Here is a 230,686-nt window from a genome sequence, read left to right on the forward strand (position 1 = left end):
AAAGGTGCTGCTTGGCGCGATACCAGCGTCCGCGGCGACGTGCGGCGCGGGACCGGCATCATTAACAACGAACTTTATGTCGGAGTGCGCGTCTGGAACCATAAGCAATATGTCAAAGACCCCGGCACGGGAAAGAGCGTCAGCCGTCTCAATCCCGAATCCGAATGGATCCGGAAGGAGGTTCCCGATCTGCGTATCGTCAGCGACGCGCTGTGGGAGGCGGTGAAGCGCCAGCAGGCGGACATCGCCCGGCGCTATGTTGCGGTAAAGGAAGCCGCGCAGGCGCGAGCGCTGCACGCCAAGCGGCGTCCGGCCTATCTGCTATCGGGCCTTCTCGAATGTGGTGTCTGTGGTGGTCCTTATGCGATCGTCGTCCACGATCGCTATGGCTGCACCGGACATCATCGCAAGCGCAGTTGCACCAATGGGCGGACGATCCGGCGCAGTGAACTCGAACGCCGCGCGCTCGTCGGCATCGCCGACCGGCTGGTGTCGGCCGACAAGATCGAAGCGGCGGTGAAGGCTTATGCAGAACACATCAATCGAGAGAATCGCGAGCAGCGTATTCAGGCCGACGCGGACACCCGCGCGCTTGCAAGGATCGACCGAGCGGTCGCCGGCATCATGGCGGCGATTGAGGACGGGCTCTATCAGCCGTCGATGAAGGCGCGGATGGCGGAACTCGAGCGCGAGAAGGCCGAAGTCAGTGCGCGGCTCATCGAAGCCCCGCCAGCCATTCCGGATGTTCATCCCGGCATCGCCGAAATCTACAAGCGCAAGGTCGCGGCACTGACTGACACTCTCAACAGCCCCCAAACCCAGCTCGATGCCTCATCCGACATCCGTTCCATCGTCGGCAAGATCGTGCTTCATCCCGGTGAAGGGCGCGGCGAGGTCGACGCTACGCTTCACGGGTCGCTGATCGGCATTCTTGACTTCGCTAGCGACACGCCAAACCCGGACCCGAGCCGAGTTATAACATCGGTGGTCCCGGGTTCGCCGGGGCGACGGCAGGGAGGTACGACGGCGGTACGGAAATCCGGCGAGACGATGACAAAAAGGCTCCGAAACCATGCGGTTTCGGAGCCTTTTTGTCTCTTGCGAGAGGAAGAGAGGCTTAGGCCTCTTCGCCCTCGTCGGCCGCAGGCGCGTCTTCCGCAACCGCTTCCGACGGCGGTGTCGCGTCCTCGAACTCGTCCTCGCTGTCGGGTTCCAGCGCCGCGGCGACCGCTTCGGCATGTTCTTCCTCGAACATGGCCGCGATCACGTCGATGCCCTGGCTCTGCATTTCGGCTTCGTCGGGCGAGCGGGCGACGTTGACGCCGACGGTGACGCTCACCTCGGGGTGCAGCCGGACCTTGACGTCGAACAGGCCGAGCGACTTGATCGGGCGTTCGAGCTCGACCATCGCCTTGGTGATGTTGGTCACGCCGTCCTCGACCAGCGCGTCGACGATGTCGCGCACCGACACCGAGCCGTAGAGCTGGCCGGTGTTCGACGCCTGGCGGATCAGCACGACCTGCTTGCCGTCGACGTCCTTGGCGCGGCCTTCGGCGGCGCTGCGGCGTTCGGCGTTGTCGGCCTCGATCTTCGAGCGGTTCGCTTCGAACAGCTTGCGGTTGGCGTCGTTCGCGCGCAGCGCCTTGTGGTTGGGCAGCAGATAGTTGCGCGCAAAGCCGTTCTTGACGGTGACGACGTCGCCGATACCGCCCAGTTTCTCGATACGTTCGAGCAGGATGATTTCCATCGGTCCGCCCTCCTTACTTCACGATGTAGGGGAGCAGGCCGATGTGGCGAGCGCGCTTGATCGCGCGGGCCAGCTCACGCTGCTTCTTGGTGGATACCGCGGTGATCCGCGACGGGACGATCTTGCCGCGCTCCGACAGGTAACCCTGGAGCAGGCGGACGTCCTTGTAATCGATGACCGGTGCGTCCTTCTGGCTGAAGGGGCAGGTCTTGCGGCGACGGAAAAAGGGTCGTGCCATGGTGCTTCTCCTTATTCTTCGCCGTCGCGGTCACGGCCACGGCCGCCGCGGCGTTCCTGCTTGCGCATCATCACCGACGGACCCTTTTCGAGCTCGTCGACGCGGATCGTCATCCAGCGGATGATATCTTCGTTGATCGCAGCCTGGCGCTCGATCTCGGCGACGGCTTCGCCCGGCGCTTCGACAGACACCATCGCATAGTGACCCTTGCGGTTCTTCGCGATCTTGTAGGCGAGCTGCTTCAGGCCCCAAGTTTCGGTCTTGTGGATCGTGCCCTTGTGGTCGGTGACGATCGTGGCGACATTTTCCGCCAGCGCGTCGACCTGAGCCTGGCTCAGGTCCTGACGCGCGATGAATACATGCTCGTAGAACGGCATGGTTGCGCTTCCTTCATTTGGCCGATCGCTGATTTCGCGCCGATCGCGAAACCCCTCCGGCTGTCGTCCGGCTTTGCCTGTTCATGCAAAGCAAACGGGGCGACAGGCACAAGGCCTCGCCCCGAATGCGGGCGCCTATACAGATTTCAGCGCGATAAGCAAGGGTGAGGCGGGCAGAGATTCGCGCAGAGGCGCAGAGATCGCAGAGGAGAAATATCGGGCCGCAAGGCCCCTTCCTTCCTTTGCGTCGCGGCCTGCCGCGCCGTCGTAAGTGAATGCCGCTTCGCGGAAGGCGCCATCTCTCTCTCTGCGATCTCTGCGCCTCTGCGCGAATCCTCTAAGAGCCAAGGCGCTCCAGCAACTCCCGCCCGAATTCGGTCAGCGTGTCGTCGCGCGCGCCGAGGATCAGAATGCGGTCGCCGGGCTTCGCCGCGTCGAGCATCGCCGCGCCGCATGCCGCGCGCGTCGTCAGGTGGACCGCGTCTCCACCGCCGGCGACGATGTCGGCGACCAGCGCCTCGCTGCCGATGCTGCGGTCGACGGTGCCGCCGAAATAGACCGGATCGCAGACGAACAGCCGGTCGCCGTCGCGCATCCCGCACGCAAAGCTCGCCGCCAGTTCCTGGCCCATCTGGCGGAGCGGACCATAGCCGTGCGGCTGGAAGAAGAGCAGCGCGCGGCCCGGCAGTTCGGCGACCGCCGCCAGCGTCGCGGCCACCTTGTCCGGATTGTGCGCGAAATCGTCGATGACGGTGACGCCGCCCGTCTGGCCGAGCACCTCGTAGCGGCGCGCGAGGCCCGCGAAATCGGCCAACGCCGCGACCGACTGCGCCACCGGGATATTGAGCGAGCGCGCCGCCGCGATCGCAGCGAGGGCGTTGGCGGCATTGTGGCGTCCCGGCATCCGCAGGCGCGCGGCGTGACTGTCGCCCGCGAAATGCACGGTGAAGCGGCATCCGTCGGGCAGCGGCTCGAAATCGCTGCCGCGCACCGCCGCAGCGTCGGAAAAGCCGAAACGCAGGACGTTGCCGCCGGCGAGCAGCGGCGCCGATTCGGCGTCGTCGGCGTTTATCACGGCGACGCGCGCCTTTGCGGCGAAATCGCCGAACAGCCGATGCAGTTCGTCGAGGCTCTTGTGGTCGAGGCTGATGTTGGTGACGACCGCGACGTCGGGGCGATAGAGCACGATCGACCCGTCGCTTTCGTCGACCTCGCTGACATAAGTCGCCGGATCGCCGATCAGCGCGCTGGCGAAGGGGGTGTCGGCGCTGGCGAAATTGCGCATCACCGCGCCGTTCATCACGGTCGGCCTCCGCCCCGCGCTCTCCAATATCCAGCCGATCATCCCGGTGACGGTCGACTTCCCGCTCGTTCCGCCGACGCCGACCGCCGTGTCGGCGGCGTTGAACAGCGCGGCGTTGAGGTCGGCGCGCGTCAGCCGCGGCAGGCCGAGCGCGCGCGCCGCCGCGACGTCGGGCACGTCATCCTCGACCGCGGCGGAGGCGACGAGCGTCTGGCCCGCCGCGACGCCGCTACCGTCCTGCGGAAACAGCGCGACGCCGCGGCCGGCGATCCACTCGAACTTGTCGGGCGTGCGCCCCTGGTCTCGGCTGCGGTCCGACCCCGAAACCGCGGCTCCGCGCGCCGCGACGATCATCGCCAGCGGCAGCATCCCCGATCCGCCGATGCCGCAGAAGAAATAGGATTTGTTTTCGGCCATGCCCGCGCGTTATGGCCTTGGAGACGGGTTTGCAACCGGCACTCAGCGCTTGGGAGGTGCTTCTAGTCATGCGCATCGGAATCGTCGCCCCCTCGACCCCCATATTGCCCGACGATGCAGAGGCGGTGCGCGCGATCGCGGCGCTCGGCTATCCCGAGGTCGAGTTGGTCTTCGACCCGCAATGCTTCGTCAGCCATGGTCATTTCGCGGGCGCCGACGCGGTGCGGCGCGAGGCGCTGGTCGCGATGGCGAACCGTCCCGACATCGACGCGATCTGGTTTGCGCGCGGCGGCTATGGCGCATGCCGGATCGCCGGGGACGCCGTCGCCGCGATGGGGGAGGGCGCGCGGCACAAGGCGTTCCTCGGCTATTCGGATCAGGGCAATCTTCTCGCCTGCCTCTATCGCGAGGGGTTCGACCATGTCGCGCACGGCCCGATGGTCGCCGATGTCCGCCGCGCGGACGGCGAGGCGGCGGTGGCGCGTGCGCTCGACTGGCTGGTCGCGCGCGATCCCGCCGCCTGCGAGCCGGGCCTCGCCCACGGTGCGCGCCATGCCGCGTTCAACCTGATGACGCTGTCGATGCTGCTCGGAACCCCGCTCGAACCCGATCTCGGCGGCCATGTGCTGCTCGTCGAGGAGGTGAGCGAATATCTCTATGCCTTCGACCGCGCCTTCTTCCATGTCGCAAGCTGCCTCGCGCCGCGCGGGCTGGCGGGGCTGCGCCTCGGCCGCGTCAGCGATGTGCCCGTGAACGACCGGCCGTTCGGGATGGAGGCGGAGGCGATCGCGCGAGACTGGTGTGCGCGAACCGGCATCGCCTGGCTCGGCCGCGCCGACATCGGGCACGATGCGACGAACAAGGTCGTTCCCTTCGGCTTGCATCGCGCCGGGTGAGGCAATAGGCGCGGGTGTGACAAATCACACCAAGGGGACGCCAGATGCGCGCATTCATCTTTCCAGGTCAGGGCAGCCAGTCGGTCGGCATGGGCAGGGCGCTCGCCGACGCGTCAAGCCACGCGCGCGAGGTGTTTCAGGAGGTGGACGAGGCGCTCGGCCAGCATCTGTTTAAGCTGATGAGCGAGGGGCCGGAAGACGAGCTGACGCTGACCGAAAACGCGCAGCCGGCGATCATGGCGAACGCGATCGCGACGCTGCGGGTGCTGGAAAAGGAAGGCGGCGTGACGCTGACGGCGATCGCGGACTATGTCGCGGGCCACAGCCTCGGCGAATATACGGCGCTGTGCGCGGCGGGAGCGTTCGACCTCGCGACCGCGGCGCGGCTGCTGAAGACGCGCGGGCAGGCGATGCAGGCGGCGGTGCCGGTCGGCGTGGGCGCGATGGCGGCGCTGCTCGGCGCCGACATCGACACCGCGCAGAAACTCGCCGACGCGGCGGCCGAGGGCGAGGTCTGCACCGTCGCCAACGACAACGACCCGTCGCAGGTCGTGATCTCGGGCCACAAGGGCGCGGTCGAGCGCGCGGTCGCGCTGGTCAAGGACTATGGCATCAAGCGCGGCGTGCTGCTGCCCGTCTCGGCCCCCTTCCACTGCCCGCTGATGCAGCCCGCCGCCGATGCGATGGCCGAGGCGCTGGGCGCGAATCCGCCCGCCGCGCCGCTGGTCCCGGTGGTCGCCAACGTCACCGCGGCGCCGGTCAGCGATGCCGACACGATCCGCGACCTTCTCGTCAGCCAGGTGACGGGCCGCGTCCGCTGGCGCGAAAGCGTCCGCGCGATGGAAGATATCGGCGTCGACCGCTTCGTCGAAATCGGCGGCAAGGTGCTGTCGCCGATGGTCAAGCGCAGCGCCGGCGGCGAGGTGGAGACGGTAAGCGTGATTTCGATGGACGATATTGAAGCGCTGCTGAAGGCTTTTTAGGATTCACGCGGAGACGCGGAGATTGCAGGGAAAATGGCTCGACCAGATCGCAGGAAGTCGATGTCCGGCCGCCCGGCCCAGGTATAAAGGAATGACACGATGTTCGATCTCACCGGCATGACCGCCCTCGTTACCGGCGCTTCGGGGGGCATCGGGTCCGCGATCGCGCAGGCGCTTGCCGCGCAGGGCGCGCGGCTTGCGGTTTCGGGTTCCAATGCCGACAAGCTGAACGGCTTCCGCGACAGCCTCGGCGGCGATGCGGTCGCCTTGCCGTGCAATCTCGGCGATGCCGCCGCGGTGGACGCGCTCGTGCCTTCGGCGGTCGAGGCGCTGGGCGGGACGCTCGATATTCTCGTCAACAATGCCGGCGTCACGCGCGACAATCTGATCCTGCGCATGAAGGACGAGGAATGGTCGGACGTCATCCGCATCAACCTCGAGGCGAATTTCCGCCTGTGCCGCGCCGCCGCCAAGCCGATGATGAAGGCGCGTTTCGGCCGCATCGTCTCGATCACCAGCGTCGTCGGGGCGACGGGCAATCCGGGGCAGGCCAATTATGCCGCGTCGAAGGCGGGCGTCACCGGCATGACCAAGGCGCTGGCGCAGGAACTGGCGAGCCGCGGTGTCACCGTGAACTGCGTCGCACCGGGCTTCATCGCCACCGCGATGACCGACGGGCTGCCCGACGCGCAGAAGGAAGCGCTCAACCAGCGCATCCCGGCGGGCCGGATGGGTGAAGGAAGCGACATCGCCGCCGCGGTCGTCTACCTCGCGTCGCGCGAGGCCGGCTACGTCACCGGCCAGACGATCCACGTCAACGGCGGCATGGCGATGCTGTCCTGATCCATTTGCCGCCCCTGCCTTTGCAGGGGCGGCATGTCACGGCATGTTGGCGATCGCTCTCGTCGCCCTCGTCATTCGACCATGCAGTCGATGAAGCGCGGCCCTAGAATTTATAGCCGACGGTTACGCCATAGGTGGCCGGATCCCCGAATCCCGAGAAAGCCCCATCCCCGACGGGAACGGTCTTCGTTCTGTAGAGCTTGTCGGTGATATTGCGGCCGAACAGCGTAAAGGACCAGTTGTTGAGCGTATAGGTGATCCGCCCGTTCAAGATGCCGTAAGCCGGCTCTTCCGCAGTCGGGGTGTTCTCGATGAAGAAGAACATCGAGCTTTGATAAACATAGTCGGCGTTGAAGGAGATTTCCGAATTCTCGCCGACGCTTTTGACATAGGAACCGGAGATCGTGAATGCGTTCTTCGGCGCCTTGCCGAGCCGGTTTCCGGACAGGTCCGTCCCGTCGGTTCCGATGATGAATTTCTTCACCTCCGTATCGAGATACGCGTAATTCCCTGACAGCGTCAGCCCGGGAACCGGCTTGGCCAGCACCTCGAGTTCTATGCCCTTGACGACGGCGTCCGAAGCATTGGTCAGGATGCGAAGCGCCGAAGACTGGTCGCCGGGAATGGTCAGGATGCGATTGCTGACCTGGAGATCCTGATAGTCCATGTAGAAGCCGGCGAGATTGATCTGCAGGCGGTTGTCGAACCATCGCGTCTTGGTGCCGATTTCATAGTTCCAGGCGATTTCCGGAAAGAATGCGCGCGAGGCCGCGGCCGCAGTGGGAGCCAGCCCCTGGAAGCCGCCCGACTTGAATCCCTTCGACACGGTTGCGTAGATCAGGGCGTCCTCGCTTGGCGAGAAATCGATCGTGACCTTCGGCGTAAAGGCGTTGAAGTTCTTCTGCACCGAAACGTCGAACGCCGAAATTCCCGGCGTAAGGCCGTTGGTCGCGGTCCCGCCCGATTCATCGGTCAGGATGTTGTGCAGGCGCTTGTCGTCGTGCGTGTAGCGAACGCCCGCCGTCAGGTTCAGCCGGTCGGTGAGCTTGTACGTGCCTTGCGCGAAGCCGGAAATGCTCGTGGTTCTTGCGTCCTGATTCCATAGCGGCCGGGATGTCTGCCCCTTGAAATCGCGATCATAGCCTTCGAGCCGGTGGACATCGTCCCTGAGGAAATAGAGGCCCACGACCCACGTCAGGGGCCCGCTGTCGGGAAGCGAAGCCATGCGGAGTTCCTGCGAGAAGAAATCCGATTTTTCCCGCGCCGACAGATAGGAAAGGAAATAGCCCGCCGGCAGACCGATCGAATCCTGCGCGCTGTCCGACAGTACGTGGCGATAGCCGGTGATCGAGGTCAGAATGCCCACGTCCGTCGTCAAATCGGCGCGTGCCGACAGGCCCCACAGATCGACCTCCGCATAACCCCGGCGCGACGTCTCGATCGTCCACGGATCGGGAAGCGGTGTGTAGCCGAGTGTATTCCTGGTGTAGTTCCCGACTTCGAACGGTTTTGCCGAAACGCCGTCCTGACGAAAGCGTGAGACATCGCCCGATAGCAGGATTTCCAGATTGTCGCTGGCCGTGATCGCGATCTTGGAGCGCAGGTTGGTGGAATTTATCCCGTCGGTATCCTTGCCGGTCGGAGCATAGGTGTAGAATCCGTCGCGCGAGCGTGTCGTGAAGGAGAGGCTGGCAGCGACGCCTTCGGCGAGCTTTCCGTTCACGCGCGCTTTTGCCTGTCTCAGATCATAGTTGCCGAGGGTTACCTCGGCCGCTGCCGAGAATCGCTCGGTCGGTTTCTTGGTGACGATGTTGATCGCGCCGCCGACGACGTTGCGGCCGCTCAGCGTGCCTTGCGGTCCGCGCAGCATTTCGATGCGCTCGATATCGTACAGTTCGAAAACGGTGCCCGAGCTGCGGCCGATATAGATGTCGTCGAGGAACACGACCACCGACCGGTCGCTCCCCGCCCCGCGCTCGTTCGACCCGATACCGCGCATCGTGAACGTCGGATCCGCCGGACCCACGTTGTCGCTTTTGAAACTGGGGGCATAGGACGCCAGGTCATAGACGTCGTTCAGGCCGGCCTTGGCGATGGAATCGCCACTCAGCGCATAGATGGAAATCGGGACGCTCTGCAGGTTTTCGCTGCGCTTCTGCGCGGTGACGACGATATCGTCGATCCCGCCATCTCTCGCGGCTTCCTGCTCCGCCGCCTGCGCGCCGGATGCGGCCAACAGAGTCGCCTGCAGGGCCAGGGCCGACAGTCCCACCTTATAATTCAACCGCATCGCTTCCTCCCTTTTGGAGGCCATTCCACGGCCTCTTCCACGCCGTGGATAGTGACAGCCGCTTTCTCCGTCAACAATTAATACCGGATTTATTCTATATGGTAGAAGCAGGTGCATGTTCGATTATACGAATAATTCGCCGGATATGGCTGCTTTGACGCGGTATCGCGCCAACCTCTTTCCCGATGCGCCGATGGGGTGGTTCGGTGCCTGGCAATCGTAATTGACTAATATTTCCGGATATAATATCAAATTGCAGAAGCCGAAGTTTTGGGGGGAACGAATGATGCAATGGCGGGAATGGCAAGCAGGCTTCATGGCGATCGCCTTGCTGGGCGGCCATGCGCCCACCGCCGCTCAGGAGCGCTCCGATTGGCACGGTGCTCTGTTAGCCGACATCGAGAATATGCAATCGGTCGACGACGCGAACGCTTTGCAGATCGGGCGCTGGGCAGAGCTTGGATATCAGGAGCACAAAAGCTCCGCGCTTCTTCAGGAGCGCCTGGCGAAGGCCGGCTTCAAGGTCACCACGCCGATCGCGGGGATGCCGACGGCCTTTGTGGCTTCATATGGTGAAGGTAAGCCCGTCATCGGCATTCTCGCCGAATTCGATGCCTTGCCCGGACTGTCCCAGGCGGGTGTTCCCGTCAAACAGGCAATGGACGGGCACGACGCCGGCCATGGTTGTGGACACAATCTGCTGGGGGTCGGCTCGGTTCTGGCCGCTGTCGCCGTTCGGAACTGGCTGGCGGCGCACAAGGGGCGGGGTACGATCCGCGTTTACGGGACGCCTGCCGAAGAGGGCGGCGGCGGCAAGACATATCTGGTTCGCGATGGTCTGCTGAACGACGTGGATGTGATGATGAACTGGCATCCCGACAGCTACAATGCCGCCGTCACCAAATCGAACCTCGCGATGATCACCGGCAAATTCCGCTTCCACGGTTATGCCACGCACGCCTCTGCCGCGCCGGACAAGGGGCGGTCGGCGCTCGACGGGGTCGAGGTGATGAATGTGATGGCCAATATGATGCGCGAACATATCGGTGAAAAGTCGCGCATCCACTATGCCATAACCGGGACGAACCCGGCCCCGAATATCGTGCCCGATTTCGCAGAGGTCTATTATTTCGTGCGCGACCCGGACGCGCAGGAGGCCCAAAGGCTTTGGGATCGCATCGTCAAGGCGTCGGAGGGCGCCGCCCTCGGCACCGGCACGACGGTCGACCATGAAGTGCTGACGGGTCATTACGGCTATCTGCCCAACACCAGGCTGTCGCAGATTTCTCATGACAATCTGAAACGGGTGGGCGGTGTGATCTATGATGCGCAGGAAATGGCTTTTGCCCAAACGCTGATCCAGAGTTTCCAGCAGCCTGTACCGAAGATCGATCGGGCGCGGGAAATCCAGCCCGTCGAGTTGAATCCCACCGACATCTGGACGGGATCGTCGGATGTCGGCGATGTCTCGTGGACGGTGCCGACCAACTGGATCAGGACCGCGACTTATGTGCCCGGCACCTCGGGCCATTCATGGCAGGCCACCGCGGCCAGCAACATGTCCATCGGCTTGAAGGGTATGCATGTCGCCGCCAAGACGATGGCGCTGACGACGGTCGACCTGATGCTGTCCCCCGAACTTGTGGCCGAAGTGAAGGCCGAGTTCGTCGAGCGTCGCGGGACTGGGTATCGATATGTCTCGCTTGTCGGGGATCGCAATCCGCCGCTCGACTATATGAAGTGAACGAAGGGAATCGGTCCGTGGAAAGCCCGACCCTTCCGGTCGCGCGAACGACGCTGTTCGTGCCCGCCGATCGCCCGGATCGCTATGCAAAAGCCCTCGGCAGCGGTGCCGACATCGTTTGCGTGGATCTGGAAGACGCCGTCGCATGCGTGAACAAGGCGGCGGCGCGCGACGCAGTCGCAGGGTTTTTCACCATCGCCGCCAAGCCGGAGGTTCGTCGCGCCTTGCGGATCAACAGCCTTTCGACCCTCGATGGACTGAAGGACCTGCTCCACCTCGAAACCTGCGCCATCAGGCCCGATGCCGTCCTGTTGCCCAAGGCATGCTGTTCCAACGACGTCCGTTCGCTCGCCGCGCTGATGGACGAGATCGACCTGCGCTGTCCGATCATCGCGATTGTCGAGACGGCGGAAGGTCTGGAAAACGCATCCGAAATCGCCATGGCGCCGCATGTTGCTGCGATCTGCTTCGGATCGGCCGACTATTCCGCCGAAACGGGCAGCGGGATGCACTGGGACGCCCTGCATTATGCCCGCGGCCGGATTGTTCAGGCCGCCGCACGCGCAGGCATCCTCGCACTTGATGGCGCGTGACTCGCCATCGCGGACATGGACGGCCTCGCCGAGGAAAGCCGCCGGCTCCCGGGGATGGGGTTCGACGGCAGGGTCGTCATCCACCCATCTCAGGTCGCTGCCGTTCACGAAGCCTTCCGGCCCGACGACCGCGATGTCGAACGCGCGAGAAAAATCGTCCTTGCCGTGGAAGGTCAGGGCGGGGCGGCCGTCAGCGTCGATGGCCACATGGTCGACCGCCCGGTCATCGCATGGGCCCGACGCTTGTTGGCGCGCGCATCACCCGGCGTCGGGTGATCCGGAAGCGTCGTTGATGGGGCGCGGATAAACGATATGCTGCGCGAAGTTCAGCTTATCCAGCGGGTGGATGTTGACCGTCACTTCCAGCTGCTCGCCCTTCGCGCTGTAGAAGCGCGTTATGTAGCGCATGCCGATCGTGCCTTCGGGAACCTTCAGAACCTTCGCCGCCTTGTCGCGAATGACGATGGCGCGCATCTCCTGACGAACTTCGACGATGCTCTCGTCGTATATTTCCTGAAACATTTTGAAGATGATGAGCGTGTTTTTATTAACGCGCTCGTAAATCTTGGGAAAGGCGCGGTTGATGAAAACCTGGGTATAGCCGACGACTTCTTCCGACGTGTTGCTCGACCGATATCCTTCGATATGCAGCCATTCCTGGGCGGACGGGCACTGCAGCATCTCCGCCACATCCTTTCGCGCCACGATCAGATTCTTGTCGGTGATCTTCAGCTTTGCCATGTTGGAGTATTGCGTGATGGAATCGAACGCCTGGACGACATAGGGACTGGTCGTCGCCAGGGTCGCTTCCACTCGCGTGCCGCCACGGCGGCGGATCGATATCACGCCTCCGTTCTTCAACTGCTCCAATGCCTTGCCGACGGTATGCTTGCCGACGCCGAACGCTTTCGCGAGCTCGGGAACCGGCGGCAGGAGCGACCCGACCGGATACAGCTCGCTGTCGATATCTTCGCGCAGCCATGATGCGATCTGCTGGTAAAGCGGCACGCCCTTTTGTGCAATTCGCTGGTTCGGTTTCTGAGCCATGATTTTCCAAGGTTTTGAGGGGCGCTTCCGCCCCGTTGCGACCGCCCCATATCACAGGATTTACCCGAAGTTGAGCGCCTATGCGGCGGCCTATGCGCGCTGCTCTTGGTGCTTGACAATTAATAGAACCGGATTTAATTGAAAACATGATAAGGGGCCGGCATGGTGAAGGGCCCAACCCCGGTGATTTTCAAAGGCTTACCCATCACAAGCCAAAGAAGGTCGCCTCTGCGCGCGGTGTGTCAGGATGCTTTGGCGAGGGTTTATGCGTGGTTCCATTCGGCCTTGTTGCAACGGGAAGCGGATGATCGCCGCGTCTGCTCATGAAAGCGTCGCTCGTCGCCCTCCCGGTTCATGACGCGGGCGCCATCGTCCCGTCTGCCTGCCCCATGAGGCCCCCGGCATCTCACGCTCATTCCTGGAGAATCTCATCATGCTTCCGTTAAACGGCGTCCGCATTCTGGCCGTAGAGCAATATGGCGCCGGGCCGATCGGCACCCAGTATCTCGTCGACATGGGCGCGGAAGTCATCAAGATCGAGAATCCGCGCGATGGCGGAGATATTTCGCGCTCGGTCGGCCCCTTCTTTCTGGACGACATGCCGGAATGCTCGGCAAGCATTTTCTATCAGGGTCTCAATCACAACAAGAAGAGCATGACCATCGACCTGACGCAGGATCGCGGCAGGCAGATCCTGCACCGCCTGGTCGAGAATGCGGACGCGATCGTCGGCAATCTGCGCGGCGATGTTCCGGAGAAACTCGGCCTTACCTACGATCATCTGAAGGCTTTCAATCCCAAACTGGTCTGCGGACATATCAGCGCCTACGGCCGCACCGGCGAGCGGGCGGGCTGGCCCGGATACGACTATATGATGCAGGCCGAGGCGGGCTTCTTCTCGCTGACGGGAGAGCCGGATACGCCGCCGACGCGGTTCGGGCTCTCGATCGTCGATTTCATGTCGGGGCTGGCGCTCGCCTGCGCCACGGTGGCCGCCCTGCTGGAAGCCAGGCAGACGGGAAGGGGCCGCGACGTCGACATCAACCTGTTCGACGTGGCGCTCTACAACCTCAACTACATCGCGCATTGGCAATTGAATTCCGGCCACAATCAACAGCGATTGCCGCGGTCGGCCCATGCCTCGCTGACGCCCTGCCAATTGTACAGGACGAAGGACGGATGGATCTATGTCATGTGCAACAAGGAGAAATTCTGGAGGATATTGTGTGAGAAGATCGGGCGAAGCGATCTTGCGGACGATCCGCGTTACGAGACGTTCTCGAAACGATATGATGTTCGGGACGAGCTGACCGCTGTTCTGGACGACGTCTTCAGCCAGAAAACGACGTTCGAATGGATATCCGTTTTTGATGGAAAAGTCCCGGTCGCGCCCGTTTACGACGTAAGGCAGGCGATGGAGAATCCCTTCGTCACCGAATCCGGCCGGATACGGACCATAGCTCGAGACGGGGGCAGGGATTTCAAGATCCTGGGCAGCCCGATGAATTTCGGGGCCGACCGCCTAGACCTGAAAATGTCGCCGGCGCTGGGAGAGCATACCAGCAGCCTTCTTCGCGACATCGGCTTTGACGAGAACGCCATACGCGACCTCGAACTGTCGGGGGTGATCTGATGACGAGAGAAAGCGAGATGGGGGACATGATGTTCCCGGCCTATGTTCCTGTCGGAAAAGACCGGTACCGGGAACGCTTCGGCCTCGATTTCGAAGACTTCCGGGCAGGCCAGCATTTCCGGCATCGCCCGGGTTATACGATTACCCAGCAGGACAATATCGACGACTGCATGGACACGTTGAACCAGGCCATGTTGCATTACGACGCGCGATATGCCGCGCAAACCGAGTTTTCTTCGCCGCTGATGGTCACGACCGCCATGATCCAGCGGTTGATCGGGATGACGTGGAAAACTTTCAACAGGCGCAAGGCGATCATTCGCTGGGACCATATCACGATGAAAGCGCCGATCTTTGCCGGCGATACCTTGTACAGCGAAAGCCGGATCATGGACATTTCGCAATGTGACGATGGCCAATGCGGAAAAGTCACCGTTACGACATACGGGATCAATCAGAAGGACATTGTCTTCTGCGAAATGCAATATGATAGCCTGATATACAGGAAGGAATCTCTCCCGTTTTCAGAAAATAACTATTAGAAAGCTGGACAGGATGAAGGAATCATTCAATTTCCTGCGCCGACAGGCCGAGGATACATATATTGAATGCTATGGCGTCGATTTCGAGGATTTCGATGTCGGCCAGGTTTTCGAACATCGGCCGGGCCGGACGTTCGAAGAGGGCGATTGCCACAAGCATGCGCTGCAATCGCTGGACCTTACCCCGCACCTCGTCGATCGCAACTATGCCCGTGCGGTGCGCGGGGAAAAAATGCAGGTCGCCGAAACCTACCTGCTGAGTATGATGGCGATGACGACCAAGACCTTCGGCAAGGTTGTCGCCAATCTGAGCCTGACCGATGTCGTTCTCGAGCCGGTCTATGCCGGGGATACGATCCTTCTGGAATCCGAAATTCTGGGCAAGCGCGAATCGGCATCGCGTCCGGACCAGGGGATCCTGCATGTCCGGACCCGCGCCCATAACCAGCATGGCGACGAAGTCTGCCGCTTCGAGCGCAAGTTTCTGGTCTATCGCAAGGGCCACGGCCCCTATCGCGCGGCGGGATACTGACCAGCCCAGCCGCATCGCTTTTCATCATCTTGGCCGCAGACACTGATAACGTTCGACGTCACCCGCACGGACGCAGGCGCACGGTCTTGCGCAGGCGTTCGTAGGGATAATCTTCAGGATCGTCGGCGAAGGCGCCCGGCGCCTTGATGAGGAGTACCTGTTCGGCGATCGGGCCGAACTCCGCCCGGAAATGGACCGCGCTCTTCACCACGACGATATCCCGTTCGGCCGGCTCGACCCCCAGATGGCGAAACGGTTCGAGGTCCATCGCCTGCATCCGCTTCGACGAGACCACGATCTCCGTACCGCCGACCGTCAGCAGGGCCATCGGTCCCAGATCGACGTCGAGCCCGCCAGTCACGGCGCCGCTGGTGCGAAACCGGCCGGTGCCCAACGCCTTCACCTTATAGCAGGCGCGGACCGGCTCCACGCCGTCCACCCTGACATGCCCGCCCAAGCTTATTTCGATCTCGCATCCCTCTCCGGCCGCATGCGCCGCCGCTGCGGCGTCGGCGTCACAGAGGATTCCGACCACCGCGTTGCTCGCCCCGGCCTCTAGCAGCGCACGAAGAATTCCCGTCGTGTCGGCGCTGCCTCCGCCTCCCGGATTGTCCTGCACGTCGGCCAGTACAACGGGTCGGGAGGCCGTCCGGGATATCGCGATCGCACGCGCCACGCCTTCGGCGGGCGTCAGCAATGTCGCATCGAAATCCGCCTCGCGCGACACGATTGATTCTGTCAGGGCATCAGCAAAGCGATCGGCTTCGGCCTGGCTGTCAGCATAGGCCACCACGGTCGGGCCGCACCAGAACAGGTCCGAAGGCGGAAATCCGGCGGCATAGCAAAGGCTCAGCAGATCGCCGTCGAGCAATCGCGATTCCGCGACAATACTGCGCGAGGGTTCGACCAGCGTGCATTGCGCGGTCGTTGGAATGAGAAAAGGCATATGCCGGATAGCGCGCCCCGCCGGACGCGGCTTGCCCACCAGGCTCGAAAGCAGTTTTGCCGCGCGCTCCCCCGTTTCCCGGCGATCGACGTGCGGTTAGGTCAGGAACACGACCATGCCGTCGCAATGTTCGACCATCTCCGGCGTGATATTGGCATGGTAGTCGAGGCTGACGACGATCGGTCTGTCGCCGACGACGGCCCGAACGCGCCGCAATAATTCCCCTTCGGCATCCTCGAAGGGAATGGATGCCATGGCGCCATGGAGGTCGAGATAGACGGCATCGACCGGCATGGCTTCGGAGAGGCGTCCGACCAGTTCGCTGGCGATGCGTTCAAACGCATCATCGGTGACAGGCCCCCCCGCGCCGCCATGCGCCCATGCGAGCGGTATCAGCGCATGCTCGTCGCGCATGGCCTCGATGAAGGCGGTAATGGGGAACACGCCATCGCGCAGCCAGTCGAAGATGGCGCTGCCCCGGACCAGCGGGGGGCGGTCGCGATGGTCCGAAAAATACGCATAATCCGCGCGATGCGAAACGAAGCTGTTCGTTTCGTGACCAAAGCCTCCGATGGCAATTCGTGGCATGCGCCGTCCCCGTCCAGATTGTCGATGCTGTCCGGATAAACCGAACTTGACAGAAATAAAACCGTATCTATAAAATTTTCATGCTTCAACCAAAGGGGAGCGAAGCCGGTCGAATCCCGCACTGATGCCGAACGGCTGCAAACCCGGTCCGCGCGGCCTTGCGGCGCAGCGAAGCGGCTCGCCGTGTCCGGATGAACCCGGGATTTTCGTCAATTCGACGCCTCGAACAAGCAAATCAAACGGGTACGCCCTCAGGGTCGCGGCCCACATGGGAGTGGCAGCCATATGAAAAACAAGCATGAGAACCCCGATCATCATGGCGTCGGCCATCTTGCCCGGCCCGACCGGCCGACCGCATATTCGCTGTCGGAGCGTTTCGAGCGCCTGCCATTTACCGGCTATCAACGGTGGCTCGCGGTCATTCTCGCGACATGCTTTGCCGCCGACGCCGTTGATCTCGTCATGCTGTCCTACCTGCTCTCGGCTATCACGCTCGACCTTGGTCTGACGGTCCAGCAGGCGGGCATTGCCGGCGGGTCTGTTTTCGCAGGCGTCGGCGTCGGCGCCACGGCCGCCGGATATCTTTCCGACCGTTTCGGGCGCAGGAAAGTTCTGATCCACAGCATGTTGATCTGGGGGACGGCCAGCCTGCTGACAGCCTTTTCCTGGGATATCTGGTCCTTCAGCTTTTTCCGGTTCGTCACGGGTCTGGGGCTCGGCGCCGAACTGCCCGCGGTGTTCGCGCTGGTCGCCGAGATCATGCCCGCCAATCGCCGCGCCAGCATCAGTGGATGGATGCACGTCGCGTCGCAAAGTTCGGTCGTCCTCTTCACGCTGGCATCATTTGGCGTGATTTCGCTCATCGGCACTTCGCTGGGGTGGCGGGCGATGTTCGTCGTCATGTTCGCCGTCGCGCTGGCCGCGCTGTATATCCGCCGGAACTTGCCGGAATCCCCGCGCTGGTACGAGGCTTCGGGCCGCCACGACGAGGCGGAGCACGCCATGCGGCGCTTCGAAGCTGCCGTCGCAGACGCATATGGAAAGCCTCTTCCATCGCCGAAATCGAGCGGGAAAGTCGTGAGTGCCGCGACCGAACGGGGCGGATTCCGCACATTGTTCGCGCCCGGCTACACGCAACGAACGCTATTTGCCTGGTCGCTCTGGTTCCTGTTCCTGCTGGCCTATTACGGGATCAGCGTCTGGGTCGGAAAATTCCTCGTCGACCGTGGGATGAGCATTACCGCGTCCATCGGCACCGGGGTTTTCATCACGATGGCAGGCATACCGGCGGCCTGGATAACGGGTCAGGCGATGGAGCGGTTCGGGCGCAAGATCGTCATCATCATCGCGCTGTTGTGCGTCGCGGTGGCCGCGTTCCTCTATGGACAGGCGTCGACATATGTCCTCGTCGTCGCGGCCGGCGCGGCGATGCACTTCTTCCTCGTTTCGGTCGCCACGGCGATCTACGCCTATACGCCCGAACTGTTTCCGACCCGCGCGCGCTCCACCGGGCTGGGAACCGCCTCGACCGTGGGGCGCATCGCGGCCGTTTCGGGCCCCTTGCTCATCTCGGCCCTGATCCTGAAATGGGACTATACCGGCGCGTTCATCGCTTGCGCCCTGTGCTTCTCCGCCGCGGCCCTGCTCGTCTGGTGGTTCGGGCCGGAAACGCAGGACCGGTCGATCGAGGATATTTCCTCCTAGGCTCCGTTCCCGGGCTCCGTTTCGATCGGATCGAAACGGGCCCTAGAAACTCGCCCGGGCGGTGAGGCGGATGTCGCGGCCGGCGAGGGGCACGAAATCCTTGGTGAAGCTCGCGTGGCGCCGCGCGTCGACGTCGAAGATATTGTTCGCCGCCAGCGACAGCGTCAGATGCCGCGCCTCGGGGAGCGGGCGCCAGCTGATCGACGCGTTGACCAGCGTGAAGCCCTTGGTCGGCGTCTCGAAGGCCGCGATGCGGGTCTGGTCGTCGGTCCATTCGACCTCGGCGCGCGCATCGACGCGGTCGCCCTGCGCCTCGATCCCGCCCAGGATGCGCAGCGGCGGGATGCGCGGCACATATTGGCCGCCCTTGATCTTTGCGCGCGTCATGTCGGCGGTGACGTCGCCGACGATGGCGAAGCCGCCGATCTGCGCCAGCCGCGCGCTCGCCTCCGCCTCGAAACCCCAGACGCGCGCGTCGCGCTGGAAATAGCGGAAAACGGGCAGGCCGTCCTCCTCGGCGCCGGTCGCATCCGAATAGATGAAATCGTCGAACCAGTTCGAATAGACCGAAAGGCTGAAATTTACCGGGTCGCTGCGCAGCTTGAGCGAGGCTTCGGCACCCCAGCTCGCCTCGCGCTTGAGGTTGACGTCGCCAAGCTCGAACGACTGTGTGGCGATGTGCGGACCGTTCGAGAACAGCTCTTCCGCCGATGGCGCGCGCACCGCGCGGGCCACCGACACGCCCAGCTTCACCGCCTCGGTCAGATCGTAACTGGCGCCGAGCGCGCCCGAGAAGGTGTCGAAGGCGCGCGTGATGCCCAGCGTCGGCGCGCGGACGCTGGTGCTTTCGAAGCGCGCCGCGGCCTCCAGGCCGAGCGGCCCCGCCGTCCATTCCTGGAGCGTGAACAGCGCATATTGGTCGGTCAGGTTGCGCGGGACGAAGGCTTCGGCGCCCACCGCGTCGAAATCGCGGTGGCTGAACTGCACTCCGCTCGCTCCGCGCCAGCCGCCGCGGTCGTTCTGCGCGAGTTCGAGCCGCCCCTCGACACCCTTGTTGTAAAAGACCGTGCCGACCTCGTCGCCTTCATATTCGGTATGCTGGTAATCGGCGTAGCCGCCGCGCAGGCGCAGCTTGTCGAAGAAACCATCACCCAGCTCGACCTCGCCGCGCAGGTCGGCGCGCCATTGCTTCATGCCGATCGTCACCGGGCCTTCGCCATGCTCGTGCCCGTGATCGTCGTCGTCATGATCGTGGTCGTCGTGGTCCCCGTGGTCGTGCGCGGTGTCGGGCCGTTCGGGGACGCCATAGCCGGTGTCGAAATAGCTGACCGAGATGCCGAGCTGCCCGCCGTCGTTGATCAGCGACAGGCCGCCCGCCGCCGTCCACGTCTCGCTTGCGGTATTGGCGATCCGTCCGCGCCGGTTCGCCTGTGCGGTCAGCTCCGCCGCCTCGTCGGCGTGGCCGTCCTCGATCGCATGCTCGGCGAGGTGGAGCAGCTGGCCGCGCAGCCCCGGTGCGTTGACATAGCCGCCGACGCGCATGTCGTCGGTCTTGCGCCAGCTTCCGTCGAGGTGGGCGACGATCTGCGGGCTCAGCGCGACGTCGATCGAACCGCCGAGGTTGCGGTCGTCGGCCGCGGTCGCATAGCCGCCGATCGCGTCGATATGGACATGGTCGGCCGGAACCTTGCGCGGGATGCGGCGGTCGAACAGGTTGACCGCGCCGCCGATCGCCTGGCTGCCGAACAGCAGCACCGCGGGGCCGCGCAATATCTCGATGCGCTCGACGGTCAGCGGGTCGATCGTCACCGCATGGTCGGCCGAGGTGTTCGACACGTCGATCGAGCCGATGCCGTCGGTCAGCACGCGCACGCGCTCGCCCGAAAAGCCGCGCAGCACCGGCCGCGAGGCGCCGGGGGAGAAGCTGGTGGCCGACACGCCGGGCTGGCGGGTCAGGCTGTCGCCGATCTGTCCGCGGATGTCGCGGGCCAGCTCGTCGCCTTCGAGCACCGAGACGTTGCCGAGGATGTCGAGGCTGCGGACATAGGGGGCGGTCACGACGATCGGCTGGTCGGTGTGCAGGTCGTCGCCAACTCCTCTCGCGGTGCGGTCCTGCGCGAAGGCCGGAGCCGAAAGGACGAGCGCGAGGGTGAGGCCGGCGGCGGAGGATGACAGACGCATGGAGGATTCCCGTTGCTGTTTCGAAGCGATAGCGTCGTCGCAGTAATGATATAATATCACCAAGGCAAGCCTTCGGACGGCTGCGCACTGTCGTTGGTCGGACCCGATGCCCCGTTGGTCGACAAAGCCAGCCGATGGGCCGGCCAAGCGAAGCTGTCTTGCGGCGCATGGGTCGTCGTCCTAGATCGGGGGCATGACCATCGCTGAAAATAGCCTGGACCTGATCGGCAACACCCCGCTGGTGCTGCTGAAGGGGCCCAGCGAGGAAACGGGCTGCGAAATCTGGGGCAAGTGCGAATATGCGAACCCCGGCGGATCGGTGAAGGACCGCGCGGCGCTCTATATCATCCGCGACGCCGAGGCGAACGGCAGCCTGAAACCCGGCGGCACCATCGTCGAGGGAACCGCGGGCAACACCGGCATCGGCCTCGCGCTCGTCGGCAACGCGCTCGGCTACAAGACGATCATCGTCATGCCCGACAACCAGAGCGCCGAGAAGATGGCGACGATCCGCGCGCTCGGCGCCGAGCTGGTGCTCGTGCCGCCGGCGCCCTTCGCCAATCCCGGCCATTTCGTCCACACCTCGCGCCGCATCGCCGAAGAGACCGACAATGCGATCTGGGCCAACCAGTTCGACAATATCGCCAACCGCAAGGCGCATATCTTCGGCACGGCGGAGGAGATCTGGCGGCAGATGGACGGCCGCGTCGACGGCTTCACCTGCGCCGCGGGGACCGGCGGGACGATCGCCGGAACGGGGCTGGGACTGAAGGCCAAGGACGCGACGATCACCATCGCGCTGACCGATCCGCACGGCGCCGGACTCTATAATTACTACAAGTGCGGCGAACTGAAGCCCGAGGGGTCGAGCTTCGCCGAAGGGATCGGCCAGAACCGCATCACCGGCAACCTCGACGGCGCGCCGATCGACACGCAGTTCCGCATTTCCGATGCGGAGGGGCTGGCGGTGGTGCGCCGCCTGCTCGCCGAAGAGGGGCTGTGCCTCGGCCTTTCGTCGGGGATCAACGTCGCGGGCGCGATGGCGCTGGCGCGCGAACTGGGCCCCGGCAAGCGGATCGCGACGATCCTGTGCGACAGCGGCTTTCGCTATCTCTCGACGCTCTACAATCCCGAATGGCTCGCGAGCAAAGGGCTCGCGGAGGCGGCGGCGTGACCCGGCCGGAGATCAGGTCCCCGGCCGCGAGCGGACAGGCGTCGGCGCCCGCCGACGCGGTGCCGGTCCATGACACGATGCGCCGGCTGCAGATCGGGATCGCGGGGGTCGTCACCGTGCTGCTGCTCGTCGGGCTGGCCGGAGTGATCGGCGACCGGGCGCGCGAGAATGCGGCCAAGGACGTCGCGACCGCCACCGCGGTCCGCCTGCCCGGCGCGGAGGCTGGCAGCGGCAGTGCGCCGCTCGAGGATCTGGGGGTCCAGCCGGTGTCGAAGGAGGATAATGCGGGGGCCGCGATCAAGGTGCCGCAGGCACCGCCGTCGGTGGCGACCGTGCCCGACCTCGAACCCGATCCCGAACTCGCCCGCGCCCGCCAGTCGAAGCGGTGACGGCATCGGCCCGCGGGTCGCTGTGGCCGGCGCTCGCGGTCGCGGCGCTTGCCGCGGCGCTCGCCTGGTTCGCCGGCGGGCAGGCCATGCTCGGCCGGATCGACCCCGCGCTCGCGCTGCCGCTGCTCGTGCCGCCGCTGGCGCTGCTTTCATGGTGGCTGCGCGGTGAGGCGGGCTCCGCGCGACGGCGCGCCTTTCTGATCGCGCTGCTGTCGCTTGCGGCGATCCAGTGTCTGCTCACCCTTCTGCTGACGCGCGCGCTCGATGGGGGAGGGGTCGCGCTGGTCGCCGTCGCGGGCGCCGCCGCCGCGTGGCTGTGCGACGCAATCGTCCGCTGGCGCCGGCGTGCCGGCCTTCGGGTCGCCGCGCTGCTCCTGCTCGCTGTCGGCTGGTTCGCCGCCGGCCACGCCGCGCTTGCGCTGCTCTATCGCCCGGCCTTCCGCGCGGCGGCGCCCGCGACGATGCTGACCGGGCTGCCGCTGCGCTGGGCCGGTGGCGGCAGCATCGCGGCGATGATCGCCGACGGGTCGCAGGACGATCCGGCGCTCCGCGCGATCGAGGCGGCGCTGCCGGTCCGTCTCGTCGACAGCCTTGTCGACCATCCGCCGCCGCCGGGCGGCGCGCTGCTGCTCGCGCACCCGCGCGCGCTCGCGCCGCGCGAGCTGGTGGCGATCGACGCCTTCGTGCGCGGGGGAGGCCGGGCGGTCGTGCTCGCCGACGCGCTGTCGGGATGGCCGCCCGCGCATCCGCTCGGCGACCCGCGCAATCCGCCGGTCACGAGCCTGCTCACGCCGCTGCTCGATCATTGGGGCGTGACGCTGGACGCCGCGCCGCCGGGCGACCGCGCGGCGCGGCCGGTCGACGTCGACGGCGCGCGGCTGCGCCTGTTCAGCGCCGGGCGCTTCGCGCGCCTGCCGCCCGGATGCCGCAGCTTTGCGGACGTGCGCGTCGCCGCCTGTCCGATCGGACGGGGGCAGGCATGGCTGGTCGGCGACGCCGACCTGCTGTTCGCGCCGCTGTGGCAGCCGGTCCCGCCCTGGGCCGCGCATCTGCGCAAAGCCGACACGATCGAATGGATCGCGGCGCGGCTTGCCGGACGGGACGACGCGCAAGGCTGGCTCCGCCCGCTGTGGATACGGCCGGCGGCCGGTTAGGGCGCGTTGAATCCCGATACGGTTCCCTGGCGAAAGCCGGGGGCCAGATTGCGAAGCGCTGCTCCGCGTGGACCGGGCTTTCGCCGGGGAGCAATTGGCTGCCGAACAGGGATAATGGCCAATCCGTTTCGATCCATGATCTGTCGCCGAAAGCGCTTTCGGGCGTCCGGGCGCCCGTTTTGGTGCTCGATTCACCTCAGAATCGCCAATTTGGGGCGTGAATACCCGGTTTCACCCTAAAATACCCCTTTCCACCCCGAACGACTCTTGATAGGCAGGAATCGGAGAGGGGCAATCTCCGCCTGAGTCATTCGACCCGGAATCCGTGCGATTTCGGGATCAGGGAAGTTTTGCCCGGAGGCGCGAGAAACAGGGGCTGCAGCGATGGCGGTTGTAACGCCCGGACGATACTCGGGCACCAACTTCGCCGCGATCGATGGCAAGGGACGGATCGCCGTCCCTTCGCAGTTCCGCAACAATGTGCCCCTCAATGCGGACGGTCAGCGCGTGCTCTGGGTCGGCTTCCATGAAAAGCTGCCCTGTCTGGTCGCCTATGGGCAGGACCAGTACGACCGCCTCTCCGACGAGATCGAGCGCGATCGCGACACCGCGCTCGCCCGCAATCTCGACTTCGACGAAGACGAGGCGTTCAAGAAGCGCTTCAGCTATACCGAGGCCTATACGCTCGACGACAGCGGGCGCTTCCTTCCCAACTTCACCGCGCGCGACCGCGTCGGCGAGGCGGGGGCGACCGCCTTCGTCGGATCGGGCCGCCGCTTCGAAATCTGGTGGCTGCCGACGCTTTCCGAATGCGCCGAGGCCGATCCGGTGCTCAAGCGGCTCGCGGCCGCCTGGGCCGAAACGAAGGGGAGGGCGCGCAAGTGACCGGGCTTCCCCGCGATCCTCGCCACGATCCGGTGCTGCGCGACGAGGTCGTCGCCGCGCTCGCCATCGGTCCGGGCGAGCGGCACGTCGATGCGACCTTCGGCGCCGGCGGCTATACCCGCGCGATGCTCGCGGCGGGGGCGGAGGTGATCGCCTGCGACCGCGACCCCGATGCGATCGCGGAGGGGCAGGCGCTGGTCGACGAAGCCGGCGGCCGGCTGACGCTGATCCACGGCCGCTTCGGCGAGATCGACCGCCTGCTCGCGGCGCGCGGGATCGATGCGATCGACGGCATCGCCTTCGACATCGGCGTGTCGTCGATGCAGCTCGACCGCGAAACGCGCGGCTTTTCCTTTCAGGCCGACGGCCCGCTCGACATGCGCATGGCGCAGGAGGGCGAAAGCGCCGCCGAGTGGCTGAACCGCGCCGACGAGAGCGAGATCGCTGACGTCCTCTATCATTATGGCGACGAGCGCCAGTCGCGTCGAGTCGCGCGCGCGATCGTCGCCGCGCGGCCGCTGTCGCGCACCGGCGAACTCGCGGCGGTGATCCGCAAGGCACTGCGGCATCCGCCGGGCGCGCCGAAGGACCCGGCGACGAAAAGCTTTCAGGCGATCCGCATCCACATCAACGGCGAACTCGACGAACTGGTCGCGGGGCTGGAGGCGGCGGAACGCGTGCTGCGTCCCGGCGGCCGTCTTGCGGTGGTCAGCTTTCACAGCACCGAGGATCGCATCGTGAAGAATTTCCTGCGCGAACGCAGCGGCGGCGACGCCGGCGGTTCGCGCCACCGGCCCGCGCTTCTTCCTTCGGCGCGGGCCGCCACTTTCCACCCGCCCGCGCGCAAGCTGCGCCCGGGCAAGGCCGAAGAGGCGCGCAATCCGCGCGCGCGTTCGGCGACGCTGCGCAGCGCGGTGCGGACGGCGGCGCCCGCCTGGCCCGCGACGATGACGAAGGAGGCGATGTCATGCTGATGGCGGCCCGCAAGCTTCAGGGGATCGGCCTGGTCCTGCTGGTGCTGGTCTTCGCGATGATGCTCTACCCGGTGTCGCTCAAGGTCGCGGCGACGCGCAGCGAACTGTCGCGCATCGAAAAGCAGATCGACCGGACGCGCGACAATATCCGCTATCTCGAATCCGAACTGGCGGTACGCGCGTCGATGCGCCAGCTCGAACAGTGGAACGCCGACACCTTCGGCTATTCGGCGCCCTCGGCGTCGCAATATCTGTCGAACGAGACGCAGCTCGCCTCGATCGACCGCCTGCCGCGCGCGCGCGGCGCGAACGAGGTCGCGCCGGTGCTGATGGCGATGGTCAGCCCGGTCGGCACCCCCGAAGCCGCGCCCGCCCCGCCGGCCGCCGCGCTGCCCGCCGCCGAAAAGCCCGTCGTGCTCGCGCAGGCGGACAGCGCGGTGCGCAGCGACGCGCTGCCGCACATGGCGCCGACGCGGCGGCGCGAACAGCTCAAGATGATCGAGGATCAGCTCCTCACCGAATCGACGCTCGCCGACCTCAAGCGTCAGGCGGCCCGCGAAGCGGCGGGAGGCAAGACGCCGCAATGAACACGCTGGTCGTCCGACCGACCCGGGTACGGACCGCGGGGGTGCGGCAGCAGATATTGCTGACCGCGCAGCAGCGTCTGATGATGCTGATGCTGCTGTTCATGGCGGCCTTTTTCCTCGTGTCGGTGCGGCTCGTCTATTTCGCGCTGTTCGACACTTCCGCCGGGCACCGCAACGGATCCGCGACTTTCGTGCCCGCGCGCGCCGACATCGTCGACCGCAACGGCGTGCCGCTGGCGCGGACGATCGACGGCTATTCGATCCGTGTCGTGCCGTCGAAGCTGCTCAACAGCCGGCCCTATCTGGCCGACGAGCTGCACCGGATTTTTCCCGACATGCCGCGCGAGGAACTGCTCGCAAAGCTGAACGGGCCGCGTCCCACCTATATCCGCCGCCGCGCGCTGCCCGATCAGGTCGCCGCGGTCAACGCGATCGGTGATGTCGGGTTCGACTTCCCGCGCGAGAAGGAGCGGCTCTATCCGCAGCTTTCGCTCGCCGCGCACGTGCTGGGCTTCACCAACGCCGACGGGCAGGGCGTCACCGGGGTCGAGGGCGCGTTCGAGGAACGGCTGACCGACAAGGCGACGCGCGGCGATCCGCTCGCGCTGTCGATCGACGTGCGCGTGCAGGGCGTGCTCGAAAGCGAGCTGTCGAACGCCGTCGCCAATCTGGAGGCGATCGGCGGCGCCGGGCTGATCCTCGACGTCCACACGGGCGAAGTGCTGGCCATGACCTCGCTGCCCACCTATAATCCGAACAAGCTGGCGCCCGACAATGGTGGCGCGCGGCGCAACGCGGTGACCTATAACCTCTACGAGCTCGGTTCCACCTTCAAGCCGCTGTCGATCGGGGCGGCGATCGACAATGGCGTGGTGACCAGCATGGCGAAGCGCTACGATGCGACCCGGCCGCTCGCGATCGCCGGTTTCCGTATCCGCGATTCGCACAGCATGGGCCGCTGGCTCAACGTGCCCGAAACGCTGATCCACAGCTCGAACGTCGTCACCGCGCAGATCGCCGACCAGCTCGGCCGCGAGAAGATGGAGGAGCTGTTCCGCAATCTCGAGTTCGACAAGCGGCCGGGGATCGACATCAAGGAACGGGCATTCCCGCTGTGGCCGCGCGACTGGGGCCGGCTGACGACGATGACGACCAGCTACGGCCACGGCATCGCGGTGACTCCGCTGCACCTCGCCAGCGCCTATGCGGCGCTCGTCAACGGCGGCATCTGGCGCCCGGCGACGATCCTCAGGCTGGGCGACAAGGCGCCGCCGCAGGGTCGCCGCGTGTTCAAGGCGTCGACCAGTGCGCGGATGCGCCAGCTTCTCCGCCTGATCGTGTCCGACGGCACGGGTCGCCAGGCCGACGCGCCGGGCTTCCGCGTCGGCGGCAAGACGGGCAGCGCCGAAAAGCCGGGCGCGGGCGGGTATCGCCGCCACTCGCTCGTCTCGACCTTCGCGGCCGCCTTCCCGATGGACAATCCGCGCTACGTCGTCCTCGCGATGATCGACGAGCCGAAGGGCAACGCCTTCAGCTCGGGGCAGCGCACCGCCGGCTGGACCGCCGCGCCGGTGGTCCGGAAAGTGGTGATGCGCGCGGGGCCGATGCTCGGCGTCTTCCCCGACGAGAGCCGTGACGTCGACGTGTCCGAACTGACGCCGCTGCTCTGGAAGGGCGGAAAGGCGGACTGATGCGTCTCTCGGCGCTCCTCGACCCGCCGGGCCCCTCGGGTGCCGACCCGGTCGTCACCGGGCTCGCCATCGACCACCGCAAGGTCGCGCCGGGCACGATCTTCGGCGCCTTCGTCGGCGAACGGTTCAACGGCGAGGATTTCATCCCCGCCGCCATCGCGGCCGGCGCGATCGCCGTGGTCGCGCGGCCGGGGGCGACGGTGACGGGCGCGGTGCACATCGCCGACCCCAACCCGCGGCGCGCCTTCGCGCACATCGCGGCGCGCTTCTTCCACCGCTTTCCGGCGACCTGCGTCGCGGTCACCGGCACCAACGGCAAGACCTCGACGGTCGAGATGACGCGCCAGCTCTGGCGCATGGCGGGCTTCCACGCCGCCTCGATCGGCACGCTGGGCATCACCACCTCGAACGACAGCGCGTCGACCGGGCTGACGACGCCCGACATCGTGACCTTCCTGTCGAACATGGCGGGGCTCGCCGCCGAGGGCGTGACGCACGCCGCGTTCGAGGCGTCGAGCCACGGCCTCGACCAGTATCGCACCGAAGGGGTGCCGGTGAAGGCGGCCGCCTTCACCAACCTCAGCCACGATCATCTCGACTATCACGGCGACATGGACGCCTATCTGGCGGCGAAGATGCGGCTGTTCCGCGAGGTGGTCGATCCGGACGGCGTCGCGGTGATCTGGGCCGACGATCTGTGGTCGGCGGCCGCCGAATATGAAGCGAAGCAGCGCGGCCTGCGGATCATGACGATCGGGCGCAAGGGCGAGACGCTGCGGCTCGTCGCGCGCGAGCCGACCCAGCTCGGCCAGTCGCTGACGATCGCCGCGGGCCCGCTCGCGCAAAAGGTCACGCTGCCTCTGATCGGCGCATATCAGGCCGCCAATGCGCTGGTCGCGGCGGGGCTCGTCATCGCGACCGGCGGCGACGTGCAGCAGACGCTGGCCAATCTCGCCCGGCTCCAGCCGGTGCGCGGCCGCCTCGAACGCGCGGCGATCACCCGCGCGGGCGCGCCGGTCTATGTCGATTATGCGCACACGCCCGACGCGATCGCCGCGGCGCTCGACGCGCTGCGCCCGCATGCGGGCGGGCGGCTGATCCTCGTCTTCGGCGCCGGTGGCGACCGCGACCGCGACAAGCGGCCCGAGATGGGCCGGGTGGCGGCCGCCGGGGCCGATGTTCTGATCGTCACCGACGACAATCCGCGCGGCGAGGACCCCGCCGCCATCCGCGCCGCGATTGCCGCAGGCGCGCCCGATGCGCGCGTGATCGGCGACCGCCGCGCCGCGATCGCCGCCGCGATCGCCGAGGCGCGCGCCGAGGATATCGTCTGCATCGCGGGCAAGGGGCACGAGCAGGGGCAGATCGTCGGCGGCGGTGCCGCGGCGCGCGTCATCCCCTTCGACGACGTCGCCGTCGCGCGGGAGGCGGCGGCATGACTCCGCTGTGGACCGCGCGCGCCATCGCCGCAGCCACCGGCGGCACCGCCAGCGCCGACTTCACCGTGCAGGGCGTCGCCTTCGATTCGCGCGAGGTGGCGAAGGGCGACCTGTTCATCGCGATGAAGGGCGAGGCGACCGACGGCCACAAGTTCATCGACAAGGCGATCGCCGCGGGCGCCGCGGGCATCGTCTGCGAAACCGCCATCGACCATCCGCACGTCCGCGTCGCCGACAGCGCGGCGGCACTGAACGCGCTGGGCATCGCGGCGCGCGCGCGCAGCCATGCCCGGATCGTCGGCGTCACCGGATCGGCGGGCAAGACGGGGACGAAGGAGGCGCTGTTCGCGGCGCTTGACCGCTTCCGCCCCGGCAAGGCGCACCGCTCGGTCAAGAGCTACAACAACCATGTCGGCGTGCCGCTCAGCCTCGCGCGCATGCCGGGGGCCGCCGACTTCGGCATCTTCGAGATGGGCATGAACCATGCCGGCGAACTCGCGGCGCTGACCCGCATGGTCCGCCCGCACGTCGCGATCGTCACCACCATCGCCCCGGCGCATATGGAATATTTCGGCAGCGAAGCAGCGATCGCCGACGCCAAGGGCGAGATTTTCGAGGGGCTCGAACCCGGCGGCACCGCGATCATCCCCTTCGACAGCCCGCATCATGCGCGGCTGCGCGCGAAGGCGGAGCAGCATGCCGCGCATGTCGTCAGCTTCGGTTTCGGCGAGGGCGCGGACGTGCGCGCGGTCGACTGGCTGCCCGACGGACAGGGCGGCTCGCTGGTCACGGCGCAGGTGCAGGACGCCTTGCTCTGCTTCACCATCGCGCAGGCGGGGGCGCATTGGGTGTCGAACGCGCTGGCGGTGCTCGCGGCGGTCAAGGCGGTCGGCGGCGACCTGCCCGCGGCGGGGCTCGCCTTTGCCGAGATGGGCGGGCTCGCGGGACGCGGCGCGCGCCACCGGGTCGCGGTGCCCGGCGGCGAGATTCGGGTCATCGACGAAAGCTATAACGCCAACCCCGCTTCGATGGCGGCGACCATCAGCCTGCTCGGCGACGAATCCGCCGGGCGCAAGGTGGCGATATTGGGGAGCATGAAGGAACTCGGCCCCGATGGCGCCGCCTACCACGAAGGGCTGGCCGCTCCGCTCGTCGCGGCGGGAGTGCAGTTCGCCCTGCTCGTCGGCGAAGAGATGGCGCCGCTCGCCAAAGCGCTTGAGGGGCGCGTCGATTTCGAGCATGTGCCCGCCCACGCGGCCGCGACCGCGCGGCTGAAGGACGTGATCCGCGCTGGTGACGTCGTGCTGGTCAAGGGATCGAACAGCGTCGGTCTGTCGCATGTCGTCACGGCGCTGACCAACGGGGACTATTGATGTTATATTGGCTGGCGGAATGGCTTAGCTTTCCCGGGGCTCTCAACCTCATCCGCTACCTGAGCTTCCGCTCGGGCGCCGCCGTCGCGACCGCGCTGATCATCGGACTGTGGATCGGGCCGCGCTTCATCCTGATGCTGCGCATGCGGCAGGGGAAGGGGCAGCCGATCCGCGACGACGGCCCGCAAAGCCATCTGGCGAAACGCGGAACGCCGACGATGGGCGGGCTGATGATCCTGATTTCGCTGATGGTTTCGGCGCTGCTGTGGATGGACCTGTCGAACCGCTTCGTCTGGGCCTGCCTGTTCGTCACCGGCGGTTTCGCACTCGTCGGCTTCCTCGACGATCTCGACAAGGTGACCAAGGCCAGCCATCGCGGCATTCCGGGGCGTGTGCGCCTGCTGATCGAATTCGGCATCGCGGCGGTCGCGGTGCTGCTGATCGTGTCGCGCACCGGCACCGACCTTTATCTGCCCTTCTTCAGCGACGTCACTATCCCGCTCGGGCCCTTCTTCTATGTCTTTGCGATGGTGCTGATCGTCGGCTTCGGCAATGCGGTGAACCTGACCGACGGGCTCGACGGGCTCGCGACCTTTCCGGTGATGATCGCCAGCCTGACCTTCCTCGTCATCGTCTATCTGTCGGGCAATGCGAAGTTCGCGGGCTACCTCGGCATCCCGCATGTGCCGGGGGCGGGCGAGCTCGCGATCTTCGCCGCGGCGATCATCGGCGCCTGCCTGGCTTTCCTGTGGTTCAACGCGCCGCCGGCGGCGGTGTTCATGGGCGACACCGGCAGCCTCGCGCTGGGCGGGGCGCTCGCGACGATGGCCGTCACCGCGCAGCACGAACTGGTGCTGGTCCTCGTCGGCGGGCTGTTCGTGGCCGAGGCGCTGTCGGTGATCATCCAGGTCTTCTGGTACAAACGCACCGGGCGGCGGGTCTTCCGCATGGCGCCGATCCATCATCATTTCGAGCAACTGGGATGGCCCGAATCGACCGTGGTCATCCGCTTCTGGATCGTCTCGATCGTCCTCGCGCTCGCGGGGCTCGCGACGCTCAAGCTGCGATGATCGCCGCGCGCGCCTTCGCCGGCCGCCGTTATGCGGTGCTCGGGCTGGCGCGCTCGGGCCTCGCCACGGTCGAAGCGCTGATCGCCGGCGGCGCGGGCGTCACCGCGTGGGACGACCGCGCCGACGCGCGCGACGCGGCGATGGCGCTCGGCGCCGACATCGGCGATCCGCTGACGATCGACCTCGCCGGTTTCGCGGGCGTCGTGGTCTCGCCGGGGGTGCCGCTCAACCGCCATCCGATCGCCGACCATGCGCGCGCGGCGCACGTGCCGGTCATCGGCGACATCGAACTGTTCGCGGAGGCGCGCGCCGACCTGCCCCCGCACAAGGTCGTCGGCATCACCGGCACCAACGGCAAGTCGACCGTCACCGCGCTGATTACCCATATGCTGCAGACGGCGGGAATCCCGGCGCTGATGGGCGGCAACATCGGCCTGCCGATCCTGACGCGCGATCCGTTGCCGCCAAATGAAAACGGCGTCGGCGTCTATGTGCTGGAACTGTCGAGCTATCAGATCGACCTGACCCACAGCCTCGCCTGCGACGTGGCCGTGCTGTCCAACATCACGCCCGACCATCTCGACCGCTACGACGGCTTCGAAAGCTATGCCGCCTCGAAGGCGCGCCTCTTCGCGCTCCAGACCCCCGATCAGGTCGCGGTGATCGCGGTCGACGACGATCCGTCGCGAATGATCGCGGGGCGCGTCGCGCATCGGCTCCACCGCGTGTCGGCAAAGGACATCGACCCCGCCGACCAGGCGCGCTGGCCCGCGCTGCAGGGACCGCACAACGCACAGAACGCCGTCTGCGCGATCGCGGTATGCCGCGTGCTGGGGCTGAACGACGAACAGATCGAGCGCGGGCTCGCGACCTACACCGCGCTCCCGCATCGCATGGAATGGGTCGGCGAAGCCCGTGGCGCCCGCTGGTACAACGACAGCAAGGCGACCAACGCGGCTTCCGCTGCACCGGCGCTGGCGGCCTTTCCGCCGGCGCCGGACCAGCGTCTGCACTGGATTGCCGGGGGGCGGGCGAAGGGCGACGGACTTGCCGCCTGCCGTCCGTGGTTCGGCAACGTCCGGCGCGCCTATCTGATCGGCGAGGCGATGGACCCGTTCGCGGCCGAGATCGGCGACGCCATCGCGGTCGAACGGTCGGGCGACCTCGCGACCGCCGTCGCGCAGGCCGCTGCCGCCGTCCGTCCGGGCGACGTCGTGCTGCTGTCGCCCGCCTGCGCCTCCTTCGACCAGTTCGGGGATTATGAGCAGCGCGGCGACGCGTTCCGCGCGGCCGTTTTGGCGCTTGGCGAATGACGGCCTTTCATCTCCGTTCGTGTCGAGCGAAGTCGAGACACCGCGAAGTCGTGCACGGCCGATGGGCGTCTCGACTTCGCTCGACGCGAACGGACAGGGCAGGTGCCCGCCCGGTGTTGGCCAGGGCATGAGTGGGGAGCCGGACAGCATGAACGCCACCGAACGACCCGTCATCGCGGCGACGACCCGGACGGCGAAGCGCCGCGGGCCGCGGCTCAGCCGCGCCGACCGCACGCCGCTCGGCCTGTGGTTCTGGGAAATCGACCGGGTGCTGCTGCTCCTCGTCTCGATGCTGGTCGCGGTCGGGCTGGTCGCCGTCGCCGCCGCTTCGCCGGTCGCGGCGCAGAAACTGTCGACGACGACCGCCAGCCTCGATCCGCTCTATTATTTCTACCGCCAGCTGATGTGGGTGATCGTCGGCGTGCCGGTGATGCTCGCGGTGTCGATGCTGCCCAAGCCGCAGGCGCGGCGCTTCGCCATCTACGGCACGCTGACCTTCCTGATCCTGCTGTTCCTGGTGCCGCTGATCGGCGCCTCGGTGAACGGGGCGCAGCGCTGGCTCGGCAGCGGCATGTTCCGACTGCAGCCGTCGGAATTCCTCAAGCCCTTCTTCGCGGTGTCGCTCGCGTGGATCCTGTCGCTGCGGCTCCACGACCAGAGCCTGCCGGTCGTGCCGCTCTCCTTCGTCCTGACCGGCATCATCGGGGTGTTGCTGATGGGACAGCCCGACCTGGGGCAGACGATCATCTTCATCGGCACCTGGCTGGTGCTGGTGATGGTCGCGGGGCTTTCGATGCGGATCATCGTCCTGCTCGCCACCGGCGGGCTCGCCGGGCTGGTCGTCGCCTATTTCACCTATTCGGTCGCGACCCAGCGCATCAACAGCTGGCTGTTCGGCGAAGGCGACAGCTTTCAGGAGGACAAGGCGCATGCGACGATCACCGCCGGCGGGCTGATCGGTACCGGCCCCGGCGCCGGGCTCGCCAAGTTCAAGCTGCCAGAGGCGCACACCGACTATATCTTCTCGGTGATCGGCGAGGAATTCGGGCTGATCGCGTGCCTTGCCATCGTCGTCCTCTATCTCGCGATCATCGTCCGCGTTCTCGTCCGCCTGCTCGACGAAGAGGACAGTTTCCTGATCCTCGCCGTCGCCGGCCTGATTGCGCAGTTCGGGGGGCAGGCGACGATCAACATGGCGGTGAACACCCAGCTTTTCCCGTCGAAGGGGATGACGCTGCCCTTCATCAGCTATGGCGGTTCCTCCTTCATCGCGCTGTCGATCGGCATGGGTTTGCTCTTGTCGCTGACCCGGCGGAACCCCTATGCCGCGCGGGTGTCCCTGACCCGCAACTGGAACAAGAAATGACCGCCCGCCGATGACCGCGACCCGCCACTTCCTCCTCGCCGCCGGCGGCACCGGCGGCCATATGCTGCCCGCCTATGCGCTGGCGGGCGAACTGATCGCGCGCGGGCACCGCGTGGCGCTGGTCAGCGACGATCGCGGCCTCAGGATTCCGGGCGCGCCCGCCGAACTCGAAACGCATGTGCTGCCCGCCGGCCGCGTCCACGGCGGCCCCGTCGGCTGGGTCAAGGCGGCGCTGGCGATCCGCAAGGGACGCCGGCAGGCGATCGAGCTGATCGGCGAATTCGACCCGGCGGTCGTCGTCGGCTTCGGCGGCTATCCCTCGCTGCCCAGCCTGCTCGCCGCAGGGGCGACGCGGCGGCCGCGCGTGATCCACGAACAGAATGCGGTGCTCGGCCGCGTCAACCGACTGATGGCGCCGCGCGTCGATGCGGTGGCCGTCGCCTATCGCAACATCCACCGCTTCCCCGAAAAGCAGGCGATGAAGCGCCACCTCACCGGCAATCCGGTGCGCGAGGAGATCGTCGCGATCCGCGAGGAAGGCTTCCCGCCGCTGCCCGAGGACGGCATCGTCCGCCTGCTCGTCGTCGGCGGCAGCCTCGGCGCCACGGTGCTGAGCGAGGTCGTGCCCGCCGCGATCGCCATGCTGCCGCCCGCGCTGCTCGAACGGCTCCAGGTCGTGCAGCAGGCTCGCGAGGCGGATATCGCGGGCGTGCGCGCCCGCTATGCCGAACTCGGCGTCGCGGCCGAATGCGCGCCCTATATCGCCGACCTGCCCGAACGGCTGCGCTGGGCGCATCTGTTCATCGGCCGCGCCGGTGCCTCGACCGTCGCCGAACTGGCCTGCGCGGGCCGCCCGGCGATCTTCGTCCCCTATCCGCACGCGATGGACGATCACCAGCGCTGGAACGTCGTCGACCTGGTCGAGGCGGGGGGCGCCATCGCCTTCGCGCAGCCGGATTTCACCCCCGCCGCGGTCGCCAAGCATATCCAGCGCATGGCGCTCGAACCCGGCGCGCTCGAGGCGGCGGCCGGGCATGCGGCGGGCTGCGGCCTTCCGCAAGCGACGCGCGATCTGGCCGACCTCGTCGAATCCTTCGCGCCGCCGCCGCTGATGGACGTGATCCGCGTCGGCGCGAGCGCCCAGCGCGCACCGGCAAGCGGCGTCGCCGCGGCGCGGGAGGCGAACTGATGCGCGGCGTCGCGACCGATATCGGCATCATCCACTTCATCGGCATCGGCGGCATCGGCATGTCGGGGATCGCCGAGGTGATGCACAACCTCGGCTATCAGGTGCAGGGCAGCGACATCGCCGAATCCTACGTCGTCGAGGGGCTGCGCAAGCGCGGGATCAAGGTGGCGATCGGCCACGCCCCCGAAAATGTCGAGGGCGTCGCGGTCGTCGTCACCTCGACCGCGGTCCAGCGCGGCAATCCGGAGGTCGAGGCGGCGCTCGCGCAGCGCGTGCCGATCGTCCGCCGCGCCGAAATGCTCGCCGAACTGATGCGGCTCAAGTCGACCGTCGCTATCGCCGGGACGCACGGCAAGACGACGACGACCAGCCTCGTCGCCGCGCTGCTCGATGCGGGCGGGATCGACCCGACGGTCATCAACGGCGGCATCATCAACAGCTATGGCTCGAACGCGCGGCTCGGCGCGTCCGACTGGATGGTGGTCGAGGCCGACGAGAGCGACGGCAGCTTCCTGCGCCTCGACGGGACGATCGCGGTCGTCACCAACATCGACCCCGAACATCTCGACCATTACGGCAGCTTCGACGCGATCAAGGCCGCCTTCGTCGAGTTCATCGAGAATGTGCCCTTCTACGGCGCCGCGATGCTCTGCCTCGACCATCCGGAGGTGCAGGCGATCATCCCGCGCATCCGCGACCGGCGCATCGTCACCTACGGCTTCTCCGCGCAGGCCGATGTGCGCGGCACCAATGTGACGCCGGGACCCGACGGCAACCGCTTCGACGTCGTGGTGCGCTTGGCCGACGGGGGCAGCCGGACGATCGAGGGCATCCACCTGCCGATGGCGGGCCGCCACAATGTCCAGAACGCGCTCGCGGCGGTCGCGGTGGCGCTGCACATGGGCGTGCCCGACGCGCGCATCGTTTCGGGCTTCGAGGGCTTCGCGGGGGTCAAGCGCCGCTTCACCAAGGTCGGCGAGATCGCGGCGGGCGAAGGTGTCGTGACGGTCATCGACGATTACGGCCACCACCCGGTCGAGATCCGCGCCGTGCTCGCCGCCGCGCGCGAGGGCGTGGGGATGGGGCGCGTCGTCGCGGTGGTCCAGCCGCACCGATTTACACGTCTTCGCGACCATATGGACGAGTTCCAGCAGGCGTTCAACGACGCCGACATCGTCTATGCGCTGCCGGTCTATCCGGCGGGCGAGGCGCCGATCGAGGGGGTGACGTCGGCGGCGCTCGTCGAGGGGCTGCGCGACCGCGGCCACCGCGACGTCGCCTTCGTCCCCGACGCCGCCGCGCTCGCCGCGACGGTCGCCGGGGCGCTCGCGGCGGGGCAGATCGGCGCCGGCGACCGGATCATCTGCCTCGGCGCGGGCGACATCACGAAGATCGCGGCCGGACTGGCCGCGGCGGTGGAGGCGGCGAAGTGAGCGTCCTTCGAACTCGTCATGCTGAACTTGTTTCAGCATCCATGGCCCGCCCTTTCGGTGAGCGCGGCGTGGATTTCGACGGCAGACCATGGACCCTGAAACAAGTTCAGGGTGACGAAGATATCTGGGATCGTTCGTGATGAGCACCCTTACTGAAACCAGTCCGGGCGCCTTTGAAGTGCAGTTGGGGACTGGGTCGTTCACGATTCCGGAGCCGGACGGCAAACTTACCGCCAATGCTCCCCTTGCGCCGTTGGTCTGGTTCAAGTCGGGCGGCGTTGCCGGCCTGCTGTTCGAACCGGCATCGGCGGAAGCCTTGGCATCGTTCTTGCGGAGCCTGCCCGATTGGGTCCCCGTCATGGCGCTCGGTCTCGGCTCGAACCTGATCGTCCGCGACGGCGGCTTCCCCGGCGTCGTCGTGCGGCTGGGCAAGGCGTTCGCGACGGTCGCGGCCATCGACGCGACGACGCTGCGCTGCGGCGGCGGCGCGTCGGGCATCCTCGTCTCCTCGACCGCGCGCGACGCCGGCATCGCGGGGCTCGAATTCCTGCGATCGATCCCCGGCACCGTCGGCGGCTTCGTGCGCATGAACGGCGGCGCATACGGCAGCGAGGTCAAGGACATATTGGTCGAGGCCGAGGTCGTGCTGCGCTCCGGCGAGCGCTGCACCCTGTCGCTCGCCGACCTCGGCTACAGCTATCGCCACAGCGAATTGCCCGCAGGCGCGGTGGTGACCGGCGCGACCTTTCGCGGCCGCCCCGGCGACCCGCAGGCGATCCAGGCCGAGATGGACCGCATATCGGCGAGCCGCGAGGCGTCGCAGCCGCTGCGCTCGCGCACCGGCGGCTCGACCTTCAAGAATCCCGAGGGGCACAAGGCGTGGCAGCTCGTCGACGCGGCCGGCTGCCGCGGGCTCACGGTCGGCGGCGCGCAGGTCAGCGAAAAGCACACCAATTTCCTCATCAACACCGGCACCGCCACCAGCGCCGACATCGAAGCGCTGGGCGAAGAGGTGCGCCGCCGGGTGAAGGCGAACAGCGGCATAGACCTGCAATGGGAGATTCAGCGCGTGGGGAAAGAGAAATGACGGTGCGTTTCCTCCCGGTTTTGAATATTGGAGTGATTCCATGACCCGCGGCCCCTGGCATGTCGCCGTGCTGATGGGCGGCTGGTCCGCCGAGCGCGAGGTGTCGCTGATGAGCGGCAAGGGCATCGCCGACGCGCTCGAATCGCGCGGGCACCGCGTGACGCGCATCGACATGGGCCGCGACGTCGCGCAGCGGCTGGCAGAGGCGAATCCCGACGTCGTGTTCAACGCGCTCCACGGCGTGCCGGGCGAGGACGGGACGGTGCAGGGCATGCTCGACCTGATGGGCCTGAAATACACCCACAGCGGCCTCGTCACCTCGGTGATCGCGATCGACAAGGAATTGACGAAACAGGCGCTGGTGCCGCATGGCGTTCCGATGCCGGCGGGGACCATGGTCGACAGCGAAAGCCTCTTTTCCATCGACCCGCTGCCGCGCCCCTATGTGCTGAAGCCGGTCAACGAAGGCTCGTCGGTCGGGGTCGCCATCGTCAGGGACGACAGCAATTACGGCAACCCGATCGCGCGCGACGCCGTGGGGCCGTGGCAGGCGTTCGACCGGCTGCTGGCCGAACCCTTCATCAAGGGGCGCGAACTGACCGTCGCGGTGCTGCGCGACGAACCGCTCGGCGTCACCGAATTGCGCGTGAAATCGGGCTTCTACGATTATGACGCCAAATATACCGACGGCCTGACCCAGCATGTCTGCCCCGCCGACGTGCCCGAAGAGGTGGCGCAGCGGATGAAGGACCTGGCGCTCCAGGCGCACCGCATCCTCGGCTGCAAGGGGGCGTCGCGCTCGGATTTCCGCTGGGACGACGAACATGGCCTGGCGGGCATCTATCTGCTCGAGGTCAACACCCAGCCCGGCATGACGCCGCTCAGCCTCGTGCCCGAACAGGCGCGCGCGATCGGCATCGACTACGCCGAACTGGTCGAACGCATCGTGGAGGACGCCCTGTGAGCAGCACGCGGATCAAGCGCGCCAAGGCCCCGCCGCGCCGCCCGGTCCGGGCGCCGCGCAAGCGCAGGCGGGTCCAGACGTCGCGCCTCGACGCGATCATCAACGCGCTGCCGGTGCGGCCCGCGACGCTTCAGCGGATCGCCAACTGGACGATCGGCCTCAGCCTGTTCGCGGTCGCCGGACTTGCCGCCCATGCGACGGGGGTGACGGCAAAGGTGCAGGAGGAATGGGCGCAGGCCGTCGGCCGCGCGGGGTTCCAGGTGCGCAAGGTCGAGGTCGTCGGCGCCGACCGCATCGACCGGCTGAAAGTCTACGACATCGCGCTCGCGCAGAAGGATCGCTCGATGGCGGCGGTCGATCTGGAGGGCGTGCGCCACGACCTGATGCAATATGGCTGGATCAAGGATGCGCGCGTGTCGCGGCGGCTGCCCGATACGCTGGTCGTCGATATCGTCGAACGCTCGCCCGCCGCGATCTGGCAGAATGCGGGCCGCCTGTCGCTGATCGACGAAAAGGGCGTCGTCCTCGAACCCGTTTCGGTCGCGACCATGCCCGACCTGCCGCTGGTCATCGGCCCCAGCGCCAACCGCCGCGCGCAGGACCTCGACCGGCTGCTGGCAGAGGCGAGCAGCCTCAAGGAACTGCTGGCGGGCGCGACCTGGGTCGGCAATCGCCGCTGGGACCTGCGGTTCCGCAGCGGCGAGACGCTGTCGCTGCCCGAAGGCGAGACGGAGGCGAAGCGCGCGCTCGCCAAATTCGCGCACATGGACGGCGCCAACCGGCTGCTCGGCCGCGGCATCCTGCGCTTCGACATGCGCGATCCCAGCCGTTTCGTGCTACGCCTGCCGCACGAGGGGCAGGTGGCGCCCGCGAAGCTCGACGCCGCGCGCGCGGCCGCCGATGCCGTCGCGGCGAGCACCGCGAACGAGGGGTAGGACGATGGCGCCGCCGCGCATCGAAAAGATCATCACCGCGCTCGATGTCGGGTCGTGGAAGGTCTGCGCGCTGATCGCGGGGCAGACCGCCGACGGCCAGCTGCACGTCCTCGGCACCGGACAGCGCGAGAGCCGAGGCGTCCAGCGCGGCTATGTCGCCGACATGGAGCAGACCGAGCATGTCGTGCGCGAGGCGATCGAACAGGCCGAGCGCATCGCGGGACTCAACATCGACGATGTGTGGGTATCCTTTTCCGCCGGCTGCCTGATCAGCGACGTCGCGCCGATCGAGAGCGAACTCGGCGGCCACCGCATCGAACAGGAGGATGTCGACGACCTGCTCGCCGCGGGCCGCGCCGGTATCGACCCGGAAGGGCGGATGATCCTGCACGCGCAGCCCGCGCTCTACACGCTCGACGGGCTTGCCGGGGTCAAGAACCCGATCGGGCTTCACGCCGACCGGCTGGGGGTCGACATCCACATCATCATGGCCGACGGCGCGCCGGTGCGGAATCTGGAGGTCGCGGTGCGGCAGGCGCATCTCGACGTCAACGCCGTGGTCGCCGCGCCGATCGCGGCCGGGCTCGCCTGCCTGTCGGACGAGGAACGCGACCTCGGCGTCGCGCTCGTCGAACTCGGCGCGTCGGTGACGACCGTGTCGCTCTATGCCGGGGGGATGCTCGTCGAGATGGCGTCGCTGCCCTTCGGTGCCAGCGACATCACCGACGACATCGCCTCCGCCTTCGGCATCCGCCGCAGCCAGGCGCAGCGGCTCCAGAGCTTCTACGGCTCCGCGTCCGCCAGCCCGCGCGACAACAACGAGGTGATCGAACTCGATCCCGGCGCCCCCGCGGGCGGCGAATCGCCGCGCATCACCCGCGCGCAGCTCGTCGCGGTGATCCGCCAGCGGCTCGACACGATGATGGGGGAGATCGGCCGGACGCTCAAGGACCTGCATTTCGTCGGCCCGGTGGGCCGGCAGGTCGTGCTGGTCGGCGGCGGCGCCGACCTCAAGGGCATCGCCGACTATACCCAGAGCGCGCTCGGCCGCGCCGCGCGCATCGGACGACCGCGCGGCTTGCACGGCCTGCCCGATGCCCACTCGGGACCGGCTTTCGCGACGCTGGCGGGTCTGGTTCTCTATGCCGCGTCGGACCCCGTCGACCTGCGCGACCTGCCGATGATGGCGCAGGATATCTATCGCCCGAAGGGCGCCGGCATCCTCCAGCGGTTGATGGCTGCGCTCAAAAGCAGCTTTTGATCGCAGCGAACGTGAAAGGTTAATTTTTTGGGTGATTCCGGCGTCACAATAGTGCAATGCGGGGCTAGGGTGCGGACCCATCTATGGCGCGTTCGAGGTTTGAAGCGATTTTGTTCAGTGCGAGGAGGCAAGGCGTAGGAATATGTCGATATTTCAAGACTTGCCGACGAAGCACTGGGCAAAATCGATCAAATCCCGAAGGGACGCCGAAATGGCTTCGATCTCGGGTCCGCGCGGCCTTGCGGGTAGCGATGCTACCCGCTGCATCCGCCCGAACCCGATATCTTCGCCATTTCGACGCCTCGAACGCGCCATAGATGGGTCCGCACCCTTATCCGGGCGGCGGGACCACCGCTCGTTGGGTCGCATGGTGAGGCTGGCGGCAGGGGTTCGCCGCTGCAGGGAGATTATTTGATGAGCATCGATATTGGCCCGCCGCAGGTCGACGAGCTGAAGCCGCGGATCGCCGTGATCGGCGTCGGCGGCGCAGGGGGCAATGCCATCGCCAACATGATCGCGGCGCGGGTCGAGGGGGTCGATTTCATCGTCGCCAACACCGACGCGCAGGCGCTCAACGCCTCGCCGGCCGAACGGCGCATCCAGCTCGGCACCCAGATCACGCAGGGACTGGGCGCGGGCTCGCGGCCCGAGGTCGGCCGCGCGGCGGCAGAGGAAAGCATCAGCCAGGTCGAAGAGGCGCTGAACGGCGCGCACATGTGCTTCGTCGCGGCGGGTATGGGCGGCGGCACCGGCACCGGCGCGGCGCCGGTGATCGCGAAGGCGGCGCGCGACCGCGGCATCCTGACCGTCGGCGTCGTCACCAAGCCCTTCACCTTCGAAGGCCAGCGTCGCATGCGGTCGGCAGAGGCGGGTATCGCCGAACTGCAGGAACATGTCGACACGCTGATCGTCATCCCCAACCAGAATCTCTTCCTGGTCGCGAACCCCAACACAACCTTCAAGGAAGCCTTCTCGATGGCGGACGAGGTGCTGCAGCAGGGCGTGCGCGGCATCACCGACCTGATGGTCATGCCGGGTCTGATCAACCTCGACTTCGCCGACGTGCGCAGCGTGATGCGCGAAATGGGCAAGGCGATGATGGGCACCGGCGAGGCCGAAGGCGACGGCCGCGCGCTGGAGGCGGCGCAGAAGGCGATCGCCAACCCGCTGCTCGACGGCGTGTCGATGGCGGGCGCGAAGGGCGTGATCGTGTCGATCGTCGGCGGCGAGGACATGCGCCTGATGGAAGTCGACGAGGCTGCGAACCACATCCGCGAACTGGTCGACCCCGACGCCAACATCATCTGGGGCAGCGCCTTCAACGAAGCGCTCGAAGGCAAGATCCGCGTGTCGGTCGTCGCGACCGGGATCGACGGGACCGGCGACAGTGCGGCGACGCCCGCGCCCGCGGCGCGCAGCTTCTCCTTCCAGCCGGGCCGCGCCGCGGCGCCGACGCCGGTGGCGGAGGAAGCGATCGAGCCGCTGGTCGAGGAACGCCCCGTCGAGGAAGCGCCCGCCGCCGAAGCGGCGGTCGAGGCCGACAGCGATCCGCAGCCCGGCTTTTCGATCAGCGATGCTCCGGCGGCCGAAACCGCGCCGACCCCTGCGCCCGCGCCGGCCGAGGAAGAGCCGATGGAGCTTTCGCAGGTTGCCGCGACCTATGACGACACCACCGGCGAACTGGTGCTCGGCGAACCCGCCGCGACGCCCGAGGCGGATTATCGGTCCGCTCAGGCGGCGCCCGCGCCTGACGCCGCACCGGCGGGCGAAAGCCCGGCGCGTCCGATCGGCGGCGGAACGCTGTTCGAGCGCATGTCGCGCCTGTCGCGCGGCGTGGCATCCTCCGATGCCGATGGCGCGAAGAAGGAGGACGGGGTCGATATCCCGCGCTTCCTGGGGCGGCAGAACAACCAGTAACGGGGTTTATCGAGCGGCCGCTGCGACGGGCAGGGGCGGACCGTAGATCGGGATGACTTTGCCCATGTGGCGATCGAAATTGACGGCTGGAGCACCTTCCGGGTCGGGACGTGCACGCCGCCGCGCCACGGCTTTCGCCGCGCTGCTGCTGTTGGGCACGGCGGCGGCGGGGCCGGCCATGGCGTTGCAGGCGAGCCAGCCCGACGCGGCGACCAAAGCGGCGATGGAGAAGCGGACCGCGGCGCGCACCCTTCTGTCGTCGGCGATCCCTCGCATCGCGGCGAACGGGTCCGATCCCGGCGCGCTGCTCGATGCCGGCCGCGCCTCGATCGACCTCGAGGATTATCGCGCCGCGCTCGGCTTTCTCGTCCGCGCGGAAAAGGCGAATCCGCGCGACGGGGCGGTGAAGGCGGCGCTCGGATCGACGATGGTCCGCATGGAGAATCCGACCCGCGCGCTCGACTATTTCGGGGAGGCGCAGTTGCTGGGCGCGCCCGAACGCCTGTTCCTCGCCGACCGCGGGCTCGCGCGCGACCTGCTCGGCCAGCAGGACGCGGCGCAGCGCGACTATCAGCTCGCGCTGTCGCTCGGCCCGAATGAAGAGGTCACGCGCCGCTATGCGCTGTCGCTGGGGATCAGCGGCGATCCCGACCGGGCGGTGGAGATGCTGACGCCGCAGCTGCGCGCGCAGGACCGCGGCGCCTGGCGGGTCCGCGCGATGATCCTCGCGATGAACGGCCGCGACAAGGAAGCGACCGACATCGTCAACGCGACGATGCCGCCACAACTCGCGCAAAACATCCTCCCCTACCTAACCCAACTCGACCGACTCAACCCGGCGCAGCAGGCGGCGGCGGCGCATTTCGGGCGCTTCCCTTCGGGCGAACTCGGTCCGCGTCGCAAACCGGTGCAGATGGCGGCGGCGACCCCCGCACCGACGCCTGCGCCCGTTTCGGCGCCTGTCGATGCGCGGCGCCCGGCCAGCGGCCAGCGGTCCGAACGCGGGCGTGCCAGTGCTGCCGCCCCTTCGCCCGCGCGGCGGGTTCCGGCGCTCGCCACGACGTCTCCCGACACCCGGCCGCAGCCGCGAGCCGCGCCGCCGGCTGCCTCCGCGGCATCGAACCCGATCCCAGCGGAACGCAAGCCCGCGCTCTCGTCCACTCAGCAGGCCCCGTCGCCCGCTCCCGCGCAGGCTGTACCGTCGCCCACGAGTAACGCCGCGCCGATCGGCGTCGCGGTCAACCATACGTCGGGGCCGGTCGGTCCCGGCTTCTCGGTCGGCGGCAGCGGCGCGCCCTCGCCATCCGCCGCGCCCGCCCTCGCCGCCGCGCCACCGCCCGATCCCGCCGCGGCCGTGGCGAAGCCGACCGCCGCGGCGCCGCTCGCATCGCTCGCCGGCATCATCGGTTCGATCGAGATTCCGCCCGAGGAACTGGCGCGGCCCGACAATGCGATCGGTGCCGACACGCTCGCGATGCTCCAGGCGGAGAAGCGCAAGGCCGAGGCCGCCGAGGCCGCCGAGGCCGCGAAGCGCGAGAAGGAAGAGGCGGCCACCAAGGCAAAGGCCGAAGCCGACGCCAAGGCGAAGGAGGAAGCGGCGAAGAAAAAGGCGAACCCCGCACGCCTGTGGGTCCAGATCGCCACCGGCGCCAACGAAAAGGCGTTGGCCTTCGACTACAATCGTTTCGCGAAGAAGAACGCCGATCTCTTCAAGGGCAAGGCGGGCGCCACCGCCGAATGGGGCCGGACGCGCCGCCTGCTCGTCGGTCCCTTCGCCAGCAAGAAGGCGGCGCAGGACTGGCTCGCCGACTACAAGAAGGCGGGCGGCGACGGCTTCCTGTTCAACAGCGAGGCGGGCGAGACCGTCGATCCCGTGAAATGACGCTGGCGATGTGTGCGAGCGACCCCGCGCACACGCGCGGCCGCCTCCACGCGGAGCCGGGGCACGGCGTGCGCGGCCCGCGCGACGCCTTTCAGCGCGACCGCGACCGCGTCATCCACTCGATCGCCTTCCGCCGCCTGCGCCACAAGACGCAGGTGTTCGTCGCCCCCGATGGCGACCATTATCGTGTCCGCCTGACCCACAGCATAGAGGTGGCACAGATCGGTCGCGGCATCGCGCGCGCGCTCGGCCTCAACGAGGATCTGACCGAGGCGCTGTGCCTCGCGCACGATATCGGGCATCCGCCTTTCGGCCATGCGGGGGAGGCCGCGCTGAAGGATGCGATGCGGGCGCACGGCGGGTTCGACCACAACGGCCACACGCTGCGCACGCTGGCGCGGATCGAATGCCCCTATCCGCGCTTCGACGGGCTCAACCTGACGTGGGAAACGCTCGAGGGACTGGCCAAGCACAACGGTCCGGTGCGCCATCCGGGATGGGCGCTGGCACAGATCGATGCCGAATTCCCGCTCGACCTGTCGAGCCATGCCAGCCTGGAGGCGCAGGTCGCCGCGGTGGCCGACGACATCGCCTATGACAATCACGACATCGACGACGGGCTGCGCGCCGGGCTGCTGACGCTCGACCAGTTGATGGCGCAGCCCTTCGTGGCCGCCAATTACCGTGCGGTCGAGAAACGCTTTCCCGGCGCGCCGCGCGACCGGCTGCTGCGTGAGCTGGTGCGCGACCAGATCGGGGTGATGGTCAACGACGTGATCGCCGCGACCGGGGCCAATGTCGCTGCCTCCGGTGTCGCGAGCGTCGCAGAGGTCCGCGCCGCGGGCCGGACCCTCGGCGATTTCTCGGACGAGCTGGCGCGGCAGGAACGCGACCTCAAGCGCTTCATGTATGCGAACCTCTACCATCACCCCTCGCAACTCGCGGCGGCAGCGGGAGCGAAAGAGGTCGTGTCGCGGCTGTTCGAAGCCTATGCGGCCGATCCGCGCCTGATGGGGGAGGATTGGGGATCGCGCCTGCCCGAAGGCGCCGGTGCGACGGTGCGCCATATCGGCGACTATATCGCCGGGATGACCGACCGCTTCGCCATCGACCGCTTTGCGGAGATTTTCGGCCGGAACGCGGTGCCCGAGGCGCTGGCGCACGCCTGACCGGCGCGGCGTTGGGATGAGATTCGCGCAGAGGCGCGGAGCACGCAGAGTTCTGGCGCTCGGCGCCACTCCCCCTTTGTCATTCCCGCGAACCCGGGCACACCTTTATTATAACTCGGTCGGTGGTCGGCTGTGGGTTGTCGTTCACAAAGTCGAGAATTCCCATCAGTGAGCCGTGGAGGGTCGCGTGAACCTCGCCGCGCTTCTCGCCGGGATGTAGCACAATTTTGCCTACGAGCGAGCGAATGTCGCTTGAGGCATCGAGCCGCGCTTGCGGGTCTTTGAGCGTTTCCGTGAGCTTGGTAACCTTGCGCTTGTAGATTTCAGCAATGCCGGGATGGATATCGGGGATGCCCGCTGGCGCTTCGGCCAGCCGCGCGTTGACCTCATTCCGCTCGCGTTCCAGTTCAGCCATGCGCGCTTTCATAGACGGCTGATACAGCCCGTCCTCTATCGCGGCCATGATGCCCGCGACGGCCTTGTCGATCCGCGCCAGCCCTCTCCGGTCAGCTTCGATCTGAATGCGCCGCTCGCGGTTCTCTCGGTTGATATGCGTGGCATAGGCGGCAACGGCGGCGTCGATCTTGTCAGCCGACACCAGCCGCTCGGCAATGCCGGCGAGCGCCCGGCGTTCCAGCTCCTCGCGCCGGATCGTCCGGCCGTTGGTGCAGTTCCGGCTGCGATGATGACCAATGCAGCCGTAACGATCGGTCGTGACGATCGCATAGTTGCCGCCGCATTCGCCGCATTCGAGAAGACCCGACAGGAGATAGGCCGGACGCCGCAACCCATTGACGCTTCGTGCCTGGGCCGCTTCCTTGTGGCCCGCGTAGCGCGCGGCGAGTGCTTCCTGCTGATGCTTGACCGCGTCCCATAGCTCATTGCTGACGATACGCAGTTCGGGCGCCGCCTTGCGCACCCATTCCGATTCCGGGTTGAGCCGGGTGACGTCCTTGCCGGTGGTCGGGTCTTTCACATAATGTTTGTGGTTCCAGACCCGGACGCCGACGTAGAGTTCGTTGTTGAGGATGCCGAGGCCGCGGCGCGGTGTGCCGCGGATGCTGGTATCGCGCCACGGCTTTCCAGAAGGCCCCGCTATGCCATCCGCGTTGAGGTCGCGCGCGATGGCGATCGGGCTTTTTCCCGCCGCAAATTCGCGAAAGATGCGTTCGACGATCGACGCCTGCGCCAGATCAATTTCACGCTCGCCGCGAACCAGCTCGCCTTCGCTGTTCAGGCGCCGCACCATGCGGTAGCCATAGCCGACCGCGCCAGCGGAAAAGCCCCTCTCAACCCGCCCGCGCAGGCCGCGATGCGTTTTCTTCGCAAGGTCTTTCAGGAACAGCGCGTTCATCGTGCCCTTGAGCCCGACATGAAGCTCGGAGATTTCACCTTCGGCGAGGGTGATGAGCGGCACCCGAGCGAACTGGAGATGCTTGTAGAGCGTTGCGACATCGGCCTGATCGCGCGACACGCGGTCGAGGGCTTCCGCCAGTACAATATCGAATTTGCCCGCCTGCGCATCGGCCAGCAGCCGCTGGACACCGGGACGCAGGATCATGCTCGACCCTGAGACGGCGGCATCTTCATAGATACCTTCGACCTGCCATCCCTCGCGTGTCGCACGCTCGCGGCAGAGGCTAAGCTGATCGGCGATCGACGCCGCATTCTGCTGGTCGGAGGAATAGCGGGCATAAAGCGCAGCACGGATCATGGCGTTTCCCCCTTCTGTCACGCAGCTTTGGTCAGCATGAAATCGACGTGGACCGCATCATAGGGAAAGACAATGCCGCGCTCGGCACGGTCGATCACCCCGGCCGCGAGCAGCGCCTGGACATCGCCATGCACCGCCTTGACGTCGCGCCCGACGCGCCGCGCGGCTTCGCGGATCGACATCACGCCTTGCCCCGTCATCGCCTGAAGCAGTTCCCAGCGTTTGCGCGTCAGCGTCTGCCAGAGCAGGTCGGTCGACCCGAAGGAATAATGCGCGCCCTGCGCCTTGCCCTCGAACGCCGCCAGCGCACGGGCTTCGACCGCTTCGCGCGAAGCGACGGATAGCGTCACGATGTTCATTCGGGTTTCCATTTGTCCACGTCCTTCCAGAAGTCCGCCAGCAAGGCTGCCGGTGTGGTGAAGGCATAGGGCGTCTCGCGCTTGCCGACATGGCGGTGATCGCCTTTGCCGGCCTCATTGTCGTAGCGCAGCACGCAGATGCCGCCGACGACATAAGCGAGGGCATATTTGAGATCATGGTTCGACCCCGGCACGCGTCGCGGCACGCGCCATATCCGCAATTCCACGAACGCCTCGGCGCCGAGTTGATGACGCTCGTGAAGAAGCGGCTCCGCCTTCATGTTGGATTTTCTACCAACGATCAGCCCCGTTGTCAATGACTCCATCAACCTTTGTCGATGGGATCATTGTCATTGGCGGCGCACAGCGCACGAATATGCTCGCGCGCGATGTGGCGGCCGATCGCCTCGGCGATGCGTGTCAGCGCGGCATCGACCTCGGCGGCGCGCAGCACGGGCGCATTATCGTTGGTTGGAACGATGCCTCGTTCGGGCTGCGCATCATCCTCGTGCATCGCCGGTCCCCGCGTCATCATCATTATCCGCACGATAGGCGGCGGGGTTGGCGACCCAGCGGTCGATAGCGGATTCGTGCCATCCGGCCCCGTGGACGCCAAGCTTCTGCTGCCGCGGGAAGGTGCCCTCGGCGATCTTGCGATAGATGGTCGAGCGCGACAGTCCGGTGCGATCTTGGACGGTCTTGATACGGATAATTCGTTCGGGAGCGGGCACGGGGACTACCTCCAACACCTGATGGTTAATGACGCCCCTTGCGGACAGACTTCAACGGTCGAGGCCCGCCGTTCAAGTGCTTCTTCGCTGCCGCTCGGCGCAATCGAAGCATAGGATGCAAAGACAAAAGATAGCCCACAATAGCGCATAAACGGCAGCGCGCGGCGCGAAGAGGCAGGAATAGGAAAGCTTCGCGCACAATAGCATTGGTTCATACAGGTGGTGCGAATGGATAATCGCTTTGCGGCGCCGGTTCGAATCATACGCAGACTCTAGCATTCGGTGGTCTGCCCGCCGCGAACCAGTCTGCGTCAGCCTGTCCGGCCCGTGCAACAGAGGAGGCATTGCTGTGCCGATCGGGGCACGTATCGACGCCGCGGTGCCGATAGCTCTTGCCAAGGACCGGAGATTGGCTGAAGATTCCAGCAATGCGCACCGACGTCTATCATCTACCAGCCGCGAAGCAGCGCGAGCTTGAGCGCATCGTCGAGATATTGTTCGACGAGTTCGGCCAGGCGACCGAGAATGCGACCGGGCGCCGCAAGGGCGCGCGCATTCTCAAGATCGTCCTGTTCGGCAGTTACGCGCGCGGCGATTGGGTCGATGCACCCGCATCGGCAAACCAGTATAAGTCCGACTATGACATCGTCGTCATCGTCAGCCAGAAGGAATTGACCGACCGCGCCGCCTATTGGGCGAAAGCCGAGGAGCGGCTCATTCGCGCCTATACCATCGAGAAGACGCTAAGGACGCCGGTCAATTTTATCGTCCATTCGCTGCATGAGGTGAACGATGGCCTCGCGCACGGTCGCGTCTTTTTCATGGAGGTTGCCAAGGACGGCATTGCGCTTTACGAAGCCGATGGCCGGGAACTGGCGACGCCGAAGCCGAAGACGTCAGAGCAGGCGCTGGAAACAGCGAAGGAATACTTTGAGGACGGCTTCCCATCGGCAATGAAGCGGTTCGAGATTGCCAGATTCGACATTGAACGCGGCTTTCTTAAAGATGCTGCGTTCGACATGCACCAAACGGTCGAGCGCCTTTACTCCTGCCTTCTACTCACGGCGACATTCTACACGCCCTATAACCACAATATTGCCTTCCTCCGATCACTCGCTGAGGGGCTGGACCGACGCCTCTACGGTATCTGGCCAGAGAATAATCGCCGCGAACGCGCAATGTTTCAGAAACTGAAGGAAGCTTACACCAAGGCGCGCTATTCAAAGCATTATCGGATCAGCGAGGAAGAACTGGCCTGGCTCGGCGAGCGCGTCGAGGAACTTGGCTGCGTCGTCCATCAAATCTGTTCGGACCACATCGCCACATTGGCAAAAGCGGTACACCAATAGCTCTCTCCCGAGGCTCCGGCGTTTCTGGCATGGTGTCATGCACGGGATAAAATGACCAGAGACGTTCCAGCGGGATTGTCCCGCCCGCATCATTCAGGCCCGGCCGATGGTCGAACAGTCGGCGCACGCCGCGCGGGCGGCACGCAACGGACACCGCTCGCACATCTGCGCGGCCACCCAGCAATGCAATTCGACGCGGGCGCGGGAGGGATCAATGAGAGGTAAGCATTGCGCCGAACGAGATGAGCGCCAGCAGGCCGACCGGGACGAAGGTCGCAAACGATGAGATGTCCTCGCCGGTTACCGCGAAACGGGCTTCGTTCGCCAGTGCGGCGGCCGAAGCCATGGGAGGCTTGTGGTTCTCGCCAGGACGAACCGGACCGTCGGCCGGATGAGCGTTGGAACGGGCAAATGCATTCGTTGACATAATCACTGTCCTTCAAGGCGAGACATGTCGCCAATGGATAAATGGGATCGGCGCAGCCCGGCCGTTCGGTCGGACGCGCCGCACACGGTCGCGGAAATCAGCCGAATAGCCACCACAGCGCAGTGGCCGCCGCCGTGATGGGGAGGAAGAGAAGCACGGACAGCGCGGCGATCGACGGGTAGAGCTTGTCGCCATGGTCGCGATAAAAGGCAGCCAGCTTGCCTGATAATCGTTCGTCGGCGGCGATCACCGCCTTGTCGATCGGCGGCAGGGCGGGGAATATCTCGATCAGCCGCGCCAACTCCTGCTCACCGAGCCGAGGATAGCGGGCGAGCAGATTTTCGGTCTCTTGCGTCCTCTGTGACACTCCCCGCAAACGGGAATAAGCTCTGGTTGCCATGTCTGGAATCTCCTTCGCGCAGCATTAGCGCCCGCGCGGGCGTGGCTGCATGGGTGAGAAAGGGTTTGCCCTGCATCGGAAGAGGATATGAGCCGCGGCCGCGGAGGACCGCATTCGCGCTCGGATGCATGCACCGGACGCAGCCTGGCATGGCGTGCGTCCGGCTAAGCGCCAATCAGTAGGCGCCCACAGTTCCAGAATTTAAGAGAAACAGACATTGTGCCCCTTAGATAGGGGGCAAATATGCATTATCAAGCTCACTGGTAGATAAAAAGAGCGCGACGCTCTTCCACTTGTGTGACAGCACATAAATCGCAAGCCATAACGTCCGAATAATCGATTCTTTTCCGGCCGGCCGGTCAATATTGCGGTATTGGATCAATTGTCCACAAATAGACCATCTCTCGGCGGCTTGCCGAAACTCCGTATTTCTGACACAATCCCCGTTACAGGATGGAGAGACTGGCGGCCATCCCGAGGAACGTCCTGCCAGGCATCATGTAGGTTCGGCCACCGCGGTCGGGCAGTTGCTGTAAGCCGCTAGGGCGGCACAAGAACAGCGGACACCGCTTGCACATCCGCGCTCGACGCGTGGACCGCTGGTGTGTGAGCTGCAAATGACTATCCCAACGAACGACGTCTACGCGCGCGAGGTCGTGATGGCGCGCGTCGGCCATCTGATCCGCCGCAAGCAACAGGAGATCGAGCGCATCACGCGCATCCTGCGCGCCTGTTTTGATCCCGAACAGGTGCAAGCGCCCGAGCCGGGCCAGATCAGACGCATCATCCTGATCGGCCCCTATGCACGGAAGAGCTGGTATGAAGATCGGCGCACGATCGATTTCTCCGATTACGAACTGTGGATCGTCGTCAACCATCCGCTGTTCAAGGAAGAGTGCTGCTGGAACCGTGCCCGCAACGTGATCCAGCGCGAGATAGGCAACCGCTGCGCTGTCGCCCTCGACCTTTACTCCAAAGCCGACGTTCGCATCGCGAAAGCCGAGCGCGACACCTTCATCCTCGACCGGATCGAGGCGGGCATCACCCTCTATCGTGCCTCGCGCCATGCGCCGCTCCATCCCCGCGAACGGAGGCGCTGACCATGATGCACCTCTATAATCGGCGGATCGAAGCGGTGGAACTCCTGCCTCCGCTTCCACGCGCCCTGTTTCTGCTCCACAATTTTTTCGGCCTCGATGTCGATGTATTGGCCGAGCGGATCGGTACGGATCGCGACACCATCGCTGCTTGCCTTGTCGACGCGCGCGCGATCGTTCGTGCGCATGTCTGCTATAGCGAACCGGTCCCCTGCGTTGGGCCGGCGACTGCCGCCTTGCAGGCGCGGTTGCGGCAGGACTATCGGCGCTCGCTCGAATCCGCTTTCGCTGAGAGCGGCTATCGGGGCGAGATCATATGGCCCAACCCGATCGCCGACATCCGGGCCGACCAGGACGCGGCGGCTGCGTCCCTCGTCCCGCAGCTACCGGCCGCACTGCGCCGAGCGGTCGCCCGCTCGCACCGGGCCGGCGTCGCCACGGTCGATCTCTGGCGCACCGTGTTGCGGTGGCGCCGGTATCGGCGCGAGCGTCTGCTACGTGTCACGGAAGCACTCCGATGCGCGGGGTGGCAGCCGTTCGACGAATGGCTGGCGGAGTGCCTGATGCCGGGTCGGCGCTATCCGCATGGCTATGCGGAACATCGGCGGCGTCGGCGTCCCTTACCCGACGAAAGACCGCCGACAGAAGCCGAAAGGAACGGCGAAGAGGTCGCCGACACGGTGCAGATTCCCGAGCCGCTGGCCAGTCAGCCCGAACGCACGCGGCAGGTCTGGATATTGTTCAACTGCTACGGCCGTTCATCCGAAGAGATCGCGCGGCGGCTCGGCATCAGCCGCAGACGCGTCAAACGCCTTCGCGAACAGGCCGATTATGCGATCATCGGCATGAGCCATCCGTCGCTTGGCGAACGCATAAGGTTTGACGTCATGGTCATGCGGCTCGGCCTGCAACTGAAATGGGAAATCATTCGGTCCGCTTTTCTATGAATGGGCGGATACAACATCATCGCGCGCTTGAAGCGACGACAACATCTGTGCATGTCATGTTTAGCAATAGATCCCTAATAATACTGCGCCGATGGAGACAGAAATGGACGATCAGGAATCGCTGGTAACGCTGACGGCCGACATCGTCGCCGCGCATGTCAGCAATAATAATGTCGCGGTCCCCGACTTGCCGCTTCTCATCCAGACCGTGCACGGCGCCCTTACCGGACTTGGCGAGACCGCGGAGCCCGAGATCGAACAGAAGCCCGCCGTGTCGATCCGCGCGTCAGTGAAGCCCGATTACATCGTGTGTCTTGAGGACGGCCGTAAGCTCAAGATGCTGCGCCGCCACCTGATGACGCGCTACGGCATGACACCCGACGACTACCGCGCCAAGTGGAACTTGCCGGCAGACTACCCGATGGTTGCACCGAACTATGCCGAACAGCGCAGTGCGCTGGCAAAGAAGATCGGCCTCGGCACCAAGGGACGTGGCGGCGGCCGCAAGAAGACCATCTCCCTCTTCAAGAAATAGCCGTCAGCCTTCGGCAGCCTGGCTGTCGAGTGCATCGGCGATCATCGCTGCAAGCGATTCCTCGGCACGGATGCGGACAACCGCATCCTTGCTGTCGAGGTCGCGCCGTATCCATTGCGGCGCGCGTTCGATCACCCGAAGAACGGTATTTGCCAGTTCCTGTGTCATGGGACGCCTATGGCAGCCCGGCCGCCATCGGGCAATGTTGCCGGCGTAATATGGGACGCGTTCATCGATGCCCAGACGGCAAGGGAGTCACGCCAAAAGCCGGCGTCACAACGCTGTTCCAGACGTCCAGTCCGGACGGCCCGCCGCGCTTCACTTCGATCTCGGCCAGCGTTTCGCAAGGTTGCCGGATCAGGACCGGAACGAAGCGCATGTGCAGCTTTGGCATTATGACATCGCGCGCCGGGAATGTTTGATGGAATCCCCTCAGGCTCGGGTCGAGGCGATGATGCAAATAAGGGTCGTGCCAGCCTTCGGCGTCGGCGAACAAGTCTCTCACTCGATCATCGACAATATCCTCGACGCGCGCCTCGACTTTCGAGGCCTCGGAACCCGCCAGAACGACGCCCGGAAGGAACGGCAGGATCGCCGCGTCCCAGCGTTGGAGCGCTAGGGTTGCATCGATGATGAGAAAGGGCGGCGCGCAGACCATGCATGACCGGCGGCAGCATCAGCGTCAGGGTCGCGCTTGAAAGCGATCGTCCGCATTGTTCGCCTGCCCTGATCGGGCACTTCGAGGACCACCGATCCGAACAGGCCAAAACTCCAGATCTGCAGCAGGTCGAGCATTCGCGTCATCATGGAGCAGACGGCGAGGCAGCGGCCGTGTGCGTCGTGGGCAGCGAAGGTCTCGCGCAGCAGATGGGCGAGTTTCGGGACGACCGCGCGGACACGGGCCTCATAGACCGGAGACATTGGCCGCGTGAGAACCCACTGCGCATATCGTTCGAGATAGGCGGGGTCGGTGTTTTCGCGGGCAAGAAAGCCAAGCTGGTCATAGAAACCGAACCTATCCGGATCGATCCCCGACACTTCAAGATCGGCCGTCAGCAATGCGTGCTGCCCGACGGTGAACATCGTGTGCCTTTCGTTATCGACCATCGCCTTGTCCTCGTGCCGGGACGGGTGAAGAACGTTCATCCCGGGCGGCCTCCTGTTCGGCTTCGAACGCCCGCTTGCCTTTGCGTTGCCAGCGGACCAGCGCGTAATCGCGATCCTCGCCGCGGAGCTTGTCCGCGACCGCCAGGAAGGCGCCGTAGAGCGTGGCGCGATCGTCGCCGGCCAGATCGACAAGCCCCGCCTTCACGACGAGACCGCCGAGTTCGATTAATTGCTTCGTGCGCTCGCGGCGCTTCACGACCCATTCGCGCATATCGGTCCGAGCCTTTCGTGCCTCAACGCGATGCCGCGCCGCCTTCGAGCGGTAGAGTGCCTTCCGGCTTCTGTTCAGTTCGCGGCGCAGGCTTTCGCGCCTTACCTTGAAAGAAGGCCGCGCCCGCCTTGCGCCAGGCCTCCTTCGCGCCAGCGTCTTTCGTCGCGACGACACCGAGCAATGCGCCGGCGAGCATGTCAGCATCGAGCGCGTCGGCCCCGGTTGCTGCGACCAGTTCGCCAAGCTGGCGCACACGCCGTTCCTTGAGAGTCTTCGCCTTGTCTGCGAGCGCCTTCAGCTCTGACTCAAAATCGCGGGGTTTTCGCATCGCAAGTCTCCATTGAGTGTCGATGCGACCATGATAGAAGAGTGACACCGGTGATGCAGTAGTGTCGCCGGGACAGCCTGACACCACCTGGTCCCTGCGAAGAATTTATTCGAGAAGGGCGCGCTTATACGTCGTGCCGACGTAGGTATTGTGGCGTAGATGGATTGCCGTCATGGCAATCTTCCATCTCTCGGTCAAAGTCATCAGCCGCGCCGCTGGCCGCAGCGCGGTCGCGGCAGCAGCCTATCGGTCCACTGATCGGCTGCACGATGAGCGGCTGGATCGCGCGCATGACTTCACCAATAAATCGGGCGTCGTGCACAGCGAAGTGCTGCTCCCCGAGAACGCGCCCGACGCGTGGCGGGATCGCGAACGGCTCTGGAACGAAGTCGAGGCGTTCGAGAAGCGCAAGGACGCGCAGCTTGCCCGCGAGGTCGAGTTCGCCATTCCGCGCGAGATGAATCAGCAGCAGGGCATCGAGCTGGCCCGCGACTTCGTGCAGTCCGAGTTCGTCGAGCGCGGCATGATCGCGGACTTGAATGTCCATCGGGACGTCGGAGCTGACGGGCTCGCGAAGCCGCACGCGCATGTGATGCTGACCATGCGCGAAATCACCGTCGACAAGGAAGGCGAATTCGGGTTCGGACAGAAGGTCCGCGACTGGAACCGCACGGAACTTGTAGAGCAATGGCGCGAGCGGTGGGCCGATCGCGTCAACGCGCGGCTGGCGGAACTGGACATAGACGCGCGGATCGATCACCGGTCCTTGGAAGCGCAGGGCATCGATCTGGAGCCGCAGGGCAAGATCGGCCCCGCCGCTTCGCGCATGGCCGAACGCGGGCTGGAATCCGAGCGCATCGAGGATCACCGCGCCGTCGCGAGAGCCAATGGCGAACGCATCATCGCGGAGCCGCGTGTCGCACTCGACGCGATCACCCACCAGCAGGCCACATTTACCCGGCGCGACATGGCGATGTTCGTGCATCACCACACCGACGGGAAGGAACAATTTGATGCCGCCATGTCGGCGGTGTGCTCATCGCCTGACCTGATCGAACTGGGCAAGGACGGAGACGGCGAAGATCGGTTCACCAGCCGCGACATGATCGACACCGAACAGCGGTTGCAACGCGCATCGGAGGTAATGGCGGAGCGCGAGCGGTATCGCGTGTCGGACGCGGCCCGGGAGGGCGCGCTGGCGCGCGCGGCGGAGCGCGGGCTGGACCTGTCGGGCGAGCAGCGCGCCGCGTTCGAGCATGTGACCGGGCGGCAGGGGTTGAGCGTCGTGGTCGGGTACGCCGGCACTGGCAAGAGCACAATGCTGAGTGTCGCGCGCGAGGCATGGGAGGACGCGGGACTCAACGTGCGCGGCGCAGCGCTGTCGGGCATCGCGGCGGAAGGATTGGAGAACGGCTCCGGCATCGCCTCGCGCACTATCGCCAGCATGGAACATGGCTGGTCGCAGGGGCGCGACATGCTCGGTCCCCGCGACGTGCTGGTGATCGACGAGGCGGGCATGGTCGGCACGCGCCAGATGGAGCGCGTTCTGTCCCATGCGGCCGACGCCGGCGCAAAGGTCGTGCTGGTCGGCGATCCGCAGCAGTTGCAGGCGATCGAGGCGGGCGCGGCGTTCCGCGCGATCCACGAACGGCATGGCGGTGTCGAGATCACTGAGGTCCGGCGCCAGCATGAGAGCTGGCAGCAGGACGCGACCCGGCATCTTGCAACCGGGCGAACCGGCGAGGCGATTCATGCCTATTGCGAACGCGGCATGGTCCATGCGGCCGACACGCGCGAAGCGGCACGCGGCGAGCTTGTTGAACGGTGGGATCGCGAGCGCCTCGCCGCGCCCGATCAGAGCCGCATCATTCTCACGCACACCAACGCCGAAGTCCGCGAACTCAACCAGGCTGCCCGCGACCGGATGCGCGAGGCGGGCCAGCTTGGCGACGATGTGCGCGTGAAAACCGAACGCGGCGACCGGGATTTTGCATCCGGCGACCGCATCATGTTCCTCAGGAACGAGCGAGGACTTGAGGTCAAGAATGGCACGCTCGGCACTGTCGAGCGGGTCAGCCAGCAGAGCATGACCGTCCGCACCGATGACGGGCGCAGCGTCGCGTTCGACACCAAAGATTATGCCCATGTCGATCATGGCTATGCGGCAACGATCCACAAGGCGCAGGGCATGACCATGGACCGGTCGCATGTCCTCGCCACCCCCGGCATGGATCGCCACGGCGCCTATGTCGGTCTGTCGCGTCACCGCGACGGGATGGCGCTTCATTATGGCCGCGACGACTTCAAGGACGATGCGCGCCTTGTCCGCACCCTGTCGCGCGAGCGCACCAAGGATATGGCGAGCGACTATGCCAGGGCCGATCCAGCGCGCGCGTTCGCGGAACGGCGCGGTATCGGTATCCGTGAGCGTGTCGCGGAGATCGTTCGCACCGGGAAGGAGAAGGCGCGCGGGATCTTCGACGGCTTGCGCCTCTCGCTGCCCGGCCAGCAGCGCGAGCCGGGTATATTCGCGGGCTTCCGCCCGCCGGAGCGGACTGGCGAGCAGGCGAGGGCTGAACCAGCCCATGCCACCGGCCAGCGCCGCGCGGTCGAACGCTATGCGCGCGCTGTCGATGACATCGCCCGGATGCGCGATCGGGGCTTACCGGTGCTGCCCCACCAACATGACGCACTGAACCGGGCAGGAGAGGCGCTGGACGCTATCCGGCCTCACGGCTCCACCGACCTTGGCAATGCCTTCCAGCGCCAACCAGAGCTCGCCCACGACGCCGCACGGGGGCGAGGTCAGGCCGCGGTGCGCGCGATGACCAAGGAAGCCGAACTGCGCGCCGATCCCTTCCAGCGCGCCGACCGCTTTGTCGAGGGCTGGAAGCAGCTCAGACAGGCCCACGACGACTTGCGCCGCGATGGCGATGTGCGGGGCGCGAAGCGCGTCGGACAGCAAATGGCAGGCATGGCGAAAAGCCTCGAACGCGACGCGCAGGTCGAATCGCTGCTGCGCGGTCGCCGGCAGGAACTCGGTATCGGGATGAACATGAGCCGCGATGTCGCGCGCGACCTCGCGTCTTCGGTCCCCGCCGATCTCGGTAAGAATCTTGGCATGAGCCGATAGGAGAATGATATGGACGACGACAGACAGCTACCCCGACTGCCGTATGACGATCCCGGACCCGATACAGCGACACAGGCCTTTACCCGCCTCGAAGGTGAAATCGCGATGATGCGCCGGGCGGTCGAGCATCTCGCCACCGAGAAATCCGAAATCGACATTCCCGATTACAGCAAGACGCTGGGCGATATGGCGAACCGGCTGGTCGCGATCGAGCGCCAGCCTGCCATGCAGATGACCCCGGAGGAGTTCGAGGCGCGGATGACGGCGGCGGTTGCGCGAGTGCGGAACGACGAACAGGCCAAGCTCGCGCAAGCGAAGCGCGAGCATGGCGAGGCCGTCCGCGACCTGCGTGCGATGATCGGCACCGCCAACACCATCTACGAGCAAAAGCGTCTCCGTTGGTGGTATGTCGGCGGTGGCTTGCTCGCCGGGTGTCTTTTGTGGTCGGTGGTTCCCGGTTTCGGCGCGCGCATCATGCCGACAAGCTGGCATCTGCCCGAGCGCATCGCAGCCCGCACCGTTCGTGCGCCGACATTATGGGAAGCCGGAACCCAGATTATGCACGCCGATAGTCCGGAGGCGTGGCAGGCCATCGCTGAGGCCGCCGAGATGCGCCGTGACAACCGCGAGGCCATCGACGTGTGCATGCAGCGGGCCGCCAAGACCAGGCAGCCGGTGCGGTGCATGATCAGGGTGCGGCATCGGCAAGCCTTGAACGCAGCGAGCGGGGCGGGGTCCGCGAAGCGGACCGCGGCTAGAGCATCGATCTATAAATCTGAATCAAAGGGGATTTCCTTGGTGGGAGGATTCTGATTCACCGTGGTTGGAGGTGGATTATGGGCAAGAGCAGTTCTGTTGATCTTCGGGATCGGATAGTTGGGGGATATACACCACGAATGCCATCGAGGCGCTGAACTCGAAGCTGCGCCGTGCCCTTCGCACCCGTGGCCACTTCCCTGGTGACGAGGCCGCGATGAAGCTGCTATACCTTGTTCTCAATCATGCGGCCGAAGAATGGAAACGGCCGCCGCGCGAGTGGTTCGAGGCCAAGACGCAGTTCGCCGTCATCTTCGGTGAGCGCTTCGCGGTCTGATGAACATAAACCGGCCCCGCGCACAAAATTACTGACAGGCCCTGCTCAGCGGGTGTGGCCCGGATATCGCCAGCTGTGGATGAAGAAACTGTTTATCGACGAAACCGGGACGACGACCAAGATGACCCGTCTGCGCGGCCGGGCGCGCCGGGGGCAGCGGCTGAAAATGAAGGCGCCCTTCGGTCACTGGGGAACCCAGACCTTCATCGCCGCGCTGCGCCATGACGGGCTCACGGCCCCCTAGGTGATCGACGCGCCGATGAACCGGCGCCTCTTCGAGACCTATGTCGAAACCCAGCTCGCCCCGACGCTGAGGCCCGGCGACATGGTCATCCTTGACAATCTCTCCAGCCACAAGAGTGAAAAGGCAAAAGCCATTCTCAAGGAACGCGGCGCATGGTTCCTCTTCCTGCCGCCTTACAGCCCCGACCTCAATCCCATCGAAATGGCCTTCGCCAAGCTCAAGGCGCATCTGCGGAAGGCCAAAGCACGAACCATCGAGGCGCTCTGGCAAGCCGTCGGATCAATCTGCGAACTCTACTCACCAGACGAATGCTGGAGTTACCTCAAAGAAGCAGGGTATGTTGCAGATTAATAGCACGATGCTCTAGGCTGGCAGCCAAACCATCGGGTGCTGCGACTGATAGCCGAGCTGCGCCACACACCATTGCGTCGCGGCCCAGACGCCCGCGATGACGATCGCGAAAACGACGAAAATCTGTCCGACAAGGAGCTTCGTAGGCGTCAAGGGATTCTCCCGGCGACGCAGGGGTTGCGTCGGCGGCCCAAAAATCAGCCGGACGGGAAAAATCGCATATGACGGTTATGGCGCACGATGACGCAGCGCGGCGCAGCGGACGTGATCTCATGCGGGAAACGGGTAGGCGGGCTGATGCAGCCGTCAGCGGTCTATGTGTGGCCAGCTAAGCTGATTCTCGGGAAGGCGGCCGCTCGGATCATAGACGATGACCCGGTGCGGCAGGTTCGGCCCCCATTGCCAAAGGACAAGATTATGATGGTTCGCCGACGCGCCCGGCACAAAGCTCGGCACGAGGATGCCACTATGCCCTTCGGAACGAAGCCGATCAACCACAAGCCAGGACGGCGCGTCGCGCCGCTTCTGCATATGGCTTAACCAGCCGCACGCCAGATCCTCCCAAGCAACGCCATGCTTGGTGCGTCCGGCTTCGTCGCGCAGGTCAGCGACAGGATCGCAGTCAACGTCATATTCGCACATGAGCAGGGGTTGCAGCCGGTGGCTGAAACCCTGTGTGCATTCGCCAACCGCGGTCATAATATCGAGCGACAGGTAAAGCGCCCGGTCCCCCTTGCGGTTGAAGCGCCCGCCCGTGATCGCCGCGCCTTCGCCCGACAAGGGCGTGAACGACCATGCCGGATCATGCCCGCGATAGCAGCGTCCCTGAAACCTCAAGCAAAGCCGCCGAGCGCCAGATGATCGAGATAGTCGCGCACGTCGCCCGCCTTGCCCGACTTGACCAGCGCCTCGGGCGTCCGGCCATCGAGCGCCGGGATCGACTGCGAGCGATACCAGGCCATCGCCTGCGCCTCGCCGCCCGCCCAGTCGCGGACCCGGCTGATGATTTCCAGCACCTCGGTCACGCGGGTCTGGGTTCGCGGGGCCGTCCGGCGATCGGCTTTCGAGATGGTGGCCGCGCCAAGCCCGGCCGTCTCGGCGAGCTGGCCCTTGGTCATGCGGAAGGCATCGGCGACGCGCTCGACGTCGACAAGGCCGCGCTTGTCCATGAAGCGGGCAACGAAGCCGGGAACGGCGCCATTGCCGCTGCTGTCATCCCGCGTATCAACTTTGGGCTGGGGCCGACTCATGTCCGTTCCTTTGTCCTTTATCTGGTCAGAATATGGGACACGCCCAACCATTTTGCAAGGCAGGATCGACGACCGCCCGCAACCTCATTTCGAGCAATATCGAATTAAACTTGACTCAAATGCTTGCCCCTGACATTTCGACTTAAATCGAAATGAGGATTCGCGAATGAAAGCAGATGTAACGATCCAGGCTTTGGCCGCGCTGGCTCAAGAGCATCGACTCGCTCTGTTCCGACTGCTTGTGCAGGCGGGCGAAGGCGGTCTTGCCGCCGGTGTCATAGCCGGGAAGCTGGGTATCCCGAACAGTTCGCTGTCATTCCATCTGGCGCAACTGCGTGAAGCCGGATTGATTTTGCAGGAACGCCAGCATCGTTCGATCATCTATCGCGCCAACTATCCGGCGATGAACGCGCTGGTGGCCTACCTCATGGAGAATTGCTGCGCCGGTGCCGATTGCGGTGCCGATGCGGCTTGCGAACTCCCGGCACAGGAAAGGAAAAGTGCATGAAACGCCTGCATGTCCATGTCGGCGTCGAGAATCTCGACGCCTCGATCGGTTTCTATTCAACGATGTTCGGGGCCGATCCGACGGTGGTGAAAGCCGACTATGCCAAGTGGATGCTGGAAGACCCGCGCGTCAATTTCGCCATTTCGGCAGGCAATCATGCGCGGAAAGGCATCGAACATCTTGGCATCCAGGTCGAGAGCGCAGAAGAGCTTGGCGAAGTCTATGGCCGACTGAAAGCGGCCGACCGGCCCGTGCTGGAAGAAGGTCGGACGACCTGCTGCTATGCGAAGTCCGAAAAAAGCTGGATTGCCGACCCTGACGGGATCGTGTGGGAAGCCTTTCTCACCGATGGCGGGGCGACGACCTATGGTGACAGCCCGGCGCTCGACCAGCTTGCCAGCGACGATGCGGTCGCGACCTGCTGCGTGCCGGAGCAGGTTACGGCGGCATGAGCCGGCCGTTCAATGTGCTGTTCCTTTGCACCGGGAACTCTGCGCGCTCCATCCTTGCCGAAGCGATATTGAACCGCGAAGGCGGGGAGCAATTTCACGCCTTTTCGGCAGGGAGCTTCCCGAAGGGCGAAGTGCATCCGGCAGCGTTGGCGCTGCTCGGCAAGCTCGGCTATCCGACCGAAGGTTATCGCTCGAAAAGCTGGGACGAGTTTGCCGCGCCGGGAGCGCCGCCGCTCGATTTCATCTTCACCGTCTGCGACAATGCGGCGGGCGAAACCTGCCCGGTCTGGCCGGGCAAGCCGGTAACGGCCCATTGGGGGATCGAAGATCCCGCCGCCGTTGAAGGAGAAGGTCAGCGCGAGGCGTTCTGGCAAGCCTATCTGGCGCTCAAGCGACGGATCGACCTGCTGATGGCGCTGCCGTTGGCGAGCCTCGGCGAGCTAAGTCTTGCTGAACGGCTGCGCGCCATCGGCAAGACCGCCGACCGCGAGGCCGTTCTTGATTGACACTGTTCCGCTCGCTCGGCGAACGGCAGCGGAAGGATTGGGAGCCTTCTTCCTGTTCGCCACCGTCATCGGATCGGGCATCATGGCCCAAAATCTGTCGGCGGGTAATGAGGCGGTGGCGCTGCTCGCGAACACCATCGCGACCGGGGCAATCCTGTTCGTGTTGATTACGATGCTCGGTCCGATTTCAGGCGCGCATATGAATCCGGCGGTTACGCTGGTTGCAGCCCTGCGACGCGATCTAGCCTGGCACGATGCTGCTGCCTATGCCGCCGCCCAGCTTGCGTTCGGGGTGGTCGGTGCGTGGGCGGCGCATCTGATGTTCGACCTGTCGACCCTGCAATTGTCGGTCAAGGCGCGAACCGGCCTCGGCCAGTGGATCGGAGAGGGTGTCGCGACCTTCGGGCTGGTGCTGACGATCCTCGGAACCGTGCGCTATCGTCCCCAAGCCGTCGCGGCCTCGGTGGCGTTGTATATCATGGCCGCATATTGGTTCACCTCGTCGACCAGCTTCGCAAATCCGGCCATCACGGTTGCCCGCAGCTTGTCCGACACATTCGCCGGGATAGCACCGCGCGATGTGCCGCAATTTGTCATGGGGCAGCTTGTGGGTGCGTTGGCGGCGGCTTGGGTAGCAAGTCTCCTCTTCCAACAAGATGACCAACATCCGACCGCCGCGGTTGGCAATTCAGACGCGCATTGATCGAGCAGTTTGGTTTATGAAATGCTCGGCCCGGTGCGATGGCGTCCGAAGGTCCACCGTCGCGCCAGCTTCCGGGTGGCAGGACCACGCGCGTCTCAATCGCCGGCATGACTTCGCTGCGCGTGGACATATTCGCCACGGAACGGAGACGCGTGTTCGGTAGCGAAGTTATAGGCCGACAGCCAGTTCTCGCGCATCAAGACCGGATCGAGCGAGCGCGAGCGGACGTTGGCGATAAACCTGCCAAGGTGCCATGCGATTTGCGGGTCGGTCCGCCGATACTCGGACGTGGCGGGCGACACCGCGCGCGCCTCGCCGAGCCGACTACCAAATGCTGGCGACCAAGAATCGGACTCTGTTGGGCTCCGGATATCGAAATGAACGAGAGTGAGAATCTCATTTGACATGGCGTGTATTCCGGATCGCGTCGATCAAGAAATGGAAATCTGTGAGTGCTGGGCTGGCTATTCCCTTCTCGATTGTTGGCCATGAAAGGAGTTTCATCCGATTTGGAACAAGATGATCGAGCGAGCGAAGCGCCGCTACAATCTGTCGATACCGACCCAATACGGCACATAATCCAACAGGTTCGCGGTCATCATCCCTAGTGACGATCCGGAAGCAGCGATGGGTGTAGCGCGCGGAACGGTTCATTTTGGACCTCATATCCCTGATGGGAAAGAGACAGGGTTAACCCCCGCGCCATAGCCTCTCTCCTCACAGCCCGCATCCAGTGCCCGGCTGGTTAAGACAGGACCTGGGCCAATGGCCCTGTAAGGAGGAGATGTCACAATGCGGCACATTATACCTCGCCGCGTCGCGCTCGGCGCCACCTTGTTCGCGGCCTTTCTTGCCGCACCCGCCCATGCCGACATCACCGGCACGGTCGATGCCACGATCACGCTGGAGGCGGGCTGCGTCATCAACGGCCAGAATCTGGACGACGGCGCGAGCGGCGCCGATTTCGGAACGATCGATTTCGGCGTTCACAACACCCTCTTCACCCAGGCCGACGGCGAACTATCCAGCGGCGGTGCGGCACTCTCGATCCAGTGCAGCCCCGGCATCACGCCCGTCCTTCACTTCGACGCCGGCGAGAATGACGGCGAAGGGGTCGGCGGCGGCCTGCGCGCGATGGAGCATTCTGTTACGCCCGGCCAGTTCGTGACCTACAATCTCTATTCGGATGCAGGCCGCACGAACGTCATTGCGATCGGCGGGACGATCACTCTGCCTTCAACCGGCGCGGTGCAGTCCGTCCCTGTCTATGGTAGCGCGTTCGGTGCGCCGGGACTCATCGCGGGAACCTACGGCGACGTCGTCACCGTGGTGCTTGAACTCTAGGCCCCGCTCGCGACCCCCGGACTGTCCGATGCCCGCTCGCTTACCCTTGGTCCGTATCCCTCCCCACAGGGCGGGCCATTGGACTGCCGCCCTCGCACTCGTGGTCCTGTGCGGGGGCGGCGCCTTGTCTCCCGAGCGCGCGCGCGCCGAGACCAGCGCCAGCTTCGACGTGACCGCATCGATCGTGCCGGGGTGCAGCGTCGATGGTCTTGGAACAAGCGGGCACGCGGGGACAATCGGCACCCTCGATTTCGGAAGCGATTCGAGCCTTTCGACCGCGAGCCACAGCGCATCGACGACCGCGAACCAAGCGATCCGGCTGCGCTGCACGCCCGGCGTCAGCCTTCAGATGAGCATCGACGGCGGCGCACATGCTGCATCGGGTACCCGTCATCTCCAACTCGGCGCCGACAGCACGGCGCGCATTGCCTACCGCCTGTGCGATGACGCGCCCTGCACCCAGCAGATCGCGATCGGCGGCTCGGTCAGCCACACGATCAGCGCCGCAGATGCGAACGACGTCCGCCTTCCGATCCACGCCGCGCTCGACCTGCCGGGCGGGCTGCCGCCCGGAACCTATAGCGACACGCTGATGGTGACCTTGAGCTGGTGATGAGCGATGCGCCCCGGTCTCCTTTGCCGCTTTCAAACACCCGGAGGGTTTTAGCGATGCCACGCCCGATCTCTTCCTTGCTCCTCCTCGCGGCCACCGCGCTGTTGCTGGCGCCGGCCAGCGCCGCCGCGCAGCAATCCGGCGCGATCCTGATCTGGCCGGTCCATCCGGTGATCGAAGGCGAAGCGGGCGCGGCGGCACTGTGGATCGAGAATCCCGGCAAAGCGCCGGTGACGCTTCAGACGCGGATATTCGCCTGGTCCCAGGAGGGCGGCAAGAATGTCTATGCGGCGCAGGACGAACTGCTCGCGACCCCGCCGATCGTAACTATCGACCCCGGCGCCCGCCAGCTCGTCCGCCTGACCCGCACTGCGCCGCCGCCCACCGAGGCCGAGCGGGCCTATCGGCTGATCGTCGATGAGCTTCCGGTCGAAAGCGGAGACAGCGCCGCCGCGGGCGGCGCGACGGTGACCTTCCGCATGCGCTATTCGCTTCCGCTCTTCTCTTACGCCAGGGGCGCGGGTCCGAAGGCGCTCGCGGCGCGCAAGACGCCGCAGCCAGCGCCTCGCCTTTCGTGGAGCATAGGCCAGGATGCCGGGGGCGCGTGGCTGAAAGTCCGGAACAGCGGCGCTGTTCACGCGCGCCTTACCGATGTGGCCTTGGGCGAGGGCGCGGCGCGTCATACCGTCGCGGCGGGCCTGCTCGGCTATGTGCTGCCGGGCCGGGAGGCGCGATGGCCGCTGGCCGGGATGCCCGCATCGGGCGCGCCCCTCATCCTCTCCGTGAATGGCGCGCCCGCCGGGCCGATAGCGCCAAAGTCCGAATGACGCCATGGCTGCGCGGGGGGGCCATCGGGAGCGGTATCGCACCGTGGCGAGCGCCTGCCCGCTCGCGACGCTGCTGGCGGCGATCGCCCTGGCCGCGACGATCCCGTCCGCCGGCGCCCGCGAGGCCGAAGCCTATCACGGCACGTTTCCCCCGCCCCCGCGAACAGAGCCCGCCGCTTCGTCCATCCTGTTCCTCGAACTTGTGGTCAACGGCCGCTCGAGCGGCATCGTGGCGGCGGTTGGCGTCGAGCATGGCCGCTACAATCTTCGCCTAGCTGACCTGAAGCGCGCTGGCCTGCTTGTCGATGCGGTGGACGACAGCCTGTTCCTCGACGAGCTGCCCGGCGTCACCGCGCAATACGACAAGCCGGCGCAAAGTCTGGGGATCGACGTTCCGGCATCCTATTTGCCTCAGCAGCGGCTCGGCGGACGAAAACGCAAGCAGGTCGCCGCCCGCACGGAGACGGGGGCGCTGCTCAGCTATGACGCCTATGTCAGCGGCGGCGACCGCGCGCCGACGCAGGCGTCGCTTTATCATGAAGCGCGGCTGTTCGCGGTCGCGGGTTCACTCTCCTCGACCGGCGCGCTGCGCACCGGTGGCGGCAAAACCTATGTCCGGTATGATACCCGCTTTCGCCGGTCGGACGAAGCGACCGCGACGACGATAGAGGTCGGCGATTTCATTACCCGCACGCTTCCTTGGGCCTCGGCGGTGCGCCTCGGCGGCATTCAGGTCTCGCGCGACTTTTCGGTCCGCCCCGACATCATCACCTACCCGCTGCCCGAATTCGCGGGCAGCGCCGCCCTGCCTTCGACGGTCGAACTGCTCGTCGGCGGCCAGCGCGTCGCGGGCGCCCAGGTCGCGCCCGGTCCCTTCGCGATCGACACATTGCCGCCGATCACCGGCGCGGGCCAGGCCAATCTGATCGTCACCGACATGCACGGCCGCAGCATATCGGCGACACTGCCCTTCTATGTCGCGAGCGATCTGCTGGCGCCGGGGCTAACCGATTTCGCGCTGGCGGCGGGCGCGTTCCGCGAAAATTACGGCCGGCGGAATTTCGACTATGGCGGGGTCGCGGCGACCGCCTCGGCCCGGCACGGCCTGACGGCCGGCGTGACGCTTGAGGTCCGCGCCGAGATCGCCGAGGACATGCAGCTTGCCGGCGGCGGCGCGATGGTGAAGCTGGGCGGCGGCGGCGTGATAAGCGGGTCCTACAGCCGCAGCTTCGGCGACAATGGCGCGGGAAGCCAGCTGACGCTCGGCTATGAATATCAGGCGCGTCTCTTCTCGCTCGCCCTCCGCCACAGCCGCCAGAGCGCGGACTATATCGACCTCGGCCTGATCGACGCGCCGTTCGGCAGCAGCGAGCGGCGGATCAGCTCGGCGACACTCAGCCTCGTCATGGGACGCGCGGGAACGCTGGGGCTCGGCTATTTCGACGTGCGCCGCGCCGTCGGGGCGGACAGCCGCTTTGCCAACGCCAGTTGGTCGCTGCCGCTATGGCGCGGCGGCAGGCTCCAGGCGAGCGCGACGCGCGAGTTCGAGGACCGGACCTGGTCGGGCGCATTGACCCTCAGCATGGCGCTCGGCGGCGGGGATGGAAGCGTGAGCGCCGGCGTATTCGACGCGTCCGGAGCGCCGCGCGCCTGGCGCGCCGACTATTCGCGTCCGCTTCCCACTGCGGGCGGCTTTGGCTGGGGCGCCGGTGCGATCGTCGACGAGGACGGCGGCCATGCCTGGCGCGGCGACATTCAGTGGCGGGGCGATGCCATGGCGTTGCGCGCGGGCGCATTCGGCGACGGCAACGCGACCTTCTGGGCGGGCGCGAGCGGATCGCTCGTCTTCATGGATGGCGCCGTCTTTGCCGCCAACCGGGTCGCCGACGCATTCGCCATCGTCACGACCGACGGCACGCGCGGTATTCCCGTGCGCTATGAAAATCAGCTCATCGGCCATACGGGCAGCGGCGGCAGGCTACTCATTCCTTGGACGAGCGCCTGGTATCCGGGCGAGTTCGCCATCGATCCGTTGGGGCTTCCCGCCGACGTCAGCATCCCGGTCGTGTCGCAGAAGGTCGCCATCGCGGCGGGCGGCGGCGCGGTCGTCAGATTCCCGGTCGAACACATGACGCCCGCGCGCGCGGTCCTCGTTGGGGCGAATGGCGCGCCGTTGCCCGCAGGCGCACCGGTCCGCCGGCAGGGCGAAATCCTTACCTACACGGGCTGGGACGGGCTTTTGTATCTCGAACAGGCCAGCCCCGGCGAGACAGAGGTGCTGACCGTCGATTTGCCCAGCGGCAAAAGCTGCACCATTCGCTTCACGGCCCCGGCCCGCCGCGAAGCTGTCGTCATCGACCTTGGAGAACTGGAATGCGAAACCGGACACTGAACGCGCTGCTCGTTCTTCTCGGCCTCTGCGCCTTGCTCGCTCCCACGCGCGCCTTTGCCTGCACCGTCGCGACCGCGAGCACCGACCTTGGTGACCACAGCAGCTATGTCGCCGCGAGCACCCAGCTTTCGGGCAGCGGCTCGGCGGGCCTCAGCTGTGACGTTCTGCTGGCCTTGCTCGCCACCCATTATGTCGGCCTCCAGGTCGAAAGCTCGACCTTTCAACTGACAGGGCCGGGCGGAAGCAGCATCGCCTATACCGCATCGCTGACGCCCGGCGGCCCGGCACTGACCACCGGCAATTTCCAGAACCTCTCCTCGATCAGCCTGCTCGGCCTTTTCAGCGGAACGAACAACAGCATTCCGATCTACTTCCGGACGACACCGACCACGGGTCTGCGCGCGGGAACCTACACCGGCTCGCTCGACCTCAGGTGGTATTATTCGGTCTGTTCGCTCGGGGCTGTGGTTTGCCTCAGCTATTCGCAAAGCCCCGGCTTCGTCCGCCCCGTTCCCATTTTCGTTCCTCTCAACTGGGGCACCGGCACGGCAGTGCAGATTCATATCGAACTTGAAATCGAGAATGACTGCATCATCACCGCGCCGCCGCTCGATTTCGGTTCGGCGCCGCTCGCCGGAAGCTTCGATCCGGTTACCCGGACGATCCAGATCCGTTGCAGCGCGGGCGCAAGCTACTCCGTCGGGCTGGACAATGGCGACCATGCCCTTGGCGGCATCCGGCGCATGGCTAGCGGCGGGAACCATCTTGCCTATGAAATCTACAAGGGCGCGTCGTCCTCCGATCGCTGGGGGCCTCTCGGCGGTGAACGCAGGAGCAGCGATACCGCCGACAGCAACGCGGGCGTCTATGATAGTATCACCACGCAGGGTTTCATATACCGGGCGGTGATCGATCCCGATCAGACGCCTCCGCCGCAAGGTGATTATCAGGACAGCGTCCGTATCGACGTCGAATTCTGAATCGCAATGCGACACGCTGGCTACGTCTCTACTTGCCGGATTCATACCTGCATTCCGACATCATTTCACGCTGTCTGCCTCACCCATCGGAACGAGAAAGCGTCGATTTCATAGGATTTTGATCTTGGTCAGCGCTCATCCGCCGGTGTTACGGTGAATTACTACCGTATTGGTAGCAAATCTGGCAGAAACCGAGTTTAATCTGAGGTAATCTCGCGCCGTAAGTCCATTTTAGGGGAAATGGCAGATGGGATATGAAGGCAGCCGGTCGAACCACCAAAGCGAGACGGATGGCGCGCGCATCCGGCGGCTTGAGCACACGGTCGATCAGTTGCTTTCGATGATCCACGATCTGACGTCCGGGCCGATAACCGCATCGACCGACGATGACGGCTCGCTGATAGGTCTCGCCGCTCCCGGACCGATGGTGCCCGTCCATGACCGGACGGCGGCAACCGAAGCCGATCCCGCGAAACTCGCCCGCGCCGCAGATATTCGTGAACGAATTCGCACGCGGCGGCTTCGCGAATCCTATTTCCCCGCGGACTGTTTCGCGGACCCTTCTTGGGACATGATGCTCGATCTATATGCCGCGCACTACGAAGGGGCGAGGGTGTCGGTTTCGAGCCTCTGTATCGCGGCATCCGTGCCCGCGACGACTGCGCTCCGGCGGATCAATCAACTGACGGCGCAAGGCTTATTCGTTCGCGACCACGACCCCATTGACGGCCGCCGTGTCTTCATTCGCTTGAGCGAGGACGCAAAGAACCGGCTGGATCGCTATTTCGATAGTGTCGGCTATTGACAGGCCCGGTTATGGTTGGCCGCCCCCGGCCGGACCAAACAGACCAGCAGCAGTTTCATCAACGTTCAAATAGCGACTTCCAACGAGTTATAACATAAGTGTGCCCGCGAAAGCGGGAATCCAGCGAAAAGAATAACGGCGCGGCAGCGCTGGATCGCCAGCGTCGCAACTGGATTCCAGCCTTCGCGGGAATGACATGGGGAGGGGGTGGGCGCAAAATCTCTCCGCGCCTCCGCGTCTCCGTGTGAATCCTCTTCCATCTCATCTCTGCGGCCTCTGCGTCTCTGCGCGAAACATACACCCGCCGCATTGCCAACCGCGCCCGCGCCGCTAAGCTTCGGCCATGGCATCCCCTGACATCTTGCTGATCGGTGCGACCGGTCTCGTCGGACGCGGGGTAGTCGCGGCAATGGACGACCGCCCGCTGACCATCCTTGCGCGGCGCGCGGTCGATGGGGCGCCGGATGGGCACACGCTCGTTGCGCCGCCGGAACGCTGGGCCGATATCATCGCCGCCGAACGGCCGGCGACCCTGATCTGCTGCCTCGGCACGACGATCCGGCAGGCAGGATCGCAGGCGGCGTTTCGCGCGGTCGATCACGACCTGGTGCTTGCCGCGGCGCGCGGTACGCGGTTAGGCGGCGCCCGCCAGATGATCGTCGTCAGCTCGGTCGGCGCCTCGGCGAAGAGTCGCAATTTCTACCTGCGCACCAAGGGCGAAATGGAGGCGGGCCTGCGCGCGATCGATTTCGCGCGTCTCGATATTCTTCGCCCCGGCCTGCTGACGGGCACACGCGAAGGGACGCCACGGCTTGGCGAGGGGATCGCGATGATGGCCGCGCCCTTCACCAACGCGCTGCTCCATGGCACGCTGCGCCGCTACCGCTCGATCCCGGCGGCGACCGTCGCGCGTGCGATCGTGCGGCTCGCGGGGCAGGGGGAGTCCGGCGTGCATGTCCACGAAAACGACGCGATCCGGGCTTTGAGCTGACGCGCTTCTCTTCTTCGTCACCCCTTTTCGAACAAGCCGTTCCCCGGCGAAAGCCGGGGTCCACGCGGGGCCGCGCAACCTCATCTGACCCCGGCTTCGACAGGGGCACGAGCCTTGCTTGCCGGGAAGGGCATATGGGCCGATTCGATCCGGGGTGACGAGGGTGCGGAATCATGCGTCGTTCTTCGATTGACTCCGCGCGGGCGCGCAGCCAAGGCTCGCGCGTCTGTCGGCTCCCCGCAGGGGATTCGACCGGCCGCGCGGGAGAGCGCGGGGCAGGCGACTGCACCGCCACCGAAGGAGCAACCGCCCCGGAAACTCTCAGGTCAAGGGACCGCGCAGCCGGACTGGACACTCTGGAAAGCGTCGTGGCTCGCGCCCGACCACCGAAGGGGTAACTCCGTGATTACATGGAGGAAAACTCTCAGGTTCCCGTGACAGAGGGGGCATGGCGGAAACCACGGCACCGGGCCGTGCGTTCGCCATGTCAACGCGGGAGACTGTTATGACCGACACTGAATTGCCGGCCGAGGAAGCGGTGGAAACCGCAACGCTGCCGCTCGACGCCTGGCACCGCGCGAAGGGTGCGCGGATGGTCGAATTCGCCGGCTACTGGATGCCGATCCAGTATGAAGGCATCATGGCCGAACATCTGTGGACGCGCGAGCACGCCGGCCTGTTCGACGTCAGCCACATGGGCCAGATCAGTCTGGAGGGCGAGGGCGCCGTCGCCGCGCTCGAAGCGCTCGTCCCCGGCGACATCGCGGGGCTCAAGCCCGGCCGCATGCGCTATTCGCTGCTGCTGGCGGAGGATGGCGGCATCCTCGACGACCTGATGATCACCAACGAGGGCGACCGGCTGGGCATCGTCGTAAACGGCGCGGTCAAATGGGACGACATTGCCTATCTGCGCGAGAATCTCCCCGACGCCGTGACGCTCAACCACAACGAGGATTATGGCCTGCTCGCCTTGCAGGGACCAAAGGCCGCGACGGCGCTCGCGCGGCTGGTGCCGGAAGCGATGGGGCTCGTCTTCATGCAGACGGCGCGGGCGACGTGGCAGGGGCACGCGATCGCGCTCAGCCGTTCGGGCTATACCGGCGAAGACGGCTTCGAAATCGCGCTGCCGAACGAGGCGCTCGCGCCCTTCGCCGACGCGCTGTGCGCGATGGAGGAAGTGAAGCCGGTCGGCCTCGGCGCGCGCGATTCGCTGCGGCTGGAGGCGGGGCTGCCGCTCTATGGTCACGATCTCGATCCGGCGACCGACCCGATCGAGGGCGATCTGGCCTTCGCGATCAGCAAACGCCGTCGCGAGGAGGCCAATTTCCCCGGCGCCGCGCGCATCCTCGGCCATCTGGCCGATGGCGCGCCGCGCAAGCGCGTCGGCCTGACGGTCGATGGAAAGCTGCCGGTGCGTGAAGGCGCGAAGCTGTTCGACGGCAATGTCGAGGTCGGCATCGTGACCTCGGGCGGCTTTGCCCCCAGCGTCGGCGCGCCGATCGCGATGGGCTATGTCCCGACCGGCCTCGCCGAACCCGGTACCGCGCTCGCGGCGGAGGTGCGCGGAAAGCGCGTGCCCGTCGTCGTCGCCGCCACCCCCTTCGTTCCGCATAACTATGTCCGCAAGCAGGGAGCCTGATCGATGCCGCGTTATTTCACCGAGGAACATGAATGGATCGACGTCGACGGCGATGTCGCGACGGTCGGCATCACCGATTTCGCGCAGGGCCAGCTCGGCGATATCGTCTTCGTCGAGGTGCCCGATGCAGGTGCCGAACTGACCAAGGGCGGCGACGCCGCGGTCGTCGAATCGGTGAAGGCGGCAAGCGACGTCTATGCCCCCGTCGACGGCACCGTCACCGAAGGCAATGGCCAGCTTGAGGAGGACCCGGCATTGGTCAATACCGACCCCGAGGGCGAAGGCTGGTTCTTCCGCATGACGCTCGGCGACAAGAGCCAGCTCGACGGGTTGATGGACGCCAAGGAATACAAGACCTTCTGCGATAGTCTTTAGATCGGAATCGCCCCTCCCGCTTGCGGAAGGGGCAGCGAGACTTGCGAGCTTGCTCGCTAGTCGCAGCGGGGTGGGCCCGAACGATGGGATCACCTCTGCGGCTATGCCCACCCCCAGCCCCTCCCGCTTGCAGGAGGGGGGAGACAGTGAAATGCGTTACCTTCCGCTCACTCCCGACGACCGCAAGGAAATGCTTGCCGCAGTCGGCGCCGCGTCGATCGATGACCTGTTCGCCGACGTGCCCGCCGAGGCGCGGCTTTCCGGTCCGATCCCCGGCCTGCCGATGCATGCGAGCGAATTGGCGGTCGAGCGCCATATGGCCGCGCTGTCGCGCCAGAGTCGCGTCGCGGGCGACGGGCCCTTCTTCCTCGGCGCCGGCGCCTATCGCCACCATGTCCCGGCAAGCGTCGACCATCTGATCCAGCGCGGCGAGTTCCTGACCGCCTATACGCCCTATCAGCCCGAGATCGCGCAGGGCACGCTGCAGATGCTGTTCGAATTCCAGAGCCAGGTCGCGCGCCTGTTCGGCACCGACGTTGCCAATGCATCGATGTACGACGGCTCGACCGCCTGCTGGGAAGCGATCGTGATGGCGCGGCGGATCACGCGGCGGAACAAGGCGTTGCTCTCGACCGGCCTGCACCCGCATTACCGCAGCGTCGCGCGCACCATGGCGACCTACACGGGCGACACGCTCGTCGACGGTGACCCGACCCTCGAACCCGGAACCGACTGGGCGGCGCTTTCGCGCGCGATCGACAAGGATACGAGCTGCGTCGTCGTCCAATATCCCGATATCCTCGGCCGCATCGACGACATGAGCGCGCTGGCGGAGGCGTGTCAGGCCGCGGGCGCGCTGCTGATCGCCGTCGTGACCGAACCCGTCGCGCTGGGGCTGATCAAGGCGCCGGGCGAGATGGGCGCCGACATCGTCGTCGGCGAGGGGCAGGCGATCGGCGTCGGGCTCCAGTTCGGCGGGCCTTATGTCGGCCTGTTCGCCTGCAAGAGCAAATATGTCCGCCAGATGCCGGGACGCCTGTGCGGCGAGACGGTCGATGCGAACGGCAAGCGCGGCTTCGCGCTGACGCTCTCGACCCGCGAGCAGCATATCCGCCGCGAAAAGGCGACGAGCAACATCTGCACCAATTCCGGCCTTTGCGCGCTGGCGTTCAGCATCCACATGACCTTGCTCGGCGAGGCAGGGTTGCGCCGGCTCGCGGCGATCAACCACCAGCGCGCGAAGGCGGCTGCGACCGAACTGGCGAAGGTGCCGGGGGTGTCGCTGCTCAACGCGGCCTTCTTCAACGAATTCACCCTCGTCCTGCCGACCGAGGCGCGGCCCGTGATCCACCGGCTTGCCGAAAAGGGCATCCTCGGCGGCGTGTCGCTCGGCCGCCTCTATCCCGACAATGATGCGCTGGCGAACGGGCTGGCGGTCGCCGTGACCGAAACCGTGACCGAGGATGATATCGCCGCCTTTGCCGCGGCGCTGAAGGAGGTGCTGGCATGACTTTCCCGCTCTCCGTTTGCCCTGAGCTTGTCGAAGGGCCGTCCTTTTTCCTGACCGCCGCAAGAAAAGAGCAGGGCTTCGACAAGCTCAGCCTGAACGGGATTTAAGATCATGGCTTTGAATCAGAGCGGCTGGCGCCCCGAAATGAACGCGGGCGGCGCCGACGACAGCACGACCTTCACCGGCAACCGCGCGCTGATGCTCGAAGAACCGCTTCTGTTCGAAATCGGTTCGACCGAAACGACCGGCGTCGACTTCGACGAAGATACCGCCGCGGCCGACCTTGGCCCGCTCGCGCGGTCGGCGCCGATCGGCCTGCCGGGGCTCAGCGAATCTGAGACAGTGCGCCATTATACGCGCCTGTCGCGCCAGAATTATGCGATCGATCTCGGCCTCTTCCCGCTCGGGAGCTGCACGATGAAGCACAATCCGCGCCTCAATGAAAAGGTCGCGCGGATGCCCGGCTTCGCCGACGTCCACCCGCTCCAGCCGCAGGAAACGGTGCAGGGCGCCTATGCGGTGATCCACGAACTCGCCGAATGGCTGGTGACGCTGACCGGCATGCACGCGGTCGCCATGTCGCCCAAGGCGGGCGCGCATGGCGAACTGTGCGGCGTCCTGTGCATCAAGGCGGCGCTCGCGGCGCGCGGCGAGGACCGGCGCGTGCTGCTCGTCCCCGAAAGCGCGCACGGCACCAATCCCGCGACCGCCGCCTTCGCGGGCTTCACGGTCGAGGATATTCCGGCGAACGCGGAGGGCCGCGTCGATCTGGCGGCGCTCGAGGCGCGGCTGGGGCCCGACGTCGCGGGGGTGATGATCACCAATCCGAACACCTGCGGGCTGTTCGAGCGCGACCTGAAGGCCATTTCCGACGCGGTTCACGCCGCCGGGGGCTATGTTTATTGCGACGGCGCGAATTTCAACGCGATCGTCGGCCGCGTGCGGCCCGGCGATCTGGGGGTCGATGCGATGCACATCAACCTCCACAAGACCTTCTCGACCCCGCATGGCGGCGGCGGGCCGGGGTCGGGGCCGGTGGTGCTGTCGGCGGCGCTGGCGCCCTTCGCCCCGCTGCCCTTCGTGACGAAGGACGGCGACCGCTTTCGCCTGATCGAGGAGGAGAATGCGGACGAGGCGCATCCCGACAGCTTCGGCCGCATGACCGCCTTCCACGGCCAGATGGGCATGTTCACCCGCGCCCTCGCCTATATCCTCAGCCACGGCGCCGACGGGCTCAAGCAGGTGTCCGAAGATGCGGTGATCAACGCAAACTACGTCCTACGCAACCTACAAGACCTCCTCGATGCGCCTTTCGCGGCGTCGGGCCCGTGCATGCATGAGGCGCTGTTCAGCGACAAAGGACTCGCCGAAGGTTTCTCGACGCTCGACATCGCCAAGGGACTGATCGACGAGGGCTATCACCCGATGACGGTCTATTTCCCGCTCGTCGTTCACGGCGCGATGCTGATCGAGCCGACCGAGACCGAGAGCAAGGCGGTGCTCGACCAGTTCATCGGCGCGCTGCGCAGCATTGCGCTGCGTGCGAAGAATGGTGATCCAGCGCTCAAGTCTGCCCCGCATTTCGCCCCGCGCGCCCGGCTCGACGAAACGCTCGCAGCGCGCAAGCCGGTGCTGCGCTGGGAGGGTTGATGGCCGAAGCGGGAGGAGGATCGCGATGAGCTGGGATAGCCTGTTTCTGCTGGCCAGTTACTGGGCGATCGGCGGGTGGCTGGTGCTGGCATTCGCGCCGCGCAGCCCGTGGGTCCTGTCGCTGATCCTCTATGCGGGGGTGGCGCTGCTCTGCCTGCTTTATCTTGTGCTGATCGTCGGGTTCCTGAGCAGCGGCATTGATCCGGGCGGGGTAGGCGGCGGCGACTTCACCTCGCTCGCCGGGGTGATGAAGCTGTTCGATTCGCCGGGCGGGGCGACTCTGGGCTGGGTGCATTATCTGGCTTTCGACCTGTTCGCCGGGCTGTGGATCGCGCGCGATGCCGACGGCAAAGGCGTCGGCCGCATCGTCCAGTTCCCCTTCCTGCTGCTGACGCTGCTCGCGGGGCCGGTCGGCCTGTTCCTGTGGCTGGTCTGGCGCGAGCGCCGCGCGCGGGCCGGAGCGCGGATTCGGTCAGGGTGACCCCGAAGCCCTGGCTGTCGGCCGACGGAGGCAGCGGCGAGAAACGCTACGCCCCCGCGACGCTGCGCAACCGCGACGCGATCGCTGCGGTGCTCGCCGACTGGCTGCCCGCTTCGGGCATGGTGCTCGAAATCGCGAGCGGATCGGGCGAACATGCCATCCATTTCGCCGCCGCCTTTTCGGCGCTAACATGGCAGCCGAGCGACCCCGATTCCGCCGCGCTGACTTCGATTGCCGCGTGGAGCAGGGATGCGGTGGCCGCGAACATTCTGCCGCCGCTGCAACTCCATGCCGCGGCGCCTGATTGGCCGATCGCCCGCGCCGACGCGATCCTGTGCATCAACATGGTGCATATCAGCCCGTGGGAAGCGACGTTGGGGCTGTTCGCGGGCGCCGCGCGGCTGCTGCCGCCGGGCGCGCCGCTAATCCTCTATGGTCCCTATGTGGAGGCCGACGTGCCGACGGCCGAGAGCAACCGCACGTTCGATGCCAGCCTTCGAGCCCGCAACCCCGCCTGGGGCCTGCGCGACATGGCGGCGGTCGCAGCGGCGGCGAAGCAGGCGGATCTTAGTTTGGCTGCGCGCCGCGCGATGCCGGCGAACAACTTGATGCTGCTGTTCCGCCCCCGCTGACTCACCCTGTCACATCTGCGCGCTTTTCCCTTGCGCGCAGAGCCGCTAGCCTTGCCCTCGATTGCAAAAAGCAACGCGATTCGAGGAGAGAGGACCGATGGTCGATATTACGGACCTGGTGACGTTCGACGAATTCATCACGCATTGGGCCGCCGACCGGCCTGACCGGATCGCGATGCGCGAGGAGGATCGCGTCTTCTCCTATGCCGAACTGGAAGGGCGCACCGCGCGGGTCGCGACGGCGCTCGCCGAGGCGGGGTTGGAAAAGGGCGACCGCATCGCGTGGATCGGCAAGAACAGCGATCTGTATTTCACCCTCTTTTTCGGCGCGGCGCGCGCCGGTATCGTGATGGCGCCGATCGGCTGGCGCCTGTCGCCCACCGAATGGGCGTTCATCGTCAACGATACGAAGGCGAAGATCGTCTTCACCGGCCCGGGGTTCGACGCGGTGGCCGACCAACTCGCCGGCAAGCTCGACCACGCCCCGCGGATCGTCGGCGCCGACGCAGCCCGCGCGCTGATCGACGCGACGCCGCGTGCTGCCTTCGCGCCATCGGGCCCCGACGATGCGGTGCTGCAACTCTATACCTCGGGTACCACCGGTCATCCCAAGGGTGCGGTGCTGTCGAATCGCAACCTCTTTGCGCTGCGCAAGAACTCGGCCGATCTCGACCTGCCCTATACGGAGTGGGAGGATGACGAGGCGGTGCTCGTCGCCATGCCGTGCGCGCATATCGGCGGCACCGGGCTCGGCATCATGGCGCTCGCGGCGGGGTTGCCCGGCGTGATCCTCGCCGAATTCAACCCCGACGGCGTGTTCGACGCGGTCGAGCAGCACGGCGTGACGCGCTTCTTCATCGTGCCCGCGGCGCTGCAGATGCTGCTGATGCATCCGCGGTGCGCCAGCGTCGATTACAGTCGGCTCAAATATATCCTGTACGGCGCCGCGCCGATCCCGCTCGAACTGCTGCGCCAGTGCATCCGGATGTTCGGCGCCGAGTTCATCCAGGCCTATGGCATGACCGAGACGACCGGGACGATCTGCATGCTGCCGCCGGAGGATCACGATCCCGAAGGCAATGAGCGGATGCGATCGGCGGGCAAGCCGCTGCCGGGGGTCGAGATCCGCATCGTCGGTGCCGACGGCCGCGACGTGCCGACCGGCGAGGTGGGAGAGGTCGTCACCCGATCGTCGAACAACATGCTCGGTTACTGGAACCTGCCCGAGGCGACCGCGAAGACGATGACCGACGATGGCTGGATCCATACCGGCGACGCCGGGTATATGGATGCGGACGGCTATCTGTATATCCACGATCGGGTGAAGGACATGATCATCACCGGCGGCGAGAATGTCTACCCGGCCGAGGTCGAAAGCGCGATTTACGGCCATCCCGCGGTGCAGGAGGTTGCGGTGATCGGCGTGCCAGACGCCAAATGGGGAGAGACGGTCAAGGCCGTCTGCGTGCCGAAGCCGGGAATGACGATCGACGGGGCCGACGTCATCGCCTGGGCGCGCGAGCGCATCGCCACCTTCAAGGCCCCGCGCAGCATCGACGTGATCGAGGCGCTGCCGCGCAACGCTAGCGGCAAGATCCTGCGTAAGGACCTGCGCGCGCCCTATTGGGAGGGCTATGACCGGATGGTGAATTAGAGGGAGTCGACGGATTTCGCGCTCGCCTAAACGGCTGGAACGCCCGTGACATTTTATTTCAAGTATATGAAGATCACGCTACTCCCTTTCTCTTTGACCCTTGGGGCGGAAAAGGAAGCATTTCGGAAAGGGAGGAGAGGAGGCGCTCGACGCGGCGCTTCGCGAAGGGCCAATGTGGCGCGATAAGGAAGCGGCCGCCTATGGACCCTGAAACAAGTTGGCAATTACCCCCTTCCGACAGGCAAGCGTTCCCCGGCGAAAGCCGGGGTCCAGCTACGTGCGCCTGCCTCGCATGGACCCCGGCTTTCGCCGGGGATCACCAGCGTCCCTGTCTCAAGGGTATAAACGCCAAACAAGTTCAGGGTGACGATAGATCAGATAGCGCCTTTCGGTCGATTTTCAGACATGCTCGTCTTCGTCGTTCTCGCTTTGGCGGGAATGACGAAGCGAATGGCGCGGGATCGTTCTGAAGCCACCTCGATCCTGCCCGATCACGGGCCGGAATCGCGGCGGAACGCGTTTGCCTCTCCTGTGTTGTCAGTGTAATACGCAGGCTAAAGCATGCTCCGGTTCCGTAAACCCGCCGCCATCGAAGTCGCCGCCGTGCCCGCGGCGGGGGCGCCGATTCCCGATCCGAATGCCGCCTTTCCGCCGCCCGCCGAGACGCGGGCGCGCAAATGGCTGCGGCGGTCGGGACGGGCCTTTGCGGTGCTTTGCGCCGCTTTCATCCTGCTGGTCGGGTGGCTCGCATTGACCGCGCCGCTGTCGAAATCGCTCGAGCCGATCGCGCCGCCCGAAATCACGCTGCTCGCCGTCGATGGCACGCCGATCGCGCGCATGGGGGCGGTGGTCGACAAACCGGTCGAGGTCGCGAAGCTGCCGGAGCACGTTCCCGCCGCCTTCCTCGCGATCGAGGATCGGCGCTTCTACAGCCATTGGGGCGTCGATCCGCGCAGCATCGCGCGCGCCGTCTGGGCCAATGTTTCGGGCGGGCGGCGGCAGGGCGGCAGCACCATTACGCAGCAACTCGCCAAATTCACCTTCCTGACACCGAAGCGCACGTTGGGACGCAAGGCGCGCGAGGCGCTGATCGCCTTCTGGCTCGAAGCGTGGCTGACCAAGGACGAGATTCTCGAACGCTATCTGTCGAACGCCTATTTCGGCGATAATCGCTATGGGCTGCGCGCCGCCTCGCTCCATTATTTCTCCCGCCAGCCCGAAAAGCTGACTCCGGCGCAGGCGGCGATGCTGGCGGGGTTGGTGCAGGCGCCGTCGCGGCTCGCGCCGACAAAGAACCCTGAACTCGCCGAAAAGCGGATGCGACTGGTCGTCGGCGCGATGGTCGACACCGGCGCGTTGTCCACCGTCGAGGCACGGGCGATCCGCACCCCGCGCATCGACGTGCGGACGCGCGACGATCTGCCGACCGGCACCTATTTCGCCGACTGGGCCTTGCCCGAGGCGCGCAAGCTGTCCGACGTCGGCTATGCGCGCCGGACGATCCGCACCACGCTCGACGCGCGGCTCCAGGCGGTGGCGCGCCGCGTCGCCGGTCGTGCGGTACCCGGCAAGGCGCAGGTCGCACTGGTCGCGATGCGGCCGAACGGCGAAGTCGTCGCGATGGTCGGCGGGCGCGACTATGCCGCTTCGCCCTTCAACCGCGTGACGCAGGCGCGGCGCCAGCCGGGATCGACCTTTAAACTGTTCGTCTATCTGGCCGCGCTGAAGGATGGCTGGCGGCCCGACGACACCATCGCGAATTCGCCGATCGCGACCGGCGCCTATCAGCCGAAGAATGCCGGCGGCGCCTATTCGGACAGCATCACGCTCGAAGAGGCATTCGCGCGGTCGAGCAACGTCGCCGCGGTGCGGTTGCTGCAACAGGTCGGCGACGACAAAGCGATCCGCATGGCGCGCGACCTAGGCGTCACCGCGCCGCTCGCGAAGGGCGATCCCAGCCTGGCGCTCGGTACGTCGAGCATGACGCTGCTCGAACTCACCGCCGCCTATGCCGCGGTCGCGGCGGACAGCTATCCGGTCGTTCCGCACGCCTTTAAGGAAGCGGAGCCCGGCTGGTTCGAATCGCTTTTCTTGGGGCCGCATCATTTCGGCCGGCGCGTCCACGGCGATATCGAGCGGATGCTGCGCGCCGCGGTCAATCGCGGCACCGGACGCGCGGCGCGGCTGCCGCAGGCCAATTACGGCAAGACCGGCACGACGCAGGACAGCCGCGATGCGCTGTTCGTCGGTTATGCGAACGGGCTGGTGGTCGGCGTGTGGATCGGCAATGATGACAATTCGCCGCTCAGCGGGGTGACGGGCGGGGGGCTGCCCGCGCGCATCTGGCGCGACTTCATGGTGCAGGCGCGCGGGCACAATGCGCCGCGGTCCGCGCCCCCGGCCCGCGCGACCGATCCCGGCGGACCCGTCCAGCCGCTCGACGTGCCGGAGATTCCCGCGATCCCGGTGTCCGACCGGACCAGCGTCGGGCTCGAAAAGGGCAATGCCGTGATCAGCACGGAGATCAACGGCACGCGCATCGACCTCAAGCTACCGATCGGCGGCGACCGGGCCGCCGAGGTGCGGGCCCAGCCGGTCCAGCAGTTGCCGCAGGGGCCGCAATGACGGGCTGGGAGGGATTTTTTCGCTGTCCCGCTGGGCGCCGCCGCGATAGCGTGGCGGTCATGATCGCCTGCTTTCTTTCCGCCGCGTTCTGGCGCCCGTCATGCTGAGTGTCGAAACCCATCAGGCCGCGCCCTGGCCCGATCCGCTCGACTGGGATGCCCGGGCCGCGGAGGCGGTCGCGGCGGCACTGGCGCTGACGCCCTGGGCGGGGCTTGCCGACGCCGCACCGCTCGTCGAGATCGCGGTGCGGCTGACCGACGATGCCGAGGTGCAGGCGCTCAACCGCGATTTTCGCGGCAAGGATCGGCCGACCAATGTGCTGTCCTTTCCGCAGGTGCAGGCCGACCTGCTCGACACGCTCAGCAACAGCGACGATGGCGAGATATTGCTCGGTGACATCGTGCTGGCGCGCGAGACCTGCGCGCGCGAGGCGGCGGGAAAGGCGGTGCCGATCGCCGATCATGCGACGCACCTGATCGTCCATGGCACGCTCCATCTCGTCGGATACGACCATCTAGACGACCCGGCTGCGGACGCAATGGAGGCGCTGGAGGTGAAAGCCCTTGCATCGCTGGGCATCGCCAATCCATATGCGGTGCAGGATTAACGGAAAAAGCGAGCGACATGCCCGACGAGCCTGGGGCTTCCAACCGATCGGACGAGGACAGTAGGTCCGGCCTGTGGGCCGGAATCCGCACATTGCTGTTCGGCGGCAATAGCGAGCCTTCGCTGCGCGAACAGATCGAGGAGGCGATCGACGAGGCCGAAGAGGAAAGCGCCGAGCGCCGCGGCAGTAGTATCGTCGGCGACCTGTCGCCGATAGAACGCAAGATGCTGCGCAACCTGCTGCATTTCGGCGAGCAGACCGTCGACGACGTCGCGGTGCCGCGCGCCGATATCATCGCGATCGACGAGAGCGCGGGCTTCGACGAGGTCGTCGCGCTGTTCGTCGATGCGGGGCACAGCCGCCTGCCGGTCTATCGCGGCAACCTCGACGAGGTGGTCGGGATGATCCACGTCAAGGACGTGTTCGCGGTGCTCGCCGAGGGGCGCGACCCGCCGCCGCTGCTCGACCTGATCCGCCAGCCGCTCTATGTCCCGCAGTCGATGGGTGTGCTCGACCTGCTCGCCGATATGCGCGCGCAGCGCACCCACCTCGCGATCGTCATCGACGAATATTCGGGGACCGAGGGCCTCGTCACCATCGAGGATCTGGTCGAAGAGATCGTCGGCGAGATTGAGGACGAATATGACGACGAACCGATGGCGCTCTTCGCGCCGGGCGAGGATGGCTGCTGGGAAGCCGATGCGCGCGCCGAACTCGACGACATCGGCGAGGCGATCGACCCGCGGCTGGCCGATGTCGAGGAGGATGTCGACACGCTCGGCGGCCTGTCCGCGGTGCTCGCGGGGCATGTCCCCGGCGTCGGCGAGGTGCTGCTGCATCCGAGCGGTTGGCGGATCGAGGTGACCGAGGCCGACGAGAAGCGCGTCCACCACCTGCGCCTGCATCCGCCGGTGGAGGTCGACCTAGAAGCGCCGGGAGACCGCGGCGACGAGTTCTGACGCCGCGCGTCCGATTGCCTTTGCGCGGCGATGCTATTAGCGCAGGGTCGATGGACGTTTCCGACCTTCGCATCGCGCTGTTCAGCGGCAACTACAACATGACGGTCGACGGCGCCAACAAGGCACTCAACCGCCTGGTCGGCTATCTGCTGGGGCAGGGGGCTGCGGTCCGCGTCTATTCGCCGACCGTCGACGACCCCGACTTCGCGCCGACCGGCGATCTCGTCAGCGTGCCGTCGATGGCGATCCCCGGCCGCAGCGAATATCGCATTCCGCTGTCCTTCTCCGCGCGCGTTCGCGAGGATATCGCCAAATTTGCGCCCAATGTCCTGCACATCTCCAGCCCCGACCGCGTCTCGCGGCAGGCGGCGGCGTGGGCGCGGCGGCGCAATATCCCGGTCGCCTGTTCGGTCCACACGCGCTTCGAGACCTATTTCCGCTATTACAACCTGTCCTTCCTCGAACCGCTGGTCGTCGCATGGCTGCGGCGGCTCTATCGCCGCTGCGACGCGCTGATCGCGCCGTCGGAAAGCTTTGCGCAGGTTCTGCGCGAGCAGCGGATGAACTATGACATCGGCATCTGGACGCGCGGGGTCGAGCGCAACATTTTCCGGCCCGACCGCCGCGACGCGGCGTGGCGCCGTTCGTGGGGCATCGTCGACGATGTGCCGGTCGTCGCCTTCCTCGGCCGGCTGGTGATGGAAAAGGGGCTCGACGTCTTCGCCGACACGATCGACCTGCTCCAGCGTCGCGGCGTTCCGCACCATGTGGTGGTGATCGGCGAGGGACCGGCGGGGGACTGGTTCGAATCGCGCCTGCCGCACGCCAGCTTCGTCGGCTTTCAGGGCGGCGAGAATCTCGCCCGCGCGGTCGCCTCATGCGACATGCTGTTCAACCCTTCGGTTACCGAGACGTTCGGCAATGTGACGCTGGAGGCGATGGCGTGCGGGCTGCCCGTCGTTGCGGCACGCGCGACCGGCAGCGCGAGCATCGTCAAGCACGGTCAGACCGGCTATCTCGTTTCGCCCGGCGCGATCACCGGCTTTGCCGACGATCTCGAGCGCTATTGCCGCGACCCTGCGTTGCGGGCCCGGCACGGCGCGGCCGGACTGGCAGAAAGCGCCGCCTATCAATGGGATGCGATCAACCAGGCGGTGGCCGATACCTATCTGCGGCTGATCCGGCAAAAGCAGCGGCAACGGGGCTGAGCACGCCATGGACCTGTTCGGCGACGATGCGGAGCAGCAGCGCGACCCGGGCGTGACCGGCCCGATTCCGCTCGCCGAGCGGCTGCGCCCCCGCAGCCTGTCCGATGTCGTCGGGCAGGAGCATCTGACGGGCCCGGAGGGCGCGATCGGGCGGATGGTCGCTGCGGGGCAATTGGCGTCGATCATCCTCTGGGGACCGCCCGGCACCGGCAAGACGACGATCGCGCGGCTGCTCGCAGAGGCGGTGGGGATGCGTTTCGCGCCGCTGTCGGCAGTGTTCTCTGGCGTCGCGGACCTCAAGAAAGCCTTTGCCGATGCCGAGAAGATGGCGGCGGCGGGCAAGCGGACGCTGTTATTCGTGGACGAAATCCATCGCTTTAACCGCGCCCAGCAGGACGGTTTCCTGCCCTATGTCGAGCGCGGCACGGTGGTGCTCGTCGGCGCGACGACCGAAAATCCAAGTTTCGCGCTCAACGCCGCGCTGCTCAGCCGCGCGCAGGTGCTGGTGCTGCACCGGCTCGACGAGGCGGCGCTGGCGACGCTGGTCGCGCGCGCCGAGGCCGAGGCGGGGCGCCGCCTTCCCGTCACCGACGAGGCGCGCGCCGCGCTGATCGCCAGTGCCGACGGCGACGGCCGCTTCCTGCTCAACCAGGTCGAGACGCTATTCGCTGCAGCGATCGAGACGCCGCTCGACGCGGGCGAGGTTGGGCAATTCCTGCACCGCCGCATGCCGGTCTACGACCGTGATCGCGACGGCCACTACAATCTGATTTCCGCCCTGCACAAGGCGGTGCGCGGGTCGGACCCGCAGGCGGCGCTCTATTGGCTGGCGCGGATGCTCGTTGCGGGCGAGGAACCGCTTTATCTGCTGCGCCGGCTCACGCGCATGGCGAGCGAGGACATCGGACTCGCCGATCCGCAGGCGCTGGTGCAATGCCTTGCCGCCAAGGATGCCTTCCAGTTTCTCGGTTCGCCCGAGGGCGAACTCGCGATCGTGCAGGCGTGCCTCTATCTCGCCACCGCGCCCAAGTCGAACGCCGCCTATACCGCGCAGAAGGCCGCGTGGACGGTGGCGCGCGACACCGGTAGTCTGGCGCCGCCCGCGAACATCCTCAACGCGCCAACGAAGCTGATGAAGGATCTGGGCTATGGCGCGGGCTACAGCTACGACCATGACGCGCCCGAGGGTTTCTCAGGCGACAATTATTGGCCCGACGACATGGAAGCCGCGACCTTCTATCGTCCCGTCGACCGCGGTTTCGAAAAACGTATCGCCGAACGGCTCGCCTGGTGGGATGAGCGGCGGCGCGAACGGAAGGGCGAATGACGATGGTTTTCGGTGGACAGCGCATGGGGAAGGCCGATCCGAATCGTGCGTCCGCTTCGGTGCGCGACCCTGACGCGATGCGTCGTGTGCTGCTCGCGCTGGCTGTCGCGGCGCTGCCGCTTCCCACGCAGGCAGCCGAGACGAACGTCGAGTTGAACCGCGCCTGGGCGGCGGGCTATCGCGCCGCTTTCACCTGCTCGTCCCTGTGGAACGGAGCGGGCAAGACGCTTGCCGATATCGAGCGCGACGAATTGACGCATATCTATCCGGAGATCGAGGCCGATGTCCGCGCGACCCGCGCGGAGATCGACACGAAGGCGAAACGCGTCACGGTGCGCTATCGCGACGACATGCCGCCGCGGGTCGCCGAATGGACGGGGCGCGACGGTTGCGTGACGCTGCCGATCAGTGCCGAGCCGGGTGCGGTGGGAGGGCTTTCGCACGACCCGCGGCCGAATTTCGACGCGCAGCCGTGGCCGCTCGGCGACCGTGATGCGCGTGTCGCCGATGGAGAGGCGCGCTTCTCGGCAGTCGCGGCGGACAAGGCACGTTTCGGCGGCCGGACGAGTTCGCTGCTGATCGTCAAGGACGGCCGGATCGCCCTCGAATGGTATCAGCCGGGGCATGGACCGCACACGGCGCAACGCACCTTCTCGGTCGCCAAGTCGATCGCTGCGACGCTGATCGGTCATGCCGTCGAGCGCGGGCAATTCGACGTGAAGGCGCCGGTAGGTATCGTCGAATGGCGGACGGCGGGCGATCCGCGCGCGACGATCACCACCGAACGACTCCTGCGCATGGCCAGCGGGCTGACCAGCGACAGCGCCGGCAACCGCACCGACGCCATCTATATGGGCGGTGCGTCGGTGCGGCAGTGGGCGACGCAATGGCCACTGCTGAACCCGCCGGGGACGCGCTATCGCTACGCCAACAACGATACGCTACTCGCCGTCCTGTCATTGAAAGCGGCGCTGGAAAGGGCAGGGGAGCCCTTCGATCCTGCCGCCTTTCTCGATCGGATCGGGATGACGCGGACTTTCATCGAGCGCGACAAGGACGGCGATGCGATTCTGTCGAGCCAGGTTTCGACCACTGCGCGCGACCTGGCTCGGCTGGGGTTGCTCTATCAGGACGACGGCATGTGGCAGGGCGAACGGCTGCTGCCCGCCGACTGGCGCCGCTTCGTGACGGCGCGCGCAGGGCCGCAGCCCGATGGGCCGTTCGGCTATGGCGCGGGCTTCTGGCTGCTCGATGCGTCGGAGGGCATCCCGGCCGATGCCTTCGGCGCCTTCGGGAACCGCGGCCAATATATGGTCGTCATCCCATCGCGCCGACTGGTGATCGTCCGCCAGGGTTATGACGATGCCGCCGAGCGGCTCGACATTGCCGCGCTTGTCCGTGCGGTCGTCGCAGCCGATGGATCGTAACGCGTTTCGCGCAAAGCCGACCTATTGTTTCTTTCGCGTCGGTCCCTCGCTGGCCGGCGTGAAATCATGCTACCCTGGATAGCGCTCGAAGGCCGGAATCGCATCGAGCCGGGCCATCCAGCCGATGCGCTCGGCGGTCTGGATCTGCACCTGCGCGGGGATCAGGTCGGGGTCGTCGAGCGTCGCGGTCTGGACGTCGATCTGACCGGGAAAGACGGCATCGTTGGTATAGAAGAGCCCGGTGCCGCAGTCGCCGCAGAAGTGGCGCCGGCCATGCTCCGACGAGGCGTAGACCTTCGGCGTGCCGCTGACTTCCAGCGTGTCCTGCCCGACGAGTGCCCAGCCGACCAGCGGCGCTCCCGCGTGACGGCGACAGTCGCTGCAGTGACACAAGGCATGATGCTCGACCGCAGTCGGCATCGAATAACGGATCGCGCCGCAATGGCATTGCCCAGTGGCGCGGGAGGCTTGGTCGGTCATCACTCTCTCCTCGGGATGTAGAAGGAACATAGCATGAACATTTTGTTCTTGGCAATATGCTGCGTTCCACTACCGCGACGACGTCAATATGAATTGGTGGCTGGCGCCCTGTCGTCGATTGGCGGAATGTGTACCGGGAGGCGCGACCCTATGCGATAAAGAGCTATAATAGCGATTGCTATGAATGTCCCACCGATGATGTCGATCAGATAATGCGCGCCGAACAGCGGGGTCGATGCGATCATCAGGCTGTTCAGCAAGAGCGACAGTGCTAGTAAAAGGGGCATCGAGCGGCAACAGTATATAGCAATGATACCGATCGCGGTATGAAAGGATGGAAAAGTCACGAGACCCGGCATATTGGCCAGATTCAATCGGTGATCGATATCGGTTCTGAGCGCGACCAGGTGGTCCAGATGGTAGGCGCCGATATGGGGATCGAAATGATTGAATTCCGGCAGGGGCGCATAGTGCGTCGCCGCGGATAGAGCCGGGAAGAAGCTGCCGACAAGAGAGAAGGTCAGCGCGGAAAGAAAGAAGATGGAGATGAACTCTCTGCACGCCATCAATGGCTCCCGGCTGAACAGGGCTACGATGATGAAAAAGGCCGCAACATAGATTGAGAGGCTGGTATATAAAAAATCCATGATGCCGAGTAATGTGGGCGCTCGATCGAGCAGGCCGAGATAGGTGATCCAGTCGAACCCCATCATATTGTCGGCAGCTGCCAGTTGGATATCGGCCAGCGGTAGGCCTGTTGTCATAGTTAGGTGATTGAGCAAACGTAGAGCAGGCCACGCGACCGTCATGAATAGGCTACCCTCGCACAGTAGTTTGAAACGCGGCCATCGGTTCAATCTTACACTTCCCCACATGCACAGCATCGCGAAAGGGAGCAGGCGGATCAACATCCACCAGCTGTTGCTCGACAGGGTGAGCGAAGTTACGGCGAGCCAGGCAGTGTCTAAGAAGCACAGTAGCAGGAAGGTAATCCAGAGCCATTGTTCGACAAGTGCCCGTTGTACGGGCGAGCCTGTCACAATGGTCGGGTCGTGTTGGGTGCTTGACGGTAGCGTCGTGATTGACAGCATCGCAGATTATTGGAGCAGGGATGGTTAATCTGGCGTAAAGATTGCTCGATGCTACCAACTTGCCGCTGCGATGCCTTCTCAGCCTTTCATTAATCTTGTTATGAGATCAGCGTTGCGGGAAGGGCCTTTGCAGGGCCGCCCATAACCAGTATTAGGTTTCTGTTCAGGGTGATCCATGCAACGCAGTCTACGCGCCCTCCCGCCGGAGATTCTTATAGCTGGCGCGATGCTGGCGGTGATGTTTCTCCTTTCGGCTGTCTTTGGTCTGCCGATCATCAGTCCGTCGGAGAACCGAGCCGTATTCGTCGGGATCCATTATATATACCCGCTGATCGGCGTGGCCCTACTGGGCATCACCTTTCTCGCCGGAAAGCGCGACATCGCGATGAGCTTCTTCATTGCGCTCCCTTGCTACGTCGCCATTCTTTTTGCTCACTTCAATATCAAGCTTTGGATACCGCATATAAATCGGGCGATGTATGATGATTTTTACTGGAAGACGGACCAGATCGTTCGTCCGATCGTCGATGCATGCGATTATATCCGCGAAAATATCTTCGTATTCATCCCATATGAATCTAATTTCTATATGATCGCGTTCATCGCGTTGTTTTACATCAGCTTTCTCTATCACGCGATCAAAACACCAACCCATTTCAGAACCTTGGTCGTAGCCGTACTGCTAGTACAATCGCTCGGCGCTCTGGCCTATCTTGCGGCACTGGCGATCGGCCCGTTCATTTATGAAACTGGGGTTGATCCGACGATCACGCCGGGGCAGCTCGGTATGCTGGAATTCTACCGCAACTCGGTCGCCGAGGGGCCGGCGTGGATCGCACGTCATGGGAGCACCCACTTTACCGTCGGTCTCGCCGCGATGCCGTCACTCCATGCGGCAGGCGCATTTCTCTTTTTCCTCTTCGCACGGAAGCATGGCCGGATACTCCTGCCGTCTTATTCGATCATCCTCTTCTTCATCCTCGTGACATCGGTTGCCAGTCGCTGGCATTATGTCATCGATGTCCCCGCAGGGCTTCTGCTTGCTTGGGGGTGCCTCTGGCTTGCTGAACGCATAATCGTTGTGGCGAAAGAAGAAGCCAACGAACCGACAGGACATATTGTGCCAGCTATCGGTTGATCTATTGCTTTCTCAACGTAAATTTCAGCGCGTTTCTATTCCCCCAGATCCACCCCATGCGCCTTTGCCCAGTCGAGATATTGCGCGCGCGGGGTGGAGGAGGGGTGCGCCAGGATTGCCGGAATGTCGGCGCGCAGCGCGCCGAGGTCGAGCGAGCGGATCATCGCCTTGACCCGGCCGACGCCCGCCGGGGTGATCGACAATCGCTCGATCCCGACGCCGAGCAGTGCCATCGCCTCCAGCGGGCGGCCGCCCATCTCTCCGCACACGCCGAGCTGGACCTTGCTGTCCGCGACGATCTTCACCACGCGCGCGATGTAGCGCATCACCGTCGGCGACAGCCAGTCGTAGCGCTCGGCAAGGCGCGGGTGGGCGCGGTCGGCGGCGAACAGGAACTGCGTGAGGTCGTTGGTGCCGATCGACAGGAAGTCGAGATGCGGCAGCATCAGGTCGAGCGTTTCGATCAGCCCCGGCACCTCCAGCATCGCGCCGTAGCGGATCGCGGCGGGCAGCTTCTTGTCATGCTGTTTCAGCCAGGCGCGCTGGCGAACGAACAGATCGCGCGCCGCTTCATATTCCCACGGTTCGGACACCATCGGGAACATGACGTTCAGCGTCCGCCCGGCGGCCGCCTCCATCAGCGCGCGCGCCTGGACCTTGAGCAGGCCTTCGCGGTCGAGCGCGAGGCGCAGCGCGCGCCAGCCCATCGCCGGATTCTCCTCCAGCGCATTCTCGTCGACATTCATGTAGGGCAGCGACTTGTCGCCGCCGATGTCGACGGTGCGGAAGACCACCGGGCGGTCGCCCGCCGCGTCGAGCACGTCGCGATAGAGGCGCTGCTGCCGCTCGCGCTGGGGCAGGGTGGCGGAAACGAGGAACTGGAACTCGGTGCGGAACAGCCCGATCCCGCCCGCGCCGGTCAGGTCGAGCGCGGCGATGTCCTCGCGCAACCCGGCGTTGATCATCAGTTCGATCGGCACGCCGTCGCGGGTGACCGCGGGCAGGTCGCGCAGCGCCGCGAGGCTCGCGCGGCGCTTCTGCGACAGTTCGAGCTTGGCGTCGAACGCGTCCTGCACCGCCTGCGTCGGGCGGACGTGCAGCGTTCCGGCGCCCGCGTCGAGCAGCAGCAGGTCGCCTTCGCGAACCGCGGTGCGCACCGCGCGGGCGCGGCCGAGCACCGGCACCCCCATCGCGCGCGCGACGATGATGACATGCGCGGTCAGCGAGCCTTCCTCGAGCACCACGCCCTTGAGCCGCCGCCGGTCATATTCGAGCAGTTCGGCGGGGCCCAGGTTGCGCGCGATCAGGATCGAATCGTGCCGCAGGCCCATCTGCGCCGCGGTGCCCATCTGTCCCGACACGATGCGGATCAGCCGGTTCGACAGATCCTCCAGATCGTGCATGCGGTCGCGCAGCAGCGGGTCGTCGATCTGGCGCATCCGCATCCGGGTGCGCTGCTGGACGCGCTCGATCGCCGCCTCGGCGGTCAGGCCGCTGTCGATCGCCTCGTTGATCCGCCGCGACCAGCCCTCGTCATAGGCGAACATCTTGTAGGTTTCGAGAACCTCCTCATGCTCGCCGCCGATGCCGAACTCCGCTTGGCTGGCCATCCGGTCGATCTGCTCGCGCATCTTGTCGAAGGCGGCGTAAACGCGGTGGCGCTCGGCCTCGATATCGTCGGCGACCGTATGTTCGATGGTGATGCGCGGCTGGTGGAACACCGCGATGCCGGCCCCCATGCCGTCGACGAGCTTCTGGCCGGTCAGCCGCTGCGCCGACTGATCGGCCGCCGCGGCGTCGATCCGCGCGGTGGTGTCGACGAGGTCGGCGTTGGCGATCAGTTCGGACAGCACCATCGCGACGGTCTGCAGCGTCTCGATCTCGATCTCTTCATAGCGGCGCGGGTCGCTCTGCTGGACGCAAAGCACCCCGACCGCCTGCTCGCGGCGGATGATCGGGACGCCGGCGAAGCTGTGGAACAGTTCCTCGCCGGTTTCCGGGCGATAGGAAAAGTCCGGGTGCGCGGCCGCCTCGTCGAGGTTCAGCGTCTCGATCTGCTGGGCGATCGTGCCGACCAGCCCTTCGCCGAGCGCGAGGCGGGTGACGTGCACCGCATCCTGGTTGAGGCCGCGCGTCGCATAGAGTTCGAGCGTGCCGCCACGCAGCAGATAGATCGAGCAGACCTCGCTGTGGAGGCATTCGCCGATGATGCCGACGACCTGGTTGAGCTTTCCCTGCGCATTGGTGCGCGACGCCATCACCTCGTGCAGCCGCGTCAGGATCGTGCGGGCCGACTGTGCGGCGGTCGAGGGCGGGGGAGGGGCATTGGTCATCGCCAGCCCTGCTATCAGAAGCCCGGCGGCAACGCCATCGCTGCCGCGCGCATCCCCCCGCGAAAAGGCTCAGCCGTCGACCGGCGCCGTGACCGTGCCGGTCGCCGGCTGCACCGCGGTGTCGATCGCCGGCGTCGTCATGATCGCCGGCGCCGGCGCATATTTGGCGTCCCACGCCGCGACGTCGGCCTGATACCGGGCATAGGCCTCATAGAAATCGACGAAGGGCTGGTCGAGCCGCGCGAGCAGCGTCCCCGCCTGTTCGACGACCTGCGCGCTGGGGGAGGTCGAGACGAGCTGGGCGACCTCGTTGGCGCGCGGGCAGAAATCGCGCTGCGCCGGGGGCTGCGCGAAATAGTTGAAAAGCTGCGTCGACAGCTTGTCGCGCGCCGAGATGCCGTTGGTCTTCGTTTCCTTGCCGAGCTCGCTGATCACCGTCTTTTCGGTCGAACGGATCACCTTGGCATGCGTTTTGATGATGGTGTTGTAGGCCGAGACCAGCGACGCTTCCTCGAGCCCGCGGCACCCGATCGCGGCGACGTTGAGCCCGATCTTGAGCTGCCAGAAGGCGCGGTCGCCGCTGAGGTTGCTGTTCGCCGTGACGAAGCGGCCGTCGAGCGCGCGGCCCGGCAGGATCTGGGTCAGCGAGGCGCTGCCCGGCGGCAGCGGACGCGGCGGCACCACGATCACCACCGGCGGCGGCGGCGGCGGGGGCGGGGGGGGCGGCGGCGGCTTCGGGGCGCAGGCGGCGACGCTCGCCAGCAGCCCGGCTACGATGATCTTGCGCGACAATTTCATGACCTTCTCCCCAACCGCACCTGCGATGCGGCGTCAACCCCGAGTTTGCAAGGCCGCTTCGGCCTGCCGTGCCAGCGATGCGATAATCTCTGCGACGCTCTCTTCGCCTGTTACCATGCCGACAGATTGCCCTGCCATTAACGAGCCGTTTTCGACGTCGCCGTCGATCACCGCGCGGCGCAGCGCGCCCGCCCAGTAATGCTCGATCTCCAGCTGGGCGGCGGGCATGTCGACCGTCCCGGCGTCGAGCAAATTCGCGACCTCGCGCTGCTTGGCGGTGAAGGCTTCGGTCCCGGCGTTCTTGAGCGCGCGGACCGGGATCACCGGCAGGCGCGGGTCGATCTGCACGCTGGCGATCGCGTCGCGCGCCGAGGCACGGATGAAGGCCTTCTTGAAGGCGGGGTGCGCGATGCTTTCGGTCGCGCAGACGAAGCGCGTGCCGAGCTGGACGCCCGAAGCCCCCATTTCCAGATAGCCGGCGATCGCCTCACCGCGGCCGATGCCGCCCGCGACGAAGATCGGCACCTCGCCCGCCAGTTCGGGCAATATCTCCTGCGCGAGGACGCTGGTCGAGACGGGGCCGATATGGCCGCCCGCCTCCATCCCCTCGATCACCAGCGCATCGACGCCCGAGCGGACCAGCTTCTTTCCCAGCGCCAGCGTCGGCGTGAAGCAGATGACCTTCGCGCCCGATGCCTTGATCGCCTCGAGGCTGCCCTTCGGCGGCAGGCCCCCCGCCAGCACGACATGCCCGACGCCGTGGCTGGTGCACACGGCGATCAGGTCGAAAAGCTGGGGGTGCATGGTGATCAGGTTGACGCCGAAGCCGCGCTTCGTGAGCGTCCTGGTCGCCGCGATCTCCGCATCGAGCAGTTCGGGGGTCATCGCGCCGCAGGCGATGACGCCGAAGCCGCCGGCATTGCTGATCGCGCTGACCAGGTGGCGCTCAGAAACCCAGCTCATCGCGCCGCAGAGGATGGCGTAATCGCTGCCGAGAAGTTCGGTGCCGCGCGCCATCAGTTCATTCAATTTGCTCATCGCAAGCGCCTTTGCCAGCAGCGGGGCGCCGGCGCAATGGATTGCCGCATTCGCCATCAACGTCCGGTCGCGCGCCCGATTCCGTTCGGCGCGCCAACCGCTCCTTTTGGCGCACAAAGCAAATCAATCATTGTCAACCAAAAAACTAGATTTAGTCTGGCGCGACGACTCCAGACGATTCACGAGAGGGAAAGGGATGACATGACAAGCGATACTCACGCCAAACCGGATCGCGAGCCGGTGCCCCGCGCGATCCAGACGGTGCTCGACGCGCTCGAAAAGCTGCGCTTCGGTGCGATCCAGCTCACCGTTCACGAAGGGCGGCTGGTGCAGGTCGATGTGACCGAACGGCACCGCTACCCCAACTGATCCAAGCTCCCGACCGGGGGATAATCCCCCACGACTGCCGCAGACCGGACCACCGGATGTGGCAATTTTCTTGCAACAGGAAATTGCCATGACTGCCCGATATTCTTCCGTCCGCCGGACCTTTCCGGCATCCTATTGGACCCTTGCCCTTGCCCTGCTGTTCGCGGCAGAGCCCGCCGCCGCACAGGAGGCCGGCGATGCGCCCCGGCCCGATGCGGCCCTCGATGCGGCCCCCAATGCCCAAGGCAGCGGCAGCTATGGCGGCGACATCGTCGTCACCGCGCGCCGCCGTGCCGAAACCGCGCAGGACGTGCCGATCGCCATTTCGGTCGTCGGCGGCGACCAGATCGACAACACCGGCAGTTTCAACGTCGGGCGGCTCCAGCAACTGGCGCCGACGCTGCAATTCTATTCGTCGAACCCGCGCAATACCGCAGTCAACATCCGCGGCATCGGCGCGCCTTTCGGCCTGACCAACGATGGGATCGAGCAGGGGGTCGGCATCTATGTCGACGACGTCTATTATTCGCGCGTCGCCTCCGCGACCTTCGATTTCCTCGACGTCGCGCAGATCGAGGTGCTGCGCGGGCCGCAGGGCACGCTCTATGGCAAGAACACCACCGCCGGCGCGATCAACATCACGACCAACCAGCCGACCTTCGATTTCGAGGGCAAGGCCGAGATCAGCATCGGCAATCTGAATTTCAAGCAGGCGAAGGCCGCCATCTCGGGCCCGCTCACCGACCATCTCGCGGCGCGCATCGCGCTTTCTTCGACCAGCCGCCGCGGCACCATCTATAACGTCACCACCGACCGCTGGGTCCAGAGCCAGGACAATATCGGCATTCGCGGCCAGTTGCTGTGGCAGCCGAATGATGATCTCAGCGTCACCCTGTCGGGCGACTGGAGCAAGCAGGATGCGGTATGCTGCGCCTCGGTGTTCGTCCGCACCGGCGCGACGCAGCGCCCGCTGAACCGCCAATATGCCGCGCTGGCCGCGGCGCAGGGCTATACCGTGCCGAGCACCAATCCCTATGACCGGCTGACCGACCTCGACGCCAGCCTCAACGCCGGGAACGAGATCGGCGGTGTCGCGCTGCGCGTCAAATGGGACGTCGGCCCCGGCACGCTGACCTCGGTCACCGCGTGGCGCTATTGGGATTGGCAGCCCGAGAACGATCGCGACTTCACCGGCCTGCCGATCGTCACCAAGTCGCAGAACCCGTCGCAGCAGAACCAGTATACGCAGGAACTGCGCTATAATTATACCGGCGACCGCTTCGACTTCGTGCTCGGCGGCTTCTACTATTACCAGCGCATCGACACGCAGGGGACCGAACAGCACGGCCCGGCGTCGAGCCGCTGGACGCTCAATCCTGGAAGCGATTCGACGCTCTTCGATCCGCTGGTGACCGGTTGCGGCCCGAGTGCGTCGAACCAGCTTGCTTGCACCCCGTCGGTGCTCGACGGGCTGACCGCGATCAACACCCAGTTCCTGAAAAATACCAGCGCCGCGCTGTTCGGGAAGGCGAGCTGGAAGATCAGCGACCAGTTCACGATCCAGCCCGGCGTCCGGCTGAACTACGACAAGAAGGAGGGCTTTTATCAGCGGCGCGTCTTCGCGGGCGACGGAACGCCGGTCGTTTTCGGGCCGACCGACGCGGTCACGCTCGCGCGGCTCGGCGTGTTCGCGCCGCAGGAATATGCGCCCGAGTTCAGCGACTGGAACTTCAGCTATGACCTGACCGCGACATACAAGGCGACGCGCGACCTGCTCCTCTATGCGACCTATGCCAAGACGTTCAAATCGGGCGGGATCAACCAGAATGGCGTGCCGAACGATGCGAACAACAATCCGCTGCTCGGCGCCGCGACGGTGAAGCCGGAGTCGGTCAATCACTATGAAGTCGGCATCAAGACGGAGTTCTGGGATCGCCGCGCGACCTTCAACCTCACCGCCTTTCGCACCGACATCAAGAATTTCCAGGCCAATGTGAACAACGGCCAGTTCGGCGTGCTGCGCGGCTATCTTGCCAATGCGGGGAAGGTGCGGACGCAGGGCGTCGAGGGCGATTTCTCGATCCGTCCGAGCGAACGCTTCCGGGCCTATGTCAACGGCGCCTATACGGACGCCAAATATGTGAAATTCGTCGATGCGCCGTGCGCGCCCGAACAGTCGGGTGGGACGAACAGTCCGCCGAACTGCGATGTTTCGGGCCAGTGGCTGCCGGGGGTTTCGAAATGGGCCTTTTCCTTCGGGGCCGAGGTCAATGCGGAGTCGAAGCTCTTCGACCAGGATGGGCAATTCTATTTCGGCTATGACGGCAGCTACCGGTCGGACTGGTCGTCGAACCCGACGCCGTCGGCCTATACCTGGGTCAAGGGCTATTCGCTGTCGAACTTCCGCGCCGGGTTCCGGACGGAGAGCGGCTTCGACCTCTTCGCCTGGGTCCGCAATGCCTTCGATCGGAACTATATCGACCAGCTCAGCGTCGGGCCGGGCAATACGGGCCTGATTACCGGCCTGCCCGGCGACCCGCGCACCTGGGGCGGAACGATCAAGGCGCGTTTCTGACCGGCGCAGCAAAAAGGGGCCGTCCCGGCTGGGGCGGCCCTTTTTTCATGCAGTCTTGTCAGCGCTGCTGCGGTTCGCGATTCTGCTGATCGCGGCGCGGCTGTTCGCCCTGCTGGCGGTTCTGACCGCCCTGCTGCTGCTGTTGCTGCTCGCGACCCTGATCGCGGCCTCCCTTCTGGGGGTTCTGACCCTGCTGGTTCGGGTTGGCCATTTTCAGTCTCCTGCAAAATGCCGCAGGCATACCGTCATGCTGCGGCGAACAGGAAACTCGCGGGGCCGGTCCAATGTTCCCCGTCTGCGACGGACCGATGGGGATGCGTCGACAGGTCGCGGGGAGGCTATTGTTCGGCGTCGAGCCCGTAGGCGGTGTGCAGCACGCGCACCGCGAGTTCGGTCTCGTCCTCGTCGATCAGCACGCTGACCTTGATCTCGCTGGTCGAGATGGCCTGGATGTTGATGCCGCGGTCCGCGAGCGCGCGGAACATCGTGCTCGCGACGCCGGCGTGGCTCTTCATCCCGACGCCGACGACGCTGATCTTCGCGACCTTGTCGTCCGACAGGATACGGTTGAAGCCGATCTTGTCCTTCGCGGCCTCCAGCAGGTCGATCGAGCGGATGAGGTCGGTTTCGGGCACGGTGAAGGTCACGTCGGTCTCGCCCTTGTCGCGGCCGACATTCTGGATGATCATGTCGACGTTGATCCCCGCCGCGGCCAGCGGGCCGAAGATGCTGGCGACCGCGCCCGGGCGGTCGGGCACGCGGGTGACGATGATCTTCGCCTCATTCTTGGCCAGAGCGATGCCGGTGATGAGCTGCCGTTCCATGTGGAGTTCCTCTATTTCCTCGTCGCTGACGATCATCGTGCCCCGCTTCGGCGCCTCGTCGCCCTCGACGAAGCTGGAGAGCACCTGCACGCGCACGCCTTCCTTCATCGCGAGTCCGACCGAGCGGGTCTGGAGCACCTTGGCGCCGACGCTCGCCAGTTCGAGCATTTCCTCGTAGGTCACATAATCGAGCTTGCGGGCGCGTGCGACGATGCGCGGGTCGGTGGTGTAGACGCCGTCGACGTCGGTGTAGATGTCGCAGCGGTCCGCCTTTACCGCCGCCGCGACCGCGACCGCGCTGGTGTCCGACCCGCCGCGGCCGAGCGTCGCGACGCGGCCGTCCTCCATCAGGCCCTGAAAGCCCGGGATCACCGCCACTTCGCCGCGCGCCATCGCCGCGGACAGCGCGCCGGTCTCGATCTCGTGGATGCGGGCGCGGGCGTGGACCTCCTCGGTGCGGATCGGCAATTGCCAGCCCAGCCAGCTTCGCGCCGGCGTGCCCATTGCCTGCAGGGTCAGCGCGAGCAGGCCCGACGTCACCTGTTCGCCCGATGCGACGACGACGTCATATTCGGCGGGGTCGTAGCGCGGGTTGGCCTCGCGGCAGAAATTGACCAGCCGATCGGTCTCGCCCGCCATCGCGGAGACGACTACGGCGACTTCGTTGCCCTGGGCCACTTCGCGCGCGACGAGTTTCGCGACGGTGCGAATCCGCTCGGTGCCCGCCATCGACGTGCCTCCGAATTTCATCACGATCCGCGCCATCTCGTCCTGCCTTCCGCAACTGGTATCGCCTGCAACTTTTCCGTGGAATCCTGCGGGCGCGCCGCTGTTAGGCAAGGGGAGGGGCTATGGCAAGGCGGCGAGCGGGCGGCGGGGATATATTTTCTTGGCTGCGGGCAATCGCAGGCGTTCCGATGCCGCGTCGACCGCGCCCGGACGGCAATTTTCTTGCGTCGCCGGGGCAGGAGTGCCACATCGCGGGGCATGAACGCCGCGACGATCGATCCGCAGGAAGCCGCCCATTTCGGGGCGCTCGCCGCCGACTGGTGGGACCCGCGCGGGTCCTCGGCGATGCTCCATCGCCTGAACCCGGTCCGCCTCGCCTATATCCGGGAGCAGATCGACGCGCACTGGCACGCCGACAGCCGCGAGCGCCGTCCGCTTGCCGGCAGGTCCGCGCTCGATGTCGGCTGCGGCGCCGGGCTGCTCGCCGAGCCGCTGGCGCGCATGGGCGCGGCGGTGACGGGCGTCGACGCGGCACCCGAGAATATCGGCGCGGCGCGCGCGCATGCGGCGGGGCAGGGGCTGGCGATCGCCTATCACGCGGGCGAACTGGCCGCGCTGCCGCCCGCGACCTTCGACCTCGTCACCTCGATGGAGGTGGTCGAGCATGTCGCCGACCCGGCCGCCTTCGTCGCCGAACTGGCGGCGCGGCTCGCGCCGGAAGGGCTGATGATCCTGTCGACGCCGAACCGCACGACGCTGTCGAAGCTGCTGCTCGTCGAGGCGGCCGAGCGGGTCGGCGCGGTGCCGCGCGGCACCCACGACTGGGACCGCTTCCTGCGGCCTGACGAACTGACCGGCCTGATCGAGGGGGCGGGGCTGGAGGTGGTCGACCGCACCGGCCTGTCGCCGTCGCCGGCGCGGGGGTTCAAGCTCGGCGGCAGCGAGGCGCTCAACTATCTGCTGACGGCACGGCGCCGGGGGTAGATGGAGGCCGGGCCCAGGTTGCGGTTGTCCGCCCCGATGGGACGATGTCAGGGTGCCACCGACCCCCGCTTTCGCGGGGGTTGACCCCTGCCTTCGCAGGGGCAGGCTGCTTCGGAACGCTTCGCATTCCGTGGCGCGTCAAAAGTCCACGTCTTCGTAGTATTTCGGCGGGGTGATGATCTCCATCCGCTCGGCGAGCAGCGGGCGGAAGCTGGGGCGCGACTTGAGCCCCGAATACCAGCCCTTGGTCTGCTCGTGCCCGGTCCAGTCGATGCCGCCCAGATAGTCGGCGACCGAGATGTGCGCGGCGGCGGCGAGGTCGGCGAGGCTCATCGTCGCGCCGGCGAGCCAGGTGCGGTGGTCGATCAGATAGTCGACATAGTCGAGATGGTTGTTCGCCGCCTTCATCGCCTCGCGCAGCGCGCCGCCGTCGGGGGGCTGGCGGTGGACGATGCGCTTCTGCATCCGCTCGAACAGCAGCGGGCCCGTCACCTCGTAAAAGAAATCCTGGTCGAACCACGCGACCAGACGGCGGATCTCGGCACGCTGCGCGGCGGTGCCGTTGATCATCGCCTTGCCCTCGACCGTCTCCTCGAAATATTCGGCGATCGCATTGCTGTCGATCAGCACCTGCCCGCGACCCTCGTCGACCATCACCGGGGTGCGGCCGGCGGGATTGAGGTCGATGAACTCGTCGCGCCGCTCCCACGGCGACTCGCGCAGCAATTCATAGCCAACCCCCTTTTCGCCCAGCAAAAGCCTGATCTTGCGGGAAAAGGGACAAAGCGGAAATTGATAGAGCTGCCACATGGCTTCGACATAGCGGCTGCGGGGCGCAACGGCTATGGCGGTTTTCAGCGCCGCGCGGCGTCGCGTTCGCGTTCCCATTGGGCGGCAAGGTCGCGCGCCATGTCCTTGAGGACCGGGGCATAGGCCGCCAGCGCCGAGGCCGCGTGGCCGGCCATGCGCGCGCCGGCGCGAACGTCGTCGCCCATCCGCTCGGCATAATAGGGATCGTCCTTGCCCGCGACCTCGCCCAGCGTCGCGTCGGGCGGGATGTAGGCGGCGTCGGATTCGGGGTCGATCTGCGCCACGGCCTGCGCGAGCGGGCCGACGTTGAGCTGCATCAGCGCCCCGACCAGCGCCGTCACCGTGTCGGCCATGCGATCCTGGAGCAGGGGGTCGTTCAGCGCCGCGACGGCGCCGCGCGTATCATGTTCGCCCGCCGCCGCAGGCAGCGGCGCCGCGAGCGCGAGCAGGGGGAGGGCAGCGATGGTCCAGCGCATGGCGTCGTCCTTTCGACCGGAAATCGAAGCGCGGATCATAGGCGCGAGTCGCTTTCGCTGCGCTGAACGCGGCACGCCGTCCATGCCGCGTCCGCGTCACTCCGCCGCTTCGACCGCGATATCGGCGTCGCTGAGCGGGTGGGCGAGGCGGGCGACCATCTCCTTCGGACAGACCTGCCAGAACTGCGCGCGGCGGCGGTCCCAGTCGGACAGGATTTCGGCCGACCAGCGGCTGCCCGTCGCCGCGGCATGCTCGGCGATCAGCGCCTTCAGCACGTCCTCCCAATGCGCGCTGTCGAGCCGCTGCCACTGGATCGATTCGCCGTTCGCATGGCGTTCGAAGCTGCCGTCCTCGTCGAGGACGAAGGCCATGCCGCCGGTCATGCCGGCGCCGAAGTTCGAGCCGACGGGGCCGAGGATCACCGCGGTGCCGCCGGTCATATATTCGCAGCCGTTCGCGCCGCAGCCCTCGATCACGACGCGCGCGCCCGAGTTGCGCACCGCGAAGCGCTCCCCCGCCTGCCCCGCGGCGAGCAGCGTGCCCGCGGTCGCGCCATAGAGGACGGTGTTGCCGACGATGCTGTTGTGCTGGCTGACCAGCGGGCTCGACACCGTCGGGCGCACGACGATACGGCCGCCCGACAGACCCTTGCCGACATAGTCGTTGGCGTCGCCGAACACCTCGAGCGTGATGCCGCTGCACAGGAAGGCGCCGAGCGACTGGCCCGCGGTGCCGCGCAGACGCACCTGGACATGGTCGTCGGCCAGCCCGTTCATCCCGAACCGCGCGGTGACCTCTGCCGACAGACGGGTGCCGACGGCGCGGTGCGTGTTGCGGACATTGTAGGTGAGCTGCATCCGTTCGCCGCGCTCGAACAGCGGCTTCGCGTCGCTCAATATCTGCGCGTCGAGGCTGTCGGGCACCGGGTTGCGGAAGTTCGGCCCCTGCGACCGGCGCTCCTCGTCGGGCGCATCGACCTTGGCCAGCAGCGGATTGAGATCGAGATCGTCGAGATGCTCGGCACCGCGGCTGACCTGACGCAGCAGTTCGGTGCGCCCGATCACCTCGTCGAGGCTGCGGCAGCCGAGCCTGGCGAGAATCTCGCGCACCTCCTCGGCGATGAAGGTCATCAGGTTGATGACCTTTTCGGGGCTGCCGCCGAATTTGGCGCGCAGCTTTTCATCCTGGGTGCAGATGCCGACCGGGCAGGTGTTCGAATGGCACTGGCGCACCATGATGCAGCCCATCGCGACGAGGCTGAGCGTCCCGATGCCGAACTCCTCGGCGCCGAGGATCGCCGCGATCACGATGTCGCGCCCGGTCTTGAGCCCGCCGTCGGTGCGCAGGCGGATACGATGGCGCAGCCCGTTGAGGGTCAGCACCTGATTGACCTCCGACAGCCCCATTTCCCACGGGGTGCCGGCATATTTGATGCTGGTCTGCGGACTGGCGCCGGTGCCGCCGGTGTTGCCCGAGACGAGAATGACGTCGGCGTGCGCCTTGGCGACGCCCGCCGCGACGGTGCCGATGCCCGCGGAGCTGACGAGCTTCACGCAGACGCGCGCGCGCGGGTTGATCTGCTTGAGGTCGTAGATGAGCTGCGCGAGGTCCTCGATCGAATAGATGTCGTGGTGCGGCGGCGGGGATATGAGCATCACGCCCGGCGTCGAATGGCGCAGCCGCGCGATGAACTCGGTGACCTTGAAGCCTGGAAGCTGGCCGCCCTCGCCGGGCTTGGCGCCCTGCGCGACCTTGATCTCTATCTCGTCGCAGGCGCCCAGATATTCGGCGGTGACGCCGAAACGGCCGCTGGCGATCTGCTTGATGTTGCTGTTGGCATTGTCGCCATTCGGATAGGGATGATAGCGCGCGCTGTCCTCGCCGCCTTCGCCCGACACCGCCTTCGCGCCGATGCGGTTCATCGCGATCGCCAGCGTCTCGTGCGCCTCCGGCGACAGCGCGCCGAGCGACATGCCGGGGGTGACGAAGCGCTTGCGGATCTCGGTGATCGCCTCGACGCTGTCGAGCGGAACGCCCTGCTGCGGAAAGTTGAATTCGAGCAGGTCGCGCAGATAGACGGGCGGCAGATCGTCGACCCCGCGCGAGAATTGCAGATAGGTCGAATAGCTGTCGGTCGCGACCGCGGTCTGGAGCAGGTGCATGAGCTGCGCCGAATAGGCGTGCGCCTCGCCCCCCGCGCGCTGGCGGTAGAAACCGCCGACGGGCAGCGCGATGACGCGATTGTCGAACGCCGCCTCGTGCTTGTCGGTCGCGTTGATGAACAGCGACTGATAGCCTTCGCCCGAAATCTTTGCCGGCATGCCGGGGAAGAGGTCGTTGACGAGCGCGCGCGACAGGCCGACCGCCTCGAAATTATAGCCGCCGCGATAGCTGGAGATCACCGCGATCCCCATCTTCGCCATGATCTTGAGCAGCCCGTCGTTGATCGCCTTGCGGAAGCGGGCGCGGCAGTCGTCGAGCGACAGGTCGCCGAACAGACCGCGCGCGTGGCGATCGGCGATGCTCGCCTCGGCCAGATAGGCGTGGACGGTGGTTGCGCCGACGCCGACCAGCACCGCGAAGGCGTGGGTGTCGAGCACCTCGGCCGAGCGGATGTTGATCGAGGCGTAGCTGCGCAGCCCCTTGCGCACGAGATGGGTGTGGACCGCGGCGGCGGCGAGCACCATCGCGACGCCGACGCGGTCGGGGCCGATGGCCTGGTCGGTCAGGAACAGCTCGCTGCGCCCGGCGCGCACCGCGTCCTCCGCCTCGCGGCGGATGCGCGCGATCGCGTCGCGCAGCGCCGAGGCGTCGTCGCCGGCGGCGAAGGTGCAGTCGATGTCGGCGACGGCGTCGCCGAAATAGGCGCGCAACCGATCCCAGTCGTCGCCGACGAGTACCGGCGAATCGATGACGAGGACGTGCGCGCTCTGTCCCTTTTCGTCGAGGATGTTGCCGAGGTTGGAGAAGCGGGTGTTGAGGCTCATCACATGCCGTTCGCGCAGGGAGTCGATCGGCGGGTTGGTGACCTGGCTGAAATTCTGGCGAAAGAACTGCGCGACGTGGCGCGGCTTGTCCGAGATGACCGCGAGCGGCGTATCGTCGCCCATCGACCCGATCGCTTCCTTGGCATCCTCGACCATCGGCGACAGGATCAGTTCCATGTCCTCCATCGTCAGGCCCGCCGCGACCTGGCGGCGCAGCAGTTCGGCGCGGTCCCACGCGGGAAGGCTGGCCTTGCCGCCCTTCGGCAGGTCGGCCATGGTACGGAAGCCCTTGACGCGCGAAGCATAGTCCTGCGCACCGGCGATGCGGTCCTTGATCGCGCGATCCTCGTAAAGCGTCCCTTCGTCGAGGTCGACCGCGATCATCTGGCCGGGGCCGAGCCGGCCCTTCTTGCGGATGCTTGCCTCCGGCAGCAGCACCATGCCGCTTTCCGATCCGACGACGAGCAGATTGTCGGCGGTCAGCGTGTAGCGCAGCGGGCGCAGCGCGTTGCGGTCCATCCCCGCCACCGCCCAGCGGCCGTCGGTCATCGCCAGCGCGGCGGGGCCGTCCCACGGCTCGGTGACGCTGGCGAGATAGGCGTACATCGCCTTGTGCGCGTCGGGGATATCGTCGTCGTGCCCCCATGCCTCGGGAACGAGGATCAGCTTCGCGGTCGGCGCGTCGCGGCCGGCGCGGCACAGCGTCTCGAACACCGCGTCGAGCGCCGCGGTGTCGCTGGCGCCCGCGGGGATCACCGGCTTGATGTCCTCCGAATGCTCGCCGAAGGCGAGGCTCGCCATCTTGATCTCGTGGCTCTTCATCCAGTTGCGGTTGCCGCGGATCGTGTTGATCTCGCCATTGTGCGCGAGGCAGCGGAAGGGCTGGGCCAGCCACCATTGCGGGAAGGTGTTGGTCGAATAGCGCTGGTGGAAGATCGCGACCCGGCTTTCGAACAGGCGGTTGGTCAGGTCGGGATAGAAATCGGCCAGACTCTCGGCCAGGAATAGCCCTTTGTAGATGATCGAGCGGCCCGAGAGGGAGCAGATATAGAAATCGTGGATCTGCGCCGCGATCACCTTCTTCTCGATCCGGCGGCGGACGAGGTAGAGTTGCTTTTCGAATTCGGCGAGCGACTGCTCCTCGGGCAGCGGGCCGGCGATCATGATCTGCTCGATCTCCGGGCGCGTACGCTGCGCCTTGTCGCCGATCACCGACACGTCGACGGGCACCTGCCGCCAGCCGTAGATGGTGTAGCCCGCGTCGATGATCTCCGCCTCGACGATCGTCCGGCACGCTTCCTGCGCGCCCAGGTCGGTGCGCGGCAGGAAGACCATGCCGACGGCGAGGCGGTTCGGGCGCACCTTGTGCCCCGACGCCGCGATCGCATCGTCGAAGAAGCGTTCGGGCAGGTCGACATGGATGCCCGCCCCGTCCCCCGTCTTGCCGTCGGCATCGACCGCGCCGCGGTGCCACACCGCGCGCAGCGCCTCGATCGCCGCATCGACGACGCGGCGCGACGGCTTGCCGTCGGTCGCCGCGACCAGCCCGACGCCGCAGGCATCGGATTCGAGGTCGGGGCGATACATGCCGGTTTCAGCGAGCCGCGCATGGTCGGGGGTGGGGTAATGGGTCATGTCTTCGTTCCTGACTATGAGGTCGGATCGGTCATGCCGAGCCGCTTGCGCGCGTTGGCGGCGGCGGTCTGTTCGGCTTCGTGGGTTGCCGCTTCCAGTTCCTCGACCGCCTTGCGGTCGGCCTCGGACCAGTTGGAGCGGTCGTGGCCCGCGTCGTAATCGTCCGCGGCTGCGGCGGCCGCGTCAACGGCATCGTCGCTATAGCTCCATTCGTCGCTGGCCGCGGCTTCGGTGGTTTCGACCGGCGCATCCCACGAATCACGCGTTTCCTTGAGCGTCTTGACGTCGACCTTGAGCAGTTTGGCGAGCTTGCGCAGTTCGGCATCGCTCAGGTCGGCCAGCGCGCGTTCCTTCGGCAGCTCCTTGAGCTGACCCTCGACCTGCGGCGCGCGGTCGATGACCTTGTCGGCCAGCGGCGGGACGGCCTTGATCATCGCCAGCATCACCTCCGGATCGGCCTGCAGCGCCATCCATTCGCGGGCATAGGCCTGACCGGCGGGGGTGGCGAAGAAGGTGTTGAACTGGCCGAGCTGGTCGGCGGCGAAGGTGCGGGCATAGGCGCGCGCAAGTCCGGCGCGCATCGGCGGTTCGAGGTCGGCGAGCACCTCGCTGATCACCGGCTTGATGACGGCGGTCACCTGCTCTTCGCGCTGCTTGCGATGGGGGTCGAACAGGTCGGCGATCGCCTGCTTGCTCGGCGCGTCGAGCGCGGCGATCGTGTCGCTGTCGACGCCGGTCTTGATGCCGATCATCAGGTCCGACGCGCCGTCGACCTGCGCCATGATCGACTTGAAGACCTTGCCGTAGAGATTGTCGAGCATCCGCTCGAGACTGCCCGCGGGAATCAGCGCGGCGGTCGTCTGCTGCGCGAGCGCGAGCTGCGCGGGGTCGATCGGCGGCAGCGTGTCGGTCGCGAATATCTTTTCGACGAGCGCGATGGCTTCGTCCATTTCCTTGCGCATCCGCGTCTTGGCATCGGCAAGGCTGCTTTCTCTCAGCATCGAATCGTCGGCGACGACCTCTGCCGCCGGCGCTTCCTCGGGTTCGGCCCAGGCGGGCGCGGCGGGGGACAGCAGCGCGACGGTGCCGGCGAGCGCCAGCGATTTCCAGCTCGACATGGTCATGATTCCTTCCTGTTGATCATGCCGCCTTCTTTTCGGTTTTTGCCTTGACCTTCAACCACTTTGCCATCTGTTCGCTGACGTCGCGGCCGTCGCGGATGCCCCAGACGACCAGACTGGCGCCGCGCACGATGTCGCCCGCGGCGAACACGCCGGGCAGGCTGGTCATCATCGTCTGGTGATCGACGCGCAGCGTGCCCCAGCGCGTGACGCTGAGGTCGGGGGCGCCGAACAGGTGCGGCAGTTCCTCCGGGTCGAAGCCGAGCGCCTTGATCACCATATCGGCGGGCAGGTCGAAGCTGCGGCCCGGATCGGGCTCGGGGTTGCGGCGGCCGCTCGCGTCGGGGGCGCCGAGACGCATGCCCTGCGCCGCGACCTGCCGGACCGCCTTGTCGGCGGTGAAGCGCTCGGGCGCCGCCAGCCACACGAACTCGACGCCTTCCTCCTCGGCATTGGCGACTTCGCGCTGCGAGCCCGGCATATTCTCCCGGTCGCGGCGATAGAGGCATTTGACCGACTTCGCGCCCTGGCGGATCGCGGTGCGGACGCAGTCCATCGCGGTGTCGCCGCCGCCGATGACGACGACATGCTTGCCCTCGGCATTCAGCCGCCCGTCGTCGAAGGCGGGGACCGCGTCGCCGAACCCCTTGCGGTTCGAGGCGATCAGATAGTCGAGCGCGGCGACCACGCCCTCGGCATCCTTGCCGGGGACGGCGATCTCGCGCGCCTTGTAGACGCCGGTCGCGATCAGCACCGCGTCGTGCCGCTGGCGCAGCGCGTCGAGCGTCGCGTCCCGGCCCACCTCGAACCCGGCGTGGAAGTGGATGCCGCTTTCGGCGAGCCGCTCGATGCGGCGCATCACCACCTCCTTCTCCAGCTTGAAGCCGGGAATGCCGTAGGTGAGCAGGCCGCCGGCGCGGTCGTGGCGGTCATAGACATGCACCTCGTGCCCCACGACGCGCAGATATTCGGCGGCGGTCAGCCCGGCCGGGCCGGCGCCGACGATGCCCACCGACTGGCCCGTCGCCGGGCCCGCGCGGACCGGCTCGACCCAGCCCTCGGCCCAGGCGGTGTCGGTGATGTATTTCTCGACGCTGCCGATGGTCACGGCGCCGTGACCCGCGCTCTCGATCACGCAATTGCCTTCGCACAACCGGTCCTGCGGGCAGATGCGGCCGCAGATCTCGGGCATAGTCGAGGTCGCGTTCGACAGTTCGTACGCCTCGCGCAGCCGCCCCTCCGCGGTCAGGCGCAGCCATTCGGGGATGTGGTTGTGCAGCGGGCAATGCACCGAGCAATAGGGCACGCCGCACTGCGAACAGCGCGCCGACTGCTCGCGCGCGTCGGGCGCGGCGTAGCGCTCGGCGATCTCGCGGAAATCGCGCGCGCGCTCCTCCGGCGAGCGCTTGTCGGGATAGGATTGGTCGTGCCCCACGAACTGGAGCATGCGATCGGCAGCCATGCATTTTTTCCCTTCGTTGCGAGGGCGGATGCAGGAGCGCCGAAAGGCTGTCATCAGGAAAAGCAGATTTAAGGCAGTAATACTGACCTTAAATCTGCTCGATTCTGGAAAGTCGCTTATCTCACGCAATCATCTTTCAAAATTAGTAAAATATCGGACCTATCTCAGGGCTAGCCAGACCAGCGCCGCGGCGCCGACGATGATTCGATACCAGGCGAAGGGGCCGAATCCGTATCGCGTCACGACGGCGAGGAAGGCTTTGATCACCGCCCAGGCAACGATGAAGGACACGAACGCGCCGAGCGCGATCAGGCCCAGGTCGTTCCGGGTGATCGCGTCGTGATGCTTGGCAAGCTGCAGCACCGTCGCGCCGGTCAGCGTCGGCAGGGCAAGGAAGAAGCTGAATTCGGCGGCGGTCTTGCGGTCGATGCCGAGCGCCATCGCGCCCATGATCGTCGCGCCCGAGCGGCTGACCCCGGGGATCATCGCGATGCACTGGACAAGGCCGACGATGATCGACTGGCGCGTCGTCAGCGCCGCGACCCCGCCGCTGTCGACGGGTTTCGCGAACCGCTCGACGAGCAGGATGGCGAACCCACCGATCACCAGCGCCCAGGCGACGACGACGGCGTTTTCGAGCAGCGCCTCGATATAATCGCCGAACGCGAGCCCCAGGACGACCGCGGGCAGGAAGGCGAGCAGCAGGTTGCGCACGAAGGCGATCGCCACCGGATCGCGCCGGAAGAAGCCGACGATCATCTCGCGGAACAGCCGCCGGTAGAGGACGACGATCGCCAGGATCGCGCCCGGCTGGATCGCGATGTTGAACACCGCCCAGCGCGCCGCGTCATAGCCGAGCAGCTCGGTCGCGAGGATCAGGTGGCCGGTCGAGGAGACGGGCAGGAATTCGGTCAGCCCCTCGACGATGCCGAGGATGATCGCGGTCAGCCACAGGCTCATCGACGCTCTCCCGCCGACGCGCGCCCAGGGGGAGGGGCAAGCGGGGAGGGAGGGGGAGCGAACGGCAAATCGGCTGGGGGCATGGACGATCCTGCGAAGCGAAGACGAATAGGCGAAGGGGCGGCCGGCTCGGTGCCGGACGCCCCTTTCCCTGACGGACCTACGCAGCGCGTGCGGATTTTTCCAGCCGCTATTTGAAAAGCGCGCGCCCGGGCGCGCCGGAGCGGGCGGTTAACGCGCCGCGGCCCCGGCAAAGCGGCCGTGGCGGCGATACTGGACGAGCCAGCCCTCGGCGACCGCGGCGAGCGACGTGGGCGTGATGCCGAGCTGCGCGAGCCCGGCGGCGCCGGGGGCGACGACATTGTCGACCTGCAGCATCCGCCACTGATCGCGGGTGATCGGCGCGCCGGGCAGCCAGCCCAGCCCGGCGGCGAGCGCCCCCGCGACGGCATCGGGCATCTCGACGAACAGCCGCTTTCGTCCGGTCGCGGCGGCGATCCATTGCTGCAGCGCGGCCATCGTCAACACCTGCGGCCCGCCCAGTTCGAACAGGTCGCCAGCGACCGGCGCGGCGAGCGCCGCGACCACCGCATCGGCGACATCGCCGACATAGACGGGCTGGAGCTTCGTTGCCGGCGCGATCACCGGGACGACCGGCGTCATGCGCATCAGCGCCGCGAAACGGTTGATGAACCGGTCCTCGCGCCCGAAGACGATCGACGGGCGCAGAATCGTCGCTTCGGGGAAGGCGGCACGGACCGCGGCCTCGCCGTCGCCCTTGCTGCGGCCATAGGCCGAGGCGCTGTCGCGATCGGCGCCGATCGCCGAAACATGGGCGAAGGCGCGCGCGCCGGCGGCTTTCGCGGCGGCGGCGGCATGGCCGGCGCCCTCCGCCTGCACCGCGTGCATCGCGTCGAAGCTGCCGGCGAGGTTGACGACGGCGTCGCTGCCCTGGACCGCGCGCGCGACGCTCGCCGCATCGCGCACGTCGGCGGCGACGAACTGCGTCTGGCCCAGGCCGCCGAGCGGCTTCAGGAACACCGCCGCGCGCGGGTCGCGCTGCGCGACGCGCACCCGCGCGCCCAGCGTCAGCAGGCGTTGCACGACATAGCGGCCGACGAATCCGCCGCCACCCAGCACCGTGATCAATTGTCCGTCGAGGTTGCGCATCGCGTCGCCCTGTATCCGATTCTCCACCGGCGCCACGGCGCCGCTCGCGCTCCCATGCCGCGAAGCGCCCGCGGGGGCAAGGGCATGTGTCGCCGGCGGCGACGCAAATCCGCGCTTCGGCAAAATAATCGCGCCGCGCCCGTGCAGCGCGGTTGACAAGCGCCAACCCCCGCCGCTAAGCGCCCGCTCCTACCCCGTGCCCAGATGGCGGAATTGGTAGACGCACCAGCTTCAGGTGCTGGCGATCGCAAGGTCGTGGAGGTTCGAGTCCTCTTCTGGGCACCATTTGTTCTTCTCACGTTCTCCCAAATAATCTATAAAACCCGCAGAAATCCTAGGGATTTGGCCCTTGGATCGTTCCGGATCGTCCCGCCTGTTCTCGGGGGTTCCAGACACTTTTGTGGGCCTTTTGAGGCCGTTTCGCAAAGGCCCAGATGAAAAGGCCCCCACATGCCTCTGACAGATACTCGCCTCCGCGCACTCAAGCCCAAGGATAAGCCGTACAAGGTAACCGATGAGCGCGGCCTATATGTTGAGGTCACGCCGACCGGCGGCAAACTTTGGCGATTCAGATACCGGATCGGCGGCGCTCAAAAGAAGCTCTGCATCGGCAGCTATCCCGACATCAGCCTCAAGCAGGCGCGAGACGCGGCCTACGAGGCGCGACGAGCTGTTGCTTCAGGGGGCGACCCGGCTTTTGAGAAGCGGAAGCGGAAAATCCGCGCGGAGTTCCTTTCTGCACAGACGTTCGAGGCCGTCGCACGTGAGTATATTGAACAGATGATGGTCCAGAATGGTCGCGCCGATGGCACGATCGTCAAGGCCAACTATTTCCTCGACAAGCTTGCACCTGCCATCGGGAACCGACCCATCAACGAGATCGAACCGTTCGAAGTCCTGGCTCCTCTCAAGCGAATGGAAGCCACTGGCAAGCACGAGACTGCGAAGAAATGCCGGTCGTTCGCAGGCAGGGTGTTTCGCTATGGTGTTGCAACGACCCGTTGCAAATCCGATCCGACCAGTATGCTGAAGGGTGCTCTCGTAACGCCTAGAGCCAAGCACTACGCAGCAATCCTCGAGCCCACCGAGCTAGGCGGGCTGCTGCGCGCAATCGACGACTTCACTGGCTACATGGTGACGAAGTTAGCTTTGCAGATCGCGCCGCATGTGTTTGTGCGCCCCGGCGAACTCCGGCACGCCGAATGGCATGAGATCGACCTCGTCGATGGAGTCTGGAAGATCCCTGCCGGCAAAATGAAAGCACGCCGAGCGCATGCCGTCCCGCTTTCCAAGCAGGTTAGAGGCTATCTCACTGACCTGGCCGAGATGCTCGGCCGCGAAGGATATGTTTTCCCATCTGCGCGCAGCTCCAAGCGTCCGATGAGTGAAAACACGCTCAATGCCGCATTCCGTCGCATGGGATACTCGAAAGAAGAAGTCACCGCGCACGGACTCCGTGCGACAGCATCGACATTCCTGAACGAGTCGGGACTTTGGAATCCGGATGCAATCGAGCGTGCCCTGGCACATGGCGACAGCAATGTTGTGCGTGGCATCTACCATCGCGGCAAGCATTGGGACGAGCGCGTGCGCATGGCTCAATGGTGGAGCGACTACCTCGATGAGCTCCGGACAGGAGGAAAGGTCATCATGGGCAAGTTTGCGAAGGGATGATCGGAAGAACGAATTTCTTCTCAGCCAGTGCAGGACTGAAGGCTCAGGACCAGCCCTATCAGGGACACTGACGCGAGCAAGGCGAATTCAATTCTGATGCCCCAGACTTTAAGCCAATTCCGCATTGTGCCGAGCCTCAGTTCGTAGAGCTTTGGCAGCCAAGCTGATCGAAGCGCTCAGCAACAGTCTTCCAAGTTGCTATGCCTGCCTCGTCCCCTTCGTTGGATAGCCGCTGGATTTGCTGCGCGATATACGCGGTTCCCTCTTCGCCATGGTTCTTTTCGACCCAGAGAGCGACGGCCCACAATTCCTGGTCGCGGTTCAACACCATGCTTCGCGTCTCCCGGTCCAGGTCCGCGCCAGCCCTTCGCTGACCAGCTGATCGCCGAGCGAGCGGCCGCCGCGCGTTACGACCCGCAGTTTACGGCCGTACTGATCCTCATCTCTGCTACCGATGGTTCTGAGTTCAAAGGGTCCGCCATTGAGCAGTTCGACAAGGCGATGCGTCGCGCGCATGCCGAGTTGGTATTCATAGTCGCAACGAGGCTCGCTGATCTCGGGAGTGTCGATGTCGGCAATCCGGATCTTCACGCCATCAAGCCAGAAAGTATCTCCATCCACGACGCATGTGCGCCGGATGGATCCGCAGATGTCGAATTGTGGGGAGCTTGCTTGCTGGAATAAAACCTGAGGCTGCTGATCGTCGTTAGCAAGGCTGGCATCATGGACTGGCCAGTTGAGTGCCAGCATCCCTCCAGCAAATACGATCGCGAATGCTCCCAAACCCAACGCGATCTCCTTTCTCAGCTTCCGGCGCTTCTGTGCCTTCAACGCCTTGCGAAAGTCGAACGGCTCACCTGGGGTCTCATTCACTGGCGTTGTCCGTCTTCATTCCGGCACATGATTTCAGACAATAGCCGGAAATCAGGTAGTTTCGTCAATTGTACGTACCAATTGCTTGCCAACGTCCCAACACAGACCGGACATATTGCGGCGTTTCACCATTGTTGGGAATGCCGCGTGATCGGGAGACGGCACCTGGACCAGCATTGTAAGCAGCCAAGGCCAGGTGGACTGCGTCGAACCGGTCCAACATATCGCGAAGGTACCTGGCGCCACCGTCGATCGATGCAAGAGGGTCATGACGGTTCCGGACGCCCAGTTCTCTCGCCGTGGCCGGCATAAGCTGAGCCAGCCCGGCAGCACCGGCTGGACTAACAGCCATCGGATTGAAGCGGGACTCAGCCCAGATAAGAGCACGAAGCAGGTTGGTCGGAAGCCCGTAACGGCGTTCAGCCTCGGCTATCGCCGCCATATACAAGCCTTCCCGGTAGGATACGTTTGCTGGCTCGGCCTGGTAGATTGCAGGAAGATATTCTCTTGCCGGCTGCTGGTCCGTCTTCGGCGGAACGATCGAGTGCTCGAACAAGGTGAAATCCTGGGCGCGTACTTGCTGTGAGGAGGTCGCGATCATCCCCAGACAGGCGACCACTAGCGCGGTCAGACAATTGAGGCAGTTCATCTCGACTTGTGCTCCATTGATTCGAATCGAAAGAGAACATAAAAAGAACATGCGCCTGTAGGAAATCGGGAACTGGATTTTGGGGCTGCTGCCCAAGCAAAAAGCGACATCTGGAGGTGCGCAGGCTGGGATTCGCGCAGGTTGATCGCGGATCAGCGCCAACTGTGCCGAGTTTGGCGAGGAGCGTGCCGCCATATGCGCGAACACGACCGGAATTCGCGCGAATCAACGAAGGAAGCCGATTCGGTGGTTCCTCTATGTTCTCTAATTGTTCTTTTCGTTTTCCTACAGGCTTCCTTCGCGGTTAGCCGGTGGTTCGATCACCTCCAGAGATAAGGATTCGTCGATGACCAACATGGCGCTCTTTGCCGAACAACAGGTTCGCGCCGACCTTGCCCGGCTGCTTTTGGCAGCCGTCGAAGCCAGCGGCCGTGCACGCTGCGACATCGCGCGCGACGCGCAGATCCATAAGGATGCCCTGCGCCGCGTCCTTGCCGGTGAACGCTCGGCTAGCCTCGGCGAAGCCTTGCGCGTTCTCGCCGCGTGCGGCGTCGCTCCTCATGCCCACCTGCTGCTGTTCCTCGTCAGCAGCGGCGATCACGCGATTGCCTGGCTGCAATCGGACCTCGCGCAGTTCTTCGAGGACTTTTCTGGCGAACTGCCTTCAGCGCTCGAACGAGTCCTAGGCAACCAGGTTCATGAGGTGAAGCCGCGTTGGGCCAAGGGCACGGCACACCGTGTCGCCCGCCTGCTTTCCGATCACATCGATGAGCTCGAACGTAAGGACGCGCTGCTTGGCGATGTCTTCGCCGGTGCCGAAAGAGGCCATCGTGGGTGAAGAGATCGACAAAGGAGCGACGGAGTCTCGCCGGGTGACGCGGCTTATTCGCTTGCCCGAAGTGCAGCACCGCGTCGGGCTTGGCCGTTCGACGATCTACCGTTGGATGAGCGAGGGCAAGTTTCCCAAACCCGTACAGCTCGGAGGCTATTCCGTGGCATGGTCGGAAAGAGAAGTCGAAGCCTGGATTTCGGACCGCCTGAAGTGACCGCTTATTGGTCTGGAGCTGACTGGTTGGAGGCGGACGTGCCATCGACAGGGGCAGTCAAAGGCATCCTTTGCGCGGTCGCCGGATCGAAGCAGTCGGCCCGATACCCTCGAGTATTGGGAGCGCTCGTCGCTGCAAGAACCGAGCTGCTTTCGGAAGCCACCGGCGCCTATTAAGGAACATACAATATTGAGTAGGTCGAGCCGATCATGACAAAGTGCATCGAACAAGATTTCCCGTGTCAAAATCAAGAGTACGATGCGTTCGATCAAATAGCGCTCTTAGAACTAAGCCAGCCAATTTCTGCCCATGAGTTGGTGAACGAGAGCGCATTTTGTGCGGAACTGCCGGTCGACGACGAACTCCGTATTGGGAACATAACGTACAAGCTCTATCTTAAATTCCTCCGTGGTCAGACAGGCCTCTATCACCTGTGGGTAGACTATGACGCCTGCGACGACCATGGCAATTACACGATGTTATGCGTGTATGTCGGGAAAGGGTTTGCTGAGCTTCGCGTTGATAGCCACGTCAGAAAAAAATGGTCGAAGAATGCCCAGCTATACGTGACATTCACCAGCATGGAGAATCGTCTCTCTAAGTACTACGAGCAATTGTTTCTCGATGTGTACGATTTCGAATTAAACAACATTGAGAATCCTGGCGCAGAATATCTGTTTGCGGTTTGGGATGAGGAACGCCATCACTTGGAAACGCACTTGAATGAGGTTTCCAATCTGAGCAAAATTCAAAGTTTCGACGACTGGTAAGAAGTCGTAATCCGACCGGCCTCAGGTCGAACGAACTCCAGTCTACAGCCCACGCTGTTACCGGTGGTGCGCCGCGCACATGGCTCATCTGGTTCGCCTCGATGTATTCCGCCAGTTCTCCGGCGATGTAGCTCGGGCCATTGTCGCTGAGCAGGCGCGGCCTGTGTAGCACATTGGCATGATCGCAGCCTGAAGCGACCAGCGCCATGTCGAGCGTGTCAGTCACATCCTCGGCACACATAGTGGTGCAGAGCTTCCAGGCAATGATGTAGCGCGAGTAATCGTCGAGCACGGTGGATAGGTAGACCCAACCCCAACCGATGATCTTGAAGTAGGTAAAATCGGTCTGCCACATCTCATTTGGACGTGTGGTCCTTGTATGGAACGCCTCTGCCGCTTTGATAACCGTGTAGGCCGGGCTGCTGATCAGGTCATGGGCCTTCAAGAGCCGGTAAACCGTAGCTTCGGACACGAAGTAACGCTTCTCGTCGGTGAAGCGGACGGCCAACTCACGCGGTGACAGCTCGGTCTGCTCGAGCACCATCTCGACGATCTGGTCCTGCAGCTCGGGCACAATACGGTTCCACACCCGGCTTGGCGTGGATGGCCTGTCTGCCAGCGCCTCCGGCCCGCCTTCGAGGAAGCGATCCTACCAGCGGTAGAAGGTCCGCCGTGCCACGCTAAGCTGGTCCAGCGTGCGTTTGGCCGGGAGATGCGACTGCTCCACGATCCTGATGATCTCCAGCTTCTCTGATGCGGGATACCTCATGCGTCGTCGTCCCCATCCGCGATGATGCTTTTTTTGAGCAGCCGGCTCTCCAAAGTGAGATCGGCCACGCACTCCTTCAGATCGCGGGCCTCACGGCGCAGATCCTTCACCTCTTCTGTGGTCGCGGTACGTGCCGTATCGCCAGCGAGCCTGCGCTTGCTAGCCTCCATGAACCCCTTGGACTAGGTTTAATACAGGCTCTGCGCAATCTCTTCGCGGCGACATAGCTCGGCAATGGAGTCATCGCCGCGCAGGCCATCGAGCACGATGCGGATTTTGTCCTCGACCGAAAAGTGTCGGCGGGTCTTGCGGCGGATATCCTTGATCACCAGCTCGGCAGTCGATTTTGCATTGGAGGATCTTGGCTTCATCTTCGTTCCTTCGTCACTACGACGAAGCCCAAATCCTCCTTACTTCACAACCTCAAATCTGTGCCATAGGCGCTAACGGGGGGCACACTGAATCAGCGACTTAGCCTTACTGCAAGCAGAGCTTTTCAACAGAATAGGGCCGGTAGCGGACTGGCTTCTATTGGCAAGCCCGACACGGAATGCTGCCGTTTCATCCCAGATTCTGTTGCCAGCTCTAAACCTTAGGAAAGAGATTCATCTTTCGTCGTTGCGCACTTCCGTTTGTGCGGGAGTTACTACTGTTAGGCTCAGGATCTCGGGTTGTTGTGATCGTTTGGTTTCAATTGCGGCTCGCGGGTTGCCCTACCAATGCTCGTGCACGAATCGGATGTTCGCAGAAGCAGGGCAAAGTGTGGTTGCGCTCGCCTGTTAGGTTAAGGCAACTCGACGGTTGGCCCATAAGCCTCGTTCCCTGTTTCGCGCAGCTGACGCTTGATAGCAGCCGGGGTGCGGTAAAAAGTGCCAAGCGCATCTTTCTCGACTTGCCGGAGCAAGACCTTGCCCCGATCACCCCAACACTGAAGGTAGAAGGCGGTTTCTCGACCGTCGCAGATAGGGAAAATCATCTCTGCTTTGCGCTGTCTAACGATGTCATACCAATTGCGTATATCGATGGATGAAGGCGAAAGAGAAAATTCGGGATGGCTGTGCCATTCGCCAATCCAGTCCATCTTTCCGCCGGATTTACGCCACCGCCTTAGTGCAGCTATTCTGTGTCCCTTAGGTGAGCGCTGGAAGCGCGTCGAACTTTGTCGATCCCATGGCAATGGTCGGGTGATCTCAGTCACATGAAGGTAAAGACCCTTGCGCAGCCCTAGTACCAGCCCCCCAGCTTCTAACGGGCGATGCTGCCGCGTACATTTTAGCATTTTCTCTGCCGCTGCATGATCGACAAGAATGCCCTCGATCATGATCGATCCCTCGACAGGTATGATGGGCACGTTTTGTGAGCTGAAGGAGACGTTTTGGCTCTCTAAAGCGTGTGGTAATCGGCGGATCGGCTGTACCAGCCAACATGATCAAACGTTTCCAGTCCAAAGGCGTTGAGGTGCGCCAAGCCTGGGGAATGACAGAGACCAGCCCTTTGGGCCTTTCCGCAGCGCTAAAGCCCCATCAACTCGCCTTACCGGAGGCGGATCGTTTGGCGTTGCAATGCAAGCAAGGGCGTCCACAGTTCGGGATGGAATTTCGCGTTGCCGACAAAGACGGACATGAGGTAACACACGATGGCAAAAGCATCGGCTCCTTGCTCGTTCGCGGTCCGTGGGTAGCCGCGCAATATTTCAACGCCGAGGACGCAGATACTCACGAGCAGCACCCAGGCTGGTTCGATACCGGCGATGTCGTGACCATTGACAAAGATAGCTTCATACAGATTGTGGATCGCAACAAGGATTTGATAAAGTCTGGGGGTGAGTGGATATCATCCATCGAGCTCGAAAACATCGCTCAAGATCATCCCGCGATCAAAGAGGCTGCCATCGTCGCTGTGCCGGATAGCCGCTGGGACGAACGCCCGGCCCTGGTGGTGGTCCTGAAGCCTGGCGCGACTTTCAGCTACGATGACATGAGGGCCCAATACGAAGGCAAGACTTCCAAATGGCACGTACCTGACCACCTGGTTGTCGTTGATAAGTTGCCGCACACTGCCACCGGCAAAATCTCGAAGAAAGATATTCGGCATACCCTTATTACGAGCCTTGGAAAGGTCAAAAACGATGTCGGATCGTGAAGGAACTCGGCGACCGACTCATCCTACGTGACCAATAGCCCTAGATTTGTGGACGCTTTCTTCCCTAGTTTTGAGGACAGAAGGCGAGGATGGGACGGTCAAATACTAATGACGAGTTAAAGCGCGGCGCGGAGCGCTGACGTGACCCCTGATTTTCCTCCATTCTCGATTAGCGTCCGGCCCTGATGGAAGGACGGACGAGATGAAGAGAACGAGGTTTTCAGAAGACCAGATTATCGGCGGGCTGGAGGTGTCCGAGGCTCGACGCCTGCGAGCGCTCGAGAGCGAGAACGCGAAGCTCAAGCGGTTGCTGGCCGATTCGATGCTCGACCAGGCAGCGCTGAAGGATCTCCTGGCAAAAGGGTTCTGACGCCCGCCGCGAAGCGGGAAGCTGTGGCTCATCTCCAGACCTGTCACGGGATGAGCGAACGGCGGGCGTGCCGAGTCATAGATGCCGATCGCAAGAGCGTGCGTTACCGTTCCACGCAGGACGATGATGCCCAGCTCCGTGAGAAGCTGCGCGAGCTGGCCAACCAGCGTCGGCGGTTCGGTTATCGCCGCCTGCATATCCTGCTACGCCGGGAGGGCGTGATGATCAATCGCAAGAAGACCCAGCGGCTCTATCAGGAGGAAGGGCTGGCTGTCAGCCGACGGCGCAGTCGTCGGCGGGCTGTCGGGACCAGAGCGCCTGCTCCGGTGCTTGCCCTGCCGAACCAGCGCTGGAGCCTCGACTTCGTGCACGATCAGATGGCGTCAGGAAGACGGTTCCGCGTGCTCAACGTGGTCGTTGACGTGACCAGGGAGTGCCTGGCAGCGGTGCCGGACACGTCGATCTCTGGTCGCCGCGTCGTTCGCGAGCTGACCGCGCTGATCGAACGGCGTGGGAAGCCCGGCATGATCGTCAGCGACAACGGCACGGAGCTCACCAGCAATGCCGTGCTGGCATGGTGCGAGGAGATTGGCGTGGAGTGGCATTACATCGCTCCGGGCAGACCGATGCAGAACGGCTACGTGGAGAGCTTCAACGGCCGCATGCGCGACGAACTGCTGAACGAGACCCTGTTCATCAGCCTGGCCCATGCCCGCGTCGAGATCGCCGTATGGGTGGAAGACTACAACCGAGAGAGACCGCCCTCATCCCTTGGCTACGCGACACCGGCGGCGTTCGCCGCCGAACTAGATAAGCAATGGCCTGCTTCGCCACGCCCTACGGGCTCCGCTGCGCAGCCCATTGCTTCAACCTCGCTCATACGCAACAACGCGGCTCGGCTCTAATCCCAGCTGGGGGAAAATCAGGGGGTCACGTCACTCATTGGAAGGCGGCTATCGTGACGCAAATCGCTCTGAAAGTCGTGGGACTATTTTGCAGGTCTTCGAGGAACAGACCTGCTAATTTTCGCCCTGCAGTTAGTTCCATTAGGATAACGCTGCTAGCATACGTAGGCACCGCGGCCGCTAGCCAAAAGGTTGCCAGTAGGACCGTATACACGTGTTTCAGCGACCGAGATAGTTTTACCGATCTTGATTATTTTGCCCGATGCTACGAGTGGTCCCGAGGTTGCCGGGCGGTGGTAGTCGACCCTCAGATCGGCGGTCGCCTTGGCCCCTGTACCTTGCGACAATAAGGTGTAGAGCCCGGTTAAATCGATCAGAGAGGCGAGCACGCCGCCATGCGCTGAACCGATTGCCGGGTTTGACACGATCTCGTCGCGCCAAGGCATCTCCAGTTCAAGCTGCTCGCTCGAACATGACCGTAAAGTGAGGCCAAGCCACCGGTGAAACGGGGCAATCTGCAGGATCTCTTCGAGGCGCTTAGGATCGATCCTTGTCGGATTATCGGTCATGTAACGGCTCCCTGCGCACTGTGATTACGCTTGAGAAAATCGAGTATCACTGCCGAAAAGGCATCGTTGGCATCGCCAACCACCATATGTGTTGCCTCTGCGATGTCGGTGTATTCAGCGTGTGGAGCAAGTTCGAGCAATTGCGCGACCGCGTCTTCGGAGACCAGATCGCTCGATCCGCCGCGAATAATATGCAATGGCAGCGAAAGCCTGCTGGCTGCATCGTTCAGCGCATCAAATTGGCGTTCCTGATGAGCCGGATCGCTTCGCTTGGCTAGCGTAATGTTGCGGATAAAGGCCGGATCCCAATGCCAGTAGTAGCGGCCGTCTTCCTTCTCTCGCAGATAGCGCCGTAAACCCTTGCCGGCTCCGCGCTTGCGGCGATGTGGCATGTAACGCGCGATGACCTCTGCCGCTTCGTCGGGTGAAGAGAAACCGGTCTCCACGTGCTCCTCCATAAAGCCGACTACGCGCATAACGCCCCCCGTTTCCATACGCGGCGCGATGTCGACGAGAGTGAGCGACGCGAAGCGGCCCGGCGCAAGGTGTCCTTCGGCGATCAGTCCGGCCAGCCCGCCAAGGGAGGCCCCGACGAGCGCTGGCTTGCGGTCTATTTTTGAAGCAATCGCAACGAGATCTGAAGCGAAGTCGCGCGTTTCGTAAGCGCCCTCGGCAGACCATTCGCTGTCGCCGTGACCGCGCATATCAATTGCGATCGCACGGAATCCCGCATTGGCGAGATCGGCTGTGACACGTTTCCATGCGTGACGGGTCTGGCCGCCCCCATGCGCGAGCAAGACCGGTAAAGCATCGGCATTTCCGGTCGCTTCGGCTGCTATGGAGATGCCACCATCTCCCCCGATATGGAAAGTTTGCGACTGCATACCGCAACCTCTATATTGTAAATCGGTTTACAGTAAACGGCTTTATTTCCTGATCGGTTATGGTAGGTTGCCCAGGATGGCGGCCACGACGGACTATGACCCGGATACAAAGGGGGCAAGTTTCCTCACCGATACCGATCGGCTGTTCTTTCTTATGGAGGAAGTGACCCGGCGTTTGCGCAGGACCGTCGATTCTTCGGTTGAACAATTCGGGCTCACGCGGACGCAATGGCGTGCATTGGCTTATCTCTTTCGGAGCCCAGGCATGACCCAGACAGAGCTGGCTCGGGAACTGGAACTAGAGCGCGCTAGCATCGGCCGGACTATTGATCGCCTGGAAGAACTTGAGCTGGTAGAAAGACGCAGCGCGAAGAACGACAGGCGCGTTTGGCGGGTTCATTTACGCCCTGCCGCGATCGAGCTACTTCCCAAGATGCGAGTAGAAGCTGATGCGGTGCATGCTCGCTTGCTCGGGGGGATCCGTTTTGGGGAACTGGAACGCTTACGCGGATCGCTGGCCAAGATGCATGACAATCTGGGCAGCGAGCCATAATCACTCGAAATCGAGCCCGCGCCCCGCATTCGCACCCCACGTTGCCCTTCAGGGGGGACTTATGCTCAGATGAGGGACGCCGAGCGCATGCGATCATAAGATCCCGGCAGTCGTGGCAGGCGAGGTGGCCGGAGCCCTCGCACTTACCCAGCGCCGTTCGGTACCTTATCAGCTCGAGCGACCCTCGGATTCAATTTCTGCTGTAGCGTGAAATCAGCGAGTGTTTGCATGGCGGCACTGCTAGCGAATATGGTCGACGCTGAGCTTGAACACGCCAGGCTTGCGCGAGCCTTCCAAGATAGCGCGATGGATAAGCATATGTCGAAAGATGAGATACGTGATTACGCCCCCAACGAAAAGGATGACATTCTATATTTGCTAGAAGAGGTGAACAGGACCGCTCGGCGGACGTTCGACGCTCTGATCGTGGGGCTCGACCTCAATCAAACACAATGGCGGATCATCGCGTCCTTGTTGAGGGAACCTACGCTAACACAGACCGAGATTTCTCGCCTGCTTGAGCTTGAATCGGCGACGATAGGACAGGCTGTCGCAGTTTTGGTTGAAAAAGGTTTGATCGAGCGAGAGCGGGCGGCGCACGATCGAAGAGTTTGGAACCTCCACCTCACCGAGCAAGTAAGAACCATCTGGCCAGAACTGCGCGAAGCGGCTGATCGACTCCACGAAATTCTCTGGAAGGAAATGTCTGCGCCTGAAATCGACCTCCTGCGTACGATGCTTCGAAAAGTTGCGGAGAATCAGAAGCAGGCTGACACTTGCGAAGAAAGCCGATGAAGCATGATCTGGAAAACAGTGTCGGTGAACTGACGCGGCTAGCAGAACTCGGTCAGATTTTCGCCCGGCACGGTCTGAAAAATCTCGGAAGCTTATTTGGCGTTATGCCGGTTTCGGAGAAGGAGCCAGATACCGAGGACTTGCGTCCTGCATCGGTGGTGGCGCTGTTGCGCGATGTCGGCCCTGTCGGAATAAAGCTTGGCCAGCTCCTGGCGACCAGAAGCGATCTGTTTACACAACCCTGGATTTCCGCGTTCGGCACTCTCCACGACCAGGTGGAACCGCTGCCGTTCGATAAGATCGAACCGGTGATTGTATCGGCTTGGGGCAGCGACTGGGAATGTGAATTCGCCGCTTTCGAGAGAAACCCGATCGCCTCAGCCTCTATCGCGCAGACTTATGTCGCAACCCTGCTGGACGGAAGCGAGACTATCGTGAAAGTCCGCCGACCCGGCATGGCGCCCAGGATCGAGGCGGACATGAGGCTGTTGACACGGCTCGCGGGCCTCGCCGAGCGTCGGTCAAGCGACATTGCCCGCTATCGACCCGTGCAGTTCCTCCAGACATTCGCCAAGAATTTAGCGCGGGAGATGGACCTGGCGGCAGAAGCACGCGCTTGTGAACGGATTGGCGGTTATCTGGAGATGCTTGGGGTGAAGACCCCCGCGATCCACTGGCAACTTACAGGCATGACGATCAATGTGCAGGAAGCCCTGGTCGGAAAGCCTGCGTCGCGGCCCCCGGCAACTGGTCAGGGAGATAATGCCCGGTTCGCGAAGCGCTATGCCGATGCGGTGCTACGGATGATCCTTCTCAACGGAGAGTTTCATGGCGACCCGCATCCCGGCAACGTCTTCTGGATGGAAGGGAACCAGGTAGGCTTCATCGATTTCGGCTCGGTCGGCTTTCTCAGCGGCGCGCGGCGTCAGGAAATCGTCCGCCTGATTTTTGCTATCGCGAACGATCAGATAGACAAGGTGGCCGATCTGCTGCTTGACTGGGCAGGCAATCCACTCGTGGACCGCGCGCAATTGGCGATGGATCTGGATGAGCTGATCGAGGAATTTCGCGGCACAGCTCTTGCGGGGATTGAATTCTCGGCAATCTTCGATCGGGTTTTCGGATTGTTGCGCGAGTATCGCCTCGTATTGCCGCCCGACCTCGCTATTTTGCTGCGCACCCTGCTGACCGCAGAAGGCTTCGTTCGCTCTTTGGCGCCGGACTACAATATCGCCGAAGAAACGAAGCCGATCGTGATGCAATTGTTTGCCGAGCGATTTTCGATCGGAGCCGCGCGGGATCATTTGGCCAAGGTCCGCAGTGGGCTGCTTGATTTCTCGGCATCGCTGCCCGAGCTAATCGAGAACGTTGCCTCGGTCGCTCGATCAGGTACGATTCAGGTGTCCATCGACCCAGCCAGCCTGAACCATCTGACGCGGGAAGAGGACCGCAGCACCCCCGTCAAGGGTCCGGTGGTCGCCGCATTGATCGTCTCTGCCGCATTGCTGGCCGACCAATCGTTGTTACTGGCAGGCATTGTTCTGGCTTTCGCGGGAATAGCACTCATTCCTAGATGGAACTGATAAGACCATACGCGTTGAACGCTTAGATCACGGCCGCCCGGCACCGATATTGGCTACATCAAGGGAGAAGAGTGGAAATGACCGAACAGAAACCAGCCGAGGCGGTGCCTGCCGCCACCATGCTGCTGGTGCGGGATGAACCGGAGTTTCAGGTTCTCATGGTGAAGCGACATCATCAGATAGACTTCGCATCTGGCGCACTGGTCTTCCCCGGCGGGAAACCCCACTCCGATGATTCTCTGGAGGAATGGGCCGCTTACTGCGACGGGCGGGATCAGGTCGATACGACCCAGAGAATTTTAAAGATCGCTGCGATCCGCGAAGCTTACGAGGAGGCTGGCATTTTGCTGGCGGTCAACCGCGATGGCAGCCCTTTCGAAGGGGCCTGTGACCCGGACAGCCGCCGGGCAGTCGAACAGGGGGAAAGATCGTTCCTCGATGTCGTCCGGGAGTCCGATGTGATCTTGCGGCTCGATAGCCTCACCGATTTTGCCCGGTGGATTACCCCGGTCTTCATGAAGAAGCGGTTCGACACCTGGTTCTACGTCGCTCGAGCCCCGGAACGCCAAATTGCCGCGTGCGATGGCTATGAGACGGTAGATGCCGAATGGCTGTCACCAAATCGTGCTCTGGAGATGGGGCAATCGGGCGAGCGCACGGTCATTTTCCCGACCCGACTGAACCTGGAACTGTTGTCCAAGGCGAACAGTGCTACGGACTGCGTAGATCGCGCGCAGGCGCGCACGATCGTGCCTGTCCTGCCGTGGGTCTTGCAGCGAGATGGCAAGAATATCCTGACCATCCCGGAGGATGCAGGCTACGGCCCGGCAAGCGAGGTTATAGGATGAATAACGCCAAGACGATCGATCGTCTCGGCAAGAGGGGACCGGCTACCATCGTTTTGTAGCCCCGTCGCAAACCGTGTCACCTAGCTATGCGCCTGGCTTATTAGGGTTTATTGCTGTCTTGCAGGATGTTCGTTCGAAAATATTCCGGTCGGAACTCAGGAATCGCCTTTCAGTCTCTGTCCTGTTATCGCAATGAAACAGCGAGCGTTGGGCCAGATAGGTCTAGCAGCAGCATCATTAGACCTAAGAGAAGCCGAGCAAACAAGCTCCAAGGACCGAGATGAACCAGAACATCCACGAAATTAAAGTGACGCTGATCTACTGCGACTACCGGCATGTTAGCTGATCTGCACTCTTCTAATTGGCCCGATTTCTATTTTTGAATTGGTTAAGAGAGTGACGGAATGGTGAGGAAGCACCATCTGAAAGAAAACATCGCTAAGCTGCGAGTAGTGGAGATTGTTCGGGTGCAGGGCGGAACGATCGCGGATCTGTGCCGCGGGATCGGTGTCGGCGAGCCGAGCCAATATCGCTAGCGCAAGGGGAATGCCAGCCTCAAAATGGATCAGGCGCAGCTTCCGAAAGAGCATGCAAAGGAATCCCCCGGTTGCAGCGCGCGGCGTCAGAACTCACGCTATACAATCTGCTCCTTCTGGGAGGTGCAAGGTAATCATCTCAGTCTCTCGCTTCGACGATGGCGCATCGGACAGATCCGGCGAATGATACCTGTATAAGCGAATGACTACTGCTTGACCTTGATACAGCACCGCCGGGTCTCACAGCTCGTTTCACTATCGGCCTTGTTCCAGGGAAGGCGTGACACCGCCACGGCTGCCATCCCGTTCCGCCACGTTCCACCAGCGGACCGTATTGGTGCCAGAAGCAGACTTGTAGAAACAATCGGTGCGGACCACTCAGTGCGGCCGGTTTTTAGGCCAGAGGGGAAAAGGCTCGGAAATTCATGCGAGCCATTGCTTTTATGCCCCAATTGCAGTCTTGCCGCAATCTCCATACCTATGCGAATGGTAATTTGCGGACACGGGAGTTTGAGTTGGAAACCATGAAGGCTTGGATCGTCAGGAAATATGGCAATCCGGAGGAGATGGTCTTAGGACAAACTGCCATGCCGAAGCTGGGGGAAGGGCAAGAGAATCGGGCGGACACTCTGGTCAAGATTGACGCTGCAGGTCTGAATTTTGCGGACGAAATCGCGATTGCAGGAAAATATCAGGATCGGATAAAACCGCCGTTTGTGCCAGGCAACGAGTTGGCGGGAACGGTCGTCGAGGCAATCCCGGGTTCTCGATTCTCTCCCGGTGACAAGGTCGCATGTCAGGTCCGCAGTGGTGCCTTTGCACAATATTGTGGCGTCGCTTCTGACCGTCTGATGGCGATAGGAGACTTACCAGCCTCGGTGGCCGCCGCGCTTCCGGTTTCCTACACCACTGCCCATGTCGCCCTTTTCGAAAAGGGTAATCTCAAGAAGGGAGATACGGTCCTAATCCATGCGGCGGCAGGCGGATTGGGCATCGCTGCCACTCAGCTTGCAAAAGCAGCGGGAGCTCGCATCGTTGCCACGGCAGGCGACGAAGACAAGCGGCGAATCGCTAAAGAGAATGGGGCTGATCATGTGATCGATTATCGTCAATCTGACTGGTCCGAGCGAGTAAGAGCTCTGGCACCAGATGGGGTCGATATCGTCATGGATCCGGTCGGCGGCGAAACTTCGGAACAGAGTCTGCGTCTTCTGGCATGGGAGGGCAGGCTGTTAGTATGCGGCTTTGCCGGTGGGACGGTTCAGGCGCTCAAGGCGAACTACATGCTGGTTAAGTCCGCCAGTGTGCACGGTGTATACTGGAGCTTCGACCGCTCGCCGGAAGCGATTCGCACCATACAGCAGAAGCTGGTTAATCAATGTGCCAGAGGCGAAATTCGCCCCCTAATTCGGGATGTGTATCAAATGGATGAACTCGTTTCAGCAATGGAGTCGCTGCGCTCTCGCGGAACGGTAGGTAAAGTCGTGATTGCCATGTAGCAGCAAACGGTCTGATTGGGCCGGCTCAGCGACCTCGAAGGCAAAACCATACTCTTGCGTATTGACTTTTCGACCCGAAGATCCGATTGAACGATATCTGAGGTGCCGGAAGGGACGTGACAGATGAGTTTTGGAGCCGTCGAGCAACTGTTTTACGACGTGAGTACCAAACGGAATTCCCGCGCAGCGTTTCGCGAGGATGCCACAGCTTTCGCAGAGAAGTACGCCCTCAGCGAGCTAGAACGCGACATGGTCTTGTCCATGAATGCCGAGGGACTCTTCGAGTACGGCATTAACCCGATGCTTCTGATGGGCTTCTGGACAAGCGTAAACGGACCGCAATCGATGCCGGATTATCTGTCCCGCGTTCCGACGCTGACGTCACAGCTCGAGACGGTAAGCGAATGAAGTGAGAGGCCGGCGGCAGCGAAGCGCTTACCCGTCTATCTTTAGGAGAGTTTCAAGATGGCCGAAATAGTCGGCGGCTTCATCATGCCGCATGATCCATTGTTGTTTGTGAACCCAAAGAAGAAAGAGCGCGACCACCTGATTGGCGCTTATTCGGAAATTCGCGACAAAGTAAGCAAGTCCGGCGCGACGAAGGCGATCATCTTCGGCGCGGACCATTATATTCTCTTCGGCCCTCGCTGTCTGCCACAGTTTCTTATCCCGACAGGCGAGCTTCATGGTCCCATTGACCGGTTGCCCGGTGTTGGAGATTCACCGATCGCCAGCGATCCGGGTTTCGCAGAGTATTTGGTCGGCCATGCCCATCAAAGCGGCTTCGACGTGTCTGTGGCGCGCGACTTGGGGGTGGATCATGCAATCGGGGTGCCCGCCCAGCTTGCCCTTCCGGCCGACGGGTCGGTCAAGACGGTTCCCGTTTATATGGCGAGTGGCGTAGCGCCGTATGTTCGTCTCCAAAGGGCATATGATTTCGGACGAATGATTGGCGATGCCATTGCGAAAATGCCCGTAGACGAATCCGTAGTGTTGATCGGCAGCGGAGGGATCAGCCACTGGGTGGGCACCGGAGAAATGGGGCGCATCAATTCCGAGTTTGATCGGAAGGTCCTCGACTGCATCGTTTCCGGCGATGCGACCCCTCTCCTTTCAATGACAGACGAGGAAATAATGCGCGAAGGCGGCAACGGTGGAATGGAGATTCGTCATTTTCTTGCAGTGATGGGTGCTCTGCCGGCGGGCCGAGGCGAAGTGCTCGCTTACGAAGCCTGGGATGGCGGCGTTACCGGCCTCGGCTTTGCGGAGATACTGCCCGCCTGAACGGGTCGGGTTCGAATAGCTGGAGAATGACATGACTGAATCGCTCTTGAAGCCGGATAGTAATGCAAAATTGGCTGCGGGCATCGAGGAACTCGTCGACGCCGAAGCGGGAAATATTGACCGCCGGATCTTCTGGGACGAATCTATCTACAACCTGGAGCTTGAACGGATTTTTGCGCGATGCTGGATTTTTGTCGCGCATGACACGCAATTGCCCAATGTTGGCGATTTTCTAACGACGACAATCGGTGAAGATGCGGTCATCGTGTCGCGTGGCGAAGACGGCAAGATCCACACCTTTCTCAACTCCTGTACGCATCGAGGTAATCGCGTGTGCTTTGCAGAGGCGGGCAACTCCCGGCGGTTCACATGCAATTTTCATGGCTGGTCCTACGGTCTCGACGGTAGCTTGAAGAATGTCAGTCGCCCGCAGTCCTATAGTGGAAAATCGAACCTCGATAAGTCCAAGCTTGGCCTGCACAAGGCGCGTGTCGAAAGCTATAAGGGGATGCATTTCGCCTGCTTCGACCCGGAGGCCCCGTCGCTTGAGGAATATCTAGGCGAATTTCGCTGGTATCTAGATGTGATCCTCGACAATGACGAAGGTGGTATCGAGTTTATCGATGGCAACATCAAATCTCGGCTCAAATGCAATTGGAAATTCCCGGCAGAGAACTTCGTGGGCGACTCGTATCACGCTCCCTGGACGCATAGCTCAGCCTTGATCGCAATGTTCGGAAAACAGCCGACCATGCGACCTGACCGTTCTTATCATGCCAATGCGAACGGCCACGGCTGGGAGTTTGGACTGGATTTCATTGGGAACGCGGCAACGCTCAATTCACCGCCGATTATCGACTATCTGCGTGAGCAGGAGGCGAAATTTGCCGAACGTCTGGGGAAGGTTCGCAGCAGGATGGTAGGCGCTCTAAGCTCCGCTAACGTCTTTCCCAATCTTTCCTTCCTGGCAGGTCACAACACTTTTCGGACATGGAACCCCAAGGGTCCAAGGAGCACGGAACTTCACACCTGGGTGTTCCTGAACGCAAATGCCCCGGAAGAACTCAAGGAAGAATATCGCCGCGGGGTAATGTTAACCTTTTCTCCGGCGGGTGTGTTCGAAATGGATGACGGCGAGAACTTCGAGAATTGCACGGCGGTCAATGTAGGCGTGGTGACCCGGCAGCAACAGCTTCACTTCGGGATGGGCCTCGATTCGAAAATCGAACACGAGGAACTGCGCGGCAATGTTTATCAAAGCCAGATCAATGAAGCGAACCAACGGGCCTTCTACCAGCGCTGGGCAGATCTGATGGGTGCAGAAACCTGGGCCGACGTTCCTGTCCGTTAGAAATATTCAGAGGTAAATGTGAAGACTCTCGAACAAACCACCCGGCGCGATCACTGCTCTGTGTCAGCCGAGTTACTTTTGGAGATACAGCAGTTTCTGTATCGAGAAGCCCGTTTGCTCGATAACGAGCAATATGATGAATGGCTAGAATTGCTGACGGACGATATCCATTATTGGGTACCAGGAGTGCAGGCCCGCTATCGAAAGGATGAGGCGAAGTTCAGTTCCGAACGAATGGCCTATTTCGACGACGGCCTCGAATATCTCAAGATCCGCGTGGCACGCGCCAAGCAGCCGTCGGCATGGGCCGAAGATCCACCCACCAGGCATTTTCACCTGATCGGCAATATCGAGGTCTTACCTACTGAAGATTCTAACGAGTGGACGGTCCATTCTGTGATCCTCAACCATCGTCATCGGACTGAAGACGATGAAATGGAACTAAAAGCCAGACGCGTCGATACAATCAGGCGGAACTCAGAAGGTCTGCTCCAACTGGCGCGCAGGAAGGTCATCTTGCAGGAAACTGTCTTGCAAGCAAAGAACATCAATACGTTCCTTTGATTGTGTGAAGGCCCTTCTGCTTGCCCGCAACTGGGCCGAATCTGTTGCATAGGCCTGGCGGCGTAGGTTGCCCGAAAGTACTCTTGCCGCTGTTGCTGACGGCCTCTTGGCGGCTGCCACCGTGCGGGAAAAGTGGCTCGGAACGATGTAGAGAAGCAGGTGTCGTTTCTGGCACCGCAGCTGATCGGAACACCCCACGGCCTTGACAATTCCGCAATGTCAGGATCGGCAGCGCAAGATAGTGTGGATTGCTTCGCTATGGCCGGTCTGCCCTTTCGGGAGAGAAAACGAGACTTGGTTTCAATGAGGTGACAGTCGATATAGCGCCGATAATCAGGGAGTTCGCGATTTTGGCGGGTCGGAGCCTTTGCCAAATGGTCGGCAGGATACGACCCCAGGCAGAGTTCTTAGCAAAGCCTGCGGTGATGAGGTTGTCCGCTCCCTGTCGCGTGGGTCCGAGGACTTCTCGTCCAATTTGGCCTCCCGACAAGGAGCGACAGCAACGCCTTTCGTAACTTCGTTCTGTTTTGAAGTGCTTGAATCGCCGTCAAACCAGATCGCGTTCCTTGGCCATCGAGAGCGCGGTGTCTTCGATCATGTCCTCCTGACCCCCGATCATTTTCTTGCGAGCCAATTCCATCAAGATATCACGTGCAGACAAGCCGTACTTACGTTCGGCTTCTTTGGCCTGATACAGGAAGGTTGAGTAGACCCCTGCAAAACCGAGCGTTATGGAATCCCTGTCCGCACGGGGCGGCTGAGGCATGATCGGCAAAACCCGATCCTCTGCTACGTCCATCAGCTTAAACAGATCCACCCCGGTTTCGATGCCCAATCGCTCTCCGACGGCAGCCATCAGTTCGAGGGGTGTATTGCCAGCGCCAGCACCCAATCCGGCAGCCGAACCGTCGATGCGGTCCGCGCCCGCGGCTACAGCAGCCAGCGAATTGGCGACTCCCATCCCGAGATTGTGATGAGCGTGAAATCCGATCTCGGTTTCGTCCTGCAAAGCTGTGCGAAGGATGGTGATGCGATCGGTAACTTCATCAGGCAGCATGTAACCTGCCGAATCAACACAGTAGATTGTTGTTGCTCCATACCCTTCCATCAACAGCGCCTGCTCAACCAGGTGCTCGGGCGGCGTCATATGCGCCATCATGAGAAAGCCGACTGTATCAAGCCCAAGTTCCCGTCCCAGGCCAATGTGCTGTTCGGTAACGTCGGCTTCGGTGCAATGCGAGGCGACATGAACACATCCTGCCCCGCAATCGGCGGCCATCCGCAACTCATCCAGAGTGCCAATGCCCGGAACATGGAGTACCGAGATAGTCGCCTTTTTCACTACCTTGGCCACTGCCGAGATATATTCGCTATCCGAATGGAGTCCGCGACCGTAATTCAGGGATGATCCTCCCAACCCGTCACCGTGAGTGACCTGGATCAACGGCACCCCTGCGTCATCAAGCCCGGAAGCGATATCGACCATCTGATCCAGCGTGATCTGATGCCGCATGGAATGCATGCCGTCGCGCAGACACATATCATGCAGCTTGAGCTTTTTACCCCTAACCTGTTCTTCGAGTGTCATCATGCGTTCTCCTTCAATGGTGAGAGTTCAAGTCGGCCATCAAGGATGTCTTGTGCAAACATTTCGGCCGTGCGCGCTGCAGCGGCAGTCATGATGTCCAGATTTCCTGCATATTTGGGGAGAAAATCGCCAAGTCCCTGCACTTCCAGAAAGATCGAGACTTTGCGCCCCTCGAAAATTGGCCCGTTCTTCAATTGGTAGCCGGGGACATATTGTTGCACAGCAGAAATCATCTCGTGCACGGATGCGGTGATCGCTTCCTGATCCGGCTCGTCGACTGTTTCGCAATAGACGGTGTCACGCATCATCAGCGGAGGCTCGGCCGGATTGACGACCACGATAGCCTTGCCTTGCGCTGCACCTCCCACTTTCGCGACTGCCGCAGAAGTGGTGCGCGTGAACTCGTCGATATTCTTCCGAGTACCCACTCCGATCGACTTCGACGCGACCGTTGCGATTATCTCGGCGTAATCCACGCTTTGAACATTGCTGATGGCGGCGACCATCGGAATCGTGGCCTGACCCGCGCATGTGACCATGTTGACGTTCATTGCCTTACGGCCTGCCAGATCCTTGAGATTCACCGGGGGAACGCAAAGCGGGCCAAGGGCGGCGGGCGTCAGGTCGATCATAAGAATGCCCAGCTCGTTCAGCTTGCGGCTGTTTTCGGCGTGGACATAGGCCGAAGTCGCATCAAACGCGATGCTCACTCCATCCTCGATCGCGTGAGGCACCAGCCCGTCAACCCCTTCAGCAGTGGTCTTGAGGCCCAGTTCCTTCGCGCGGGCCAGACCTTCGGATCCGGCCTCAATACCCACCATCCAAACGGGTTCGAGAACTTCGGAACGAAGCAGTTTGTAAAGCAGATCGGTGCCGATATTCCCCGGCCCGATTATTGCGCATTTAATTTTGTCCATCCGAGCATCCTTACTTTGTCACTAGAGTGCGCCGAGGTCTGTCACCTCGCTGCTATCCTTGCCGAAGCACGCGATTGGCTAAGAAAAAATCATGCGACAGGACCCAAGCCCGTCGCTGAGGTTAAGTTGCAGCGTGTCACCGCTGGATATGTCGATCATCGGACCAAGTGCTCCGGAAAGGATTATTTCGCCCGCCCTGAACGGCATTCCAAGCTCGCCAAGCGTATTGGCCAGCCAGGCGACAGAGTTAAGAGGGGAACCCTGAACAGCGGCGCCGATCCCGCTCGCAACCTCGACTCCATTACACTCGATTGTCATGGCCACTTTTGCCAGATCGATCTCACGGGGATCGACCCGCTCGGTCCCTATCGCGAATATTCCGCACGAGGCGTTATCCGCGACTGTATCCTGAATTCTGATATCCCAGTCTTGAATGCGGCTATCGACGATCTCGAAACAGGCAGTGACATATTCGGTCGCCTCCAGTACATCGGCGGCGGTCACGCCAGGCCCGTTGAGATCATGTTGCAGGATGAACGCAATTTCGCCTTCTGCCTTGGGTTGGATGAGTGATTTGTGATCTACCGTAGCGCAATCGGGAACCAGCATTCGATCGGTCAATTGTCCGAAATCAGGCTCGAACACCCCGATCATTTCCTGCACCACTTTGGAAGTAACGCCGATCTTTTTGCCGATGATCTTTTCGCCAGCTTCCAGACGGCGCGCGACCATTCGTTCCTGGACGCGATAGGCGTCGACAATATCTATCTCCGGATGGCGATCCCGCAGATTGGAAACCGTTCGGCCCTTGATCAGTGCGCCGTAGAGTTCATCACCCAGGGAAGATATTATTGAACTTTCGAGTGGCATTGCCTTAAATTCTCCCAAACGTGCGCATCGAAACGCCCTTGTATCTTTTGCCGATCTCGTCTCCTGGCCACCATCGAGCAATTCACCGCCCGTCCAATCTGAGCAGTCAGCGAATCCGGCACGGTTCGAAAACGGCGTCTTCAATCTATGTTTGTGTCTGTGCGCTATCGTTTGGCACCCTGCCAAGCTTGACCGGCGGCAATTGAGGCCTAGAGCCTCACTCTGTGAGAGGAGCGACAAGATGAACGATGCATCCAGCACATCGGTTGTCGAGCGAATACTCGACCTGATCGGTTGCCTTTCGTCGGCGCCCAAGACGGTAAGGGAAATCTGCGAACATACCGGCATTCCCGTTTCTACAGCTCACCGGCTCTTGAGGCCGTTGGTCGAGCGCAAATTTGTAATCCGGCAACGTCGAGGATTATACGCTCTCGGCATCGCCAGCGTGGAAATAGCGGTACGTGCGGATATCGATTCGATTATTACCACTGCAACCCGGCCCATTATGGCAGACCTCGCCAAGACTTGCAGGCGTACGGTGCATCTGGGCGTCTTTCGTGACAATCTTGTACGCTATTTGGTCAAGGCCGAATCCGGGTGCCGACGGTCTCCTTCTCGGGAGGAGATCGAGCTCGAGGCTTACTGCACAGCGATTGGCAAGGCCCTGCTTGCTCAACTGGAACGGGACAGGCTTGAAGACTATCTTGCCTTGGGCGATTTCGTTCCTCTTACGGACAACACAATATTCGATGTCGATGACCTGAGACAAGAAATCAACGGCGTACGCCGACAGGGATGGGCGATAGATCGAGGGGAGATGTATCCAGAGCTGCGCTGCCTCGCGGTGCCGATACGGGGCAGGACCGGCCTGTTGGCGGCGGTGTCAGTCACCGAGGTCTGCAACGACGTTGATCCCGAGAAAGCGGAACAGGATTTGCTGACGCTTTTTCCGCGCATCGTTGAAGCGGCAGAGGCAGTTTCCGATGTTTTGCGAATGCCAGGGGACGAGGTTCGCGAGAAGCGAAGTAACAAGACTTGAAGTGCTCGGCCTAACCCATTCGCGAGATCAATCCGCCATCGCTGACCAGGATCGTTCCATTTAGGTTTACTCCATCTCTAGGTGACGCGAGAAGCACATAGCATCCGGCATGATCTTCCGCCTCTGCCGCCCTTGCCAGTGGCGATGCCTTCGCCACCATTTCAACTGTGCGCTGTTCGGAATCGAGACGACGCGATGCGCTCTCCAGTGTGTCCAATCCCGAAAGGCCCGTGACAGTCCCGCCAGGAGCAACGCCGTTAACGCGGATTTGCGGCGCCCATTCATAAGCAAGTTGATAAACTATGCCCCGCAGTGCGAACTTGCTGGCAGTGTACAATGTGCCACCGCCGCCAGCTCTGAAACTAGCATTGGAGCAGGTCACTATCAGAGAGCCCGTGGATTTCCGCAACGCATCTGCGGAAGCTCGCGCCAAGAGCAAAGTCGACAGCACATTAATTCGGAACAATTCCTCGAACGCTGCCTCCACGTCTTCCATTTTCATGCGATCTATACGCTTGTACCAGTCGTAAACGCCGGCGTTCGCTATCGTGGTGTCCAGTTTTCCGAATTTTTCCTGCGCAAGTTCGACGCCCGCTTCGCAGATCGCAGCCTCTGTGCAATCTCCCGCGAGGACAGAGCACCGATCCCCCAAGTGATCCGACAAATCCGCGAGAGCGTCGGCATTGCGATCCAACGCAACTACATTCGCTCCTTCCTCGACGAGACGTATCGCCACTGCCTTGCCGATACCTGAAGCCGCGCCAGTGATTAACGCTGTTTGGCCCGAAAGTTTTCCCATCAATTCTCACCCTCTGGTTTTTTGTCTATTTCAGATCAACCATCCATACTCCAGCGTATTGACATCTTCCAAGGTCCCTCGCAACAGACAAGGAAGAAGAATTTGGCGAAATGCTGCTTTGGAGAGAGGTATGCCCGGTAATACGGAGCTTCCCGATATCGGGTTGTCGATAGACGTCGACGGTATCCAGACAAATTATCACGATTGTGGAGAAGGTGACCCCGTCATCCTCCTTCACGGTTCGGGTCCGGGCGTGACCGCCTGGCAAAACTGGCGAGGAATCCTGCCAAAACTTGGGGAAACGCACAGGGTTCTGGCCCCCGACATCGTGGGCTTCGGCTTTAGCCAACTGCCTGAAGGAGAGAAGCCGGGCATCAAACTGTGGACGCGGCATCTGGCGGGCTTTATAGAAGCCCTTGGCCTCGACCGCGTAACGCTGGTCGGCAACAGCTTCGGTGGTGCCCTCGCGCTGGGAATGATGGCTTTTCATTCCGACAAGGTGCGCTCGCTTATTCTTATGGGCACACCGGCTGGTGAGTTTGAGCAGACGCAGGGATTGGCGGACAGCCGATCCTTCGAGCCCAGCATGGACGCCATGCGCGCTATGATGAAGGCATTCCCATACGATCCGTCAATAGTTACCGACGAGGCAGTGGCCGCGCGCCTGCGTGTGGCGGAAATCGCCAGCGGGAAAGAGACAATCCGCAAGCTGCAGCCTGGCGCTGATCAAGCATCGAAAGGTCCACGAATCGTCAAGGGCATTCCGCTGGAGCAGTTGAAAGCTATCGATGCGCCAACGCTGATTCTGCACGGCCGCGAAGACAAGATGATTCCATTGCATGTTGCAGTGCGAATGCACGAACACCTCAAGCGCTCCGAGATGCATGTCTATGGTCAATGCGGCCACTGGGTCCAGCTAGAGCGTGAGCATCAGTTTCTGGACCAAATACGCGCATTTCTCCGTCGCAATTGAAATCCTCGCTAGCCGTATTTCTTGGCCGCAAAATCCTTAACACAGTTTCCGGCGAAATGGTATTTATGCAGATGTCGAAAACCAGAACCGAGATACTTCGTCGTCTCAGTGAAGGCGATCGAGCTTTCCTGCGCGAAGAATATAGTGATGTCGTGACCATGTTCTGGGACGCGGTAGAAGCTTGTCCTGAAAAGCTGGCACTGATTGAGGGAGATCGAAAACTCTCATACGAGCAGTACGGTTCTGCGGTTGCAGGTCTCGCTGCGCGCATTGGCGAGATTGTCCCGCCATCAGGCCGTGTCGCGATTTCCATCCCGAATTCTATCGAGGCAAACGTCGCCATTTTCGCTGCATTGAGCGCTGGTGCCGAGATTTCGATGGTCAATGCCGAATATACGCCGCGCGAACTTGGAGTGTTGTTCGGGATTGCGGAGCCCGATCTCGTTCTGGCGGGTGGACAGAACGCCACGGTCGCCGGTGCCACCGCCGGCAGCATTGGTAAACCACTAGCGATCGTGGGCGAGGGCGGCATTGCGATCGAGCAGTTGCTGGAAACGCCGCCAGAGCGGCCGGGACTCGAAATAACGGGCGAAAGCCCCTGTATAATCATGTTTACGGGTGGATCGACGGGCGCACCGAAGGGTGTCCGGCGCTCTCAAAGCTCGGAAATGAGCTGCATCAAGGCAATGCAAACCGCTTGGCCTACTCGCCTATACGAAGAAGTCTGGCTTAATGTTGCCCCCGTCAGCCATGTCTGGGGCCTGCACATGGGGTGCTTCAATCCTGTTTATGGGCGCGCTCCCCTCGTAATCGTTCCGCGCTTCCAGCCAGACGTCACGGCAGGTCTGATGGAAAAGCACAGGGTCAGCGTCTTCAGCGGTGGTCCGGCGGCTATCTATCAGGGACTCCTTGCAGCCCCTGATGCCGACTTATCTGCGCTGTGGCTGTGCCCTGGCGGCGGTTCGGTATTCTCTCGGCAAACCCTTCTGCGTTGGGAGGCCAAGACCGGCCTTCCGATACTCGAGGCATTTGGCATGACAGAAGGCGGCCCACTGACGGCGCAACCACTCGACGGCTCGCACAAGTACGGCACTGCTGGCCTCCCATTGCCCGGTATCGAGGTGGCCATTGCTGCGCTCGATGGAAGTGGCAAGCGGCTGGATCCGAATGAGAACGGTGAAATTTTGATCCGCGGAGAACGTGTCATTGAGCAATACATGGGCCTTCCACCATGTGCAGATGACGGATGGCTCCCCACCGGGGACATCGGATGTTTGACTTCGGATGGTTTTCTGACAGTCGTCGACCGCAAGAAAGACATGCTCATTGTTGCGGGATTTAATGTCTATCCCAGCGAGATCGAGGAAGTAATTTCCCAAGTTCCGGAGGTCACGGATGTGGCTGTAATCTCAGTGCCTGACGATCGCAAGGGTGAAGTGCCCTTTGCTTTTGTAGCAATCGACCAGGGGGCCGGGATTACTGAAAAGACACTCCTAAATCACTGCGCCGAGCACCTGACCAACTACAAGATTCCGCGAGCAATCGTCTTGCTTGACGAGCTTCCAAAGACGCCCGCACGCAAGCCGGACAAAAAGAGGCTCGAGAAACTGGCTAGAGATTTTTTGAGGAAGCAAGGCAATAAAATTACTGCAAAGTAATACAGGAATAGATTGCTAATTTTATTATGCCAAATTGGGGAGGTTTTATGAAAGTATACTTTTTAACAACGGTGGCTGCGCTGCCGGTTTTGCTCTGCCCGGCCGCAGCTTTTGCGCAGGGTGCATCTGAGGATCAAGCGGGCGAGTTCGCAGGAGCGACCGAGGCACAGGCTGAGGAAGGCAATGGGACGATTATCGTTACCGCCACTCGCCGTGAGGAAAGCCTGCAGGAAGTGCCAGTCGCGGTGACGGCAGTTTCTACCGAAGCGCTGACGACATCCGGCGTCGAGCAGGTCCGTTCACTCAACCAGCTTGTGCCCGGATTCAATGGCGGGCGCAATCAGAACGTGATGCAGCCCAGTATCCGTGGCGTAGGATCCAGCGGCACCTCAGTGGGTGATGAATCGAACGTCGCCGTGTATGTCGATGGGGTGTACCAAGGCGATCCTTATTCGACACAGATTGATCTCGTCGAAGTTTCGCGGGTAGAGGTATTGCGCGGACCGCAAGGTACGGTATTCGGTCGTAATGCGACCGGCGGTTTGGTTAACGTCGTGACGCCGGATCCGCAGTTCGCGCCACGGGCCTGGGTAAGGGGAAGCTGGGGCCGACTGCGCGAAGACTCGAACAATTTCGACATCCGCGCCTATGCAACCGGCGGGTTGACAGACTCGATCGCTGCCGATCTGGCGGTACTGTACCGAAATCAAGATGGATACGCGACTGACTTGGTCAGCGGCGGCACAGTCGGCGATACCGAAATTGCTTCCATCAGATCCAAGCTGTTGTTTCAACCTAGCGACGATGCTGAGTTCGTTCTGACGGTTGCCTACGTCGATACGCACGAAGAAACTGCGGCGACCGCCCAGCCTTTTGAAGGCAACACCCGTGGCGCACAATTCGCCGGAGCGATCATCTCTGACGAGCCTTGGGAAATCTCGAACTTCGCCTTTGGAACACCGGGCTTGTCGGAATTCACCCGTCTCGATCTTGCGCTGAAGGGGCAGATTGATCTGGGCGGAGTTATGCTTGAATCGACTAGTTCTTATATGAAGACGCGCGTCCATCAGATCGCAGATTCCGATGCCACCAACATCCTCCTTGGTGAAACGAACATGCGGGTAAAGCCCGACACATTCACGCAGGAACTTCGTCTGATTTCGGACAATGCCAGTCCGTTAAGTTGGACTGCCGGCGTTTATTACTACCAGCTTGAGGGCGAGCAGCCGCTCATATTAATAAATCGCCAGGATACGGCGACCCCTGTTACGCCGATCACGATTGAACCTGAAATCAAGAACTCTTCGATAGCGGCATTCGCCGAAGGAACCTATGAGTTGGCACCAAGGCTTTCGGTAACTCTGGGCGGGCGGTTCACCACTGAAACACGAAAGTTTTCTCAACGGATTAACGGGAATCAGCTCTTCTCCGATGCAGAAGAAGATTTCGATAAGTTTACCTATCGGGTGGCTGTCCAGTATGAAGCTTCACCTGACCTGAACCTTTATGCGACCTATGGGACAGGCTTTAAGAGCGGCACGTTTAACACGTTCAGCGCTTCCAGCGTTGCTGTCGAACCCGAAACCATCGAAGCACTGGAATTCGGCATCAAATCCGATCCATTCCCATGGCTACGCGCAAACCTTGCGACCTTCTATTATACCTATGACAATCTGCAAGTTACCGCGCGGGCGGCGGACAATTCCTTCGTTCTTCAGAATGCTGCAAGCGCGGAAATCTACGGCGGTGAGCTTGAACTTTCAGCAGAGCCCACGCGAGGCCTCAATCTGAGAGCTGCCCTGGCTTACACGCATGCCACCTACGATGAATTTGAAAGTGCGCAGGTGTTCATTCCTCAGCCCGGTGGGGGAAACATGGTTGCCTCGGCTGACGCATCAGGAAATCAACTTGTCCGTACGCCAGAATTCACTTTGACGCTGGGTGGTCGCTACACTTTCGATGCGTTTCAGGGTGAAGCATTTATCGGCGGCAACCTGTTTCATTCGAGTGAGGTTTATTACGACTACCTCAACATTTTCGGTCAGGATTCATATGAACTGCTTTCAGCCGAGATCGGCTGGATTAGCCCAGATGATGATCTGACATTCCGGGTTTACTCCAAGAACCTTACGAATGAAGCGGTGGCTCAACAGATCTCACCGGGTCCGCTCGGGGCATACATCATTTATGAGCGCCCACGCGAAATAGGTGCAAGTGTAGAATTAAGATTCTAACCTGACGGCTGGAGGGAACGCTGAATTAAAGTCAAGCTGTACTCTCCAGCATCACCTCGATTGGGGTCACGTCATTGGAGTAGGCGGTCTACTCACGCATTGCCGTGATTGCTGTAGGGGCGCTACATGTCCGGACCAGGCGGGGCTGGTAATACCAGAAAGCGCCCCATCCATGAACTATGACCGAAACGACGAGCCCCACAGCTCCGGCAATTGCACCGAGACTTCTCGGCTGTTTTGCCAGATGCCGAAATTTGAGCATCAGACGGGATCGAGCGTCCCAATCATTGAGGAGGACCGGCGTTGATTGATCGTTTCGACGTGCTGATTGTTGGTACTGGGCACGGTGGCGCCCAGACTGCGCTGGCGCTCCGCCAGAATGGCTTTGAAGGCACCATAGCCATGTTGGGGCGAGACAAAGAACCACCCTACGAACGACCACCTCTATCTAAGGAATATCTCGCGCGTGAGAAAGAGTTCGAACGCATCCTGATTCGCCCCGTCAGCTTTTGGAAAGACAAGCAGGTGCGCCTGATGCTTGGTAGTGAAGTCGTCGCGGTTGATGCCGATGCTCGCACCGTTGCGTTGCAGGATGGCCGAACGTTTGGTTATGGAGAGTTGGTGTGGGCCGCGGGCGGCTCACCACGCAAGCTAACTTGCGAAGGCGCTGACCTCCAAGGCATCCACTCCGTGCGCGACAAGGGGGATGTTGACGCAATCACGGGCCAACTCGGTAACGGAGCGAGGCGGGTCGTGGTGATCGGCGGCGGCTATATCGGACTAGAAGCGGCAGCCGTGCTACGCAAACTTGGCTGCACTGTCGTGTTACTCGAAGCAATGGAACGCGTATTGGCCCGCGTCGCGTGCGAAGCGATTTCCCGGTTCTTCGAGGCACAGCACAGAGTGCACGGTGTGCAGGTTCGACTCAATACAGTGGTCGACTGCATTCAAGGGGATGGTACCAAAGCCACCGGCGTGAAGTTGGATAATGGTGAAGTTATCCACTGCGACATGGTCATCGTCGGCATAGGCATTGTTCCCGTCGTCGAGCAACTTTCCGCAGCTGGCGCCGATACGCCTAATGGCGTGGCCGTCGACGAGTATTGCCGTACAAGTCTGCCGCATGTCCACGCCATCGGCGATGTCGCCCTTCAAGCCAACAGTTTTGCCGATGGTAAGATGATCCGGATTGAGAGTGTGCAAAACGCCGGTGGGATGGCAAATACAGTTGCGAAAAACCTGTGCGGAAGCCAAGTTCCTTATTTAGCGACCCCTTGGTTTTGGTCCAATCAATACGACTTGAGGCTACAGACGGCTGGCCTATCTGCAGGCCATGACAAGACCGTTCTACGCGGTGATCCGTTCAAACGAAGCTTTTCGGTGATCTACCTAAAACGGGGTAAGGTCATCGCACTCGACTGTGTAAATGCGATGAAAGACTACGTCCAAGGCCTTAAGCTAGTGGAGGCAAGGGCAGAAGTCGCGGTCGAGGCGCTGGTTGACTCTGAGACGCCGCTGAAGAATCTCATATCGGTTCTGAGAGGTGAGAAAAAGTGAAAACTCACGACGACTATTGTGAATGGCTACATCGTTTTCTCCCAATCGATGACTGATATCAAAGTATTAGGGATAATTATAATTGAACGCAAAGGTGTTGAATGGGGCGAAGGTGAACGAAAGCCTCAACCAAGAAATGGTCGAAGCGACATATTCCGGTGGCGAGCATGAAATGGCTGATCCCCGGATACCCGGGGCCGGTCGGCCCGTTGACCTGCACTCAACCTGGCTCGTTTGAATCCGTCCGATAACGCGGTTGGCCGCGCAACGGTTGTCTCGGCATTTGATACACCGGATGCTGATTAACGTAGCTCCCAAAATTTGCTCGGGAAAAAATCAAAGTCAAACCGCTTCGTTGCGCATGTGTTCGGTTGAAGTGTTGGGCGCCTTAGCGGAGCCAGTTGGGCGTTGCGGGAATAGCTGTTGCGTTATCAGTTCTGCGCCGAACGCCGCCGGATTTGCGTACACCAGAACAGTTGCGTTCTCTCCCGATTGTAGTCCTCGCCCAAGGCAGCGGCTCGATCCAGGCACGGGCTACTCTGCCACCTGAATCCTGGACCATTCGCGGTTAGACTTTTCTGCCGTAGATATCCTTGGCTGGCCGAGGAGTTATGGCATGAAGGCATCGGAGTTGACGGACGCGCAGAAGGCGTTCGTCATCAAGCAGGGTGAGGAAGGGACGCCGGTGGCGGAGATCTGCCGCAAGGCGGAATAAGCCGGACGACGTACTTCAATTGGAAGAAGAAGTACGCCGGACTTTTGCCGTCGGAGGTGCGGAGGCTGCGCGAGGTCAAGGACGAGAATCGGCAGCTGAAGCAGATCGTCTCAGACCTGACGCTCTATCGTGCGATGCATCAGGATGTCATCAAGCGTAAGCTCTGAGGCCGGATCGAGAGCGCGAGATCAACGACGAGGTTCGGCAGGACTTGCAGGTGACGATCCGCAGAGCATGTGCCATACTGCACTTCGATCCTTCGACCTATCACTACTGGTTCCGCCGCAACGATCCGTCATTTTTTGAAGGAGCGTATCAGGGAGACCTGCGAGACGCATGTCCGCTACGGCTATCGGCGCGTGTACTACATTCTTCGCCACCACGGTTGGGGCGTGAACATGAAGAAGGCCTATCGCCTTTACAAGGAGTTAAGTCTTCAGCTCAGGAACGAGAGGTCCAAGCGTCGGGTGAAGGCCAAGCTGCGGGAGGATCGATCGATGGCGATCCGGCCGAACGATGTGTGGGCGATGTTCTTTGTTCAAAACCAGCTTGCGACTGGTCGCAAACTGCGCATCCTGACGGTAGTCGACACGTTTTCGCGTCTGTCACCTGTGATCGATCCGCGGTTCAGCTACCGGGGGAAGATGTGGTCGCAACGCCTGAAAAGGCTTGCCAGAAGATCGACTATCCAAAGACGATACGGGTGGACAATGGCAGCGAGTTCATCTCGCGAGACATGGATCGGAGGGCTTACCAGCGCGGTGTTACCTTGGACTTCTTTCGCCCTGGTAAGCCCGCAGATAACGTGTTCATCGAAGCGTTCAACAGCAAGCAACGGGTGAATGCTTGAACGCGCACCGCTTCCTGTTGCTGGGCGAGAGCGGTGCCGCATCGATAAGCCGTTCGAGCCTGGGCTCCTGAGCGGGGGCGACCGCATCCTCAACCACGACGAGGCCGGAAACCAGCGAAGGCTGTGCAAGGTGCTTGCGAAAAGCTGGAGGCGTAACGTAGACACTACGACGAAGAGCGACCGCACAGCGCGATCTGGAATATCCCTCCGATCTTGCTGCCAAACTCAGCCGGTGCGACCAACCCACCGGACCTGAGCCAGGTGGAAAACTCCAGGCCCGCGTGGTCCAAGGTTCGGTAGGAGTATAAGCAACCGAATGGCTCTAATCCCAACTGGGGGACAGCCGGGGGTCTCGTCAGCTACCTTCATGAAAGATGATCACAAAAGGCGGGGCGTGATCCCTCCAAAAAATTGCGTTGGTGTTTCCAGGAGTCGTTTCAAGTCTCCTGCGATTCGATAGTATGCCGCCAACGAGCTCGTTTCGTCTTGATTTATCTCACGTGGACCCAATAAACCAACCGGGCTATCAGTGGCCAACCGTTGCCAGCCCCCATGTTGCCCATAGCTCTGGCAAGGCGACCTCGTGAGCTGATCAAAAGCCGTCGGATATTGAAACAGACTGGGTACACAAAGGCAGAACGGCAACTTCGAGCCTCAGAAAGGACCATATGGGAAAAATTGCGCAAGTGCCCCCTCTTCGCCGAGTGGTTACTCTCATCTCAACCATACAGGGGATCTGGGCCCCAAATCGGGCGGACCTCAACAATTCACTTGTTCACGCAATCTTAGCTCATTCTGCGCAATACTAGAAATGCACCGGACTTCGTCGCAGTCGTCGCAAAGTGGGGTGAGTCGACGCGTTGCTTTAAAGTTTATCTCCTGCACGAAAACGCGTTTTGGGTGTAATCTTACCTATCGAACCAGCGGATATCATGCAACCTTGGCTGGGCACGAGATTAGATATTGGGACATATATGCTTAACGATAAGGGTAAGAGTGGCGATTCTAAGCAACTATCGAAGGACGCATGGCTAAAACACACCCTCAAAACCATTGGCGAGGTGGGTGTCGCTAATATTCAAATAGAATCCCTTGCTAAAGATTTAAATGTTACAAAGGGTAGTTTTTATTGGCATTTTAAAGGAAGAGACGCACTTTTGAATGATGCCCTCTCATATTGGTACGAAACTGCAACAAGGATAATTGGTCGTGCCGCCAATCGCAGTTTCAGCGATCCTATTGATCGTCTAAGATATTTTTTCAGTTTAGCATTTAATCAAAGGTACGATGTCCCTGGTGGACCGGTTGAGCGGGCCCTGCAAGAATGGGCCCGGGTTTCTGAAGCGGCATCAAAAACAACCCAACGTGTCGATCAAGAACGGATTCGGTTAATTGCAGATGCCTACATCGAACTTGGAAAAAGCGAAGTCGATGCACGTCGAATTGCTACTATGGCTCTTGGTCAGATAATTGGCCTAAACGTTCTTTCGCGATCCGAACCCAGGGAAGATCTTACTGATTATAATAAAGCATTTCAAATTATGTTCCTTACCTCGGGATGACAGCGATTCAGCAGTCGTTGCTGGGGGATCGAAATGGCCGGCAACCGTGGTCACGCTCAGTAGTCCGCTCTGAATGACTGACCGGCTGACGCCCGTAGCTTCAAGCGGAGGGGCTGAAGCCATTTTTGTGGGTACGCCGGTCAAAATAGCGCTTGAAGATGTCATTGGGTGAAGTTGCCGGAGGTGGTCGAGAGGTAATCGCGTTGTCAAAAGCGCTGTTCCGAGTAGCGCTTGCGCATGTTTTCGAACTCCTGCTGGATTTTGCGCGAGGAGCGCCCCTTGGCCTGGCGCACGAAATCAGCGACCGAGAATTGTGGTGGGATTTTGACGAACATATGCCCGCAGTCGCGGGACAAGGACCAGTTGCTAATCTTCGCGCCCATTTGGGGCAGACCTGGCAGATGATTTCGCGCAATCCCAGTCGGACTTTGCCGTGCAGTACCCCGAGAGATACTTGGGTGCCTAGACGAGGTGGTGGCGATCGTGAAAAGTTGTGTGGCCGCCGACCGAAGTCGGAAGGGTAGCTCCCCGGGCGCGACACTAAATTTATGATAGGTGAAAATAGTTCCGTCCCTATTATCGCCTCTCGGGTGAGGGCGGAGGAGCCGCATCTCGACTCAGCTATTGCAGCAAGGAATGATGGACGTCTCATTAATCTCGATAGCGCCTCCAAGCTGAAATATACGGTCAAGGCAGGCTATGTCTTACGAGGGCTTGCCATTTCGCTGGCGTTTGAAACAACGATCTGAAGCTTCGCAGTAGTCCGCGCGAAATGAGGGGTGCCATCGTAAGGCAATGCAAACGTTGGACGAAACGCCTGCATTGAGTGAAGCTGTGAGGCTGTGGCCGAGTGTGATGTGGCCCCCTGATTTTCCTCCGATCTGGACGAGAGACCGGCCCTGTTGGAAGGACGGACGAGACGAAGTGACTGAGGTTCACCGAAAAGCAGATCATTGGCTTGCTTAAGGAGGCCGAAGCTGGAGCGAAGACCGCCTATTTGGCCCGTCGATATGGTATAGCGGAAGCGACGATCTACAACTGGAAGTCGAAGTATGGCGGGCTCGAGGTTTCGGAGGCTCGGCGGCTGAAGGAACTCGAAAGCGACAACGCGAGGTTGAAGCGTCTGCTGGCCGATGCAATGCTGGACAAAGCGGCGCTGAAGGATCTCCTGGCAAAAAATTCTGCCGCCGGGCGCGAAGCGCGAAGCTGTGGCTCATCTCCGGGACTGCCATGGGATGAGCGAGCGGCGGGCGTGCCGGGTCATCGATACCGATCGCAAGGGTGTGCGGTACCGTTCCACGCGGGACGTTGACGCTGAGCTTCGCGAAAAGCTGCGCGAACTGGCCAACCAGCGTCGCTGGTTCGGCTGCCGCCGCCTGCATTTCCTGCTGCGTCGGGAGGGGATCATGATCAACCGGAAGAAGACCCAGCGCCTATATCAGTAAGAGAGACTAGCAGTCAGGTGGCGACGCGGCCGCAAGCGGGCTATGCGAACCAGAGCGCCAGCACCGGTCCTGGCTCTGCCGAATCCGCGGTGGATGAGTAGCCCCTAGATTTCTGGACGCCTTCTATCCTAATTTTGAGGACAGGAGGCGACGATGGGGAAGCCCAACTTCAGTGATGAGTTCAAGCGCGATGCGGTGGCCCAGATCACCGAGCGTGGATATCCGGTAGCCGAGGTTTCGCAGCGGCTCGGTGTCAGCCAGCACTCGCTGTATGCGTGGAAGCGACAGCTGGGCAGGCAAGTGTCTAGCGATGCGAGCAAGGATGCCGAGATCCGCCAGTTGAAGCGCGAGTTGGCCCGGGTGACGGAGGAGCGCGACATCCTAAAAAAGCCACCGCGTACTTCGCCCGAGATGCAAAGTGAGGTACGCGTTCATTGCCGAGCATCGCGATCGTTTCGGCGTGCGGGCAATGTGCCGGTGCCTCGCTGTGCAGCCGAGTGGCTACTATGCTTGGCAGAAGAGCCCGCTGAGCCAGCGGGCCCGGGAAGATGCCCGGCAGACGGAGCTGCTGCGGCAAGCGTGGAACGACAGCGGCAAGGTCTATGGCTACCGCAAGCTGCACGATGACCTGCTTGATCACGGCGAGACCTGCTGCGCGAACCGCGTTGCCCGGTTGACCAGGCTGGCGGGCATCAAGGCACAGATCGGCTACAAGCGCAGGCCGGGCAGCCATGGTGGCAAGCCGTCCCTGGTGGTCGACAACACTCTGGATCGCCAGTTCGACGTGGCTGCGCCGGACCGGGTCTGGGTAACAGACATCACCTACATCCGCACCCTGGCAGGCTTTGCCTATCTGGCAGTGGTGATCGACCTGTACTCCCGCCGTGTGGTGGGTTGGTCGATCCAAAGCCGCCAGACCACCGATGTGGTGCTGCAGGCACTGCACATGGCGGTATGGCGGCGTAAACCGAAGCAACGGGTGCTGATCCACTCGGACCAAGGCTCGCAGTTCACCAGCATAGACTGGGCCGCCTTCATCCGGGCTCACAATCTTGAGCACTCGATGAGCCGACGGGGCAACTGCCACGATAATGCCGTGGCCGAGAGCTTCTTCTCCTCGCTCAAGCGTGAGCGCATCCGGCGCCGTACCTACAAAACTCGCGAGGAAGCCCGGCAGGACGTGTTCGATTACATCGAGATGTTCTACAACCCGGTGCGCAAACATGTCAGGAACGGGATGCTGTCACCCGTCGAGTTCGAACGGCAGCAGATTTTGAAAGCCGAAGGCGTCTAGAAAACTAGGGGCTACTCAAACGGCCGCATGCGCGACGAGCTGCTCAACGAAACGCTGTTCCTCAGCCTCGCGCATGCCACGTCGAGATCTCGGGTTGGGGTTGAAGATTACATTCGGGAGCGACCACACTCAGCCCTCGGCTACGCAAGCTCGGCGGCGTTCGCCGCCCGACTGAATAACCAATGGCCTGCCTCGCTACGCCCTACGGGCACCGCTACCCAGCCCATTGCTTCAGCCGCGCTCATGCGCAACAATGCCGCTACTAGGCCCTAATCCCAGCTGGGCGAAAGCTGGGGGTCACGTCAGTCCCTGCAAAGAGGGATTCATGCAGCGAACACCGCTGCCGGCCTCTCCCTATCACATCATCGACGATATTGAGCACACGGAACTTTTGTTCGGACGCCACCTAGTCGTGAGCAAATAAAAGTTCGAAAAAGAGGGCTCGACACAGCGAAGCGCCGAACCCTCTTGCAATTAGCGAGTAAGTTCAAAACTTGCCGCGCACGGTGATGCCGTAAGTCCGCGGTTCCGCAAGAAAAGCGGAGAACGTTTGTTGCGGAGCCACGAAAGGCGTGTTGAAGGCCACCTGCGTATACCCAACGTCAAACAAATTATTGACCCATCCCTCGATCGCGAAGCGATCCGCAATATTGGTTAGACCCACACGCCCGTTCACTACGACGAAGCTGTCCTGTTCCTTGCCGAAGATCAGGTCGGAACCGGTGTTGTAATCACCAGCCATACGAGCGTTCACGAAGACCAGGCCTTCGAGCCCACTGTCGCCGATTGGCGGCGTCCACGTAAGCGACGATGTTGCCACGATCTCTGGTGCATTCGACAGGTTGTCGCCTGGCAGCAAGCGTAGTGCGGGGTCGAGCGGTACCCCGGTATCGTCCCCGATAAGATTGTCTTCAAAGCTCGTATCAGAATAGGTGACGCCAAGGGTAATATCCAAATCACGAGCGGGCCGTAGATAGGTTTCGATCTCGACACCTTGAGCGATCACACCTGGTGCAACTTCATCGGAAGAGCATGCTCCGGTTGTCGCGCTTGCGTCCCTGTCGGCCCCGCCGAGATCGCTATCGCAACTATTGACCGTCTGCACGATGTAGAACGCCCCATTGAACGTGTTCAACTGGAAGTTACTGAACTCTTGCCGGAAGCCTGCAATGCTAACCCCGAACTCGCGTGTCGAGTATTTGAGGCCGATCTCATATGCATCGACTGTTTCTTCATCGAACTGCAGCGCGGCTGCCGAGATATTGGCCGGATCGAACGCAAGCGGATTTGACAGTGCAGACCTGTCGAGGTTGAAACCGCCCGCCTTGTAGCCGCGTGAATACGAACCGTAGACTAGCAGATCGGGAGTTGGCTTCCAGCTCAGGATAGCCGTGCCGGTAAACTCCTCTTCTTCGCGCGAGTCTTCGAGAGAAACTCCATCGAGCTCCGATGTCGAATTGCCTTGGCAGGAAAGGCTGATGATACCACCGGCCAGAGGTGCCAAAGTCGGAACACCCAGAAAGCCTCCGAGCAGATTGCGGTTTGTCGGACAAACCGTGTTGTCGTTGCGGAAAGTTGCGTCGAAGTCCTTGGTTTCGTTCGTATAACGAAGCCCCAGCGTCAAATCGAGCGTATCCGTGATCGCAAAGATATTATGCGTGAAGAACGCGAAGTTCTCACTCGTCTGATTGTAGACCTCGCTGACCGTTCCCAAATCGCTGATGCTTGCAAGGTTGTTGATACCTGCGAGGATCGCCGGGGTTGCAGCGCCGAATGCCGGGCTTCCGGTCAGCGTACCGTCCAATGCCGCCACGTTGGCACCCAGGCAATTGGAAGCCCCCGGATTGACCAAAGCCGGATTGATCGCGATCGCGATGCGGCACGCTACGAAATTGCCGTACTGGGTGCCGAACCGCAGATTATCACGCACCTGCAGTTCTTCATTGGCGTAATACGCGCCGATCAACCAATCCAGTTTGCCATCGAAGGCCTCACCGGTAAGGCGCAGTTCCTGAGTGAATGTTTCAAAGTCTCGAGCAAGAGCATTCTCGGTCGGAGCGCGGTAGAGAATATCGACAGTAGTGTAATCGGTGTCAGATCCCTGGCTGTTGGCATATTCACGGTAGCCCGTGATAGACGTCAACGTGACGTTCCCGAAATCCCAATTGATCTCAGCCGAAATACCGTAGTCTTCGGTTTCGCCTTCATAGCTTCTGCCTGGCGTAGGGTACAGGTCGCGGTTGAATGTGTCTTGGGTGAGGGCACGCGGATCCTGCCCAAGCGCAAGCAACACGGGAACGATCGGATTTGCGGTACTCGTCAGGGCGGCCCCATCCGATGGCCTCGTAAAGGGATCAAATCCAGCGCTGATCCGTGCAAGCGGAGCAAACTCGGGCTGGACGAACGTCGCGGCACAGCACGCTTCGTCCTTTTTGGAATAATCCCCGACAAGGCGAATGGACAGGTCGTCGTTAGGTTCGAACAGGAGCTGACCGCGGACCAGATAACGATCGCGATTGTTGATCGTCCCACGATTGGTAATATCGTTGTAGAAGCCGTCGCGCTCAAAATACACGCCGTCAACGCGCGCAGCTACTCTGTCGCCAAGCGGAGCGTTTATGCCGCCTTCGACGCGGATCGCATCATAGTTGCCATAAGTGAAGGCCCCGTATGCGCTGAAATCGAACTCGGGCGGTGCGGTATAGATATTGATCAGGCCTGCCGACGAGTTCCGCCCGCCCAAAGTACCTTGGGGACCGCGAAGTATCTCGACCCTGTCGATAGGGCCGAGCTCACTCAGGGCGCTTCCCGAACGAGAGCGATAGACTCCATCGACGAAAACCGCGACCGAACTTTCCAGACCAGGGTTGTCGCCGACCGTGCCGATACCGCGAATACGCGCGGAACCGTTAGCTTCGTTGCCGGTGGAAGACACCAGCAGGGACGGTGCAACCTGGTTCAGCTCACGTATGTCGCTGGCGCCCGAATTCTGGAGGGTTTCTCCGGAAACAGCTGACACGGCGACTGGAACATCCGCCAAGACCTGCGATCGCCCTTGCGCGGTAACAATGATTACGTTTTGGTCTTCGACATCGGCCCCTTCAACCAGATCCGCATCGGGTTCGCCAACATCCTGGGCGAAGGCGGCTGTCGGTGTGAAGGCAAGTGCCGCTGCCAATGCACCAAGGGCGCAATGGTGGCGTGATGGAAATCTTTTCATGTGCCTCTCCTCTAAGAATGTGCCCCATCCTAGGCACTAGTCGATGTTAGAAACGATGCCGATAAGCGCGTTTAATTTCAAGACTTGGTAGATGAATTGACGGATTATTTCACATTGTCGACAAGCATGTGGCAAAAATGCCATGCAGGTTACTACATGCAGGTTTCTAGTAGCCAGAAAGCTTGGAAAAACGGTCCTTTAACCAGCTCGACGAACCGAAGCTCGCTTCGAGCACGCGGGCGCGCTTGAGGTAGAAGCCGACGTCGTATTCGTCGGTCATGCCGATGCCGCCGTGGAGCTGGATGCCTTCGTTCGCCATCTTGTGCATCACGCGGTTGGCCTCCGCCTTGGCAATGGTCGCCGCACGCGCGACGCCGAAGCCGCCGTCGACGGCCTGGAGGCCCGCCTCGACCGCCGAACGCATCTGCGCGAGGTCGGCAAAGAGGTCCGCCATGCGGTGCTGCAGCGCCTGGAAGCTCGCCAGCACCTGGTTGAACTGCACGCGCTGCTTCAGATAGTCGAGCGTGTCGTCGAACACTTGCTGCGCCATGCCGAGCATTTCGGCCGCCGTGAGCACGCGCGCGCGGTCGAGCACGTCATCGAGCAGGCTGTCACCGCCATTGGCGAGCCTCTCCGCCGCCGCGCCGTCGAAGGTGACGTCGGCATGGCTGCGCTGGTCGGTCAGCTTGCGGGTGGTGAGCGCGACGCCGTCGCCTTTCTCGACCAGGTAGAGCCCGTCCTTGGCCGCAACGACGAACAGGTCCGCGCCATGCGCTTCATGGACGAAGGCCTTGGTGCCGCTCAGCTTGCCGTCGGACACACTGGTCTCGATCTTCGCAGGATCGTGGCTCGGCCCTTCGTCGATGGCGAGGGTGGCGATGGCCTCGCCGCTCGCCAGCCTGGGCAGCCACTTTGCCTTCTGCTCGTCGCTGCCGCCCAGAACGATCGCGCTCGCCGCGACGGTGTTCATCACCAGCGGGCTCGCGGTGAGCGTCTTGCCGAGCTCCTCGACGACGAGGCCCGCGGACAGGAAGCCGAAGTCCGAACCGCCGTGCTCTTCGGGGATGATGACCCCGGCCCAGCCCATCTGCGCCATCGTCGCATAGGCGTCGCGGTTGAAGGCTTCGGGCTCGCCGCTGGCGCGGACCTTGCGGAATTCGGTGACCGGGCTTTCGTTGACGGTCCATTCGCGCGCCATGTCGCGCAGCATTTCCTGTTCTTCGTTGAGAACGGCCATTGTCCTTGCTCCCCTCTCTTACTGGTGGTCGAGCATGCCGAGCACGCGCTTGGCGATGATGTTGTTCTGGATTTCGGTCGAGCCGCCGTAGATCGTGGTCGCCTTGCCGAAGAGCCACGCCCGCACGGCCTCGAGCTCCCCGTCCGAAAAGCCGTCGCCTTCCCAGCCGAGGCCCTGCAGGCCGCGGATTTCGATCAGCAATTCGCTGCGTTCCTGGCTCAGCTTGGTGCCGAGCTTCTTGAGCACCGAGCTGATTTCGGAGACGCCGCCAGCCGCCTTGCTTTCCTCCATCGCGCGGCGCGCAGTGAGCAGGAAGCTGTTCCAGCGGATCTCGAAATCGGCGATCTTGTCGCGCAGCACCGCATCGGCGAGTTCGCCGTCGGCGCCCGTCGGCTGGTACTTCTTGGCGATATCGCCAAGGCTCTGGCCCATCAGACGGGCGAGGCTGCCGCCGCCCGAGATGTTGGTGCGCTCGTGCTGCAGCAGGCGCTTGCCGATGGTCCAGCCCTGGCCTTCCTCGCCGACGAGGTTTTCCTTGGGCACCTTCACGTCGGTGAAAAAGGTTTCGCAGAACGGGCTGGTCCCGCTGATCATGGTGATCGGGCGAACCTCGACACCGGGCGTGTCCATGTCGATCAGCATGAAGCTGATGCCCCTGTGCTTGTCGCTCTTGTCGGTTCGCACAATTGCAAAGCACTTGTCGGCCCATTGGCCGCCGCTGGTCCAGGTCTTCTGGCCGTTGACGAGGTAGTGGTCCCCCTTGTCCTCGGCAAAGGTCTGGAGGTTGGCGAGGTCGGAACCGGCATTGGGTTCCGAATAGCCCTGGCACCAGCGGATTTCGCCGCGGCAGATCGGCGGAATATGCTCCTGCTTCTGTGCCTCGTTGCCGTATTCGAGCAGCGTCGGGCCGAACATCATGACGCCCATGCCGCCGATCGGGTTGTAGGCACCCGCCTTGGCGAATTCTTGGTCGATGATCTTCGCCTGCGCCTTGGTGAGGCCGCCGCCGCCGTATTCCTTCGGCCAGGTGGGGGTGCCCCAGCCGCGCGCGCCCACGGCTTCGCGCCACTTGGTCTGCGTCGGCGTTTCGTTGGTGGGGCCGTCCACGCCGGCTAGTGCGTTGGACTGGCCCTTGAGTTCGGCGGGAAAATTGTCCGCCAGAAACTGCTGCACTTCCGCGCGGAAGGCGTTTTCGTCGGTCTGGGTTGCGGGCTCAATTTGTGTGGCCATGGGCGTTTTCTCAAAGAATCGAGGAAAGACAGATAAGAATGTAGGCTACGGGGACGAAAATCCCTCCGTCAGTATTGTTGTTCGGGTAGGTGAAGAACCAATCCATCCAGCATCGGCTTCATCGGAATCTGGCAGGCAAGGCGACTGTATTCAGTGGTGCCTTCGGCGAACTGCAAGAGGTCGGCCTCCATTCCATCATGCATAAGCCGACCCACCTTGTCGATCCATTCGGGATCGACATGCACATGACAGGTCGCGCAAGCACATACCCCTCCGCAATCGCCATCGATACCCGGCACGTCATTGTATAGCGCCGCTTCCCTGGCTGTCTCGCCTTCTTCTATTTCGACCTCCCGTCGCTCACCATCGCTAGCCACGAACGTAATTTTGATCATCTTGAACTCCGCATTTCGATCTCGAGAGTCAGCGGGCGCGGAGCCGCACCGGCAGCCTGGTGATTCCGCGGACGAGGTTTGAAAAAAGACGCTCTGGTTCACCTGTAACCTCGACCCGGGAAAAGCGCTTGTGAATTTCTTCCCAGATGATCCGCAGCTGCAGTTCCGCGAGCCGGTTTCCCATGCAGCGGTGAATGCCATAGCCGAATGAGAGGTGATGGCGCGGATTTTTGCGGTCGATGATGAACTGGTCCGCGCGCTCGATAGCACTCTCGTCGCGGTTGCCTGACAGGTACCACATCACCACCTTGTCGCCCTTCTTGATCTGTTTGCCGCCGATCTCCCAATCTTCCAGCGCGGTGCGGCGCATATGAGTGAGGGGGGTCTGCCAACGGATGATTTCCGGAACCATTTTGCTAATGAGCGAAGGATCCGCGTCGAGTTTCGCGTACTCGTCCGGGCTTTGGTTCAAGGCGAGCACGCCGCCGCTGATGGAATTGCGTGTTGTGTCGTTTCCACCGACGATCAGCAGCATAAGATTGCCGAGAAACTCGAGGAACGGCATGTCGCGCGTGGCGGGAGAATGAGCCATCATCGAGATGAGGTCGTTCTTCGGCTCCTCGTTTATCCGTTCGTCCCACAGAGTCTTGAAATACATCGCGCAACCGATGAGTTCTTCGCGCCGCGCCTCGTAGGATTCGACGATCCCGGTTTCAGGTGCCGCAGTTGCTACATCGGACCAGCGCGTCAGCTTGCGCCGCTCCTCCCAAGGGAAATCAAACAAGGTTGCCAGCGTCATCGTCGTCAACTCGATCGCAACCTTATCCACCCAGTCGAAATCTTCGCCAATCGGGAGTTCATCGAGAATCTCTCCCGCGCGCTTGCGGATGATCGGCTCGAGCAGTTGCAGGTTGGACGGAGCCACTGCCGGAGTCACCGCCTTGCGCTGCTGATCGTGCTTGGGCGGGTCCATCGCTATGAACATTTCAAGTTCGAGCGCGCCTTCCACCGAATGCATGTCCTGGATTGCAATTCCGCCTAGCTTCGCTTCCGAAGAGAAGACCTTATGATTGGTGTCCACCGCCATGATGTCGTCGAACTTGGTAATGGACCAGTAAGGGCCGACATAGCTCTCGCGGCAGTAGTGCACAGGTTCTTCGGCGCGCAACCTGTCAAAAAATAGACCGATGGTATCGTTCTGAAACAGGCTTGGCCGGGCCACGTCGATTTCCTCGATCGGAATTGACGCGATCCTCGCCGCGGCATCCGGCTCGGCGATCTGGCTGTCCATAAGAACTATTCCTTCTACATCTCAGGCCTGATCGGCCTTCAGTCCTCCATAAGCGAGAAATCTCGTGCAGTCAATAAATCGTATACTCTTTTAGTCCCTTGCAGACACCAATCCCATCGGATAGTGTGCCGATCCAGCGAAGGTTGGCTAATATCCTTATACTGTTTATTCGAGAGGTGCGGGTGTGCTGATGAGTGGCGGATGCCAGCGGTGAAGAAGGCCAAGCGTGCCCTTTCTCTTGCGCAAAGCATCGTGCGGGACATCGAGGCGGGTCGCCATAACCCGGGTGACAGGCTTCCGCGCGAGGATGAAATGCTCGCGCGTTACGAGGTTGCGCGCGCAACTTTGCGGGAGGCTTTGCGGTTCCTGGAATTGCAAGGGGTCATCCATCTCCAGCTCGGCCGTGGTGGAGGTCCCGTCGTAGCCCGTCCGCAGACCGGCGATTTTGCAAGCAGTTTGTCATTGATTCTGCATTTCATGGAAGCCGATTTGCGTGGTTTGCTTGAATTGCGCGAAGCAATTGCTCCCGATGTCGCAGGGTATGCAGCCCAGCGTGCAACTACCGCTGATCTCAGCGCGTTGGCAGGGTGTCTGGCGGAATTGAGGCATCATGAAGCCTCTGATCAATTCGAGGAACTTAATCGCAGATTTCACGACTTGTTGGGTTGGGCGAGCGGCAATCCGCTGTTCGGTTTGCTGACCTCTGCGATGCATCTGTTGACCCGCGAGTTTTCCCATTCGCTGGGATATTCGGCACAGGAACGGGCGGTGCAGATGAAGTTTCTGGTGCGGGTGCTCGAGGCAGTGCGGACTGGCGACAGCGCCGCGGCCCGTCAAGCAATGAGCCGGTTGGTGGCCGGCTCTGCCGTCTATCTTTCGGAGCGCAGTCCCGAGCTGGTCTCGCAGCGGGTGCGATGGGGGCAGCTGTAGAATTTTCAATAGTTTGAGTGTGCGTTTAGGCAAGTGGCTGGAGAGGAAGAATGGCGTTGAAGAGCCGAATATGCGAAATGCTGGGGATCCGGTACCCGATCCTGCTTGCCGGGATGGGCGGAGCGAGCGTTCCGGCGCTGGCGGCTGCGGTTTCGAATGCCGGCGGGCTCGGGGTCCTGGGTGCCGCGGCGTGTTCGCCCGATCAGTTGCGTGACTGGATTCGCCAGACCCGGGAATTGACCGACAAACCTTTCGGTGTCGATACGCTGCTCCCCGCGTCGGTCAGGCGCGGCTCTGCCCCTCAAAGCGGTGCTGCACCCCAAAATCCCATGGATCTGATGGGTGAATATCAGCAGTTCGCGCGCGACTTCATGGATCGTGAAGAGCTTCCGGAGGTCGATGCTGCCGCCGCCATGCGGGCGGCGGGCGCGCCTGAAATGGGCAAGGGCGGCCCGCAGTTGTTCTCGAAGGAATTCTTTGAGGCGCAGATGGAAGTGGTGATCGAGGAAAAGGTGCCGGTTTATGCTGCCGGCCTTGGCAATCCTGAACCGTGGATGGATCGGCTCCATGCCAATGGCACCAAGGTCATGGCGGTGATCGGCAAGGTCAAGCACGCCGAACAGGTCGTCGGGTCGGGCATCGACATGATCGTCGCGCAAGGGCACGATGGCGGAGGTCACAACTCGCCGATCGGGACTATTTCCTTGATTCCCCAGGTGGTCGACGCCGTTGGCGATCGTGTTCCTGTCCTTGGGGCCGGCGGTATCTCGGATGGCCGGGGTGTTGCCGCTGCGATGATGCTGGGGGCAGAGGGCGCGTGGGTCGGCACGGCATTTCTCGCGACCGAGGAAGCGGGCATCGAGCGCTTCCAGAAAGAGGCGATCACCGAAAGCGGCGATGCCGATACGGTCGTTAGTCGATCGCTTACCGGCAAACCGGCGCGCATGATCCGTAACAAATGGGCCGACGCCTGGGTGCAGGCCGGAAAGGAACCTCTGCCGATGCCCTATCAGTCGATGATCTCCGGCCCGGTCATGGCCTCCGGGATCAAGGCAGAGCGCAAGGATGTCATCCCCGGCTTCGCGGGGCAAGGCATCGGCCTGATCGATTCGATCCGACCTGCCGCCGAAGTGATGCGCGACCTGGTCGATGGAGCCGAGAAGGCGTTGGCGTCCGCCGGTACCTACAAGTGAAGCGCAGGAGGCAAGAAGATGGCTTACGCCAAAGGTCATGAATTGCGCCGCCCCGTAGAGCCGCTGAAGGCGCTGGGGGCGATGAGGCAGCTGATTGCAGACAAGGAGGATACGGCGCAGGTGTTCCGTATCGTCAAGGCATTGTCGGGCAATTCCTATTATCGGAATTTCAATCTCTTCATGAAGTCGAGCGATGGGCGGCGCATCGCTTCCGACCGGGCCGACCTGCTTGAAACCTTGTGCGATCGCAAACGCCTTGCGACCTGTGCGTCTGGCACGCTTGGCCGAGCCTACCTCGATTTTGTTTACGGGGAGGGTCTGACAGCAGAAGGTCTGGCGGAAGCCAGCGAGGCCGGAGGTCTGGAGGACTTCGGCGACCCCGATGTTTCCCTCTATCGTCGGCGCCTTCGCGATTCGCATGACCTGTTTCACGTCGTCACCGGATACGGCAGGGACGCACTGGGCGAATTGTGCGTGCTGTCCTTCGGAAACGCGCAATTCTATAATCACGGGATCGCTTTCATCGTGGGCGTCGGCATTCCCAAGATGAAACTGGAAGCTGCCAAGTTGCCAGTGGCGCGCGCTGCATTTGAAGCGTGGCGCCGGGGCCGGGCTGCAGCCGATCTGACCACCTTCTACTGGGAAGAAAATCTCGATCGTCCGTTGGAGGATGCCCGCCGCGAGTTGCGACTGCGTCCGCCGGAGACCTATCAGAGGGTGCGCGCTCTTTCCGAACAGCTCGAACGCGATTACCAGGCGGTCAGGCAGGCATGAGCTTAAGCGACAAATCGGCCATCACCGGAGTGGGCGAAACCGCTTTCGTGAAAGGCACCGAGAAAACCGCGGTCGACATGATGCTGGAAGCATCGCGCAAAGCCATAGCAGATGCAGGGCTGAAGCCGTCGGATATCGACGGCATGGTTCCTCCGCCGATCTACACCACCTCGGAAGAGATGGCGGCTAACCTCGGTATCGAAGTTCTGCGCTATGCCTCTACGGTCCACATGGGCGGGGCGAGCCCTACCACGGCACTCCAGAACGCCGCGATGGCAATTGCCAGCGGCTTATGCGACCATGTGCTGGTGACGCTCGGGTGGAACGGTTATTCCGCCTTGCGGCCCAAGCCTGGCGCACCGCCGACGCGGCCGATGAACATGAACACCCTGACGAATACGATCCAAGGCTATTACATTCCGTATGGCGTGTTCCTGCCGGTGCAGATGTATGCCTGGCTCGCCACCCGGCACTCCCGAATTTACGATATCGGCCCGGAAGCGATGGCGGCCGTTGCACTGGCGTGCCGTCGCCATGCGCAGATGAATCCGCAGGCCTTCACTCATGGCCGGGAACTGGATGCCGAAACCTACCATTCCGCGCGCTGGATATCCGAACCCTTTCGCCTCTACGATTGCTGTCTGGAGACTGACGGGGCATGCGCAGTCGTGGTTTCGCGAATGGACCGCGCCAGGGACATGCCGCATGTTCCCGTGAGCATCGCCGGTGCGGCTGAAGGGCATCCTTACCCCGCCGACGATATCCCTTCGCGTCCCGACCCCTTCAAGATCGGCCTGAGCTACGCCGCGCCGCGCGCGTTCGAAATGGCGGGGGTCGATCGCGAAGACATGGATTTTCTGCAGATCTACGACTGCTTCACCTACGTGGTTCTCCTGCAGCTGGAGGCCCTGGGCTATTGCGAACCAGGTGGACAGGCAGAGTTCGTCGCGAATGGCCAGATCGAGCTGGGCGGGCGCTATCCCGTCAACACCCATGGCGGCCTGCTGAGCGAGGCCCATATTTGGGGACTGAACCATGTCGTCGAGGCGGTGCGTCAGTTGCGCCACGATTGTGGGGAGCGGCAGGTCGAAGGCGCCCAGACCGGCCTGGTGACCGGCTGGGGCGATCTGGGTGACGGCAGTATAGCGATTTTGAGGAGGTTTGCGTGAGCGACGAGAAAGATCTGCCGCCCAAGATGCGCCCCTCGGCGCAGGCCGCACCAGCCAAGCCAAAGCCGCGCCCGCAGGATCCGGTGGAGCAGGAATTCTGGAACCGGTGTCAGGACGGCAACCTTTACTTCCAGCAGTGCGAAGGATGCGGCAGTTTTCGGCATTTGCCGCGCTATATGTGCGCCCGATGCGGTTCTCCTGAATGGTCGTGGGAGCGTAGCACCGGCAATGGCACGCTGTTTTCCTGGACGGTGACCCATCAGGCACTGCATCCCGCCTTCGCCGGCGAGATTCCCTTCATCGCTGCGGTGGTGGAACTGGAGGAGGGAGTGCGCATGGCAACCCGGCTGGTCGATTGCGCGCTCGACGAGCTTGAGCTCGATCTGCCGGTCACGCTGGATTTCGAGCCGATCTCCGAAGATTTTCGCCTGCCAGTATTCCGACCCGTCGCGATCGCGCGCGCAGAAGGATAGACCAAGATGGATCTCGACTACGGACCCCAGTATGACGCGTTTCGCGAGGAAGTGCGCCAGTTCCTGCAAACCCACGGTCACCGCGCACCCGATGGCCAAGGCCGTGCCGCGCGCCCTTCCCCCGAAGCCGTCGAATGGCAAAAGCTGTTGATCCTGCATGGTTACACGGCGCGTACGATTCCCAAGGAATACGGCGGATACGGAGCCGAGCCGGACATCCTGAAATCGCGGATCATTGCCGAGGAATTTTCGCGCGCTGGCATCCCCGCAGGCCTTGCGAACCAGGGCATTTCCATGCTCGTTCCCACGCTGCTGGAACTCGGAACCGAAGCCCAGAAACAGCAATGGATCGAGCCGACCCTTAATGGCGAGATAATCTGGTGTCAGGGATATTCGGAACCTGGAGCGGGATCGGACCTCGCCGCGCTCAAGACCAGCGCCCGCGTCGAAAATGGCGACTTTGTCATCAACGGACAGAAGATCTGGACCAGCACGGCCAAGCAGGCGGACATGATCTTTTGCCTTGTTCGGACCGAACCGGACGCGCCCAAGCACGGCGGCATCTCCTACTTGATCTTCTCGATGGACACACCAGGGATCGAGGTCCGACCACTCAAGACCATGACCGGTCACGCCGAGTTCAATGAAACGTTCTTTACCGACGTGCGGGTTCCCCTGGACCAGATCGTCGGGCAGCGCGGGCAGGGGTGGTACGTGGCCAATGCCACACTGGGCCATGAACGTGGCATGCTGGGCGACCCCGATGCACTGGAAAACCGGCTCCAGGCGCTGGTCAGGCTGATGCAAAAAGAACGCATCGGCCAGGGTTGCGCAATGGACAACGCCGTTCTGCGTGACCGGCTGGTTGCATTGCAAGCCGAAGTCGCGGCGATGAAATTCAACGGCATGCGCATCCTGTCGAACAGCCTTAGGGGGGATGCCGGCGGCATGGCGAAACTTGTCGTGAAGCTGCAGAGCTGTGAGCTCGCCCATCAGATTTCCGCGCTCGCGATCGACGCAATGGGCGAGATGGGCATACTCTATCACGGAAGCGAGCGCGAGCGCGAAGACGGTGCCTGGCAGTGGAACTACATGTTCCAGCTTGGTCTGATCATCGGTGGAGGCACCGCCCAGATCCAGAAGAACATCATCGCCGAACGCGGGCTGGAAATGCCGCGCGAACCCAAGTTCGCAACGCCTCCCGCGGCCGAACAGGCGACGGCCGTTGCAAGCGGGCAGAATAAGGGAGCCGCCTGATGGATTTCGGACTTTCGCAAGACCAGGAGATGCTCTGCGACGCGATCAGCCGCACTCTTGCTGATACTTGTCCGCTCGATCATGTGCGCGAATGCGCGGAGGGCTCGGTTCCCTTCAGCGACAACGTGCGTTCGGCGCTGGGCGAAATCGGCATTTGGGGAATGATGGTTCCCGAGCAACATGACGGGCTCGGGATGACAATGCTCGATGCCGCCGCTGTGGCCGAGCAGCTCGGCTATGCCGTCGCGCCGGTGCCTTTTATCGGTGCCCATGTACTGGCACCCCTTGCGCTGGCACAGGGCGGTAGCGAGGAGTTGAAGGCGCACTGGCTGCCGAGGATAGCGAAGGGCGAGGCGCAAATCGCCGTCGCGATCGCGGAAACGGTGGAGATCCGGGACCGGGCAGGCGTGGACTTCGACGGCGCAAAGCTCGACGGAACGGCTTTGTTCGCGCTCGACTTCCTGGAAGCCGACGCGTTTCTGGTAGCCGATACCGCCGGTCGTATGCACTTCGTAGCTGGCGATGCTGCGGGTCTGGAGAAGGTTGCTCTCAAAACGATCGACCGGACCCGGAGCGTAGGGGAGCTGCGGTTTTCTGGCGTAGCGGGCGAGGCTCTCGCGGACGATGGTGGGGCCACAGTCAGGCGCCTGCGGGACGCCGGCCGGGTGCTCCTAGCCGCCGATAGCCTCGGTGCGGGCCAGGCTATGATCGAAAAAGCGGTCGACTATGCCGGGCAGCGCGAACAGTTCGGACGAGTGATCGGCAGCTTCCAGGCGGTCAAGCATATGTGCGCGGAAATGGCTGCCCGCCATGAACCATGCCGTTCGCTGGTCTGGTATGCCGCCCATGCGTTCGATGCGACGCCCGACGAGGCTTCGCTGGTGGCATGCCATGCCAAATCACATACGGGCGAAGTCCACCGTTTTGTCGCCCGAACCTCAACCGAGGTGCATGGGGGGATGGGTTTTACCGATCTCCTAGGTCTGCATTTCTGGTTCAAGCGAATCGGTTTCGACCGCCAGGTTCTGGGAGGTCCCGAAGCGGTCCGGGCCGAAGCAGCGGCCTTGCAGGGGTGGACGCAGGTCGCATGAGACGATGAATTAGGCGCACGCTACCGACAAAATCGTGGCCACCAAGGAGAGAGGAATTAATACGTGATCGACTGGAACCTTGGCGACATCCTTGATGCAATCGAACCTGCGGTCCCGGAAGATGCTCCGGCGCTGATTAACGGCGACCGGATCATTACCTGGCCCGAAATGTCGAAGCGTTCGAACAATTTGGCGCGCAATCTGCGCGCGCAAGGTGCAGGCGACGGGGCGAAGATAGCCTTCTACATGCGCAACCGTTCCGAATACGGGGAATTGATGGCCGCATGCTTCAAGGGCCGCCTCACGCACGTGAACATCAATTATCGTTACCGTCCCGAGGAGGTTTTCTACATCTTCGACGATTCCGATAGCGAGGTAATTGTTTACAGTTCCGAGTTCCGCGACTGCATTCTTGAACTGAAGGAACGGTTGACCAAGGTTCATACATTTGTAGAAATCGGCGATGCTTCGCAGATCGCTTCCTTCGCGCTTCCTTACGAAAAACTTGTAGAAGGTAACGGCGCGCCTCTCGATATCGAGCGTTCTCCCGATGACCTGCTGTTCATATATACAGGCGGTACCACCGGCATGCCCAAGGGCGTGATGTGGCGACACGATGATATGCGCAAGGCTCAGCTCGACGCGCAAAAGCTGCTGGGTCCGGTTCCCCAGACCATGGAGGAAATGGTGGCCCTGGTGAAGCAGGGCGAGCTTGCACGCATCACTTTGCCGGCGTGCCCGCTGATGCATGGAACCGGGTTCATTACTGCTATCGGCACGCTCATGTCGGGCGGGGCCATCGTCACGCTGTCCGATCCATCCTTCGACGCGGAAGAATTGTGGGATGCGGTGGACCAGCACAAGGTGCAGAGCATCGCCATTGTCGGTGACGCTTTTGCCAAACCCATGCTGCAGGCGCTGGACGCCCACCCGAAGCGCTGGGACACGAGCAGCCTGATTTCGATCATCTCGTCCGGCGTCATGTGGAGTAAACAGGTAAAGGCGGGCCTGTGCAAACATATCCCCCAGGTCATCCTCATGGACAGTTTTGGCGCTTCGGAAGGGCTGGGCTACGGCTTGTCGGTGACGACCGCACAGGGCGGCACCAACACCGCGAAATTCGGGATCGGGGAATTTTGCGACGTATTCGACGAGAACGACCGGAAGGTCGAGGCGGGGAGCGGCGTGCCCGGCTTTATTGCCCGCAAGGGCGCAATCCCCACAGGATACTACAAGGACCCGGAAAAGTCGGCCAAGACTTTCAGGACGATCGATGGCGTGCGTTACTCCATCCCGGGCGACTGGTGCCGGGTGGAATCCGATGGAAGCCTGACCTTGCTGGGCCGCGGCAGCGTCTGCATCAACACCGCAGGTGAAAAGGTTTACCCCGAGGAGGTGGAGGAAGTGCTCAAAACCCATCCCGCCATTGCCGACGCGCTTGTCGTCGGGGTGCCTGACGAAAAATGGGGCGAAGCGGTGACCGCTGTGGTGCATTTGACCCAGGATGCGGACTTCGACGCGCAAGCGATCAAGGATCACGTGCGGGAACAATTGGCAGGCTACAAAACACCCAAGGCGATTTGCCCAACGCAAACCGCCTTGCGCGCGTCAAACGGCAAGGCGGATTATACTACGGCCAAAGAGATCGCGAAAGCGGGTGCCGGGGCCTCGTGAGCCATTTGCCCCCTCCTGACTATGATGTCGTAATCGTCGGGGCCGGGTTCAGCGGAATATACCTGCTTTACAAGCTGCGTCAGGCGGGGTTCGACGTTCTGCTGGTAGACGCAGCGGAGCAGCCGGGGGGAATCTGGTACTGGAACCGCTACCCGGGAGCACGGGTCGATTCCCAGGTTCCACTTTACGAATTTTCCATTGCGGAAGTATGGAAAAGCTGGACGTGGAGCGAACGATTTCCAGGCTGGGAGGAACTGCGCGCCTATTTCCTCCACGTCTGCGATACGCTCGACCTCTGGCCGGCAATGCGAATGAAAACACGGGTCGAAAGCGCGCAGTTCGATGAAGACACCGCCTACTGGCGATTGAAGCTCGACGAAGGCGGGAAAGTAAGCGCGCGTTTCCTTTTGCCGGCCCTGGGGTTCGCCTCGAAACCCTACATTCCCGATATCCCGGGTCTTAGCGATTTCGAAGGCGACTGGTGCCATACCGCCCGCTGGCCGCAGGAAGGCATCGACCTTTCTGGCCGCCGGATCGCCCTGATCGGCACGGGTGCCAGCGGCGTACAGGTGGCGCAGGAGGCGGCAAGCTGCGCGGAGCAGCTGACGCTTTTTCAGCGAACCCCGATTCTCGCCCTTCCCATGCGGCAGGAAAAACTGGACGCTGATCGTCAGCTTCGCGAAAAATCCGAATATCCCGCTGTCTTCCAGAAAAGGCTTACGACAAGTGGCGGTTTCGAATGCCAATCGCTGGACATCTCGGCCCTGGCTGTGACCGAGGAAGAGCGGACTACGCATTTCGAGGATTTGTGGCAGCGAGGAGGGTTGCGCTTCTGGTATCATAATTTCGCTGACATACTGACGAACGAGGACGCCAATCGCCACGCCTACGAGTTCTGGCGTGACAAGGTGCGCGAGCGGATCTGCGACCCGACCATTGCCGAGAAGCTCGCTCCCGATGAGCCGCCACATCCCTTCGGGACCAAGCGACCATCGCTCGAACAGAATTATTACGAGATCTTCGCACAAGACAATGTGACGCTGGTCGATCTGAACGACACCGCGATCACTCGCGTCACCGAGGCCGGGATAGAAACAGCCACTGGCATGATCCCGTGCGATCTCATTGTCTTCGCGACCGGCTTCGATGCCGGTCGTGGCGGGCTCATCGACATGAACATCACCGGCCGCGGTGGGCTGGGGCTGGCAGAAGCATGGAAGAGCGAGATCAAAGCCTATCTAGGCATGGCCGTCGCCCAATTTCCGAACATGCTGTTCGCCTACGGCCCGCTCAGCCCTTCAGGCTTTTCCAACGGTCCGACAAGCGCCGAAATCCAGGGTGACTGGATCTGCGATTTCCTGATCTGGCTGCGCGATAACAGGATCGGCCTTTTCGAAGCCGATGCGCTGGCCGAGCGAAGCTGGACCGATATGGTCGCCCAAGTAGGGTCGATGACGCTCTTCCCCAAGGCTGAATCGTGGTACATGGGCGCCAATATTCCCGGCAAACCCCGACAACTGATCAATTTCCCCAGCGTATCTGGTTACGCCGATCTATGCCACGATGTCGCACGGCACGATTATCGTGGTTTTATCAGGAATACACTATCCGGTATGGAGACTGCGCCGAAATGAATGAAATGAAACCAATCCACGACGGGTCAGCAGATATCGATCCCGTATGGGCCGGCGACGGGGCGGATATACCCGAATGGTTCGCCTGGGCGCTGAGCGTGCCCCGTGAGGAAGGCTTCGTAGAGGTTGGTGGCGCGCGGGTGCATTATCTTCGCTGGGGCAAGCGTGACCGGCCCAAATTGCTCATGACTCACGGTTTTCTCGCCCATGCCCGCTGCTTTGCCTTCATCGCACCGTACCTTGCCGAAGACTACGACGTGGTGGCGTTCGATCTGGCCGGTATGGGCGATAGCGAGATGCGCGGCGTGGCCGATATAGCTGCGCGGGGAAAGGAATTCGTCGAGATCAGCGAAGCGCTCGATTTGTTTGCGGATGGAAGCAGACCGACGATCATCGCCCATAGCTTCGGCTCGGGTGCAGCGCTGACCGCCGTTTCCCAATCGCCGGATGCCTTCGCCGGCGTTATTGTCTGCGATCTCATGGTGATGCGGCCCGAAAAGCTGGAGAAATACTGGACCATGGGCAGATCGAGCCCCGGGTCGGGTAATCCTGACAAACCGGTGCGACGCTACCCCACCTACGAAGCGGCGCGCGAGAGGTATATCCTGTCGCCGCCGCAGGCAGTTGGTGAGCCGTTCCTGATGGATTACATGGCCTATCACTCTCTCCGCCGCGATGGCGAGGAGTGGACATGGAAGTTTTCTCCCGAAGTGTTCCGGCGCAGCAACAAGCCCGACGAATGGCTGACAGTAGGCCAGAGGCTGGTCGATGCGCCCGGGCGCAAAGCGATTGTGTACGGCGAGAAAAGTCAGCTCTTTGATCGCGATTCCGCCCGCTATATCCGGGAACTGGGAGGGGGAAAGATACCAATTGTTGCAGTGCCCGATGCACGCCATCATCTCATGCTGGATCAGCCGCTCGCGTTCGTCGCTGCGCTACGGGCGGTACTGGCCTTTTGGAGCCTCTGAGATCCCCCATACTAAGAGGCTGGTTCCTGGTCAGAGGCCAGCGAGATGGGGGCAAAGGGCGTCCATATTCATCTTGTACTATATCCGAACTATTGTCGCCGTCGGCACGGCGAACGCTTCGTTGGTCTCGATGCCAGCTGGGGCAAAAGCTTTATCGGGAGCAACTCGCTTAGCACGCCAACCATTGCTGATCTTTAGCAAACGTTCACTCCGCGTGCGATCTGGATCGTGGCCCATGGGGTCAAAAGATAAGGCGCTTTACTAATATCACGCGGATGTATATGCCCATGGACGGGGATTGGGCTAATTCTCTCCCTCTCCTCTCCACAGACTAAGGGGCGACCCTCGAGGTCGCCCCATTTTGCAGTAAGCGGCGGAGCCAATTATCGTCGCACTGAAGAGATGGGAAGGGATGCTATATGACACTGAGAGCGATGGTGCTCGCCACTTCGGCCATCTTGGCTTGGCCGCAGATGGCTTTAGCGCAGGATTCCACAACTGATGAGGCGGAACCCCAAGGATCCGTAATCATCGTGACGGCCCAACGCCAATCTCAAAGTCTGCAAGAGGTGCCGATCGCGGTCAGTGCCTTCGATGCTACGGCTCTCGAAAGCCAGCAGATCGAGAACGCTGCTGACCTTCAATTGACGCTCCCGAACGTCTCATTTTCGAAGGGCAACTTCACCGGGTCGTCCTTCACCATCCGTGGTATCGGCGATCTTTGTGTTGGTGTGACGTGTGACGCAGCGACGGCTATCCATATCAATGGTTCCCCTCTTTTTGGTACCCGGCTGTTCGAAACAGAATATTTTGACCTTGAGCGAATTGAGGTCCTACGGGGGCCGCAGGGCACCCTCTTCGGCCGCAACGCTACCTCGGGTGTTGTCAACCTTGTGACAGCCAAGCCTGACCTCGGTTCTTTCGGCGCGGCCGGAGAGTTCGAGTATGGGAATTACAACAGCATCAAGGCCGAAGGGATGGTCAATGTCCCGATCGGCGATTCTATCGGCGTTCGGGTAGCCGGATTCTTTCTGAATCGCGACGGTTACACCACAAACCTTTTCGACAATTCGGATGTCGACGACCGAGACATGTACGCTGTTCGTGGTTCTCTTCGTTTTGAACCCGGTGCCGATACCACTCTCGACTTCATGGCATATTATTTCAGGGAAGATGACACCCGTTTACGTAATCAAAAGCAGGCCTGCCAGCGTGACCCGCTCGGCGTGCTGGGTTGTCTGAACAATCGCCGCGACTTTGACATCACCAATGCCAATTCCACAGTCGGCGCAACGCTCAGTTCGCAAGAGTTCTTCGCTATTCAGGGAATTCCCTCAGTACTGGGATTGGGAAGCCTGTACGGCCCCGATGCATTTGCAGGATTCGATAAGCCCGACGATGTGCGCACGGTAAACACGGCGTATACTCCATTCTATTTTGCCGATGAAGTGCAGCTACAGGCCCGTCTCGAGCAGCGCATCGGAGCTATGACACTGACTGCAACCGGTCTTTATCAGGACACCGAAGTCGATTCCCGGCAGGACTACTTTCTGGGCATTCAGGATCGTACCGGCTTTGCTACGGCCTTGAACGTGTTGTCCGGCTTCGCGGCCAACGGTTTGCCTACCGGCCTCCCCGCACCTGCACCGGCGTTCGTGCCAGGTTCGTCGGCGTATTTTACCCCGATTGTGGAGGCTCTCATCCCCAATGGCCCAGGGGGCTTATTGTGCACCTCCGATAACGATGATGGGAACAGGGGCGCGTTCGAAGGTAATGTATTGTGCGGCGAAACGCCGCTATCCTTCGACAGGTCTTCAGAGCAACGCGAATCCTGGAGCGGCGAAATCCTCCTTTCCAGTGATTTCGACGGAGCATTCAATTTCCTGCTCGGAGGGATCTATGCAAAGTCCAAGACTACCGACAACAGTTACTATGTAAACTCATTCGCGCTTGACTACGCCAGTGCCATTCTGGGATCGTTTGGTACTTTGGCAGGCGGTGCACCGCCATCCTACTTCGCAACATCCATGTACCGCAACAATTCTCTCGAGGCTAATCTTGAGAGCTTCGGTGTGTTCGGGGAGATCTACGTCGACCTGACCGAGCGTCTGACCTTCACCGGAGGTTTGCGGTATAACGACGACAAGAAAGACGTGACTGCGCGCACGACCTTGATTAGCTTCCTCAATCCTTACGCGAATGACGGGGAGCCGTTCGACAGCCCGATCACTCCCTTAACCGGTCCCTCTGGTCTTTTTGATGCCGATCCTGGTACGCCAGGTGAGCAGCTGACGCAATTTAGAGAAGTAGGTTTCGATGAAATAACCGGGCGTGCGGTGCTCGACTACGAAGTTACGCCTGACAATTCGATTTACGCATCTTATGCCAGGGGCTATAAATCCGGGGGTATCAACCCGCCCCTTTCGCCCGTTTTCGATGTGGCTGAAAGCTTCGGATCAGAAACCATCGACGCATTTGAAATCGGATCGAAAAATACCTTTGCGAATGGCGCAGTGCAATTAAACGCTACTGCATTCTACTATAAGTATAGCGGGTTGCAGCTTAGCCGCATCGTCGCCCGTACCTCAGTTAATGATACTATCGATGCCGATATCTGGGGTGTGGAACTAGAGTCCGTTATCCGGCCCGATCCCGATTGGCTTGTCAACTTGACGTTCAGTTATCTCAACGCGGAAGTTGCCGGCGACCAGTTCTTCTCCAATCCGCGCGACCCGGGTGGCGGCGATCCTGATGCCGTCATCATCAAGGATATCAGCAACGGTGCTAATTGTGCCGTAACCGGGCCAGCCCCCGGCGTGGCCGACGCATTCGTCGCCGGAGTGAACGCAGCTCTGGGTCTTCGTGGTCCCGAAGAATTTCCTAATGACGGCAATCTTGCGTCAAGCGGCGCATTCAGCATTTGCGATGTCTTGGCCGGAGCCGTTCCGGCGGGCAGCGGCCTTGCGGTATTAAGCCCTGGCGTAGAGGTCAACTTAAAAGGGAACAAGTTGCCGCAGGCCCCCGAAATGAAGGTTTCGATGGGTGTGCAGTACACCGCCACTTTCGACAATGGCATGACTCTGGTTCCTCGCGTGGACGTAGCGCTGACTGGTGAGCAATACGGCAATATCTTTAACGGCAGGGTCAACCGGATCGAGCCATTCGTGCAAGCCAACGCGATCGTGCAGTTGAACAGTGCGGATGAGCGTTGGTTCGTGCGCGGATTTGTTCAGAACATTTTCGACAGCAGCTCGGTGACAGGATTGTACTTGACCGACGCATCCTCGGGGAATTTTACCAATATCTACACTTTGGATCCTCGTAGATATGGTGTTGCTTTGGGGTTCAGTTTCTAACAGGTCCAGATCGTGTTGGCGGGGAGATCGGTGGTCCTCCCAACGACCCGAAAGGACAGTGCCAGCTAGTTCGTATTTCGACCCATGACTTTATAGCTTTTCCAGAGCGGCGTAATGCTCGATGACCGCCTCGTAAGCCTACCGACGAGGCGGTCATCGAACCGGCCAAATGCGAGCTGCACTCGAAATGCCTGTACGATCGCTCGTTGATGTCGCTACGAGATGCTCGCGGAAAGCTTAAGGCCTTACATAGAAACGACAATGAAGAGTCACCGAATAGTGCAATCGGGATATCCGATGGTGATACTGGCAAACGCACTCTGCGAAAGGCGGAAACATGCTGACCCCTATGATCCAAGATTGGGTCGCAGTGCACGAGGTGCTGACGCGTTAGGAAAAGTTGGAAGGGGCTGCGGGGCAGACTTCTGAGAAAACTTATCCTAACTCTGTTCAGGTTTCATAACTGATTTTCGATCGACCGGAGCTGGCTCAACCGACGTGCGATTGTCGCGAGACAATTCGACCCATCCCAACCCAAGCGACTTCTGGATCGCGATCCAGCCATTTGTCATGGCGGCGATCGCCCGATCGAGATTTGCTCTGGCCTGTTCGCGCTTGCGGATCGAAGTGTCGAGTTCGCCTTGCGAGATTACCCCCGCGGCGCGGCGTTGCTCGTTAAGCTCCGCAGCCGTGTCGGCCTGCCGACTGATCTGCGCCAGCGCGGCTACGTTGGCTCTTTGTTGCCCGAACCGAGCAAGCGATTGTTCGGCGTCGCGTAGTGCGCCCAGGACCACTTCAAGATAGCGCGCTTCGGCCTCGTCGCGCGCACTCTCGGCCTGATCGATCGATGCTGCCGTGCGGCCGGAATCAAGCAGGTTCCACTGCAGCCGCGGCAAAGCGATTGCCGATAAGTTGCCCGGGTCCAGGATGTCGTCGGGCTCCGATCCGCCCAAACCGAGAATCCCCATGAAGGAAATCTTGGGGAAGCGAGCAGCCTCTGCCACGCCAATGCGCGCATTCGCCGCGGCCAGCATGCGTTCGGCGGCTCGAACATCCGGCCGCCGCGCTATTAGCGCTGCGGGATCGCCCACCGCGACCCGTTCGGGGGGAAGCGGAATTTCGGCCTGAGCCGCCAGGAGCCCGTCGAGTGCGCCGGGCGCTTCGCCCGTCAGCACCGCGAGCGTGTCTTTGAATACATCGATGTCCGCTTGAGCTTCCGCGATCTGCGACTTGAGCAGTTCGAGCTCGGCGTTCGCGTTACCGACCGGGAACAGCGCGAGAGCGCCCTGTGTATAGCGCTGATAGGTCAATTCGAGAATTTGCTGCTGCAAGTCGCGCTCTCGCTGGACAAGCTCGAGCCGCCCTTGCGCTTCTCGCAGGCTCACATACGCCCGCGCGATTTCGGCGGCGAGCTGGACTTTCGCATCCTCGGCGTTCGCCACCGAGGCCGCAGCCTGAGCGTTAATGGCCTCGACACGCCGTGCCTGCCCCCCAGCGAAATCGATCTCCCAGTTTGCATTGAGCCCGACGTTGTAGACGCTGAGGCTGTCCTGCTCTTCGGTGTCTGCAGGAGCGCCGGGCGATCCCGGGGGCGGGCCGCTGCCGATATCTAGCCCTGGGATATTCGCCTGGACCGCAGTCGCCTGCGCAGCCACGGCGGGTAGCCGGTTGGCGCGCTCCTGGCGGAGAGAAGCCCTTGCCTGTTCGATGCGAGCGCGCGCCGCGGCCACGCCCGGATTGCCGACCAGCGCGCGCGCCTCCAGTTCATTGAGAACCGGATCGCCGAGCAGCGTCCACCAGTCGCCGGCAATCGGCGCAAACGGATCGATTTCGGGGCCGGCGCGTACGAACGCATTGCCTGCGGCGGTCGCAAGTTGCGGGGGACCGGCATAGTCGGGACCGGACATGCAACCCGCGAGGAGCGCCATGGGAGCGAGGAGGGTTAGGGTCTTGCGCATAGAGTTCTCAGTGCATCGAAAGGGATAAGTTCTTCGGGAGAGGCTTGAGGAACAGTACCAGCGGCACCGTGACCAGGGTAATCGCGCCCATGGCGAAAAAGACATCGTTGTAGGTCATCACGAACGCATCGCGCTGAATGATGCCGGAAAGCATCTCCAGCGCGGCCTGTGGGCTGCCCAGCGACGCCGTCATGCCGTCCAGGTATTCCTGTAGCCGGGGGCTGTTGGCGTTGAGGGTTTCTTCCATGCGTCGACTATGATGCCACAGGCGCTGATCCTGGAACGAGGCAAGCCCCGCGAGCGCGAACGAGCCCCCGAGGTTTCGCGCCGCGTTGAAGATCCCGGAAGCATCGCCGGCATCCTCCTTGGCAACCGAAGCTACCGTCGCCTGGTTGAGGAACATCATCGTGAGGATCATGCCGATGCCACGCAGGAACTGGCTTTCGGTGAACACTCCACCTCCCGATTCCGCTGTCAGATTTATGCTGACGAAACAGCTTAGCGCCATGATGAACATGCCCGCGCCGACCGCAATGCGGATGTGAATCCTGCGGATCATGAACGGGAGAACGGGCATCAACAGGAAAGCCGGAACGCCCATCCAGAAGATCACAAGTCCGGTCTGCAAGGCATTATAATCGGAAATTATCGCGAGAAATTGCGGGATCACGTAGGTCGAGCCATACATGACCATGCCAAGCGCCAGTGCCATCACCACGACGCTGGCAAACTGCCTGCTGAGCATCAGGCGCAATTTGAGCACGGGTTTGCGCGCGTAAAGCTGTCCGTAGGTCAGAAGTGCAAAACCCACGACCGTCATCAGTGTGAGCTGGACGATCAGCGTGGAATCGAACCACTCCTCACGGTGGCCTTCTTCCAGAACGATGGTCAGCCCACCCAACCCAAGGATCATACCAGCTATTCCCGCCCAATCAGCCTCGCGCAGGTAAACCCAGTCGGGCTTTTCATGGGGTAGCCCGATGAATAGTAAAGCAAGGAGCAACGCGCAGACGGGCACGTTGACGAAGAAGGCGTAGTGCCAGCTCAGGTTCTCGGTAAGCCAGCCCCCCACCAACGGGCCCATTACCGGCCCAAGAACCACGGTCATTCCGAAGAGCGCCATGCCAATCGGCTGTTGCGATGGAGGCAGTCGCTTTGCGACGATGGTCATGGCGGTTGGAATAAGCGCGCCGCCCATGAACCCTTGACCGGTGCGACCGATGATCATCGTCGTCAGATCGGTGGCAATGCCGCACAACACCGAAAAGGCCGTGAAGGCAGAAACCGCGACGATGAGCAGCGTGCGAAGGCCGAGCAGTCTTTCCAGCCACGCGCTCAGAGGGATGATGATGATCTCGGCAACAAGGAAGGCTGTCGCGATCCAGGTGCCTTCGGTTCCGGTCGCGCCGATTTCCCCCTGGATCGTCGGCAGCGCCGAATTGACGATCGAGATGTCAAGCGTTGCCAGCATCGCCCCCAGCGCACCGGCGGCTACGGCGATCCAGGCCGTAGCATCGGCCTTTTCGACCGGCGGCGAAACCGCTGCAGCGGCGCCTGCCATCGGTCAGTCTCCGGCCGCGTTGCGGATCGAATCGAGTTGGTCTCTAGCGGCGCGCGTATCGACACTCGCGACAACAGACATGCCCGGCACCAGCAGACGCAGGATCTCGGGCGAAGCCTGAATGGATATGCGCACCGGGACGCGCTGAACGATCTTGGTGAAATTACCCGTCGCGTTCTGTGGCGGAAGGATTGAGAATTCTGCCCCGGTACCCGGCGCGATGCTCTGCACTCTTCCTGATAGCTCGAGGTCCGGCAGCGCGTCGATTTCCAAGGTGACGGGTTGCCCCGGGCGGACAAGTCCGAGCTGCGTTTCCTTGAAATTTGCTGTCACGTAGAGGCGGTCGGTCGGTACGAGGCTCATAAGGCGTTGGCCAGGCTGGACAAATTGTCCAGGTCGGACCGTGAGGTCACCCACCCGCCCGGAAATACTGGCCTGGAGCGTGGTCGATGACAGGTTCAGACGGGCGGCCTCGAGTTGCGCACGAGCGGCGTTGGCTTGCGAATTGGCCTGGTCTATCTGCTCGCTAAGCGTGTTCTGTCGGCGCTGTGCCGCCGTGAGCGCGGCGCGCGCTGCCGCGACTTGAGCCTGCGCTTCTCTGGCCTGGGCCTCCAGCTGATCGAGCCTCTCGCGCGGCTCCGCTCCCGAAGCGGCAAGGGGGCGGTACCGGACAACCTGCTCAGCAGCGAGACCAGCCTGTGCAGATGCCGCTGCGAGCTGTGCACGGGCCTGGGCAATTGCCGCGTCCTGCTCTTGTTGCTGGGCGCGTACCGTATCTGCTCCGGCGAGCGACGCGGCGATCTGGGCTTCGACCTGGTTCGTTTGGGCACGATAATCTCGCACGTCCAGCTGGACAAGCGCATCGCCCGACGCGACCGTTTGATTCTCCGTCACTAATACGCGCTCGACGTAGCCCGCAATTTTGGGGGAGATGATGACGCTGTCGGCGGCAATATAAGCGTTGTCGGTGGACTGCTGGAATCTGCCGTACGTCTGATGATTGTAATACCAGTAGCTCCCGGCGAGCAGGACCAGAATGCCGGCGATCAGCAGACCCAGCCGGACCCGCGGACTGGACAACCCCGTCGGACGTGCGCCTTCATCGCTAGCCCCTGCTGTCTCGTCCGCCATGATTATTTCGCTCCTCGCCATCGTTTGAGCCGCTGCGCGAGCGATATAGCGGCCAAAACAAAATGCGAAAGTCCTTTACTATTTTTCTCCGATCGATAGGAATGTCTCATGCCAGAAGATGAGGGCACTCTCGCACTCGACAATGTCATCACCCACGATGATCGAGCGATCTTCATGATGGACCAGATCAGCCGCGCCGCGCGCAAGGCATTCGATGACCGAGCACAGCCGCTGAGCCTCAATCGTACGCAGTGGCGTGTGTTGGCGCAGTTGATCAGAGCTCCTGCCCTGAACCAGACGGACATCGCCAGGAGACTTGAAATCACATCCTCCAGCAGCGGCCTGGAAGACATGACGCCTTCGCGCTTGAGTGACCGGACGCGGCTTGCGCAAGTCATAGCAATATTCGGTCGCCACGGGCGGGGCGGCATCACGCCCGTGTTGGGACTAGGCCGATCTCAAAACCAAAACACATTCGACGCGCCCGGATGCCCCGCTCGTGGCGATTGCGCCAGGGGACGAACCTCGGTCATGTTCTATAGCGGACAACCGAATGGAGCATGCGGGACGCGAACTTTCATTGCACCGGCCCTCTGCCGGACGAACAAACCGCTGGCGGCGTGCTAGATGGAAACTAACGCAAACTTCTCCCTAGTGGCGTGGATCGTTGGCATTCTGATGCTTACGACCATCGCTTTCGCGATGTGGCTAATCGATCCCAGACCAAATCAGGAAACATATCAGATCAAGTTTGATCGCTCCGTGGAAGGCCTTCAGTCGGGATCGACTGTAACACTATCGGGAGTCCCTGTGGGACAGGTAACATCGGTCCGTCTGGCGGAAAATGAACCGGAAAACGTGGTCGTTGTTCTGACTCTCGATCCTTCTGCGGCGAAAGTCCACGGCCTTGAAGCGACAATCAGCACGGATCTGATAACTGGAGAGGCTGCGCTCGTGCTCGAGGGCCGACGGGGTCGTCAGGGCATTTACACCGACAAGTCAGGAAAAAAGATCATTCCCGCCGCGGACGAAACCGGACTATTGGGGAGGGATGCGACCGCCACTGTAGAGACCGTGGCAAATAGCATTCGCGCTCTGAACGAAGGACTGGAGCCAGAAAAGCAACGGGTGATCACCTCCGATCTTGTCCGGCTTCGAGTCACGACGGCCGCACTCGCATCGGACGCCGAAGGTTGGGACGAACGATTGGCCTCAACAAAAGGAAGATTGTTAGACTTAGGGCACAGGGTTGGTGGATGGGGAAATAATCTTCGAGATGCAGATCGGCGGATCTCAGGGCGGAGCGCTTCTGCTATCGCGCAACGACGCCTTCGCCAATTCAGGGAGGGCGTGCAGAACGCTGAAAACAAACTTTCCCAGATAAGGAGTGGCATTCCGGCGGTCGAAGATTCTTTGGTTGAAGGTGAAACGGACCTTCGCGAGCTTAGTCGCGAACTTGCTCCTCTCAGTGAAAAAATCGAAGATATTCAGGTTGAGGGAATTACATCAAATCCTCCCCTCCCAGACTATCGGCCAAAAAGAAGAGAAGCTGGAACGAATATCGATGATTTAAAGTAAACCGAACGGATGACTGCTTCCGGGCAGAGCGCGCAGCCCGTAGAATAGCGGAGATTGGAGCGCAAAGCGGATAACGACCTACTCCGCGGTCAAGTTTGAAATTGAAATTCCGAGTCCTAAAAAAGGCATCGAACCAATACATTAGAGGGATTTTGCGGGCCTTTTGCGGGCTTTTCAGCTTGACCGAAATATCTAAACATCAGAAATTAAACGGAAAAGAAGTTCGAATGTGATGCCTCTTCTGGCACCACTTTCTGTCCATCACCAGCCGATGACGGCACCGATAGATCGTCAAGCGACATCCAGACCCGGATAATCCGTCCGATGTTTTCACATGCGGCGATGCCACTCTTTGCGAGTGCAAAATCTTGTGACCGTCTGAATCAAAGCTTGCAACGCAAGAAATGAATCCTCCCCGTGTCGGGGTTCTCCGCGCCATCAAGGTTTTTCCCTTTCGGAACTGACAAATGGTGTCAGCCATCCGGATTTTCGTGGGAGCCGCGCCCTGAATGCCTAATCGAAGCCGAACGAGGCAATGGCATCGGGAGGGAAGCGTGCGCGGTCGGATTTTGGGCTTTCAGGAAGAGGCGGGCGTCATTCAGGGTGACGATGACGCGCGCTATTCGTTTACGCGGACCGATTGGCGCGACGCCGGCGACCCGCAGCGGGGTACGCTCGTCGATTTCGTGGTCGAGGATGGCGGCGCGCGCGAAATCTATATCGCGCTCGGGTCGAAAGCACCCGGCGCGGGGACGTTGAAGCCGGCGCCCAACCTCAGCGACGCATCCGCGATCAGCGAGGAGATCGTGGACAAGTTTCGCGCCGCATCGACCCGCGACGACGCGATCGGCGACCTGCTCGGCCGGTTGAAGCTCGCGCCGCAGATGCTGCTCGCGGCGCTCATCCTGTTCGCGGCCTTTTCCATGACCTTCATGTCGACGGGGTTCAATTATGAAAACGGGCGCATCCACAAGGATCTGAGATATCTGGCGGCAGGCGGGGACCATACCCTGCTGGACGTGCCGTCGGCCGCCGGCGACAACCAGGCCGGGGTCGAAACGACCCGGGCGAGCATCGCGAAGGAGCTCGATCAGCAGGGCGTAACGGTCGCCGGCGAGTTCGGCGATTCACCGGAGGTCGCCCAACTGCAGCGCGCCGTGGGGAAGGTTAACGCCGCGATGGACAAGTTCGACAATATCATGACCCTGTCCAAGCTCGTCTGGCTGGTTCCGCTCCTCGCTCTCCTGACGATCGCCGCCGGCTGGATGCGCAATGCCATGGTGAAACCGCTCGGAACGGCGTTGGGCGTTGTCAGCTGCGCGTCCACCTTCATCCCCTATCTGTGGGAAAAGCAGACCATCGCGCTACTCGAAGCGGCGATGACGATGACGATGGTGCGGGACGACGTCAATTTCTCCGCCCTGAAGCGCGCGATCGAAAAGTCGATCGCCTTGCAGGGCGGCGGTTGGCTGATCCTCCTGCTCGGTGCCGGCTGCATCTATCTCGGCGTGGCGAAGCGCCGTGCTGCGGCCGACTGAGGGAGGCGGCGCGTGATCGATCGCAAGAATATCGCGGTCCTCGCCGCCTGCCTGCTGGCTCTCGGCGGGGGCTATTGGTGGCTGGAGGGCGGCTCGATCCAGATCCCCGGGTTTGGGGACGATCGGAAAGCCGCCGTCGCCTCCGCGGGAACCGACGCCGCGCCGGCGGTGCCCGCCAGCGCCGGCGAGGCGGATGCGCTTTACCAGAAGGCCATCCTCGCCTGCCTCCTCGCGGCGTCCTATGGCGCGGAGCGCGGTGCCCGCATCGATCAGGTCGAAACGCTGACCAGGGATATCGGGTCCGATCCGTCGGCGCTGTCGAGCGAGGAGCGTCGCGATTTCGATGCGCTGATGGCGCAGCTTCCCGAACACCGGCGCGAGCGCGACGCGAGCTACGCCCTCTATTTCAGCGGGATCGAAGCGCTCGCCGCGGCAAAGGCCGAACAGACGGCTGCGGCCTTCGATGCGATCAGCGCCGAACTGGACCGGGCGGGGCTGCAGCGTCTGACGCGCTACGTCCCGGCCATTCGCCGGCATATCGACAATCAGCGTAGCCAGCCGCGCGACGCGGCCCGCGATCAGCGGTGGATCGAGGAGTTGAAAGATGCCGTCCGGAACTGAACGCCATATCCTTTCCCGTTCTCGCCGCCGGGCGGTTTGGCGGCATATGATAAGCGCCGTGACATTTGGCGCGCTGGTCGCGGCGGCGCCGACACCGGCCTTCGCCAAATCGACGCGCTTTACCGACAATTGCCTCGAAGCGCGTCAGCCGTTCAGTCGCATCAAGAATTTTCAGGGGAACCGGATCGCCGGCGGAGCGCTGATCGGCGCCGGGCTTGGCGCGCTGGTCGGCGTGCTGGGCAATTCGGGCAAGCAGAACAAGTCGAGCGTTCTGCCCACCGTGCTGGCCGGTGCGGCCGCCGGCGGGGCGGCGGGCTATCTGGGCTCGATTTCGCAGGATCAGCGCAACAAGGATGAATTGCGCGCGGCGATCGACGCGGACTTCGACCCGGTGATGAATCAATATTCCGCGCTTCCGGGGCAGCTGGAGGCATTGGGCCAATGCCGCAGGACCCAGATCGAGACGGTGGAAAGAGAGGCCGGTGCCGCGACGCTGTCGAGAAAGGAAGCCGAAAAGCGGCTGGCCAGTATCGAGAAGTGGATCGCCGAGGATGATCGGGTGATTGCCAAGGCTTCGGGCATTCAGGGAAAGACCGTCACGACCTTTGCGCAGGCCAATGCGGTTGCCGATGGTGCCGATCCGACGCTGGCCCAACAGGATGGCTGGGCCAGCCGCTATTATGGCATCGACGACGATGCTCCGGTGGAAACGGCCGAGGCTGCGGCCGTAACGCGCTATATCCGCGCTTCCAGCGGCGCTCGCCTTCGCGATGCTCCATCGACCGGCGGAAGGATCATCGAAACGGTCGCGAACGGGGCGGCGGTCGATGCGCTCGGCGACGGGGGCGACGGATGGATGTTCGTGCGCACCGCATCGGGCATGAGCGGATATATCCACGGCGGATTGCTCGGCGCCAGCGCGATGCCGGTCGCGGTTGCGGCGAAGCCCGTGGCGGCGTCGCCCGGGCGCGCGCGCGTCGATCGGGCGGTAAAGGCCCAGCGCAGCTTCGCGGCGACGCAGGAGCGGGAAAAGAAGGCGACGACGGCGCGGCTGGCGGCGGCGAGGTCGCTGCTCGCGGGGGCCTGACGTGTGGCCCGGTCCGGATGTGGCGGAGGCGCAATTGACGACCCTTCGTCGCTCCAGTCTCTCGATCGGCACAAGCGATCCGGTCGCGAGAGATGGCGCAAACATCCTGTTGAGATGTGCCGGTGCGGCTTTGGAAATTTCTTGAATCGCCGCCGGGACTTCGAAGGCGGATTGCAACCGGCGGAATAGTTCGAGGGAGGCTTCCACAGCCGCTGCATCGGCAGATCGGCGGGTGCGCAAGGAGACGGAAATGGCGATTGCAAAGGTGAAATCAGCGGACGAGATTACCTATTTTACCAAAAGCGGAACGGTGCTCGACGGTCAAAATTCATCGACGACGCGCGTCTATGGTGGGGGCGGCCAGAACAATTCTCCGGTGCATATCTCGTCCAGCACCACACAGCATCTGCACCTGTTCGTGCGCCAGGACGACGGCAAGGAGTTTGACACGACCTTCGACAATATCGGCGTGGCTGTTCGCGCCGGGCATCGCGTGTCGGTAATATTCGCGATGCCGAAGAACGATGATGGGGGGTACTCCACCGGGCTCGTCGTTCATGACACCGGCAGAACTTCGATTTGTAGGGCGACCGCCAATTCCCTGGTCAAGCGTTTCAATGAATGGCTGGGTTTGGCGATGGGCATATTCCTGCCGTTCGTCATCGCAGCCATTTTTGGTGATTGGAGCGATTGGGGGTACTTCTGGCTGTTCGGTGTTTTGCTCGTCAGCGGCTATCTTTTCTCCAGAAAGCTTCACAGCAATTCGGTGCGCGACGCCATCGTCGATGGCGTGCAAGTCGAAATGAACAAGGCGATCGAGCAGGAAAAAGCCCGTGCAAAAGCGGCGTGAACCGACCAGGGGCGGTATCGCTCGCCTGTCGGTTTTTTCCCTGGTTTCTGTGACCGCGGTTGCCATCGCCGGTTGCGGCTCGGAATCCAGTGCCGATGCGGCGGCAGGCATGTCGACCCGGCAACAGGCAGCGGAGCAAAGCGCGGAAACCGAAAGCGGCGCAACCGCAGTCGCGGCAAATTCCGTGCTCCCCGCTGCCGCACTTTCGGCATGGGAAGGCCATGCCCGCGGCGAGTGTCGCGACATGGGGGTGCGTTTCAGCGCCGTGCGCTTTGCTCCGATCCAATCCGTCGATCTCAAGCAGGAATCTGCCGCGAACGAGGGCGCTTTCATCGTCGCGGAATTCAACGGCGACGGACGGCCCGATTTTATTGTCACCACACAGAATTGGGGGTGCGCGGAGGAGGCGGATCATGGCAAAATGGGACCGCCTTACGACTTCATCATCTCGACCGCCGCAGGCTATCAGGTCGCCTATGGATTTAACGGCGATATCGGTCCCGAGGACGTCAAGCGCCGGGGCAAGCGCGATGTCGTCGAATATCGCCGCGGCTGGAACGGCAATTGCGGCTATATCGAAACCGCGGTGTGGGGCTGGAACGGCACTCAAATGGACGTGATCGAGCGACGCGACGACAAGGGGAAGCTTGTCGATAAGGAAGGTTGCGCCGTCGGCACGCAAGCAGCGGCCCGACCGGCGAGCTTCCCGCCGATCCCGAAAGGCTATTACGCCGTCGGCACGACCTGTGCGCGGGCAGCCAGCGCGCAAGCTGCCAGCGATGGGCCAGACAGCCTGGCTCACTTCGATGAAAGCGCGCTGACATGGTTCGATGGCGGGCCGCAGATACGGGGCTTTGAATCGCTCGGGAACAACCGCTTTCGGGTTCATGCCCGTTCGTACGGCAACGGTGATGACACCAAAGGGACAAGCACGAATTTTATAATTCGCGTCACCGGCGCATCCGGCTTTGTCGCGGAAGCGGGGTCGACTCTCTTCGACGAGCAGGTAAGTTTTATGCATTGCCCCACCGACACGGTACCCAAGGGGGTTCGCGATTGGTTTGAAGGCTAGCGGCGATCGCCCGGGAAGGGCGGCGCGCGCCGATTCATCGTCCCAGGCGGGTGTTGCGGCCTTTCCCGCAACGGCGTCTGCCGTTCGCATGTCCACTCGCGCGGCATCGTCAAGGCCAACTTGAGCCACGAAAATCCGGGTGCTACGGTTGCAGAGATCGCAAGCGATTGGTGTAAAAAATCGCTCGATTTTTGCGCAAGCCCTTGCATCAAAGGGGCTTTGCGCAAAAGCGGGGCAGGGGTGGCAATGACGGTATGCGGGGGATCGCCGAAGGGCGGATGCACGGGGTCGGCCTTTGCCGTCTTGCCCGCGCTGCTGGGAATCGCGAGCATCGCCTGGACGACACCAGCGGGCGCCGCGCAGGCGGAAGCGGTGACGGTCGCGCCCAGCGCCGCTTATGCGGCCGCCTATGAGGCTGGTGACTTTCGCACCTCGACGCGGCTCGCCAAGGCGGAACTCGATGCGTGCCGGGCGCGTGCCGATCTGCCGCCCCGGTCATGCTACCAGCTTTGGAACGAGCTGCTCGACAGCGGTCTGTATGCGCAGGACGATGGGCTGGTCGAAGCGGAAGGCCTGGCTTTCCTCGCGGCCGCGGAAGCCACGGACGGACCGGACAGCGAAGCTGTCGCGTCGGCGTCCGGCCTTCTGGCATCGCTGTACCTGCGCCGCGGCCGATATGAAGAGGCGGCGGTGCTTCGCGCCCGGGATATCGCGATCACGCGCAAGCTGTTCGGGTCCGACCACCCCGACCTGGCCGTCAGCCTGGGAAACGAGGGGGTGCTGCTGGATTATATGGGCCGCTACAAGGAGGCGGAGGATCGCTATCGCCAGGCCATCGCCATAGCCGAAAAGGGAGGGGAGGAGAGTGCGCCGCTGTTGGCCGCCCAGTTCAACAATCTGGCCCGCAATCTCGACAATCAGGGCCGGCTCGAGGAATCCGCCGCGCTCTCCGCCCGGGTCATCGAGCTTCAGTCGCGCCTCTATCCCGCCACGCATCCCGTGCGGGCGACGACGCTCCACAATCGCGCCATCGTGCTGCGTCAGCTCAACCGTTTCGACGAAGCGGAAACGCTGTCGCGCGAATCCTATGCCATCTATCTCGAACGGCTGGGTCCCGACAGCCGCGACACGCGCAGGGCCGAACTGGGTCTGGCCAAGACGCTTGCGACGCTTGGGCGTCCCCGGGCGGCCGAGCAATTGTTCCTCAACAACATGCGCTATGCCCGCGAACTGGCGCCGGCACGCGAGCAACCCTTCACGCTCGTCGCCTACGCCGATTTTCTGGTGAGCGAGGCGCGGCCCGACGAGGCGATCCCGCTGCTGCGCGAGGCGCTGTCGATCCTCGACGCGAGCAGCCGGGAATCGGGCGCCGATCCCGCGCTCATCGCCAAGACCCGGCTGACGATGGCCGAAACGCTGCAGGCGGCCGACCGATTGGAAGAGGCCGAGGTCGAAGCGCGGCAGGCGCTCGCCGGGTTCGTCACCACAAATGCGCTTCTGCACCTCGACATCCAGGCGGGGCTGGCTTCCATTCTGGCCCAGCGCGACAAGAGGGCCGAGGCGATCGGCCTCTATCGCGCAGTCCTGCCCGAATATGAGAAGCTGCTTCCGGCCGCGCATTGTCAGACGCTGAACCTGCGCGCCGGGCTCGCGAAGCTGCTGGCGCGCGACCCCGCAACGCTGCGCGAAGCACTGACATTGCTGGAAGAGGCCGCCGCGGAATCGCTGACGCGCGAGACGATCGACAGCTTCGGTTCGGCGGACGGGCTGGGCCCGGGCAAGGGTCTGTGCAATATCGCCGAAACCGAGATCGACGTCGTGGCGGCGATGCTCGATGCCGGGCAGATGAGCGAAGGCGAGGCCGCGTTGCGCAGCTTCGCCGCGGCACAGCGCGCGCACCGCAGCGCCGCGATCCGCGCGCGCGATCTCGTGCAGGCGACCATCAGCGCGGGGGACGACAGGCTGGCGGGCCTCGAACGCGAGCGTTTCCTGCTCGCGCGGCAGATCGTGAAGGACGAGCGCTATCTGATCCGGGCACTTCGCGACAACCCCGACGGCAAGGAGCATCGCTATACCGCCAACAGCGTCGCCGAGGCCCGTCTCCGCTTCGATACGCTGAGCCACCGGATTCGCGCGGACTACCCGGACTACGAAGTCGCGCTGCGGCCGATCCCGCTGGACGTCGGCGTGCTCCGGCAGGGCATGCAGCGTGATGAAGCGCTGCTCCTGACGCTGCCGACGGTTCGCGCCAACCATATGTGGCTTGTCACGCCGCGCGGTATCTGGTGGCGCAGGGCGGGATTGTCGATGGTACAGTTCGGCGGCGCGATCGCCTCGCTCAATGCGTCGCTGCAACCCGCGCCGGGCGAAATCGTGCGCGGTCAAATGGACGCGCGGGCAACGACGCTACGTGCCTTCGACCGCGACGCCGCCGACAGGCTGGGAGAGGATCTGTTCGGTCCTTTCGGCGAGCAACTCGCCGAAGTCCGAAGTCTGCGCGTGGTCCAGTCCGGTCCGCTGGCTCATCTGCCGCTATCGCTGTTGCGCTGGAACGGCGACTGGATCGTCGACCGTTTTCGGATCACGCGCCTGCCATCGGTGGCGAGCATCGCCGCCGGCAGCGGACCGGGACTGGCGGCAGGAGGAATCGTGGCCCTCGGTGCCGTGGACTCCGCGGAACCGTCGTTGCCGCCGCTCGCCGGCGCGGAACGCCAACTCGACGATCTGGCGCGCATATTCGGAGCGACGGCGACGGTGCGCAAGGGCGAAGCGGCCACGAAAGGCTGGCTGGCCACGGCGCCGGAGGTCGCATCGGCCGCCGTCATCATTTTCGCGACGCACAGCACTCGCCTGCCCGGCCCGGTTGTCGAACCGGCGCTGCAACTGGCCCCCGAAACGGGGGCGGCGGCGAACGACGGGCTATTGTCGCTGACCGACATCGGCAGCCTGCGCCTCGATCATCCGCTGGTCGTGCTGACCGCCTGCGATACGGCGACCGCGATGCCGGGGGACGCCGACCCCCTCAGCAGCTTCGCCCGGGCCTTCTTCCTGGCGCGCGCGCGCAACCTGCTGGTGAGTCACTGGCCGCTCGACGATGCCGCTGCCTATGTCCAGATGCGCGAATTCTTTTCGCAGGTCGGCGCCGATCCGAGGATCGACCTGGCCGACGCGCTGCGCAAGTCGGCGATCGCATTGCGCGACGATCCCTCCGGCCGCTGGCGCCATCCCCGTTATTGGGCGGCGCTTTCCTATGTTGCCGGCGGCCCCGGAGTTCCCGCGGATTCGGGGGCGAAACGCACCGCGACCGTCAGTCCGCCGCCCTCGCGATCGGCAAAGTGAACCTGCGCATCATGGCGTTCGGCGATACGCAGCACCAGCGCGAGGCCAAGGCCGGTCCCCGCGACATCCTGCGTGGCCTGGCCCCGCGCAAGCAGCATCCCCGGCGTTTCCGGGAAGTTGGCGAGGCCTTGCCCCTTGTCGGATATTTCCAGCAACGCGCCGTCGGCATCGGCGCGGACGCGCAGGCGAAGCGAACTTCCCGGCGGTGAATATTTGAGGGCGTTATCGACCAGATTCGCCATGAGCCGTTCGATCAGCGCCCGTTCCCCCATGATGAAAGCGGGGTGCAGGCTCCGCTCCAGTTCGATCTCCTTGCTTTCGGCGACCTCGCCGAAGAGTTCGGCGATCTCGGAGGCGACCTCGTGCAGCGGGATGCGTTCGACCTTCAGGTCGCGAATGCGCATCCCGGTAATGAACAGGACGCCGTCGATCATCTGCAGAAGGTCGTCGATCGTCGCGCGCGCCAGCAAAGAGGCCTGGGCCGGATCGTCCGACCGTGCCTGAATCGCCGTCGCCGCCCTTGCCACCGGACCGCGCAATTCATGCGCGATCTGTTCGGCGATCAGCTCGTGGTGCCGCAGCTTCTCGCGCAGCAGGTCGAGCAGGGCGTTGACGCGCGCCGACACCCGGCCCAGCGGGTCGCGGCGCCGGTCTTCGATCCGAACGGAACGGCGGCCCTGGCTGAAAGCCGTGAGCGTCGCTTCGATCGCCGCAATTCGCTTCTCGGCCGTGCGGATTGAAAGGAAGGCGAAGATCAGCCCGCCCGCCAGAATGATGACGGTAAAGCCCCCGACGACCTGGATCGTCCGATCGCGCAGCGCGGCGAAACCCTCGATCCGGCGCCCGGTGAAAAGCAGGAAGTGATCGTCGAGCAGCATGACCCGGCCGATCAGGACCGGCGACTCGCCGGCGGCGACGATCGGCTTTCCGGTGGGAACGCGCGGGATGCTCCGGGGCCAATGCTCCATGTTGCCGGCCAGCGTCGCGCCATTTTCAGGATCGACCAGCAAATAGGCCAAACCGCCGGAGGCGCCGCGGGCGCCCCGGTCTTCCAGCACTTCGATCGCGGTGACGACCCCGTCGACGTCGGTCAGTCGCGTCAGCGCCGCGACATCGGCGTTCACTTCGTTTTCCGCGCTGCGCATCATCTGGTCGCGGGTGGTGAGGAGGAAAAGCGCCGCGGCACCCGGCAGGATCGCGAGCAGCGCCAACAGCAGCAAGGCGCGTCGCCATGACCAGCGGGACAGTTGTTCGATCACCCGAGCGCCAGCCTGTAACCGACCCCGGGCACCGTTGCCACGACCTCGAAACCGGTGACTTCCCTTATGTCCTTGCGCAACCGCGATACCCCCGCCTGGATCGGCTGGGCCTGGGTGTCGAGGTTCCTCCATTTGGCCCACACCCGCTGCCACAACGCGTCCTGCGTGACGATGTCGCCGTCCGCCTCGACCAGCATCAGCAGGATGTCGAAGCCTTGCCCCCTCAGGTTGATGCGGCGGTCGAACCAGTGCGCGCACCGAAACTGGCGGCTCAGGTGCAGGGGTCCCGCGTGAACCATGTCGGCGTCGGCCACCGCCATGCGCCGCCGGATCGCGCGAATCCGCGCGCATAGTTCGTCGCCGTCGAAGGGCTTGGCCAGATAGTCGTCCGCGCCTTCGTCCAGTGCGGCGGCGGCGCTGTGCTGCCGGGCGAACTGGGTCAGCATCAGGATCGGTTCGGGCGATTTCTGGCGGCGAAGCTGCGACAGCACGTCCGCCCCCGTCATCGGGGAATTTGCGATGTGCATGTCGAGGATCACGGCATCGAACGCGGCGCGGCCGAGGCCGGCGAGCAGGTCCTCGCCGGTACGAAAGAAGCTGCCTTGCCAGCCGGCGGCGTCGAGTGTCCGGCGAATGCGATCAATCCAGTAGCTTTCATCTTCGAGTATCGCGATATGCATAGGCTGCGCTTTCCCCCCGGATCGTTTCATACTAGGCTAATCCATCTATGGATGCATTTGACGAATCCCGTCAGGAAATGAAGTGGCGCCGGTCCGCGCGCCGATCCGCGATGGTCTTCGCCGGGCTGGTCGCCGGGGCTCTCGCGACCGGGTTCGCGGGGGCGGAGGAGGCGGCGCCCAGCGCCGTCGAGTGGCTGGCGAGGGCCGATGTCGCGCGCGAACAGGCCTATTCCACGTCCGATCCGCAGCAGCGCGCCGAAGCGCTGGTCTCGTCCGCCGAGATGCTGAGCTGGGCGAAAGGACAGGTTTTCCTGCCCGGTGGCGGTGTCGCGCCGATCGATTATGAAAGGCGGCTGGCCGAAGCGCGGCAGGCGGCCGAGAAGGCGGGCGACAGCCGCGACGATCTGCTCGACCGGCTGGCCAGGCTTCCGGGCATCGACCGCGGACGCGAAGGGGGGCGGCAGAAAGTGATCCGGTCGCCCGGCGATCCGGCCTCCGTCAACATCCGCTTCGAAGGCGGCGCGCCCGCGATCGTCTATGCCCGTACGCAATTTCCGGTCCCGCTCCGCCTGCGCGTTCGCGACGAGGCCGGCAATATCCTCTGCAACGAGGAGCGCGCGCGCGGACGCGTTCTGTGCCGCTGGCGTCCGCTCAGCCCGCAGAGCGTTGTCGTCGATACCATCGCGCCCGACGGCGGCAGCGCTGGAGCGATCAGCATCTTCACCAACTGAACCCACGCCGCCTGACAGATTTTGTCACGTGCGCCGAGGCGCCTTTCCATTGCATCGTGCCGCCGATGAAAGCCGGCGTCGGTCGGCCGGTCCGGACAGGGAGGCACCGCAATGGGGGTGGAGGACAATGGAGGATTGCGGGGCGAAAAGGACAGGGGTGGCGGGTCCAGCCTGTTCGTACTGGCCGCCTGTGCCTTGCTGCTGGGCGGGGGCTGGTATTGGCTGGAGGGAGGTTCGGACCCAGCCGAACCGGTCGCCGCGCCCGCAGCCCCCGAAGCGAGCCCGGATCAGGACGCCCAGCCGGCGATGACGGGCGAGGCCGAAGGCGAAGGCATGCCGGCAGGCGCCTCTTCCGGCAGCGCCTTGTTCGGCGGGCTGGGCGGAACGGACGTCGCCGACAATCCAGCCGAGACCGCGCCGATGCCGTCACCGTCGCCATCCTTGCCGCCGCCGCCTTCGGGCGCCGCGCCGCTGTTCCGCCAGGCGATGGTCGGAAGCTGGTCGCGGGAGAATAAATCCTGCGAAGCCGTGTCGACGATGATCCTCGGCGACGACGGCACCTTCGTCATGGGGAGCGAGGCGGCGGGCGACTGGAAGCTGATGGGCAACCGGCTGATCCTGCAAGCCCGGTCGACCAGGAAATCCGAAGGGGACCTGGTCGTGCTCGAGGTGGAACCATTGGGTAACGGTCGTATCCGCGCGAAAGGCCCCGACGGCACCATCTCGGTGCTGATGAAATGCCCTGATTTCTAGGGTTCGGGGGCGTCGGCAGCACCGGCGGCGACAAGGATCCGATATGGCAATGGAGCCGCTCGAAAACCCTGGCCTCATGACTCACTGTTAGAGAAGAAATGGAGCGACCTATATGTCCTCGTGTCATTTCCGCATATCGAGAACCGGTATCTTTGGCCTGGCCGTCGTCGCCGTGGCGGCGTGCGGATCGCAATCCCCTGCACATGACAGCGCAAACGCAGCGACCCTGGCGACACAATCCGCCGCCAATGCGACAGGGGCTCCAGCCGCCGCGGCCGGGGCGTTGCCGATCGAGCAGGGCATCTACGGCAATGTCGAGGGAGGAAGCTGCGCGCGCGCATCGCTGGTCTTCTTCTACGATGGCGCGAATTACGGATATGTCAAACAGGCCGAGCCGGGCGCGAACGGTGCTGGCGCATATTCGGAAGTCAATCCTATCCACCGTGTCGGAGCCCCGTCGCGCGACAGCGATTTCTACGATTATTATCGTGGCTACACACTCGTCTGGAATGCGGAGAATGCAGATAGCGACGAGGATATTCTGGGGATAAAAGCGGAAGGCGACGGTCGGTTTGCCAGCATCCAGGTCAGTCAGGCCGGTGCCTCGGGCCGCGTGATGTTTTCGGAAGAGGCCTATCGGAAGTGTGCCTTCGCGCAGCTTTCTCCTCAAATGCAGGCGACGATCCGCGCCGAGCAGCCGCAACTGGCCGGCGCGGCAACCGGACAGGCGAGCACCGCGTCGCATATCCAGGGTTCCGTCGGATTTCCTCCGATGGAGAAGGGATATTACGCCATCCAAACGAACTGCGCGGCGGCGGTCGCAGACCCCTATCTGACGTTGATGTATATCGACGAGAAGCGCCAGAGCGCCGCCGATGGCAGTACGGAAACCCTTGGCTTCAGGAATCTGGGTCACGGTCGCTACGAGCGAAGCTATCGCGCGGTCGACCCCAGTGGAAAATCCTACACGGACAGTCAGGTAATGACGGTCAGGAGCCGCACCAGTTTCACCGTCGAATATGATGACGGCGAACATGTCGCGCACACATATTGCCCAACCACACAGATTCCGCGAGCCGAACGAATGGAATGGGGAGATCTTTCCTCGATCGGGACTCATCGATCCAGCAGATGATCGTGAGCGCCACGGCGCCTGCCCATCCTCCTGCAGCGATGACATGAGCTTGCGGCGCGTCAGCTTTTCACGAATTCTCGCCAAAGGGCGCCGGTCAGCAGTCTGGCGAACGAAAGGCTCCGCCAGCCCGGCTCTTCACTTGCATGCGCTACGGCGCCCCGGGCGGACGGATGCTCCCTAGAATTCGATCGAGGCCGACGCCTTGAAGGTGCGCGGGCCACCCTGCAGCAGCCGCGAGCCGAAGGCGCTGAAGGCGTTGTAGGCAGAAGCCCAGTAACGCTTGTTCGCGACATTATCGACGTTGAAGCGCAAGGTCAGCGGGGTGTCGCCGACCAGCGCGACATAACGCGCGCCGAGGTCGAAGCGGGTCCAGTCGTTCAGTTCGAGCGTGTTGGCCGCGTCGGCCGCCTGTTTGCCGGTGTAAACGACGCGGCCGACCAGCGTCAGCGCGGGCAGGAAGGGCAAATCCCATTCGACGTTGGCATTCGCCAGCACGTCCGGCACGCCGACCGCGTCATTGCCTTCGTTTAGCCCGCCTTCGGTCCGGCGCAGCCTGGCGTCGTTGAAGGTCAGTCCCGAGATGATCCGCAGACCGTCGACCGGCTCGCCGTCGAGCGTGATCTCGATGCCGCGGTTCCGCTGGGTGCCGTAATTGCCATAGATCAGCGTGGCGGGATCGACGAAGCTGTTGGGCTTGTCGATCTGGAACAGCGCGAGACCGGCATTGAAGCGGCCGAAGTTCAGCTTGCCGCCGACCTCATATTGTTTCGACCTGACCGGCGGCAGCGCCGCGCCGCCGTTGACGACGGGCAGGGGTGGCGTGGCCGGCAGACCGTCGTCGTCATAGGTCGGCGGCGCGGTCGAACCTGCCACCAGTCCCTCGATCCGGTTGGCGTAGAGGGATACGCCGGGCACCGGCTTGACGACGAGGCCGAGGACTGGGGTTACGGCCGATTCCTTGTAGCCGCTGGTTTGGTCGCCTGCTTTGAAAGGCACCGGATCGAAGACGGTGCTGTCGTTATACGCATAGCCCTTCGTCTTGATCTCCTGCAGGCGCAGGCCGCCGGTGATCAGGATGCGGTCGTCCCAGAGGCCGAGCGTGTTCGAGACGAAAACGCTCGACAGGCGGCTGCGGGTTATCGGAAACACATTGTCGAGATCGCCGCCGACGAACTGGTTGGGCGCCGGTCGCGGCGCGACGACGGGATCGTAAAGGTTGGTGGCATAGCCGACGAGGTCGAAATCATAGGCATTGCGGTTGACCTGCCAGTTCACCGCGGCGCCGGCATTGATTTCGTGGCTGACGCCGCCGCCTGCCAGCCTGATCCGGATTCCCGCGGTGGCCGCTTCATTATTGTCTTCGCGCGGCACATAGGAGCCGCTGCCGGTGGCGGCGCCGGTCACCGGATCGGTGACGGTGATGCCGGCGGTGGTCTGGTCCTCGCGGCCGTCGCGTGCGCCGACCTTGGCATAGAGCATCGCCGCGTCGGACAGGTCATATTCGACGCTGAAGGTGCCGAAGAAGTCCTTGGTCAGGATCTGGCTCCACGGCTGCGAATAGTTGGTGTCGGCATCGGGCACGCGCGGGATGGCCGCGCCGATGCCGACCTGCCCGCGCCAATATGTCTGGTTCAGCCGCTGATAGTTGAGATTCAAAGCGGCGCGCAGCGGACCACTGTCGTAATCGAGCATCGCGCCCAGAACATAGCTCGAATGAAACTCATCATTGACCGCGATGTCGCCGCGGCGCGCCGAGGCGTTGATGCGAAAACCCCATTCGTCGCCCGCGCCGAAGCGGCGCGCCACGTCGACAGCGCCCGACAGGTGCGCGTCGGAAGTATAGCCGAGCGTCGCGCGCGCCATGTCGCGTTCGGCCTTTTTCGCGATCAGGTTGACGCTGCCGCCGATTCCGCTGCCGCCGGGCGCGGCGCCGTTCAGGAAGGCGCTCGCGCCGTTGATGACCTCGACCGACGAGAACAGTTCGGGTGCGACGAGCTGGCGCGGCGTGATGCCGTAGAGACCGTCGAAGCCGACGTCGTCCGACGACAGGTCGAAGCCGCGGATGACGAAGACCTCGCCGGCGATGCCGAAGCCCAGTGCGGTGCGGATCGTCGGGTCGTTTTCCAGCACTTCGCCCAGCGAGTCTGGCTGCTGGTTGAGAATCAGCGCCTCGTTGTAGCTGCGGATGTTGAACGGAATATCCTCGGCGGCCTTGGTGCCGAACACGCCGACATTGCCGCCGGCGGTGACCTTCGTCTGGTTGTTGCGCTGCGCGGTGACGACGATGTCGTCGCTGCCGGCCGCGTCCTGCGCGATGGCAGGCACCGCGATCGCGAGCATCGATGCCCCGGCGGTCAGGCCGATCATGCCGCGAAGGGAGAGACTGGACATGTTATTCCCCTTTTTTGATGCGGCCCCACGCCGCGGGTCGGATGTCAGGTACGGCGGAACGTCATGGCCCAGCCGACGGCGAAAACGGGTATGGCGAGTGCGAACCAGGAAGCGGCGTCGCGAAGCCCGTCGCCGGTCAGCGCGACGACGAGGCCCGCGATGCTGACGAGCGCAACGAGAAGCGGGATTGCGAAGATCGCGGCGAGGCCATGTTTCTTCCTCATTCGGCAGGCACCAGCGCGCCGCCGCTCTCGACCTCGCGAACGAGCGCGTCGGTGCCGCTGCGGCGTTTTCCGAGCCAGAGATAGAGGCCCGAGCCGAGGACGATCATCGTGAAGAGGGTGAGGATTGCCCACAGGATCTTGAGCGGCAGCCCGCCATAATCGCCGAAATGGAGCGGCTGCGACAGCGCAAGCGCCTTGGTGTACCAGGGCATCGGCCGCGCGTCGGTGAACTCCCCGGTCTCGGCGTCGATCAGCGCCGAGGTGAGCAGGCGCTCGGTCAGCGGCGTGTCGCCCTGGAAGAAGACGGCATAATGATGCCGACTGCTGAAATTGCCGCCGGGGAAGGCGATGAACTGCGGATTGTTGCCGGGGATCGCCTTGCGCGCCGCGGCCATTGCCTTGTCGATCGAGCCGTAACGCGATGGCGGCACCGCGCCCTTGCCGGCATAGGCCTTCGTCATCTCGGCGAGCTCGGTTGTCTGCCAATATTGGAAGATCGGGGTCGCGAGCGCGTTGATCACCCCGGTTGCTCCGACGACACTCATCCACGCGAGCGCGACGATGCCGAGGAGGTTGTGATAGTCGAGCCATTTGACGCGGGTGCTGCGCGACGTGCGTAGTGTCCCGAAGTCGAGCTTCTTCATGAAGGGCGCATAGAGCACGACGCCGGAGACGATCGCGACCACGAACAGCAGCCCCATGAATCCGAGGAACAGCATCCCGGGCAGACCGAGGAACATGTCGGTATGGAGCTGGAGCAGGAAGTGCATCACCCCGTCCTCGTCGACCGCGCCCGTTCTCTCGCCGGTCGAGCGATCGAAGAGCTGGATCGTCATATCCTGGGCAGGGGAGTCGGGGCGCGGCGCGGTGGTGATCGTCAGCGACGGCTGATCGTTGTCGAACGCCATGAAGACCGGGACTTCGCCCGGCCGGGCGGCGAGCGCCTTCGCCAGCATTTCGTCGAGTGGCCTGAGGCCCGGTGCTTCGCGCGACGAGCCGACGCCGGGCATGCCATAGGCCGGCGGGCCCTCGGTCAGCGCGTCGATTTCGTCGTGGAAGATCAGCGGCAGGCCGGTCGCGCACAGCATCAGCAGGAAAGCCGTGCAGACGATGCTCGCCCACTTATGGATGAGAAACCAAGTCCGGACGGTCGATCGCTGCAAGGAACGCTCTATTCGCGATATTGAAAAGGATTATCAATAGCAGCCATTAGGTGCCTGCTTGACGGCATGCAAGCGGTTTCGCGCCGTGGGCGGAGCAAGCCAAAGCTCGAGGCAGGGCGCGCGTTACGGTATCGTCCGCATAACGGCGTCTATTTTCGAATTGCTCATCTCAGGGCGGTGGCCGCTGTCGGCCAGAAAAGCATTAAGGATGCACGGGTTCCAGGCACTGCTCGGCATCGGATTCCATCTGGATGGTTGCATGCGAAATACCGAACTCGTCATGGAGCATCTCGGATATCGCTCGCCGCACGGTTTCGGGATCACTGCCGGGCTGGAAGACAGCATGCGCCGTCAGGCTCATGTCGCTTCCCGCAATCGACCAGAGATGGAGGTCGTGCACCTCCATGACCCCGGCGACCTTGGCCATGCTCGCTCGAACCGATCCAAGATCGACGCCGCGCGGCACGCCTTGCAGCAGGATGTTCGTCGTGTCGCGCAGCAATATCCAGGTCCGCGGCAGCACCCACAGGCCGATCGCGATCGCGACGATCGGGTCGACCCAGCTCCAGCCGGTAAAATAGATCAGCGCCGCGGCGGCGATCACGCCGAGCGAGCCGAGCATGTCCGCCCACACCTCCAGATAGGCGCCCTTGACGTTGAGGCTTTCATCCTTCCCGCCTGCGAGCACGCGCATCGCGATGAGGTTGATGACGAGCCCGGCCACGGCGACTGCGAGCATGCCGAGTGACTGCACCTCCTGCGGTTCGACGAACCTCCTGATCCCTTCATAGAGGACATAGGCGGCGACCGCGAAGAGGAGCAGCGCGTTGAACGCCGCGGCAAGGATTTCGAAGCGGCGGTAGCCATAGGTGCGCCTGTCGTCGGGGGGCCGTCGCCCGATACGGATCGCCGCAAGCGCGATCGCGAGCGCTGCCGCATCGGTAAACATATGCGCGGCATCGGACAGGAGGGCGAGGCTGTTGAACAGCCACGCCCCCGCCAGTTCGGCGATCAGGAAGGTGCCGGTCAGCGCCAGCGCGACCGTCAGGCTGCGGGCGTTGGCCCCGGCCGCATGATCGTGCCCGGCGTGATCGCCTTCGTCATGGCTATGCGACTGCGCCATCTTCGATTCTTTCCTCCATCTTCGCCCGCTCTCCCCCATAACGCGCGTAGAGAGTCGGAAGCACGAAGAGAGTGAGCAGGGTCGCCGAGATCAGCCCGCCGATCACCACGGTAGCGAGTGGTTTCTGGACTTCGGCGCCCGCGCCCGTCGCAAGCGCCATCGGCACGAAACCGAGGCTGGCGACGAGTGCGGTCATCACGACCGGCCGCAGGCGTTGCAGCGCCCCGAGGCGCGCGGCTTCGGCGCGCGCGACGCCGCTGCGCATCAGTTCCTGGATCGACGATACCATGACGAGGCCGTTGAGGACTGCGATCCCGGACAGCGCGATGAAACCGACTGCTGCCGAAATCGAGAAGTCCATCCCGCGCAGGAACAGCGCCAGCACGCCGCCGATCAGCGCTAGCGGTACGCCCGTAAACACGATCGCCGCGTCGCGTGGCGAACGAAGCGCGCCATAGAGGAGCAACAGGATCAGCACGAAGCACGCCGGAATGACGAGTTGGAGCCGGTCACGCGCCGAAGCCAGATTCTCGAACTGACCACCCCATTCGAGATAACTGCCGGCCGGCAGGCGAACATCCGTGGAGATCGCCGCTTTTGCATCGGCCACGACGTCCGAGATCGCGCGCCCGCGGACATTGGCCTGCACCACGACGCGGCGCTTGCCGTTCTCGCGGCTGATCTGGTTCGGCCCGTCGACGATAGCGATATCGGCGACGCTGGCGAGCGGAACGAAGGCGCCGCCAGCGACCGGAACCTGTATCTGTTCAAGCACCGACAAGTCCGAACGCTGCGTATCCGTAAGGCGCACGACGACAGGGAAGCGGCGGTCGCCCTCGAAGATTGTGCCGGCCTGGCGCCCGCCGATCGTCGCGGTCACGACATCGTGCACGTCCTGCGCGGTGACGCCAAGCCGTGCCATCGCGTCGCGGTTGGCGCGGATGTCGAGCATCGAAAGACCCTCGGTTTCCTCGACGCGAACATCGGTCGCCCCTTCCGTCGCGCGCAGGATCGCAGCGATTTCCCGCGCGGTCACATTCATTGTGTCGAAATCGTCGCCGAATATCTTGACCGCCACGTCGCCGCGCACCCCGGCGATGAGTTCGTTGAAGCGCATCTGGATCGGTTGCGTGATTTCATAGGCATTGCCCGGAAACTTGTTCAGCTCCTTCTCCAGCCGCTCGACGAGATCGGCCTTGGCGAGGCTCGGGTCGGGCCATTCCTTCCGCGGTTTCAGGATGACGAAATTGTCGGTTGCGTTGGGCGGCATCGGATCGGACGCGAGGTCTGCGGTGCCGGTCTTCGAAAACACGATGGCGACCTCGGGCTGTTTCGACAGCATGCGCTCGATCGGCAGCTGCATCGCCTGGCTCTGCTCGACCGAAGTCGAGGGGACGCGGAAGGCCTGGATCAGCAGATCGCCCTCGTCGAGTTGCGGCAGGAACACCTGTCCGAGCGAGAGGAAAGCGATGATCGCGACAACGAACCCGCCGATCCCGGCGCCGATGGTCAGCTTCGGTTTGGCCATCGCCCGGTCGAGGCCGGGCTCGTACCGCTGCTTGAGCCAGGTCATGATCCGGCCCTCCTTCTCCTCGACCCGCTTCGAAAGCCAGATCGCGATCGCGGCGGGCACGAAGGTGAGCGAGAGGATGAAGGCGAAGCCGAGCGCGATGATGACGGTCAGCGCCATCGGGATGAAGGTCTTGCCCTCGACCCCGCTCAGCGTCAGCAGCGGCACGTAGACGAGGATGATGATGGCCTGGCCATAGACCGATGGCCGCACCATCTCGCGCGCCGCCGCGGCAACGGTCGCCAGCCGCTCCTCGATCGTCAGGATGCGGCCGTGCCGGTGCTGGAGGTCGGCCATGCGCCGCAGCGCATTCTCGACGATGATTACCGCGCCGTCGACGATCAGGCCGAAGTCGAGCGCGCCGAGGCTCATCAGGTTCGCCGAAACGCTCGCCTGCAGCATGCCGAAGCTGGTCAGCAGCATCGTCACCGGAATGACGAGCGCGGCGATCAGCGCCGCGCGGAAATTGCCGAGGAGCAGGAACAGGACGACGATGACGAGCAGCGCGCCTTCGGTCAGGTTCTTGCCGACCGTCCAGATCGTCGCATTGACGAGCTTGGTGCGGTCGAGCACCGGCTCGATGATGACATCGGGTGGGAGCGAGGCGTTGATGCTCGCGAGCCGGTCGGCGACCGCCGTCGCGACCGTGCGGCTGTTTTCGCCGATCCGCATGATCGCGGTGCCGACGACGACTTCAGTGCCCGCTTCGGACGCTGACCCCATCCGCACGGCCTGCCCGGTGCGGACGCTCGCGACCTGATCGAGCGTGATCGGAACCCCCGCCCGCGTCGCGACGACGGTGCGCGAAAGCTCGGCGGCGTTGCGGATGAGGGCATCGGAGCGGACCGCAAGCCCTTCGCCGTTGCGCTCGACCACGCCGCCGCCGACGGCGGCATTGTTGCGCTCGAGCGCTTCGGCGAGGTCGGCGAGACCGAGGCCGAGCGCGGCGAGACGCTGCACGTCGGGGGCGACCATATATTGCTTCGAATAACCGCCGATTGCATCGATCCCGGCAACCCCGGGAACGGTGCGCAGAAGCGGGGTGACGATCCAGTCCTGCGCGGTGCGCAGATAGGTCGCCTTGTCGGCTGCGGTGACGAGCCGCTCGCCCTCGGGCGTCATATAACTGCCGTCGGGCTGAAGGCCGGGTTCGCCGGGCTTGTGAACGTCGTCCTTGCGATGCGCAAGCCGCACCGTCCACATATAGACCTCGCCGAGCCCGGTCGCGATCGGCCCCATTTCGGGGCGGACGCCGTCCGGCATCGTCTCGGCGGCTTCGTTCAACCGTTCGCCGACCTGTTGCCGCGCGAAATAGATATCGGTCCTGTCGGTAAAGACGGCCGTTACCTGCGCAAATCCGTTGCGGCTCAGCGAGCGGGTATATTCAAGGCCGGGAATCCCCGCGAGCGCGGTCTCGATCGGGAAAGCGACCTGCTTTTCGATCAGTTCGGGCGAGAGCGCGGGCGCGCGGACATTGATCTGGATCTGATTGTTGGTGATGTCGGGAACCGCGTCGATCGGCAGGCGCGAGAGCGCGAAGGCGCCGATGACAGCGGAAATGGCGGTGAGCAGGACGACAAGCCAGCGATTGTCGACCGCCCAGGTGACGGTGCGGGCGATCATGGCTCAGTCCTCATGCCCTGCTTCGCCCTTGCCGATTTCGGCCTTGAGCGCGAAGCTGTTGGTGATCGCGATCTCTTCGCTGCCCCTGAGGCCGGATCGCACGATGACATTCGGGCCGGCACGGTCGCCGGGAACGACCGGAACCGCCTTGAACCCTTCCTTGGTGCGGACGAACACGACGCTCTTGCCCTCGACTGTCTGGATCGCGGTGGAGGGAACGCTGATCGACGTATCGCCGCCATCGCCCGCGAGCGCGATCGAAGCGGTGACCGCTTCGCCGACACGCCATTGCCCGGCCCGGTTGTCGAGGATCGCGATCGCGGGCACGAGGCGCGTCGTCGGATCGAGCGCGGGCGAGACGAAGCCGATCTTGCCCGTCGCCCGCCGTCCCGGCGCGCTGACTGTGACGACGGCGCCGGGCCGAATGCGTCCGGCGTCGGCGGGTTGCAGGTTCAGCGCGAGCGACACGCTCGACAGATCGGCGATGCGGTAGAGTTCGGTGTCCGCCGCGATCGTCTGGCCGAGGACGACGCTCCGCGAAATGACCTGGCCCGAAATCGGCGCCGCGATGGCGATGCGGTTGAGCTGGCCGCCGCCGCCGCCCGCCGCCGACACCTGTTGCTGCGCCAACCGGTACGCAATGCGCGCTTCGGTCGCCGCCGTGCGCGCTGCGATGACATCCTGTTCGGGTGAGACGCGCTGCGCGAACAGCCGCTCCTCGCGCGCGAGGTTGGAGTCGGCGAGCGCAAGCCGGGCTTTCGTCGCCTGCACCTCGCCCTGCAGCTGTGCCGCCTCGCGGCTCTCGATGATCGCGAGCGTCTGCCCGCGGCCGACGCTCTGGCCGAGATTGCGATTGAGCGCGACGACGCGTCCGCCAATCGCCGCCGACACCGCCTGCGTTCCCCGCGGATCGCCTTCGATCGTCGCGGGAAGCTGGAGCGCGCCTGCGCTGCCGACTGCCGGTCGGCCGAGCGTAATGCCTGCGACCCGGATCTGCTCTGCGGTGAGCGCGATATGGCCTTCCTCGGCGTGGCCGCCTTCTGTCTCGTCATGTTCGTCGGCGGGCTTGGCGGTCTCGCTGCCGCTGCACGCTGTGAGCAAGAGTGGCACCAGCGCGGCGGAGAGCAGTTTTCGATCGATGGTGATATTCATGGAATCAATTCCCTTCGATAGGCGCGGGAGCGGTGAGGCGCTCCAACCGGGCCCTGGCGAGTTGATAGGAGGCGAGCGCTTCGATCGACGCCGATCTCGTTTCGGTCAGCGTCCGTTCGGCATCGAGCAATTCGAGCTGTCCGAACTTGCCCTCACGATATCCGATGCGCGCTATCCGCGCGGCCTCCATCGCTGCCGAGAGCGCCGGGCCGCTGGCAATCCGCGCCGCCGCCGCCGCATTGTGCACGTCGACCTCGGCGTCGCTGATCTGCTGCTCGACGTCGAGCGCGGTCATGCGGCGCTGCGCATCGGCACGGCGCCGTCTGGCGTTGGCCGCTTCGACCGCGGCGCGCCCGTTGTTGAACAGCGGCAGCGGCATCGAGATGCTGAAGACCGCCGCGACATCGTTGGTTGCCTCGATCCGGCGGACCCCCGGCCCGATCGTCAGGTCAGGCGCGCGCTGCGATCGTGCGAGTTGCACGCCCGCGTCTGCTGTCGCGAGTTCGGCTTCGGCCGCGGCGAGCGCGAGTGTGCCCGCCGAGGAAGCGGGGCGCGGTGGACCCACCGTTCCGCCGGTCGGCCCGCCGAGAATGCTGACGTCGAGTGGCGCGGTGATCGGACGCCCGACCCGCCGCGCGAGATTGGTGCGCGCAGCGTCCGCGAGACGCCGTGTCCTGTCGACATCGACTTCGGCGTTGAGGCGCGCGACTTCGGCGCGTTCCTGTTCGAGCGGCGAGGCGCGACCCGCTTGCACGCGAACGGTCGCGGCACGCGCGGTGTCGCTGGCGATCCGGAACTGGTCCTCGGCGATCGCGAACCGGATCCTGGCTGCCGTGGCCTGAATATAGAGTTCGGTGACCTGCAACCGGATATCGGCCTGTACGATCGTCCGGGCGAGGAGCGCGCGGCGTGCCTCGGCATCGGCCACCGCGATCCGTGCTCGTCGCTTGCCGCCGAGTTCGAGTGGAATGGCGAGACTGGCGGTGACGTCGGCGCCGTTGACCCCGCTATAGGGGCCCGTGCCGACGAAATTCTCGACTTCGACCAGCAGCGCGGGATTGGGCCTGAGGCCTGCAACCCGGCGTCCGGCCTCGGCCGAATCGACCTCCGCCGTCGCGGCTTCCGCTGCCGGAGCGCTGCCGGTCGCGAGCGCGATGGCATCGTCGAGCGTCAGCAACGGCTCCGATATTGGCCGGCTTACGCCGCCGGCCTGCTGTGCATGCGCGATTGCGACGCACGATGTGACTGTCACCAGGACAGCAACCAACCTGATCATAAATCCATCCTCAATTGATCCGGGGATCGCCGCACGAACGCGGCGAGCGCGCTCAGATCGCGAGAGGTGGATCGAGAAGGGGAGGGAGGGTGCGCGAGGGAAGCTGCGTGACGCCGGCCGCGAACAGCGGCGCGCGCGCGAATGTCCATGGGGTATCGGATGCAGACCGCAGGTCGGGCGCGACGGGACAATGATGGTGGCCGCCATGCATCAGCTTCGATGCCGGCTCCTGACTGTCCCGGTCGCCGTCATCGGCCGAAAGGTGGAAGGCGGCTTCATCGGCAGTGGCATGCGCCGACGCGGGTTCGGCCAGATGCATGCTGCAAAGCAGCACCCCGACGATTATCAGCAATCGCATTATCGCACTCGGCATGGCTGCTTCCCTTATCGACCCGAAGCCATTTTGTCGCGCTGCGAAATCAGCGCTTCGAGGTCGGACGGGATCGGCATCGGCTTGAAGGCGCTTATCCGGGCCCGGCCCGTATTGCCGACCGGCATGCGCCCCGTGAGCGAGCCGAGCGGCACGAGCGCGAGTCGGAACAACTGCCCGGCGGCCTCGCGTCCATCGCCTAGCGCGAGCGCGTAGCCGAGCATGCGCCAGTGCGAGACGAGGTGAAGCGCGAAAAAGGACTGCGCGACGACATGCGCACGTTCGAGCGCGATCCAGGCGGAACGGCCATCACCGGCAGTGCGCGCAGCGCGATAGCGATCAAGCTCGCCCGCGATCAGCTTCCTCGCCTGCTTCCGATCGATCGTGTCCACGAAATCTCCCTTGGTCGATTCGCGCATTTATGCACCCTGTAGCTGCTACAGGGTCAAGCCTTTGGGTCTTCAGTCGATGAAACCCCCTTTTTGGCCGGGAACAGCATGAACTGGGGCGGCCCGCTCTGCACGCAGACCATGTTCATCCTGAACGGAGCCATTGACGCCCCGCATCACCCCGCACGGATTTCGCCGATGGTCTTGCCGGTCCATCGGCGGATCGCGCGGCGCAGGTTCGCGCTGTCGCTGAAACCCACTTTCCAGGCCACGTCGTCGACGCTCATGCGGGTCGTCTGTAGATATTCGATGGCCAGCTTGCGGCGGACGTCGTCGACGATCTCGCCATAGCTGGTGTCCTCGGCCGCGAGGCGGCGGCGAAGCGTGCGCTCCTGCAGGCCGAGCTGGTCCGCGATCGCCGTCATCGACGGAAAGTGGTTCGGGGTGAGCAGCAGCAGTTGATAGACCTCGCCCGACAGGCCCGAGGACATCCGCGACTGCCCGATCAGCCGGTCGCACGTTTCCTCGAGCATCGTCCTCGTGAGGCGGTTGCCCAGTTCCGGCGTCTGTTCGAGGATGCCGATCGGATAGTGAAGCTCGTTCGCCTCCTGTGCGTACAGGCAGGGGCAGGACAATTCGCGCTCGTCCTCCGCCGAATGGGCGTCTTCGGCCAGCGCGAACAGCGCGCGGACCGGCAGATTGTCCGACCCCGCCGTGTCGTGGATGTGCGTGTACGTCATCTTCATCTGCTGGCGGACGAGGAAGGTGCGCACATCGCTGCTCATCACGTCGCGATAGATTTCGTGAAACTGCCAGATCGCGAACTCCCCCTCGATCCGCCAGCCGAGGCGCACGGTGGGGGTGGCGAGCGGCTGATACCGCACCGCGAAATCGAAGAAGTCGCGCATCGTCGGCGAGCACATCAGCGCATAACCGTACATGCCATAGGCCGACAGGTGGAGGCGCGAACCGATCGCGAACGCATCGCTGAACTGGGCGCCGGCGGACACGATGTTCTGGCAGGCGATCAGATACTGGCCGATCGACGTCAGCGTATGGGGATTGCGCACTTCGGCGAGCGTCAGGCCGGTGCGGTCGAGCACGGTTTCCGGCGCGATGCCGCGGCCCGCCACCGTGTCGATCACGGTGGCCAGCTTGAAAGGCGCAAAGATGCGTTGATTCAGCGAAGGAAAGCCGGCGCGACCATTGCCATTGGCGAATGCGCCCTGACCATCATCGACAGGCATATCGTTCCCCAAATAGTGCGTGTCCGCCAAAGACACAGCGATGTCCGCTAATGCTCTTACAAACCGCTCTGGCAAATCATAAGCACGACAGCAAGCCGGCAGAGCCCGGCGCCAGGAAAAGCCTAGCCAGGGAAGAGGAACATCATGTCGACCAGAACCATTCTCACGCGACGCCGCGCGCGCATGCTGTGCGGGTCCGCAATCGCGGCGGCCATGCTCGGCGTCCCTGCCGCCGTCCACGCCCAGACCGCCGACGACGGCGGCCAGGCGCAGGACAGCGCGGCGCAAGCCGATACGGAGATCGTCGTCACCGGCACGAGCATCCGCGGCATTCCGCCGACCGGATCGGGCCTCATCAGCGTGTCGCGCGAAGACGCAAAGCTGATCGGCGCGGCGAGCACCCCCGAACTGCTGGCGACCGTGCCGCAGCTCAACAGCTTCAACACCGCCCCGCGCACGAGCAACGGCGGGCTCGGCTCCTTCGCGCCGGGCCTGCGCGGCCTGCCGTCTGCCGCGACCCTGCCGCTGATGAACGGGCATCGCCTGATCTCGGGCAGCACCCAGCAGACCAATCCCGACTATCCCTTCTTACCCGAACTCGCGATCGAGCGCGTCGAGATCGTCGCCGACGGCGCATCGGCGATCTACGGCTCGGACGCGGTCGCGGGCGTCGTCAACTTCATCACCCGCAAGCGCGTATCGGGGATCGAGGCCAACGTCCGCTACGGTTTCGCGGACGATTATCACGCCCTCAACGCGGGCGTCCTTTTCGGGCACGAATGGAGCAGCGGCTCGTTCGTCGCGGCTTATCAATATTCGGAGAACGGCAACATCACCGGGGCGGACCGTCGGTACCGGTCGCTCGATTTCCGGGCGGCCGGCGGTATCGACACGCGTTCGGCGGTGTGCCCGGACGCCAACGTCAACCTGTTCACCGGACCGATCTATGCCGCGCCCGGCCTGGCGCCGGGCCTCAACACCTGCGACCCGCGCGGGCCGGTCGATCTCGTTCCGGAGAACCGCACGCACAGCCTGTTCGTTTCGGCGCGGCAGGATCTGTCGTCCAGCGTCACATTGTGGGGCGACCTGCTTTATTCGGATCGCAAGGACGTCGTGCAGGCCGCGCTGCCCGGTCAGACATTCGTTCTGATAACTGCGACCAACCCCTTCTTCCGGGCCCCGCCGGGCACCGGCGCCCTGTTCGAGTTCGTCGATTTTCGCCCCGACAATCTGGTCGGCGCGGATCATTTCGACCAGACCTATCGCGTCAGGACCGGCAATGCGACGGCCGGGATCGACGTCAAGCTGCCCGGCGACTTCAAGGCGAGCCTGTACGGGACCTTCAACTGGTCGCGCAACGATACCTTCCAGCCGGGGATCGACACCACCGCGCTGACGGCCGCCGCCGCCGGGACCACGACCGCGACGGCGCTCGATCCCTTCGGTAGCGGGACCAGCCCGACCGTCGTCGCCGCCATTCTCGACAATCCGACCGACTTCACCAATCATCAGCGCACCCGGATCGGTGCCGTGAAGGTCGACGGCCCGCTGGCCGATCTGCCGGGCGGCGAGGTCAAGGTCGCTCTTGGCGCCGAATATCGCCGCGAAACATACGATCAGCGCGGATCGAGCGGCGGCGTCGGATTCCCCGAGGATCTGAAACGCAGCGTCCAGTCGCTGTACGGGGAATTGTTCGTGCCGATCGTCGGCGAGGGCAATGCATCGCCGATGCTCCGCAGCCTCGCGCTGTCGCTTTCGGGGCGTTACGATCATTACAGCGATTTCGGTTCGACGACCAATCCGAAGGTCGGCATCACCTGGGAGCCGGTCGACGGGTTGAATTTTCGCGGAAGCTACGGTCGTTCGTTCAGGGCGCCCGGCCTTCGCGACCTTGGATCGACCGTCGGTTCCTATTATGCCGCCGCGGCGCTCGTCGATGCTTTCGGCGCCCGCGATCCCTTGCGCGGCGCGGCACAGGTCAACACGATGCTGCTTTACGGCGGCAACCAGAATCTGAAACCCGAAAAGGCGCGGACCTTTTCGCTCGGCGTCGATTTCCGGCCCGGGTTCGCTCCGGGATTCAGTGCCGGCGCGACCTTCTACGACATCAAATATAATGACGTCATCGGCACGCCGTCGGGCCTCGGCGCGCTGCTCTTTACCGACCCGACCTTTGCGTCGCTCGTCATCCGCGACCCGACCGCCGCGCAGGTCGCGGCGGCGATTACCGACACCGTTCCCTTCTTCTACACCTTCTCGGCGGTGCCGACGATCGAGAACATATTGGACTTGCGCCAGGGGAACTTCGGCATCCGCAAGACGAACGGGATCGATTTCGATGTGCGTTACCGGCATACGGCGGGTTTCGGCACGATTTTCGGCGGCGTCGCCGGCAACTACATCCTGAAATACCGGACCCAGTTGTCGCCGACCTCGGCGGTCGGCGATTCGCTCGAGGCGGGCATCCCGCGAACCACGCTGCGCACGACGCTCGGGGTCACGGCGGGGCCGGTCACTCTCGTCAACTTCGTCAATCATCGCAGCGGGGTCACCGCTTCCTTTGCGACGCCGACCGGGTCGGGCCTCTATCATTCGAAGGGCTACACCACGGTGGACCTGCGCCTGTCCCTGCGGCTGCCCGATACGGGTTTCGCCAGGGGAACGGAGATTGCGCTGCAGATCAACGATCTGTTCGACAAGAAGCCGCCCTTCTTCCCCGGGACCGACGGCATCGGCGGCGCCTATAATGCGATCGGCCGCTATGCGGCGATGAGCCTGCGCACCGCCTTCTGATGCCATGGGCGGCGATCTTCGGTGAGGTCGCCGCCCGTCGTTCACCCCCCTGATCGAGGCGGAGCCGTGGGATCGGTGCGGCCCCTCGCCATAACTCCATGAAATAAAACAAGGTTTATCATTCGATGAGTCATGCCAGCAACAGCGCGGACGCCCCGGCTCCCGTTCCGCAGATCCGCCTGTATTCGGACTGGCTCAAGACCAAGCACGATCTGGAATTCGCGGAATATGAGGATCTGCGCCGCTGGTCGGTCGACGATCTCGACGGCTTCTGGCGCAGCATCTGGGATTATTATCGGATCGAATCCCCGACGCCGTTCGCAGCCGTGCTCGGCGAAGACGCCATGCCGGGCGCGCGCTGGTTCGACGGGGCGCAGGTCAGTTACGCCCGGCACGTGTTTCGCCATGCGGCCCCCGCGGACGCCGCCGGCCAGCCCGCGATCGTCGCCGAGAACGAACGCGGCGAGCGGTCGGTCCTGAGCTGGGCGGACCTCAGGCGGCAGACGGCGTCGCTGGCGCTCGAGCTGCGTCGGCACGGGGTCGGGCGGGGCGACCGCGTGGCCGCCTATCTTCCCAACATCCCGGCGGCGGTGGTCGGCCTTCTGGCATGCGCCAGCCTGGGGGCGATATGGACGCTGTGCTCGCCCGACATGGGGCCCAATGCGGTGCTCGACCGTTTCCGCCAGACGAGGCCAAAGGTGCTGATCGCGGTGGACGGCGTCGCCTATGGCGGCAAGGCCATGGACCGCAGCGCCGCCGTCGCCGAGATTCGGCGTCAACTGCCCTGCATCGAGGTGCTGCTCGTCATCAACAGCGGATTCGGCAAGGACAAGGTGCCGGGCGCCGTCGCCTTCGAAGAGGCCGTGGCGCGGGACGATGCCGAAGTCGCGGCGTTCGAACCCGAATGGCTGCCCTTCGATCACCCGCTGTGGATTCTCTATTCGAGCGGAACCACCGGCCTTCCCAAGCCGATCGTGCACGGACATGGCGGGGTCCTGCTTGCGACCTGTGCGGGCCAGCTCCATTTCGACCTCGGGCCGAGCTACGCCCCGAACAATTTCGGCGACCGCTTCCACTGGTACAGCGCCACCGGCTGGGTGATGTGGAACATTCAGGTCGGCGGCCTGCTCAGCGGCACGACCATCTGCCTGTTCGACGGATCGCCCAGCGGGCCCAAGGGGACTCCCGACTGGACCCGGCTGTGGCAGTTCGCGGCGCGCAGCGGCGTGACCTGGTTCGGGGCCGGCGCGGCCTTTTTCACGAGCTGCCAGAAGGCCGGGCTCGACCTGGCCCGGATCGGCGGCCTGGAATCCATTCGCGCGCTCGGCAGCACCGGCTCGCCGCTTCCGCCCGACGTCCAGCGCTGGGGTTCGGCGCAATTCGCCGGATTGGGCCGGCCGAACATCTGGTGGTGCAACGTCAGCGGCGGGACGGAGATCGCGGCCGCCTTCATGGCCGGCAATCCGGAGCTTCCCGACACGCCGGGACGATTGCAGTGCCGTCACCTCGGCGCCGCGATCGAGGCGTGGGACGAGCGGGGCAAGCCGGTGATCGGCGAAGTCGGCGAACTCGTCTGCACGCGGCCCTTTCCCAGCATGCCTCTGTATTTCTGGGGGGACGAGGACGGCAGCCGCTACCGCGAATCCTATTTCGCCGAATGGCCGGGCATCTGGCGCCACGGCGACTGGCTGACGATCGGCACCGACGGCGGCTGCACGATCTCGGGGCGCAGCGATGCGACGATCAACCGGCACGGCCTGCGGATGGGCACCGCCGAAATCTATTCGGCGGTCGAACGATTGCCACAGATCGCCGACACGATGATCGTCGACATCGATGGCGCGGACGGCGACAGCCAGCTGATCATGTTCGTCGTTCCGGCCGAGGGACATGGCGTCGACGCGGCGATGGAGGCGGCGGTGGCGACCGCCATTCGCGCCAGCCTGTCGCCGCGTTTCGTGCCCGATCGCCTGATCGCCGCACCCGGCATTCCGCGCACGCTGTCGGGCAAGAAGCAGGAACTGCCGATCAAAAGGCTGTTCGGCGGCTGGCCCGTGGCGAAGGTGATCAATGCCGATGCGACCGCCACCCCGGAGGTGCTGCCCTGGTATATCGATCGGGCGCAGAGCTGGCGGCGTGCCATGGACGCAAAGATGGCGCCGCGCGCGGGAGAGGCGATGTAAGGGCGGGAACCGCCGGCGCGCGCCGGCCGGATCGGGAAAACAATGGGCAGGGAAGGTGCAAGGCATATGGACAGGAACGGATCGCCGGATCGGCCGGGCATCGCGGATAGCCGCGCACCCGGCCATCGCGGCCTGGTACTCGGCATGCTGTGCTTCGTCTATGTGCTGAATTTCCTCGACCGCCAGCTCGTCTCCATTCTCGCCAAGCCGATCCAGGACGGCTTGCAGATCACCGACAGCCAGCTGGGCCGGATCACGGGATTCTATTTCGCGCTCTTCTACTGCTTCATCGCGATCCCGGTCGGCTGGCTGGCGGACCGCACGAACCGGGTGAAAGTCCTCTCGCTCGCCTGCGGCCTGTGGAGCGCCGCGACCGCGGCCTGCGGCATAGCGGCGAATTACGGGCAACTGGTGGTCGCCCGCATGGCGGTCGGCGTGGGAGAGGCCGGCGGCGTGCCGCCATCCTATGCCATCATCTCCGACAGCTTCCCGCGCGAACAGCGGGGAACCGCCATGGGCATCTTCAATCTCGGTCCGCCGCTCGGCTCCGCGCTGGGGGTGGCTTTCGGCGCCTCGCTGGCGGCCGCCTATGACTGGCGCGTGCCGTTCTACGTCGTCGGCGCGGTCGGCGTGCTCACGGCGGTCCTCGTCTACCTGATCGTTCCGGAGCCCGCGCGCGGCCAGTTCGACCCGGCGCCCGTTTCCGCCGTCGCCGCAGAGCCCGGTCAGGGCTTCGGGCAGGCGATCCGCAGCTTCTTCGGCAACCGGATTCTCGCGGTCACCGCGCTTGCGAGCGGCGCCGCCAATTTCATCACCTATGGCCTCAGCAATTTCGCCACGCTGTTCCTGATGCGCGAGAAGGGGATGACGCTGGAGGAGGTCGCGATCTGGTATGCGCTGGCCGTCGGCATCGGCATGGGGGCGGGCATTTTCGTCTCCGGCCGCCTCATCGACCGCTTCGGGGTCCGGAACAAATCTGCCTATGCCAGCATTCCGGCGCTGTCGCTGCTGCTCGCCCTGCCTTTCTTCCTGGGTTTCGCCACCGCGGAACGCTGGGAGGTCGCGCTGGCGCTGCTTTGCGTGCCGCTGTTCCTCAACTCCTTCTTCCTGCCCGCGACGGTCACCTTCGTGCAGGGAGAGGTCGATCCGGATGCGCGGGTCATTTCGGGCGCCTTGCTGCTCCTCGTGATGAATCTGGTCGGCCTTGGCCTCGGCCCGACCTTCGTCGGCATGGCGAGCGATTTCTTCCGCCCGGAATATGGCGGGCATGCCTTGCAGATGGCCTTTTATGCGCTGGCGCCCATGTACCTGATCGCGGCGCTGCTGTTCCTGTGGCTCGCCCGGATGATCAGACGGGCGCCTTCCGCCGCCGTTCCGGAGCGGCGCGAAGCCCATCCTGTGTGAAGGGCTGGGGAAGCGGGGAACGAAGTGAAGGTGACAGCTTTGCGGAGACAGACATGAAACGGAAAAACAGCCTTGCCGTCGCCGCGGTCCTCATCATGGGATGGATGATCCCGAGCGATGCGCTGGCCCTGGCGCCGACCCCGGCGCCGGATGCCGTCGCTGCGCGCTGCAACGGCCTCGCCGGTCTGCGGCTCCCCGACACGAGCATCGTCAGCGCGGCGCTGGTTCCGGCCAAGGCCGCCGAGACGACGATTGCGGGCGAGACGCCCGGCTACCGGAGCTTCTGCCGCGTCGTCGCGCGCGTGCGCTCGGCGCCCGATTCGGACATCGGCGTCGAAATCTGGCTGCCCGCCCAGGACTGGACCGGCGTCTTTCACGGCAATGGAAACGGCGGCTTCGCCGGCGTTCTCGCTGGCGGCTATTCGGGGATGGTGGACGGGTTGCGGCGCGGATTTGCGACCGCGACGACCGATGCGGGAACCGCGCCCGCGTCGCCGCTGGAGGGCGATGCCCTGATCGGCCACCCGCGCAAGTGGCGCGACTGGGGTCGCCTGTCGACGCATGTGATGACGGTGACCGGAAAGGCGATCACCAGGGCCTTCTACGGCCGCGACGCGCGGCGCTCCTATTACACCGGCTGTTCGACCGGTGGCCAGCAGGGTCTGATCGAATCGCTCTACTATCCGGCCGATTACGACGGAATCCTCGTCGGCGCGCCGGTCATCAACCGGACCTGGGGCCATGCCGCGGTGCTTTGGGACTATGCCGCCGCGCATCGCACGCCCGGCAGCCTGCTCTCCGACGCCAAGCTGAAACTGCTCAACAAGGCGGCGATCGCGACCTGCTGGCGGCAGGGGTACGGTCTGGCGGGGGACCGGTTCATCTCCGATCCGCTGAGTTGCAGCTTCGATCCCGCGGTCCTGCAATGCAAGGGCGCGGCGTCGGACGCCTGTCTGTCCGAAAACGAAGTGGCCACCGCGCGCGCCATTTATTCGGGGCCGACGGGCCGCGATGGCAAGGCGAGCTATTTCGGCTGGCTCCCGGGAAGCGAAATGCCCGACACCTTCGGCTGGTCCTTCCTGCAGACGCCGATCAACGGCCAGCCGCCTTTCGGAGCGCTTTTCAAATGGGTGTTCGGCGCCGACTGGGATTGGAAGGGGTTCGACTTCGATCGCGACATGCCCGCCGTCGATGCGCGTCTGGCCCCCATCGTGAACGATGCCACGCGCGGCAGTCTCGACGCGTTCGTCGCGCGTGGCGGCAAGCTGATCATCTATCACGGTCTGGCCGATACGCTCGTCGCGCCGGGCCAGTCGATCGCATTCTATGAGCGGCAGGCGGCGCAGCTTGGCGGCGGCCGCAATCTCGCGGACAGCGCGCGCCTGTTCCTCGCGCCGGGCATGATGCATTGCGGCGGCGGCACCGGCCCCGACGCCTTCAACGCCACGCTCGGCATCCCGCCACGACCGCCGGCCGACGATGCGAAGCATGACATTTTCTCGGCCCTGATCGCCTGGACCGACAGGGGCGAGGCGCCCGATCATGTCATCGCGACGAAATTTTCGAGCGAGGATACGGGCGAGATCGCCATGCAGCGGCCGCTCTGCCCCTATCCGCGGAAGGCGGTATATCGCGGCTCGGGTTCGACGCGGTCGGCAAGCAATTTCACATGCACCGGACCGGACGATCGCTGACGCCGCTCCAAGGCCCGTGGCGATTCGGTTTCGATACAGTTTCTCCCTTTCGTCACCCTGAACTTGTTTGGCAATTAACCCTTTCGGACAGGTAGCTGTTCCCCGGCGAAAGCCGGGGTCCACGCGGAGCAGCGCCATCTGGACCCGGCTTTCGCCGGGGAACACGCCTTACGTGTCTGAAGGGCACATATGCCAATTTATTTCAGAGCCTGCCCCGGACCTGATCCGGGGGTCCATGGTCTGCCCTCGAATGGAAGGCGGCACAAAAGGGAAGGCTGGGCCATGGATGCTGAAACGAGTTCAGCATGACGAACGGATGAGGCAGCGCGCCGAAACCCGAATCCCATAGACCATAAAGGATGATGACATTGGATTGACCCGGTTCGCCATTGCGACCCCGGACCTGATCCGCAATTATCCGTTCTCGACAAGTCACTGTTCCCCGGCGAAAGCCGGGGTCCAGATGGCACAACGCTGCCCCGCATGGACCCCGGCTTTCGCCGGGGAACAACTCCCTACTTGCCTGAAAGCTATATATCCCGACCTGATCCGGGGGAAGCAATCCGGGGCGGTCTGCGCGCGCTCCGGATTGCCGCCGCGCCGTCGTCAGACCCCGGACCCCAGGAAACGGGGGAACAGGATGTCGTTCTCGATATGGATATGGTCGGTCAGATCGGCCGACAGCTTGGCCAGGCCCGCATACAGGGCTCGCCAGGTCCCACAGCCGCCCTCCGGAACCCGCAGGTCCTGCGTCAATCCGCCGATCGCCCGCAGGAAGGCGCTGTGGTCGTCATGCTCGGCCATCATCACTATGATCGGCGTGCCGATTTCGGGACGTCCGCCTTTCTTCATCTGCGGAAAAAGGATCAGTTCCTCCTTCTGCATATGAATGGTCAGTTCGCCGAGCATCTGCTTCAGCAACGCGGCAAGCCCCGCCGGGACCGCCGGGTGGGCCTGATGCGCCTGCTCGACGCGCTGTGCCATCTGGATGAGTTCGGGAAGCTCCCGGCTGTGCACGCGGTGATAGCGCTCGATGATATGATCGACGAGAGCGGGGGTCTCCGCTGCGTCGACCGGGTCGGCCGTTTCGACGGGATTGCTTGCCATATCACGACCTCCATCTGCCGCCGCAAAGATCGGCGGATGCCTCGATTTAAAATAGGTATCTGATATGCGTATTTTGCGACGATGCACGACCGATGTCAAGATAAAGCGGCTCGGCATGGTGCTGCTGCGCGGATGGCTGCCCGCTGTGTTCCTGCGGGTCAGATCCGGCAGTCGGTCCGCGATGCCGAAAGGGCGGCGATGATCGCCTCGCGCTGCGCGGCCGGCAGTTCGGGCCGCCCGACGACGGCGAGTTCGAGCCGCTCGGCATGCCCGGAGATCGGCCGGAAGGTCAGGCCGTCGATCACCAGATGCGCGAGCGACGCGGGCGCGAGGATGACGCCTTCGCCCGCGGCGGCGAGCGCGGCCGCGGTGATGAAATCGCCCGTGGCCCTGATCCGGGGGCGACCCCCGACCTTGCGGAGCAGACGCCGCACGGTCTCGGCGAGTTCGTCCTCGACGTCGAACTGCGGCGTCAGAAAGCATTCGGGCACCAGATCGCCGATGGCGATGCTGTCGTGGCGGGCGAGCGGATGCGTCGTCCCGAGCCCGAGCAGCATCGGCTCGTGATGGCGGGCCAGCACCGCCGCGCCGCGCGGCCACGACGGGCGGGGGCGGACGATCGCGACGTCGATGCGGCCTTCGGCCAGTTCGCGAAGCTGCGCGGGCGTTTCGATCAGCCGCGGCTCGATTTCCAGATCGGGAAAGGCCGCGCGCAGGCCGCGAACCATGTCGCTCAGCAGCGCGGTCATCGCGCCCGAAAAGACATAGCCGATGCGAAGCGGTCCCGTCGCCCCTCGCGCGACATTGCGTCCGAGCTGTTCGGCGCGCAGGAGCCCGGCGAGCGCGTCGCGCGCTTCGTCGTGAAACAGCTCGCCCGCCCGCGTCAGCGTGACCTTGGACCGGCTGCCGCGGTGGAAGAGGCGTGCGCCGAGGTTTCCCTCCAGTCGCTGTAGCTGGCGGCTCACGACCGGCTGGGCGATGCCGAGGCGGTCGGCCGCGCGGACGAAACTGCGCTCCTCGGCAATCGCGAGGAAAATTTCGAGCGGGCGGCGGTCGAGCATCTTTCATTCCTGAATGCGATCGAATAATGATTTTAATGACATTGATAGAATGAAAATCGGGCGTCAAGGGACGCCGAAAGGAGTATGTTCGATGGCTGATATCCGACCGTTCGACTGGGAAGACGCTCTGGGGCTCGATGCCCAGCTGCAGGAAGAGGAACGGCTGATCCGCGACGCCGCGCGGGGATTCGCCACCGATCGCCTGCTGCCGCGCATCGTCGACGCCTTCGCCGAGGAGCGGACCGATCCGGCGATCTTCCGCGAAATGGGCGAGCAGGGGCTGCTCGGCGTGACGGTGCCCGCCGAATATGGCGGCGCCGGCGCCTCCTACGTCAGCTACGGGCTGGTCGCGCGCGAAATCGAACGCATCGATTCGGGTTATCGCTCGATGATGAGCGTCCAGTCGAGCCTCGTCATGTATCCGATCCTCGTCTATGGCAGCGAGGAGCAGCGGCAGCGTTATCTGCCCGGCCTCGCGCGCGGCGAACTGATCGGCTGCTTCGGGCTGACCGAGCCCGACGCGGGGTCCGATCCCGCCGGGATGCGGACCCGCGCGCGCAAGGTCGACGGCGGCTTCCGGCTCAGCGGCAGCAAGACCTGGATCTCGAACGCGCCGATCGCCGACGTCTTCGTCGTCTGGGCGAAGTCCGATGCGCATGATGGCGCGGTGCGCGGCTTCCTGCTCGAAAAGGGCATGGCCGGCCTTTCGGCGCCGAAGATCGAGGGCAAGCTGTCGCTCCGCGCCTCGATCACCGGCATGGTCCTGATGGACGACGTCTTCGTTCCCGACGATGCGCTCCTTCCCGGCGTTCAGGGGCTCAAGGGCCCCTTCGGCTGCCTCAACCGGGCGCGCTACGGCATTTCGTGGGGCGCGCTGGGGGCGGCCGAATTCTGCTATGCCGCTGCGCGCAATTACGGGCTGGAGCGGCACCAGTTCGGGCGGCCGCTGGCCGCGACCCAGCTCTTCCAGAAGAAGCTCGCCGACATGGCGAGCGAGATCGCGCTCGGCCTCCAGGCCAGCCTGCGCGTCGGCCGCCTGCTCGACGAAGGCGGCATGGCTCCCGAAACCATCTCGATCGTCAAACGCAACAATGTCGGCAAAGCACTCGACATAGCCCGCACCGCCCGCGACATGCACGGGGGCAATGGGATCGCCGGCGAATATCATGTCATCCGCCACATGGTGAATCTCGAAACCGTGAACACCTATGAGGGCACGCACGACATGCATGCCCTCATTCTCGGCCGTGCCATAACGGGGATCGCGGCTTTCTGAACCGATGGGCCGGCCACAGCCGCCGGCCCGCGCATGCGGGGCTTCAAGCAGGCCCCTCTGCCGAAAAGAAGGCGCTCATCGCCCAGATGCCAGTGTAAGGTTGCGCGGTTTTCCGCCCTTTCCTTCGGCCAGGTTCCGGCGGCCGGCATAGGCCGTTCGGTAATCGCCTTTCGAGTTGGACTAGAACCGAACCGATACGCTGAGATCGGGCTCGACGCCCCCGGATATGCAGATTTCATGGGGCCCCGATTCGAGCTTCCAGCCGTGCGCCGTCTCGTCACGGTAGCGCAGATCGTCGAGATCGATGGTCATCGCGATCGTCCGCGTTTCGCCGGGCTGAAGGGAAACGCGCGTGAAGGCCTTCAGCGCCTGCGACCAACGCTCGACGCTGCCCGGATACCGGACATGGCACAGGATGCTGTCGTCGCCGGGACGGTCGCCGACATTGGCGACGGTGACGGAAACATGCACCGCCCGGTCGGATGCCGAGACGCGCAGGGCGCGGCGGGCGAAACGCGTGTAGCTGAGGCCGTGCCCGAAGGGATAGCGCGGCTCGATCCCGTCGCGCATCAGCTTCGCATAACCGTGCCAATGATCGTAGACGATCCTGTCCGCATCGCGGTCGAAGAAGGGATAATCGGCGGGATCGCGCGCCACCGTGAAGGGAAGGCGACCCGACGGATTGACGTCGCCGAACAGGATATCGGCGAGCGCGGCGCCGCCCTCCATCCCCGAATAGAAGGTCTGGAGGATCGCCCCCGCCTGCGCGCGCCAGCCTTCCACCAGCACCGCCGATCCCGCGACGATCGCGACGACCACGGGCGTTCCGGTCGCGGCGACGGCTTCGATCAGCGCAATCTGCCGCGCGGGCAGGTCGAGCGACAGCCGATCCCCTCCGATCGCCGGGCGCCTGCCGCTTGCATCGCTTTCCTGGCCCAGCGTGATGTCGCCCGGTATATATTCGCCTTCTTCGCGTGCATTGTAGCCTGCGACGATCAGCGCGGCGTCGGCATCGCGCGCCGCCGCGACCGCCGCGTCGATGTCATCCTCGTCGCCGACCGCGATGGCGTCGGCGCCCAGCATCGCGCGCAGCGCCTCGATCGGCGTGACCACATGGGGAGCGCGAACGCGGCTCGACCCCATGTCGCCGGTGTTCTCGAGCGACGCCAGCCGGCCGAGCACGGCGAGACGGCGGACCCGGCTGCGGTCGAGCGGCAGGACGCCGTTGTTCTCGAGCAGCACGATCGACTTCTCCGCCGCCTCGCGTGCCAGCGCGACATGCTCCGCGGACGCGACCAGTTCGGCGGGATAGGCGGTCAGCGGATCGGGCGCGCAGGCGAAGCGATATTGCGTGCGCAGGATGTTGCGGCAGGCGCGGTCGATCACGAAGGGCGCGACATGCCCCGCCTCGACCGCGGCGATCAGCTTTTCGCCCAGAATCTGCGGTTCGGGATTTTCGATGTCGAGCCCCGCCGCGACGGCATAGGGCTTGTAAAGGCCCATCACCCAGTCGGAATGCACGAAGCCCGCGAAACCCCATTCGCCACGCAGGATGTCCGTCAGCAAGCCGTGATGCTGGCCGCAATATTCGCCGTCGAACTTGTTGTAGGCGCTCATCACGCTCGCCACGCCGGCGTCGAGCGCCATCTTGAAATGCGGCAGATAGACTTCGTGAAGCGCACGCTCGCCGACCCGCACATCGACCTTGAACCGTGCGTTCTCCATCGAGTTGAGTGCGAAATGCTTGACCGTCGCCATCACATTCTGGGTCTGGATGCCAAGCCCCAGCGCGCTTCCCATGGCGCCCAGATGGTGCGGGTCCTCGCCATAGGTTTCCTGCGCCCGGCCCCAGGCGGGGTGGCGAAGGATATTGATGCAGACCGCGCCCGAAAGGTCGCAGCCCTGCGCGCGGATTTCCTTCCCCATTGCCTCGCCGATCCGCATTTCGAGGTCGGTGTCGAAGGTCGCGCCGCGCGCCATGGTGCAGGGGAAGCAGGTGCTCTGCCCGCGCGCGACGCCGCGCGGCCCGTCGGTGAACCACAGCGGCGGGACACCGAGGCGTTCGATTCCGCTCCCGGCGCGATAGGGCCGCGCGCCCCATAGCTTGTCGTCGGCGGCGAACTCCCGGAAAAAGCCGCGGCCGGACAGCATGCCGACTTTCTCCGCCAGCGTTGCATGCTCCATGATCGCATCGATCGTCTCGGCGATCCATTCCTCGGAAGCGCCGCGCCGCGGGGAGAAATCATGCTGCTGGTCGGTCATGTCGTCTGTCCATTGTCGGGGGTGGATGAAGCCCGGCCGCGGCGGCGTGCATTACGCCATCCGATCGCCCGGACGAGCCGCGCGTGGGTCCGCGTGTCGAGCGGGTAGAAATAGATGAACAGCCCGGCGCCGACCGCCAGCGCCGCGGGGACGAGCGTTGCCAGTCCGCGGATGCTCGTCAGCGTGTCGGGGGCTTGCGGCGCGTTGGGGACATAGCCGATGACGTCGAGCAATATGCCGATCAGGCCCGTTCCGACGCCGAGCGCGACCTTCTGCGTGAAGGCGAGAAAGCCGACGAGTGCCCCCTCTGCGCGGAGGCCGGTCTGCCATTCGCCTACCTCGACGGTATCGGGCAGCATCGACCAGAAAGTCAGCACGAAGGCTGCGTTCCCGACGCCGCTGAACGCCAGCAAGCCGTAAAGCATCGGCCCCGCCTTCGGCGCGATGGCGAAGATCAGGATGTTGGCGGTCGCACTGATCGCGATGCCGCTCAACCACACCGCGCGCTTGCCGATGCGCTGCGTCACCTTGACCCAGGGGAGCATCGACAGGGCCGCCGCGGCGAGCGAGACCGTCAGGCCGATAGTGATCGTCTCCTCGGATCCCGCATAATATTTCATGTAATAGAGCAGCGCCTTGCCGCCCATCGCATAACCGATCGAGCCGACGAGGGTTGCGCCGAGCAGGAGCAGGAATACGCGGTTCGACCCGACCGCGCGAAGCATCGCGGAAAAGGTCGGATGCGCGTCGGGCGCTTCGCCGATCGTTTCCTGGGTGCGCTTGAAGCAGTTGAGCAGCACCAGCGTGGCGATGAACGCATAGAGCGTTGCGACCCACAGGAAGCCTTCGCGGCCGCCGCCGAAGCGGGCGACGAGCGGCAGCGTCGCCGCAGCGAGGAACAGGCCGGTGACGATCGCGAACAGCATGCGCGCTCCCGCCAGTCGCGACCGGACGAGCGAGTCCGCGCTCATGCGGGCCGATAGGGCTACGAAGGGAATGTTCACGACGGTGTAGACCGTGCGGAACAGGATGTGCGTCGCGAGGCAGAAGAAGGCGAGCGCGTTGCCCGAAAGGCCCAGCGGCAGGAACATGGAGACGAAAGCGAGGGCGAGGAGCGGTGCGCCGAACGCCAGATAGGGGCGATAGCTGCCGAACCGGCTCCGCGTCCGGCTCGCGATCACGCCCATCGCGGGATCGGTAATCCCCTCCCACATGAGCGCCGCCATGATGATCAATCCGCCGACCGAGGCGGAAATACCAAGGACGTCGGTGTAGAAATAGAGCAGGAACAGCGAGCAGAAGGTGAAATAGAGGTTGAACGCCAGATCGCCCGACCCGTAAGCGACGACCGCGCCGGTGGGCAGGGATGATCGGTCCGCAAGATCGCGGTGTTGCCCCGCTCCAACGCTGCCATCGGCCATCGCTGCTCTCTCCCTTTTATGGGGAGCGTCTATCGCACCAGGGTCCGTCTGTCTCTAATTTTTATCCAATCGGATAATTATTTTCCGGATGCTTCTTCGCGCTTTGCAAGGCCGGGAAGGAACAGGGCGATGATCGCGTCGGAATAGGCCTCGATCGTCTGGTTCGAGCATGCGTCGATGCCGTGCGTCAATTTCGCTTCAGCAGCGAGGTTGAAGATCGACTGGGCGGCCCCCGTCAGCGCATAGACCATCAGCGCCGGGTCGACCCGCGGCATCGTGCCGTCGCGCATCAGGATGTCCCATCGTGGGAAGATCCGGTCGTGGCTGGGGCGGATGAAGCTTTCCGATGCCCACGCCAGTCGCTCATTGTCGCGGAAGGATTCCTGAACCATCAGCCGCGCATGCTCGGGGTGCTCGGCGCAATAGCGGACATAGCGCCGCAACGAGATTTCGAAAGCCTTGGCGGGGGGAAGGTCGGCTTCGCCGGGCTCGGGCTCCAATATCTCGCTCATGCGGGTGAAGAGCAGACGAACCGCCTCGCGCCACAATTCGTCCTTTGTGCCGAAATGATATTTGATCAGCCCGTGCTGGACGCCGACGCTTTCGGCTATTTCACGGACTCCGACACCGTCGAAGCCATGGCGGGAGAAAAGCTGCAGGGCTTCTTCGACGATCCGCTGCCGGGTCGCGACTCCGCGATCCTGGGTTTTTCTTTTCCGTCCCGGTTTCGACTGCAACCTGCTTGCCTCAGACCTTGAATCAATATCGTTCGACCGCGCCGCCAATACCAGCGACAATCGGGCATAAGCAATAATGGAGAAGCGGCTCAGGGGAGGGCTTTGCCGCCCGGAAGCCGATCGGGCTCCTTTTTCCGTCCGAGCGGCTCATATGTCTGGCGATATTGCTCGAAGCGCGCGCGCATGGCCTTCACGACCTTGGGATGGCGCGTCGCCAGATTATAATCCTCGCCGGGATCGCTGCGCACGTCGAACAATAGATTGGCACCGATCCGTGCCAGCGGCAGATCATATCCCCGATAATAGCTGCGCGCGACGAATTTCCAGCGATCGGTGCGGATCGCCGCGACCTTCTCGTTGTCGAACAGGACCAGTGCTTCGTGTGGGCTCGGCGCGCCGTCGAGCAGAACCGCGCTGATATCCTTGCCGTCGAGAACGAGATCCTTCGGCAGCGGTTTGCCGGCGAGTGCGGCGAAGGTCGGCAACAGGTCGAAATTCATCGTGATCGCGCTGCTGCGACTGCCGGCCGGGATGCGGCCGGGGCCCCAGGCGATGAACGGAACGCGATAGCCGCCGTCCCATCCCGCGCCGCCCTTGCGATCGCGCAGTTCGCCGGTCGATCCTTCGAACCATGGTCCATTGTCCGACGTGACGATGACATAGGTATCGTTCTGAAGGTCGAGCCGTTCGATCTGTTCGCGCAGGCGGCCGAGTTCGGCATCGACCTCTTCGACGACGTCGCCATAGTCGCCGGCCGGCGAGTGCCCGGCGTGTTCCTTCGTCGGGTGAAGCGGAATATGCGGCGCGGTCAGCGCGAGCATCAGGAAAAAGGGGCGATCGCGATTGGCGTCGACGAACTCGCCGGCCCGCGCGAAGAATCGCTGCGTCAGGGCCACCATGTCGACGTCTTCCTGGGTGAATTCCACGCCCTCGCCCGCGGTATAGAGCGACAGCGGCTTCATGTCGTGGCTATAGGGAAGGCCGAAGAACAGGTCGAATCCCTGCACGGTCGGCGGCCAATAGGGTGGGGTGTGCCCAAGATGCCATTTGCCGATCAGCGCCGATGCATAGTCGTCGCCGAGCACTTCGGGAATCGTGACCTCTTCGGGCGGCAGGCCGTTCGTGTCGTCCGCCTGGATCACTTGCCACGCCAGCCCGGTGCGGATCGGATAACGCCCGGTCAGCAGGCCGGCGCGCGACGGGGTGCAGATATTCGCCGAGGCATAGGCATCGGTCATCAGCAGCCCGTCGGCGGCAAGCCGGTCGATATTGGGCGTGCGGATCGCGCGCGAGCCATTGGCCCCGATGTCGCCGTACCCGAGATCGTCGGCGAGGACGACGATGAAATTCGGCGGACGGCGCCGCGCGGCGCTGTCCTTCGACCGCGCCAGTGCCAGTGTGGAGACCCCGCCGGCTCCGGCGACGGCAAGGCTGGCGAGCAGGCTGCGGCGATCGAGTTCCATCATCAGAATCTATACTCCACCGTGGCCCCGAACTGCCGCGCCGCGGTCGACGGGAAGAACTGCGATTGCCCGCCGGTGTCGAGAGGCGTGTCGTAGATCAGTTCGACGAAGCTCTTGTCGGTCAGATTCTTGCCCCAGATCCACGCTCGCAGGCGGTCGCCCGGCAATGCGAAGCCGATTTGGGCATCGAGCAGGCCATAAGCCTTCTGCACCGATTTTGGATCGAGGTCGAGCGCGGTGAAGGTGCTGCCGCGATAGGCAAAGGAAAGCTGGCCGAAAACGCTCGCGCCCGCCGCCGAAACCTCGGTTTCGTAACGCGCGGACGCGTTCGCCGTGAACTTGGGCGCCATCGCCAGTTCCTTGCCGGTCAGATCCTGCCGCGCCTGCCCGCCCGAAACGATGCAGCCCTGGGCCACCGTCTGGCCGAAATAACAGGGCGCGCCCGCGAAGTCGGTATATTTCGCCCTGGTATAGGCCGCGCCGCCCATCAGACGCAGGCCCGATCCCATATTGATGTCGACGTCGGCCTCGATCCCGCGCGTGCGCAGCGAGCCGGCATTGATCACGTCGAACACCAGGGTACCGGTGTCCGAAACGCCGATCGCCTGCGCCTGGAAATCGTCGAAATCGGTGCTGAAGAAGGCGATGTTGAAGCGCACCCGGCGATCGAACAACTCGGTCTTGGCGCCGAATTCGTACGACGTCGGAATCTCGGGTTCGACGGTGCGCAGCAAGGTCGAGTCCTGCAGCGCATTGAAGCCGCCGCCCTTGAACCCGCGCGCGACGCTGCCATAGAGCGTCACCTCTTCGGTCGGACGGAATTGCGCCCCCATGCGCCACGTCCATGCGCCGTCGACGCGCTTCATCTTCTGGTCGACATTGGGTCCGAGCAGGATGGTACCCGGATTGGCGAAGCGCCGAAAATGCGTGTTCAGCCGCTCGACCGTGTAGCGCAGTCCGCCGAAGACGTTGAACTGATCGCTCAGATGATAGGTCGCATCGGCGAAGGCGGCGAAATTCTGGGTATCGTTCTCGACGAAGATCGCGCGCGACAACTGGACGCCGGGCGGCAGAGGCTGGTCGAACGTGCCCTGCTGCGAATTGCCGAGTTCATAATCCTGGTTGAAGAGGAACAGGCCGCCGACCCACTCGAACGGCTCGCCGGACGGAGAGGTCAGGCGCAGTTCCTGCGTGAACTGGCGCTGACGGCTGTCGCCATTGTTGATGTTAAGAACGGGGGTCGGCCGTTGGTCGGCGTCGTTGTTGTCGGTCGCATCCCACCAGCGCAGGCCGGTGATCGACGTCACCGTGATGCCCCCGGTGCCCTCGATATCGACCTGCACCGATCCGCCATAGGTTTCCTGGCGGATGAACGTGCGGCCGTCGAGCGCAACCTCCCGGTTGTCGGGGCCGGGAACGATGCCCGCGGCGGTCACCCGGTTGCGGATATCGGCATTGTTGCCGAAACTGCGGATCGTCCACATGCAGCAGGCGGCGTCGCGCGACGAATAGTCGCCCGCGACGAGCACGCGGATATTGTCGGCGGGTTCCCACAACAGCTTCGCGCGACCGCCCCACTCGTCGCGATCGTTGAGGCGGCTGTCGTCGAATCGGTTGTGAATATAGCCGTCGCGTTTCGTGCGATAAGCCGATGCGCGAAACGCCAGATTCGAGGTCAGGCCGCCGGTGACCGTTCCGCGCAGCACGAATTCGTCGAACTCGCCGTAGGTCGCCTGGACCTTGCCGCCCCAGCTGTAGCTGGGATCGGTGGTCACGATGTTGAGGACGCCGGCTGAGGCATTCTTGCCGAACAAGGTGCCCTGCGGACCGCGCAGCACTTCAATCCGCTGGATGTCGAACAGGTCGGTCATCCCCGCGCCCTGCCGCCCGATCGGCACACCGTCGATGACGATGCCGACCGAACCCTCGATCGCCGACGAGAAATTGTTCGTGCCGATGCCGCGGATCGCCAGGCCGGCACCGCGCGGGTTGTTGCTGCCCTGGAAGGAGAAGTTCGGGGTCGTCGTCTGCAACTGGGAGATTTCAGTGATGTTCCGGTTGCTCAACTGCTCGCCGCTCAGCACCGCGACCGACAGTGGAACGTCCTGCAACGACTGTTCGCGTTTCTGGGCCGTCACGACGATCTCGTCGCCAGCGACGCTTGCGTTCTCCGAAGCGGACAGGGGAGCGGTGTCCTGCGCATGGGCGCCGCTCGCGAGCAGCGTCGATCCCATCAACGCCACGAATATGCTCTTCATCCGCATCCTCCCATTTATTTATCCACTCGGATAATAATTTGAGCTGGCGAATGTCAAGCATGAATCCGGCATCCCGCCCCGGCCATGAGCAAAGGGCGGCGAGCAACGAAACATCCGTCGATTGCGGCGAGCCGACGATGGCGTGGGTGCGCCATATCTTCGCCGCAAGGCCGGTGGAAAGCTGCTCGCTTCGAAATGGCGGGGTTCAAGATTTTGTTTTAAAATGGAAAATTACGGGAAATTTCGTTACCGGATCGGTGCGCAGGATCGCATGATATGTCGCCTGCCGTTCGACGGGAGAATCTGCGCAACGGCGCTTGTCTTCGCCCCGACACGCTGGTAGAGGCGCCCCTCGTTGCCGCTTTAGCTCAGTTGGTAGAGCACATCATTCGTAATGATGGGGTCAGGTGTTCGAGTCACCTAAGCGGCACCACAATCTCCATGATCGACGATTTGGTACGGCACGGACGTTATTCGGCGCGCTCCGGCTCGCTGCGGGTCGGAAGCTGCGGGAGCTTTTCGCTGCGATCGCGATAGATCGCCGCGCGGGCGAGCAGGATCAGCGTGACCGGCGTCGTCAGGGTGACGAACAGCGCGATCAATATCTCATGGACGACCGGCCGGCCCTGCGTGATCGAGAAGCACAGCATGGAGCCGAGCAGGATCGCCGCCATGCCCGCGGTCGCGCCCAGCGTCGTGGCGTGGACGCGCGCATAGAAGGTCTTCAGGCGTATCAGGCCGAACGCGCCCACCAGCGTGATGATCGCGCCGCCGAGGACCAGGAGGCCGACGATGATCGCGGCCCAGGTCGGCAGATCGGGTGCCTGCATCATTCGATGACTTCTCCCCGCATCAGGAACTTGCCGAGCGCGACGGTACCCACGAATCCTAGCAGCGCGATGACCAGCGCCGCCTCGAAATAGAGGGTGCGGCCGGTCTGAATACCATAGGTGAGCAGCAGCAGCATCCCCGTCAGGTAGAGCGTGTCGAGCCCGAGGACCCGATCCTGCGCGCGCGGACCGCGCAGCATGCGAAAGGCGGCGCATCCCATCGCGAGGCCTAGCACGATCTGCGCGGCGGTGATCACCAGCGCCAGGAACAGCGCGTTCATTCGAATATCTCCATCAGAAGCCGCTCGTAACGCTGCCGGATCTGCCGAACCCATTCGGCTTCGTCGACCAGATCGAGGATATGGATCAGGATGACGTGCCGGTTCGCGTCGTGCTGTACCCACAGCGACCCCGGCGTCGCTGTGATGATGAGTGCGAGCACGGCCAGTGCATAGGGGCTGCGCAGCTCGGTCGGCAGTTCGATGAAGTCCGAATGACGGTGCGGCGGGTTGAACAGGATGATCTTCCCCACCGCGATGTTGGAACGGACGATGTCCACCAGCACGATTCCGGCGAGCCGGACCATCGCCCATCCGACCCGCACGCGCGGCGGTTCGGGCTTGAGCGACAGCATCGACCGCGACACGATCAGCGCGACCAGAGCGCCGAGCAGGATGTGCCCGGGCGAGAAGCCGGTCAGCAGCGTCCACATTGCGAACAGCGCGAGCGCCAGCAGCGGGTAGGGGACGAGCCGCCTCATGGCTGCGCGCTCCCCGCCGGAGGCGCGCCGGCGACGGCGGAAAGATAGCCGGCCGGATCGTGCAGCGCGGCCGATGTCGCCTCGAGATAGGCCATGACCGGCCCGGCCCACAGCATCAGCGCCAGGCAGACGGCGAGCAGCAGCGCGATGGGCGCGACCTCGACCAGGCTGAGGCGCGACGGGGCGTCCTCGCCCGGCGTCCACAGCAGGTCGATGCCGGCGCGGGTCATCACGATCATCGTCGCGAGGCCGGACACGATGAGCAGTCCGATCAGCGTCCAGTTCATCGGTCCGACCGCACCCGCGCGCAGCAACGCATCGATGATGGCGAATTTGGCAATGAAGCCCGACAGCGGCGGCAATCCGGCAAGCAGCAGCGCGCAGAAGATGAAGCCGCCGCCGAGGATGGCGATCGTTCCGGGGATGACGACGCCCGTCTCGTCCTCCTCTTCCTCGATCGCGCCGACATATTCGTCCTCGAACACGGGCTCGGCGATGCCTTCGATCATGTCGTCCTCGTCGGCGTTGCGTTCGACGGGTTCGATGATGAGGTAGAGCGCGCTGATCGCGAGCGTCGAGCTGACAAGATAGAAGAGCAGCGCGGCGATGAGCGGCTGGCCGCCGATGCCGAGCCCGGCGAGCAGCGTGCCCGACGAAACCAGCACATAGTGCCCGACGACCCGCGTGAGCTGGCGGGCGGACAGGATGCCGATGACGCCGAAGACCATGGTGGCGAGACCGCCATAGAGCAGCCCGTCGTTGGCGAAGCCGGCGACGTCGCCCGATGCTTCGCCGAACAGCAGGAAGGAAAGGCGGAGGATGACGTAGACGCCGACCTTGGTCATGATCGCGAACAGCGCGGCGACCGGCGGCGCGGCGGCGGCATAGGTGCGCGGGAGCCAGAAGCTCAGCGGCCAGACGCCCGCCTTGACCAGAAAGGCGACGCCCAGGATCGCCGCGCCGGCCTCCAGCAGCGCGATGTCGCCGGGATCGGTGCGGGCGACGCGGGTGGCGAGGTCGGCCATGTTGAGCGTACCTGTGACCGAATAGATCAGCGCCACACCGATCAGGAAGAGCAGCGAGGCCGCGATGTTGATGGTGATGTAATGCAGGCTAGCGCTGGTTCGCTCGGTCCCCGCGCCGTGCAGAATCAGGCCATAGGAGGCGGCGAGCAGCACTTCGAAGAAGACGAAGAGGTTGAAGATGTCGCCGGTCAGGAACGCGCCGTTCACACCCATCAGCAACAGCAGGAACAGCGCGTGGAAGCGCGGTCCCGACCGGTCCCAGCGCGCCAGCGCATAGAATAGCGAGGTGAAGCCGAGCACGTTGGCGAGCAGGAGCATCGTCGCCGACAGGCGGTCGACCACCAGCACGATTCCGAAGGGCGCCGCCCAGTTGCCGAGCAGATAGACATGGGGGCTGTCGGTGCCCGCATTGCCCGCGTCGCTGGTGAACCACAGCAGCGACGCGGCATTGGCGATCAGCAGCGCGGATGCGATCAGGCTCAGCCACCGTTTCAGGACGCGCCGCCGCTCGTCGAAGGCGAGCATCAGCGCGCTGGCCAGCAGCGGTAGCAGGATCGGCGTGATGATCAGGTGATGGAGCCAGCCGGTCATGCTTCGCCGTCCTCGCCATCGACATGGTCGGTGCCGGTCAGGCCGCGCGAGGCGAGCAGCACCACCAGCAGCAGCGCGGTCGTCGCGAACGAGATGACGATCGCCGTCAGCACCAGCGCCTGCGGCAGCGGATCGGCGTAGAGCGCGGGATCGGCGGACGCCGGATCCTTGCCGATGATCGGCGGCGCGTCGCTGCGCAGCCGACCGGCCGCCACGATGAACAGGTTGACCGCATAGGAAAGGAGCGACAGGCCGAGGATCACCTGAAAGGTGCGCGGCCGGAACAGCAGCCACAGGCCCGACGCCGTCAGCACCCCGATGGCGAGCGAAAGGAGGATTTCCATCAGGCGCTCCCCCCGGTGCCCGGCTCGGCCGCCGCGGGCTGAACCGGCTTGCGCGCGCGCGGCGAACGGATCGACTGGTGCGCGATGGCGATCAGCATCAGCAGCGTGGTGCCGACGACCACCGCGAACACGCCGATATCGAACAGCAACGCGCTCGCCAGCGGAATATCGCCGATCAGCGGCAGCGTCAGATAGCGCGAATGGCTGGTCAGGAAGGGGTAGCCGAACAACCAGGCGGCAAGGCCGGTCGCAACCGCGCAGACCAGTCCGGCGCTGATCCAGCGCACCGGCTGGACGCTCAGGCTCGCTTCGACCAGTCGCGTGCCGTTCGCCATGTAGAGGAGGAGGAAGGCGATCGACGTGGCGATGCCCGCGGCGAAGCCGCCGCCGGGCAGGTCGTGGCCGCGCATCAGCAGATAGAGGGCAAAGGTCAGGACGACCGGGAACAGCCATTGCATGATGATGCGCGGGACGAAGAGATAATGGACGAGCGTATCGCCCATCGCATGATCCTTGCTCGCTTCGTCGAACGCATTCTGCCGCCGCTGCTGGTCGGGAATCTCGATGCTTTCCGGCGCGGGACGGAACCGGCGCAGCAGGGTGAAGACGGTCAGCGCGACGATCGACAGGACGGTGATCTCTCCCAGCGTGTCGAACCCGCGGAAATCGACGAGGATGACGTTGACGACATTGGTTCCGCCGCCACCCGAATAGGCGTTCTCGACGAAATAGCGCGAGATGCTGTCCGGCATCGGCCGGGTCATCATCGCATAGGCGAGCGCGGCCACCCCCGTCCCGCCGGCGATCGCGAGCAGCAGGTCGCCGCCGCGCCGGATCAGGACCATCGGCGGCTTGCGCTCCTCGGCCCATATGGCGGGGCGGCGCTGCGGCAGCCAGCGCAGGCTGAGCAGAAGCAGGACGAGGGTGACGATCTCGACGAGCAGTTGCGTCAGCCCGAGGTCGGGCGCCGACAGCCAGATGAAGCTGATGCAGACGGCAAGCCCGGCGGCCCCGACCAGGACGAGCGCGACCAGCCGATGGAATTTCGCCTGCCACGCCGCCGCGATGGCGCAGGCGCCGCCGCACAGCCACAGCAGGCCGAAGACCGGATCGATCAGCGTATCCTGCAGCGGACCCCGGCTATAGCCGAGCCGCAGGAAGGGAAGGGTGCCGAGCAGCAGCGCGGTGACGACGATCAGCCGCAACTGCACCTGCAGACGCCGGGTGCCGAGCCGCTCGTGCAGGCCGCGCGCCGCATTGACGATCGCCGCGAGCACCGCCTCGAAGGTGCGGCGTCCCTTCAGCCGGCCGATCAGCGGCGATCGCTCGACGGCGTTCAGCCGCTCGCGGAACAGGATATAGAGCGCCGTACCGGCGATCAGCGCGATGAAGCTCATCGCCAGCGGCAGGGTGAACCCGTGCCATATCGCCAGGCTGTAGGTCGGCGTTTGGTCCCCCAGCACCGACTGGACGGCGCTGGCGAGGAATGGCCCGATGGTGAGCGCCGGAACGATCCCGACGAGCAGGCAGGCGAGCACCAGTATCTCGATCGGCAGGCGTATCCAGTGCGGCGCTTCGGCCGGCTGGTGCGGCAGGTCGACCGGCGGCGGTCCGAAGAAGGTCTGGTGGATGAAGCGAACCGAATAGAAGACGCTGAAAGCGCTGGCCAGCGTCGCGAGATAGGGCAGTGCCACGTCGATGATCGTGCCGCTGTGCGCTTCGAGCGCTTCGGCGAGGAACATCTCCTTCGACAGGAAGCCGTTGAGCAGCGGCACGCCCGCCATCGCCGCCGCCGCGACCATCGCGAGCGTGGCGGTGATCGGCATGAAGCGGACGAGGCCGCTCAACCGGCGCAGGTCGCGCGTTCCCGTTTCATGGTCGATGATCCCGGTGGCCATGAACAGCGACGCCTTGAAGGTGGCGTGATTGACGGTGTGGAAGATGGCCGCCACCGCCGCGAGCGGACTGCCCAGCCCCAGCAGCAGCGTGATGAGGCCGAGGTGGCTGATCGTCGAATAGGCGAGCAGGCCCTTCAGATCCTGCTGGAATATCGCCGCCCAGGCGCCGACCAGCAGCGTCGCGAGGCCGGTCGTGGTGACGATCAGATACCAGCTGTCGGTGCCCGAGAGGACCGGCCAGAGCAGGGTGAGCAGAAAGATGCCCGCCTTCACCATCGTCGCCGAATGCAGATAGGCGGATACGGGCGTCGGGGCGGCCATGGCATGCGGCAGCCAGAAGTGGAAAGGGACCTGCGCGCTCTTGGTGAATGCGCCGATCAGGATCAGGATCAGGGCCGGAAGATAGGCCTTGTCGGCGTGGATGGCATCGCGCGCCGCAAGCACCGCATCGACGTCGTAGCTTCCCGCCATCCGCCCGAGCAGCAGCAGCCCGACGAGCAGGCACACGCCGCCCGCGCCGGTGACGATCAGCGCCATGCGCGCGCCGTCGCGCGCGCTTTGATTATGGTGCCAATATCCGATCAGCAGGAAGGAAAAGAGGCTGGTCAATTCCCAGAAGAAGGCGATCTGGATCAGGTTGCCCGACAGGACGATGCCGAGCATCGACCCCATGAACGCCTGGAGGAAGGCGAAGAAGCGCGGTACCGGATCGTCCGGCGACATGTAGTAGCGCGCATAGAGGATGACGAGCGCCCCGATGCCGAGGACGAGCGTCGCGAACAGCCAGGTGAAGCCGTCGAGCCGAAGTGTCAGGTTGAGCCCGAGCGTCGGCAGCCACGCCAGTTCGTGGCGCACGACCTCGCCGCGCTCAACGAGCGGATAATAGGCCGCGATGATCATGGCGCCGGCAAGCGCGATCACCCCCGCCAGCGTCGAGGCGAGGTTCCGGCCGCGGGCCGGCAGGAATGCCGCGATCGCGCTGCCCAGAAATGGAAGCGCGACGACGGCCAGGAGGAAGCGGGGGTCGTGCATAAGGTAGGGGGAAGATCTCCATCGCCTGGTGCGCTGCCCGAGGGCGTCCCCCCTTATGGTAGACGTTGGCGCGGCGGAGCAAGGCGTGAGTTGAGTTTTTTGCGGTGCGGGTGATCGGGCGCGGCGGCGCCGACGCGTCTATCCGGCCCCCGCCGCGCCCGGAACGATCAGGAGATCGCCTTCGAGCGTATCGAGCAGCCGCTTGTCCATGCTGCCGATGAACGCGTCGAACAGGATGCCGTGCCCCTGGCTTCCAACGACGGTCAGGTCGCCGTGATGGTCCTCGACATGGTCGCTGATCAGCATTTCGGGCGTGCCGCGTTCGACGACGACGTCCAGCCGTTCGAGCAGCGCGGCGTCGATGCGGCTCTCGGCTCGCAGCATCGCCCTGGCTTCGTCGGCCTTGGCTCGCGATTCCGACGTGAAGTCGCGGTCGGTGAGATAACCGGTGTAGGGCACGTCATATCCATGAAAAAGGGTCAGCGCCGCCGCGGGAAAGAAGGCGGAGGCGACGAGCGTCGCCTGGAGCGCGGCTTCGGAAAAATCGGTGGCGATCACGATCCGGCGATAGGGTCCGGCCGGGCGGTCGCGCACGACCAGCACCGGCACCGCGGCCCGGCGCACGAGGCGGCTGACGGTGTTGCCCAGGATCATCCGCCCCAGCGTCTCGTCGCGCGCGATGCCGGTGACGATCAGGTCGCAATGCTCATGTTCGGCGATCTCGACCAGCTTCGTGGCGGGATCGCCGGTTTCGACCACCACGCCGATATCGTCCGCGACGCTGGCGACATCGCGCGCCAGGCGCCAGTGCATCCGCTCGGCGGGCGTCGCCTGCCGGCGCCAGGACGAGGGGCGGGGGTCGAGAAGGTCCGCGGGTTCGGGTTCGATCACCGTTGCGGCAGTAAGCTCCGCGCCCCATTCGCCCGCCAACTGCACGGCGCGGTCCAGCGCGCGGTCGCAGCGACAGCTGAGGTCGGTGGCAAGGAGAATGTGGCGGGGCGTGGTGTCGGTCATGGTCATTCCCGGATTTGCAGTCGCGTCATTGCAACAGGAGACGGCCGTGGCGGCGCTGGGATCGCCCGGCGCCGAAAGGGACGGCATGGGCGAACCATGCCTCCTTCATACAATAACGACCGGGATTTCAACCGGAAATCCGACACGCCTGTCGGCCGCCCGCGGGGAGGCGCAGGGATTCAGCCTTGCTGCACGTTCGCTGATCTTCCGTCCCCCTGAACTTGTTTGGCGTATATGCCCTTCAGAATGTAAGAGCTTGTTCCCCGGCGAAAGCCGGGGTCAGATGGCATGACGCTGCCCCGCGTGGACCCCGGCTTTCGCCGGGGAACGATGCCCTGTCGAAAAGGGCAAACCTCGCCGGATTTGGAACGATCCGTCCTAGCCGTGCAGGCTCATCAGCGAGTCCATCAGCCCGTCGTCGGCGCTCGAGCAGACGCCGAGGACGAGCGCCTCCTCGCAGCCTTCGCCGACGACATAGGCATGCCCCATCGTCGAATCGATATAGATGCCCTGACCCTGTTCGAGCGTGACCGGATCGTAGAATTCGCTGTGCACCTCGATCCGCCCCTCGATGACGAAGATGAATTCCTCCCCCTGGTGGCGGACGAGTTCGCCGAACTCGCTGGCGCTGCGCGCGCGGATGCGGGTGATGATGGGGAGCATCCGCTTTTGCCGCAGATCGGTGCAAAGATAGTGATAATCGTAATTGTCAGTCGTGACGCGCACCGCCTTTTCCTTCGTGCCGATGCTGCGGCGGCCCGTGACGCGCGGCGCGCTCTCTTCCTCGCCCTCGGCGAAAAGATCCGACATGCGGATGTTGAGTCGCTGGCTGAGCTGCTGGAGCTTATCGTAGCTCAGGGTCAGCCGGTCGTGCTCGACCTTCGACAGCGTCGACACGGGGATACCTGATTTCGCGCTCATTTCCTTGAGCGTCCAGCCGTTTCGCGAGCGAATTCCGCGCATCACCGCGCCGAGCGTCGGCGGGTTCGAACGGTCCGCCATCAGTTTTTCCATTCCATGTTTGACAATTTTCCAATCAGGATCATTATATCCCCAATGGGCCAATAGGTGTTGGCTCCTTGGTAAGGGGTCGCGCGGCTCGCTGCAAGGTTTCAGAGGGCGCGCCAGAAAAAGGGGGAAAGCGATGCGTTTCATCCGAAAGGCCATGATCGGGCTCGCCGCGCTCGCCGCAGTGCCGCTCGCCGCACAGGGGCCGGTCCCGGCGCCGACCGTCAAGAAGGTCGAGGCGGCGCCGCTGCCGGCGGCGAAACCCGCTCAGGCGGCTACGCTTAGTTCGGCCGATCTCGAAGCCTTCCTCGACGGCTTCCTGCCCTACGCGCTCGAACGCGCGCGCATTCCAGGCGCGGTCGTCGTGGTCGTGCGCGGCGATCAGGTCGTGCTCGAAAAGGGCTATGGTTATGCCGACGTCGCCAAGCGCAAGCCCGTCCTGCCGGAGACCACGCTTTTCCGACCGGGATCGGTGTCGAAGCTCTTCACCTGGACCGCGGTGATGCAGCAGGTCGAGGCGGGCAAGCTCGACCTCGACAAGGATGTGAATGCCTATCTCGACTTCAAGATTCCGCCCTTCGAGGGCAAGCCGATCACGCTGCGCAACATCATGACGCACACGGCGGGCTTCGAGGAATCGGTCCGCCATCTGATTAGCAACGATCCGAAAGCGGTGATGACGCTCAAGCGGCAGATGCCGCTCGCGCTGCCGCAGCGCGTCTTCGCGCCCGGCACGACGCCCGCCTATTCGAACTATGCCACCGCGCTCGCGGGCTATATCGTCGAGCGCGTCAGCGGCGAGCCGTTCGACGATTATATCGACAATCATATCTTCAGGCCGCTCGGCATGACGCATGCGACGTTCCGCCAGCCGCTTCCGAAGGCGCTCGTGCCCGACATGGCGGGCGGCTATCCCGACGTCACGCAAAAGGCGCGGCCGTTCGAGATGGTCATTCCGGCGCCGGCGGGCAGCCTGTCGGCGAGCGGCGCCGACATGGGCAAGTTCATGATCGCGCACCTCAATGACGGCGCGGGTCTGCTGAAGCCCGAAACCGCGAAGATGATGCACGATTTCAAGGCGCCCGGCGTCGGCCCGCTCAACAGCATGGCGCTCGGCTTCTACGAGCAATGGGTCAACGGTCACCGTGCGATCGCGCATGGCGGCGATACCGTCTGGTTCCATTCCTATCTGTGGCTGTTCCCCGATGCCGACATCGGCGTCTTCATTTCGATGAACAGCCCGGGCAAGGAAGGCGCGG

Annotated in this window: 200 protein-coding genes, 2 tRNA genes, 9 pseudogenes and 2 riboswitches (2 of these 213 cut by a window edge); of the genes and pseudogenes, 124 read left to right on the forward strand and 87 right to left on the reverse strand. The window is 63.5% G+C overall.

Going from position 1 to position 230,686, the window contains the following annotated elements; genetic code table 11:
• Positions 1-447 (forward strand): annotated as a pseudogene (locus SGRAN_RS22925) (recombinase family protein); its annotated part reaches 627 nt to the left of the window's first position; the annotation flags it as partial.
• Positions 448-1,117: 670 nt separating this feature from the next.
• Here SGRAN_RS22925 and rplI read toward each other — a convergent pair.
• From rplI to SGRAN_RS07305, 4 genes are all read right to left on the reverse strand, one after another.
• Positions 1,118-1,747: a 50S ribosomal protein L9 gene (gene rplI / locus SGRAN_RS07290; protein ID WP_067105617.1), complete on the reverse strand. Its 630-nt coding sequence runs from the start codon at positions 1,745-1,747 to the stop codon at positions 1,118-1,120.
• A 13-nt stretch (positions 1,748-1,760) separates the two neighbouring features.
• Entirely contained in the window at positions 1,761-1,985 is a 225-nt protein-coding gene (rpsR, locus tag SGRAN_RS07295) for a 30S ribosomal protein S18 (protein WP_033073748.1), read from the reverse strand.
• Positions 1,986-1,996: 11 nt separating this feature from the next.
• The gene (rpsF, locus tag SGRAN_RS07300) at positions 1,997-2,362 is read right to left on the reverse strand and encodes a 30S ribosomal protein S6 (RefSeq protein WP_067105615.1); all 366 of its coding nucleotides are present in this window, start codon (positions 2,360-2,362) and stop codon (positions 1,997-1,999) included.
• Between the two features lie 337 nt (positions 2,363-2,699).
• Positions 2,700-4,082, reverse strand: a complete 1,383-nt coding sequence (locus SGRAN_RS07305; RefSeq protein WP_067182109.1) for a Mur ligase family protein — start codon at positions 4,080-4,082, stop codon at positions 2,700-2,702.
• A gap of 68 nt (positions 4,083-4,150) precedes the next feature.
• On the opposite strand from SGRAN_RS07305, the gene SGRAN_RS07310 reads away from it, so the two are divergent.
• From SGRAN_RS07310 to fabG, 3 genes are all read left to right on the forward strand, one after another.
• Positions 4,151-4,978 (forward strand): LD-carboxypeptidase, encoded by an 828-nt coding sequence (locus tag SGRAN_RS07310; protein WP_067182112.1) that lies wholly within the window; start codon positions 4,151-4,153, stop codon positions 4,976-4,978.
• Between the two features lie 44 nt (positions 4,979-5,022).
• Positions 5,023-5,961 carry an ACP S-malonyltransferase gene (gene fabD, locus SGRAN_RS07315; protein WP_067182113.1) on the forward strand — a complete coding sequence of 313 codons (939 nt, stop codon included), beginning with the start codon at positions 5,023-5,025 and terminating at the stop codon, positions 5,959-5,961.
• Positions 5,962-6,060: 99 nt separating this feature from the next.
• Positions 6,061-6,804 carry a 3-oxoacyl-[acyl-carrier-protein] reductase gene (fabG, locus tag SGRAN_RS07320; protein WP_067182116.1) on the forward strand — a complete coding sequence of 248 codons (744 nt, stop codon included), beginning with the start codon at positions 6,061-6,063 and terminating at the stop codon, positions 6,802-6,804.
• Positions 6,805-6,907: 103 nt separating this feature from the next.
• Here the strand turns inward: fabG and SGRAN_RS07325 are convergent, their stop codons facing one another.
• Positions 6,908-9,211 carry a TonB-dependent receptor gene (locus SGRAN_RS07325; RefSeq protein WP_082737131.1) on the reverse strand — a complete coding sequence of 768 codons (2,304 nt, stop codon included), beginning with the start codon at positions 9,209-9,211 and terminating at the stop codon, positions 6,908-6,910.
• Between the two features lie 136 nt (positions 9,212-9,347).
• Here SGRAN_RS07325 and SGRAN_RS07330 point away from each other — a divergent pair, with 136 nt between their 5' ends.
• The 3 genes from SGRAN_RS07330 to SGRAN_RS07340 are packed head-to-tail and all read left to right on the forward strand — an operon-like array spanning position 9,348 to position 11,707.
• Complete coding sequence (locus SGRAN_RS07330; protein WP_237233916.1) at positions 9,348-10,838, forward strand: amidohydrolase; 1,491 nt, start codon at positions 9,348-9,350, stop codon at positions 10,836-10,838.
• Between the two features lie 17 nt (positions 10,839-10,855).
• Positions 10,856-11,431: an HpcH/HpaI aldolase/citrate lyase family protein gene (locus tag SGRAN_RS07335; RefSeq protein ID WP_067182123.1), complete on the forward strand. Its 576-nt coding sequence runs from the start codon at positions 10,856-10,858 to the stop codon at positions 11,429-11,431.
• Positions 11,432-11,446: 15 nt separating this feature from the next.
• A complete protein-coding gene (locus SGRAN_RS07340) occupies positions 11,447-11,707 on the forward strand; it encodes an HpcH/HpaI aldolase/citrate lyase family protein (RefSeq protein WP_067182126.1) in 261 nt (86 codons plus the stop codon).
• Here the strand turns inward: SGRAN_RS07340 and SGRAN_RS07345 are convergent.
• Positions 11,690-12,478, reverse strand: a complete 789-nt coding sequence (locus tag SGRAN_RS07345; RefSeq protein ID WP_067105599.1) for a GntR family transcriptional regulator — start codon at positions 12,476-12,478, stop codon at positions 11,690-11,692. The two genes, SGRAN_RS07340 and SGRAN_RS07345, sit on opposite strands and share 18 nt — an antisense overlap.
• 433 nt (positions 12,479-12,911) lie before the next feature.
• Here SGRAN_RS07345 and SGRAN_RS07350 point away from each other — a divergent pair, with 433 nt between their 5' ends.
• Genes SGRAN_RS07350 through SGRAN_RS07360 form a run of 3 tightly spaced genes read left to right on the forward strand, consistent with a single transcriptional unit; the run spans position 12,912 to position 15,185 of the window.
• Positions 12,912-14,111 carry a CaiB/BaiF CoA transferase family protein gene (locus tag SGRAN_RS07350; RefSeq protein WP_067182131.1) on the forward strand — a complete coding sequence of 400 codons (1,200 nt, stop codon included), beginning with the start codon at positions 12,912-12,914 and terminating at the stop codon, positions 14,109-14,111.
• On the forward strand, positions 14,111-14,653 hold the full coding sequence (locus SGRAN_RS07355; protein WP_067182134.1) for a hotdog family protein: 543 nt from the start codon (positions 14,111-14,113) through the stop codon (positions 14,651-14,653). Before SGRAN_RS07350 ends, SGRAN_RS07355 begins: the two co-directional genes overlap by 1 nt.
• A gap of 13 nt (positions 14,654-14,666) precedes the next feature.
• Positions 14,667-15,185: a MaoC family dehydratase gene (locus SGRAN_RS07360; protein ID WP_067182136.1), complete on the forward strand. Its 519-nt coding sequence runs from the start codon at positions 14,667-14,669 to the stop codon at positions 15,183-15,185.
• A gap of 58 nt (positions 15,186-15,243) precedes the next feature.
• Here the strand turns inward: SGRAN_RS07360 and SGRAN_RS07365 are convergent, their stop codons facing one another.
• Positions 15,244-15,861 carry an MlrC C-terminal domain-containing protein gene (locus SGRAN_RS07365; protein ID WP_404950436.1) on the reverse strand — a complete coding sequence of 206 codons (618 nt, stop codon included), beginning with the start codon at positions 15,859-15,861 and terminating at the stop codon, positions 15,244-15,246.
• Positions 15,859-16,719 (reverse strand): annotated as a pseudogene (locus SGRAN_RS22930) (M81 family metallopeptidase); the annotation flags it as partial. The gene SGRAN_RS07365 and the pseudogene SGRAN_RS22930, both read right to left, overlap by 3 nt.
• Before the next feature lie 285 nt (positions 16,720-17,004).
• On the opposite strand from SGRAN_RS22930, the gene SGRAN_RS07375 reads away from it, so the two are divergent.
• Positions 17,005-18,423 (forward strand): MFS transporter, encoded by a 1,419-nt coding sequence (locus tag SGRAN_RS07375; protein WP_067182144.1) that lies wholly within the window; start codon positions 17,005-17,007, stop codon positions 18,421-18,423.
• Between the two features lie 42 nt (positions 18,424-18,465).
• Here SGRAN_RS07375 and SGRAN_RS07380 read toward each other — a convergent pair whose 3' ends face one another.
• Positions 18,466-20,604, reverse strand: a complete 2,139-nt coding sequence (locus SGRAN_RS07380; protein WP_067182147.1) for a TonB-dependent receptor — start codon at positions 20,602-20,604, stop codon at positions 18,466-18,468.
• Positions 20,605-20,797: 193 nt separating this feature from the next.
• On the opposite strand from SGRAN_RS07380, the gene SGRAN_RS07385 reads away from it, so the two are divergent.
• From SGRAN_RS07385 to SGRAN_RS07485, 21 genes are all read left to right on the forward strand, one after another.
• Entirely contained in the window at positions 20,798-21,778 is a 981-nt protein-coding gene (locus SGRAN_RS07385; RefSeq protein ID WP_067182149.1) for a cysteine synthase A, read from the forward strand.
• On the forward strand, positions 21,775-22,167 hold the full coding sequence (locus tag SGRAN_RS07390) for a hypothetical protein (RefSeq protein WP_237233918.1): 393 nt from the start codon (positions 21,775-21,777) through the stop codon (positions 22,165-22,167). The genes SGRAN_RS07385 and SGRAN_RS07390 overlap by 4 nt, the downstream gene beginning before the upstream one ends.
• The gene (locus SGRAN_RS07395; protein ID WP_237233920.1) at positions 22,164-23,321 is read left to right on the forward strand and encodes a GldG family protein; all 1,158 of its coding nucleotides are present in this window, start codon (positions 22,164-22,166) and stop codon (positions 23,319-23,321) included. Before SGRAN_RS07390 ends, SGRAN_RS07395 begins: the two co-directional genes overlap by 4 nt.
• Before the next feature lie 384 nt (positions 23,322-23,705).
• On the forward strand, positions 23,706-24,206 hold the full coding sequence (locus tag SGRAN_RS07400; protein ID WP_067182155.1) for a division/cell wall cluster transcriptional repressor MraZ: 501 nt from the start codon (positions 23,706-23,708) through the stop codon (positions 24,204-24,206).
• Complete coding sequence (gene rsmH / locus SGRAN_RS07405) at positions 24,203-25,180, forward strand: 16S rRNA (cytosine(1402)-N(4))-methyltransferase RsmH (protein ID WP_067105578.1); 978 nt, start codon at positions 24,203-24,205, stop codon at positions 25,178-25,180. Before SGRAN_RS07400 ends, rsmH begins: the two co-directional genes overlap by 4 nt.
• The gene (locus SGRAN_RS07410; RefSeq protein WP_067182158.1) at positions 25,174-25,767 is read left to right on the forward strand and encodes a hypothetical protein; all 594 of its coding nucleotides are present in this window, start codon (positions 25,174-25,176) and stop codon (positions 25,765-25,767) included. The genes rsmH and SGRAN_RS07410 overlap by 7 nt, the downstream gene beginning before the upstream one ends.
• Positions 25,764-27,458 (forward strand): peptidoglycan D,D-transpeptidase FtsI family protein, encoded by a 1,695-nt coding sequence (locus tag SGRAN_RS07415; protein ID WP_067182160.1) that lies wholly within the window; start codon positions 25,764-25,766, stop codon positions 27,456-27,458. Before SGRAN_RS07410 ends, SGRAN_RS07415 begins: the two co-directional genes overlap by 4 nt.
• On the forward strand, positions 27,458-28,897 hold the full coding sequence (locus SGRAN_RS07420) for a UDP-N-acetylmuramoyl-L-alanyl-D-glutamate--2,6-diaminopimelate ligase (protein WP_067182163.1): 1,440 nt from the start codon (positions 27,458-27,460) through the stop codon (positions 28,895-28,897). The genes SGRAN_RS07415 and SGRAN_RS07420 overlap by 1 nt, the downstream gene beginning before the upstream one ends.
• Complete coding sequence (locus tag SGRAN_RS07425; RefSeq protein ID WP_067182165.1) at positions 28,894-30,270, forward strand: UDP-N-acetylmuramoyl-tripeptide--D-alanyl-D-alanine ligase; 1,377 nt, start codon at positions 28,894-28,896, stop codon at positions 30,268-30,270. Before SGRAN_RS07420 ends, SGRAN_RS07425 begins: the two co-directional genes overlap by 4 nt.
• Entirely contained in the window at positions 30,270-31,340 is a 1,071-nt protein-coding gene (mraY, locus tag SGRAN_RS07430) for a phospho-N-acetylmuramoyl-pentapeptide-transferase (protein WP_067182168.1), read from the forward strand. Before SGRAN_RS07425 ends, mraY begins: the two co-directional genes overlap by 1 nt.
• Positions 31,337-32,653, forward strand: a complete 1,317-nt coding sequence (gene murD / locus SGRAN_RS07435; RefSeq protein WP_067182170.1) for a UDP-N-acetylmuramoyl-L-alanine--D-glutamate ligase — start codon at positions 31,337-31,339, stop codon at positions 32,651-32,653. The genes mraY and murD overlap by 4 nt, the downstream gene beginning before the upstream one ends.
• Before the next feature lie 148 nt (positions 32,654-32,801).
• Complete coding sequence (locus SGRAN_RS07440) at positions 32,802-34,019, forward strand: FtsW/RodA/SpoVE family cell cycle protein (protein ID WP_104959451.1); 1,218 nt, start codon at positions 32,802-32,804, stop codon at positions 34,017-34,019.
• Between the two features lie 10 nt (positions 34,020-34,029).
• The gene (gene murG / locus SGRAN_RS07445; RefSeq protein WP_067182173.1) at positions 34,030-35,208 is read left to right on the forward strand and encodes an undecaprenyldiphospho-muramoylpentapeptide beta-N-acetylglucosaminyltransferase; all 1,179 of its coding nucleotides are present in this window, start codon (positions 34,030-34,032) and stop codon (positions 35,206-35,208) included.
• On the forward strand, positions 35,208-36,641 hold the full coding sequence (gene murC / locus SGRAN_RS07450) for a UDP-N-acetylmuramate--L-alanine ligase (RefSeq protein ID WP_067182175.1): 1,434 nt from the start codon (positions 35,208-35,210) through the stop codon (positions 36,639-36,641). The genes murG and murC overlap by 1 nt, the downstream gene beginning before the upstream one ends.
• A 139-nt stretch (positions 36,642-36,780) precedes the next feature.
• Positions 36,781-37,728, forward strand: a complete 948-nt coding sequence (murB, locus tag SGRAN_RS07455; protein WP_067182178.1) for a UDP-N-acetylmuramate dehydrogenase — start codon at positions 36,781-36,783, stop codon at positions 37,726-37,728.
• Positions 37,729-37,768: 40 nt separating this feature from the next.
• Positions 37,769-38,692: a D-alanine--D-alanine ligase gene (locus SGRAN_RS07460; protein ID WP_067182181.1), complete on the forward strand. Its 924-nt coding sequence runs from the start codon at positions 37,769-37,771 to the stop codon at positions 38,690-38,692.
• Positions 38,689-39,627 carry a cell division protein FtsQ/DivIB gene (locus SGRAN_RS07465; protein WP_067113106.1) on the forward strand — a complete coding sequence of 313 codons (939 nt, stop codon included), beginning with the start codon at positions 38,689-38,691 and terminating at the stop codon, positions 39,625-39,627. The genes SGRAN_RS07460 and SGRAN_RS07465 overlap by 4 nt, the downstream gene beginning before the upstream one ends.
• A gap of 4 nt (positions 39,628-39,631) precedes the next feature.
• Positions 39,632-40,888, forward strand: a complete 1,257-nt coding sequence (gene ftsA, locus SGRAN_RS07470; RefSeq protein WP_067113103.1) for a cell division protein FtsA — start codon at positions 39,632-39,634, stop codon at positions 40,886-40,888.
• A gap of 414 nt (positions 40,889-41,302) precedes the next feature.
• A complete protein-coding gene (gene ftsZ / locus SGRAN_RS07475; protein ID WP_067182184.1) occupies positions 41,303-42,805 on the forward strand; it encodes a cell division protein FtsZ in 1,503 nt (500 codons plus the stop codon).
• Between the two features lie 79 nt (positions 42,806-42,884).
• Positions 42,885-44,687 carry a tetratricopeptide repeat protein gene (locus tag SGRAN_RS07480; protein ID WP_237233930.1) on the forward strand — a complete coding sequence of 601 codons (1,803 nt, stop codon included), beginning with the start codon at positions 42,885-42,887 and terminating at the stop codon, positions 44,685-44,687.
• Positions 44,684-45,856, forward strand: a complete 1,173-nt coding sequence (locus SGRAN_RS07485; protein WP_067182190.1) for a deoxyguanosinetriphosphate triphosphohydrolase — start codon at positions 44,684-44,686, stop codon at positions 45,854-45,856. The genes SGRAN_RS07480 and SGRAN_RS07485 overlap by 4 nt, the downstream gene beginning before the upstream one ends.
• Before the next feature lie 79 nt (positions 45,857-45,935).
• Here SGRAN_RS07485 and SGRAN_RS07490 read toward each other — a convergent pair whose 3' ends face one another.
• The 5 genes from SGRAN_RS07490 to SGRAN_RS07510 are packed head-to-tail and all read right to left on the reverse strand — an operon-like array spanning position 45,936 to position 48,660.
• Positions 45,936-47,570: a recombinase family protein gene (locus SGRAN_RS07490; protein WP_067182192.1), complete on the reverse strand. Its 1,635-nt coding sequence runs from the start codon at positions 47,568-47,570 to the stop codon at positions 45,936-45,938.
• A 17-nt stretch (positions 47,571-47,587) separates the two neighbouring features.
• Positions 47,588-47,929, reverse strand: coding sequence for an HVO_A0114 family putative DNA-binding protein (locus SGRAN_RS07495; protein ID WP_067182195.1), 342 nt, complete (start codon positions 47,927-47,929; stop codon positions 47,588-47,590).
• Positions 47,926-48,210 carry a toxin-antitoxin system TumE family protein gene (locus tag SGRAN_RS07500; protein ID WP_067182197.1) on the reverse strand — a complete coding sequence of 95 codons (285 nt, stop codon included), beginning with the start codon at positions 48,208-48,210 and terminating at the stop codon, positions 47,926-47,928. Before SGRAN_RS07500 ends, SGRAN_RS07495 begins: the two co-directional genes overlap by 4 nt.
• Positions 48,211-48,254: 44 nt before the next feature.
• The gene (locus SGRAN_RS07505) at positions 48,255-48,443 is read right to left on the reverse strand and encodes a hypothetical protein (RefSeq protein WP_234002575.1); all 189 of its coding nucleotides are present in this window, start codon (positions 48,441-48,443) and stop codon (positions 48,255-48,257) included.
• Entirely contained in the window at positions 48,430-48,660 is a 231-nt protein-coding gene (locus tag SGRAN_RS07510; RefSeq protein WP_067186968.1) for a helix-turn-helix transcriptional regulator, read from the reverse strand. Before SGRAN_RS07510 ends, SGRAN_RS07505 begins: the two co-directional genes overlap by 14 nt.
• Before the next feature lie 428 nt (positions 48,661-49,088).
• Between SGRAN_RS07510 and SGRAN_RS07515 the strand changes: the two genes are divergently transcribed.
• The gene (locus SGRAN_RS07515; protein ID WP_067182202.1) at positions 49,089-50,009 is read left to right on the forward strand and encodes a nucleotidyltransferase and HEPN domain-containing protein; all 921 of its coding nucleotides are present in this window, start codon (positions 49,089-49,091) and stop codon (positions 50,007-50,009) included.
• A gap of 211 nt (positions 50,010-50,220) precedes the next feature.
• On the opposite strand, the gene SGRAN_RS22155 is transcribed toward SGRAN_RS07515, so the two are convergent.
• Both SGRAN_RS22155 and SGRAN_RS07520 read right to left on the reverse strand, forming a co-directional pair.
• A complete protein-coding gene (locus tag SGRAN_RS22155; protein WP_148650817.1) occupies positions 50,221-50,436 on the reverse strand; it encodes a hypothetical protein in 216 nt (71 codons plus the stop codon).
• 97 nt (positions 50,437-50,533) lie between these two features.
• On the reverse strand, positions 50,534-50,836 hold the full coding sequence (locus SGRAN_RS07520) for a hypothetical protein (RefSeq protein ID WP_148650818.1): 303 nt from the start codon (positions 50,834-50,836) through the stop codon (positions 50,534-50,536).
• A gap of 617 nt (positions 50,837-51,453) precedes the next feature.
• Between SGRAN_RS07520 and SGRAN_RS07530 the strand changes: the two genes are divergently transcribed.
• From SGRAN_RS07530 to SGRAN_RS07540, 3 genes are all read left to right on the forward strand, one after another.
• Positions 51,454-51,936, forward strand: coding sequence for a hypothetical protein (locus tag SGRAN_RS07530; protein ID WP_234002574.1), 483 nt, complete (start codon positions 51,454-51,456; stop codon positions 51,934-51,936).
• Between the two features lie 2 nt (positions 51,937-51,938).
• A complete protein-coding gene (locus SGRAN_RS07535) occupies positions 51,939-52,880 on the forward strand; it encodes a sigma-70 RNA polymerase sigma factor region 4 domain-containing protein (protein WP_067182213.1) in 942 nt (313 codons plus the stop codon).
• Between the two features lie 103 nt (positions 52,881-52,983).
• Positions 52,984-53,415 (forward strand): MucR family transcriptional regulator, encoded by a 432-nt coding sequence (locus tag SGRAN_RS07540; RefSeq protein WP_404950406.1) that lies wholly within the window; start codon positions 52,984-52,986, stop codon positions 53,413-53,415.
• Between the two features lie 3 nt (positions 53,416-53,418).
• On the opposite strand, the gene SGRAN_RS22545 is transcribed toward SGRAN_RS07540, so the two are convergent.
• The 5 genes from SGRAN_RS22545 to SGRAN_RS07560 form a co-directional block, all read right to left on the reverse strand.
• A complete protein-coding gene (locus SGRAN_RS22545) occupies positions 53,419-53,583 on the reverse strand; it encodes a hypothetical protein (RefSeq protein ID WP_172709630.1) in 165 nt (54 codons plus the stop codon).
• A gap of 61 nt (positions 53,584-53,644) precedes the next feature.
• Positions 53,645-54,073 carry a hypothetical protein gene (locus SGRAN_RS22160; RefSeq protein WP_148650819.1) on the reverse strand — a complete coding sequence of 143 codons (429 nt, stop codon included), beginning with the start codon at positions 54,071-54,073 and terminating at the stop codon, positions 53,645-53,647.
• Positions 54,031-54,522: a hypothetical protein gene (locus tag SGRAN_RS07550; RefSeq protein WP_067182222.1), complete on the reverse strand. Its 492-nt coding sequence runs from the start codon at positions 54,520-54,522 to the stop codon at positions 54,031-54,033. The genes SGRAN_RS22160 and SGRAN_RS07550 overlap by 43 nt, the downstream gene beginning before the upstream one ends.
• On the reverse strand, positions 54,512-54,793 hold the full coding sequence (locus SGRAN_RS07555; RefSeq protein WP_067182224.1) for a conjugal transfer protein TraD: 282 nt from the start codon (positions 54,791-54,793) through the stop codon (positions 54,512-54,514). The genes SGRAN_RS07550 and SGRAN_RS07555 overlap by 11 nt, the downstream gene beginning before the upstream one ends.
• A gap of 22 nt (positions 54,794-54,815) precedes the next feature.
• Complete coding sequence (locus SGRAN_RS07560; RefSeq protein WP_067182227.1) at positions 54,816-55,121, reverse strand: conjugal transfer protein TraD; 306 nt, start codon at positions 55,119-55,121, stop codon at positions 54,816-54,818.
• Positions 55,122-55,293: 172 nt separating this feature from the next.
• On the opposite strand from SGRAN_RS07560, the gene traA reads away from it, so the two are divergent.
• The 4 genes and pseudogenes from traA to SGRAN_RS07575 all read left to right on the forward strand — a co-directional run.
• Complete coding sequence (traA, locus tag SGRAN_RS07565; RefSeq protein WP_067182230.1) at positions 55,294-58,254, forward strand: Ti-type conjugative transfer relaxase TraA; 2,961 nt, start codon at positions 55,294-55,296, stop codon at positions 58,252-58,254.
• Between the two features lie 9 nt (positions 58,255-58,263).
• Complete coding sequence (locus SGRAN_RS07570) at positions 58,264-59,067, forward strand: DUF6118 family protein (protein ID WP_067182232.1); 804 nt, start codon at positions 58,264-58,266, stop codon at positions 59,065-59,067.
• A 70-nt stretch (positions 59,068-59,137) separates the two neighbouring features.
• Positions 59,138-59,347, forward strand: a pseudogene (locus SGRAN_RS21565) (transposase); the annotation flags it as partial.
• Positions 59,328-59,942 (forward strand): annotated as a pseudogene (locus SGRAN_RS07575) (IS630 family transposase); the annotation flags it as partial. The pseudogenes SGRAN_RS21565 and SGRAN_RS07575, both read left to right, overlap by 20 nt.
• Before the next feature lie 12 nt (positions 59,943-59,954).
• On the opposite strand, the gene SGRAN_RS22550 reads toward SGRAN_RS07575, so the two are convergent.
• The 3 genes from SGRAN_RS22550 to SGRAN_RS07585 all read right to left on the reverse strand — a co-directional run bounded on the left by SGRAN_RS22550 (position 59,955) and on the right by SGRAN_RS07585 (position 61,192).
• Complete coding sequence (locus SGRAN_RS22550) at positions 59,955-60,095, reverse strand: hypothetical protein (RefSeq protein WP_172709587.1); 141 nt, start codon at positions 60,093-60,095, stop codon at positions 59,955-59,957.
• 153 nt (positions 60,096-60,248) lie between these two features.
• A complete protein-coding gene (locus SGRAN_RS07580) occupies positions 60,249-60,779 on the reverse strand; it encodes an RES family NAD+ phosphorylase (protein ID WP_067182234.1) in 531 nt (176 codons plus the stop codon).
• Positions 60,776-61,192 carry an antitoxin Xre/MbcA/ParS toxin-binding domain-containing protein gene (locus SGRAN_RS07585; protein ID WP_067182237.1) on the reverse strand — a complete coding sequence of 139 codons (417 nt, stop codon included), beginning with the start codon at positions 61,190-61,192 and terminating at the stop codon, positions 60,776-60,778. The genes SGRAN_RS07580 and SGRAN_RS07585 overlap by 4 nt, the downstream gene beginning before the upstream one ends.
• A gap of 166 nt (positions 61,193-61,358) precedes the next feature.
• Between SGRAN_RS07585 and SGRAN_RS07590 the strand changes: the two genes are divergently transcribed.
• From SGRAN_RS07590 to SGRAN_RS07605, 4 genes are read left to right on the forward strand one after another with little or no spacing between them, the layout of a single operon-like run.
• Positions 61,359-61,700 (forward strand): ArsR/SmtB family transcription factor, encoded by a 342-nt coding sequence (locus tag SGRAN_RS07590; protein ID WP_067182239.1) that lies wholly within the window; start codon positions 61,359-61,361, stop codon positions 61,698-61,700.
• Positions 61,697-62,152, forward strand: coding sequence for an ArsI/CadI family heavy metal resistance metalloenzyme (locus SGRAN_RS07595; RefSeq protein WP_067182242.1), 456 nt, complete (start codon positions 61,697-61,699; stop codon positions 62,150-62,152). The genes SGRAN_RS07590 and SGRAN_RS07595 overlap by 4 nt, the downstream gene beginning before the upstream one ends.
• Positions 62,149-62,658 (forward strand): arsenate reductase ArsC, encoded by a 510-nt coding sequence (locus tag SGRAN_RS07600; protein WP_067182245.1) that lies wholly within the window; start codon positions 62,149-62,151, stop codon positions 62,656-62,658. The genes SGRAN_RS07595 and SGRAN_RS07600 overlap by 4 nt, the downstream gene beginning before the upstream one ends.
• Positions 62,654-63,361 (forward strand): aquaporin, encoded by a 708-nt coding sequence (locus tag SGRAN_RS07605; protein ID WP_067186969.1) that lies wholly within the window; start codon positions 62,654-62,656, stop codon positions 63,359-63,361. Before SGRAN_RS07600 ends, SGRAN_RS07605 begins: the two co-directional genes overlap by 5 nt.
• Positions 63,362-63,456: 95 nt before the next feature.
• On the opposite strand, the gene SGRAN_RS23125 is transcribed toward SGRAN_RS07605, so the two are convergent.
• Positions 63,457-63,768, reverse strand: a complete 312-nt coding sequence (locus tag SGRAN_RS23125) for a VirB8/TrbF family protein (protein WP_082737136.1) — start codon at positions 63,766-63,768, stop codon at positions 63,457-63,459.
• A gap of 385 nt (positions 63,769-64,153) precedes the next feature.
• Between SGRAN_RS23125 and SGRAN_RS07615 the strand changes: the two genes are divergently transcribed.
• The 20 genes from SGRAN_RS07615 (at position 64,154) to SGRAN_RS07710 (ending at position 87,407) form a co-directional block, all read left to right on the forward strand.
• The gene (locus tag SGRAN_RS07615) at positions 64,154-64,705 is read left to right on the forward strand and encodes a Csu type fimbrial protein (protein ID WP_082737137.1); all 552 of its coding nucleotides are present in this window, start codon (positions 64,154-64,156) and stop codon (positions 64,703-64,705) included.
• 124 nt (positions 64,706-64,829) lie between these two features.
• Positions 64,830-65,318: a Csu type fimbrial protein gene (locus SGRAN_RS07620; protein WP_210434213.1), complete on the forward strand. Its 489-nt coding sequence runs from the start codon at positions 64,830-64,832 to the stop codon at positions 65,316-65,318.
• 56 nt (positions 65,319-65,374) lie between these two features.
• Entirely contained in the window at positions 65,375-66,145 is a 771-nt protein-coding gene (locus tag SGRAN_RS07625; protein WP_067182253.1) for a fimbrial biogenesis chaperone, read from the forward strand.
• A 4-nt stretch (positions 66,146-66,149) separates the two neighbouring features.
• Positions 66,150-68,537 carry a fimbria/pilus outer membrane usher protein gene (locus tag SGRAN_RS07630; RefSeq protein ID WP_067182255.1) on the forward strand — a complete coding sequence of 796 codons (2,388 nt, stop codon included), beginning with the start codon at positions 66,150-66,152 and terminating at the stop codon, positions 68,535-68,537.
• Positions 68,519-69,517, forward strand: coding sequence for a Csu type fimbrial protein (locus SGRAN_RS07635; protein WP_067182258.1), 999 nt, complete (start codon positions 68,519-68,521; stop codon positions 69,515-69,517). Before SGRAN_RS07630 ends, SGRAN_RS07635 begins: the two co-directional genes overlap by 19 nt.
• A gap of 247 nt (positions 69,518-69,764) precedes the next feature.
• Complete coding sequence (locus SGRAN_RS07640) at positions 69,765-70,322, forward strand: winged helix DNA-binding protein (protein ID WP_067182261.1); 558 nt, start codon at positions 69,765-69,767, stop codon at positions 70,320-70,322.
• Positions 70,323-70,665: 343 nt separating this feature from the next.
• A complete protein-coding gene (locus SGRAN_RS07645; RefSeq protein WP_067182263.1) occupies positions 70,666-71,313 on the forward strand; it encodes a Rossmann-fold NAD(P)-binding domain-containing protein in 648 nt (215 codons plus the stop codon).
• A gap of 251 nt (positions 71,314-71,564) precedes the next feature.
• Positions 71,565-71,660: riboswitch (glycine riboswitch) on the forward strand.
• A riboswitch (glycine riboswitch) is annotated at positions 71,661-71,764 on the forward strand. It abuts the riboswitch before it with no gap.
• A 54-nt stretch (positions 71,765-71,818) separates the two neighbouring features.
• Complete coding sequence (gene gcvT / locus SGRAN_RS07650; protein ID WP_067182265.1) at positions 71,819-72,952, forward strand: glycine cleavage system aminomethyltransferase GcvT; 1,134 nt, start codon at positions 71,819-71,821, stop codon at positions 72,950-72,952.
• 3 nt (positions 72,953-72,955) lie between these two features.
• Positions 72,956-73,327, forward strand: coding sequence for a glycine cleavage system protein GcvH (gene gcvH / locus SGRAN_RS07655; protein WP_067105834.1), 372 nt, complete (start codon positions 72,956-72,958; stop codon positions 73,325-73,327).
• A 151-nt stretch (positions 73,328-73,478) separates the two neighbouring features.
• On the forward strand, positions 73,479-74,837 hold the full coding sequence (gene gcvPA, locus SGRAN_RS07660; RefSeq protein ID WP_067182268.1) for an aminomethyl-transferring glycine dehydrogenase subunit GcvPA: 1,359 nt from the start codon (positions 73,479-73,481) through the stop codon (positions 74,835-74,837).
• 144 nt (positions 74,838-74,981) lie between these two features.
• On the forward strand, positions 74,982-76,487 hold the full coding sequence (gene gcvPB / locus SGRAN_RS07665; RefSeq protein WP_237234012.1) for an aminomethyl-transferring glycine dehydrogenase subunit GcvPB: 1,506 nt from the start codon (positions 74,982-74,984) through the stop codon (positions 76,485-76,487).
• 25 nt (positions 76,488-76,512) lie between these two features.
• Positions 76,513-76,968, forward strand: coding sequence for an ABA4-like family protein (locus tag SGRAN_RS07670; protein ID WP_067182273.1), 456 nt, complete (start codon positions 76,513-76,515; stop codon positions 76,966-76,968).
• The gene (locus SGRAN_RS07675; protein ID WP_067182276.1) at positions 76,965-77,600 is read left to right on the forward strand and encodes a DUF938 domain-containing protein; all 636 of its coding nucleotides are present in this window, start codon (positions 76,965-76,967) and stop codon (positions 77,598-77,600) included. Before SGRAN_RS07670 ends, SGRAN_RS07675 begins: the two co-directional genes overlap by 4 nt.
• Before the next feature lie 97 nt (positions 77,601-77,697).
• Entirely contained in the window at positions 77,698-79,254 is a 1,557-nt protein-coding gene (locus tag SGRAN_RS07680) for a fatty acid--CoA ligase (protein ID WP_067182278.1), read from the forward strand.
• Positions 79,255-79,815: 561 nt separating this feature from the next.
• Positions 79,816-81,879 (forward strand): transglycosylase domain-containing protein, encoded by a 2,064-nt coding sequence (locus tag SGRAN_RS07685; protein ID WP_082737140.1) that lies wholly within the window; start codon positions 79,816-79,818, stop codon positions 81,877-81,879.
• Between the two features lie 100 nt (positions 81,880-81,979).
• On the forward strand, positions 81,980-82,486 hold the full coding sequence (gene ybeY, locus SGRAN_RS07690; RefSeq protein ID WP_067182281.1) for an rRNA maturation RNase YbeY: 507 nt from the start codon (positions 81,980-81,982) through the stop codon (positions 82,484-82,486).
• Between the two features lie 17 nt (positions 82,487-82,503).
• Entirely contained in the window at positions 82,504-83,445 is a 942-nt protein-coding gene (locus SGRAN_RS07695; protein WP_067105846.1) for a hemolysin family protein, read from the forward strand.
• A 50-nt stretch (positions 83,446-83,495) separates the two neighbouring features.
• On the forward strand, positions 83,496-84,653 hold the full coding sequence (locus SGRAN_RS07700) for a glycosyltransferase family 4 protein (RefSeq protein WP_067182284.1): 1,158 nt from the start codon (positions 83,496-83,498) through the stop codon (positions 84,651-84,653).
• Positions 84,654-84,660: 7 nt separating this feature from the next.
• Entirely contained in the window at positions 84,661-85,980 is a 1,320-nt protein-coding gene (locus SGRAN_RS07705; RefSeq protein ID WP_067182285.1) for a replication-associated recombination protein A, read from the forward strand.
• A complete protein-coding gene (locus SGRAN_RS07710) occupies positions 85,977-87,407 on the forward strand; it encodes a serine hydrolase domain-containing protein (RefSeq protein WP_237233936.1) in 1,431 nt (476 codons plus the stop codon). Before SGRAN_RS07705 ends, SGRAN_RS07710 begins: the two co-directional genes overlap by 4 nt.
• Before the next feature lie 69 nt (positions 87,408-87,476).
• On the opposite strand, the gene SGRAN_RS07715 is transcribed toward SGRAN_RS07710, so the two are convergent.
• Both SGRAN_RS07715 and SGRAN_RS07720 read right to left on the reverse strand, forming a co-directional pair.
• The gene (locus tag SGRAN_RS07715) at positions 87,477-87,887 is read right to left on the reverse strand and encodes a GFA family protein (RefSeq protein WP_067182288.1); all 411 of its coding nucleotides are present in this window, start codon (positions 87,885-87,887) and stop codon (positions 87,477-87,479) included.
• 83 nt (positions 87,888-87,970) lie between these two features.
• Positions 87,971-88,696 (reverse strand): phosphatase PAP2 family protein, encoded by a 726-nt coding sequence (locus SGRAN_RS07720; RefSeq protein WP_210434214.1) that lies wholly within the window; start codon positions 88,694-88,696, stop codon positions 87,971-87,973.
• 457 nt (positions 88,697-89,153) lie between these two features.
• Between SGRAN_RS07720 and SGRAN_RS07725 the strand changes: the two genes are divergently transcribed.
• A complete protein-coding gene (locus SGRAN_RS07725) occupies positions 89,154-90,116 on the forward strand; it encodes a phosphatase PAP2 family protein (protein ID WP_082737141.1) in 963 nt (320 codons plus the stop codon).
• Positions 90,117-90,151: 35 nt separating this feature from the next.
• Here the strand turns inward: SGRAN_RS07725 and ptsP are convergent, their stop codons facing one another.
• From ptsP to SGRAN_RS07740, 3 genes are all read right to left on the reverse strand, one after another.
• Entirely contained in the window at positions 90,152-92,449 is a 2,298-nt protein-coding gene (gene ptsP, locus SGRAN_RS07730; protein WP_067182295.1) for a phosphoenolpyruvate--protein phosphotransferase, read from the reverse strand.
• Positions 92,450-92,518: 69 nt separating this feature from the next.
• Complete coding sequence (locus SGRAN_RS07735) at positions 92,519-93,247, reverse strand: hypothetical protein (protein ID WP_067182297.1); 729 nt, start codon at positions 93,245-93,247, stop codon at positions 92,519-92,521.
• A 33-nt stretch (positions 93,248-93,280) separates the two neighbouring features.
• Entirely contained in the window at positions 93,281-94,285 is a 1,005-nt protein-coding gene (locus SGRAN_RS07740) for an NAD(P)H-dependent flavin oxidoreductase (protein WP_067186972.1), read from the reverse strand.
• A gap of 201 nt (positions 94,286-94,486) precedes the next feature.
• Here SGRAN_RS07740 and SGRAN_RS21570 point away from each other — a divergent pair, with 201 nt between their 5' ends.
• Together SGRAN_RS21570 and SGRAN_RS07745 are read left to right on the forward strand one after the other, a co-directional pair.
• Positions 94,487-94,654: a YezD family protein gene (locus tag SGRAN_RS21570; RefSeq protein WP_082737142.1), complete on the forward strand. Its 168-nt coding sequence runs from the start codon at positions 94,487-94,489 to the stop codon at positions 94,652-94,654.
• Between the two features lie 88 nt (positions 94,655-94,742).
• Positions 94,743-97,229 carry a TonB-dependent receptor gene (locus SGRAN_RS07745; RefSeq protein ID WP_067182300.1) on the forward strand — a complete coding sequence of 829 codons (2,487 nt, stop codon included), beginning with the start codon at positions 94,743-94,745 and terminating at the stop codon, positions 97,227-97,229.
• Positions 97,230-97,287: 58 nt separating this feature from the next.
• Here the strand turns inward: SGRAN_RS07745 and SGRAN_RS22555 are convergent, their stop codons facing one another.
• Positions 97,288-97,440, reverse strand: coding sequence for a hypothetical protein (locus tag SGRAN_RS22555; RefSeq protein WP_156482964.1), 153 nt, complete (start codon positions 97,438-97,440; stop codon positions 97,288-97,290).
• A gap of 127 nt (positions 97,441-97,567) precedes the next feature.
• Complete coding sequence (locus SGRAN_RS07750) at positions 97,568-98,818, reverse strand: aspartate kinase (RefSeq protein WP_067182303.1); 1,251 nt, start codon at positions 98,816-98,818, stop codon at positions 97,568-97,570.
• Between the two features lie 222 nt (positions 98,819-99,040).
• Between SGRAN_RS07750 and ubiG the strand changes: the two genes are divergently transcribed.
• Positions 99,041-99,766, forward strand: coding sequence for a bifunctional 2-polyprenyl-6-hydroxyphenol methylase/3-demethylubiquinol 3-O-methyltransferase UbiG (ubiG, locus tag SGRAN_RS07755; protein ID WP_067182306.1), 726 nt, complete (start codon positions 99,041-99,043; stop codon positions 99,764-99,766).
• A 138-nt stretch (positions 99,767-99,904) separates the two neighbouring features.
• Here the strand turns inward: ubiG and SGRAN_RS07760 are convergent, their stop codons facing one another.
• The 7 genes from SGRAN_RS07760 to SGRAN_RS07790 all read right to left on the reverse strand — a co-directional run bounded on the left by SGRAN_RS07760 (position 99,905) and on the right by SGRAN_RS07790 (position 110,388).
• A complete protein-coding gene (locus SGRAN_RS07760) occupies positions 99,905-100,576 on the reverse strand; it encodes a glutathione S-transferase family protein (RefSeq protein ID WP_067186973.1) in 672 nt (223 codons plus the stop codon).
• A gap of 44 nt (positions 100,577-100,620) precedes the next feature.
• Positions 100,621-101,052 carry a hypothetical protein gene (locus tag SGRAN_RS07765; protein ID WP_067182309.1) on the reverse strand — a complete coding sequence of 144 codons (432 nt, stop codon included), beginning with the start codon at positions 101,050-101,052 and terminating at the stop codon, positions 100,621-100,623.
• A 96-nt stretch (positions 101,053-101,148) separates the two neighbouring features.
• A complete protein-coding gene (gltB, locus tag SGRAN_RS07770) occupies positions 101,149-105,675 on the reverse strand; it encodes a glutamate synthase large subunit (RefSeq protein ID WP_067182312.1) in 4,527 nt (1,508 codons plus the stop codon).
• A 14-nt stretch (positions 105,676-105,689) separates the two neighbouring features.
• Complete coding sequence (locus tag SGRAN_RS07775) at positions 105,690-106,799, reverse strand: DUF2059 domain-containing protein (protein ID WP_067182316.1); 1,110 nt, start codon at positions 106,797-106,799, stop codon at positions 105,690-105,692.
• Between the two features lie 16 nt (positions 106,800-106,815).
• A complete protein-coding gene (locus SGRAN_RS07780; protein ID WP_067182320.1) occupies positions 106,816-108,258 on the reverse strand; it encodes an NAD(P)-dependent oxidoreductase in 1,443 nt (480 codons plus the stop codon).
• A 159-nt stretch (positions 108,259-108,417) separates the two neighbouring features.
• Complete coding sequence (locus tag SGRAN_RS07785) at positions 108,418-109,218, reverse strand: undecaprenyl-diphosphate phosphatase (protein ID WP_067182323.1); 801 nt, start codon at positions 109,216-109,218, stop codon at positions 108,418-108,420.
• 231 nt (positions 109,219-109,449) lie between these two features.
• Positions 109,450-110,388: a complex I NDUFA9 subunit family protein gene (locus SGRAN_RS07790; RefSeq protein ID WP_067186974.1), complete on the reverse strand. Its 939-nt coding sequence runs from the start codon at positions 110,386-110,388 to the stop codon at positions 109,450-109,452.
• A 198-nt stretch (positions 110,389-110,586) separates the two neighbouring features.
• On the opposite strand from SGRAN_RS07790, the gene SGRAN_RS07795 reads away from it, so the two are divergent.
• Positions 110,587-110,673 (forward strand) — tRNA-Leu (locus SGRAN_RS07795).
• A 165-nt stretch (positions 110,674-110,838) separates the two neighbouring features.
• The gene (locus tag SGRAN_RS07800) at positions 110,839-112,062 is read left to right on the forward strand and encodes a tyrosine-type recombinase/integrase (RefSeq protein ID WP_067182325.1); all 1,224 of its coding nucleotides are present in this window, start codon (positions 110,839-110,841) and stop codon (positions 112,060-112,062) included.
• A gap of 136 nt (positions 112,063-112,198) precedes the next feature.
• Here SGRAN_RS07800 and SGRAN_RS07805 read toward each other — a convergent pair whose 3' ends face one another.
• From SGRAN_RS07805 to SGRAN_RS07815, 3 genes are all read right to left on the reverse strand, one after another.
• On the reverse strand, positions 112,199-112,393 hold the full coding sequence (locus SGRAN_RS07805; protein ID WP_022673626.1) for a DUF6961 family protein: 195 nt from the start codon (positions 112,391-112,393) through the stop codon (positions 112,199-112,201).
• On the reverse strand, positions 112,384-112,935 hold the full coding sequence (locus SGRAN_RS22940; RefSeq protein ID WP_233453976.1) for a thermonuclease family protein: 552 nt from the start codon (positions 112,933-112,935) through the stop codon (positions 112,384-112,386). Before SGRAN_RS22940 ends, SGRAN_RS07805 begins: the two co-directional genes overlap by 10 nt.
• A 64-nt stretch (positions 112,936-112,999) precedes the next feature.
• Positions 113,000-113,584 carry a lytic transglycosylase domain-containing protein gene (locus SGRAN_RS07815; RefSeq protein ID WP_067182328.1) on the reverse strand — a complete coding sequence of 195 codons (585 nt, stop codon included), beginning with the start codon at positions 113,582-113,584 and terminating at the stop codon, positions 113,000-113,002.
• A 346-nt stretch (positions 113,585-113,930) separates the two neighbouring features.
• Here SGRAN_RS07815 and SGRAN_RS07820 point away from each other — a divergent pair, with 346 nt between their 5' ends.
• Both SGRAN_RS07820 and SGRAN_RS07825 read left to right on the forward strand, forming a co-directional pair.
• Positions 113,931-114,422, forward strand: coding sequence for a hypothetical protein (locus SGRAN_RS07820; RefSeq protein ID WP_063511185.1), 492 nt, complete (start codon positions 113,931-113,933; stop codon positions 114,420-114,422).
• On the forward strand, positions 114,415-114,630 hold the full coding sequence (locus tag SGRAN_RS07825; RefSeq protein WP_063511184.1) for a helix-turn-helix transcriptional regulator: 216 nt from the start codon (positions 114,415-114,417) through the stop codon (positions 114,628-114,630). Before SGRAN_RS07820 ends, SGRAN_RS07825 begins: the two co-directional genes overlap by 8 nt.
• Before the next feature lie 834 nt (positions 114,631-115,464).
• On the opposite strand, the pseudogene SGRAN_RS07835 reads toward SGRAN_RS07825, so the two are convergent.
• Positions 115,465-116,540: pseudogene (locus SGRAN_RS07835) on the reverse strand (IS3 family transposase); the annotation flags it as partial.
• Positions 116,541-116,953: 413 nt separating this feature from the next.
• The gene (locus SGRAN_RS21580) at positions 116,954-117,490 is read right to left on the reverse strand and encodes a Mov34/MPN/PAD-1 family protein (RefSeq protein WP_082737143.1); all 537 of its coding nucleotides are present in this window, start codon (positions 117,488-117,490) and stop codon (positions 116,954-116,956) included.
• A gap of 62 nt (positions 117,491-117,552) precedes the next feature.
• Between SGRAN_RS21580 and SGRAN_RS23235 the strand changes: the two are divergent.
• The 3 genes and pseudogenes from SGRAN_RS23235 to SGRAN_RS07855 all read left to right on the forward strand — a co-directional run.
• Positions 117,553-117,852 (forward strand): annotated as a pseudogene (locus tag SGRAN_RS23235) (AMP-binding protein); the annotation flags it as partial.
• Between the two features lie 105 nt (positions 117,853-117,957).
• Positions 117,958-118,311 (forward strand): AMP-binding enzyme, encoded by a 354-nt coding sequence (locus tag SGRAN_RS23240; RefSeq protein WP_269420691.1) that lies wholly within the window; start codon positions 117,958-117,960, stop codon positions 118,309-118,311.
• A gap of 202 nt (positions 118,312-118,513) precedes the next feature.
• A protein-coding gene (locus SGRAN_RS07855) for an IS3 family transposase (RefSeq protein ID WP_089217183.1) occupies positions 118,514-119,586 on the forward strand; the annotation gives its coding sequence in 2 pieces (ribosomal slippage) (positions 118,514-118,673 and positions 118,673-119,586; 1,074 coding nt in all).
• A gap of 155 nt (positions 119,587-119,741) precedes the next feature.
• Here SGRAN_RS07855 and SGRAN_RS21585 read toward each other — a convergent pair.
• Complete coding sequence (locus SGRAN_RS21585; protein ID WP_082737144.1) at positions 119,742-120,155, reverse strand: hotdog fold thioesterase; 414 nt, start codon at positions 120,153-120,155, stop codon at positions 119,742-119,744.
• The gene (locus tag SGRAN_RS07860; protein ID WP_067182333.1) at positions 120,152-121,039 is read right to left on the reverse strand and encodes an alpha/beta fold hydrolase; all 888 of its coding nucleotides are present in this window, start codon (positions 121,037-121,039) and stop codon (positions 120,152-120,154) included. The genes SGRAN_RS21585 and SGRAN_RS07860 overlap by 4 nt, the downstream gene beginning before the upstream one ends.
• Before the next feature lie 76 nt (positions 121,040-121,115).
• On the opposite strand from SGRAN_RS07860, the gene SGRAN_RS07865 reads away from it, so the two are divergent.
• From SGRAN_RS07865 to SGRAN_RS07880, 4 genes are all read left to right on the forward strand, one after another.
• Positions 121,116-121,592 (forward strand): MarR family winged helix-turn-helix transcriptional regulator, encoded by a 477-nt coding sequence (locus tag SGRAN_RS07865; RefSeq protein ID WP_067182336.1) that lies wholly within the window; start codon positions 121,116-121,118, stop codon positions 121,590-121,592.
• Between the two features lie 228 nt (positions 121,593-121,820).
• Positions 121,821-122,387 (forward strand): MarR family winged helix-turn-helix transcriptional regulator, encoded by a 567-nt coding sequence (locus tag SGRAN_RS07870; protein WP_067182339.1) that lies wholly within the window; start codon positions 121,821-121,823, stop codon positions 122,385-122,387.
• A complete protein-coding gene (locus tag SGRAN_RS07875) occupies positions 122,384-123,970 on the forward strand; it encodes an ABC1 kinase family protein (protein ID WP_067182342.1) in 1,587 nt (528 codons plus the stop codon). Before SGRAN_RS07870 ends, SGRAN_RS07875 begins: the two co-directional genes overlap by 4 nt.
• Positions 123,971-124,047: 77 nt before the next feature.
• Positions 124,048-124,818 (forward strand): NUDIX hydrolase, encoded by a 771-nt coding sequence (locus SGRAN_RS07880; RefSeq protein WP_067182344.1) that lies wholly within the window; start codon positions 124,048-124,050, stop codon positions 124,816-124,818.
• 338 nt (positions 124,819-125,156) lie between these two features.
• Here SGRAN_RS07880 and SGRAN_RS07885 read toward each other — a convergent pair whose 3' ends face one another.
• Entirely contained in the window at positions 125,157-125,408 is a 252-nt protein-coding gene (locus tag SGRAN_RS07885) for a hypothetical protein (protein WP_067182347.1), read from the reverse strand.
• 371 nt (positions 125,409-125,779) lie between these two features.
• Between SGRAN_RS07885 and SGRAN_RS07890 the strand changes: the two genes are divergently transcribed.
• The 5 genes from SGRAN_RS07890 (at position 125,780) to SGRAN_RS07910 (ending at position 130,052) form a co-directional block, all read left to right on the forward strand.
• Positions 125,780-126,853 (forward strand): NADPH:quinone oxidoreductase family protein, encoded by a 1,074-nt coding sequence (locus tag SGRAN_RS07890; protein ID WP_067182350.1) that lies wholly within the window; start codon positions 125,780-125,782, stop codon positions 126,851-126,853.
• A 123-nt stretch (positions 126,854-126,976) separates the two neighbouring features.
• Positions 126,977-127,261 (forward strand): hypothetical protein, encoded by a 285-nt coding sequence (locus tag SGRAN_RS07895; protein ID WP_067182352.1) that lies wholly within the window; start codon positions 126,977-126,979, stop codon positions 127,259-127,261.
• 57 nt (positions 127,262-127,318) lie between these two features.
• Complete coding sequence (locus SGRAN_RS07900) at positions 127,319-128,137, forward strand: DODA-type extradiol aromatic ring-opening family dioxygenase (protein WP_067182354.1); 819 nt, start codon at positions 127,319-127,321, stop codon at positions 128,135-128,137.
• A 31-nt stretch (positions 128,138-128,168) separates the two neighbouring features.
• Complete coding sequence (locus SGRAN_RS07905; RefSeq protein WP_067182357.1) at positions 128,169-129,488, forward strand: SRPBCC family protein; 1,320 nt, start codon at positions 128,169-128,171, stop codon at positions 129,486-129,488.
• 18 nt (positions 129,489-129,506) lie between these two features.
• Positions 129,507-130,052: a 3-phenylpropionate/cinnamic acid dioxygenase subunit beta gene (locus SGRAN_RS07910; protein WP_082737145.1), complete on the forward strand. Its 546-nt coding sequence runs from the start codon at positions 129,507-129,509 to the stop codon at positions 130,050-130,052.
• 547 nt (positions 130,053-130,599) lie between these two features.
• Here the strand turns inward: SGRAN_RS07910 and dmpG are convergent.
• The 3 genes from dmpG to SGRAN_RS07925 all read right to left on the reverse strand — a co-directional run bounded on the left by dmpG (position 130,600) and on the right by SGRAN_RS07925 (position 133,571).
• Entirely contained in the window at positions 130,600-131,640 is a 1,041-nt protein-coding gene (dmpG, locus tag SGRAN_RS07915) for a 4-hydroxy-2-oxovalerate aldolase (RefSeq protein ID WP_067186976.1), read from the reverse strand.
• The gene (locus SGRAN_RS07920; protein WP_067182363.1) at positions 131,640-132,557 is read right to left on the reverse strand and encodes an acetaldehyde dehydrogenase (acetylating); all 918 of its coding nucleotides are present in this window, start codon (positions 132,555-132,557) and stop codon (positions 131,640-131,642) included. Before SGRAN_RS07920 ends, dmpG begins: the two co-directional genes overlap by 1 nt.
• Positions 132,558-132,635: 78 nt before the next feature.
• A complete protein-coding gene (locus SGRAN_RS07925) occupies positions 132,636-133,571 on the reverse strand; it encodes a fumarylacetoacetate hydrolase family protein (RefSeq protein ID WP_455363800.1) in 936 nt (311 codons plus the stop codon).
• A 97-nt stretch (positions 133,572-133,668) separates the two neighbouring features.
• On the opposite strand from SGRAN_RS07925, the gene SGRAN_RS07930 reads away from it, so the two are divergent.
• Positions 133,669-134,466, forward strand: coding sequence for an IclR family transcriptional regulator (locus SGRAN_RS07930; protein WP_067182365.1), 798 nt, complete (start codon positions 133,669-133,671; stop codon positions 134,464-134,466).
• Between the two features lie 10 nt (positions 134,467-134,476).
• Here the strand turns inward: SGRAN_RS07930 and SGRAN_RS21590 are convergent, their stop codons facing one another.
• Entirely contained in the window at positions 134,477-135,265 is a 789-nt protein-coding gene (locus tag SGRAN_RS21590; RefSeq protein WP_082737146.1) for an SDR family NAD(P)-dependent oxidoreductase, read from the reverse strand.
• A 130-nt stretch (positions 135,266-135,395) separates the two neighbouring features.
• On the opposite strand from SGRAN_RS21590, the gene SGRAN_RS07935 reads away from it, so the two are divergent.
• From SGRAN_RS07935 to SGRAN_RS21600, 6 genes and pseudogenes are all read left to right on the forward strand, one after another.
• On the forward strand, positions 135,396-136,238 hold the full coding sequence (locus SGRAN_RS07935) for an alpha/beta fold hydrolase (RefSeq protein ID WP_067182368.1): 843 nt from the start codon (positions 135,396-135,398) through the stop codon (positions 136,236-136,238).
• 71 nt (positions 136,239-136,309) lie between these two features.
• Positions 136,310-137,896 carry a class I adenylate-forming enzyme family protein gene (locus SGRAN_RS07940; RefSeq protein WP_210434215.1) on the forward strand — a complete coding sequence of 529 codons (1,587 nt, stop codon included), beginning with the start codon at positions 136,310-136,312 and terminating at the stop codon, positions 137,894-137,896.
• A gap of 47 nt (positions 137,897-137,943) precedes the next feature.
• A complete protein-coding gene (locus tag SGRAN_RS07945) occupies positions 137,944-140,130 on the forward strand; it encodes a TonB-dependent receptor (RefSeq protein WP_067182373.1) in 2,187 nt (728 codons plus the stop codon).
• A gap of 306 nt (positions 140,131-140,436) precedes the next feature.
• Positions 140,437-141,687, forward strand: coding sequence for an NAD(P)/FAD-dependent oxidoreductase (locus SGRAN_RS07950; protein WP_067186978.1), 1,251 nt, complete (start codon positions 140,437-140,439; stop codon positions 141,685-141,687).
• 616 nt (positions 141,688-142,303) lie between these two features.
• Positions 142,304-143,552 (forward strand): annotated as a pseudogene (locus SGRAN_RS22945) (IS3 family transposase).
• A gap of 674 nt (positions 143,553-144,226) precedes the next feature.
• Complete coding sequence (locus tag SGRAN_RS21600) at positions 144,227-144,814, forward strand: TetR/AcrR family transcriptional regulator (RefSeq protein WP_172709632.1); 588 nt, start codon at positions 144,227-144,229, stop codon at positions 144,812-144,814.
• 206 nt (positions 144,815-145,020) lie between these two features.
• Here the strand turns inward: SGRAN_RS21600 and SGRAN_RS22955 are convergent, their stop codons facing one another.
• On the reverse strand, positions 145,021-145,197 hold the full coding sequence (locus SGRAN_RS22955; protein ID WP_228766238.1) for a transposase: 177 nt from the start codon (positions 145,195-145,197) through the stop codon (positions 145,021-145,023).
• A gap of 545 nt (positions 145,198-145,742) precedes the next feature.
• Here SGRAN_RS22955 and SGRAN_RS21605 point away from each other — a divergent pair.
• The 3 genes and pseudogenes from SGRAN_RS21605 to SGRAN_RS21610 form a co-directional block, all read left to right on the forward strand.
• Positions 145,743-146,352 (forward strand): annotated as a pseudogene (locus tag SGRAN_RS21605) (transposase); the annotation flags it as partial.
• A gap of 60 nt (positions 146,353-146,412) precedes the next feature.
• Positions 146,413-147,553 (forward strand): IS3 family transposase gene (locus SGRAN_RS07970; RefSeq protein ID WP_089213974.1). Its coding sequence is split into 2 segments (ribosomal slippage): positions 146,413-146,654 and positions 146,653-147,553, totalling 1,143 coding nucleotides; the frame shifts between segments, so codons are not numbered across the junction.
• A gap of 18 nt (positions 147,554-147,571) precedes the next feature.
• A pseudogene (locus SGRAN_RS21610) lies at positions 147,572-147,826 on the forward strand (integrase core domain-containing protein); the annotation flags it as partial.
• Positions 147,827-148,040: 214 nt separating this feature from the next.
• Here SGRAN_RS21610 and SGRAN_RS07975 read toward each other — a convergent pair.
• From SGRAN_RS07975 to SGRAN_RS07995, 5 genes are all read right to left on the reverse strand, one after another.
• Entirely contained in the window at positions 148,041-150,773 is a 2,733-nt protein-coding gene (locus SGRAN_RS07975; RefSeq protein WP_067182380.1) for a TonB-dependent receptor, read from the reverse strand.
• A 166-nt stretch (positions 150,774-150,939) separates the two neighbouring features.
• On the reverse strand, positions 150,940-152,010 hold the full coding sequence (locus tag SGRAN_RS07980) for an acyl-CoA dehydrogenase family protein (protein WP_067182382.1): 1,071 nt from the start codon (positions 152,008-152,010) through the stop codon (positions 150,940-150,942).
• A gap of 18 nt (positions 152,011-152,028) precedes the next feature.
• Positions 152,029-153,240: an acyl-CoA dehydrogenase family protein gene (locus SGRAN_RS07985; protein WP_067182385.1), complete on the reverse strand. Its 1,212-nt coding sequence runs from the start codon at positions 153,238-153,240 to the stop codon at positions 152,029-152,031.
• Between the two features lie 68 nt (positions 153,241-153,308).
• The gene (locus SGRAN_RS07990; protein ID WP_006834191.1) at positions 153,309-153,635 is read right to left on the reverse strand and encodes a 2Fe-2S iron-sulfur cluster-binding protein; all 327 of its coding nucleotides are present in this window, start codon (positions 153,633-153,635) and stop codon (positions 153,309-153,311) included.
• Between the two features lie 28 nt (positions 153,636-153,663).
• Positions 153,664-154,926 carry a cytochrome P450 gene (locus SGRAN_RS07995; RefSeq protein WP_006834190.1) on the reverse strand — a complete coding sequence of 421 codons (1,263 nt, stop codon included), beginning with the start codon at positions 154,924-154,926 and terminating at the stop codon, positions 153,664-153,666.
• Positions 154,927-155,127: 201 nt separating this feature from the next.
• Here SGRAN_RS07995 and SGRAN_RS08000 point away from each other — a divergent pair, with 201 nt between their 5' ends.
• The 11 genes from SGRAN_RS08000 to SGRAN_RS08050 all read left to right on the forward strand — a co-directional run bounded on the left by SGRAN_RS08000 (position 155,128) and on the right by SGRAN_RS08050 (position 169,445).
• A complete protein-coding gene (locus tag SGRAN_RS08000; RefSeq protein WP_011415894.1) occupies positions 155,128-155,856 on the forward strand; it encodes a FadR/GntR family transcriptional regulator in 729 nt (242 codons plus the stop codon).
• A 50-nt stretch (positions 155,857-155,906) separates the two neighbouring features.
• Complete coding sequence (locus SGRAN_RS08005) at positions 155,907-157,049, forward strand: NAD(P)H-dependent flavin oxidoreductase (protein ID WP_067182388.1); 1,143 nt, start codon at positions 155,907-155,909, stop codon at positions 157,047-157,049.
• Positions 157,050-157,067: 18 nt separating this feature from the next.
• A complete protein-coding gene (locus tag SGRAN_RS08010) occupies positions 157,068-157,823 on the forward strand; it encodes a ubiquinone biosynthesis protein COQ4 (RefSeq protein WP_237233938.1) in 756 nt (251 codons plus the stop codon).
• Positions 157,820-158,992: a thiolase C-terminal domain-containing protein gene (locus tag SGRAN_RS08015; protein ID WP_067182393.1), complete on the forward strand. Its 1,173-nt coding sequence runs from the start codon at positions 157,820-157,822 to the stop codon at positions 158,990-158,992. Before SGRAN_RS08010 ends, SGRAN_RS08015 begins: the two co-directional genes overlap by 4 nt.
• Positions 158,989-159,465, forward strand: a complete 477-nt coding sequence (locus SGRAN_RS08020; protein ID WP_006834185.1) for a Zn-ribbon domain-containing OB-fold protein — start codon at positions 158,989-158,991, stop codon at positions 159,463-159,465. The genes SGRAN_RS08015 and SGRAN_RS08020 overlap by 4 nt, the downstream gene beginning before the upstream one ends.
• A gap of 6 nt (positions 159,466-159,471) precedes the next feature.
• Entirely contained in the window at positions 159,472-160,722 is a 1,251-nt protein-coding gene (locus SGRAN_RS08025; protein ID WP_067182395.1) for an acyl-CoA dehydrogenase family protein, read from the forward strand.
• Entirely contained in the window at positions 160,722-161,813 is a 1,092-nt protein-coding gene (locus SGRAN_RS08030; protein ID WP_067182397.1) for an acyl-CoA dehydrogenase family protein, read from the forward strand. Before SGRAN_RS08025 ends, SGRAN_RS08030 begins: the two co-directional genes overlap by 1 nt.
• A gap of 63 nt (positions 161,814-161,876) precedes the next feature.
• Positions 161,877-163,487 (forward strand): acyl-CoA synthetase, encoded by a 1,611-nt coding sequence (locus SGRAN_RS08035; RefSeq protein ID WP_067182399.1) that lies wholly within the window; start codon positions 161,877-161,879, stop codon positions 163,485-163,487.
• Positions 163,484-165,121 carry a flavin-containing monooxygenase gene (locus SGRAN_RS08040; protein ID WP_067182402.1) on the forward strand — a complete coding sequence of 546 codons (1,638 nt, stop codon included), beginning with the start codon at positions 163,484-163,486 and terminating at the stop codon, positions 165,119-165,121. The genes SGRAN_RS08035 and SGRAN_RS08040 overlap by 4 nt, the downstream gene beginning before the upstream one ends.
• Positions 165,118-166,089, forward strand: a complete 972-nt coding sequence (locus SGRAN_RS08045; protein ID WP_067182404.1) for an alpha/beta fold hydrolase — start codon at positions 165,118-165,120, stop codon at positions 166,087-166,089. Before SGRAN_RS08040 ends, SGRAN_RS08045 begins: the two co-directional genes overlap by 4 nt.
• A gap of 419 nt (positions 166,090-166,508) precedes the next feature.
• A complete protein-coding gene (locus tag SGRAN_RS08050) occupies positions 166,509-169,445 on the forward strand; it encodes a TonB-dependent receptor (RefSeq protein ID WP_067182407.1) in 2,937 nt (978 codons plus the stop codon).
• A 440-nt stretch (positions 169,446-169,885) separates the two neighbouring features.
• Here the strand turns inward: SGRAN_RS08050 and SGRAN_RS08055 are convergent, their stop codons facing one another.
• From SGRAN_RS08055 to SGRAN_RS08065, 3 genes are read right to left on the reverse strand one after another with little or no spacing between them, the layout of a single operon-like run.
• The gene (locus SGRAN_RS08055) at positions 169,886-171,373 is read right to left on the reverse strand and encodes an efflux transporter outer membrane subunit (RefSeq protein WP_050599651.1); all 1,488 of its coding nucleotides are present in this window, start codon (positions 171,371-171,373) and stop codon (positions 169,886-169,888) included.
• A 37-nt stretch (positions 171,374-171,410) separates the two neighbouring features.
• The gene (locus SGRAN_RS08060; RefSeq protein WP_050599572.1) at positions 171,411-172,964 is read right to left on the reverse strand and encodes a DHA2 family efflux MFS transporter permease subunit; all 1,554 of its coding nucleotides are present in this window, start codon (positions 172,962-172,964) and stop codon (positions 171,411-171,413) included.
• Between the two features lie 3 nt (positions 172,965-172,967).
• Positions 172,968-174,095: an HlyD family secretion protein gene (locus tag SGRAN_RS08065; RefSeq protein WP_050599652.1), complete on the reverse strand. Its 1,128-nt coding sequence runs from the start codon at positions 174,093-174,095 to the stop codon at positions 172,968-172,970.
• A 177-nt stretch (positions 174,096-174,272) separates the two neighbouring features.
• Between SGRAN_RS08065 and SGRAN_RS23245 the strand changes: the two genes are divergently transcribed.
• The 8 genes from SGRAN_RS23245 (at position 174,273) to SGRAN_RS08100 (ending at position 184,180) form a co-directional block, all read left to right on the forward strand.
• Positions 174,273-174,722: a MarR family winged helix-turn-helix transcriptional regulator gene (locus SGRAN_RS23245; protein ID WP_224802040.1), complete on the forward strand. Its 450-nt coding sequence runs from the start codon at positions 174,273-174,275 to the stop codon at positions 174,720-174,722.
• Positions 174,723-175,673, forward strand: coding sequence for an MlaD family protein (locus tag SGRAN_RS21620; RefSeq protein WP_082737151.1), 951 nt, complete (start codon positions 174,723-174,725; stop codon positions 175,671-175,673). It begins immediately after the preceding gene.
• A gap of 554 nt (positions 175,674-176,227) precedes the next feature.
• A complete protein-coding gene (locus SGRAN_RS08075; RefSeq protein ID WP_148650822.1) occupies positions 176,228-177,211 on the forward strand; it encodes a hypothetical protein in 984 nt (327 codons plus the stop codon).
• A 12-nt stretch (positions 177,212-177,223) separates the two neighbouring features.
• Entirely contained in the window at positions 177,224-177,832 is a 609-nt protein-coding gene (locus SGRAN_RS08080; RefSeq protein ID WP_067182412.1) for a hypothetical protein, read from the forward strand.
• Positions 177,833-177,890: 58 nt separating this feature from the next.
• Entirely contained in the window at positions 177,891-178,919 is a 1,029-nt protein-coding gene (locus SGRAN_RS08085; RefSeq protein ID WP_172709633.1) for an SH3 domain-containing protein, read from the forward strand.
• A gap of 250 nt (positions 178,920-179,169) precedes the next feature.
• On the forward strand, positions 179,170-179,769 hold the full coding sequence (locus SGRAN_RS08090; RefSeq protein WP_067182417.1) for a hypothetical protein: 600 nt from the start codon (positions 179,170-179,172) through the stop codon (positions 179,767-179,769).
• On the forward strand, positions 179,753-180,841 hold the full coding sequence (locus tag SGRAN_RS08095; protein WP_148650823.1) for a hypothetical protein: 1,089 nt from the start codon (positions 179,753-179,755) through the stop codon (positions 180,839-180,841). The genes SGRAN_RS08090 and SGRAN_RS08095 overlap by 17 nt, the downstream gene beginning before the upstream one ends.
• Positions 180,842-181,087: 246 nt before the next feature.
• Complete coding sequence (locus SGRAN_RS08100; RefSeq protein ID WP_067182423.1) at positions 181,088-184,180, forward strand: CHAT domain-containing protein; 3,093 nt, start codon at positions 181,088-181,090, stop codon at positions 184,178-184,180.
• Here the strand turns inward: SGRAN_RS08100 and SGRAN_RS08105 are convergent.
• Positions 184,090-185,439, reverse strand: a complete 1,350-nt coding sequence (locus SGRAN_RS08105; RefSeq protein WP_172709634.1) for a sensor histidine kinase — start codon at positions 185,437-185,439, stop codon at positions 184,090-184,092. The two genes, SGRAN_RS08100 and SGRAN_RS08105, sit on opposite strands and share 91 nt — an antisense overlap.
• Entirely contained in the window at positions 185,436-186,119 is a 684-nt protein-coding gene (locus SGRAN_RS08110) for a response regulator transcription factor (RefSeq protein ID WP_067182429.1), read from the reverse strand. The genes SGRAN_RS08105 and SGRAN_RS08110 overlap by 4 nt, the downstream gene beginning before the upstream one ends.
• Before the next feature lie 77 nt (positions 186,120-186,196).
• Between SGRAN_RS08110 and SGRAN_RS08115 the strand changes: the two genes are divergently transcribed.
• The 3 genes from SGRAN_RS08115 (at position 186,197) to SGRAN_RS08125 (ending at position 188,738) form a co-directional block, all read left to right on the forward strand.
• Positions 186,197-186,850 carry a hypothetical protein gene (locus tag SGRAN_RS08115; RefSeq protein ID WP_148650824.1) on the forward strand — a complete coding sequence of 218 codons (654 nt, stop codon included), beginning with the start codon at positions 186,197-186,199 and terminating at the stop codon, positions 186,848-186,850.
• Between the two features lie 111 nt (positions 186,851-186,961).
• On the forward strand, positions 186,962-187,603 hold the full coding sequence (locus SGRAN_RS08120; RefSeq protein ID WP_148650825.1) for a hypothetical protein: 642 nt from the start codon (positions 186,962-186,964) through the stop codon (positions 187,601-187,603).
• A 112-nt stretch (positions 187,604-187,715) separates the two neighbouring features.
• A complete protein-coding gene (locus tag SGRAN_RS08125) occupies positions 187,716-188,738 on the forward strand; it encodes a hypothetical protein (protein WP_148650826.1) in 1,023 nt (340 codons plus the stop codon).
• Positions 188,739-188,915: 177 nt separating this feature from the next.
• On the opposite strand, the gene SGRAN_RS08130 is transcribed toward SGRAN_RS08125, so the two are convergent.
• The 10 genes from SGRAN_RS08130 to SGRAN_RS08175 all read right to left on the reverse strand — a co-directional run bounded on the left by SGRAN_RS08130 (position 188,916) and on the right by SGRAN_RS08175 (position 201,266).
• Positions 188,916-191,129, reverse strand: coding sequence for a TonB-dependent receptor (locus tag SGRAN_RS08130; protein ID WP_067182438.1), 2,214 nt, complete (start codon positions 191,127-191,129; stop codon positions 188,916-188,918).
• A gap of 44 nt (positions 191,130-191,173) precedes the next feature.
• Positions 191,174-191,353 (reverse strand): hypothetical protein, encoded by a 180-nt coding sequence (locus SGRAN_RS08135; protein ID WP_067182439.1) that lies wholly within the window; start codon positions 191,351-191,353, stop codon positions 191,174-191,176.
• Complete coding sequence (locus SGRAN_RS08140) at positions 191,350-192,516, reverse strand: PepSY-associated TM helix domain-containing protein (protein ID WP_067182441.1); 1,167 nt, start codon at positions 192,514-192,516, stop codon at positions 191,350-191,352. Before SGRAN_RS08140 ends, SGRAN_RS08135 begins: the two co-directional genes overlap by 4 nt.
• A 202-nt stretch (positions 192,517-192,718) precedes the next feature.
• Positions 192,719-193,639: a cation diffusion facilitator family transporter gene (locus tag SGRAN_RS08145; RefSeq protein ID WP_067182444.1), complete on the reverse strand. Its 921-nt coding sequence runs from the start codon at positions 193,637-193,639 to the stop codon at positions 192,719-192,721.
• Positions 193,623-196,832 (reverse strand): efflux RND transporter permease subunit, encoded by a 3,210-nt coding sequence (locus SGRAN_RS08150; RefSeq protein WP_067182446.1) that lies wholly within the window; start codon positions 196,830-196,832, stop codon positions 193,623-193,625. Before SGRAN_RS08150 ends, SGRAN_RS08145 begins: the two co-directional genes overlap by 17 nt.
• Positions 196,833-196,835: 3 nt before the next feature.
• On the reverse strand, positions 196,836-197,984 hold the full coding sequence (locus tag SGRAN_RS08155; RefSeq protein ID WP_067182449.1) for an efflux RND transporter periplasmic adaptor subunit: 1,149 nt from the start codon (positions 197,982-197,984) through the stop codon (positions 196,836-196,838).
• 4 nt (positions 197,985-197,988) lie between these two features.
• A complete protein-coding gene (locus SGRAN_RS08160) occupies positions 197,989-199,260 on the reverse strand; it encodes a TolC family protein (RefSeq protein ID WP_067182452.1) in 1,272 nt (423 codons plus the stop codon).
• A 52-nt stretch (positions 199,261-199,312) separates the two neighbouring features.
• Positions 199,313-199,633: a hypothetical protein gene (locus SGRAN_RS08165; protein WP_148650827.1), complete on the reverse strand. Its 321-nt coding sequence runs from the start codon at positions 199,631-199,633 to the stop codon at positions 199,313-199,315.
• Positions 199,634-199,644: 11 nt separating this feature from the next.
• Entirely contained in the window at positions 199,645-200,022 is a 378-nt protein-coding gene (locus tag SGRAN_RS08170; protein ID WP_237233939.1) for a DUF3703 domain-containing protein, read from the reverse strand.
• A 173-nt stretch (positions 200,023-200,195) separates the two neighbouring features.
• Entirely contained in the window at positions 200,196-201,266 is a 1,071-nt protein-coding gene (locus tag SGRAN_RS08175) for an AraC family transcriptional regulator (RefSeq protein ID WP_067182456.1), read from the reverse strand.
• A gap of 144 nt (positions 201,267-201,410) precedes the next feature.
• Here SGRAN_RS08175 and SGRAN_RS08180 point away from each other — a divergent pair, with 144 nt between their 5' ends.
• The 4 genes from SGRAN_RS08180 to SGRAN_RS08195 all read left to right on the forward strand — a co-directional run bounded on the left by SGRAN_RS08180 (position 201,411) and on the right by SGRAN_RS08195 (position 209,340).
• Entirely contained in the window at positions 201,411-204,059 is a 2,649-nt protein-coding gene (locus SGRAN_RS08180; protein ID WP_067182458.1) for a TonB-dependent receptor plug domain-containing protein, read from the forward strand.
• A gap of 125 nt (positions 204,060-204,184) precedes the next feature.
• Positions 204,185-206,242: an acetoacetate--CoA ligase gene (locus SGRAN_RS08185; RefSeq protein WP_067182461.1), complete on the forward strand. Its 2,058-nt coding sequence runs from the start codon at positions 204,185-204,187 to the stop codon at positions 206,240-206,242.
• Between the two features lie 66 nt (positions 206,243-206,308).
• Complete coding sequence (locus tag SGRAN_RS08190; protein ID WP_067182464.1) at positions 206,309-207,646, forward strand: spinster family MFS transporter; 1,338 nt, start codon at positions 206,309-206,311, stop codon at positions 207,644-207,646.
• Positions 207,647-207,699: 53 nt separating this feature from the next.
• Positions 207,700-209,340 (forward strand): tannase/feruloyl esterase family alpha/beta hydrolase, encoded by a 1,641-nt coding sequence (locus SGRAN_RS08195; protein ID WP_067182467.1) that lies wholly within the window; start codon positions 207,700-207,702, stop codon positions 209,338-209,340.
• 606 nt (positions 209,341-209,946) lie between these two features.
• Here the strand turns inward: SGRAN_RS08195 and SGRAN_RS08200 are convergent.
• A complete protein-coding gene (locus SGRAN_RS08200) occupies positions 209,947-210,564 on the reverse strand; it encodes a hemerythrin domain-containing protein (RefSeq protein WP_082737154.1) in 618 nt (205 codons plus the stop codon).
• Positions 210,565-210,605: 41 nt separating this feature from the next.
• On the reverse strand, positions 210,606-211,508 hold the full coding sequence (locus tag SGRAN_RS08205; protein WP_067182470.1) for a LysR family transcriptional regulator: 903 nt from the start codon (positions 211,506-211,508) through the stop codon (positions 210,606-210,608).
• Positions 211,509-211,599: 91 nt separating this feature from the next.
• Here SGRAN_RS08205 and SGRAN_RS08210 point away from each other — a divergent pair, with 91 nt between their 5' ends.
• Positions 211,600-212,784, forward strand: a complete 1,185-nt coding sequence (locus tag SGRAN_RS08210) for an acyl-CoA dehydrogenase (RefSeq protein WP_067182472.1) — start codon at positions 211,600-211,602, stop codon at positions 212,782-212,784.
• A 180-nt stretch (positions 212,785-212,964) separates the two neighbouring features.
• Here the strand turns inward: SGRAN_RS08210 and SGRAN_RS08215 are convergent, their stop codons facing one another.
• The 5 genes from SGRAN_RS08215 to SGRAN_RS08235 all read right to left on the reverse strand — a co-directional run bounded on the left by SGRAN_RS08215 (position 212,965) and on the right by SGRAN_RS08235 (position 220,925).
• Positions 212,965-215,046 carry a beta-glucosidase family protein gene (locus SGRAN_RS08215; protein ID WP_067182473.1) on the reverse strand — a complete coding sequence of 694 codons (2,082 nt, stop codon included), beginning with the start codon at positions 215,044-215,046 and terminating at the stop codon, positions 212,965-212,967.
• Positions 215,043-216,467 carry an MFS transporter gene (locus tag SGRAN_RS08220; protein WP_067182476.1) on the reverse strand — a complete coding sequence of 475 codons (1,425 nt, stop codon included), beginning with the start codon at positions 216,465-216,467 and terminating at the stop codon, positions 215,043-215,045. Before SGRAN_RS08220 ends, SGRAN_RS08215 begins: the two co-directional genes overlap by 4 nt.
• Positions 216,468-216,544: 77 nt before the next feature.
• Positions 216,545-217,204, reverse strand: a complete 660-nt coding sequence (locus SGRAN_RS08225) for a TetR/AcrR family transcriptional regulator (RefSeq protein ID WP_067182478.1) — start codon at positions 217,202-217,204, stop codon at positions 216,545-216,547.
• Positions 217,205-217,293: 89 nt separating this feature from the next.
• Complete coding sequence (locus SGRAN_RS08230) at positions 217,294-218,670, reverse strand: sulfatase family protein (protein ID WP_237233941.1); 1,377 nt, start codon at positions 218,668-218,670, stop codon at positions 217,294-217,296.
• Positions 218,670-220,925 carry a TonB-dependent receptor gene (locus SGRAN_RS08235; protein WP_067182481.1) on the reverse strand — a complete coding sequence of 752 codons (2,256 nt, stop codon included), beginning with the start codon at positions 220,923-220,925 and terminating at the stop codon, positions 218,670-218,672. Before SGRAN_RS08235 ends, SGRAN_RS08230 begins: the two co-directional genes overlap by 1 nt.
• 50 nt (positions 220,926-220,975) lie before the next feature.
• On the opposite strand from SGRAN_RS08235, the gene SGRAN_RS22175 reads away from it, so the two are divergent.
• Positions 220,976-221,200 carry a hypothetical protein gene (locus SGRAN_RS22175; RefSeq protein WP_148650829.1) on the forward strand — a complete coding sequence of 75 codons (225 nt, stop codon included), beginning with the start codon at positions 220,976-220,978 and terminating at the stop codon, positions 221,198-221,200.
• 82 nt (positions 221,201-221,282) lie between these two features.
• Positions 221,283-221,358 (forward strand) — tRNA-Thr (locus SGRAN_RS08240).
• A 37-nt stretch (positions 221,359-221,395) separates the two neighbouring features.
• Here the strand turns inward: SGRAN_RS08240 and mnhG are convergent.
• The 8 genes from mnhG to SGRAN_RS08280 form a co-directional block, all read right to left on the reverse strand.
• Positions 221,396-221,758 (reverse strand): monovalent cation/H(+) antiporter subunit G, encoded by a 363-nt coding sequence (gene mnhG, locus SGRAN_RS08245; protein WP_174521637.1) that lies wholly within the window; start codon positions 221,756-221,758, stop codon positions 221,396-221,398.
• Positions 221,755-222,036 (reverse strand): K+/H+ antiporter subunit F, encoded by a 282-nt coding sequence (locus SGRAN_RS08250; protein ID WP_067106205.1) that lies wholly within the window; start codon positions 222,034-222,036, stop codon positions 221,755-221,757. The genes mnhG and SGRAN_RS08250 overlap by 4 nt, the downstream gene beginning before the upstream one ends.
• Positions 222,033-222,515 carry a Na+/H+ antiporter subunit E gene (locus tag SGRAN_RS08255; protein ID WP_067106207.1) on the reverse strand — a complete coding sequence of 161 codons (483 nt, stop codon included), beginning with the start codon at positions 222,513-222,515 and terminating at the stop codon, positions 222,033-222,035. The genes SGRAN_RS08250 and SGRAN_RS08255 overlap by 4 nt, the downstream gene beginning before the upstream one ends.
• Positions 222,512-224,131 (reverse strand): monovalent cation/H+ antiporter subunit D, encoded by a 1,620-nt coding sequence (locus tag SGRAN_RS08260; protein WP_067182483.1) that lies wholly within the window; start codon positions 224,129-224,131, stop codon positions 222,512-222,514. The genes SGRAN_RS08255 and SGRAN_RS08260 overlap by 4 nt, the downstream gene beginning before the upstream one ends.
• Positions 224,128-224,475 carry a Na+/H+ antiporter subunit C gene (locus SGRAN_RS08265; protein ID WP_067182485.1) on the reverse strand — a complete coding sequence of 116 codons (348 nt, stop codon included), beginning with the start codon at positions 224,473-224,475 and terminating at the stop codon, positions 224,128-224,130. Before SGRAN_RS08265 ends, SGRAN_RS08260 begins: the two co-directional genes overlap by 4 nt.
• The gene (locus SGRAN_RS08270; RefSeq protein ID WP_067182487.1) at positions 224,475-227,405 is read right to left on the reverse strand and encodes a monovalent cation/H+ antiporter subunit A; all 2,931 of its coding nucleotides are present in this window, start codon (positions 227,403-227,405) and stop codon (positions 224,475-224,477) included. Before SGRAN_RS08270 ends, SGRAN_RS08265 begins: the two co-directional genes overlap by 1 nt.
• 138 nt (positions 227,406-227,543) lie before the next feature.
• Entirely contained in the window at positions 227,544-228,419 is an 876-nt protein-coding gene (locus SGRAN_RS08275) for a universal stress protein (protein ID WP_067106216.1), read from the reverse strand.
• Positions 228,420-228,797: 378 nt separating this feature from the next.
• Positions 228,798-229,421: a helix-turn-helix domain-containing protein gene (locus SGRAN_RS08280; protein WP_067106306.1), complete on the reverse strand. Its 624-nt coding sequence runs from the start codon at positions 229,419-229,421 to the stop codon at positions 228,798-228,800.
• A 142-nt stretch (positions 229,422-229,563) separates the two neighbouring features.
• Between SGRAN_RS08280 and SGRAN_RS08285 the strand changes: the two genes are divergently transcribed.
• Positions 229,564-230,686, forward strand: the 5' portion of a protein-coding gene (locus tag SGRAN_RS08285) for a serine hydrolase domain-containing protein (RefSeq protein ID WP_067182489.1). 854 nt of this gene lie beyond the right edge of the window; 1,123 of the gene's 1,977 nt are visible here — the first part of the coding sequence; the start codon lies at positions 229,564-229,566; the stop codon falls past the right edge of the window.

It is taken from the genome of Sphingopyxis granuli, assembly GCF_001559015.1.
In the GTDB taxonomy this organism is placed as follows: Bacteria; Pseudomonadota; Alphaproteobacteria; order Sphingomonadales; family Sphingomonadaceae; genus Sphingopyxis; species Sphingopyxis granuli.

Bases quoted from the DNA above. Each gene is read 5' to 3' on its own strand.
- rplI (WP_067105617.1), bottom strand. From the start codon at position 1,747: ATGGAAATCATCCTGCTCGAACGTATCGAGAAACTGGGCGGTATCGGC.
- rpsR (WP_033073748.1), bottom strand. From the start codon at position 1,985: ATGGCACGACCCTTTTTCCGTCGCCGCAAGACCTGCCCCTTCAGCCAG.
- rpsF (WP_067105615.1), bottom strand. From the start codon at position 2,362: ATGCCGTTCTACGAGCATGTATTCATCGCGCGTCAGGACCTGAGCCAG.
- SGRAN_RS07305 (WP_067182109.1), bottom strand. From the start codon at position 4,082: ATGGCCGAAAACAAATCCTATTTCTTCTGCGGCATCGGCGGATCGGGG.
- SGRAN_RS07310 (WP_067182112.1), top strand. From the start codon at position 4,151: ATGCGCATCGGAATCGTCGCCCCCTCGACCCCCATATTGCCCGACGAT.
- fabD (WP_067182113.1), top strand. From the start codon at position 5,023: ATGCGCGCATTCATCTTTCCAGGTCAGGGCAGCCAGTCGGTCGGCATG.
- fabG (WP_067182116.1), top strand. From the start codon at position 6,061: ATGTTCGATCTCACCGGCATGACCGCCCTCGTTACCGGCGCTTCGGGG.
- SGRAN_RS07325 (WP_082737131.1), bottom strand. From the start codon at position 9,211: ATGCACCTGCTTCTACCATATAGAATAAATCCGGTATTAATTGTTGAC.
- SGRAN_RS07340 (WP_067182126.1), top strand. From the start codon at position 11,447: ATGGACGGCCTCGCCGAGGAAAGCCGCCGGCTCCCGGGGATGGGGTTC.
- SGRAN_RS07345 (WP_067105599.1), bottom strand. From the start codon at position 12,478: ATGGCTCAGAAACCGAACCAGCGAATTGCACAAAAGGGCGTGCCGCTT.
- SGRAN_RS07350 (WP_067182131.1), top strand. From the start codon at position 12,912: ATGCTTCCGTTAAACGGCGTCCGCATTCTGGCCGTAGAGCAATATGGC.
- SGRAN_RS07355 (WP_067182134.1), top strand. From the start codon at position 14,111: ATGACGAGAGAAAGCGAGATGGGGGACATGATGTTCCCGGCCTATGTT.
- SGRAN_RS07360 (WP_067182136.1), top strand. From the start codon at position 14,667: ATGAAGGAATCATTCAATTTCCTGCGCCGACAGGCCGAGGATACATAT.
- SGRAN_RS07375 (WP_067182144.1), top strand. From the start codon at position 17,005: ATGAAAAACAAGCATGAGAACCCCGATCATCATGGCGTCGGCCATCTT.
- SGRAN_RS07380 (WP_067182147.1), bottom strand. From the start codon at position 20,604: ATGCGTCTGTCATCCTCCGCCGCCGGCCTCACCCTCGCGCTCGTCCTT.
- SGRAN_RS07385 (WP_067182149.1), top strand. From the start codon at position 20,798: ATGACCATCGCTGAAAATAGCCTGGACCTGATCGGCAACACCCCGCTG.
- SGRAN_RS07400 (WP_067182155.1), top strand. From the start codon at position 23,706: ATGGCGGTTGTAACGCCCGGACGATACTCGGGCACCAACTTCGCCGCG.
- SGRAN_RS07410 (WP_067182158.1), top strand. From the start codon at position 25,174: ATGCTGATGGCGGCCCGCAAGCTTCAGGGGATCGGCCTGGTCCTGCTG.
- SGRAN_RS07415 (WP_067182160.1), top strand. From the start codon at position 25,764: ATGAACACGCTGGTCGTCCGACCGACCCGGGTACGGACCGCGGGGGTG.
- SGRAN_RS07420 (WP_067182163.1), top strand. From the start codon at position 27,458: ATGCGTCTCTCGGCGCTCCTCGACCCGCCGGGCCCCTCGGGTGCCGAC.
- SGRAN_RS07425 (WP_067182165.1), top strand. From the start codon at position 28,894: ATGACTCCGCTGTGGACCGCGCGCGCCATCGCCGCAGCCACCGGCGGC.
- mraY (WP_067182168.1), top strand. From the start codon at position 30,270: ATGTTATATTGGCTGGCGGAATGGCTTAGCTTTCCCGGGGCTCTCAAC.
- murD (WP_067182170.1), top strand. From the start codon at position 31,337: ATGATCGCCGCGCGCGCCTTCGCCGGCCGCCGTTATGCGGTGCTCGGG.
- SGRAN_RS07440 (WP_104959451.1), top strand. From the start codon at position 32,802: ATGAACGCCACCGAACGACCCGTCATCGCGGCGACGACCCGGACGGCG.
- murG (WP_067182173.1), top strand. From the start codon at position 34,030: ATGACCGCGACCCGCCACTTCCTCCTCGCCGCCGGCGGCACCGGCGGC.
- murC (WP_067182175.1), top strand. From the start codon at position 35,208: ATGCGCGGCGTCGCGACCGATATCGGCATCATCCACTTCATCGGCATC.
- murB (WP_067182178.1), top strand. From the start codon at position 36,781: ATGAGCACCCTTACTGAAACCAGTCCGGGCGCCTTTGAAGTGCAGTTG.
- SGRAN_RS07460 (WP_067182181.1), top strand. From the start codon at position 37,769: ATGACCCGCGGCCCCTGGCATGTCGCCGTGCTGATGGGCGGCTGGTCC.
- ftsA (WP_067113103.1), top strand. From the start codon at position 39,632: ATGGCGCCGCCGCGCATCGAAAAGATCATCACCGCGCTCGATGTCGGG.
- ftsZ (WP_067182184.1), top strand. From the start codon at position 41,303: ATGAGCATCGATATTGGCCCGCCGCAGGTCGACGAGCTGAAGCCGCGG.
- SGRAN_RS07485 (WP_067182190.1), top strand. From the start codon at position 44,684: ATGACGCTGGCGATGTGTGCGAGCGACCCCGCGCACACGCGCGGCCGC.
- SGRAN_RS07490 (WP_067182192.1), bottom strand. From the start codon at position 47,570: ATGATCCGTGCTGCGCTTTATGCCCGCTATTCCTCCGACCAGCAGAAT.
- SGRAN_RS07495 (WP_067182195.1), bottom strand. From the start codon at position 47,929: ATGAACATCGTGACGCTATCCGTCGCTTCGCGCGAAGCGGTCGAAGCC.
- SGRAN_RS07500 (WP_067182197.1), bottom strand. From the start codon at position 48,210: ATGAAGGCGGAGCCGCTTCTTCACGAGCGTCATCAACTCGGCGCCGAG.
- SGRAN_RS07505 (WP_234002575.1), bottom strand. From the start codon at position 48,443: ATGCACGAGGATGATGCGCAGCCCGAACGAGGCATCGTTCCAACCAAC.
- SGRAN_RS07515 (WP_067182202.1), top strand. From the start codon at position 49,089: ATGCGCACCGACGTCTATCATCTACCAGCCGCGAAGCAGCGCGAGCTT.
- SGRAN_RS22155 (WP_148650817.1), bottom strand. From the start codon at position 50,436: ATGTCAACGAATGCATTTGCCCGTTCCAACGCTCATCCGGCCGACGGT.
- SGRAN_RS07520 (WP_148650818.1), bottom strand. From the start codon at position 50,836: ATGGCAACCAGAGCTTATTCCCGTTTGCGGGGAGTGTCACAGAGGACG.
- SGRAN_RS07530 (WP_234002574.1), top strand. From the start codon at position 51,454: ATGACTATCCCAACGAACGACGTCTACGCGCGCGAGGTCGTGATGGCG.
- SGRAN_RS07535 (WP_067182213.1), top strand. From the start codon at position 51,939: ATGATGCACCTCTATAATCGGCGGATCGAAGCGGTGGAACTCCTGCCT.
- SGRAN_RS07540 (WP_404950406.1), top strand. From the start codon at position 52,984: ATGGACGATCAGGAATCGCTGGTAACGCTGACGGCCGACATCGTCGCC.
- SGRAN_RS22545 (WP_172709630.1), bottom strand. From the start codon at position 53,583: ATGACACAGGAACTGGCAAATACCGTTCTTCGGGTGATCGAACGCGCG.
- SGRAN_RS22160 (WP_148650819.1), bottom strand. From the start codon at position 54,073: ATGGTCTGCGCGCCGCCCTTTCTCATCATCGATGCAACCCTAGCGCTC.
- SGRAN_RS07550 (WP_067182222.1), bottom strand. From the start codon at position 54,522: ATGGTCGATAACGAAAGGCACACGATGTTCACCGTCGGGCAGCACGCA.
- SGRAN_RS07555 (WP_067182224.1), bottom strand. From the start codon at position 54,793: ATGCGCGAATGGGTCGTGAAGCGCCGCGAGCGCACGAAGCAATTAATC.
- SGRAN_RS07560 (WP_067182227.1), bottom strand. From the start codon at position 55,121: ATGCGAAAACCCCGCGATTTTGAGTCAGAGCTGAAGGCGCTCGCAGAC.
- traA (WP_067182230.1), top strand. From the start codon at position 55,294: ATGGCAATCTTCCATCTCTCGGTCAAAGTCATCAGCCGCGCCGCTGGC.
- SGRAN_RS07570 (WP_067182232.1), top strand. From the start codon at position 58,264: ATGGACGACGACAGACAGCTACCCCGACTGCCGTATGACGATCCCGGA.
- SGRAN_RS07585 (WP_067182237.1), bottom strand. From the start codon at position 61,192: ATGAGTCGGCCCCAGCCCAAAGTTGATACGCGGGATGACAGCAGCGGC.
- SGRAN_RS07590 (WP_067182239.1), top strand. From the start codon at position 61,359: ATGAAAGCAGATGTAACGATCCAGGCTTTGGCCGCGCTGGCTCAAGAG.
- SGRAN_RS07595 (WP_067182242.1), top strand. From the start codon at position 61,697: ATGAAACGCCTGCATGTCCATGTCGGCGTCGAGAATCTCGACGCCTCG.
- SGRAN_RS07600 (WP_067182245.1), top strand. From the start codon at position 62,149: ATGAGCCGGCCGTTCAATGTGCTGTTCCTTTGCACCGGGAACTCTGCG.
- SGRAN_RS23125 (WP_082737136.1), bottom strand. From the start codon at position 63,768: ATGTCAAATGAGATTCTCACTCTCGTTCATTTCGATATCCGGAGCCCA.
- SGRAN_RS07615 (WP_082737137.1), top strand. From the start codon at position 64,154: ATGCGGCACATTATACCTCGCCGCGTCGCGCTCGGCGCCACCTTGTTC.
- SGRAN_RS07625 (WP_067182253.1), top strand. From the start codon at position 65,375: ATGCCACGCCCGATCTCTTCCTTGCTCCTCCTCGCGGCCACCGCGCTG.
- SGRAN_RS07630 (WP_067182255.1), top strand. From the start codon at position 66,150: ATGGCTGCGCGGGGGGGCCATCGGGAGCGGTATCGCACCGTGGCGAGC.
- SGRAN_RS07635 (WP_067182258.1), top strand. From the start codon at position 68,519: ATGCGAAACCGGACACTGAACGCGCTGCTCGTTCTTCTCGGCCTCTGC.
- SGRAN_RS07640 (WP_067182261.1), top strand. From the start codon at position 69,765: ATGGGATATGAAGGCAGCCGGTCGAACCACCAAAGCGAGACGGATGGC.
- SGRAN_RS07645 (WP_067182263.1), top strand. From the start codon at position 70,666: ATGGCATCCCCTGACATCTTGCTGATCGGTGCGACCGGTCTCGTCGGA.
- gcvT (WP_067182265.1), top strand. From the start codon at position 71,819: ATGACCGACACTGAATTGCCGGCCGAGGAAGCGGTGGAAACCGCAACG.
- gcvH (WP_067105834.1), top strand. From the start codon at position 72,956: ATGCCGCGTTATTTCACCGAGGAACATGAATGGATCGACGTCGACGGC.
- gcvPA (WP_067182268.1), top strand. From the start codon at position 73,479: ATGCGTTACCTTCCGCTCACTCCCGACGACCGCAAGGAAATGCTTGCC.
- gcvPB (WP_237234012.1), top strand. From the start codon at position 74,982: ATGAACGCGGGCGGCGCCGACGACAGCACGACCTTCACCGGCAACCGC.
- SGRAN_RS07670 (WP_067182273.1), top strand. From the start codon at position 76,513: ATGAGCTGGGATAGCCTGTTTCTGCTGGCCAGTTACTGGGCGATCGGC.
- SGRAN_RS07680 (WP_067182278.1), top strand. From the start codon at position 77,698: ATGGTCGATATTACGGACCTGGTGACGTTCGACGAATTCATCACGCAT.
- SGRAN_RS07685 (WP_082737140.1), top strand. From the start codon at position 79,816: ATGCTCCGGTTCCGTAAACCCGCCGCCATCGAAGTCGCCGCCGTGCCC.
- ybeY (WP_067182281.1), top strand. From the start codon at position 81,980: ATGCTGAGTGTCGAAACCCATCAGGCCGCGCCCTGGCCCGATCCGCTC.
- SGRAN_RS07695 (WP_067105846.1), top strand. From the start codon at position 82,504: ATGCCCGACGAGCCTGGGGCTTCCAACCGATCGGACGAGGACAGTAGG.
- SGRAN_RS07700 (WP_067182284.1), top strand. From the start codon at position 83,496: ATGGACGTTTCCGACCTTCGCATCGCGCTGTTCAGCGGCAACTACAAC.
- SGRAN_RS07705 (WP_067182285.1), top strand. From the start codon at position 84,661: ATGGACCTGTTCGGCGACGATGCGGAGCAGCAGCGCGACCCGGGCGTG.
- SGRAN_RS07710 (WP_237233936.1), top strand. From the start codon at position 85,977: ATGACGATGGTTTTCGGTGGACAGCGCATGGGGAAGGCCGATCCGAAT.
- SGRAN_RS07715 (WP_067182288.1), bottom strand. From the start codon at position 87,887: ATGACCGACCAAGCCTCCCGCGCCACTGGGCAATGCCATTGCGGCGCG.
- SGRAN_RS07720 (WP_210434214.1), bottom strand. From the start codon at position 88,696: ATGACGGTCGCGTGGCCTGCTCTACGTTTGCTCAATCACCTAACTATG.
- SGRAN_RS07725 (WP_082737141.1), top strand. From the start codon at position 89,154: ATGCAACGCAGTCTACGCGCCCTCCCGCCGGAGATTCTTATAGCTGGC.
- ptsP (WP_067182295.1), bottom strand. From the start codon at position 92,449: ATGACCAATGCCCCTCCCCCGCCCTCGACCGCCGCACAGTCGGCCCGC.
- SGRAN_RS07735 (WP_067182297.1), bottom strand. From the start codon at position 93,247: ATGAAATTGTCGCGCAAGATCATCGTAGCCGGGCTGCTGGCGAGCGTC.
- SGRAN_RS07740 (WP_067186972.1), bottom strand. From the start codon at position 94,285: ATGAGCAAATTGAATGAACTGATGGCGCGCGGCACCGAACTTCTCGGC.
- SGRAN_RS21570 (WP_082737142.1), top strand. From the start codon at position 94,487: ATGACAAGCGATACTCACGCCAAACCGGATCGCGAGCCGGTGCCCCGC.
- SGRAN_RS07745 (WP_067182300.1), top strand. From the start codon at position 94,743: ATGACTGCCCGATATTCTTCCGTCCGCCGGACCTTTCCGGCATCCTAT.
- SGRAN_RS22555 (WP_156482964.1), bottom strand. From the start codon at position 97,440: ATGGCCAACCCGAACCAGCAGGGTCAGAACCCCCAGAAGGGAGGCCGC.
- SGRAN_RS07750 (WP_067182303.1), bottom strand. From the start codon at position 98,818: ATGGCGCGGATCGTGATGAAATTCGGAGGCACGTCGATGGCGGGCACC.
- ubiG (WP_067182306.1), top strand. From the start codon at position 99,041: ATGAACGCCGCGACGATCGATCCGCAGGAAGCCGCCCATTTCGGGGCG.
- SGRAN_RS07760 (WP_067186973.1), bottom strand. From the start codon at position 100,576: ATGTGGCAGCTCTATCAATTTCCGCTTTGTCCCTTTTCCCGCAAGATC.
- SGRAN_RS07765 (WP_067182309.1), bottom strand. From the start codon at position 101,052: ATGCGCTGGACCATCGCTGCCCTCCCCCTGCTCGCGCTCGCGGCGCCG.
- gltB (WP_067182312.1), bottom strand. From the start codon at position 105,675: ATGACCCATTACCCCACCCCCGACCATGCGCGGCTCGCTGAAACCGGC.
- SGRAN_RS07775 (WP_067182316.1), bottom strand. From the start codon at position 106,799: ATGACCATGTCGAGCTGGAAATCGCTGGCGCTCGCCGGCACCGTCGCG.
- SGRAN_RS07780 (WP_067182320.1), bottom strand. From the start codon at position 108,258: ATGGCTGCCGATCGCATGCTCCAGTTCGTGGGGCACGACCAATCCTAT.
- SGRAN_RS07785 (WP_067182323.1), bottom strand. From the start codon at position 109,218: ATGAGCCTGTGGCTGACCGCGATCATCCTCGGCATCGTCGAGGGGCTG.
- SGRAN_RS07790 (WP_067186974.1), bottom strand. From the start codon at position 110,388: ATGCGCAACCTCGACGGACAATTGATCACGGTGCTGGGTGGCGGCGGA.
- SGRAN_RS07800 (WP_067182325.1), top strand. From the start codon at position 110,839: ATGCCTCTGACAGATACTCGCCTCCGCGCACTCAAGCCCAAGGATAAG.
- SGRAN_RS07805 (WP_022673626.1), bottom strand. From the start codon at position 112,393: ATGGTGTTGAACCGCGACCAGGAATTGTGGGCCGTCGCTCTCTGGGTC.
- SGRAN_RS07815 (WP_067182328.1), bottom strand. From the start codon at position 113,584: ATGAACTGCCTCAATTGTCTGACCGCGCTAGTGGTCGCCTGTCTGGGG.
- SGRAN_RS07820 (WP_063511185.1), top strand. From the start codon at position 113,931: ATGACCAACATGGCGCTCTTTGCCGAACAACAGGTTCGCGCCGACCTT.
- SGRAN_RS21580 (WP_082737143.1), bottom strand. From the start codon at position 117,490: ATGATCGAGGGCATTCTTGTCGATCATGCAGCGGCAGAGAAAATGCTA.
- SGRAN_RS21585 (WP_082737144.1), bottom strand. From the start codon at position 120,155: ATGACCGATAATCCGACAAGGATCGATCCTAAGCGCCTCGAAGAGATC.
- SGRAN_RS07860 (WP_067182333.1), bottom strand. From the start codon at position 121,039: ATGCAGTCGCAAACTTTCCATATCGGGGGAGATGGTGGCATCTCCATA.
- SGRAN_RS07865 (WP_067182336.1), top strand. From the start codon at position 121,116: ATGGCGGCCACGACGGACTATGACCCGGATACAAAGGGGGCAAGTTTC.
- SGRAN_RS07870 (WP_067182339.1), top strand. From the start codon at position 121,821: ATGGCGGCACTGCTAGCGAATATGGTCGACGCTGAGCTTGAACACGCC.
- SGRAN_RS07875 (WP_067182342.1), top strand. From the start codon at position 122,384: ATGAAGCATGATCTGGAAAACAGTGTCGGTGAACTGACGCGGCTAGCA.
- SGRAN_RS07880 (WP_067182344.1), top strand. From the start codon at position 124,048: ATGACCGAACAGAAACCAGCCGAGGCGGTGCCTGCCGCCACCATGCTG.
- SGRAN_RS07885 (WP_067182347.1), bottom strand. From the start codon at position 125,408: ATGCTCTTTCGGAAGCTGCGCCTGATCCATTTTGAGGCTGGCATTCCC.
- SGRAN_RS07890 (WP_067182350.1), top strand. From the start codon at position 125,780: ATGCGAGCCATTGCTTTTATGCCCCAATTGCAGTCTTGCCGCAATCTC.
- SGRAN_RS07895 (WP_067182352.1), top strand. From the start codon at position 126,977: ATGAGTTTTGGAGCCGTCGAGCAACTGTTTTACGACGTGAGTACCAAA.
- SGRAN_RS07900 (WP_067182354.1), top strand. From the start codon at position 127,319: ATGGCCGAAATAGTCGGCGGCTTCATCATGCCGCATGATCCATTGTTG.
- SGRAN_RS07905 (WP_067182357.1), top strand. From the start codon at position 128,169: ATGACTGAATCGCTCTTGAAGCCGGATAGTAATGCAAAATTGGCTGCG.
- dmpG (WP_067186976.1), bottom strand. From the start codon at position 131,640: ATGACACTCGAAGAACAGGTTAGGGGTAAAAAGCTCAAGCTGCATGAT.
- SGRAN_RS07920 (WP_067182363.1), bottom strand. From the start codon at position 132,557: ATGGACAAAATTAAATGCGCAATAATCGGGCCGGGGAATATCGGCACC.
- SGRAN_RS07930 (WP_067182365.1), top strand. From the start codon at position 133,669: ATGAACGATGCATCCAGCACATCGGTTGTCGAGCGAATACTCGACCTG.
- SGRAN_RS21590 (WP_082737146.1), bottom strand. From the start codon at position 135,265: ATGGGAAAACTTTCGGGCCAAACAGCGTTAATCACTGGCGCGGCTTCA.
- SGRAN_RS07935 (WP_067182368.1), top strand. From the start codon at position 135,396: ATGCCCGGTAATACGGAGCTTCCCGATATCGGGTTGTCGATAGACGTC.
- SGRAN_RS07940 (WP_210434215.1), top strand. From the start codon at position 136,310: ATGTCGAAAACCAGAACCGAGATACTTCGTCGTCTCAGTGAAGGCGAT.
- SGRAN_RS07945 (WP_067182373.1), top strand. From the start codon at position 137,944: ATGAAAGTATACTTTTTAACAACGGTGGCTGCGCTGCCGGTTTTGCTC.
- SGRAN_RS21600 (WP_172709632.1), top strand. From the start codon at position 144,227: ATGCTTAACGATAAGGGTAAGAGTGGCGATTCTAAGCAACTATCGAAG.
- SGRAN_RS22955 (WP_228766238.1), bottom strand. From the start codon at position 145,197: ATGGGCGCGAAGATTAGCAACTGGTCCTTGTCCCGCGACTGCGGGCAT.
- SGRAN_RS07975 (WP_067182380.1), bottom strand. From the start codon at position 150,773: ATGAAAAGATTTCCATCACGCCACCATTGCGCCCTTGGTGCATTGGCA.
- SGRAN_RS07980 (WP_067182382.1), bottom strand. From the start codon at position 152,010: ATGGCCGTTCTCAACGAAGAACAGGAAATGCTGCGCGACATGGCGCGC.
- SGRAN_RS07985 (WP_067182385.1), bottom strand. From the start codon at position 153,240: ATGGCCACACAAATTGAGCCCGCAACCCAGACCGACGAAAACGCCTTC.
- SGRAN_RS07990 (WP_006834191.1), bottom strand. From the start codon at position 153,635: ATGATCAAAATTACGTTCGTGGCTAGCGATGGTGAGCGACGGGAGGTC.
- SGRAN_RS07995 (WP_006834190.1), bottom strand. From the start codon at position 154,926: ATGGACAGCCAGATCGCCGAGCCGGATGCCGCGGCGAGGATCGCGTCA.
- SGRAN_RS08000 (WP_011415894.1), top strand. From the start codon at position 155,128: ATGCCAGCGGTGAAGAAGGCCAAGCGTGCCCTTTCTCTTGCGCAAAGC.
- SGRAN_RS08005 (WP_067182388.1), top strand. From the start codon at position 155,907: ATGGCGTTGAAGAGCCGAATATGCGAAATGCTGGGGATCCGGTACCCG.
- SGRAN_RS08010 (WP_237233938.1), top strand. From the start codon at position 157,068: ATGGCTTACGCCAAAGGTCATGAATTGCGCCGCCCCGTAGAGCCGCTG.
- SGRAN_RS08015 (WP_067182393.1), top strand. From the start codon at position 157,820: ATGAGCTTAAGCGACAAATCGGCCATCACCGGAGTGGGCGAAACCGCT.
- SGRAN_RS08025 (WP_067182395.1), top strand. From the start codon at position 159,472: ATGGATCTCGACTACGGACCCCAGTATGACGCGTTTCGCGAGGAAGTG.
- SGRAN_RS08030 (WP_067182397.1), top strand. From the start codon at position 160,722: ATGGATTTCGGACTTTCGCAAGACCAGGAGATGCTCTGCGACGCGATC.
- SGRAN_RS08045 (WP_067182404.1), top strand. From the start codon at position 165,118: ATGAATGAAATGAAACCAATCCACGACGGGTCAGCAGATATCGATCCC.
- SGRAN_RS08050 (WP_067182407.1), top strand. From the start codon at position 166,509: ATGACACTGAGAGCGATGGTGCTCGCCACTTCGGCCATCTTGGCTTGG.
- SGRAN_RS08055 (WP_050599651.1), bottom strand. From the start codon at position 171,373: ATGGCGCTCCTCGCGGGTTGCATGTCCGGTCCCGACTATGCCGGTCCC.
- SGRAN_RS08060 (WP_050599572.1), bottom strand. From the start codon at position 172,964: ATGGCAGGCGCCGCTGCAGCGGTTTCGCCGCCGGTCGAAAAGGCCGAT.
- SGRAN_RS08065 (WP_050599652.1), bottom strand. From the start codon at position 174,095: ATGGCGGACGAGACAGCAGGGGCTAGCGATGAAGGCGCACGTCCGACG.
- SGRAN_RS23245 (WP_224802040.1), top strand. From the start codon at position 174,273: ATGGACCAGATCAGCCGCGCCGCGCGCAAGGCATTCGATGACCGAGCA.
- SGRAN_RS21620 (WP_082737151.1), top strand. From the start codon at position 174,723: ATGGAAACTAACGCAAACTTCTCCCTAGTGGCGTGGATCGTTGGCATT.
- SGRAN_RS08090 (WP_067182417.1), top strand. From the start codon at position 179,170: ATGGCGATTGCAAAGGTGAAATCAGCGGACGAGATTACCTATTTTACC.
- SGRAN_RS08100 (WP_067182423.1), top strand. From the start codon at position 181,088: ATGACGGTATGCGGGGGATCGCCGAAGGGCGGATGCACGGGGTCGGCC.
- SGRAN_RS08110 (WP_067182429.1), bottom strand. From the start codon at position 186,119: ATGCATATCGCGATACTCGAAGATGAAAGCTACTGGATTGATCGCATT.
- SGRAN_RS08115 (WP_148650824.1), top strand. From the start codon at position 186,197: ATGAAGTGGCGCCGGTCCGCGCGCCGATCCGCGATGGTCTTCGCCGGG.
- SGRAN_RS08120 (WP_148650825.1), top strand. From the start codon at position 186,962: ATGGGGGTGGAGGACAATGGAGGATTGCGGGGCGAAAAGGACAGGGGT.
- SGRAN_RS08125 (WP_148650826.1), top strand. From the start codon at position 187,716: ATGTCCTCGTGTCATTTCCGCATATCGAGAACCGGTATCTTTGGCCTG.
- SGRAN_RS08130 (WP_067182438.1), bottom strand. From the start codon at position 191,129: ATGTCCAGTCTCTCCCTTCGCGGCATGATCGGCCTGACCGCCGGGGCA.
- SGRAN_RS08135 (WP_067182439.1), bottom strand. From the start codon at position 191,353: ATGAGGAAGAAACATGGCCTCGCCGCGATCTTCGCAATCCCGCTTCTC.
- SGRAN_RS08145 (WP_067182444.1), bottom strand. From the start codon at position 193,639: ATGGCGCAGTCGCATAGCCATGACGAAGGCGATCACGCCGGGCACGAT.
- SGRAN_RS08150 (WP_067182446.1), bottom strand. From the start codon at position 196,832: ATGATCGCCCGCACCGTCACCTGGGCGGTCGACAATCGCTGGCTTGTC.
- SGRAN_RS08155 (WP_067182449.1), bottom strand. From the start codon at position 197,984: ATGAATATCACCATCGATCGAAAACTGCTCTCCGCCGCGCTGGTGCCA.
- SGRAN_RS08160 (WP_067182452.1), bottom strand. From the start codon at position 199,260: ATGATCAGGTTGGTTGCTGTCCTGGTGACAGTCACATCGTGCGTCGCA.
- SGRAN_RS08165 (WP_148650827.1), bottom strand. From the start codon at position 199,633: ATGCCGAGTGCGATAATGCGATTGCTGATAATCGTCGGGGTGCTGCTT.
- SGRAN_RS08175 (WP_067182456.1), bottom strand. From the start codon at position 201,266: ATGCCTGTCGATGATGGTCAGGGCGCATTCGCCAATGGCAATGGTCGC.
- SGRAN_RS08180 (WP_067182458.1), top strand. From the start codon at position 201,411: ATGTCGACCAGAACCATTCTCACGCGACGCCGCGCGCGCATGCTGTGC.
- SGRAN_RS08185 (WP_067182461.1), top strand. From the start codon at position 204,185: ATGAGTCATGCCAGCAACAGCGCGGACGCCCCGGCTCCCGTTCCGCAG.
- SGRAN_RS08190 (WP_067182464.1), top strand. From the start codon at position 206,309: ATGGACAGGAACGGATCGCCGGATCGGCCGGGCATCGCGGATAGCCGC.
- SGRAN_RS08195 (WP_067182467.1), top strand. From the start codon at position 207,700: ATGAAACGGAAAAACAGCCTTGCCGTCGCCGCGGTCCTCATCATGGGA.
- SGRAN_RS08200 (WP_082737154.1), bottom strand. From the start codon at position 210,564: ATGCCGAGCCGCTTTATCTTGACATCGGTCGTGCATCGTCGCAAAATA.
- SGRAN_RS08205 (WP_067182470.1), bottom strand. From the start codon at position 211,508: ATGCTCGACCGCCGCCCGCTCGAAATTTTCCTCGCGATTGCCGAGGAG.
- SGRAN_RS08210 (WP_067182472.1), top strand. From the start codon at position 211,600: ATGGCTGATATCCGACCGTTCGACTGGGAAGACGCTCTGGGGCTCGAT.
- SGRAN_RS08215 (WP_067182473.1), bottom strand. From the start codon at position 215,046: ATGACCGACCAGCAGCATGATTTCTCCCCGCGGCGCGGCGCTTCCGAG.
- SGRAN_RS08220 (WP_067182476.1), bottom strand. From the start codon at position 216,467: ATGGCCGATGGCAGCGTTGGAGCGGGGCAACACCGCGATCTTGCGGAC.
- SGRAN_RS08230 (WP_237233941.1), bottom strand. From the start codon at position 218,670: ATGATGGAACTCGATCGCCGCAGCCTGCTCGCCAGCCTTGCCGTCGCC.
- SGRAN_RS08235 (WP_067182481.1), bottom strand. From the start codon at position 220,925: ATGAAGAGCATATTCGTGGCGTTGATGGGATCGACGCTGCTCGCGAGC.
- SGRAN_RS22175 (WP_148650829.1), top strand. From the start codon at position 220,976: ATGTCAAGCATGAATCCGGCATCCCGCCCCGGCCATGAGCAAAGGGCG.
- mnhG (WP_174521637.1), bottom strand. From the start codon at position 221,758: ATGATGCAGGCACCCGATCTGCCGACCTGGGCCGCGATCATCGTCGGC.
- SGRAN_RS08250 (WP_067106205.1), bottom strand. From the start codon at position 222,036: ATGAACGCGCTGTTCCTGGCGCTGGTGATCACCGCCGCGCAGATCGTG.
- SGRAN_RS08255 (WP_067106207.1), bottom strand. From the start codon at position 222,515: ATGAGGCGGCTCGTCCCCTACCCGCTGCTGGCGCTCGCGCTGTTCGCA.
- SGRAN_RS08260 (WP_067182483.1), bottom strand. From the start codon at position 224,131: ATGACCGGCTGGCTCCATCACCTGATCATCACGCCGATCCTGCTACCG.
- SGRAN_RS08265 (WP_067182485.1), bottom strand. From the start codon at position 224,475: ATGGAAATCCTCCTTTCGCTCGCCATCGGGGTGCTGACGGCGTCGGGC.
- SGRAN_RS08270 (WP_067182487.1), bottom strand. From the start codon at position 227,405: ATGCACGACCCCCGCTTCCTCCTGGCCGTCGTCGCGCTTCCATTTCTG.
- SGRAN_RS08275 (WP_067106216.1), bottom strand. From the start codon at position 228,419: ATGACCGACACCACGCCCCGCCACATTCTCCTTGCCACCGACCTCAGC.
- SGRAN_RS08280 (WP_067106306.1), bottom strand. From the start codon at position 229,421: ATGGCGGACCGTTCGAACCCGCCGACGCTCGGCGCGGTGATGCGCGGA.